The sequence below is a fragment of the Pseudomonas sp. NPDC077186 genome (assembly GCF_044543505.1).
Lineage (GTDB): Bacteria > Pseudomonadota > Gammaproteobacteria > Pseudomonadales > Pseudomonadaceae > Aquipseudomonas.
Genome location: NZ_JBITWE010000001.1, coordinates 1 through 225,558, shown reverse-complemented (window position 1 = coordinate 225,558; position 225,558 = coordinate 1). Strand labels below are relative to the sequence as shown.

Genomic DNA, 225,558 nt, shown 5'->3' with positions numbered 1-225,558 from the left:
TGCCCTGGTGCTGCGGCGGGTACCACTGCGAGGCCAGCGGCAGGGCCACGGCGAAGGCGGCGCCGGCGAAACCGAGGAACAGGCCGAGCAGCAGCGCCTGCTCGTAGCTGCCGATGCCGATCTGCCAGGCGCAGAACAGCGCGACTATCACCACCACCTGGCCGAGCAGGCCGGCGGTCTTCGGCGACAGGCGGTCGGCGAGAAAGCCCATCAGCAGGCGCAGCACGGCGCCGGCGAGAATCGGCGTGGCCACCATCAGGCCGCGCTGCTGGGCGTTGAGCTCGAGGTCGGTGGCGATCTGCACCGCCAGCGGGCCGAGCAGGTACCAGACCATGAAGCTCAGGTCGAAATAGAGGAAGGCGGCGAACAGGGTGGGGGCGTGGCCGGCTTTCCAGAAACTTGTATTCATCGATCACCTCATCAGCGAGAAGGGGCCCGGCCCGGCGCGACAGACCGTGGTCGTGGACACGGCGGCCGCGCCTGCCGGGGAGGCCGCGCACTTGTGGCGCGCGGCCCTGCGGCCGAGGCCACAGCAGGGTTGAACGATTGCAGTGCAGGTTCGGATCGCGACGCCTGCGCCGGCCCCGGACACTGGGGCGAACACGAAAAAAAACGCCGCTTCACCGCAGGCCGTTGAGGCGAGGTGAGGCGACGTCTTTGTCGTGAGGGAGGCGGCCGCCGTTGGCTACCTTGTGCAGGGTCTAAGCAAGAGCCGCGCCAATTGCCAATGGGCCTGGCGGTGCGGGGTCGCGGGCGTTGCGCTGGCGGCTGGCTGCCGCAAAAGGAGGCGCAGGCGCGGCGGCATGCACCTGGACGGGGCGTTGCGGGTGTCGAGCGGCTCAGTCGCGGGCGGCGGCGACCAGGCTGCGCGGTTCGGCTGCGGCGAGCGCGGCGCCGGTGGCGTGCGTCGGCAGCGGCAGGGTCAGCAGGGCCAGCGCCAGCAGGTTGCTCAACAGACCGGCCTGGCGCGCGCGGCGATAGCTCGTAGACATGACGAATCCCCCCTTTCTTGCTGTTCTGCCCTAGGCGTAGCAGACGAATGGCCGGTTGTCACGGCGACGGCTGCAAGAATCGCGCAATCGCCCGTGGTCCGGCGTCTGCGGGCGAAAAAAACGGCGGTGCTATACTGCAATCCTGATCAAAAAATAGACAGATCGCCGCCTGGCGAGCCGCCTACCCGGCGGCGCCTGCGGGACGCTCGGCAGCATGGCAAAGCGAGATGGGAGGTGGGTCATGAATCGGCACTACTACATCAGCGACAACCTGGACGAGCTCGAGCGTGTCGAGCAGGAACTGGAAGCCCAAGGCATCAGCACCGAACAGATTCACGTGCTCAGCGAACAGGACGCCGAGGTGGAGCATCACCACCTGCACGACGTGCCCTCGTTCATGAAGCAGGACGTGGTGCACTCCGGCGAGATCGGCGCGCTGATCGGCCTGGTGCTGGCCGCCGCGGTGCTGCTCGGCGCCTATTGGCTGGGCTGGACGGCCAGCGCCGCGGGCTGGATGCCGTTCATCTTCCTGGCCATCGTGCTGTTCGGCTTCTGCACCTGGGAGGGCGGCTTCTTCGGCATCCAGGTGCCCAACGCGCATTTCCGCCGCTTCCGCCAGTACCTGAAAGACGGCAAGCACGTGTTCTTCGTCGATGTCGAGCCGGAACAGGAGCCGCTGCTGGCCCAGGTGGTCGGTCATCATCCGCGTCTGAGCGACGCCGGCACCGGCGAGGCGGCGCCGCACTGGATAGTCGCCTGGCTGCAGCGCTGGCACCAGTTCAAGCGCACCATCTGAACTAGCCAGTCGCTGTCCGCCCGGCCGCTCACGGCGCGTCGGGCGCTTACCCCTGGTCGAAGAACAGCACGCGGCTGAGGAACACGTAGTTCGCCTCGCTCGCCATCAGCCCCACCAGCACCAGCAAGCACAGCGGCGGCAGCAGGATGGCGTAGACCATGGCCAGGCGCTCCCAGGCCATGTGCATGAAGATGGCGACGATCAGCCCGGCCTTGAGCAGCATGAACAGCAGGATCAGCGACCAGCGCAGGTAGCCGGCGAGGTGGAAGTAGTCGACCAGGTAGGAGAGGGTGCTGAGCACGAACAGCAGCCCCCAGATCTTCAGGTACAGGCCGATCGGATGCTGCTGGGTCTGGGCCATGGCGAGTCCCTCACCAGAGGTAGAAGAAGGCGAAGATGAATACCCACACCAGGTCGACGAAGTGCCAGTACAGCCCGGCGATCTCGACGTTCTGGTAGTTGCCGGAGCGCTCGTAGGCCCCGCGCCAGACCTTCCAGGCGATGATGCACAGGTAGAGCACGCCGATCGACACGTGCAGGCCGTGGAAACCGGTGATCATGAAGAAGCTGGCGCCGAACTGGGCGGCGCCCATGGGGTTGCCCCAGGGCCTGACGCCTTCCTCGATCAGCTTGCTCCATTCGAACGCCTGCATGCCGACGAAGGCCACGCCACCGAGGGCGGTGGCCAGCATCAGCGCGGCGGTGCGACCGCGTTCGCGACGGTAGGCGTAGTTGACCGCCATGGCCATGGTGCCGCTGCTGCTGATCAATACGAAGGTCATGATGGCGATCAGGATCAGCGGGATGCTCTGCCCGGCGATGGTCAGGGCGAACACCTCGCTGGTGTTCGGCCAGGGCTCGGTGGTGGTCATGCGCACCGCCATGTAGCCGGTGAGAAAGCAGGTGAAGACGAAGGTGTCGCTGAGCAGGAAGATCCACATCATCGCCTTGCCCCAGGGCACCTGGTGGAAGGCCTCCTTGTCCGCTGCCCAGTCGGCGGCGACTGCCTGCCAGGGCGGCGTGGCGGTGTCCGGTGTGGGGTGTTCGCGGCGACTGGCCATGGCGTTTCACCTCAGGCCGCAGAAGGCGGCGATGGCCTGGTAGGTCTGCGGGCTGCTGGTGAGCACGGCGAACAGCAGCAGCCACAGCCCCAGCAGGTAGTGCCAGTAGCTGGCGCAGAGCTCCACGGCGACGGCGAAGGCCTGCGGCCGGCGCAGCCGCGTGGCCAGGGCCCAGGCCCAGACCGCCAGGCCGCCGAGCAGGTGCAGGCCGTGCAGGCCGGTGAGTAGGTAGAAGAAGCTGTTGGCCGGGTTGCCGGCGAGCGGATAGCCCCAGGCGGCGACGCGTTGCCAGAACCACAGCTGGCCGAGGAGAAACACCAGCGCCAGCAGCCCGCCGGCGGCGAAGGCCAGCTGGCTGGTCGCCATTCGCGAGCGCCGCGCGGCCAGCCGGGCGATCTGCAGGCACAGGCTGGCGACGAGCAGCACGGCGCTGTTGCCCCACAGCGGCCAGGGCTGCGCCAGCGGCGCCAGTGGGTCGGTCAAGGGCTGCCAGTCCCCGACCTGCGAGCGCATCAGCAACGCCAGCAGGAACAGCAGAAACAGTGAGCTGATCGCCGCCAGCAGCAGGCGCAGGCCGACCCGGGCGGTGTGCAGGCGCTCGGCCGGCGTCGTCTCCGCAGGCTGCGGCCAGCCGCCGGGGCCGAGTTCCTCGCCGTCGCGCAGCAAGAGCCGGTTCATGGCCTGTGCTCCGTCGCTGCGTTCTTCATCCGCTGCAGCTCCTCGTCCGACACCGTCTGCGGCACGAAGTCCTGCTCCACCCCCGGCACGCTGTAGTCGTAGGCCCAGCGGTGCACCACCGGCAGGCGGGCGCCCCAGTTGCCGTGCACCGGCGGGGTCTGCGGGGTCTGCCATTCCAGGCTGGCGGCGCGCCAGGGGTTGGCGCCGGCGGGCTTGCCCTTGGCCAGGCTCCAGAACAGGTTGAACAGGAACAGCAGCTGGGCGACGCCGACCACCAGGGCGGCGACGGTGATGAAGGCGTTGAGGTCCTGCGCCGACTGCGGGATGAACTCGTAGTCGTCGAAGGCGTAGTAGCGCCGCGGCATGCCGAGAAACCCCAGGTAGTGCATGGGGAAGTAGATGGCGTAGGTGCCGAGGAAGGTGATCCAGAAATGCAGCTGGCCGAGGCGGTCGTCGAGCAGCCGCCCGGTGATCTTCGGGTACCAGTGGTAGATGGCGCCGAACACCACCAGGATCGGCGCCACGCCCATGACCATGTGGAAGTGGGCGACCACGAAATAGGTGTCCGACAGCGGGATGTCGACTATCACGTTGCCGAGGAACAGCCCGGTCAGGCCGCCGACCAGGAAGGTGAGGATAAAGGCCAGGGCGAACAGCATGGGCACGGTCAGGTGGATGTCGCCCTGCCACAGGGTCAGCACCCAGTTGTACACCTTCAGCGCGGTGGGCACGGCGATGATCAGCGTGGTGATGGCGAAGAAGAAGCCGAAGTAGGGGTTCATGCCGCTGACGTACATGTGGTGCGCCCACACCACGAAGCTCAGCACGCCGATGGCGACTATGGCCCAGACCATCATGCGGTAGCCGAAGATGTTCTTGCGCGCGTGGGTGCTGATCAGGTCGGAGACCAGGCCGAAGGCGGGCAGGGCGACGATGTACACCTCCGGGTGGCCGAAGAACCAGAACAGGTGCTGGAACAGGATCGGGCTGCCGCCCTCGTGCTCCAGCGGCTGGCCGAGGGAGATGATCGCCGGCATGAAGAAGCTGGTGCCGAGCAGGCTGTCGAACAGCATCATCACCGCGCTGACCAGCAGCGCCGGGAACGCCAGCAGGGCGAGGATCGAGGCCATGAAGATGCCCCACACCGACAGCGGCATGCGCATCAGGGTCATGCCGTGGGTGCGTGCCTGCAGCACCGTGGTCACGTAGTTGAGGCCGCCCATGGTGGCGGCGACGATGAAGATCGCCAGCGACACCAGCATCAGCACTATGCCCCAGTCGGTGCCCGGGGTGCCGGCGGTGATCGCCTGCGGCGGATAGAGGGTCCAGCCGGCGCCGGTGGGGCCGCCGGGAACGAAGAAGCTGGCCAGCAGCACCAGCACCGAGAGCAGGTAGAACCAGTAGCTGAGCATGTTGACGTAGGGGAACACCATGTCCCGCGCGCCGACCATCAGCGGGATCAGGTAGTTGCCGAAGCCGCCGAGAAACAGCGCGGTGAGCAGGTAGATGACCATGATCATGCCGTGCAGGGTCATGGCCTGGTAATAGGTGCTGGCGTCCATGAACTCCAGGCTGCCGGGAAAGCCGATCTGCAGGCGCATCAGCCCCGACAGCACCAGGGCGATCAGGCCGACGAAGATCGCCGTCAGTGCGTACTGGATGGCGATGACCTTGTGGTCCTGGCTCCAGATATAGCGCGTCAGGAAGCTGCGCGGCTCGTGCAGGGCCGCGCTTTCGGCTTGGTGCGCATAGGCCATCGCGTCATCCTCCTGCAGGGGGCTCAGGGCGAGGGATCCGCGGCCTCGTCGGCATCGGCGGCGAGGGAGGCGATAAAGGCGGTCAGCGCCTCGAGCTGCGCCGCGTCGACGGCCAGGACCGGCATGATCGCGGCATAGCCCTGCACCACCTGGGCGTTGGGTTGGCGTATCGCCTCTTCAATATAGGCCGCATCGGCCCGGGCCGTGCTGCCGTCGACGAAATCCCGGGGGCTGCCGTACAGCCCGCGCCAGCTCGGGCCGATGCCGGCGCTGCCGTCGAGGCTGTGGCAGGCCAGGCAGCCCAGGCTGGCGGCCAGCGCGCGGCCCTGTTCGGCCGGGCTGGCAGCGTCGTGCTCGCTGGCCGGGGCCTTGTCGCTCAGCGATTGGATCAGGGCGAGCAGGGCGGCCAGTTCCTCCTCGTTCAGGCGGTAGGCCACCATCACCGGCGGAAAACCCTGCACCAGCTTGGCCTGCGGGGCGAGGATGGATTCGCGCAGGTAGGCCTCGTCGGCCTGCAGGCTGCTACCGTCGGCCAGTTGCCGGGTGCTGCCGTACAGGCCCTGCCAGGTCGGTGCCAGGTTGGCGCTGCCGTCGAGGCTGTGGCAGGCCAGGCAGCCGAGGTTCTGCGCCAGCTGGCGGCCCTTGTCCAGCAAGCTGGCGGCGCTCGGCGGCGCGGCGCGCAGGCTCTGGGCGAAGGTCGGCTGGGCGGCCAGCCACTGCTCGAAGGCTGCGGCCTCCTCGACGATCAGGCGCCCGCGCATGTTGAAGTGGGCCACGCCGCAATACTCGGCGCAGAGCACCTCGTAGCGGCCCAGGCGGGTCGGGGTGAACCAGAAGTAGGAAACCATGCCCGGCACCATGTCCATCTTGGCGCGGATCTGCGGCACGTAGAAGTTGTGCAGCACGTCCTTGGAGCGCAGCAGCACCTTCACCGGTTGATCCAGCGGCAGGCGCAGCTCGCCGCCCTGGACCAGCACGTCGTCCGCCGCGGCCGGATCGCCGGGGTCGAGGCCGAAGGGGTTGCGCGGCTCGACCCATTTGATGGCGGAGCGGCCGAGGCGACCGTCGGCCCCGGGGAAACGGTAGGCCCACTGCCATTGCTGGGCCACCACCTCCACCTCGTGGGCCTCGGCGGGCACCCGCACGAAATCGTCGTAGACCACCAGGCCGGGGGCCAGCAGGGCGACGATGCCCAGGCTGGTAATGCCGAACAGCCACCATTCGAGTTTCTTGCTTTCCGGCTGGTAGGCCGCCCGGCGTCCCGCCTTGTGGCGGAAGCGGACGATGGCGATGACCATGAACAGGCACACCGCGACGAAGAACAGCCCGGTGATGAGCAGGGTGATCAGCAGCGCGGTGTCGATGGACACCCAGTTGGACGCCGCCTCGGTGGCCTGCCAGGGGCTGAGCAGGTGAAACAGCACCGAGGCGATCACCAGCAGTATCAAGACGATTGCAAACGCCATGGGGCCGCATCCTGTTCCGGGCGCGCCTGGCTACACGAGGCCCTGCCGGTGGCGAACGGCGTTGCAAATCGCGGCGTCAGGGCTCGGCGGCCCCGGCGCGGGAGCCGTCACTGGCCAGTATAGGCGCTGCCTCGGCGGCTGCCGCCGGTCTGGCTGCGCGCGGCGACTCAGTCGAGGCGATTGACCCGCGGGAACTTGGCGGCGAACTCGGCCGGCATCGGCACCACCCGGGACTGGCGGTAGTCGAAGAACACGAAGCCGGACTTGGCCATGGCCACCAGCGTGCCGTCGGCCGGACGGCTGATGCGGAAGGTGATGTCGCCGCCGTACCTGTTGAAGTCCATCACCCCCACCTCGAACAGCAGCTGGTCGCGGGCATGGGCCTCGGCGCGGTAGGTGGTGGCCAGGTCGGTGACGATGATGCCGGTGCCGTTGCCGTCGGTCTCGCGGATGCCGAACTCGTAGAGAAAACGCGCCCGCGCCTCGGAAATCATCGAGATCATCGAGTCGTTGCCTAGGTGGTTGGCGCCGTTGATGTCGGTGACCCGCACGGTGAGGTGGGTGCTGTAGCAGTACTGGTCTTCGGGGAATTCGAGGGTCAGGCGGGCCATGGGGCGTCTCGGCAGCGGCAAGGAGTGACGATTCTACGTGAGCCGTGTCGGCAGTCGCCGCCATTCGCTGGCTGAATGACGGCGTAGCATCTCAGCGATGCAGGCTGTTCAGATGAAAGAAGGTCACCCGGCCGCCCTCGTCGCTCGGCCCTTCGTTGTCCTGGATATAGGCGCCGGCCTTGAAATACAGCTGCTGTGTGCTCCAGGCGGGGTCGAGCTGGCGGTACAGCGAGCCCTGGTCGCCGTCCTTGCTGACCACGCTGACGCCGAGTCTACCGCTGGGGGTGACGCGCAGGTCGTAGCCGAAGCGCTCGCCCAGTTGCACGTTGTCCGCCAGCAGAATGTTCTGCACCTGGCTGTCGCCGGGTTTCTCGCGCAGCAGCAGTTCCAGGCGGCCGACGCCGCGGCGATAGTGGTACTGCAGCTTGAGCAGCGGATCGTTGTGGCTGCCGGGCTCGTCCTTGCTGTGGATCTGGCCGATCACCACCTTGTTCTTGCTCGGCACCTGGTCGACCCGCAGCACCGCGCTGAGGTAGCTGTCGGCGCTGGCGTGCAGCCAGTTGCTCAGGCTGCCGTCGCTCTGCGTCTCGCGCAGTTCGCTACGCGGGTAGCTGGCGTCGGCGGTGGTGGAGCCGGTCACCGGCACCCAGAAGGTCAGGCTGCCGTCGGCGTTGCGGCGCAGGTACTGGCTCTGGTAGCCGTTGTTCAGCCGCGCGGTGCTGATGGTGGTGGGGCTGGGGTCGGTGGGGATCGAGAGGTTCCAGGTGGTGAGGTCGAGCACGGGCATTCCTTGGTCGAGGGGGGAGCCTCTCTTCGTGTGTCCGTTCGGCCATTGGTTCAACCGCTCCGACCAGCGTGGCAGAGCGGTTGCTGCCCTGGTCAGGCGGCCGGGCGCTGCTGGCGCTGGTAGAGGAACTCCAGCACCGCGGCGCGGTACTCGTGGTAGCGGTTGTCGTGGGCCAGGGCCATGCGCTCGCGCGGGCGCGCCAGCTCCACCTTGAGGATATCGCCGACGGTGGCCGCCGGGCCGTTGCTCATCATCACGATACGGTCGGAGAGCAGCACTGCCTCGTCGACGTCGTGGGTGATCATGATCACCGTGTTGCCCAGTTCGGCGTGGATCTCCATCAGCGAGTCCTGCAGGTGGGCGCGGGTCAGGGCGTCGAGGGCGCCGAAGGGCTCGTCCATCAGCAGCACCTTGGGCTGCATGGCCAGGGCGCGGGCGATGCCGATGCGCTGCTTCATGCCGCCAGAGATCTCACTGGGGCGCTTGTCCCTGGCGTGGGTCATATGTACCAGGGCTAGGTTGTGTTCGATCCAGTCGCGCATCTCGTGGCGGGACTTCTTGCCCTGGAACACCTGGCGTACCGCCAGTTCGACGTTTTGATAGCAGGACAGCCAGGGCAGCAGGCTGTGGTTCTGGAACACCACGGCGCGCTCCGGACCGGGCTCGTCCACTTCGCGGCCGTCGAGGATGACACCGCCGGTGGTGGCCTGGTACAGCCCGGCGACTATGTTGAGCACGGTGGACTTGCCGCAGCCGGAATGGCCGATCAGCGAGACGAACTCGCCCTTGGCGATCTTCAGGTTGACGTTCGAGAGGGCGCAGAACAGGCCCTTGTCGGTGGGGAAGTCGATGCCCACGCCGGTCAGTTCGAGGTGTGTATGGCTCATGAAGGGTCTCCGGATTAGCGCAGTACGGCGTTCTTGTCCCAGCTGAACAGGCGCTGGAGCAGGAGCATCAAACGGTCGAGGGCGAAGCCGATCAGGCCGATGACGATCACCGCCACCATGATCCGGCCGAGGGAATCGGAGCTGCCGTTCTGGAACTCGTCCCAGATGAACTTACCCAGGCCCGGGTTCTGCGCCAGCATTTCGGCGGCGATCAGCACCATCCAGCCGGTACCGAGCGATAGGCGCAGGCCGGTGAAGATCATCGGCAGGGCGGCCGGCAGGACGATGCGCCGCACGTGGGTCAAGGGCGACAGGCGCAGTACCTTGCTCACGTTGTTCAGGTCCTGGTCGATGCCGGCCACGCCGACCGTGGTGTTGATCACCGTCGGCCACAGGCAGCACAGCGCCACGGTGAAGGCCGAGGTGAGGAAGGACTTGGCGAACAGCGGGTCGTCGCTGACATACAGGGCGCTGACCAGCATGGTCACCAGGGGCAGCCAGGCCAGCGGCGAGACCGGCTTGAACACCTGGATCAGCGGGTTGACGGCGGTGTAGATGGTCTTGCTCAAGCCGCAGACGATGCCTAAGGGGATGGCGATCAGCGAGGCGATGGCGAAGCCGGCCATTACCGTATACAGGCTGGTGAAGATCTGCTGCACGAAGGTCGGCTTGCCGGTGTAGGGGCGAATCCTGACCTCGGCCTCCGGATTGTTCGCCAGCAGCTCGGCGTTGCGCTTTTCCTGGCGTGCGTAGAAGGCGCTGGCCTTGTCCTGTTCGCGTAGATGGGCACTGACCAGGCCCTGGAACTGTTCGGAGACCTGCAGCGGGCCGGGAAACTGGCCCAGGCTGGTCTGGATATTGTTGGCCAGGCCCTGCCAGCACAGCAGAAACAGCGCGATGCCCAGCAGCGGCAGTATCACCGGCGCTGCCCAGTGCTTGACCAGCGCCGCGGCGCGGGCGGCCTTGAGGGTTTCTTGGATCGGGGTGGCGACGTTCGGGTTGCTCATCGTCCTGTCCTCTTGCAATCGGGGGAGGGAGCCGGTCAGCCGGCTCCCGGGCGGGGTCAGAGCGTGGCGTCGCCTTTCAGGCCGATCTGGAACTGCTGCAGATAGGCATTGGGTTGGCGGCCGTCGTAGACCACGCCGTCGATGGTGCCCTGCAGGGGGGCGCGGAAGCCGTCGTCATCGGCCGGCGGGAAATCAGCCGCATCGGCCTTGCCCTCGGCCACCAGCTCGGCGGCGGCTGCGCGGTAGATCTGCGGCAGGTACACGCGCTTGGCCATGTCGAAGTACCAGCTGTCCGGCTTGGCCTCGGCGATCTGCCCCCAGCGGCGCATCTGGGTCAGGTACCAGACCGCGTCGGAGTAGTAGGGGTAGGTGGCGTGGTAGCGGAAGAACACGTTGAAATCCGGTACCTCGCGCTTGTCGCCCTTCTCGAACTCGAAGGTGCCGGTCATGGAGTTGGCGATCACCTTGGCATCGGCGCCGACGTACTCCGGACGGGAAAGGATTTCCACCGCCTCGGCGCGGTTGGCGTTGTCGCCTTCGTCCAGCCACTTGCCGGCGCGGATCAATGCCTTGACCACACGCTTGTGGGTCTCCGGGTTGGCTTCGGCCCAGCTCTTGGACACGCCGAAGACCTTCTCCGACATGTTCTTGCGGATGGCGTAGTCGGCCACCACCGGCACGCCGATGCCCTTGAACACCGCGGCTTGGTTCCATGGCTCGCCAACGCTGTAGCCGTGGATGGTGCCGGCTTCCATGGTGGCCGGCATCTGCGGCGGCGGGGTCACCGAGAGCAGCGCCTGGGCATCGATCTGGCCGCTGGTGTCGCCCTTGTGCGGGGCGTAGTAGCCGGGGTGGATGCCGCCGGCCGCCAGCCAGTAGCGCAGCTCGTAGTTGTGGGTGGATACCGGGAACACCATGCCCAGGTTGAAGGCCTTGCCGCTGGCGGCGAACTGGTCGATCACCGGCTTGAGGGCGTCGGCCTTGATCGGGTGCAGCGGCTTGCCGCCGGCCATGGGCACATGCTTCTTCATCTCCTCCCATACCGCGTTGGACATGGTGATGGCGTTGCCATTGAGGTCCATGGTGAAGGCGGTGACTACCTCGGCCTCGGTGCCGAAGCCGATGGTGGCGCCGATCGGTTGGCCGGAGAGCATATGGGCGCCGTCCAGTTCGCCGTCGATCACCCGGTCCAGCAGCACTTTCCAGTTGGCCTGGGCTTCCAGGGTGACGTACAGCCCCTCGTCTTCGAAGAAGCCTTTCTCATAGGCAATGGCCAGTGGCGCCATATCGGTCAGCTTGATAAAGCCGAACTTCAGTTCCTCCTTCTCCGGCTCCGCGGCCAGGGCCAGCGGCGAGAGCAGCAGGGCTACGGCACAGCTCAGGTGCGACAGGGTCTTTTTCAGCGGTATGCGACGGTGCATGGCAATTCCTCAGCTATCAGAAACGAAAAAAGACGTCGCAGACAGCCCGCTGCCGGAGCAGTGGGTGCCTTTGACGTCTTTGTCTATTCGTCCCGATCACCGCCGTTGGCGATCCTAAGACGTGGGTTAGTCCTGACCTAGCAAAGCCTTTGCCAAGTGTGCCGGCAGCGTTCCCGACAATGCATGGCAGAGCCGTCGTGGAGATGAGGAAATGCCTTGTGTATCAAATGGATAGCCTGAGACTTCGACGCGCTTGGGCGGCGCCGTAGCCGACCATCCTGGCGCCGCCAGAGGCGCTCGATGCCCTGCAGCCGTGCAGGGATCTGGCCGCTCAGCCTGCTTTTGGTTCGTATCGCGCGCGTTCAGAGTGCGGGGCTGACCTTGGCTTCCTCGACGAAATCGCGCAGCCAGCGCAGCACCTCCACCGCCTCCCAGCGTGCCGGGTCGAACAGCGCGTAGGCCAGGCCCTGATAGCCGACCACATCCAGTTGGCGGTGGTAGCCGGCGCGCTGCAGCAACGCCTCGATCTCGGCGAAGCAGGTGTTGAAGTGCTGGCGGTTAAAGGGCGTGCGGTTCTCGGTGACGATGCCCTCGAGCTGCAGTTCCTCGACCATTTCGCGCACCCGCTCCAGCGGCATGCGGTTCACCCGGTGTTTCAGCTGCAGTACGTCCAGCATGATGCGGCTCCTGTGCATTGGTTCGAGAGGCCAAGGGTAAACGAAAAATACTGTACAAATAAACAGTGTTGGTGGATAGTGAGGCCACTGCAGCGACATCGACCCGTCCGCCCCGCACGGTGGACGCCTTGCGAGAGGAGAATTGGCAATGCAACAGATGCTGATGACGATTGTGCTATTGGCGGTGCTGAGCGGCTGCGCCCAGCCGCAGATCGAACGGCCGCAGGCCAACGGCGCCTACCTGGTGATCGAGGGCGAGCAGGCCTGGGCCGTGCTGGTGTCCGACGGCCGGCGCGTGGAGGAGGCGGGCAGGGTGCTGGACGTGATCCGTCTGCCCGGGCATCACTCGAGCATCGCCGCCAGCTATGTGATCGACACGCCCAACTGCGGCAAGCTGCAATGGCTGACCGAGCGCCACGGCGCGGCAGAGGGGGAAACCACCCTGCTGCCGGCGGCGTTCAACGAGGAGTTGGCCAGCCCGGGCTGTGTGCTGGCCCAGGGTCTGAGCCGCGCCTGGACGGCGCTGGATTATTCCGGTTGAGCACTTGTAGGGTGCGCCATGCGCACCGACTGTCGCGGGATTGTCCCGGTCGATATGACCAGGGCGCCTCGCGGCGCCCTGGCGGCTTTACTCGCTATCGGCCTTGGCCTTCTTAGCCGGCAGCAGGCCGTCGGCGCGGAACATCGCCTTGATCCCGCGCAGCGCCTGGCGGGTGCGATCCTGGTTCTCGATCAGGGCGAAGCGCACGTGGTCGTCGCCGTAGTCGCCGAAGCCCAGGCCCGGCGAGACGCAGACCTTGGCCTCGGCCAGCAGCTTCTTGGCGAATTCCAGCGAGCCGAGCGGGGCATAGGCCTCGGGGATCTTGGCCCAGACGTACATCGAGGCCTTGGGCTTTTCCACCATCCAGCCGATTTCGTGCAGGCCCTTGACCAGCAGGTTGCGACGCTGGCGGTACTGCTCGGCGATGTCGCGCACGCACTGCTGGTCGCCTTCCAGGGCGGCGATGGCGGCCACCTGCAGCGGAGTGAAGGTGCCGTAGTCGTGGTAGCTCTTGATCCGCGCCAGGGCGGACACGAGTTCTTTGTTGCCGACCATAAAGCCGATGCGCCAGCCGGCCATGTTGTAGCTCTTGGACAGGGTGAAGAACTCCACCGCGATGTCCTTGGCCCCCGGCACCTGCATGATCGACGGCGCCTTCCAGCCGTCGTAGACGATGTCGGCGTAGGCCAGGTCGTGCACCACCAGCACGTCGTACTGCTTGGCCAGGGCCACCACGCGCTCGAAGAAGTCCAGCTCCACGCATTGCGCGGTGGGGTTGGAGGGAAAACCCAAAATCATCATCTTCGGCTTGGGGATGGATTCGCGAATCGCCCGTTCCAGCTCGGCGAAAAAGTCCACTCCCGGCACCAGCGGCACCGAACGCACCTGGGCGCCGGCGATCACCGCGCCGTAGATATGAATGGGGTAGCTGGGATTGGGCACCAGCACGGTGTCGCCATGGTCCAGGGTGGCCAGCATCAGGTGCGCCAGGCCTTCCTTGGAGCCGATGGTGACTATGGCTTCGCTTTCCGGGTCGATGTCCACCGCGTAGCGCTCCTGGTACCAGCGCGAGATGGCGCGGCGCAGGCGCGGGATGCCGCGCGAGGTGGAGTAGCCGTGGGTGTCTTCGCGCTGGGCGACCTGCACCAGCTTCTCGACTATGTGCGGCGGCGTGGCGCCGTCCGGGTTGCCCATGCTGAAGTCGATGATGTCCTCGCCACGGCGGCGGGCGGCCATCTTCAGCTCGGCGGTGATGTTGAACACATAGGGGGGGAGACGATCGATGCGCGCAAAGCGGCGCTTGGCGTTGTCGGCCATGATTTCCTCGAAGTACGTAAGCGCCCGGAACCGTCCGAGCGACGTTGGCCAGTGCGCTGGCCGGAGGCGACGATAAGCCTTTGAGCGGCAAGCTTCAAGCTACAAGTCCCAAGCTGAGCGGTGGCGCAGGATGCCGCTTGTACTTGTGGCTTGCAGCTTGTGGCTTGAAGCTTTAGCTACCGAGCATATCGTGCATGGCGATGATCTGTTCGGCGACCTGGATCAGCTTCTGCTGGCGGCTCATGGCCTGGCGGCGCATCAGGGTGTAGGCCTCTTCCTCGTTGCAGCTCTTCATCTTCATCAGCAGGCCCTTGGCCAGCTCGATGCGCTTGCGTTCGGCCAGCTGGGCATCGCGCGCCTGCAACTGGGCGCGCAGGGCCTGGTCGCTCTCGAAGCGGGCCATGGCCACGTCGAGAATCGGCTGCAGGCGCTGGGCGTGGATGCCTTCGACTATGTAGGCGCTGACCCCGCTCTGGATCGCCTGGCGCATCACGCCGGGGTCGTGCTCGTCGGTGAACATGACGATCGGCCGCGGCTGGTCGCGGCTGACCAGCACCACCTGTTCCATCACGTCGCGGCTGGGGGATTCGGTGTCGATCAGGATCACGTCGGGGCGCACCGCTTCGACCCGCTCGGGCAGGTCGATGGTCAGCCCGGACTCGTCGATCACCTCGAAGCCGGCCTCGATCAGCGCGCACTTGAGGCGGCCGACCTTCTTCGGGGTGTCGTTGATCAGCAGGATACGCAGCATCGTGGACTCTCCGGGCGATTACAGGGCGACAGCCGGGCTGTCGGCCAGGGCATGGAGGCGGAAGCTGCGGGCGTAGCCGGCCGGGTCGCTGCCGTCCCAGCGGGTGCCATCCTGCAGCGTGGCGCTGCGCATGTCCGCGGGTATGGGGATATTCAGCGCCTGCGCGGCCTCGCGGTAAAGCCCCAGTTGTTGCACCTGGTGGGCGACGCCGAGGTAGTCGGGATCGTCGCGCAGCAGGCCCCAGCGGCGGAACTGGGTCATGAACCACATGGCATCGGAGAGGTAGGGCAGGTTCACCGCCCCCTCGCCATGAAAACGCAGCGGATGGGCGTCCTGCCAGGCATGGCCGAGGCCGTCCTGATACTGGCCGAGAAAACGGGGCTGAATGGCCGACAGCGGTGCGTCGACGTAGTCGCGGCCGCTGAGCAGTTGTGCCGTGCTGCGCTTGTTCTCCTCGCCCTCGTCGATGAAGCGGCTGGCTTCCAGTACCGCCATGATCAGCGCGCGGGCGGTATTGGGATACTGCAGGGCGAATTCGCGGGTGCAGCCGAGCACCTTCTCGGGATGATCGGCCCAGATCGACTGACTGGTGGCGACGGTGCAGCCAAGGCCCTCGTCCACCGCCTGCGCGCTCCACGGCTCGCCGACGCAGAGACCGTCGATGCGGCGGGCCTTGAGGTGCGCGATCATCTGCGGCGGCGGCACCACCACGCTGTCGACGTCGTGCAGCGGGTGGATGCCCTGGCTGGCCAGCCAGTAATACAGCCACATGGCGTGGGTGCCGGTGGGGAAGGTCTGGGCGAAGGTCAGGCGTGCACCTTGTTGGTGCGCGTGCTGCTGCAGTGCTTCGCCACTGCTCACGCCTGCGGCCAGCAGCGGCTGCGACAGGTTGATGCTCTGGCCGTTCTGGTTCAGGCCCATCAAGACCGCCATGTCGGTGGCCGGAGCGCCACCCAGGCCGAACTGGACACCGTAGATCAGGCCGTAGAGGCTGTGCGCGGCGTCCAGTTCGCCGCTCAGCAGCTTGTCGCGCAGCCCGGCCCAGGAGCTCTGGCGCTGCAGATTGAGGGTCAGTCCGTGCTTCTCGGCGAAGCCCTGAGTGGCGGCCACTATCACCGAGGCGGCATCGGTCAGGGCCATGAAGCCGATGTTCAGCGTGCGCTTCTCCGGCGCATCGCCGATCCCGGTTCCACCCGGCGCATCGCTGAGGGCTGCTTGTTGTTCGCTCATGTTGCTTGTCCCTTCTCCACGCAAAAAGGCGCCGTACCCACGTCCGCCACTGGGGCAGCAGGGGGCACGACGCCATTGTCGTGAGCGGCTTCCGCCGTTGGAAGCGCTCTGTTATCGGGACTGAAGCAATGCATATGCCATCACGGCCAGCGTGTTGGCGTTTGCCGACCTTGAGGGGGAGGCGCTAGCTAGCGCTCCAGCATCTGCTTGACGTTGCTCTGCGGGATCTGCTGCTTGCGGCCTTCGCTGTCGGTGAACTCGAGCATGCCGGTATCCCGATCCAGCTCCGGTTTGCCGTCGCTGGTGAGCATCTGCCCGTCGGTGGTGGTGATGATGTACTCGCTGCTGCAGCCGGCCAGGCCGAACAGGCACAGGGCGGCGATGATCCATGGCTTCATGATGGTCTCCTGAATGGTCGTATGGGGTGTCCCCAATTCAGAAGGTAGACGCTGCCGTTGCCGCCGCAAGGCGCTGCGACGATTTGCGCTTGCTATAAACAACAAGCCCCGCACGAGGCGGGGCTTGTTCTACAGCGCTTTGATCAGGCCTGAACGACCGGGATCTTGGCGTTGGCCGCCGCTTCGCGGAAGTCGGCGATCTGGTCGAAGCTCAGGTAACGGTAGATGTCGCCAGCCATGCTGTCGATATCCTTGGCGTAAACCATGTACTCCTCGACGGTCGGCAGCTTGCCGAGAATCGAAGCGACCGCGGCCAGTTCGGCAGAGGCCAGGTACACGTTGGCGCCATCGCCCAGACGGTTCGGGAAGTTACGGGTGGAGGTCGACACCACAGTGGAGTTGGCAGCGACGCGAGCCTGGTTACCCATGCACAGCGAGCAGCCCGGCATCTCCATGCGTGCACCGGCCTTGCCGTAGATGCCGTAGTAGCCTTCTTCGGTCAGCTGGTGAGCATCCATCTTGGTCGGCGGCGACAGCCACAGACGGGTCGGGATACCGCCCTTGACCTTGTCCAGCAGCTTGCCGGCGGCGCGGAAGTGACCGATGTTGGTCATGCACGAGCCGATAAACACTTCGTCGATCTTGTCGCCAGCCACGCTGGACAGCAGACGGGCGTCGTCCGGGTCGTTCGGCGCGCACAGTACCGGCTCGTTGAGCTGGGCCAGGTCGATCTCGATCACTTCGGCGTACTCGGCGTCCTTGTCGGCTTCCATCAGTACCGGGTTGGCCAGCCAGGCTTCCATCGCCTGAGCACGACGCTCCAGGGTACGGGCATCGCCGTAGCCTTCGCTGATCATCCAGCGCAGCAGGGTGATGTTGGACTGCAGGTATTCGGCGATGGCCGCTTCCGGCAGCTTGATGGTGCAACCGGCAGCCGAACGCTCGGCGGAGGCGTCGGACAGCTCGAACGCCTGCTCGACGGTCAGGTTGTCCAGGCCTTCGATCTCGAGGATGCGGCCGGAGAAGATGTTCTTCTTGCCTTTCTTCTCGACGGTCAGCAGGCCCTTCTGGATGGCGTAATAGGGGATGGCATGGACCAGGTCACGCAATGTGATACCCGGTTGCATCTTGCCCTTGAAACGCACCAGCACGGATTCCGGCATGTCCAGCGGCATGACGCCGGTGGCGGCGGCGAAGGCGACCAGGCCGGAGCCGGCCGGGAAGGAAATGCCGATCGGGAAACGGGTGTGCGAGTCGCCACCGGTGCCGACGGTGTCAGGCAGCAGCATGCGGTTCAGCCAGCTGTGGATGATGCCGTCGCCCGGACGCAGGGACACGCCGCCACGGGTGCGGATGAAATCCGGCAGGGTGTGGTGGGTGGTGACGTCGATCGGCTTCGGATAGGCCGCGGTGTGGCAGAAGGACTGCATCACCAGGTCGGCGGAGAAGCCCAGGCACGCCAGGTCTTTCAGCTCGTCGCGGGTCATCGGGCCAGTGGTGTCCTGGGAGCCGACGGTGGTCATCTTCGGTTCGCAGTAGGTGCCCGGACGCACGCCTTCGACGCCGCAGGCCTTGCCGACCATCTTCTGCGCCAGGGTGAAGCCCTTGCCGCTGTCAGCCGGCTGCTCCGGCTTCTTGAACAGGTCGGAGGAGCCCAGGCCCAGTTCGGCGCGCGCCTTCTCGGTCAGGCCACGGCCGACGATCAGCGGGATACGGCCGCCAGCGCGGACTTCGTCGAGCAGCACCGGGGTTTTCAGTTCGAAGGTGGTGATGACGTCGTCGGTGCCGTGCTTGCAGACTTTGCCGGCGTACGGGTAGACGTCGATCACGTCGCCCATGTTGATGTTCGAGACGTCGAACTCGATCGGCAGGGCGCCGGCATCTTCCATGGTGTTGTAGAAGATCGGGGCGATCTTGGTGCCGAAGCAGAAGCCGCCAGCGCGCTTGTTCGGCACGTACGGAATGTCGTCGCCGAAGAACCACAGCACCGAGTTGGTGGCGGATTTGCGCGAGGAACCGGTACCGACCACGTCACCGACGTAGGCGACCGGGAAACCCTTGGCCTTGATCTCTTCGATCTGCTTCAGCGGGCCAATGGCGCCTTGCTGCTCCGGCACGATGCCGTCGCGAGCCATTTTCAGCATGGCCAGGGCGTGCAGCGGGATGTCGGGGCGCGACCAGGCGTCCGGGGCAGGGGACAGGTCGTCGGTGTTGGTTTCGCCAGGCACCTTGAACACGGCCAGGCTGTACTTCTCGGCGATGGCCGGCTTGTTGGTGAACCACTCGCCATCGGCCCAGGACTGCATCACGGCTTTGGCGTTGGCATTGCCAGCCTTGGCTTTTTCGGCGACGTCGTGGAAGGCGTCGAACATCAGCAGGGTGTGCTTGAGTTGTTCGGCGGCAACGGTGCCCAGGGTGGCATCGTCCAGCAGCTCGACCATGGTGGCGATGTTGTAGCCGCCCTGCATGGTACCCAACAGCTCGACAGCGCGTTGCTTGCTGATCAGCGGAGAGCTGGCTTCGCCCTTGGCGACGGCAGAGAGGAAACCGGCCTTGACGTAGGCCGCTTCGTCCACGCCTGGCGGTACGCGGTTGGTGATCAGGTCTACGAGGAATTCTTCTTCGCCAGCCGGCGGGTTTTTCAGCAGCTCGACCAGGCCTGCGGTTTGTTCGGCGTTCAGCGGCTGGGGCACGATACCCTGAGCGGCACGCTCTGCTACGTGTTTGCGATAGGCTTCAAGCACAGTTATTACCCTCATCAGTGGTCCCAAAGGGTTGTCCGGGACGCGATCCAGATACTCATGACCAGGCGCTTTTCGACTTTATGAGCCGATCAGCCGAGGTTTCATGAGTCTCTTGTAGAAGCTGCTTTCAAAGTTTTACGCCGGCAGGACGGTTTCTGATGAGGGCTGACGCAGACGCTCGGGGGGACTCCAAGTGGCTGCGTCGCCATCGTACCTGCAGGATCGACTGTGCTCGTGACGCTTTGAAAACAGCTTCCAACGGACATTGGCGCCGTAAAAGGCGGGCCGATTCTAATGGAAAGCGCGGATAAAGTTAAGCCAAAGCCCAGGGCCTGGCGGGGGTGATCTTGCTTAGACAAAGGACTAAGATGCTCGGCCGTTCCGCTGTCTTTACTCTTTTGCCATGTCCAATCAGCGCATCAAGACGCCCTGCGTGGGGCTGTGCTCGACCGTTTACGGCGATGTGGTATGCCGCGGTTGCAAGCGCTTTCACCACGAGGTGATCAACTGGAACAGCTACGGCGACGAGGAAAAGCGCGCCGTGTGGCTGCGCCTGGAAGTGTTGCTGGTGCAGGTGATGACGGCCAAGGTCGAGGTGTTCGACGAGCAGCGCCTGCGCACCCAACTGGAGCAGCGGCAAATCCGCTTCGTGCCGCAGCAGTCGCCCTATTGCTGGGCCTACCAGCTGATCGCGCGCGGCGCGCGGGTGATCAACCAGCTCGATGCCTACGGCATGGCGCTGCTGCCCGAGTTCCGTGGCTGGGCCCTGCCGGAGCTGCGCGACGCCATCGACCGCGAGTTCTTCCTGCTCTCCGAGGCGCACTACGAGCGCTATATCGCGCCGAAATTCCTCCGCGAAGGCCTGGAACTGCGCGTCTGAGGCCGGGTGGCTAGCCCGGATGCAATCCGCCAGCTCGTGCACGGCGATCCACCTCCTGGCTTTTGTCCTGAGCACAAAAAATGCCGCTCGCAATGGCGAGCGGCATTTTTGTCTGGCTGGCGTTTACTTCAGCGTTGCGCCACCAGCTCTTCTAGGTGGGCGATGATCTCGTCCGGCTTGAGCACCAGCACGTCGCTCTCCAGCGAGTCGAGAATCACTTCGGCGGTATTGCCGACCAGGGCGCCGGACAGCCCGGTGCGCGCCACGGTGCCGATCACCGTGACCGCGGCGCTGAGCTGGTGGGCGATCTGCGGGATCAGCACGTCGGCCGGGCCTTCGACTATGTGCAGGCGGTCGTCGCCGATCTCGTATTCGGCCTGGAAGCTCCGGCACTGTTCGCGGTAGCGCGCCTCGATGGTTTCCTTGAGCTGGAAGGTCGGGTCGGCCGCCGACAGCATCGGTGTCGGGTGGGCGCTGATCACGTGCAGTTCGCCCTTGGCCAGGCCGGCGATGTCGTAGCCATGGCTGATGATGCCGGCGTGCAGGGTGCGGTGCTCGCCGTCGGCATTGCCCACGTCCACCGCGGCGAGGATGGTGCCGCCGGTCCAGGGCTTGTCGGTCTTGACCATCAGCACCGGGCCCGGGCAGTAGCGCAACAGCTTCCAGTCGTCGGGGGTGAGGATGGCTTTCTTCAGTGGGTTGTCCGGCAGGTGCTGCTTGACTACCAGGCCGCAGCCTTCGGCCTGCTGCACAGCGATGATGGTCTGGTGCGGGCTGTCGTGCCAGGCCTGCTGGGCGGAGACGGCGTAACCTTCCTCGCTCAGGCTGCTGCTGAGGTCGTTGAGCCAGGCGCTGTGCTCGCCCTTCTTGTCGCACACCAGCAGGTGCAGGCGCGATTGGGTGACTCCGGCTATCAGTTTCGCGCGCTTGAGCGCGAGGCCCTCCGGGTGCTGCGGCTCCATTACCACCAGGATGCTGCGGATCGCTTGCATGGTCGTCTCCCTGAGAATGAGTGGCACTTGTCCAACTATAGCGGCGCGCGGTTGACGGGCTTGTTGACCTGCATCAACGGCGCGCTGGCCGTCTTGGCGCTCACTCGTATAATGGCCCGCCATTGCCAACCCCGCCAGCGTTCGAGAGCGCCACCTGATGATGTCAATTGCCCAGCATATTCCGAGTAAAGGCGAGGAAAGCGCGTCGATCCTGCAGGAAATTCTCGACTTTCTCGGCGGCGTCGCCACCCCGGATGCCTGGCTGGACGAGGCCCTGCGCCAGCAGGAAATCCTCCTGCTCGACCACCGCAACCTGGAATACAAGGCGGCGCAGACGGCGCTGAGCCTGATGGGGCGCTACCTGACCAAGACCGAATTGACCGCGAGAATGTCGCGTTTGGCCCGTGAGGAGTTGGTGCACTTCGAGCAGGTGAGCAAGATCATCCGCGGCCGCGGCATCGAGGTTCGCCATGTTTCCGCCTCGCGCTACGCCGCCGGCCTGCGCGCGCTGCTGCGCGGCGGGGAAGTGGAGCGGCTGGTGGACGTGCTGGTGATCGGCGCCTTTATCGAGGCGCGTTCCTGCGAGCGTTTCGCCGCCCTGGTGCCGCGTCTGGATGCCGAACTGGCCAAGTTCTATGCCGGGCTGCTGGAGAGCGAAGGGCGCCACTATCGGGGCTATCTCAAGCTCGCCTACCTGTATGGCGACTCAGCCGACGTGGATGCACGCATCGAGGTGGTGCGCGCGGTGGAGCAGGAGCTGATCACCACGGCGGACGAGCAGTTCCGTTTCCATAGCGGTGTGCCTGCATAAAAGGCCGCGTAGCGGCCATCTGATGACCCTCTCCCATTTATGGGAGACGACTGCATGGATGCAGGAGGTAGGGCGACGCAGGACGCCAAAGCCGAGGGTGCCCGAAGGGCGGGATAGGGTATTTCAGCGTCCGCCGTTACCCTCTCCCCCAGCCCCTCTCCCGCAAGCGGGAGAGGGGAGCAAAGCCCTGCAGCGTCGTAGCCCGGATGAAATCCGGGGATTTATCGAAAGATCGCCCCGGATTTCATCCGGGCTACGGTCAGGCTGGCGTCAGTTCGAACGGCGCCTGGTTGAAGCCCGTTTCGTCGACCTGCAATGCCCAGCCTTGACGATCCCAGTCGCCCAGCACTATGCGCCGCGCCGCTTGGCCGCTCACGTCCAGTTCGTGCGCCGCCGGCCTATGGGTATGGCCATGGATCAGCGTGCGCACGTCATGCGCGGCCATCACCCGAATCACTTCCTCTGGCGTGACGTCGACAATCTCGCTGGCTTTCATTCGCGTCTGCGCGCGGCTTTCGTTGCGCAGCTTGCGCGCCAGCTTCTGTCGGGTACCGAGCGGCAGGTTGCGCAGGATCAGCAGCGACAGCGGATTGCGCAGCCAGCGGCGCAGCTTCATATAGCCGACGTCCAGGGTGCACAGGCTGTCGCCGTGCATCAGCAGCACGCGCTCTCCGGCCATTTCGACCAGACTGGGATCCTTCAGCAGGGTACAGCCCGCCTCGCGGCAGAAGCGCTGGCCGATGAGGAAGTCGCGGTTGCCGTGCATCAGGTAGGTGCGGGTGCCGGCGTCGCTCAACTGGCGCAGCGCGCGGGCGATTTCATGCTGGAAGGGCGTCATGCCATCGTCGCCGATCCAGACTTCGAAGAAGTCGCCGAGGATGTACAGCGCCTCGGCCTGGCGCGCGCGCGTGGCGAGAAAATGCAGAAACGCCCGGGTGATGTCCGGGCGTTGCTCTTCGAGATGCAGATCGGAGATCAGCAGGATCATCGACTTACTCGGCGACGACTTCGGCCTTCTCGATGATCACGTCGTCGACCGGCACGTCCTGGTGGCCGGATTTCATGGTGGTGGCGACGCCCTTGATCTTCTCGACCACGTCCATGCCTTCGACCACTTCACCGAACACCGCGTAGCCCCAGCCCTGCACGGTCGGTGCGCTGTGGTTGAGGAAGCCGTTGTCGGCGACGTTGATGAAGAACTGCGCGCTGGCCGAATGCGGTTCCATGGTGCGGGCCATGGCGATGGTGCCGACCTTGTTGGCCACGCCGTTGTTGGCTTCGTTCTTGATCGGCGCGCGGGTCGGCTTCTGCTTCATGCCCGGCTCGAAACCGCCGCCCTGGATCATGAAGTTGCCGATCACGCGGTGGAAGATGGTGCCGTCGTAATGGCCTTCCTTCACGTATTGCTCGAAGTTGGCCACGGTTTCCGGGGCCTTGTCGGCGAACAGGTTCAGGGTGATGACGCCGTGGTTGGTGTGCAGTTTGATCATGGGGAAGCTCACTCTCGAATGGGGCAGGGCACCGGGCTCGGGCGGGCGCCGGAGCGGCCACTGCATTGCAGCTGTCAGGGGGTTGACGGGTTGGGTATGATACGGGCTTTGTTCCAACCGGCCTACCCTGCCGCGCCAGCATGATCTTAAGGACCCCATGAGCAAGCCCACCGTCGAAAAAGCCGCCAACTTCCTGCGCCCCGTCGTCCAGGCCGATCTGGACAGCGGCAAGCACGCCAAGATCGTCACCCGCTTCCCGCCGGAGCCCAATGGCTACCTACATATCGGCCATGCCAAGAGCATCTGCCTGAACTTCGGCCTGGCCCAGGAGTTCGGCGGCGAGTGCAACCTGCGCTTCGACGACACCAACCCGGCCAAGGAAGACCAGGAGTACATCGACGCGATCAAGGCCGATGTCGAGTGGCTGGGCTTCAAGTGGGCCGGCGAGGAACGCTACGCCTCCGACTACTTCGACCAGCTGCATGCCTGGGCGGTGGAGCTGATCGAGGCGGGCAAGGCCTTCGTCTGCGACCTCAACGCCGAGGAAATGCGCGAATACCGCGGCAGCCTGACCGAGCCGGGCAAGAACAGCCCGTTCCGCGAGCGCAGCGTGGAAGAGAACCTCGACCTGTTCGCCCGCATGAAGGCCGGCGAGTTCGCCGACGGCGCCCGCTCGCTGCGCGCCAAGATCGACATGGCCTCGCCAAATATCAACCTGCGAGATCCCATTCTGTACCGCATCCGCCACGCCCATCACCACCAGACCGGCGACAAGTGGTGCATCTACCCCAGCTACGACTTCACCCACGGCCAGTCGGACGCCATCGAGGGCATCACCCATTCCATCTGCACCCTGGAGTTCGAGGACCATCGCCCGCTCTACGAGTGGTTCCTGGCCAACCTGTCGGTGCCGGCTCAGCCGCGCCAGTACGAATTCGCCCGCCTCAACCTGAACTACACCATCACCAGCAAGCGCAAGCTCAAGCAGCTGGTGGATGAAGGCCATGTCAGCGGCTGGGACGACCCGCGCATGTCCACCCTGTCCGGCTACCGCCGCCGCGGCTACACCCCAGCGTCGATCCGCACCTTCTGCGACATGATCGGCGTCAACCGCGCCGGCGGCCTGGTGGATATCGGCATGCTCGAGTTCGCCATCCGCGAGGACCTGGACGCCAATGCCGCCCGCGCCATGTGCGTGCTCAAGCCGCTGAAAGTGGTGATCACCAACTACCCGGAAGGGAAGGTCGAGAACCTCGAACTGCCACGCCACCCCAAGCAGGACATGGGCGTGCGCGTGCTGCCGTTCTCCCGCGAGCTCTATATCGATGCCAGCGATTTCGAGGAAACCCCGCCGGACGGCTTCAAGCGCCTGATCCCCGGTGGCGAAGTACGCCTGCGCGGCAGCTATGTGATCCGCGCGGATGAAGCCGTGAAGGACGCGCAAGGCAATGTGGTCGAGCTGCGCTGCAGCTATGACGAGAACACCCTGGGCAAGAACCCGGAAGGGCGCAAGGTCAAGGGCGTGATCCACTGGGTGCCGGCCGCCGAAAGCGTCGAGTGCGAAGTGCGCCTGTACGATCGCCTGTTCCGCTCGGCCAACCCGGAGAAGGCCGAGGAGGGCCAGACCTTTCTCGACAATATCAACCCGGAGTCCTTGGTCGTTCTGCAGGGCTGCCGCGCCGAGCCGTCGCTGGCCCAGGCCGCGCCGGAAGAGCGTTTCCAGTTCGAGCGCGAAGGCTACTTCGTCGCCGACCTGAAGGACTCGCAGCCGGGCAAGCCGGTGTTCAACCGTACCGTCACCCTGCGCGATTCGTGGGGGCAGTAAATGGCACTGAGCATTTACAACACCCTGAGCAAGACCAAGGACGCCTTCCAGCCGTTGCAAGGCAACAGCGTGCGCATGTACGTGTGCGGCATGACCGTTTACGACTTCTGCCATATCGGCCACGCCCGGGTCATGGTGGCCTTCGATGTGGTTACCCGCTGGCTGCGTGCGCGCGGCTACGACGTGACCTACGTGCGCAATATCACCGACATCGACGACAAGATCATCAAGCGTGCGCAGGAGAACGGCGAGCCCTTCGAGGCCCTGGTCGAGCGCATGATCGCCGCCATGCACGAGGACGAGGCGCGCCTGTCCGTGCTGCGCCCGGACATCGAGCCGCGCGCCACCGGGCATATCGCCGGCATGCACCAGATGATCCAGACCCTGATCGACAAGGGCTACGCCTACGCCCCGGGCAATGGCGACGTGTACTACCGCGTCGGCAAGTTCGAGGGCTACGGCAAGCTGTCCCGGCGCAAGATCGACGAGCTGAAGATCGGTGCGCGCATCGAGGTCGACGAGATCAAGCAGGACCCACTGGACTTCGTCCTGTGGAAGGGCGCCAAGCCGGGCGAGCCGAGCTGGGATTCGCCCTGGGGCAAGGGTCGTCCGGGCTGGCACATCGAGTGCTCGGTGATGTCCACCTGCTGCCTGGGCGAGACCTTCGACATCCACGGCGGCGGCCCGGATCTGGTGTTCCCGCACCACGAGAACGAGATCGCACAGAGCGAGGCGGCCACCGGCAGGCTCTACGCCAAGGCCTGGATGCACGCCGGCGCGGTGCGCGTGGACGGCGAGAAGATGTCCAAGAGCCTGGGCAACTTCTTCACCATCCGCGAGGTGCTGGAGAAGTACCACCCGGAGGTGGTGCGCTACCTGCTGGTGTCCAGCCACTACCGCAGCCCGATCAACTATTCCGAAGACAGCCTCAAGGAAGCCAAGGGCGCCCTGGAGCGCTTCTACAATGGCCTGAAAGGCCTGCTGGAAGTGGCTCCGGCCGGTGGCGAAGCCTTCGTCGAGCGCTTCGGCGCGGCCATGGACGACGACTTCAACTCGCCGGAAGCCTGCGCCGTGCTGTTCGAGATGATCCGCGAGGTCAACCGCCTGCGCGAGACCGACGTCCAGGCCGCCGCCGGCCTGGCCGCCCAGCTCAAGCAGCTGGCCTCCGTGCTCGGCGTGCTGCAGTTGGAGCCGGATGCCTTTCTGCAGGCCGGCGCTGCCGGCAAGGTCGACGCCGCCGAGGTCGAGGCGCTGATCGCCGCGCGCCTTGCGGCCCGTGCCGAGAAGAACTGGGCGGAATCCGACCGTATCCGCGACCAGCTCACCGCCATGGGCGTGGTGCTGGAAGACGGCAAGGGCGGCACCAGCTGGCGCCTGGCCGAATAGCAGATTGTTCGGGTAGCACGACAAGGGCCGCTTTCGAGCGGCCCTTGTCGTTTATGCGAGGGCGGCGCGGCGGCCGCGCTCCAGGTCGACGCTGGCCAGGAGCAGCAGGCCGATCACGAAGTAGCTGCCGGTGATCAGCATGGCCAGGCGGTGGTCGCCGCCGCTGAGCCAACTGGTCAGGCCGTAGGTCATGGGGCCGAGAATCGCCGCCAGCTTGACCGCCTGGCCCCACAGGCCGAAGAACTCCGCCAGGCGCGTGGCCGGTGCCAGCAGCCCGACTATGGCACGCCCCGCCGACTGGCTGGCGCCCATGCACAGGCCGGCGAGGTTGGCGGCCAGCCAGAACAGCAGCGGCCCCTGGGCCGCCCAGACCAGGCCGATCATGGCGATCCAGCCCAGCAGGGTAAGGCTCAGGGTGGCGCGGTGGCCGATACGGTCCTGTAGCCAGCCGAACAGCACCGCGCCGATGGCGGCGGTGACGTTGACCGCGAAGATCAGCAGCAGGGTGTCCTGGGTGGCGAAGCCCATGACCTGCTCGGCATAGATGGCGGCCAGGGTGATCACCGCCGAGATGCCGGCCTGGTAGCACACGGTGCACAGCAAAAAACGCAGCAGGTCGCGGTAGCGCCCGGCCTCGCCCAGGGTCTGGGCGAAGCGTGACCACACCGCCTGCACGCCGATGGCGGCGCCCAGCTGCGGCCGGCTGCGCTCGCCGAGAAAGACAAAGGTGGGCGCGCAGGCGACGGCGAACAACGCCGCGGTGATCAGCATGCAGGCCGGTACGAACTGCTCGGCACTTTGGCCCTGTGCCTGGGCCCAGGTCACGTAGCCCAGGCAGGCGCCCAGGCTGACCAGCCCGCCGATATAGCCGAAGCCCCAGCCCCAGCCCGAGACCCGGCCCAGGGCCTCGCGCCGGGCCAGTTCGGGGAGGAAGGCGGCGATCAGGTTCTCGCCGGTGCCGAAGCAGAAATTCGACAGCACGATAAACACCAGGGCGACGACCAGCGTTCCGGGCCCGGCAAGGGCCAGCCCCGCGGTAAACAGGATGCAGCCGAGGGCGCTGACCAGCAGCAGGCGCTTCTTGCAGGCGAGGGCGTCGGCGTAGGCGCCGAGCAGCGGCGCGCTGAGGATGACCAGGGCATAGGACAGGGCGGTGGCGCTGGTCCAGGCCAGGGTGCCCCAGGCCTGGCCGCCGGCCACCACGGCGACGAAGTAGGCGTTGAACACCGCGGTGATCACCACCGTGGTGTAGCCGGAGTTGGCGAAGTCGAACATCGCCCAGGCCCAGACTTCTCGGCGGCGTACGCCGGGGGCGAGACTGCTTGGCATGCGGCTCTCTCTTTCATCGCGTTGGTAGCTGCAAGCCTAGCCGGGGGCGGCCGTCTCGTCAGGCGGGACACCCATCTTGTCCATTGGGCGCATAATGGCCTCTGACCTACACAACCTGTGAGGGTCGTCGATGTCTCGTCTGTCTCCGTCAACCAAGGCCGCGCCGGGTTGCGAAAGGGATGTGCAGCGCCTGCTGGAGATCGTGCGGCGCACCGTCAGCGAGTTGCGCCCGCAGGCCGCGACTGCGCTGCAACCGGGCCTGGACAGCGTGCTGGATCGCGACCTGGGCCTGGACAGCCTGGCCCGCGCCGAGTTGTGGGCGCGCATCGAGCAGGAATTCGGCGTGCGCCTGCCGGATAGCCTGTTCGCCAATGCCGAGACCCCCGCCGACCTGCTGCGGGCGCTGCAGGGGCGCACTGCGCCGGCGGCCGCCGCGTCGCCCGTCGTCGCGCCTGACACCGAGGCGGACACCGCCCAGGTGCCGGCGACGGCGCAGACCCTGATGCAGGTGCTGGAGTGGCACGCGCGCCGCCACCCGCAACGCACCCACGTGCACCTGCTGGGCGAGGGCGACGAGCAAGAGGACATCAGCTACGGCGCTCTGCACCGCGGTGCCCAGGCGGTAGCCGGGGGGCTGCAGCTCGGCGGCCTGCGGCCGGGACAGGCGGTGGCGCTGATGCTGCCCACCGGGCGCGACTTTCTCTACGCCTTCTTCGGCATCCTGCTGGCCGGCGGGGTGCCCGTGCCCATCTATCCGCCCCTGCGCCTGTCGCAGATCGAGGAGCACCTGCGCCGCCAGGTCGGCATCCTCACCAACGCCGAGGCGCGGCTGCTGATCACTGTGAGCGAGGCGCGCCTGCTGGCCCGCTTGCTGCGCCCGCAGGTACCGAGCCTGCGGCGTATCGCCAGCGTCGCCGAACTGGCCGGCGAGGGCGGCGGCTGCGTCACGCCGGCCAGGGGCGCGCAGGACCTCGCCTTCTTGCAGTACACCTCGGGCAGCACCGGCCAGCCCAAGGGGGTGATGGTCAGCCACGCCAACCTGCTGGCCAACCTGCGCGCCATGGGCCAGGCCCTGCAGGTGGGGCCGCAGGATGTGTTCGTCAGCTGGCTGCCGATGTACCACGACATGGGCCTGATCGGCGCCTGGCTGGGCAGCCTGTACCACGGCGTGCGCCTGGCGCTGATGTCGCCGCTGGCCTTCCTCGCCCGCCCGGCGCGCTGGCTGTGGACCATCCATCGCTTGCGCGGCACGCTGTCGGCGGCGCCCAACTTCGCCTACGAGCTGTGCCTGAGCAAGCTGCCCGAGGCGGAGCTGGAGGGGCTCGACCTGAGCTGCTGGCGCCTGGCCTGCAACGGCGCCGAACCGGTCAACCCGGACACCCTGCGGCGCTTCGCCGAACGTTTTGCCCGCTACGGCCTGGCGCCGGCCGCGCAGACCCCGGTCTACGGCCTGGCCGAGGCGACCCTGGGCGTGGCCTTTCCGCCGCTGGGCCGCGGGCTGCTGGTCGACCGGGTGCAGCGCGAGGCGTTCCAGCGCCGCGGCGAGGCGCGACCGGCGGGCGCGCAGGATGACGCGGTGTTGCGTTTCGTCGCCTGCGGCCGGCCGTTGCCGGGGCACCGCATCCGCATCGTCGACGAGCGCGGCGTCGAGCTGCCCGAGCGCCGCGAAGGGCACCTGCAGTTCAGCGGCCCGTCCACCAGCGCCGGCTACCTGGGCAACCCGGAGGAAACCCGCCGGGTCCTGCGCGACGGCTGGATGGACTCGCTCGACCTGGCCTACATGGCCGCCGGCGAGGTCTACCTGACCGGGCGCGCCAAGGACCTGATCATCCGCGCCGGGCGCAACATCTACCCCTACGACCTGGAAACCGCGGTGGGCAACCTGGCGGGGCTGCGCAAGGGCTGCGTCGCGGTGTTCGGCAGCCAGGATCCGGCCAGTGGCACGGAGCGCCTGGTGGTGCTGGCGGAAACCCTGGAGCAGGAGGCCGGGCGGCGTCGGCAACTGCAGCAGGAGGTCAGCCGCGTGGTGCTCGAGCTGGCCGGCGTGCCGCCCGATGCCATCATCCTGGCGCCGCCACACAGCGTGCTGAAGACCTCCAGTGGCAAGATCCGCCGCGCCGCCTGCCGCGAGGCCTTCGAGCGCGGCGACATAGGCCGGCCGCGCCTGGCCGTTTGGCGGCAGCTGCTGCGGCTGGTCGGCCAGGGCCTGCGCGGGCAGCTGCGGCGCAGCTGGCGCGGTGCCGGCGCGTGGCTCTATGGCCTCTACTGCTGGCTGCTGTTGGCGTTGCTGGCGGCGCCGACCTGGCTCGGCGTGGCCCTGCTGCCGCGGCGGCGCTGGTGTCGTCTGTGGGCGCGGGCCGGGGCGCGCCTGTACCTCGCGCTGTCCGGCGTGTCGCCGGCGGTCGGCGGGTTGCAGCGGCTGTCCACCGCTTCGGTACAGGTCCTGGCCGCCAACCATGCCAGCTACCTGGACGGTCTGCTGCTCTGCGCCGTGCTGCCGCCGCAGTTCGCCTTCGTCGCCAAGCGCGAGCTGGCCGAACAGCACATCGCCGGGCGTTTCCTGCGCCGGCTCGGCGCCCACTTCGTCGAGCGCGTCGACCCGCGCGGTGGCGCCGCCGATGCCGAAGCGCTGCTGACGGCGCTGGCGGCAGGCGAGTCGCTGGTGATCTTCCCCGAGGGCACCTTCGGCCCCGAGCCGGGGCTGCGGCCGTTGCGCATGGGCGCCTTCGTCCTGGCCGCGCGCAGCGGCGCCGAGTTGCTGCCGTTGGCCATCGGCGGCACGCGCGAGTGGCTGCGCGACGGTCACTGGCTGCCTCGTCGGAGCCCGCTGCGGGTCGAGTTCTGTGCGCCGCTGAGGGCGCAGCAGAACGGCTGGCTGGAGGCGATCCGCCTGCGCGATGCGACCCGGGCGGCGCTGCTGGAACGTCTGGACGAAACCGAACGGGTGCCGCGCTTCGGCTAGGCCCTGGTCGATCTGTGCGCTGCGCGACGCGCGGCCCCAGCGCCGGCTCGTAGCTGCGGGCGCTTGGGCGAGAGCTGGCTATGGTTGAGATTGACCTTGCTGTGAGCCGACCGCTGATGCGCGCTTCATTACTGGCTTTGCTGTTGCTGCTTGGCTGCGCTGGCGCCCCCAGCGATGCCCGAACTCCGCCGCACTGTGCGTCGTCGGTCAGGCTGGTGCAGGTGGTCGACCACGGTCTGCACGCTGGCCTGCTATTGCCGGCAGCCGATCTGTTGCAGCGGTTGCCCGCTCTGGCCGAGGACGTCCCCGGCGATGGCTTTATCGAACTGGGTTGGGGCGACGAGCGCTTCTACCGCAACCCGCAGGCCGGTCTCGCCGAGGGCGTGCAGGCGCTGTTCTGGTCGGGCGACAGCGTGCTGCACCTGGTGCAGCAGCCCGCGCGGCCGACTGGCGGGCAGCTGACCCTGGCGCTGGACGAGGCGGGCTACCAGCGCCTGCTGGACTACCTGCTGGCCGGCTTCGCCCTGGATGCCGAAGGTCGGCCGCAAGCGCTCGGCCCCGGCCTGTACGGGCACAGTCGCTTCTACCGGGCCAACGGCCGCTACTCGCTGCTCAATACCTGCAACACCTGGGTCGCCGAGGCGCTGGCGGCGGCCGGGCTGCCGCTCGGCGAGGGCTCGCCGCTGACCGTATCCGGGTTGATGGGGCAGCTGCGGCGCCCGGCGCTGGCGGGCTTGATTTGCCGGGTGCCATAAAGCCGCTGCAGTCGGCGCCGCCGAGTGCGTGGCGCGGATGCAATCCGGGACGGCTATGGCCCGCATCTTTCCCGGATTTCATCCGGGCTACGGGGCGACGGCCTCGATTATCTGCAGGGCCACCCGCACCCGTTCGGCGTTGGGGTAGTTGCGGTTGGCCAGCAGCACCAGGCCGATGTCCCGCGCCGGCAGCAGCAGGACGTAGGCGCCGAAGCCGTTGGTCGAGCCGGTCTTGTTCAGCAGCAGGTCGCCTGCGGCCGGTATGGGCGCGTCGAAGCGCTCGATGGCCTGTGGCTGCAGCGCCATGTCCGCGGAGTTGCCGGCCTGCAGGCGCGCCAGGTCGATGGGGTAGGCGTAGCGCTCCCAGCCCAGGCCCTGGCTCATGTCGCCGACCCGGTAATAGCCGGCCTGGGTCATCGCCACGGCGCGCGGCCAGGGCTCGGGTAGCCTTTCCGGGTGCAGGTTGGCCTCGACGAAACGCAGCAGATCCGCCGCGCTGGCTTTCACCCCATAGGCCTCGGCGTCCAGCATGCCAGGGTTGACCCGCACCGGCTGATCCGTCTTGTCGTAGCCCTGGGCGTAGGCGGCCAGCTGTGAGCTGGGCACGCGGATATGGCTGTGCGTCAGGCCGAAGGCCGGAAACAGCCGCCGTTCCATCGATTCGGCAAAAGGCTCGCCCAGGCTGGCGGCGGCCAGGTGGGCGAACAGGCCGATGCTCGGGTTGGAGTAGAGGCGCTGGGTGCCGGCGGCATAGCTCGGTTGCCAGCTGCGGTAATAGGCCAGCATCGACGCGCGATCCAGCACCTGTTCGGGAAACTGCAGGGGCAGGCCGCCGGCGCTGTAGGTGGCCAGGTCGAGCAGGCTGATCCGCTCGAAGGGGCCGCCGCGCAGCTCGCTCAGGTGCTGGCTGGCGCTGTCGTGCAGGTCGAGTTTGCCGCTGGCCGCGGCGTAGGCGCCCAGGGTGGCGCTAAACAACTTGCTGACCGAGCCGATCTCGAACAGGGTGGCGTCGTCGACGGCTTGCCCCGTTTCCCGCGAGGCCAGGCCGTAGTTGAAGGTGTAGTGCTGGCCCTCGACGCTCAGGGCGACCGCCATGCCGGCAATGGCGTGCTCGGCCATCAGCGGTTCAATGATGGCGTTCACCGCCGTTTCGATTTGTTGTTCCGCCGCGCTACCGGCCAGGGCGTCGCCGGCGCCGAGCAGCAAACCCGGCAGGAGCGCTACGCGCAGGCGAGTTAAAGTAGATTCTAGGATTTTTAATTTCATTAAAATCAGTTAGTTATTTAGTTTGTATAAGGTGAATTGTCACATTTTGCGCGCTCGCTTGAGCGCGCCGCTGGCAATACAGCTGCGCCGCGAGTGACGGCTTGCGCCGTCAGCGCACAGGGTGATGCAGGGCGAGAAAGGCTGCAATCGCCTCGTTGACCGGCTGCGGGTGCGTGACGGGGCCCATATGGCCGAGACCGGCGAATTCAATCCGCTCGACCCGCGGCAGGCAGGGGAGCAACAGCTCGGCCACCGCGTGCGCGGCGGCGGTCGAGCGCTCGCCGAGCAGGTAGAGCACCGGCACGCGCAGCGTGGCGAAGGTTGCCAGCGCCGTGGGCTCGCCCAGCAGCGCATGAGCCCAGCGGCGCACGTTGCGCACCGAGGCGGCGATGGGGGCCTGACGCCGCTCGGGCATCTGCCGCCAGCTGCCGGGCCCCATCCAGTAGTCGATAAAGTGTTCGGCGGCGGCCGCGGGATCGCCCGCGTCCAGAGCGGCCGCCGATTGCGCCACGGCCGCGCGAATGCCGTCGGCGGCATTGGGCGGCGGCTGCCGGGCATCGATCAGGGCGAACAGCGTCGGCTCGTAGAGCACCAGCGTGGCGATCCGCCCGGGGTGCCTGAGGGCGGCGAGCAGGGCCACCGCCGCACCATAGGAGTGACCGACCAGCGCCAGCGGTGCGCCGGCCCTCGCCAGCAGCGGTTCGATCAGCTCGACTTCGTCGCCCAGGCTGATCTGCCGATCCGACGGCCAGTCCGGACTCCTGCCGGCGCCGTAGGCGTCGGGCGCGAGGACTCGATAGTCGGGCGCCAGGCGCTCCATCAGCGCTTGCCACTGGCTCGAACTGCTGGCGTTGGCGTGCAGGCAGACCACCGCCGGGCCGTTGCCGGCCTCGCGACAGAAGGCTTCGTGTGGCATGCGAACTCCCTCGCTAGACGCGCACGCCTTGCTCGCGCAGGCGCTTGTACAGGGTATTGCGGCTGACGCCCAGACGCCGCGCCAGGCCCGAGACGTTGCCGCCACAGGCATGGTACTGGCTGGCCAGGTCTGCGCTCTCTGGTGGTATGTCTGCGGCGACAGGGGGCTCTGCCGGCAGGTCGATGAAGAAATCGTCCGGCAGGTGTTCGGCGCGTATCGGCTGGTCGTCGGCCATGGCCAGCGCCACGCGCAGCACGCTGCTGAGCTGGCGCAGGTTGCCCGGCCAGGGATGACGCTGGAACAGTTCCAGCACCTCGCGGCTGAGTCCGGCCCATTGCCCGGGCTCGCGGTGCTGCTCCCACAGCCGCTGGAACAGCGCCTGCTTGTCGTTGCGTTCGCGCAGTGGCGGCAGCTCCAGGTTCAGGCCGCTGATGCGGTAGTACAGGTCGGCGCGGAACTGGCCGCTGTCGACGTCCTGGCGCAGTGGGCGGTTGGTGGCGGACACCAGGCGGATATCGACCGGATGCAGTTCGCTGCTGCCCAGCGGCTGCACGCAACGCTCCTGCAGCACGCGCAGCAGCCGCGCCTGCACACGCAGCGGCATATCACCGATCTCGTCGAGAAACAGGGTGCCCTTGTGCGCCTTGCGGATCAGCCCGATGTGGCCCTTCTGGCTGGCGCCAGTGAAGGCACCTTTCTCGTAGCCAAACAGCTCCGACTCCACCAGCTCCGCCGGAATGGCTGCGCAATTGACCGCGATGAACGCCTGGCCGGCGCGCGAACTGGCCTGGTGCAGCGCCTTGACGAAAACCTCCTTGCCGGCACCGGTTTCGCCCTGAATCAGGATCGGAATGTCCTTCTCCAACAGGCGTTCGGCCTGGCGCACGGCCTTGTCCATCCGCGCATCACCCATGCTCAGTGCATGCAGATGAGGCTCTTGTGGCGTGCTCTGCGCAACCTGCGGGCGGAAATCGCGAGGCTGAATGGGGGCCGGTCGGGCAGGGCGCCGTACCCGTGCGTGAAAGCGGAAGTGGCTGCTGGTGCGCAGGCTGAACGGCTGGCCGTCCGGCTGGTTGAGCAACTGCTGTAGAGGCACGTCGAACAGTTGCTCGATGGCGCCGTAGGTCAGGGGTTGGCCCAGCAGATTGTCAGCGCGGCGGTTGGCGGACACCACGTGGCCCTGCTCGTCGAACACCACCAGGCCGGCCCAGGGGCTGTCGAGGTTGTCCAGGCTGGTATTGAAACTGAGCAGGTGATACTGGTCGGCGAACAACTTGAGGATCAGGCGGTTCTCCACCGACTGGCTCATCATCTTGACCATGCCGAGGGTGTGCGCCGGCGGCAGGTAGCTGTCGCTGGACACGTCGAGCACGGCGATCATGCGCCTTTGCTCGTCGAAGATCGGCGAGGCCGAGCCGGTCATGAAGCGGTTGGCCTTGAGAAAGTGCTCGTCGTGCTGGATATGCACGGCCTGGCCACAACTGAGCGCGGTGCCGATGGCGTTGGTGCCGGTGTAGCGTTCCAGCCAGCTGGCGCCAGCGACGAAACCGGCGGCCTGGCGCGGTTCGATGAAGCGCTGGTCACCCCAGGATTGCAGCAGCCGGCCCTGGTCGTCGGCGAGCATGATCAGGCAGTTGGAGTTGGAAAGGATGGTGCCGTAGTAGGGCAGCACTTCCTGGTGGGTGGTCTGCACCAGGGCCTGGCGGCTTTCCAGCAGGGCCGACAGTTCGCCGGCAGGCGGTGGGTCGAAGCGCGGCGAGCTCTGATGGGTCAGGCCGTAGTCACGACAGCGCGACCAGGACTCCTGGATGAGGGTGTCGTGCGCCGGCGCGCGGGCAGCTTCTGTCATACATGATCTCTTCTTGTTGGTTCGCGATCTGCGCCGCGATCGATCCAGTTTCGTTCATGACTGTTCAATGTCAACGAACGAATTGTTCAGTTGTTCACATTCGACTGTTCAAAAGTGTTCAGTGGAATACCAGCGTGCTAATGAGCGTGAATGGCTTTTTTGTTTTCTATCAAAGAGATATGTCTGTTTTTTGGGCACTGGCACGCTTGTCGCTATCGATGTTCGCAACCGAATGGCACGACAAGAAAAAGGACAGGCCATGTCGCTCAAGCTCGAACACGTCACCCGTATCGTCGACGGCCAGGTGCATATCGACGATGCCTGCCTGAGTTTCGAACCCGGCTCATTCAACGTCCTGCTCGGCCGCACCCTGGCCGGTAAGACCAGCCTGATGCGCCTGATGGCCGGGCTGGATCGGCCCAATAGCGGCCGTGTGCTGATGAACGGCGCCGATGTCACGGGTATGCCGGTACGTCAGCGCAACGTGTCGATGGTCTATCAGCAGTTCATCAACTACCCGACCTTGACGGTGTTCGAGAACATCGCCTCGCCGCTGCGTCAGGCCGGTGTGGCCAAGGAGCAGATCGTCGAGAAGGTCGAAGCCACCGCGCGCATGCTGCGCATCGACAAACTGTTGTCGCGCTATCCGCTGGAGCTGTCCGGCGGCCAACAGCAGCGCACGGCCATGGCCCGGGCGCTGGTCAAGGATGCTTCGCTGATCCTCTTCGACGAACCCCTGGTCAATCTCGACTACAAGCTGCGCGAAGAGCTGCGCCAGGAGATGCGCGAGCTGTTCCAGGCGCGCCACACCATCGCCATCTACGCCACCACCGAGCCCAACGAGGCGCTGGCCCTGGGTGGCACCACCACCATCTTGCACGAGGGGCGGGTGGTGCAGAGCGGCAGGACCGCCGAGGTCTACCACCGTCCGCAGCAGATGCTGGCCGCCGAGCTGTTCTCGGAGCCGGCGATCAACCTGCTGCCGGGGCGCATCAGTGGCACCGAGGTGAGCTTCGCCGATTGCGTGCACTTTCCGCTCAACCCCGATCTGCGCGGCATCGCCGAGGGCGAGTACCGTTTTGGCGTGCGCCCCAGCCATATCGGTCTGGTGCCGTCCAATGACGATGATCTGGAGCTGGCGGTAACCGTCGAGCTGGCCGAGATCAGCGGCTCGGAAACCTTCCTGCATGTGCGCAACGAGCAGTTCGTGCTGGTGCTGCACCTGCCGGGCGTGCACGAGTATGCGGTGGACACGCCGATCCTCATCTACATCCCCACCCACAAGCTGTTCGTCTTCGCCGCCGATGGGCAGTTGGTGCAGGCGCCCAGTCGCCGCCAGGGGAGGGCTGCCTGATGGCCGAGATTCGCTTGCACAACCTCGCGCACAGCTACAGCGGCGTGCCGAAGGTGCCGGAAGACTACGCGATTCGCGAGATGAACCATGTCTGGCAGCAGGGCGGCGCCTATGCGCTGCTGGGGCCGTCAGGCTGCGGCAAGTCCACATTGCTCAACATCATCTCCGGTCTGCTCAGCCCGTCGCAGGGCGAAGTGCAGTTCGACGGCAAGGCGGTCAACTCGCTGTCGCCGCAGCAGCGCAACATCGCCCAGGTTTTCCAGTTTCCGGTGGTCTACGACACCATGACGGTGTTCGACAACCTGGCCTTCCCGCTGCGCAACCAGGGCATGGACGAGGCGCGGGTGATGAGCAAGGTGCACGAGATCGCCGAGGTGCTGGAGCTGCATCCGCTGCTGCACAAGAAGGCGCGCAACCTCACCGCCGACGAGAAGCAGAAGGTCTCCATGGGCCGTGGTCTGGTGCGTGACGACGTCTCGGCGATCCTCTTCGACGAGCCACTGACGGTGATCGACCCGCACCTGAAATGGAAGCTGCGGCGCAAGCTCAAGCAGATCCACGAGCAGTTCAACATCACCATGGTCTACGTCACCCACGATCAGTTGGAGGCCTCAACCTTCGCCGACAAGATCGCGGTGATGTACGGCGGGCAGATCGTCCAGTTCGGCACGCCGCGCGAGCTGTTCGAGCGTCCCGGACACACCTTCGTCGGCTATTTCATCGGCAGTCCGGGGATGAACCTGATCGAGGTGCAGCGCTGTGAGGGCGGCGTTCGCTTCGCCGGCACCCAGCTTCCACTCTCGGACGCACTCAATAGGCGCTTGGCCGAACTGGAGGGAAAGCGCCTGCAGGTGGGTATCCGCCCCGAGTTCGTGCACATCTGGGACGGCGCCTACGAAGACGCGCTGTGCGGCCAGGTGCTGCACGTCGAGGATCTCGGTACCTACAAGATCCTCACCTTCGACCTCGACGGCCAGGTGCTCAAGGTGCGTCTGCAGGAGGATCAGCCGGTGCCGCGCGAGCAGGTCTACCTGAGCTTCCCGGCGCAGTGGCTGATGCTTTACGCCGACGACTACCTGGTGGAGGTGGCGCCATGAAGGTGCAGAACAACAAGGCCTGGTGGCTGGTGCTGCCGGTGTTCCTGCTGGTGGCGTTCAGCGCCATCGTGCCGATGATGACGGTGGTCAACTACTCGGTGCAGGACATCTTCGATCCGGCCACGCGCTACTTCGTCGGCGTCGACTGGTATCGCCAGGTGCTGCAGGACCCGCGCCTGCACGACTCGTTGCTGCGTCAGTTCATTTTTTCCGCCTGCGTGCTGCTGATCCAGATTCCTCTGGGCATCGCCATCGCCCTGTGCATGCCGACACGCGGGCGCTGGGCGTCGCTGTGCCTGATCCTGATGGCCATTCCGCTGCTGATCCCGTGGAACGTGGTCGGCACCATCTGGCAGATCTTCGGCCGCGCCGACATCGGCCTGATGGGCTGGGCGCTGAACAGTCTGGGTATCAGCTACAACTACGCAGCCAACACCATGGACGCCTGGGTGACGGTGCTGATCATGGACGTCTGGCACTGGACGTCGCTGGTGGCGCTGTTGTGCTACTCCGGCCTGCGCGCCATTCCTGATGTCTATTACCAGGCGGCGCGCATCGATCGCGCGTCGAACTGGGCGGTGTTCCGCCATATCCAGTTGCCCAAGCTCAAGAGCGTGCTGCTGATCGCGGTGATGCTGCGCTTCATGGACAGCTTCATGATCTATACCGAGCCCTTCGTGCTCACCGGCGGCGGGCCGGGCAACGCCACCACCTTCCTCAGCCAGACCCTGACGCAAATGGCCATCGGCCAGTTCGACCTGGGCCCGGCGGCGGCGTTCTCGCTGGTGTACTTCCTGATCATCCTGCTGGTGTCCTGGCTGTTCTACACCGCCATGACCCATGACGACAAAACCCGCTGAGGCCGACCATGACGCTACGCAAACGCCTGGCACTGCTGATCTACTTCCTGTTCCTGCTGGTGCCGATCTACTGGCTGCTGAACATGTCATTCAAGAGCAACACCGAGATCCTCGGCGGGCTCAGCCTGTGGCCGCAGAGTTTCACCCTGGACAACTACCGGGTGATCTTCACTGATCGCAGCTGGTACGAGGGCTATCTCAACTCGCTGTACTACGTCAGCCTCAACACCCTGATCTCGCTCAGCGTGGCGCTGCCGGCGGCTTATGCCTTCTCGCGCTATCGCTTTCTTGGCGACAAGCACCTGTTCTTTTGGTTGCTGACCAACCGCATGGCGCCGCCGGCAGTGTTCCTGCTGCCGTTCTTTCAGCTGTACTCGTCCATCGGCCTGTTCGACACCCATATCGCCGTGGCGCTGGCGCACTGCCTGTTCAACGTGCCGCTGGCGGTGTGGATTCTCGAAGGCTTCATGTCCAGCGTGCCCAAGGAAATTGATGAGACGGCCTATATCGACGGCTACAGCTTCCCGAAATTCTTCGTGAAGATCTTCATCCCGCTGATCCGCTCCGGCATCGGCGTCACCGCGTTCTTCTGCTTCATGTTCTCCTGGGTCGAGCTGCTGCTGGCGCGCACCCTGACCTCGGTAGACGCCAAGCCCATCGCGGCGGTGATGACCCGTACCGTATCCGCCTCGGGCATCGACTGGGGTGTGCTCGCCGCTGCCGGGGTGCTGACCATCATCCCCGGGATGCTGGTGATCTGGTTCGTTCGCAACCATGTGGCCAAGGGCTTCGCCCTCGGTCGCGTGTAAAAGGAGATTCATCATGAGCTGGATGGCCTGGACTTTACCCACCGCGCTGTTCTTCGGCGGTATCGCCGTACTGCTGGCCGGCATGACGCTGGTCGAGCTGCGCTGGCCGTGCGTCGAGCGCAAAGGTTTTCTGCCGATCACCACCACCCGCGGTGATCGGTTGTTCATCGGTCTGCTCGGCAGCGCCTACCTGCACCTGCTGGTGATAGGCGTGACCGACTGGAGCGTGTGGATAGCGTCGCTGCTATCGCTGTTGTGGTTGTGCGCAGTCATGAGCTGGGGCTGAGCCGGGCTGCCACCGGTATGCCTCTCCCCAAATCCTGAGATGGAGGTCTCTATGTTCGACAATAACAACAAGACCCGACATAGCATGGCGTTGGCCGCCTTGCTGGCGTTGTCCGGTTTGAGCGGTACGGCCTGGGCGGATGCCTATGAAGAGGCCGCGAAGAAATGGATCGCCGAGGAGTTCAACCCCTCGACCCTGACGCCCGAGCAGCAGCTCGAAGAGCTGAAATGGTTCATCAAAGCCGCCGAGCCGTTTCGCGGCATGAACATCAGCGTGGTGTCGGAAACCATCACCACCCACGAGTACGAGTCCAAGGTGCTGGCCAGGGCCTTCAGCGAGATCACCGGGATCAAGCTCAAGCACGACCTGCTGCAGGAAGGCGACGTGGTCGAGAAGCTGCAGACGCAAATGCAGTCGGACAAGAACATCTACGACGGCTGGGTCAACGACTCCGACCTGATCGGTACTCATGCGCGCTACGGCAAGGCGGTAGCGATCAGCGACATGATCAAGGGTGAGGGCAAGGACTTCACCTCACCGACCCTGGATCTCGAAGACTTCATCGGCACTTCCTTTACCACCGGGCCGGACGGCAAGCTGTATCAATTGCCCGACCAGCAATTCGCCAACCTCTACTGGTTCCGCGCCGACTGGTTCGAGCGCCCGGAGCTCAAGGCCAAGTTCAAGGAGATCTACGGCTACGAGCTGGGCGTGCCGGTCAACTGGTCGGCCTACGAGGATATCGCCGAGTTCTTCTCGGTGCACGTCGAGGAAATCGACGGCCAGCGCGTCTACGGCCACATGGACTACGGCAAGAAGGATCCGTCGCTGGGCTGGCGTTTCACCGATGCCTGGTTCTCCATGGCCGGCGGCGGCGACAAGGGCCTGCCCAACGGTTTGCCGGTGGACGAGTGGGGCATTCGTGTCGACGGCTGCCGGCCGGTGGGCTCCAGCGTTGCCCGCGGTGGCGATACCAACGGTCCGGCGGCGGTCTATGCGACTACCAAATACGTCGATTGGATGCGCCAGTACGCCCCGCCCGAGGCCCAGGGCATGACCTTCTCCGAGGCCGGGCCGGTGCCGGCGCAGGGCGCCATCGCCCAGCAGATCTTCTGGTACACCGCCTTTACCGCCGACATGACCAAGCCGGGCCTGCCGGTGGTCAACGAAGACGGTACGCCGAAGTGGCGCATGGCACCGTCGCCCAAGGGCCCGTACTGGGAGGAGGGCATGAAGCTCGGCTACCAGGACGCCGGCTCCTGGACCTTCCTCAAGTCCACCCCGGAGAAGCAGCGTCTGGCCGCCTGGCTCTACGCCCAGTTCGTCACCTCCAAGACCGTGTCGCTGAAGAAGACCCTGGTCGGCCTGACGCCGATCCGTGAATCGGACATCAACTCCCAGGCGATGACCGACGCGGCGCCCAAGCTCGGTGGCCTGGTGGAGTTCTACCGCAGCCCGGCGCGGGTGCAGTGGACGCCGACCGGCACCAACGTGCCGGACTATCCGCGTCTGGCTCAGCTGTGGTGGCAGTTCATTGCCGAGGCGGCCAGCGGCGACAAGACCCCGCAACAGGCCCTGGATGGCCTGGCGGCTGCTCAGGACACTATGCTCGGCCGCCTGGAGCGCTCCGGTGTACTGGATGAATGCGGGCCGAAGCTGAACGAGCCGCGTGATCCGCAGTACTGGTTCGATCAGCCCGGTGCGCCGAAGCCCAAGCTGGCCAACGAGAAACCCAAAGGCGAGACCATTGCCTACGACGAGTTGCTCAAGTCCTGGGAACAGTCGCGCAACTGAAGAGAGACCGCAGTCGCGGCTGAAGCCCCTCCCACGAGGGGCTTCCTTCTCTGTGGGAGCGGCTTTAGCCGCGATAAAAAACGGCACCCTCGGGTGCCGTTGTTCGTTATGCAGCGCTGCTTATTTATGCAGATGCTCGGCTGCGTGCAGGGTGTTTTCCAAGAGGCCTGCGCGAGTCATCGGGCCGACGCCGCCCGGTACCGGGGTGATCCAGCCGGCGCGGGGCAGGGCGGTCTCGTAGACCACGTCGCCGACCAGCTTGCCATCTTCCTGGCGGTTGATGCCGACGTCGATGACGATGGCGCCCTCCTTGATCCACTCGCCCTTGACCAGGCCCGGCTTGCCGGCGGCGACCACGACGATATCGGCCTGGCCGACATGGGTCGGCAGATCCTTGGTGAAGCGGTGGGTGACGGTGACGGTGCAGCCGGCCAGCAGCAGTTCCATGGCCATCGGCCGGCCGACGATATTGGAGGCGCCCACGACTACGGCATGCATGCCGTACAGATCGGCGCCGGTGCTTTGCAGCAGGGTCATGATGCCCTTCGGCGTGCAGGGGCGCAGCAGCGGCATGCGCTGGGCCAGGCGACCGATGTTGTACGGGTGGAAGCCGTCCACGTCCTTGTCCGGGCGAATGCGCTCGAGCAGCAGGGAGGAGTCCAGGTGCTCGGGCAGCGGCAATTGCACCAGGATGCCGTCGATGGCCGGGTCTTCGTTGAGTTCGTCGATCAGGGCGAGCAGATCGGCCTGGCCGGTCTCGGCCGGCAGGTCGTAGGCGCGGGAGAGGAAACCGACCTCTTCGCAGTCCTTGCGTTTGTGCGACACATAGACCTGGGAGGCGGGATCGGTACCGACCAGGATCACGGCCAGGCCCGGCGCGCGCAGGCCTTGCTGGCGGCGCTCGGCGACACGTTGGGCAATCTGCTGGCGGAGGCTGGCGGCGATCGCCTTGCCGTCGATCAGTTGTGCGGTCATTGCGCTGATTAACCATTAATAAGGATGAAAAAAGGACGCGCATTCTCGCATGGGCGCTCCCTCGGGCAAAGGCGCCTGCCGTCGTTTTCGCGTAACTCCTTTATATCGCTGAACTTTTTTGAAAATTTATGTTGACGGGGTTGGGGCGCGTCTATAACATTCGCCCCGCTTCTCAGGAACAGCCACTCGCTGGGTGAGACGGCAAAAGCCAAGCCCTGGTGGCAAGGTCGGAGCCGAAAGCTTCTAAGTCTGCGCTAGCGGATGGATAAGCGCCCGTAGCTCAGCTGGATAGAGCATCCGCCTTCTAAGCGGATGGTCGCAGGTTCGAGTCCTGCCGGGTGCGCCATTTGGCGGTCAGGCAATTTGAGTAAGCAAAGCAATATGGTGGGCGTAGCTCAGTTGGTAGAGCACAGGATTGTGGCTCCTGGTGTCGTGGGTTCGATTCCCATCGTCCACCCCATATTCCAGAACGCCAGGCCCCAAGGCCTGGCGTTTTTGTTTTAAGGTTCCGGCCACGCGGACGTGGTGAAATTGGTAGACACACCAGATTTAGGTTCTGGCGCCGCAAGGTGTGAGAGTTCGAGTCTCTCCGTCCGCACCATCTTTATATAGCCTCCCGACTGCCGCCTGCTTCTAGGGTGACTTCTGCACATCGACCCTCTAGAATGCATGCCCTTGATTCGGGGCCGGTTCGAGCCGGCTTATGTCTGTGCAACGAGGAATATCCATGCAAGTTTCTGTTGAAAGCACTTCTGCTCTTGAGCGCCGTATGACCGTCGGCGTCCCCGTCGAGCGCATCGAGACCGAAGTCAACAAGCGTCTGCAGCAGACTGCCCGTCGTGCCAAGGTTCCTGGCTTCCGCCCTGGCAAGGTGCCGATGAGCGTCATCCGTCAGCGTTACGAAGACGCCGCTCGTCAGGAAGCCCTGGGTGACCTGATCCAGGCCACCTTCTACGAAGCCGTGGTCGAGCAGAAGCTGAACCCGGCCGGCGCGCCGTCCGTCGAGCCGAAGTCCTTCGAGAAGGGCAAGGATCTGGAGTACGTCGCCACCTTCGAGGTGTTCCCCGAGTTCCAGGTTGCCGGTTTCGACTCCATCGCCATCGAGCGCCTGCAGGCCGACGTGGTCGATAGCGACGTCGACAACATGCTCGATATCCTACGCAAGCAGAACACCCGTTTCGAAGCCGTCGAGCGTGCCGCCGAGAATGGCGATCAGCTGAACATCGACTTCGTCGGCAAGATCGACGGCGAAGCCTTCGCCGGCGGCAGCGCCAAGGGCACCCAGCTGGTGCTGGGCTCCGGTCGCATGATCCCGGGCTTCGAAGATGCCCTGGTCGGCGTCAAGGCTGGCGAAGAGCGCGTGATCAACCCGACCTTCCCCGAGGATTACCAGAACCTCGATCTGGCCGGCAAAACCGCCGAGTTCACCGTCACGGTGAACAGCGTTTCCGCCCCGCAACTGCCTGAGCTGAACGACGAGTTCTTCGCCCTGTTCGGCATCAAGGAAGGCGGCCTGGAAGGCTTCCGCGCCGAAGTACGCAAGAACATGGAGCGCGAACTGCGCCAGGCCATCAAGTCCAAGGTGAAGAGCCAGGTAATGGACGGCCTGCTGGCCGCCAACCCGGTCGAAGTGCCGAAGGCGCTGATCGGCAACGAAGTGAACCGTCTGCGCGTGCAGGCCGTTCAGCAGTTCGGTGGCAACATCAAGCCGGATCAGCTGCCGGCCGAGCTGTTCGAAGAGCAGGCCAAGCGCCGTGTGGTGCTGGGCCTGATCGTCGCCGAAGTGGTCAAGCAGTTCGAGCTCAAGCCCGACGACGCCCGCGTGCGCGAGCTGATCCAGGAAATGGCCTCGGCCTACCAGGAGCCGGAGCAGGTCGTGGCCTGGTACTACAAGAACGACCAGCAGATGAACGAAGTTCGCTCGGTTGTACTGGAAGAACAAGTTGTAGATACTGTTCTGCAGAAGGCCAACGTGACCGACAAAACGGTCTCCTACGAAGACGCAGTCAAGCCGGCAGAAGCCCCGCAAGCCGACTGATCTCGCAACCTCGTTCGAGCACACCATAAGCCAGCCTCAGTGCTGGCTTATGCGTATTTGAGACATGACTATTTAGGGAGTGAGCGCAAGACATGTCCCGCAATCCTTTTATGCAACACATGCCCGACATCCAGGCCGCCGGCGGCCTGGTGCCCATGGTCGTCGAACAGTCGGCCCGCGGCGAGCGTGCCTACGACATCTATTCGCGCCTGCTCAAAGAGCGGGTGATCTTCCTGGTCGGCCCGGTCGAAGACTACATGGCCAACCTGGTGGTGGCGCAGTTGCTGTTCCTCGAGGCGGAGAACCCGGACAAGGACATCCATCTGTACATCAACTCGCCGGGCGGTGCGGTGACTGCCGGCATGTCGATCTACGACACCATGCAGTTCATCAAGCCGGACGTGTCCACCATCTGCATCGGCCAGGCCTGCAGCATGGGGGCGTTGCTGCTGGCTGGCGGCGCCGCCGGCAAGCGTTACTGCCTGCCGCATTCGCGCATGATGATCCACCAGCCGCTGGGCGGCTTCCAGGGCCAGGCCTCGGATATCGAGATCCATGCCCGCGAGATCCTCACCATCCGCGAGCGCCTGAACAAGATCCTCGCCGACCACTGCAAGCAGCCGATCGAGGTCATCGCCAAGGATACCGACCGCGACAACTTCATGAGCGGTGAGGCGGCGGTGGAGTATGGTCTGATCGACAAGGTTCTGGATAAGCGTCAGCTGGCGGTCTGAGTGCCGCGCCATAGAGCGGTCGGCGACGAGCCGGCCGCGTCGCGGGCTTGAAAATGCCCGCATTTGCCTTCATCTTGTGTTTCAAGCCTACCGTATTGGATTGATCGAATGACTGATACCCGCAACGGCGAGGACAACGGCAAGCTGCTCTATTGCTCCTTCTGCGGCAAAAGCCAGCACGAAGTGCGCAAATTGATTGCCGGTCCCTCCGTATTCATCTGCGACGAGTGCGTCGACCTGTGCAACGACATCATCCGCGAGGAGGTGCAGGAAGCCCAGGCCGAGAGCAGTGCGCACAAATTGCCGGCCCCCAAGGAAATCAGCAGCATCCTCGATCAGTATGTGATCGGTCAGGAGCGGGCCAAGAAGGTGCTGTCGGTGGCGGTGTACAACCACTACAAGCGTCTCAACCAGCGCGACAAGAAAGACGATGTCGAGCTGGGCAAGAGCAATATCCTGCTGATCGGTCCGACCGGTTCAGGCAAGACCCTGCTGGCGGAAACCCTGGCGCGCCTGCTCAACGTGCCCTTCACCATTGCCGACGCCACCACCCTGACCGAGGCCGGTTACGTGGGCGAGGACGTCGAGAACATCATCCAGAAGCTGCTGCAGAAGTGCGACTACGACGTCGAGAAGGCCCAGATGGGCATCGTCTATATCGATGAAATCGATAAGATCTCGCGCAAGTCCGACAACCCTTCGATTACCCGTGACGTCTCGGGTGAGGGTGTGCAGCAGGCGCTGCTCAAGCTGATCGAGGGCACCGTCGCCTCGGTGCCGCCGCAGGGCGGGCGCAAGCATCCGCAGCAGGAGTTCCTGCAGGTCGATACGCGCAACATCCTGTTCATCTGCGGTGGCGCCTTCTCCGGTCTGGAGAAGGTCATCCAGGGTCGCTCGACCAAGGGCGGCATCGGCTTCAACGCCGAGGTGCGCAGCAAGGATACCGGCAAGAAACTCGGCGAGTCCCTGCGCGAGGTGGAGCCGGACGATCTGGTCAAGTTCGGTCTGATCCCCGAGTTCGTCGGTCGCCTGCCGGTGATCGCCACGCTCGAAGAGCTGGACGAGGCGGCGCTGGTGCAGATCCTCACCGAGCCGAAGAACGCGCTGACCAAGCAGTACGCCAAGCTGTTCGAGATGGAAGGCGTGGATCTGGAGTTCCGTCCGGATGCACTGAAATCCGTCGCGCACAAGGCGCTGGAGCGCAAAACCGGTGCTCGCGGTCTGCGTTCGATCCTCGAGGGCATCCTGCTCGACACCATGTACGAGATCCCTTCCCAGCAGGAAGTGAGCAAGGTGGTGATCGACGAGAGCGTGATCGACGGTTCCTCCAAGCCGCTGCTGATCTACGAGAACAGCGAGCCGCAAGCCAAAGCTGCGCCAGACGCGTAACGCTCGAGTTACATGGTGCAATGAAGGGGCCCGGCTGGGCCCCTTCGCTTTTCTGGCCGCAGTGCTTGTTTTTTGCCGGGCCTACCCCCATCTTAAAAGCCAAGGGTAATCCCATCTGTTTACGGCCTTATGGCCGCCGCTGAGCCGAAATCATGAAGACAACCATCGAATTGCCTCTCCTGCCATTGCGCGATGTTGTGGTCTATCCGCACATGGTGATCCCGCTTTTTGTCGGGCGCGAGAAATCTATCGAAGCCCTGGAGGCAGCGATGACGGGCGACAAGCAGATTCTTCTGGTCGCCCAGAAGAATCCTGCCGTCGATGATCCGGATGATCAGGATCTGTATCGGGTCGGTACCGTCGCCACCGTGCTGCAGCTGCTCAAGCTGCCCGACGGCACCGTCAAGGTGCTGGTCGAGGGCGAGCAGCGCGGAGCCATCGAGCGCTTCATCGAGGTCGATGGCCACTGCCGTGCCGAGGTGCAGCTGATCGAGGAGGGCGACACCGCCGAGCGCGAGTCCGAGGTGTTCACCCGCAGCCTGCTGAGCCAGTTCGAGCAGTACGTGCAGCTGGGCAAGAAGGTGCCGGCCGAGGTGTTGTCCTCGCTCAACGGCATCGACGAGCCGAGCCGGCTGGTCGACACCATGGCCGCGCATATGGCGCTGAAGATCGAGCAGAAGCAGGAGATCCTCGAAATCACCTCGCTGTCGGCGCGTGTCGAGCATGTGCTGGCGCTGCTGGATGCCGAGATCGACCTGCTGCAGGTGGAAAAGCGTATTCGCGGTCGGGTCAAGAAGCAGATGGAGCGCAGCCAGCGCGAGTACTACCTGAATGAGCAGATGAAGGCCATTCAGAAGGAGCTGGGCGACATCGACGAAGGCCATAGCGAGCTCGATGAGCTGCGCAAGCGCATCGACAACGCCGGTCTGTCCAAGGAGGCGCTGACCAAGGCCAATGCCGAGCTGAACAAGCTCAAACAGATGTCGCCGATGTCTGCCGAAGCCACCGTGGTGCGTACCTACATCGATTGGCTGGTCAACGTGCCGTGGAAGGCCGAGAGTAAGGTGCGCCTCGATCTGGTGCGCGCCGAGAGCATTCTCGATGCCGACCACTACGGTCTGGAGGAGGTCAAGGAGCGCATCCTCGAGTACCTCGCCGTGCAGAAACGAGTGAAGAAGCTCAAGGGGCCGGTGCTCTGTCTGGTCGGCCCGCCCGGTGTGGGCAAGACCTCGCTGGCCGAATCCATCGCCACCGCGACCAACCGCAAGTTCGTGCGCATGGCCTTGGGCGGCGTACGCGACGAGGCCGAAATCCGCGGTCACCGCCGTACCTACATCGGCTCGATGCCCGGCCGCCTGATCCAGAAGATGACCAAGGTCGGCGTGCGCAACCCGCTGTTCCTGCTCGACGAGATCGACAAGATGGGCCAGGACATGCGCGGCGACCCCGCCTCGGCGTTGCTCGAGGTGCTCGATCCGGAGCAGAACCACAACTTCAACGATCACTATCTGGAGGTCGATTACGACCTGTCCGATGTGATGTTCCTCTGCACCGCCAATTCGATGAACATTCCCGGCCCGCTGCTGGACCGCATGGAAGTCATCCGCCTGCCGGGCTACACCGAGGACGAGAAGGTCAATATCGCCATCAAGTACCTGGCGCCGAAGCAGACCCAGGCCAACGGCCTGAAGAAGGGCGAGCTGGCGTTCGACGAGGGCGCCATCCGCGACATCATCCGCTACTACACCCGCGAGGCCGGGGTGCGCGGCCTGGAGCGGCAGATCGCCAAGGTCTGCCGCAAGGCGGTGAAGGAACACGTGCGCGAGAAGCGCTTCCAGGTGCAGGTCACGGCCGAGTCGCTGGAGCATTTTCTCGGCGTGCGCAAGTACCGCTACGGTCTGGCCGAGCAGCAGGATCAGATCGGCCAGGTCACCGGCCTGGCCTGGACCCAGGTGGGCGGCGAGTTGCTGACCATCGAAACCGCCGTGGTGCCGGGCAAGGGCGTGCTGATCAAGACCGGCTCGCTCGGCGACGTCATGGCCGAGTCTATGACCGCTGCCATGACCGTGGTGCGCAGTCGCGCCAAGAGCCTGGGGATCGCCGCCGATTTCAACGAGAAACGCGACGTTCACATCCATATGCCGGAAGGCGCCACGCCCAAGGACGGCCCCAGCGCGGGTATCGGCCTGTGCACCGCGCTGGTGTCGGCACTGACCCAGATTCCGGTGCGCGCCGACGTAGCCATGACCGGCGAGATCACCCTGCGTGGTCAGGTGTTGGCCATCGGCGGGCTCAAGGAAAAACTTTTGGCGGCTCATCGGGGCGGGATCAAGACGGTGATCATTCCGGAAGAAAACGTGCGCGACCTGCGGGAAATTCCGGAAAATATTAAGCAAGACCTGCAGATTAAACCGGTTAAATGGATTGACGAGGTCCTGCAAATTGCGCTGCAATACGCCCCGGAGCCCTTGCCCGATGCGGCTCCGGAGATGGTTGCAACGGATGACAAACGCGAGTCTGATTCCAAGGAGCGAATCAGCACGCATTAGCCGGGGGGCTTCCTTGACACATTTTTTGAGCCCTTGTTATAAAGCGGCTCTTATTGTGTCGGCAGGCCATCCAGCACCCGCTTTGCTTACACTAAAAATCAAGAAACAAACTCAACAGAAATAAGGGGACTTAGAGTGAACAAGTCGGAACTGATCGATGCCATCGCTGCATCTGCTGATATCCCGAAAGCTGTTGCTGGCCGCGCGCTGGATGCAGTGATTGAATCCGTCACTGGCGCTCTGAAGGCTGGCGATTCCGTTGTACTGGTTGGTTTCGGTACCTTCGCTGTCAAAGAGCGCGCTGCTCGCACTGGTCGCAACCCGCAGACCGGCAAGCCGATCAGCATCGCTGCTGCCAAGATCCCGGGCTTCAAAGCCGGTAAAGCGCTGAAAGACGCCGTCAACTAAGCGTCTTCCGGGGCTTTGCCCCGCCGCTGCGCACAGGTTGCGCAGCGGTCGCGAAGCGCCAAGGTCGGCTCAGCCCGCATCAGCCGCTTCGCACGTTACGAGAAGGCGCATCCTCGGATGCGCCTTTCTTCTATCCGGACATTACCCACACTGCGCGGCCGGTCATTTTTTACGGACGTTCTGGGGGAAGCATGCTGCAAAATATCAGGGACAATTCAAAGGGTTGGATTGCCAAAACCATCATCGGCCTCATCGTCCTGCTGATGGCCTTTACCGGCTTCGAGGCGATTCTCACCGGCACCAGCAACAGCCAGAATGCTGCCGCGGTCAACGGTGACGAGGTCACGCTCAACGAGCTGGGCCAGGCCGTGGAAATGCAGCGTCGTCAGCTGCTGCAACAACTGGGGCGCGATTTCGATGCCTCGCTGCTCGACGAGCGACTGCTGCGCGAGTCCGCCCTCAAGGGCTTGATCGACCGCAAGCTGCTGCTGCAGGGCGCCGGCGATGCCGATTTCGCCTTCTCCCAGGCGGCGCTGGATCAGGTCATTCTGCAAACCCCCGAATTCCAGGTCGATGGCCGTTTCGATGCCGCGCGCTTCGATCAGGTGATCCGCCAGATGGGCTACGGCCGCCTGCAGTTCCGCCAGATGCTGGAAGAGGAAATGCTCATCGGTCAGCTGCGCGCCGGCCTCGGTGCCAGCAGCTTCGTCACCGAGCAGCAAGCCCGTGCGTTCGCCAGCCTGGAGCGGCAGACCCGCGACTTCGCCAGTCTGGCGATCAAGGCCGACCCGGCGACGGTCGAGCTGGGCGATGGCGACGTGCAGGCCTATTACGACGAACACGCCAGCGAGTTCATGAGCCCCGAGCAGGTGGTGCTGGAGTACGTCGAGCTGCACAAGGACAGCTTCTTCGATCAGGTCGAGGTCAGCGACGAAGAGCTGCAGCCGCTGTATCAGAGCGAAATCGCCAACCTGGCCGAGCAGCGCCAGGCGGCGCATATCCTCATCGAGGGCGACGACGAGGCGGCGCGTACCAAGCTCGAGGAGCTCAAGGCGCGTATCGACGCCGGCGAGGACTTCGCCGCGCTGGCCAAGGAGTTCTCCCAGGATCCGGGCTCCGCTGCCGATGGCGGTGATCTGGGTTACGCCGGCCCCGGCGTCTACGACCCGTCTTTCGAGGAGGCGCTCTACGCCCTGCAGGCAGGCCAGGTGTCCGCGCCGGTAAAGAGCGAGTTCGGCTGGCATCTGATCAAGCTGCTCGGCGTGCAGGCACCCGAGGTGCCGAGTTTCGCCAGCCTGAAGGACAAGCTGGCGCGCGACTACAAGGCGCAGCAGGTCGAGCAGCGCTTCGTCGAGGCCACCAAGCTGCTGGAAGACGCGGCGTTCGAAGCGTCCGATCTGGCGCAGCCGGCGCAGGAGCTGGACCTGGAGGTCAAGGTCAGCGAGGCGGTCGGTCGTGAAGGCGGCGCCACTGGCGTCACCGCCAACCGCCAGGTGCTGCAGGCTGCGTTCAGCCCGGAAGTGCTGGAGGACGGCAACAACAGCTCCACCATCGAACTGGATCCGAGCACTGTCGTGGTGGTACGGGTGAAGGAGCACAAGAAGCCCAAGCAGCTGCCGCTGGAGCAGGTCGCAGGCAGCATTCGCAGCCACCTGCTGCAGGAGCGCGCCGCGGCCGCAGCCAAGGCCGAAGGCGAGAAGCTGCTGGCGGCGGTACAGACCGGCGACGCTAGCAGCGACAGCTGGCAGGTGCAGGAAGCGGCGACGCGCAGCCAGGAGGGCGTCGAGCCCAAGGTGCTGCAGGCGCTGTTCCGCATGCCCAAGCCGGCTGCCGCAGGCACGCCGACCTATGCCGGGGTGACGTTGAGCAACGGCGACTACGTGCTGCTGCGTCTGGACGGGGTGAATGTGCCGGAGCAGGCGCTGAGCGCAGAAGAGCTGGGCATGTACCGCAACTTCCTGGCCTCGCGCGCCGGTCAGCAGGACTTCGCCGCCTACCGCAAGCAGCTCGAAGCCAAGGCCGATATCGAGCGTTTCTAAGCCTTTCCGGGCGCCTCGTTCGAGGCGCTCTTCAGGCAATAAAAAACCCGCACGGCGTGCGGGTTTTTATTGCCTAAGCGGCGTCTCGAGTTGTTCCCGGCAATCTTCTATTGCCGGGAACTAGTCCCTCAGTCTTCCATGGCGCCCATGGCAGTGGTGTTGAAGCCGCCGTCGACGTACATGATCTCGCCGCTGATGCCCGAGGCCAGGTCGGAGCAGAGGAATGCGCCGGCATTGCCGACTTCCTCGATGGTCACGTTGCGGCGCAGCGGGGTCTGCTTCTCGTTGGCGGCCAGCATCTTGCGGAAGCTGGCGATGCCGCTGGCGGCCAGGGTACGGATCGGGCCGGCGGAGATGGCGTTGACGCGGGTACCTTCCGGGCCGAGGCTGCCGGCCAGGTAGCGGACGCCGGCTTCCAGGCTGGCCTTGGCCATGCCCATGACGTTGTAGTTGGGCATGGTGCGCTCGGCACCCAGGTAGGAGAGGGTCAGCAGGCTGCCGTTGCGGCCCTTCATCATCTCGCGGCCGGCCTTGGCCAGGGCGACGAAGCTGTAGGCGCTGATGTCGTGGGCGATCTTGAAGCCTTCACGGGTGGTCACTTCGGTGAAGTCGCCATTGAGTTGGTCGCCCGGGGCGAAGCCGACGGAGTGGACGATGCAGTCCAGGCCATCCCACTTCTTGCTCAGCGCTTCGAATACCGCGGCGATCTCCTCGTCGCTGGCCACATCGCAGGGGAAGCACAGGTCGGCGCTGGAGCCCCAGCCGGCGGCGAACTCCTCGACGCGGCCCTTGAGCTTCTCGTTCTGGTAGGTGAAAGCCAGCTCGGCACCTTCGCGGTGCATGGCGGCGGCGATACCCGAGGCGATGGACAGTTTGCTGGCAACGCCAACGATGAGTACGCGCTTACCGGTTAGAAAACCCATTGTGCTATTCCTCTTCCTGTTTCAAGGATCAGTGAGCCGTTGCCGGGGCCATGAAAGCGGCTTCCAGCAACTGCTGCGTATAAGGGTGTTGCGGTGCGCCGAAGATCGTCTCGGCAGACCCCTGTTCCACTACCTGGCCCTGCTTGACCACCATCAACTGGTGGCTCAGCGCTCTGACTACCGCCAGGTCATGGCTGATAAACAGATAGGTCAGGTTGTACTTGGCCTGCAAGCCGCGCAACAACTCCACCACCTGGCGCTGCACCGTGCGGTCGAGCGCCGAGGTGGGCTCGTCCAGCAGGATCAGCGCCGGTTTCAACACCAGTGCCCGGGCAATGGCAATCCGCTGCCGTTGCCCGCCGGAAAACTCGTGGGGGTAGCGGTGCCGCGTCTGCGGATCCAGCCCTACCTCCAAAAGTGCGTCGATGATCGCCTGTTCCTGCTCCGCCTCGTTGCCCATGCGGTGAATGCGCAGGCCCTCGCCGACGATCTGGCCCACAGACATGCGCGGGCTGAGACTGCCGAAGGGGTCCTGAAACACCACCTGCATCTGCCGTCGCAACGGGCGTACTTCATGCTGGCTCAGGCCCTGCAACTGCTGGCCCTGGAAGCGGATATCGCCGCGGCTGGCGAGCAGCCGCAGGATCGCCATGCCCAGGGTGGACTTGCCGGAACCGCTTTCGCCCACGATGCCCAGGGTCTGGCCCCGGGGCAGGCTGAAGTTGATGCCGTCCACCGCCTTGACATGATCGACCGTCCTGCGCAGCAGGCCCTTCTTGATCGGGAACCACACGCGCAGGTCGTCCACCTCCAGCAGCGGCTGGCCCACGGGGTTGGCCGCGGGCTCGCCGCTAGGTTCGGCGCCGAGCAGTTCCTTGGTATAGGGATGCTGCGGCGCCTGGAACAAGTTTTCACACGACGCCTGTTCGACGATGCGACCTTGCTGCATGACACATACGCGATGGGCAATTCTGCGCACCAGGTTGAGATCGTGGCTAATCAGCAGCAGCGACATGCCCAGGCGCGCCTGCAGATCCTTGAGTAGTTCTAGGATTTTCAGCTGCACGGTGACGTCCAGCGCGGTGGTCGGTTCGTCGGCGATCAGTAGCTGTGGTTCGTTGGCCAGGGCCATGGCGATCATCACCCGCTGGCGCTGGCCGCCGGAGAGTTCGTGCGGGTAGGCCTTCAGGCGTTTCTTCGGCTCGGGGATGCCGACCAGCTCCAGCAGTTCCAGGGTGCGGGCGCTGGCGGCCTTGCCGCGCAGGCCCTTGTGCAGGGCGAGCACCTCGTTGATCTGCTTTTCGATGCTGTGCAGCGGGTTGAGCGAGGTCATTGGCTCCTGGAAAACCATGGCGATGCGATTGCCGCGGATGCCGCGCAGACGGCCCTCGCCGAGCTTGAGCAGGTCCTCGCCGGCGTACTCGATGCTGCCGGCCGGATGGCGCGCCAGCGGGTAGGGCAGCAGGCGCAGGATGGAGTGGGCGGTGACCGACTTGCCCGAGCCGCTCTCGCCGACCAGGGCCAGGGTCTCGCCCTTGCGGATGTCGAAGCTGACGCCCTCGACCACGCGCTGGCACTGCTCGCCCATGACGAACTCGACGGCCAGGTCGCGAACTTGCAGCAGGGTTTCGTTCTGGCTCATGTCATTTCCTCGGGTCGAAGGCATCGCGGGCGGCTTCGCCGATGAACACCAGCAGGCTCAGCATGATCGCCAGTACGGCGAAGGCGCTGATACCCAGCCAGGGCGCCTGCAGGTTGCTCTTGCCCTGGGCGACCAGTTCGCCGAGCGATGGCGCGCCGGGCGGCAGGCCGAAGCCGAGGAAGTCCAGCGCGGTCAGGGTGCCGATGGCGCCGGTGAGGATGAAGGGCATGAAGGTCATGGTCGAGACCATGGCATTGGGCAGGATATGGCGGAACATGATCGCGCCGTTGCCCATGCCCAGCGCCCGCGCCGCACGCACGTACTCGAGGTTGCGGCCGCGCAGGAATTCGGCGCGTACCACGTCCACCAGGCTCATCCAGGAGAACAGCAGCATGATGCCCAGCAGCCACCAGAAGTTCGGCTGCACGAAGCTGGCGAGGATGATCAGCAGGTAGAGCACCGGCAGGCCCGACCAGATTTCCAGAAAGCGCTGACCGAGCAGGTCGACCCAGCCGCCATAGAAGCCTTGCAGCGCGCCGGCGATCACGCCGATCACCGAGCTGGCCAGGGTCAGGGTCAGGGCGAACAGCACCGAGATGCGAAAGCCGTAGATCACCCGTGCCAGCACGTCGCGGCCCTGATCGTCGGTGCCCAGCCAGTTCTGCGCCGAAGGCGGCGCCGGAGCCGGCACTTCCAGGTCATAGTTGATGCTCGAATAGCTGAAGGGAATCGGCGGCCAGATCATCCAGCCATCCTTTTCCGCGATCAGGTCCTGGATATAGGGGCTCTTGTAGTTGGCTTGCAGCGGGAATTCACCGCCGAACACCGTTTCCGGGTAGCGCTTGAGCACCGGGAAGTACCACTGCCCGTCGTAACGCACGGCCAGCGGTTTGTCGTTGGCGATCAGTTCGGCGCCGAGGCTCAGGCCGAACAGGGTGAGAAACAGCCACAGCGACCACCAGCCGCGCTTGTGCGCCTTGAAGCGCTCGAAACGCCGTTGATTGAGCGGGGAAAGCTTCATGTTCAGCCCTCCCGGCTTTCGAAGTCGATGCGCGGATCGACCAGGGTGTAGGTGATGTCACCGATCAATTTCACGACCAGTCCCAGCAAGGTGAAGATGAACAGGGTGCCGAACACCACCGGGTAGTCGCGGTTGATCGCCGCCTCGAAACTCATCAGGCCGAGGCCGTCGAGGGAGAAGATCACTTCGATCAGCAAGGAGCCGGTGAAGAAGATACCGATGAAGGCGGCGGGGAAGCCGGCGATGATCAGCAGCATGGCGTTGCGGAACACATGACCGTAGAGCACGCGGTGGTTGGTCAGGCCCTTGGCGCGAGCGGTGATCACGTACTGTTTGTTGATCTCGTCGAGGAAGCTGTTCTTGGTCAGCAGGGTCAGGGTGGCGAAGTTGCCGATCACCAGGGCGGTGACCGGCAGCACCAGGTGCCACAGGTAGTCGAGAATCTTGCCGCCGAGGCTGAGCTGCTCGAAGTTGTTCGAGGTCAGGCCGCGCAGCGGGAACCAGTCGAAGTAGCTGCCGCCGGCGAACAGCACGATCAGCAGGATGGCGAAGAGGAAGGCCGGGATGGCGTAACCGACGATGATCGCCGAGCTGGTCCAGACGTCGAAGGCGCTGCCGTGGCGGGTGGCCTTGGCAATCCCCAGGGGGATGGAGACCAGGTACATGATCAGGGTGCTCCACAGCCCCAGGGAAATCGACACCGGCATCTTCTCGACGATCAGGTCGATGACCTTGGCGTCGCGGAAGAAGCTCTCGCCGAAATCCAGTCGCGCGTAGTTTGTCAGCATGATCCAGAAGCGTTCCGGTGCCGACTTGTCGAAGCCATACATCTTCTCGATCTCGGCGATCAGCTGCGGGTCGAGGCCCTGGGCGCCGCGATAGTTGGAGCCGGCCACCGAAACCTCGGCGCCGCCGCCGCCGATGCGCCCGGTGGCGCCGCCGGCGGCCGCATCGAAGCCCTCCAGTTTGGCGATCATCTGTTCGACCGGGCCGCCGGGCGCGGCCTGGATGATGACGAAGTTGATCACCAGGATGCCAAACAGGGTGGGAATGATCAGCAACAGGCGGCGAATGATATAGGCCAGCATCTTATTGCTCCGCCTCGCCGTGCTCTGGCGTTTGCTCGGCTTGCTCCAGGCCCGGGCGTACCCACCAGGTGTGCAGGCCGATGTCGTACAGCGGCGTCACCTTGGGGTGTTCGAAGCGGTTCCAGTAGGCCACGCGCCAGGTCTTGATGTGCCAGTTGGGGATCACGTAGTGGCCCCACAGCAGCACGCGGTCGAGGGCGCGGGTGTGGGCGATCAGGCTCTGCCGCGAGTCGGCGTTGATCAGCCCTTCGACCAGTTGGTCGATGGCCGGGTCCTTGAGACCGATGAAGTTGCGGCTGCCGGGATTGTCGGCGCTGGAGGAATGCCAGTACTCGCGCTGCTCGTTGCCTGGCGAGTTGGACTGGCCGAAGCCGCCGACGATCATGTCGAAGTCGCGCGAGCGCAGGCGATTGACATACTGCGACACGTCGACCCGGCGGATCACCAGCTCCATGCCGAGATCGGCCAGGTTGCGCTTGAACGGCAGCAGGACGCGCTCGAACTCGGTCTGCGCCAGGAGGAACTCGAAGCTTACCGGCTGACCGCCGGCATCCAGCATGCGATCGCCGTCGATGCGCCAGCCGGCCTGTTGCAGCAACTGATAGGCACGGCGCTGATGCTCGCGGATGATGCCGCTGCCGTCGGTGGCCGGCACGCGGTATTCCTCGCTGAACACCTCGGCCGGAATCTGGCCGCGCAGCGGTTCGAGAATGGCCAGCTCGCCCTCGCCCGGCAGGCCGCTGGAGCCCAGTTCGGAGTTGTCGAAGTAGCTGCGGGTGCGGGTGTAGGCGCCGTTGAACAGGCGCTTGTTGGCCCATTCGAAGTCGAACAGCAGGCCGAGCGCCTCGCGCACGCGGCGATCCTGGAACTGCGCGCGGCGGGTGTTGAAGATGAAGCCTTGCATGCCGGTGGGGTTGCGGTTCTGGATCTCTTCCTTGATCAGCTGGCCGTTGGCCACCGCCGGCACGTCGTAGGCGGTGGCCCAGTTCTTCGCGCTGGTCTCCAGCCAGTAGTCGAACTGGCCGGCCTTGAGCGCCTCCAGGGCCACGGTGTTGTCGCGGTAGTAGTCGATCTGAATGGCGTCGAAGTTGTAGAAGCCGCGGCTCACCGGCAGATCCTTGGCCCACCAGTCCGCCACCCGCTCGTAGCGGATGCTGCGCCCGGCCTGCACCCGGGCGACCTTATACGGACCGCTGCCGAGCGGCACCTCCAGGTTGCCCTTGCTGAAGTCACGCTCTGCCCACCAGTGCTTGGGCAGTACCGGCAGCTGGCCGACGATCAGCGGCAACTCGCGGTTGCCGGGGTGCTTGAAGACGAAGCGCACACGCTGTGGCGACTCCACCTCGACCCGCTCGACGTCGGCGTAATAGCCGCGGTACATGGGCGCGCCTTTCTCCATCAGGGTATCGAAGGTGAACTTGACGTCCTCGGCGGTCATCGGCGTGCCATCGTGAAAGCGCGCCTGCTTGCGCAAATGGAAGCGTACCCAGGCGTTGTCGGGGGCCTTTTCGATCTTCTCGGCCACCAGGCCGTAGGCGCTGAATGGCTCGTCCTGGCTCTGTACGGTGAGGGTGTCGTAGATCAGGCCGATATCGTCGGCGGCAACGCCCCTGTTGATAAAGGGATTAAGGCTGTCGAAGCCGCCGAAGCCGGCCTGGCGGAAGGTGCCGCCTTTCGGTGCATCGGGGTTGGCGTAGTCGAAGTGCTGGAAGTCGGCCGGATACTTGGGCGCCTCGTCGTAGAGGGTGGCCGCGTGCTTGGGGGCGGCGAGGGCGAGGCCGGCCAGGCCGAGCAGGATGAGGCTGCTACCGTGAAGCAGGAAACTGCGCAGCGGGTGGGTCATCGAGCGTTCTCCGTGGACTTCAGCCACCAGGTGCGCAGGCCCAGTGTGTAGGGCGGCGTGGTGACGAAGGCGAACCGGTTGCGGTACGCCAGGCGGTGATAATTGATGTACCAGTTGGGGATGCTGTAGTGCTGCCAAAGCAAGACCCGGTCCAGCGCGCGGGTGGCGGCGATCTGCTCGTCGCGGGTCTGTGCCGAGAGCAGCTTGTCGATCATCGCGTCGACCACCGGGTGGGCGACGCCGGCGTAGTTCTTGCTGCCCTTGATGTCGACCTGGCTGGAGTGGAAGTACAGCCACTGCTCCAGGCCGGGGCTCAAGGTTTGCGGCAGGGTCAGCAGGATCATGTCGTAGTCGAACTGGTCGAGGCGCTGTTTGTACTGGGCGCGGTCGACGGTGCGCAGGTTGGCGCGAATGCCGATGCTGGCCAGATTGGCGACGTAGGGCTGGAGGATGCGTTCGAGGCTGGGGTTGACCAGCATGATCTCGAACTCGAAGCGTTCGCCGCGAGCATTGCGCAGCTCCTGGCCGACGGGCTTCCAGCCGGCGTCGGCCAATAGACCGAGGGCGCGGCGCAAGGTTTCCCGCGGGATGCCGCGGCCGTCGGTAACCGGTTGTTTCGGCGCTTCGGTGAACAGCCGCGCCGGTAGCTTGTCGCGGTGCGGCGACAGCAGCAGCCACTCGGCGCCCTCGGGCTTGCCGCTGGCGGAGAACTCGCTGTTGGGGTAGTAGCTGCTGGCACGCACGTAGGAGTTGTTGAACAGGGTGCGGTTGGTCCATTCGAAGTCGAACATCAGCCCCAGTGCCTCGCGCACCTTGCGCTCGCCGAACAGGCCGCGGCGGGTGTTCATGAACAGTGCCTGGGTCTGGGTAGGGATCTGGTGGGCGATCTCGGCGCGGATCACCTCGCCGCGTTCGACCGCGGGAAAGCGGTAGCCGTTGGCCCAGTTCTTCGCCTGGTTCTCGATATAGAAGTCGAATTCGCCGGCCTTGAAGGCTTCGAAGGCCACGTGGTTGTCGCGGTAGAACTCCACCTCGACGCGGTCGAAGTTGTACTTGCCGCGATTGACCGGCAGGTCCTTGCCCCACCAGTCCTTGACCCGCTGGAACACCAGGCGCCGCCCCGGCACCACCTGAGCGATGCGGTAGGGGCCGCTGCCCAGCGGCGGCTCGAAGGTGGTGGCCTTGAAGTCGCGGTCCTTCCAGTAGTGCTGCGGCAGCACCGGCAGTTCGCCCAGGCGCAGGATCAGCAGGGGGTTGCCGGCGCGCTTGAAGACGAAGCGGATGCGCTGGCGATTGAGGATGTCGACCCGCTTCACCTCCTGCAGGTGGGTGCGGTACTGCGGATGGCCGTCGCTGCGCAGCAGGCGATAGGAGAAGGCCACATCGAAGGCGGTGATCGGCTTGCCGTCGTGAAAGCGTGCCTCGGGACGCAGGTTGAACACCACCCAGCTGCGGTCCTCGCTGTACTCGACGCTGGCGGCGATCAGCCCGTAGCTGGAGGCCGGCTCGTCGCCCGACGGGTCGTAGGCGCCGGTGCCGACCATCAGCGGCTCGTTGAGCTCGTTGACCCCGTACTGCAGGAAATGCGCGGTGGAGATCGGGCTGCTGCCCTTGAAGGTGTAGGGATTGAGCGTGTCGAAGGTGCCCGAAGCCATGATCCGCAGGGTGCCGCCCTTGGGCGCCTCGGGGTTGACCCAGTCGAAATGGCTGAAGCTGGCGGGGTATTTGAGCGTCCCGAACTGGGCGTAGCCGTGGCTCTCGCTGATGGTCGCAGAGACGGGAAAGCTCAAGGCCAGGCTGAGGAACAGCGGGAGGAGGGGACGCATCGGGCGTGAAATCCGATCCATGGCGGCTTTTGGGCTTCTGTGGCGGTACAGTAACAGCTTGTATCGGCAGGAAAAAGACCGCTGTGCCAGGCAAGCACTGACGGCACTTTGGCATACACTTGGGAAAACTCAGCGAGGGTACCGATTTGCCAGAACGCAGCCATGGTTTGCAGTCATGGATCGATCGCCTGAACCAAGCCGAACTACCCGCGCTGGCCGCCGTGGTGCAGGATTTGCAGCGCCTGGCGCAGCAGGATTCGGCCTCGGTGCAGCAACTGGCCGATGTGCTGCTGCGCGACGCGGCGCTGACCTCCAAGGTGCTGCGGGTCGGCAACAGCGTCTATTACAACCCGTCGCAGGAAGCCATCAAGACCATCTCGCGGGCCATCGTGCTGATCGGTTTCGACAACGTGCGGCTGATCGGCCTGTCGGTCAGCCTGATCGACGGCCTGCTCACCCGCGCTCCGCGCGAGCAGCTGCAGGAGCTGCTCGCGCGCTCCTTCCACGCTGCGGTGCAGGCACGCAACATCGCCGGCTACGTGCTCTCCAAGCATGCCGAGGAAGTGTTCATCGCCGCCTTGCTGCACCACCTGGGCGAACTGGCGTTCTGGGGCTGCGGCGGCGACCAAGCCGACGAGCTGGCTGCCGCCCTGGTCCAGCCCGGCGTGGATGCGGACGAGGCGGTGCGCGAGGTGCTTGGCACCAGCTTCCGCCAGTTGACCCAGGGCCTGGTGAAAAGCTGGAACCTGGGCGAAACCGTCAGCCTGGCGCATGCCGGCACCAACCAGCACGACCCGGCGACCTACGCGGTGCAGTTGGGCGTGCGCATCAGCGAGGCGGCGTTGCAGGGCTGGGAGTCGCCGGAGATGGAGGCTGTATTGGCGAAGATGGCCGCTTTCGTCGACCTCAGCCCGGAGGAGGCCCTGCAGCAGGTGCTGGCCAGCGCCGACGAGGCGGTCAAGGTCGCCTCGACCTTCGGCGCCAGCAAGCTGTGCCGGCTGATTCCCAACACCGACCCCGAGCAGATCCGCCTGCAGCAGGAGGAGCGCAGGGCGCGCGTGTTGCAGCCGAACCTGCTGGTGCTGCAGCAGGCCCTGCAGGATCTCGGCCTGATGGTGAGCAAGCGCGGCGACGTCGGTCTGATCCTCGACACTCTGCTCAAGGGCCTGCATCAAGGCGCCGGACTGGAACGGGTGATGCTCGCGGTGCTGGCCGACGGGCAGAGCTGTTTCCGTGCCAAGCGGGTGATCGGCGACAAGACCGAGCAGTGGCTGCGCGATTTCGTTCTGCCGGCCGAGCAGGTGGAACAGCCGCATGTCTTCAGCTATGTCCTGCGTCACCGCGAGGCGATCTGGATGGGCGTACCGGCCAGCTACAACCTGGCCGAGCTGGTCACCCAGCCGATCCGCCGCAGCCTGGGGGCCGGGATGTTCTTTATCGCCCCGGTCCTCGCGGGAACGCGGGAGATTGGCGTGCTCTACGCCGACAGCCGGCTGTCGGGGCGCGCGCTACGCCACGAGCAGTTCGTTGCCTTCCAGCGTTTCACCCAGCTGACCGGACGCTGCCTGGAGGCCTTGAGCCGGCGTTAGAGCCTGTTCAAACGCTGCTGCGCGTCGGCCGTGCTGTGTTAAAACAGGCTCTTCAGGGTAGATAGAGGGTCAGCATCTGTCCCGGGCGCAGGCTGCTGCTGCGTGGGTTCCAGGCCTGCAGGCGCTTGAGGTCGATCTTGAAGCGCTTGGCGATGACGTACAGCGAGTCGCCTTTCTGCACCCGGTAGTAGGTCGCCTTGTCGCGCGAGGCGCTGCTGCGCGTGTTACTGGCGACCTGGTTGCCCGTCTCGGCCGGCGCCAGGCTGAGGCGCTGGCCGACCTTCAACTGGTTGCCTCGCAGCTGGTTCCAGCGCTGCAGGTCATGCACCGAGACCTGGTGGGCGCGAGCGATCTGCCACAGGTTGTCACCGTCTTTCACCTGATAGCTGCGTGCCGCCGGCGTTTGCACCGTGCTGCGCTGGTACAGCGGTTCGCTCGGCTGCGCGCCGGGCTTGCCGGGAATGGTCAACACCTGGCCGATACGCAGGTTGTTGCCGCTGAGGCGGTTGACGTCCTTGAGCGTGTTCACCGTCAGGTGATGGCGGTTGGCGATGGCGTGCAGGCTGTCGCCGGCGCGCACGGTGTAGCTCTGCCAGTCGACCAGCTCCTGCGGTTTCATCAGGGCCAGGTTGGCACTGAGCATCTCCGCCTTGTCCGTCGGCACCAGCAGGTGCTGCGGCCCGTCGAGGGTGACGCCGCGCTTGTAGGCGGGGTTGAGCTGCAGCAGCTCCTCCTCGTCGAGGTCGGCCAGGCGGGCGACGCGCGACAGGTCCATATGCTGCTTGATCGCCACTTGTTCGAAATAGGGCTCGTTGGCCACTGGCGACAGGCTCACGCCATAGGCCTCCGGGGTGAGGATCACCTGCGACAGCGCCAGCAGCTTGGGCACGTAGTCTTCGGTTTCCTTGGGCAGCGCCAGGTTCCAGTAGTCGCTGGGCAGGCCGAGTTTCTCGTTGCGTTCGATGGCCCGGCTGATGCGGCCTTCGCCGGCATTATAGGCGGCCAGGGCGAGCAGCCAGTCGCCATTGAACATCTCGTGCAGGCGGCTGAGGTAGTTGAGTGCGGCCTGGGTCGAGGCGGTGACGTCGCGGCGGCCGTCGTACCAGCTGGTCTGGCGCAGGTTGTAATGGCGGCCGGTGGAGGGGATGAACTGCCACAGGCCGACGGCGTGGGCGGGGGAATAGGCCTGCGGGTCGTAGGCGCTCTCGATCACCGGCAGCAGCGCCAGCTCCATGGGCATGTCGCGCTCGGCCAGGCGTTCGACGATGTAGTGGATATAGGGGGCGCTGCGTTCGCTGACGGTATCGACGTGCCTGGGGTTGCTGGCGTACCACAGGCGCAGACGTTCGACGCGCGGGTTGATGCCGATCTCGTCCTGCAGCTTGAAGCCATCGCGCATGCGCTCCCAGATATCGGCGTACTCGCGAGGCTTGATCTGGCTGCTGAGCCACTCCGGCTCACGCTCCAGGCCGACGGCGCGCGAGGTGTCGGCGGCGTCGTCCGGGGTGGACGGGGCCAGGCTCTGACAGCCGGCCAGGGTCATGCAACACATCACCACGAGCACCTGGGTGCTTTGTGCTAATGCCTTTAAATTCAAGGGCTTGCGTGGTGATAAGGGCATTGGTCGAGGTGGCATTCCCGGCGAAAAGGTCGGGCGATTCTAGGAATCGAGCCTGGACTGGTCAAGTTTTCACCAGTCTTTTGTGACCGGCATCCCTGTCAGGCCGTCGCAGGCGACGAAATCTGCTCCCGGCATTTTTTGCGAGCCCGGCGAGTTCTAGAACTGATCCTTCCAGGCGCGCAGGCTAGCGAACACTGCGCTCGGCTGGTCGTATCGCCGGTTGTCGTGGCGTTCGGCTGCACGGATCACGGCGGGCTGAGTCGTGCGCAGAAAAGGATTGCTGGCCAACTCCAGGGCGATGCTGGAGGGCAGGCTGATGCGCCCGGCCTCGCGCCAGCGACTGACCTCGCTCAGGCGGGCGGCGATCTGCGGGTTGTCCGGCTCCACCGCTTGGGCGAAGCGCAGATTGCTCAGGGTGTACTCGTGGGTGCAATACACCTGGGTGGCGCCGGGCAGCGCCGCCAGGCGTTCGAGCGATTCGTGCATCTGCTGCGGCGTACCCTCGAACAGGCGTCCGCAGCCACCGGCGAACAGGGTGTCGCCGCAGAACAGCAGACCCTGCTCGGCCTGGTAATAGGCGATATGACCGAGGGTGTGGCCGGGCACGGCCAGCACCTGCAAGCGCAGGCCGAGCACCTCGACCCGATCACCGTCGCCCAACGCCAGGTCGCGTACGGGGATGTCCTCGGCGACCGGGCCGAGCACGCGGGCGCCGGTGGCGACCTTGAGCTTTTCGATGCCGCCGACATGGTCGAAATGATGATGGGTGACCAGGATGTCGCTGAGCTGCCAACCCGGATGGGCCGCCAGCCAGGCCAGCACCGGCGCCGCATCGCCCGGGTCGACCACGGCACAGCGCTGGCTGGCGGCATCCTGCAGCAGCCAGAGGTAGTTGTCGGTGAAGGCGGGCAGGGCGTCGATGCGGATCATTGCGGGTCGCTAAGCTGGTAATAAAGGTGCATCTTAGTCCCCATGCGCACCACTGTCATGAGAGGAATCCGATGAGCGAGCAGGCATTCGCCCAGGCCGACCCCGACTGGCTCAAGCTGATCGGCGAGGCTCGAGCCTGGCTGGCTGGGCCGCTCGGCCAGTTGCTGCTGGGTGAGGAGCGGCGTCTGCTGGAGGAAGAGCTGGCGAAGTTCTTCGGTGGCTACCTGGTCAGCTATGGTCCCGGTGCCGAGCCACCGCCGGATGCCGGGCAGATCCAGTGCAACGTGCGCCTCGGTGCGCCGTTGCCAGGGGTGCAGATCGTTTGCGAGGAACAGGCCTGGCCGCTCAGCGAACACGCAGCCGACGTGGTGGTGCTGCAGCACGGCCTGGATTTCAGCCTGTCGCCGCATGGCCTGCTGCGCGAGGCGGCGCGCAGCGTGCGGCCGGGCGGCCATCTGCTGATTCTCGGCATCAATCCCTGGAGCTGCTGGGGCGCGCGCAGCCTGTTCGCCGGCGACGGACTCAGGCGCGCACGCTGCATCTCGCCCAATCGGGTTGGCGACTGGCTGAGCCTGCTCGGCTTCGCGCTGGAGAAACGCCGCTTCGGGTGCTATCGTCCGCCGCTCGCTGCAGCGGCCTGGCAAACGCGCCTGAGTCGGCTGGAGCACTGGGGCGAGGTCTGGCAATTGCCGGGCGCCGGCTTCTATCTATTGGTGGCGCGCAAGCTGGTGGTCGGCTTGCGCCCGCTGCGTCCGGCACGTCGCGAGCCCATGGGCAAGCTGCTGCCGATGCCGGTGGCCAAGGTCAGCCGGCGCAATGCCGAACGTTAGGCGCTCTACGAGAAGTGCCTGCGCGCGGCGATTTTCGTAGGCCTGGGAACAATGTCTGAAACCGATCAAGTCGTGATCTATACCGATGGCGCCTGCAAGGGCAATCCCGGCCCCGGCGGCTGGGGCGCTCTACTGGTCTACCGGGGGGCGGAAAAGGAACTCTGGGGCGGTGATCCCAGTACCACCAACAATCGCATGGAACTGATGGCGGCAATTGCCGGGCTGGTTGCTCTGACCCGGCCCTGCTCGGTCAAGCTGGTGACCGACTCGCAGTACGTGATGAAGGGCATCCAGGAATGGCTGCCGAACTGGAAGAAACGCGGCTGGAAAACCGCTGCCAAGGAGCCGGTGAAGAATGCCGACCTCTGGCAGAAGCTGGATGAGGAGGTCAACCGTCACCAGGTCAGCTGGCAATGGGTGCGCGGCCACACCGGTCATCCCGGCAACGAGCGTGCCGACCAGTTGGCCAACCGCGGCGTCGACGAGGTGCGCGCGGCGCGCTGAGTCGCTGGGTTAAGATGCCGCACTGGCCGCGTGCGGCAAGCGATCGATGAGAGAGACGAGACGTGACAAGCGATAACAGTGTCATCCGCTACGTGGTGCTGGACACCGAAACCACGGGTATGCCGGTCGCTGAGGGGCACCGCATCATCGAGATCGGCTGCGTCGAGCTGCTCGGCCGGCGCCTGACCGGGCGGCATTTTCACGTCTACCTCAATCCGGATCGCGAGATCGACGAAGGCGCCATCGCGGTTCACGGCATCACCAACGAATACGTCGCCGACAAGCCGCGGTTCAAGGACGTGGCCGATGAGTTCTACGAATTCATCAAGGGCGCCCAGCTGATCATCCACAACGCGGCGTTCGACGTCGGCTTCATCAACAACGAGTTCGCCCTGCTGGGGCAGAGCGAGCGCGCCGACGTCAGCGACTACTGCACCGTGCTCGACACCCTGATGATGGCGCGCGAGCGTCATCCGGGGCAGCGCAACAGCCTGGATGCACTGTGCAAGCGCTACGGCGTGGACAACTCCAACCGTGAACTGCACGGCGCCTTGCTCGACTCGGAGATCCTCGCCGACGTTTATCTGGCGATGACCGGCGGGCAGACCAACCTGTCGCTGGCCGGCGAAGGTGGTGACGGCGATGGCAGCGGTCGCCAGCAGGCCAGTCCGATCCGCCGTCTGGACGCCGCGCGGCCGCGCACCCGGGTGATCCGCGCCAGCCAGGACGAGCTGGCCGCGCACCTGGCGCGGCTGGCGGCCATCGAGAAATCCGCCGGTGGGCCGGCCCTGTGGGCGCAGCTGGAACAGGCGCCGGAATAAGCCAACAGCGCAATTGCGACCTTTTCGTATAGCGTGACGCATGGGGGGTTCCGCCCGTTCGGGCGAGCCTCTACCCTGAGGCGATGGGCAGGTCGGACCTGCCAGCCTTCAGGACGTCACAATGTACAAAGACCTCAAATTCCCCGTCCTCATCGTCCACCGCGATATCAAGGCCGATACCGTCGCCGGTGATCGCGTGCGCGCCATCGCCCAGGAGCTGACGCAGGACGGCTTCAGCATCCTGCCCACGGCCAGCGCCGCCGAGGGGCGCATCGTCGCCTCCACCCACCACGGCCTGGCCTGCATCCTGGTGGCCGCCGAGGGCGCGGGGGAGAACCAGCGCCTGCTGCAGGACATGGTCGAGCTGATTCGTATCGCCCGCGTGCGCGCGCCGCAGCTGCCGATCTTCGCCCTCGGCGAACAGGTGACCATCGAGAACGCGCCGGCCGAGGCCATGGCCGATCTCAACCACCTGCGCGGCATCCTCTACCTATATGAGGACACCGTGTCCTTCCTCGCCCGCCAGGTGGCGCGCGCCGCGCACAATTACCTTGACGGCCTGCTGCCGCCGTTCTTCAAGGCGCTGGTGCAGCACACCGCGCAATCGAACTATTCCTGGCACACGCCCGGCCACGGCGGCGGCGTGGCCTACCGCAAGAGCCCGGTGGGCCAGGCCTTCCACCAGTTCTTCGGCGAGAACACCCTGCGCTCGGACTTGTCCGTGTCGGTGCCGGAGCTGGGCTCGCTGCTCGACCACACTGGCCCCCTGGCCGAGGCCGAGGCCCGCGCCGCGCGCAACTTCGGCGCCGACCACACCTTCTTCGTGATCAACGGCACCTCGACGGCGAACAAGATCGTCTGGCACTCGATGGTCGGTCGCGACGACCTGGTGCTGGTCGACCGCAACTGCCACAAGTCGATCCTGCATTCGATCATCATGACCGGCGCCATCCCGCTGTACCTGTGCCCGGAGCGCAACGAGCTGGGCATCATCGGGCCTATCCCCCTGAGTGAGTTCAGCAGGGAATCGATCCAGGCCAAGATCGACGCCAGCCCGCTGGCCAAGGGCCGCGCGCCCAAGGTCAAGCTGGCGGTGGTGACCAACTCCACCTACGACGGTCTGTGCTACAACGCCGAGATGGTCAAGCAGGCCCTGGGCGATTCGGTGGAGGTGCTGCACTTCGACGAGGCCTGGTACGCCTACGCCGCCTTCCACGAGTTTTACGCCGGGCGCTATGGCATGGGCACCCGCTGCGACGAGCACTCGCCGCTGGTGTTTTCCACCCACTCCACGCACAAGCTGCTGGCAGCCTTCAGCCAGGCTTCGATGATCCACGTGCAGGACGGCGGGCAGCGCCAGCTGGACCGCGACCGCTTCAACGAAGCCTTCATGATGCACATCTCCACCTCGCCGCAGTACGGCATCATCGCCTCGCTGGACGTGGCCTCGGCGATGATGGAGGGCCCGGCCGGGCGCTCGCTGATCCAGGAAACCTTCGACGAGGCGCTGAGCTTCCGCCGCGCCCTGGCCAATGTGCGGCGCAATCTCGGCGCCGATGACTGGTGGTTCAGCATCTGGCAGCCGGCGGCGGCTGACGGTGCCGATAGCCTGGCCACCGCCGACTGGGTGTTGCAGCCGGATGCCGACTGGCATGGTTTCGGGGAAGTGGCCGAGGACTACGTGCTGCTCGATCCGATCAAGGTGACCCTGGTGATGCCCGGACTCAATGCCGCCGGCAAGCTGGAGGAGCAAGGCATCCCCGCGGCGGTGGTCAGCAAGTTCCTCTGGGAGCGCGGCCTGGTGGTGGAGAAGACCGGTCTGTATTCCTTCCTGGTGCTGTTCTCCATGGGTATCACCAAGGGCAAGTGGAGCACCCTGCTGACCGAGCTGCTGGAGTTCAAGCGCAGCTACGACGCCAACCTGCCGCTGACCCAGGTGCTGCCGTCCATCGCCCAGGCCGGCGCGGGGCGCTACCAGGGCATGGGCCTGCGCGATCTGTGCGACGCGTTGCACGGCTGCTACCGCGACAACGCCACGGCCAAGGCGCTGAAGAGCATGTACACGGCGCTGCCGGAAGTGGCGATCAAGCCGGCCGAGGCCTACGACCGCCTGGTGCGCGGCGCGGTTGAGGCGGTGCCGATCGAGCGGCTGGAGGGGCGCATCGCCGCGGTGATGCTGGTGCCCTATCCGCCAGGTATCCCGCTGATCATGCCCGGCGAGCGCTTCACCGCGGCGAGCCGTTCGATCCTCGACTACCTGGCCTTCGCCCGCACCTTCGATCAGGCCTTCCCGGGCTTCGATATCGACGTACACGGTCTGCAGACCGAGGCTGGCCAGTACTGCGTCGACTGCCTGACGGAGTGAGCTTGGCGCTCTGCCGGGGGAACGAGACCCTCGGCAGATCAATCCCTTATTCACGATAGTCAATGCAGTTCTTAACCTCCGGGGCGTGCCCTGCGTCACAGCGGCAAGCATCGACTTTTATGTCGTGCTTGTTATAGTTGCTCGGTTTTAATCACAAAATAATTGCGTGCGCTGCCGAGCAGCGGCTGAGGATGACTGCCGTGTCCGACTACCAAGCCTTTCGCGTCGAACTGGCGGACAAGATCGCCCATGTGCAGATCAACCGTCCGGACAAGGTCAATGCCATGAACGCCGACTTCTGGCGCGAGATCATCGAGATCTTCCGCTGGATCGATGCCACCGATGCGGTGCGCGTGGTGGTGCTGTCCGGCGCAGGCAAGCATTTCTCCTCCGGTATCGATCTGATGATGCTGGCCTCGGTCGGTGCCCGGCTGGGTAAGGACGTCGGGCGTAACGCCGAAGCGCTGCGCCGGGTGATCCTCGACCTGCAGGCTTCCTTCAACGCCGTCGACAACTGCCGCAAGCCGGTGCTGGCGGCCATCCAGGGTTACTGCCTGGGCGGCGCCATCGACCTGATCAGCGCTTGCGACATGCGCTATGCGACGCTCGACGCGCAATTCTCGATCAAGGAAATCGACATGGGCATGGCCGCCGACGTCGGCACCCTGCAGCGCCTGCCGCGCATCATCGGCGACGGCATGATGCGCGAGTTGGCCTACACCGGGCGCAGCATCGACGGCGTCGAGGCCCGGCGTATCGGCCTGGTCAATCGCACCTTCGACGATCAGGACGCGCTGCTCGCCGGGGTGATGCAGATCGCCGCCGAGATCGCGGCGAAATCGCCGGTGGCCGTGCGTGGCACCAAGGAAATGATTCGCTACATGCGCGACCACCGCGTCGACGATGGCCTCGAGTACATCGCCACCTGGAACGCGGCCATGCTGCAGTCCGAAGACCTGCGCCTGGCCATGACCGCGCACATGAGCAAGCAGAAAGCGGAGTTCGCCGACTGATGCCGTATCCACTGTTGTCCGCAGCGAGCCGCGAGGTGCCTAGAGCATGGTGAGTGGAGCCACATCCCTGAGCCTGGTGCGCGACGAACTGTTCGTCACCATGGAAGAGGCCGAGCAGAGCCTCGAGCACTTCATCGCCGAACGGCACAACGGCAGCCTGTTGCAGCAGGCGGTGGAGAGCCTGCAGCAGGTGCGCGGCACGCTCAATTTGATCGAGCTGGCCGGCGCCGAGCTGCTGGCCCAGGAAGTGCTGGACCAGGCCACCGACATCCCCGCCGGCGCCGGCGAGGAGCGCGACGTGCAGCTGGCGGCGCTGAGCAATGCGCTGCACGTGTTGCGCCGCTACCTGGAAAACGTCGACGCCCATCGCCAGGAAATGCCCGAGCTGCTGCTGCCGGCGATCAACGACCTGCGCCAGGCCGGCGCCCAGCAGCCGCTGCCGGAAAGCTTCTTCTTCAGCGTGCGCCTCGACCAGGCCCGACCCCACAGCGCCAGCCTGGCGCTCGACGGCGCGGCCAAGCTGGCCGAAGGCAAGCGCCTGCGCCATATGTACCAGGTCGGCTTGCTCGGCGTTATCCGCGAGCAGAACCCGCAGGCCAGCCTAAAGCTGATGGTGCGCGCCATGGGCCGCCTGGACAGCCTGTTCGCCAACGAGCCGCGCGGGCGCATGTGCTGGATCGGCGCCGCCGCTATCGAGGCGCAGAGCGACGGCCAGCTGCTGCCGCGCAAGTCGCGCAAGCAGCTGTTCTCGCGCCTGGATCGCGAACTCAAGCTGATGCTGGGCAACCCGCAGTACGAGGCGCCGCGCAGCCTGCTCAAGGAGTTGCTGTACCTGGTGGCCCTGGCCGACAGTCGCGGCCCGCATGCCAGCGCCATGCGCCAGGTGTTCGGCCTGACCCCGCTGCCGTTCACCGACCACCTGCTGGAAGCCGAGTACCAGCGCCTGGCCGGCCCCGGCAAGGCGGTGATGCGTTCGCTGTCCACCGCCATCCGCGAGGAGCTGGCCAGCGTCAAGGACATGCTCGACCTGATGGAACGCGGCACCCTGCAGGGCGAGACCCTGGGCACGCTGCACGCCCTGCTCGGCAAGCTGGCCAAGACCCTGGGCATGGTCGGCCTGACCTCCGCCGGCAACGCCCTCGGCGCCCAGTTGCCGCTGGTCGCCGCCTGGAGCGACGCCACGCCGCCGGCGCCTGCGCAATTGCACAAGCTGGCCGATGCGGTGCTCTACGTCGAAGGCATGGTCGCCAGTCTGGAGCGCGGCGAAAGCCGCGACACGCGGCCGACCCCGGCCGAGCCGGGCAGCGAGGCCGATTCCTTCGCCAGCCACCAGCTCAACGAGGCGCGCATCGTCGTGGTCGACGAGGCTCAGGCCGGCCTGGCCCTGGCCAAGCGGGCGATCACCGCCTACCTGGAAGCCGGCGGCGACAAGATGCACCTGGCCAACGTGCCGTTCAGTCTGCAGGCGGTGCGTGGCGGCCTGTGGTTCCTCGAGCAGCGCCGCGCAGCGACCCTGGTCGGCGCCTGCGCCGACTATATCCAGACGCGCATGCTCGAGTCCGGGCAGATGCCCTCCGAGCAGATGCTGGAAACCCTGGCCGACGCCCTGAGCAGCCTGGAGTACTACCTGGAAGCCGGCGCCGTGCTGCGTCCGGAAACCCAGCCCAGCGTACTCGACCTGGCCGAGGAGAGCGTCAAGGCCCTGGGCATGCCGGTGGCGGCCTGATGCTCTGGCGCCACGCCTTTCTCGACCCCGGCCAGCCCGGTGGTTGGGCGCTGCTGTACTGCCGGCAGCAGTTTCTCGCCGACGCCAACGGCGTGCTGTTTCCCCGCGACTGGATCAAGCGCCAGGAGCTGGACATTCTCGCCGAGCAGGGTATCGGTCATTTCGGCGAGGATGCCGTCTACCTGCTGCAGGTTACGCCCTCCACCCAGCTGGACGGCGCCAGCTGGCAGAGCCTGCGCCAGTTCATGCTGCAGGGCGAGGCCGAGACCTTCCGCATGCTCGCCTACGCCGCGCAGATCGGCACCTGGTATGCCGAGCATCGTTTCTGCGGCAGTTGCGGCGCGCCGACCCGCCAGCTACCCGGCGAGCGGGCGATGCGCTGCGACGCCTGCGAGTCGCAACACTATCCGCGCATCTCGCCGAGCATGATTGTGCTGGTCAGTCGCGGCGACGAAATCCTTCTGGCCCGTTCGCCGCGTTTCGTCGCCGGGGTCTACAGCACCCTGGCCGGCTTCGTCGAGCCGGGCGAATCGGTGGAACATTGCGTGGCGCGCGAGGTGCGCGAGGAAGTCGGCGTCGAGGTGCGCAACCTGCAGTACATCGGCAGCCAGGGCTGGCCTTTTCCGCATTCGCTGATGCTCGGTTTCCACGCCGAGTACGCCGGCGGCGAGATCGTCATGCAGGCGGACGAGATCGAGGATGCCCGCTGGTTCCGCGTCGACGCCCTGCCGCCGCTGCCGGCGTCGCGCTCCATCGCCCGCCACCTGATCGATCTGTACGTTGCGCGCCGGCTTGGCTTGCCCGAGCCGCCGCTGCCGGCGTAGAGCCCCTTATGTAGGAGCGGCTTCAGCCGCGAACCTCACCGACCATTCGCGGCTGACGCCGCTCCTACGCGATCCCGATTAGCCGAACCAGTGCTGCCAAGCCAGGCGCGCGGTCAGCGCCAGCACCACCAGGATGAACACCGGGCGGATGAACTTCGAGCCGCCCTGGATCGCCGTGCGTGCGCCGAGGAAGGCGCCGACCATCAGCGCCGCACCCATGCTCAGGCCCAGCACCCAGGCCACCTGCCCGAAGGCGATGAACACCGCCAGCGCCGCGGCGTTGCTGACGAAGTTCATGGTGCGGGCCACGCCGCTGGCGCGAACCAGGTCGAGCGGGTAGAGCAGCAGGCTGCTGACGGTCCAGAAGGCGCCGGTGCCGGGGCCGGCGACGCCGTCGTAGAAGCCCAGGCCGAGGCCTTGCGGCCACTGGCGGCCGCGGGCGATGGGCAGATCCTGCTCGCTCGGCGCCTCGGGCGTGCGACCGAACAGCAGGTACAGGCCGCAGGCGAACACCACCGCCGGCAGCATCTGGTTGAGCCATTCGGCCGGCAGCCAGTGGGCGATCAGCGCGCCGAGCAGGGCGCCGAGCAGCGTGGCCAGCAGTGCCCCGCGCCATTGTCCGGGATCGAACAGCTTGCGCCGGTAGAAGGTCAGCGCCGCGGTGCCCGAGCCGAAGGTGGCGCACAGCTTGTTGGTACCCAGCACCAGGTGCGGCGGCAGCCCGGCGGTGAGCAGCGCGGGAATGGTCAGCAGGCCGCCGCCGCCGGCGATGGCGTCGATGAAACCGGCGATAAAGGCGACCAGCGCCAGGATGGCCAGGGTGCTGGGATCGATGGCGAGTTCGAGAGCGAAGGGCATATAAAGTGTCGACTTGTGGGCGAGTGCGCAGCCTGCCGACTGTTCGGCATCCGGCGAGCTGCGCATAATGCCGGGATTTTCCGCTATAAGGAACGCAATCGATGCAATACGACGGGTTGGCCTGGGCGGTGGCGCTGCTGGCGGTGCTGGCACTGCTGGTGGCGCTGCGCATACTGCTCAATAGCGGCTGGTTTCTCGGCTGGCTGCGCGGCACCTGCGGCCTGGCGTTCCTCGCCCTGGCCGGCCTGGTCGGCCTGGTCGCCTTTGATCTCTACAGCTACGCGCCGCTGCCGCAGGGCAAGCCGCTGGCGACCCTCAGTTTCAAGGCCGACGGCCCGCAGCGTTACCGCGTCAGCCTGCTGGAAGGCGGCCGCGAGCGCACGCTGATCCTGGAGGGCGACCTGTGGCAGCTCGATGGCCGGCTGATCCGCTGGAAGGGCCTGGCCGAGTTGATCGGCCTGGAGCCCGGCTACCGTTTCGAGCGCTTGTCCGGACGCTTTCTCGCCATCGAACAGCAGGCCCTGGCCCAGCATGGGCGCGTGCAGCTGGCCGAGAGTCCCTACGGCGTCGACCTGTGGCGCTGGCTGCGCCTGAGCCAGCGCGACCTGCTGCTGTTCGACCCACAGGCGTTGCGCGTGACCTACCTGCCGATCGCCGCCGATGCGGTGTACAGCGTCAGCCTGACGCCGACCGGGCTGCTGGCCGAGCCGATGAATCCGGCCGCCGAGGCGGCGCTGAAGGATTGGTAATACCCGAAGGGCGGGAGAGGGGAGCGAAGTTAGCGTACGCCTCGGAAGTTCGTAGCCCGGATGCAATCCGGGACGCGGGCCCCCAATATCCCCGGATTGCATCCGGGCTGAGATTAGGCATGTAGCCGTGCGGGATGCATCAATGAAAAAGGCACCCGAGGGTGCCTTTTTTGCTGCCTCGCGTTTGACCTCAGGAGAGGAAGCCGCCGTCGACATTGAGCGCCACGCCGGTGGTGTAGCTGGATGCTGCGCTGGCCAGGTACAGCACGGCGCCGGCCATCTCGCTGGGGTCGGCCACGCGCTTGAGCGGGATGCGCTGCAGCGCGATGTTGAGAATGGCGTCGTTCTTGGTCAGCGCCGAGGCGAACTTGGTGTCGGTCAGGCCCGGCAGCAGGGCGTTGCAGCGGATGCCGAACTGCGCACACTCCTTGGCGAAGACCTTGGTCATGCTGATCACCGCGGCCTTGGTCACCGAGTAGATGCCCTGGAACTCGCCGGGCGAGACGCCGTTGATCGAGGCGACATTGATGATCGAGCCGCCGCCACCCGCTTTCATCAGCTTGCCGCCTTCGATGGACATGAAGTAGTAGCCGCGGATGTTGACGTCGACGGTCTTCTGGAAGGCGGACAGGTCGGTGTCCAGCACATTGCAGAACTGCGGGTTGGTGGCGGCGTTGTTGACCAGGATGTCGAGGCGGCCGAACTGTTCCTTGATCTGTGCGAAGACGCTGGCGATCTGCTCCATCTCGCCGATATGGCAGGCGATGGCGGTGGCCTTGCCGCCTTCGGCCACGATGGCGTCGGCCACGGCCTGGCAGCCCTCGAGCTTGCGGCTGGAGACGATCACGTGCGCGCCCTGCTGGGCCAGCAGCTTGGCGATGGCCTCGCCGATGCCGCGGCTGGCGCCGGAAACGAAGGCGATCTTGCCGTCGAGGTCGAACAGTTGGGTCTTGGACATTGCGATTACCCCGGGGTTAGAGAGTGGATTTGCCGATGACCTGCAGGCACATCTGTTCCAGCAGCTTGTTCATCTGAATGAACTGGGCGAAGCGCTTGTCCTGGGTCTGGCCATGGTAGAAGCGGTAGTAGATCTGCTGGACGATGCCGGCCAGGCGGAACAGGCCGTAGGTGTAATAGAAGTCGAAGCTCTTGATCTCGATGCCGGCCTGCTCGGCGTAGTAGTCGACGAACTGCTGACGGCTGAGCATGCCGGGGGCGTTGCTCGGCTGGCGGCGCATCAGTTGCACCGGCGCCGGGTCGCCGGCCTCGATCCAGTAGGCCAGGGTGTTGCCCAGATCCATCAGCGGGTCGCCGATGGTGGTCATCTCCCAGTCCAGCACGCCGACGATCTGCATCGGGTTGCTCGGGTCGAGGATGACGTTGTCGAAGCGGTAGTCGTTATGGACGATGCCCGGTTTGTGATGGTCGGCCGGCATCTTGTCGCGCAGCCAGGCCTTGACCGGCTCCCAGGTGGGTGCATCGGGGGTCAGGGCCTTCTCGTAACGGCTGATCCAGCCGCCGATCTGGCGTTCCACATAGCCTTCCGGCTTGCCCAGCTCGCCGAGGCCGCAGGCGTTGTAATCGACGTTATGCAACTCGACCAGCTTGTCGATAAAGCTCTTGCACAGCGCGCCGGTCTGCTCGGGCGAGAAGTTCAGCTCGGCCGGCATCTCCGAGCGCAGGATGATGCCCTTGACCCGCTCCATCACGTAGAACTCGGCGCCGATCACCGACTCGTCGGTGCAGTGCACGTAGGCCTTGGGGCAGTAGGGAAAGCCGGCGTTGAGCTGGTTGAGGATGCGGTACTCGCGGCCCATGTCGTGCGCCGACTTGGCCTTCTGGCCGAATGGCGGGCGGCGCAGGACGAGCTCCTGCTGCGGGTATTCGATCAGGTAGGTCAGGTTCGAGGCGCCGCCGGGGAACTGACTGATCGTCGCCTCGCCGGTCAGGCCGGGAATATGCGCCTTGAGGTAGGCGTCGATGACGGCGGCGTCGAGTTCTTCGCCTGCGCGGATGCGGGTGGATTGGTCGGTGAGCGCCATGCTTATCCCTTCTACTTATGATGGGGGCCCTAGATAATTGGCTAATCTAATGCTGCACCCGAACCGTCACAAGCAATACGCGCCGTTATAGGCGGGCGTGTTGCACCACAATCAAGCTGCCTGATTCGCCCGCAGGCGGCGGCTGGGCATAAAAAAACCGGAGCCCAAGGACTCCGGTTTCGTCTGTGTCACGGTCAGCCTAGACGCTTAGACCGGGAACAGTTCGCCCAGCTTCATCGCCAGCATCATGTCGCCTTCGGCGCGCAGCTTGCCGGCCATGAAGGCCTGCATGCCGTCGGTCTCGCCGCTGGTGATGCCCTTGAGGGTTTCGCTGTCCATGATCAGGGTCACGTTGGCGTTCGGGTTGTCGCCTTGCTCGACGGCGCAGGTGCCGTCCTTGACTATCAGCGCGTAGTTCTCGCCGTCTTCGATATTGAACTGGAACACCAGATCCAGGCCGGCAGCGGCGCTGGCGTTGAACTTCGATTGCATGGTTTGGACGATGTCAGCAACGCTCATGGTCTTATCCTTTTTTTCAGGTTTTTCGCGCAGCCTCGCGGCCGCAGTGGGCCAAAACTCATCGGTAGGTGATGAGCTCCGGCGCCTTCAGCAGCTGCAGATGCACATGGCTGTTGAAGGAAGCCAGACTCACCTCGCGGCCGCGGAACTTCAGCTGGCTGAGCGAGGTGTTGACGATTTGCCAATTCAGTTCGAAGGCCTTGTCCGCCGGTACGCCGGTGATCAGCCGGAGCAGGGCGGTGATGGTGCCGCCGGAGGTGAACACGGCGATGTTCTGTTTGCTCCGGGCCTGCTCGAGGATGCGCGTCAGGCCGCCTTCGACCTGCTCGACGTAGGCCTGCCAGCTCTGCAGACCGTGCTGCTCGTACTCGCCACAAACCCAGCGGGCGATCAACTTGGAGAACAGGCGCTGGAACTCGGCACGGTTCTGCGCGCCGTTACGCAGGATATGCAGGGCCTCGGGTTCTTCGGGCAGGATGCCCGGGAGCAGGGCGCGGATCACCGCATCGGCGTCGAACTCGTTGAAGGCCGCGTCGATGTCCAGCGGCGGGGCGTCGTTCATGCGCTGCAACGCGGCATGGGCGGTATGCTGCTGGCGGCGCAGGCTGCCGCTGACGCAGCGATCAAAGACAATGCCGAGCTGGCTGAGGTGCTCGCCCAATACTTCGGCCTGGCGCACGCCGATGGCAGACAGGACATCGTAGTCGTCCGCGCCGAATGAGGCCTGGCCATGTCGAATCAGGTAAATGCTGCCCACGTCCGTTTCGGTCCCGGCGCGTTGAAAGTTCCGCGAGGGTATGAGGAAGCTCGGGGGCTGTCAACGAAAAAACATACGCTTGTTTGAATCGCCTGCGCGGTGCCGTCGACCATCGTCGCGCTTGGCCGCCGGCCGATGGCGCCGGTATGCTTGAGCCTTTGCGCGCTCAGGCGCCGCCGCATTGTCCAAGGGGGATCTGTGGAGTTTCTTAGCGAGTACGCCGGCTTTCTGGCGAAAACCCTGACCCTGGTGGTCGCCATCGTCCTGGTGCTGGTGGCGGTCGCCGCTACGCGCGGCAAGGGCCGGCGCAGCAGCGGCCAGTTGCAGGTGCACAAGCTCAACGACTTCTACAAGGACCTGCGCGAGCGCCTGGAGCACAGCGTGCTGCACAAGGACCAGCTGAAGGCCGCGCGCAAGGCCGAGGCCAAGGCGGCCAAGCGGGAGAAGAAGCACCCGCCGAGCAAGCCGCGGGTGTTCGTGCTGGACTTCGACGGCGACATCAAGGCCTCGGCCACCGATCACCTGCGTCATGAGGTGACCGCGCTGCTGTCGCTGGCCAAGGCCTCGGACGAGGTGGTGCTGCGTCTGGAAAGCGGCGGCGGCATGGTGCACAGCTATGGCCTGGCCTCGTCGCAGCTGGTGCGCATCCGCGAGGCCGGCATCCCGCTCACCGTCTGCGTCGACAAGGTAGCCGCCAGCGGCGGCTACATGATGGCCTGCATCGGCCAGAAGGTTCTCGCCGCGCCGTTCGCCATCCTCGGTTCCATCGGCGTGGTGGCGCAGCTGCCCAACGTGCATCGCCTGCTGAAGAAGCACGACATCGATTTCGAGGTGCTCACCGCCGGCGAGTACAAGCGCACTCTGACCGTGTTCGGCGAGAACACCGACAAGGGCCGGGAGAAGTTCCAGGAAGACCTGGAAACCACCCACGAGCTGTTCAAGGGCTTCGTCGCCCGCTATCGGCCGCAGCTGGATATCGACGCCATCGCCACCGGCGAGGTCTGGCTGGGCCTGTCCGCCCAGGAGCGCCTGCTGGTGGACGAACTGAAGACCAGCGACCAGTACCTGGCTGAGCGCGCCGTCGAGGCCGAGCTGTTCCACCTGCATTTCGCCCACAAGAAGAGCCTGCAGGAGCGCGTGGGACTGGCCGCCAGCATGGCCCTGGACCGCTTCGTGCTGACCTGGCTGAGCCGGCTCAATCAGCAGCGCTTCTGGTAAGGGCACGCCACCGAACAACGACAAGAGGAGAAGGTGATGACTGAATTCAAGGCCTTGCTGGTCAGCGAAGGCGCCGATGGCGGTTTTCAACGCCAGGTGGTGGCGCGGCGGATCGAGGAGCTGCCCGCTGGCGAGCTGCTGATCCGCGTGCGCTATTCCTCGCTCAACTACAAGGACGCGCTGTCGGCCAGCGGCAACCGTGGCGTCACCAAAGCCTATCCGCACACGCCGGGCATCGACGCTGCCGGCGTGGTGGAGGCGTCCGCCGTCGCCGAGTTCGCCCCCGGCGACGAGGTGATAGTCACCGGTTACGACCTGGGCATGAATACCGCCGGCGGTTTCGGCCAGTACATTCGCGTGCCGGCGGCCTGGGCGATCAAGCGTCCGCAGGGCCTGTCCCTGCGCGAGGCGATGATCCTCGGCACCGCCGGCCTCACCGCCGCCCTGTGCGTGGACAAGCTGGAGCAGGCCGGCGTCACCCCCGAGGCCGGCACTGTGCTGGTGACCGGCGCCACCGGCGGGGTCGGCAGTATCGCCGTGGTGCTGTTGAAGGCGCTGGGCTACCGCGTCGCGGCCGCCACCGGCAAGGCCGAGCAGGGCGAATTCCTGCGTGGTCTCGGCGCCGACGAGATCGTCAGTCGCGAAGAGCTGCAGCAGGGCGTCGAGCGGCCGTTGCTCAAGGAGCGCTGGGCGGGAGCGGTGGACACCGTGGGCGGCGACATCCTGTTCAATGTGGTCAAGTCGCTGCGCCACAGCGGCAGCGTGGCCTGCTGCGGGCTGACCGCCGGTGTCGGCTTCCAGGCCAGCGTGCTGCCGTTCATCCTGCGCGGGGTCAACCTGCTTGGCGTGGATTCGGTGGAGCTGCCGCTGGTGGTCAAGGCGTCGATGTGGGACAAGCTGTCGCTGCAGTGGAAGCTCGATCTCTCGGCGTTGTGCCAGGAGGTCGCCTTGCCAGAGTTGCCGGCGGCCATCGAGCGGATACTCGCCGGCGGCATGGTCGGCCGCGTGCTGGTGCGGCTGGATTGAGCGAGAGGCCCGTCTACGACGGGCCTCTGCGTTTCACGCCCGGCTGACGTACATGGTGATTTGTGCGCGAAAAACCGGCTTGTCGCCGACATAGGCCAGCACCGGCACCTCGATGTCGCCGAGCTGGCTCCAGTCCAGCGCGCTGCCGTCGGCCACGGTGCGGATATCGCCATCGGCCTTGGCCAGGTACTCCACCGTCATGCCCTTGGGAATCCAGCGACAGCCGGCCGGGATCGAGGCGTCGGTCATGCTGCCGGCGGCCAACTCGGCGGCGTTGCACAGGGCGATGGCGTGCACCGTGCCGATATGGTTGAGCACCTCGCGACGCTTGGGGAAGGTCAGCTCGGCATAGCCGGGGCGCAGCTCGACCATCTGCGGGGCGATGCTGGCGAAGTAGGGGGCGACCTGGCCGATCAGTGCGCTGAATTGCGCCGGGCCGGCTTGCTGGAACATCTGCAACATCTGACTCATGACTGTCTCCTGCGGGTTTGCGATTGAAGATGATCGCGCGCCGGGGCAGTATACGAGCGTTAGAAAATAATTCTAGAAAAATATTCTAGTCATCGGGGAGTGGCATGGCCCGTCCATCGCGTAAAGACGAGATTCTTCAGGCCGCGCTGGCCTGTTTCACCGAACAGGGCGTCGACGCCACCACCATCGAGATGATCCGCGACCGTTCCGGCGCCAGCATCGGCAGCCTGTATCACCACTTCGGCAACAAGGAGCGCATCATCGGCGCCTTGTACCTGGCCGGCACCGCGCAGTACGCCGAGCGGCTCGAGCACGGCTTCGCCAAGGCAGGCAGCGCCGAGGCCTGCGTCAAGCTGCTGGTGACCAGCTATATCGATTGGGTGGTGGCCAATCCGGACTGGGCGCGCTTTATCCTGCACAGTCGCGGTCGGGTCGAGGCAGGGGAAATGGGCGAGGCGCTGCGCGAGGCCAATCGCCTGCACTTCGCGCGGATTCTCGCGGCACTGGCCGAGTACCGCCAGCAGGGGGTGTTCAGGGCCATGGCCGACAACTGCTTCGCCGCGGTGGTGATTGGCCCGAGCCAGGATCTGGCCCGCAACTGGTTGGCCGGCCGCAGCCAGAGCGAGTTGGGGGCGTGTCGCGAACTCCTGGCGCAGATCGCCTGGGAGTCGGTGCGGGCGAACCCCTAGGCGGGATCTTGCATCCGCGCCACACCAACGCAAAAGCCCCGCGAGTAGCGGGGCTTTTGCGTACAAGCGGCAGCGATCAGGCGCGGCGGCGGAACAGCGGTTGCGGCTGGTCGGCCGAGGCCTGGTAGACCTCGCTGTAGTCCTCGAAGGCCTTGAGCGCGTCGTACGGGTCCTTGTCCGCGCGCAGGGCGAAGGCATCGAAGCCGACGCGGCGCAGGGCGAACAGCTGGTCGCGCAGCACGTCGCCGATGGCGCGTACTTCGCCTGTGTAGCCGTAGCGAGTGCGCAGCAGGTAGGCGCTGGAGGAATGGCGGCCGTCGGTGAAGGCTGGGAAGTCCAGGGCGATCACCTGGAAATGGGCGAGATCGTCGGCGATTTCCTCGACCTCGTCGCCGGCTTCCAGCCACACGCCCAGGCCGCCGTCGCGGGCCTTCAGCGCATGGGCGTGCTCGCGCCACAGCGCCAGCGGGACGATGATGTCGTCGCAGTTGGGAATGGCGTCGAGGGTCACGTCCTTGGCCAGCAGGTGCCAGGTTTCGTCGATCACCTCGCCGTTTTTAATGATTCGCTGCATAGACGCGCTCCTTGAACGGGTCGATACCGATGCGGCGGTAGGTATCGAGGAAGCTTTCTTCTTCGGTGCGTTGCTCGACATAGACCTTGATGATCTTGTCGACCACATCCGCCATGTCGTCCTGAGCGAAGGACGGGCCGAGAATCTGCGCCAGGCTGGCATCACGGCCGGCGCTGCCGCCGAGGGACACCTGGTAGAACTCCTGGCCCTTCTTGTCCACGCCGAGGATGCCGATGTGGCCGACGTGGTGGTGGCCGCAGGCGTTCATGCAGCCGGAGATGTTCAGCTCGATGTCGCCGATGTCGAACAGGTAGTCGAGGTCGTCGAAACGGCGCTGGATGGCTTCGGCGATCGGGATCGACTTGGCGTTGGCCAGCGAGCAGAAGTCGCCGCCCGGGCAGCAGATGATGTCGGTCAGCAGGCCGACGTTCGGCGTGGCGAAGCCTTGCTCGCGCAGTTCGCCCCACAGGCTCAGCAGCTGACGCTGCTCGACGTCGGCGAGGATGATGTTCTGGTTATGGCTGTTGCGCACTTCGCCGAAGCTGTAGCGATCGGCCAGCTCGGCGATGGCATCGAGCTGCTTGTCGGTGACATCGCCCGGCGCCACGCCGGTGGGCTTGAGCGACAGGGTCACGGCGACGTAGCCGGGCTTCTTGTGGGCGAAGGTGTTGCGCTGGCGCCAGCGGGCGAAGCCCGGGTGCTCGGCGTCCTGCTGGGCGAGCAGGGCGTCTTCGTCGGCCAGGGCCAGGTAGGCCGGGTCGACGAAGTGGGCCGCGACGCGCGCCACTTCGGCTTCGGTCAGGGTGCTCGGGCCATCCTTGAGGTGCGCCCATTCGGCGTTCACCCGCTCGGCGAATACCTCGGGGGTCAGCGCCTTGACCAGAATCTTGATGCGCGCCTTGTACTTGTTGTCGCGACGGCCATAGCGGTTGTACACGCGCAGGATGGCGTCGAGATAACTGATCAGGTGCTGCCAGGGCAGGAATTCGTTGATAAAGCTGCCGACGATCGGAGTACGGCCCAGGCCGCCGCCGACGGAAACGCGGAAGCCTAGTTCGCCGGCTGCGTTCTTCACCGCTTCCAGGCCGATGTCGTGCACTTCGATGGCGGCGCGGTCGCCGACTGCACCGTTGACGGCGATCTTGAACTTGCGCGGCAGGTGGCTGAATTCGGGGTGAAAGGTCGACCACTGACGGATGATCTCGCACCAGGGGCGCGGATCGACGATCTCGTCCTTGGCCACGCCGGCGAACTGGTCGGTGGTGGTGTTGCGGATGCAGTTGCCGCTGGTCTGGATGGCGTGCATCTGCACGGTGGCCAGCTCGGCGAGAATCTCCGGCACGTCTTCCAGGTCCGGCCAGTTGAACTGCACGTTCTGCCGGGTGCTGATGTGCGCGTAACCCTTGTCGTAGTCGCGAGCGATCTTGGCCATCATGCGCACCTGGGCCGAGGACATCAGGCCGTAGGGCACGGCGATGCGCAGCATGGGCGCGAAACGCTGGATATACAGACCGTTCTGCAGGCGCAGCGGGCGGAATTCCTCGCCGCTCAGCTCTCCGGAGAGGTAGCGGCGGGTTTGATCGCGGAACTGCTTGACGCGATCCTCGACGATCTTCTGATCGTACTGGTCATATACGTACATGAAGGGTCCTGTTGTCAGGCTACTACTGCCAATCAGCGCGCACGGCCGCGCACTCCCCACGGAGCCGGGGCACGATACCAGCTCAGCTTTATGCGTAAAAGTGATGTTTGAGTATATAAACAGAACTTTGAGCAATAAGAGCGCGGCGGAACATAACCTGAGGGCTTGAGCCTCGGCTCGGGCTGGTCTTAACTGCAGGGCGTGTCACCCATAAGCACAAGAACGAGGGGGAGTCATGCACGAGCATAGCGAAATGGAAAACACCGACAGCCGCGTCGACGCCTGGGCCATCTTCAGTCTGATCCTGATTGCCGTGGCCACGGCGGTGTTCTGGGTCAGCGGTCAGTAGCGCCCGCGCCGGCATAACGGGCCGCCCCGCCACCGCGAGCGGCCTTTTTTGCCTTTATACCCTTATACTGCGCCCGGTTATTGGGGAGGGGCGTCGTGATCAGGTGGGTGCTGGGGCTGTTGGCCATGCTGGGCTGGTGCGTTGCCGAGGCGCAGGGGCGGCCGCTTTCCGTGGTGTTTCTCAACCCTGGGCATGCCGCCGAGCCGTTCTGGGCCGATTATTCGCACTATATGCAGGATGCCGCTGGCGATCTGGGCATCGACCTGCGGGTGATCTACGGCGAGCGCGATACCGCACGCATCCTGCGCAACGCCCATGAGGTTCTGGAGCGGGGCGAGCACCCCGACTACCTGATCTTCGTCAACGAGCAGTTCACCGGCCCGGAGATCCTGCGCCTGTTCGACGGTACCCAGGTGCGTCTGTTAGCCCTGCACAGCACCCTGACGCCGGAGCAGCAGGCGCTGGTCGGCGGCAGCCGCGAGCGCTATCGCCACTGGCTGGGCAGCCTGGTGCCCAACGACGAGGAGGCCGGTTACCTGATGGGGCGGGCGCTGATCGCCCTGGCCGGCGGTGAGCCGGCGCAGATGCTGGCGTTCACCGGCATCAAGCAAACGCCCTCGGCGACCCTGCGCATCGTCGGCCTGCAGCGGGCCTTGGCCGAGGCGCCGCATGTGCGCCTGCAGCAGGTGCTGTACGGCGAGTGGCGCCAGCAGCGCGCCTACGAGCAGGCGCTGGCCCTGTTGCCGCGCTATCCGCAGCTGAGCCTGGTGTGGTCGGCCAACGACGAGATGGCTTTCGGCGTGATGCAGGCGGCCGCCGAGCAGGGCCGGCAGTTGCGCTACGCGGCGCTGAACAATTCCGCGCGGGTGCTGCAGGCGCGCGTCGACGGGCGCATCGAGGTGTTGGCCAGCGGGCATTTCCTGCTCGGCGCTTGTGCCCTGGTGATGCTCCACGACCACGTCAAGGGGCTGGATTTCGCCGCGCGCGGCGGCAAGGATCAGGTGGCCAGCCTGCTGCGCCTGGTCGATGACGAAGCTGCCGGGCGTCTGATGCGGCGCCTCGAACAGGACGACATCGATCTGGACTTCCGCCAGTTCAGCGCCACTCGCCAGCCGCAGATGAGCCGTTACGCCTGCTCCATCGACAGCCTGCTGCGCTGATCAGCCGACCGCCAGGTGCAGCACCAGTTTCACCAGGGCCAGCAGCACCAGCACGAACAGGCCGGTGAACAGCAGCCCGAGGAGGATGAAGTGGCTGGGTTTGCCGCGGCTGAAGTCGCGGCTGCGATTCTTCCCGCTCTGCACCCCGAAGGCGGCGGCCAGCACGCTCTGCAGCATTTCCCAGAACGTCAGTGGCGGTGGCGGCGGTTGCTTGTCCGACTCTTTCATGGGCGTTCTCCCGATTTTCCTCCAGCATAGTCGCTGCGCCCGGTGAGGCCGAAACAGAGCGGTGCAACACTGTCGGACAACACCTTCGGCGGATTCGCCAACGGATGGCAAACGGCTATAGTCAAGCACTAGGGAGCCACCATAGGCAGGAGCGTTGTCCTTGATGCCCAGACCGTTACCCCGCGCGCTCGGCGAGGCACTCGGTTCGCTGGTTCGCCGCCATCTGCCGGATGCGCTGCGGCAACTGTGTCTGGCACTGGAACAGGCGCTGGCGGAGCAACGCCTGCGCGCCTTCTCCAACGAGGAGGCGCAGGCCTGCGAGCATTTCATGCGCCTGTGCCGCAACCAGCAGGGCCGCGCCATCGACAGCTGTCTGCAGCGCATCTGCAGCGGTCTGCTGGAGCGCCCGCTGCAGCCGCTGGCGCTGGACAGCCGCAGCGAGTGGAGCCTGGTGGACGACGAGGAAGTCGACGACATGCTGCTCGCCCGGCGCCTGGTGCGCACCCTGCGGGAAAGCCTGGGCGTACTGGAGTGGCGGGTGTGCGGCTGTTTCAACCAGCTGGCCGGCGAGCCACTGGCCGATGCGGACAACCCCTTGTCGTTCGAATTTCTCCTGCGTCAGTGGCAGGGCGAGTTGCGCCTGCGCAATCAGCCAGCCAGCGTGCGTGCGCTGTACCTGAGCGAGGCCGGACGACTGCTGCCGGTACTGCTGCAACCCTATATGCAGGCCCTGGCCGAACAGTTCGCCGCCCAGCGTATCGAGCCGCTCGGCGTCGAGCTGGCGCCGCCGCGCCCTCAGCTCGTGGCGCCGTCGCGCGCCGAGGCGAGGTCCGCCGCGTATCGGGCCATCCACCAACTGCGGCGCAGCAGCGCGGCGCCGCGCCAAGCCATGGCGGGCCAGGCGCCGAGCGGCCAGCCGGCGGAACTGCTGGGACGGCTGCGCGCCGAGCCGACACCAGCCGGCGGTTGGACGGCGCAGGCGCTGCTCGACCAGTTCCAGCAGCAGGACTGCTCGCTCAGCCTGCGCCAGCAGGAAGACACCCAGTTGGTGGGCGAGGTGTTCCAGCACCTGGGACAGGACGCCGGCCTGGCGCCGGCGTTGAAACCGGCCATCGAGCGCCTGCTGCTGCCGGTGCTGCAGGCCACGCTGAAGGAACCGGCGGCCATCGCCGACAGCAACCACCCGGTACGCGCCACCCTGGATCGCCTGCTGCGCCTGGGCGATCACTGCGAGCCGGCCAATCCGGTGCTGGAGGCCCGCTTGCAGGGCCTGATCGAGCGGATCGTCGACGGCTACGACGGCGACAGCCAGAGTTTCGCCGCCCATGACGCCGAGTTGGACGAGTTGCTCGCCCAGCAGCAGCGCAGCTACCAGCAGAACGCCGAACGGGTCAAACAGCTGCATCGCGGTCAGGACACCCTCAAGCAGGCGCAGCAGGAAGTCGCCGGCGCGCTGCGCGACCTGCACGGCGAGCGCGTGCCCAAGCTGCTGCTGGAGTGGCTGGACGTCGGCTGGCGCGACCTGCTGGTGCACGAGCTGATCCGTCTGGGCCGCCAGGATCTGACCTGGCGCCTGGACATGTCGCTCACCGGCATGCTCAGCAAACGCCTCAACGAGCGCGCGCAGGGGCCGTTCGCGGGCGATGGCGAGGCCTACGCCAAGGAGGTCGAGCACCAGTTGCAGATACTCAAGCGGCGCATGGAGGCCTTCGGCGCCGGCAGTTTCCAGTATGCCCCGGTGCTGGCTGGGCTGCGTCGGCAATTGCTCGGCGAGGAACCGGTGGCCATGGTCGCGCCGCCGAGCCCGGCGCTGGCCCGGCCGCCGTTGGCCGAGGAGCTGCAGCGCTGGGGCGAACGCCTGGAGCAGCTCAAGGAGGGCGCGCGCCTGCAGGACGCCAGCGGTCAGTTGCATCGCCTGGTGTGGAAGAACCCGGCGCTGGATCACTATGTGCTGGTCGACCGCCAGGGCCGCGAAAGCGGCAGCTACAACGAGCGCGAGCTGGTCGCCGAGCTGGCGGGCGGGCGGCTGCTGGTGGACGACGGCGCGCAGGAGTCCGACAGCCTGGTGCAGCGCACCCTGCAGGACATAGTCGGGCGTCTGTACCGCGAGATCGCCCATGCGCGCAGCCACGACGAGCTGACTGGCCTGCACAACCGTCGCGCCTTCGAGTCGTCCCTGGCGCAGAGTCTGGCCAGCCGCAGCCGCCATGCCTTCCTCATGTTGCATGTCGACCAGTTCGCCCTGATCAACACCCACGCCGGCCCGCAGGCCGGCGACGCCTGCCTGAAGCGGCTCTGCGAGCAACTGCAGCGCTGGCTGCCGCAGGCCAGCTGCCTGGCGCGGGTCGGCGGGGTGGATTTCGCCGCGGTGCTGCCGGGCTGCAACGAAGCCCAGGCGGCCGATCTGGCCGAGCAGCTGCGCCGCGAGGTGGAGAGCGAGGGTTTCACCTGGGAGACGCGCAAGCACGGCATCACCCTCAGCGTCGGGGTGGTCGAGGCGGCCGAGCGGCACGACGTCGCCAACCTGTTCTGCGACCTGCAGGCGGCCTGCAACGCGGCCAAGGAAGCCGGGCGCAACCGCGTGCACTGCTTCAGCATGGCCAGCGACGACGGCCGCATCGGCCTGCTGGCGATCGCCGCACGGGTCGACGACATAGTCGAGCGCGAAGACCTGTCGCTGCGCGTGCAGCAGATCGCGCCGACCGCCGAAGACGCCAGCGAGCTGCCGCACTACGAGCTGCTGCTGGTGATGCAGAACGAGCTGCTGCTGCAGGACTTCATCGCCGCCGCCGAACGCTACCACCGCATGAGCAAGGTGGATCGCTGGGTGCTGCGGCACATCTTCGCCGTGCTCGACCGCCACCCCAACCTGTGGCGGCGCTGCAGCGCGCTGTCGATCAACCTGTCCGGCAGCAGCCTGAACGACGACAAGCTGCTCGGCTTTATCGAGAGCCTGTTCGAACGCTACCGGGTCGACCCACGGCGCATCTGCTTCGAGCTGACCGAGACCGCCGCGGTAGCCAACTTGGCCAAGACCGCCGACCTGGTGCGCCATCTGCAGCGCGCCGGCTGCAGCTTCTCGATCGACGACTTCGGCGTCGGCTTCTCCAGTTACGACTACCTCAAGCGCCTGCCGGTGGACTACGTGAAGATCGACGGCAGCTTCGTCAAGGAGATCGAGCACTCGCCCAGCGACCTGGCCATGGTTCGCTCGATCAACGAGATCGCCCATGCCCTGGGGCGCCAGACCATCGCCGAGTACGTCGAGACCCCGGCCATCCGCGCGCACCTGTTGGAGATGGGGGTCGATTACGTGCAGGGTTTCGGCGTGCAGAAGCCGGTGCGCCTGGAGGACTGGCTCGGGGTGGCGGCGTTTTGACCGGTTCGCGGCGAATCGGGCAAGCTGCGCGGCGCCCCTGAAACGATGCCCGCCATGTTCGACGACGATTTCCCCGACGACGCCGCGCAGACCGCGCGCACCCGCGAGACCATCCTGCGCTACCACCTGAGCTGGAAGCAGCGCGATCTGGAGGCGGTGCTGGCGCTGTACCACCCGGACGTGGAGTACCACGACTTCTACCAGCAGCGCTGCATGCGCCTGGCCGAGCTGCGCGGCTATGTCGCAAGCAACCTGCCGCGCCACCCCGGCGAGGTGCTGGAGCATCTCGACCGCATCCGCATCGACGGCCACACCGCCTTCATCCAGTACCGCACCAGCCTGCAGGGCGGTGCGGGGTTGCTGTCGTTCCGCACCGGCGAGGCGATCACCGTGCGCGACGGGCTGATCTGGCGCATCAACGAATACGCCACCCTGGTGCGCGAGGCGAACCCTGCCGCCGAGCCCGCCAGTGCGCGCCCGGCGACCAGCCGCCTGGGCCTCTCGCCCCGCCAGCTTGGCCAGCTGGCGCAGGACCTGCAGGAGTATTTCCAGCGCAGCAAAGCCTTTCTCGATCCCGAGCTGAACCTGCAGCAGGTGGCGGCGGCCACCGGCTACAGCCGCAACCAGATCTCCCATCTGCTCAACCAGGTGCTCGGCGAGAGCTTCTACCGCTACGTCAGCCGCGCCCGCCTGCAGCACCTGCTCGACGGGGTAGAGGCGGGCAGCGACCTCAAGCGCATCGACGAGCTGGCCTTCGCCGCCGGCTTCAATTCGCTGTCGGCCTTCTACAGCTGCTTCAAGCGGCATACCGGGCTGTCGCCGAAGGCCTATCTCAAGCAGATTTCCGTGCGGGCCCGCACGCAAGACAGCTGCTGAACGCTGCCACTAGCCTTGCCGCAACGATCGACGAAGGAGGCGCGGATGAGTTCCTGGCGCAACATCAGTCTGTGGATGGATCGGCTCGACGATCCGCTGCAGGCGCGACCCAGCCTGCAGGCCGATCTGCAGGCGGACGTGGCGATCATCGGCGCCGGCTACACCGGGCTGTGGACCGCCTATTACCTCAAGCGCCAGGCGCCGCAGCTGCGCGTGGCGATAGTGGAGGCCGAGACCGCCGGTTTCGGCGCCTCCGGGCGCAACGGCGGCTGGTTGATGGGCAACCTGCTTGGCGAGGATCGCCTGCTGGCGGGCCTGCCTGCCGCCGAACGCAAAGCTGCCTTCGATCTGCTGCATGGCATTCCCGACGAAGTGGCGCAGGTGGTGGCCCGCGAAGGCATCGACTGCGATCTGCGCCAGGGCGGGCTGCTGTACTGCGCGGCGCGCTACCCCGAGCAGGAAGTACGCCTGCGCGAGTACCTCGGTGGGCTGCGCGCGCTCGGCCTGGGCGAGGACGACTACCGCTGGCTGGCGCCGAGCGAGCTGGCCGAGCAACTGCGCCTGGCCAACGCCTACGGCGCGCTGTACAGCCCGCACTGCGCCACCATCGATCCGGCCAAGCTGGTGCGCGGTCTGGCGCGCTGCGTCGAGGCGCTCGGCGTCCAGCTCTACGAACGCAGTGCGGTGCTCGACTGGCAACCCGGTCTGGTGCGCACCGCGCAAGGCAGCGTGCGTGCCGACTGGGTGGTGCCGGCCGTCGAGGGCTACGCCGCCGGCTTGCCGCCGCTGGGCCGGCATCAGTTGCCGGTGCAGAGCCTGATCATTGCCACCGAGCCGCTGCCGGCGGAGGTCTGGGCCGACATCGGCCTGCAGCGCGGCCAGGCCTTCAGCGAGTTCAGTCGCCAGGTCACCTACGGCCAGCGCAGTCGCGACGACCGCCTGGTATTCGGCGCGCGCGGCGGCTATCGCTTCGGCGGCCGCCTGCGCCGCGACTTCAACCTGACCGAGGACGAACGCAATCTGCGTCGCTACCTGCTGGGCGAGCTGTTCCCGCAGCTGCGCACGGTGCGTTTCAGTCACGCCTGGGGCGGCAATCTGGGCATGGCGCGGCGCTTCCAGCCGCATATGCTGCGCGACCCGAACCAGCGCATCGCCCTGGCCGGCGGCTACGGCGGCGAGGGCGTCGGCGCCAGCAACCTCGGCGGGCGCACCCTGGCCGACCTCATCCTCGGTCGCGACAGCGCACTGCTGCGCCAGCCCTGGGTACTGCCGGACAGCCCGATTTCCCGCCTACGGCGCTGGGAGCCCGAGCCGTGCCGCTGGCTCGGCTACAACGCCATCATCCGCAGCTTCGTCCACGAGGATCGGGTGCTGGCCAATCCGCACAGCCCGGCCTGGCGCCGGCGGTTGGCGCAGGCGGTGGCTGCACATATGGAAAGTCTGATGAGGTGAGCGCGTGGCGGTGCGCGTGGCGCCCCCTGCGCAGGGTGATGGTGTTCAGCGCACCCGGCGCAGCGGGATCAGCTCGCTGGCGCGGGCGCGCAGCTGGCCGCAGCCGCCGTCGATATCCTGGCCGGCCGAGTTGCGCACCTTGGTCAGCACGCCGCGGCTGTGCAGGTAGCGCACCATCTGCACGATGCGCTCGCCGTCCGGGCGCTGGTAGTCGTCGGCTTCCAGGCTGTTGTAAGGGATCAGGTTGAGCACGGCGAACTTGCCCTTGAACAGGCGCAGGATGTTGTCCATTTCCTCCTGGCTGTCGTTGATGCCCTTGAGCAGCGTCCACTGGTACTGGATGGGGTAGTCGATGCGGCGGGCGTAGGCCTCGCCCAGTTCCATCAACTGCTCGGGATCGATGCGCGGCGCCTTGGGCAGCAGGCGCTGACGCAGCTCGGCGTCGGTTGTGTGCAGCGACAGCGCCAGGGCAGGGCGCACCCGTTGCTGCGGCAGGCGCTCGAACACCCGCGGATCGCCCACCGTGGAGAACACCAGGTTCTTGTGGCCGATGCCGCCCTCGGTGCCGAGCAGGTCGATGGCCTCGAGCACGTTGTCGAGGTTGTGCGCCGGCTCGCCCATGCCCATGAACACCACCTTCTTCACCGGACGAAAGCGCCGGCCGAGGGCGACCTGGGCGACCATCTCGGCGCTGCTGAGCTGGCGCAGCAGGCCGCTCTTGCCGGTCATGCAGAACACGCAGCCCACCGCACAGCCGACCTGGCTGGAGATGCACAGGCCATCGCGCGGCAGCAGCACGCTTTCCACCATCTGCCGGTCGGCCAGCTCCACCAACAGGCGCGCCGAGCCGTCGGCGCCGGGATGCTCGGAGCGCAGCCGGGCCAGCTTATCGAGGTCGGCGGCAAGCGCCGGCAGGCCCTGGCGCACGGACAGCGGCAGGAAATTCTCGGTCTTCTGGTGCTTGGTGCCGGTGTCCAGCGCCTTGCCCTGCAGCCAGGCACGGGTGATCCGCCCGATGTGCTGGGGTTTGGCGCCGAGAGCGGCGAGGCGTTGGGTCAGGTCGGCGAGCTGCATGGGGCGCGGATGCTATCACCTGGGTGATTCGTCGGCCACGCGAAAGCGCAGCACGCCGATCAGTTGCCCGGCCTCGGTGAGCACCTGCACCTGCCAGCGGCCCTGCGCCTCGGCGGGGAAGTTCTGCTTGTGGCTCCAGGCGCGGTAGCCCTCGTTGCGCCCGCCCTGGATATCCAGGGCGATGCGGTCGACCTCGCGGCCGTCGTGGCGCCAGACGTGGTAGATGCGCTCGTTCAGACCGCGCGGCGCGTTGATCGCGGTGTAGGCGTAGAGCCCGCCGGCGCTCAGCTGGGCCGTGCCGATGCGTTCGATCGAGGGCCCCGGCGAGCGCTGCGCGCCGTCGAACTCGGCGGTCACCGCCACCTCGTTCAGCCAGAGCGTGGCCGGCGGCACCCAGGTGCGCGCCAGCCAGCCGCCGGCGCCGAGGATCAGCGGCAGCGCGGCCAGGGCCACGACGCGGCGCCAGCCGACGAAGCCGATCAACCCGGGCAGGCTGGGCAGCGTCAGCAACGTGGTCAGGACCAGGGCGACGCGGTAGCTCTGCGGGGTGCTGAGGTGAAAGATGATCGGCAGCGCGGTGAGCATCACCGCGAACAGGGCCAGGCTGTGGAACATCAGCAACAGCCAGCGTCGGGCCGCCAGCCAGCGGTAGTAGAGCGGATCGGTAATGGATATCAGCGCGGCGGCGGCGAGCAGGCCGCTGAACAGCAGCTGGCCGCTGTTCCAGGTGGTGGTGATGAAGAAGAACGGCAGGACGAAGAACAGACTTTCCTGGTGGATCATCTGCGTCGCGTAGCGCAGCAGCGGGATCGGCAGCTCGAAGCCGAAACGCCGGGCGATGTGCTCGCGCAGCAGGTTCTCCAGCATCAGCCACAACCAGCTGGCCAGCAACACCACGCCGAGCACCTTGGCCAGATTGGCCTGGCGCTCGACCAGCAGGAAGCTGGCCAGCCCCGAGCAGAAACCGAAGGCGGCGACCAGGCCGGGGTAGCGGCGGACCCAGGCGAGCAGGGTGGGGAGGCGGTCAGTCAGGATTTTCATGGCGGCGCTGTACGACGGCGTGGCCGCGCATGCTAGGGCTCGCTCCCCGGGGTGTCCAGCCCGCGCCGGGACTGTGCCGCGCTAAAGGGCGTTGCCGCGGGGCACCAGCGCTACGGCAACACCTGTCGATTCAGCCGGCGGCGATCACTGCGCCTCGACGCTGACGGCCACCGCCGAGGTCATGCGCAGCACCAGCTCGCGGCCCAGGTACTCGGGTTTCATCTCGACATCGGGGCGCACCTTGACGGTACGCTGGCTGCCGTCGGCGAACTGCAACGTGGCGGTCCGCTGGGTGCTGTCCATGGCCTTGATCACCGCGGTGAGTTCCAGGGTCTCGGCCATCAGCAGGCCCGGCTTGCCGCCTTCCGGCGCAGTCGCCAGGATGCCGGCGGCGCCGTCTTCGCTGCTATCGCCCGGTTCGCGCAGCTGGACGATGCGTTCCAGGCCGATCATCGCGCGCACCCGGTCGCCGACCTTGAGCTGCTCGAAGTTGCGCATCTGCGGCGGCGCCTGCAGGGTGCGGCTGTGCCCCTGCGCGTCGGTGAGGGTAAAGCTGCGCGTGGTGGTATCGATGGCGCTGACCTCGGCGAGCACCTCCTCGGTTTCCAGCACCGCGCCGCCGGGCTGACCCGGTTCGAAGGACTCGCTGCGGTCATGCGCGCCGCCGAGCTGCTCGTCGGCCTGGCTGTAATCGACGTGCAGCAGGCCGGCGACGAGAACGGGGGCAAGGACACTGGATATCTTCATGGGCTGACTCCTGCGATGCGTTTGCCGAGATGGCTTGCCGCGCGGCTCTGCGCGGCGGCAGCAATCAGCCTAGCAGCGCTTGGGCAGGCGCGCCCCGTCGTGTCGGCGCTCCCCGCGGCGCGCGCTCGTGCTATCGTCGCGCCCCCGATCCAACCGGAAGCACGCATGAAATTCATCCATCAACGCGAACAGCTGAACGAGGGCGACCTGGTGGTCATCGAGTGTTCGCAGCCCTGCAATATCCGCCTGATGAACGACGCCAACTTCCGCGCCTTCAAGAACCGTGGCCGGCACAGCTACCACGGCGGCGCCTTTATCAAGTTCCCGGCGAAGATCCGCGTGCCGAGCAGCGGTTTTTGGAACATCACCCTGGATACCGTGAGCCGCCGTGCCGTCAGCGTGACGCGCAAGCCGCAGATGGAGTACTCGATCAAGATCGTGCGCAGCAGGGTCTGACGCGCTCGGGCAGAGGCAGGGAAGCGCGCAAGGCGTTTTCCAGTGCGCGGGCGGACAAGCACGGCGTTGCCCAGCGTGCGGCGAGAGTCTTGTGGTGGTGCGCGCGGCGCACCCTACGGATCCTGCGTGCTGTAGGGTGCGCCGTGCGCACCGCTTCAACTGTCGTAGCCCAGATTCGGCATCAGCCAGCGCTCGCTGACGGCGATGTCCTGGCCCTTGCGCTTGCTGTAGCTCTCGACCTGATCCTGGTCGACCTTGCCGACGGCGAAGTATTGCGCCTCGGGGTGGGCGAAGTACCAGCCGGATACCGCAGCCGCCGGGAACATGGCGTAGTGCTCGGTGAGGAACACGCCGCTGCGCCCGGCCTGGTTGTAGCCGGCCTCGGGGTCGAGCAGCCTAAACAAAGTGGCCTTCTCGGTATGGTCCGGGCAGGCCGGGTAGCCGGGAGCGGGGCGGATGCCCTTGTACTGTTCCTTGATCAGGTCCTCGTTAGCCAGCTGCTCGTCGGCGGCATAGCCCCAGTACTCCTTGCGCACACGTTCGTGCAGCCACTCGGCGCAGGCTTCGGCCAGGCGGTCGGCCAGGGCCTTGACCATGATCGAGTTGTAGTCGTCACCCTTGGCCTCGTAGGCCTTGGCCACTTCCTCGGCGCCGATGCCGGCGGTGGTGATAAAGCCGCCGACATAGTCGGTCTTGCCGCTTTCCTTGGGCGCGACGAAGTCGGCCAGCGACAGGTTCGGCTTGCCGTCCGCCTTGATGCTCTGCTGGCGCAGGTGGTGGAGCAGGGCGATGGGCTTGCCCTGGGCGTCGCGCAGCTCGATATCGTCGTGCGCCACCTGGTTGGCCGGCCAGAAACCGAAGACCGCGCGGGCCTTGATCAGCTTCTCGTCGATCAGCTTGTTCAACATGGCCTGGGCGTCGGCGAACAGTGCGCTGGCCGCTTCGCCGACCACTTCGTCGGTGAGGATGCGCGGGTACTTGCCGGCCAGGTCCCAGGAAATGAAGAAGGGCGTCCAGTCGATGTATTCGGCCAGGGTGGCCAGGTCGATATCCTCCAGCACCTGCGCGCCGATGAAGCTCGGTTTGGGCGCGCTGTAGCCGGCCCAGTCGAACTGCGGCTTGTTGGCGATGGCATCGGCATAGCTCAGGCGTTCGGTGCGCGAGGCGCGTGCCGAGGTGCGCTCGCGCACCACCACGTATTCCTCGCGGGTCTTCTGCACGAAGTCGGCCTTGAGTTCTTTCGACAGCAGCTGGGTGGCCACGCCCACGGCGCGCGAGGCGTCGGTGACGTAGACCACCGCGTCGTTGCTGTACTGCGGGTCGATCTTCACCGCAGTGTGGGCCTTGGAGGTGGTGGCGCCGCCGATCATCAGCGGCAGGCTGAAGCCCTGGCGCTGCATCTCCTTGGCCACATGCACCATCTCGTCCAGCGACGGGGTGATCAACCCGGACAGGCCGATGATGTCGCATTTCTCGGCGATGGCGGTCTGCAGGATCTTCTCCGCCGGCACCATCACGCCGAGGTCGACGATGTCGTAGCCATTACAGCCCAGCACCACGCCGACGATATTCTTGCCGATGTCGTGTACGTCGCCCTTGACCGTGGCCATGAGGATCTTGCCCTTGGCCTCCGGCTTGTCGCCTTTCTCGGCTTCGATAAAGGGGATCAGGTGCGCCACCGCCTGCTTCATCACCCGCGCGGACTTGACCACCTGGGGCAGGAACATCTTGCCCGAGCCGAACAGGTCGCCGACCACGTTCATGCCGCTCATCAGCGGGCCTTCGATGACCTCGATGGGCCGTGCGCACTGCTGGCGGCACTCCTCGGTATCCTCGACGATAAAGGCGGTGATGCCCTTGACCAGCGCGTGTTCCAGGCGCTTGTCCACCGGCAGCGAACGCCACTCCTCGTTTTCCACTTCCTTGGCGGCGCCGTCGCCCTTGTACTGGTCGGCGATGGCCAGCAGCGCCTCGGTGGCGCCGTCGTTGCGGTTGAGCACCACGTCCTCGACCGCGTCGCGCAGTTGCTTGGGAATCTCGTCGTAGATCTCCAGCTGGCCGGCGTTGACGATGCCCATGGTCAGGCCGTTCTGGATGGCGTAGTAGAGGAACACCGAGTGGATCGCCTCGCGCACCGGGTTGTTGCCGCGGAAGGAGAACGACACGTTGGACACGCCGCCGGAACTGAGCGCGAACGGCAGCTCGTCGCGGATGTAGGCACAGGCCTCGATAAAGTCGACCGCGTAGTTGTTGTGCTCCTCGATACCGGTGGCCACGGCGAAGATATTCGGGTCGAAGATGATGTCTTCCGGCGGGAAGCCTACTTCGTTGACCAGAATGTCGTAGCTGCGCTTGCAGATTTCCTGTTTGCGCGTGGCGGTGTCGGCCTGGCCGACCTCGTCGAAGGCCATCACCACCACGGCAGCGCCGTAGCGCTTGCATAGCTTGGCGTGGTGCTTGAACGCCTCGACGCCTTCCTTCATCGAGATGGAGTTGACGATGCCCTTGCCCTGGATGCATTTGAGGCCCGCTTCGATCACCTCCCACTTGGAGGAGTCGATCATGATCGGCACCCGGGAGATGTCCGGCTCGCCGGCGATCAGGTTGAGGAACCTGACCATCGCCGCCTTGGAGTCGAGCATGCCCTCGTCCATGTTGATGTCGATCACCTGGGCGCCGGCTTCCACCTGCTGCAGCGCCACCTCCAGCGCTTCGGTGTAGTTTTCCTCGCGGATCAACCGGGCGAACTTGGCTGATCCTGTGATATTGGTGCGTTCGCCGACGTTCACGAAGAGGCTGTTGCGGTCGATGGTGAAGGGCTCCAGGCCCGACAGGCGGCAGGCGCGCGGAATCTCCGGAATCGCCCGTGGCGGGTACTTGGCCACGGCTTCGGCGATGGCCTGGATATGCGCCGGCGTGGTGCCGCAGCAGCCGCCGATGATGTTGAGAAAGCCGCTGGCGGCGAACTCCTCGATCACTGCCGCCGTTTGTGCCGGGGTCTCGTCGTACTCGCCGAAGGCGTTGGGCAGGCCGGCGTTGGGGTGCGCCGAGACGTGGGTGCCGGCCTTGTTCGACAGTTCTTCCAGGTAGGGACGCAGGTCGGCGGCGCCGAGGGCGCAGTTCAGGCCCACGGAAATCGGCTTGGCGTGCGCCACCGAGTTCCAGAAGGCCTCGGTGGTCTGCCCGGACAGGGTGCGGCCGGAGGCGTCGGTGATGGTGCCGGAGATCATGATCGGCAGCTCGATGCCGAGCTCCTCGAACACCCCCTGCACGGCGAAGATCGCCGCCTTGGCGTTGAGCGTGTCGAAGATGGTCTCGATCAGGATCAGGTCGGCGCCGCCCTCGATCAGGCCCTTGGTGGCTTCGGTGTAGTTCTCTACCAACTCGTCGAAGGTGACGTTGCGGTAGCCGGGGTCGTTGACGTCGGGGGAGATCGAGCAGGTGCGGCTGGTCGGGCCGAGTACGCCGGCGACGAAGCGCGGCTTGTCCGGGGTTTCCAGGGTCTTGGCATCGGCTACCTGGCGAGCCAGGCGCGCGCCCTCGACGTTCAGCTCGTACACCAGGCTTTCCATGCCGTAGTCGGCCTGAGACACCTGGGTGGCGTTGAAGGTATTGGTTTCCAGGATGTCGGCGCCGGCATCCAGGTAGGCCTTCTCGATGGCCTGGATCACGTCCGGGCGCGACAGCAGCAGCAGGTCGTTGTTGCCCTTGACGTCGCTCGGCCAGTCGGCGAAGCGCTCGCCGCGATAGTCGGCCTCGTCGAGCTTGTAGCTCTGGATCATGGTGCCCATGCCGCCGTCGAGGATCAGAATGCGCTCCTTCAGGGCTTGCTGGAGGGCTTGGAGGCGGGCGCTGCGATCGGACATGGGGACTACCTGAGCAAAGCGGAACAAAGGTGCGCGATGATAGCAAAGCTGCAGGGTTCTGGAGCGCCTGCGCCTTTTGCATGAATTGCGCTCATGTTGCAGGCGGCGACATCTGGCTAGAATCGCCGCTAACGTCGTCAAGGAAGTTGCCATGCTCAAGCCCGCTGCCCTGTTCGTTCTCTCCTTCGCAGCTGGTCTGGCGCGGGCCGAGCCGATTTCCTACGGGAACGACGTCCAGCCCATCCTTACCCACAAGTGCGTGGCCTGCCACGCCTGTTACGACGCGCCCTGCCAACTCAACCTGGGCAGCGGCGAAGGGCTGACGCGCGGCGCCAGCAAGCAACCGGTGTACGACGGCACGCGGACCAAGGCCCAGGCCACTTCGCGCCTGTACCTGGATGCCCAGGGCGAGGCCGCCTGGCGCCAGCGCGAGTTCCACTCGGTACTCGGCGACGGCAGCGGCCAGGCCGCCTTGCTCAAACGCATGCTGGAGCTGGGGCGCAGCCAACCGCTGGAGGCGGGCGCCAAGTTGCCGGAGGCTCTGGATATCTCCATCAAGCGCAGCAACAGTTGCCCGCTGCCGGGCGAGTTCGCCGCTTACGCTAGAAAGAACCCGCATGGCGGCATGCCCTTCGCCGTCGCCGGCCTGAGCGACGCCGAGTACGCCACCCTGCAGCAGTGGCTGGAGCAGGGCGCGCCGGTGACGGAGCAGGCTCTGTACCCCAACGCCACCGAGCGCCGGCAGATCGCCGAGTGGGAGGCCTTCCTCAACGCGCCTGGCGCGCGGCAGAACCTGGTATCGCGCTGGTTGTACGAGCACCTGTTTCTCGCCCATCTGCATGTCGACGGCGGCGAGGCCGGGCATTTCTTCCAGCTGGTGCGTTCGCGCACGCCCAGCGGCCAGGCCATCGACCCGATCGCCACGCGCCGGCCCAACGACGACCCGGGCACCGAGTTCTATTACCGTCTGTGGCCGATCCAGGGCGTCATCGTGCACAAGACCCACATCACCTACCCGCTGAGCAGTGCCAAGCTGGCGCGGGTCAAGGAACTGTTCTTCGCCGAGGACTGGCCGCTGGACGCGGTGCCCGGCTACGGCGCACAGCGCCGCGCCAACCCCTTCGAGACCTTCGCCGCGATCCCGCCGCGGGCGCGCTACCAGTTCATGCTGGATAACGCCGAGTACTTCGTGCGCACCTTTATTCGCGGCCCGGTGTGTCGCGGACAGATCGCCACCGACGTGATCCGCGACAATTTCTGGACACTGTTCCAGGCCCCGCAGCACGACCTCTATATCACCGATGCCGACTATCGCGCCCAGGCCACGCCGCTGCTGGCGATGCCCGGGCAGTTCGACGAGATCGGCGACCTGCCCGGGCTATGGCGCGACTACCGCAACAAGCGCAACGATTACGAGAACCTGCGCAAGGACGCCTATGCCGACGCGCCGCCGGCCGACTGGGCGCATATCTGGAGCGGCAACGACAACGCGCTGCTGTCGATCTTCCGTCAGCACGACAGCGCCTCGGTGCGCAAGGGCCTGCTCGGCGAGATCCCGCAGACCCTCTGGTGGATGGACTACCCGCTGCTGGAGCGCACTTACTACCAGTTGGTGGTCAATTTCGACGTGTTCGGCAACGTCTCGCACCAGGCGCAGACCCGCCTGTACTTCGACCTGATCCGCAACGGCGCCGAGGTCAACTTCCTCCGCCTGCTGCCGGCCCAGGCGCGCAAGGGCTACCTGGACGACTGGTACCAGAACAGCGGCAAGCTGAAGATGTGGCTGGATTACACCGCGGTCGACCACCGCACGCCCAGCGTGCTGGCGCTGGACGGCGACGATCCCAAGCGCCAGTTCGCCGAACAACTGCTGCAGCGCCTGGCCAAGCTCAATGCCCGGCCCGACCCGATCAACCGCTGCAGCGGCGCACGCTGCTACCGCGAGGGGCTGGCGGCGGAGCTGCAGCACGCCGAGCAGGCGCTGGCGCGCTTGGCCAGTCGCCCGGCCGGCGGCCTGCGGGTGATCGAGCAGTTGCCGGAGGCGACCCTGTTGCGGGTAGAGCTCAGCGACGGCTCGCGCGAGGTCTACAGCCTGCTGCGCAACCGTGCGCACAGCAACGTGGCGTTCATGCTCGGCGAAGAGCTGCGTTACCAGCCGCGCCTGGACAGCCTGACCATTTACCCGGAAGTGCTGAGCAGCTACCCGAACTTTCTGTTCAGCCTCAAGGCCGAGGAGATGGACGCATTCGTCGCGCAGATGGAGCGCGCCGCCGATGCCAAGTCCTTCGAGCGCATCGTCGAGCGCTGGGGCATTCGCCGCAGCCATCCCGAGTTCTGGCGCTATTTCCACGACCTGGCCGAGCATATCCGCGAGACCCAGCCGCTGGAGGCCGGCGTGCTGGACATGAATCGCTACCAGAATCTGTAGGTTGGGCCGGGCGGCGCTCCGCTGAGGTACGAAGCCCAACTGGCCCCTTGGGCTTCGTCAGCTCGGCACCCACCTATGGCGACCAACCAATCCCGGCCGGTCGCCATAGCTGCGATTAATTCCTACTAATTTGCTTGGGCTTTAACCGCGCAACGCACTGGCGTACACTGCGCCCATGTTTGCGAGGAGTTGCCATGAGCGCCATCACCATTACCCAAGCCGCCGAAGACTACCTGGCCGAGTTGCTGAGCAAGCAGGACACGCCGGGCATCGGCATCCGCGTGTTCATCACCCAGCCGGGCACGTCCTATGCGGAAACCTGTATCGCCTACTGCAAGCCGGGCGAGCAGAAGCCTGAAGACACCGCCGTCGGCCTGGCCAGCTTCACCGCCTGGATCGACGCGGTCAGCGAGCCCTTCCTCGAAGACGCCGTGGTCGACTACGCCACCGACCGCATGGGCGGCCAGCTGACCATCAAGGCGCCGAACGCCAAGGTGCCGATGGTCAACGAAGACAGCCCGCTCAACGAGCGCATCAACTATTACCTGCAGACCGAGATCAACCCCGGCCTGGCCAGCCATGGCGGCCAGGTGACCCTGGTCGACGTGGTCGACGAAGGCATCGCCGTGCTGCAGTTCGGCGGCGGCTGCCAGGGCTGCGGTCAGGCCGACTACACCCTCAAGGAAGGCATCGAGAAGACCCTGCTCGAGCGCATTCCCGAACTCAAGGGCGTGCGCGACGTAACCGACCACAGCAACCGCGAAAACGCCTACTACTGAGGCACCGAGTTGCGAGTCAAATGAAAAGGCGACCCCATAGGTCGCCTTTTTGCTGTCTGGCTGGGTGCATCGGCTTAGCCGGCGGCCTCCAGCAGGCCACGCCTGGCCGGCAGCAACATCAGTATGGCCAGGCCTACCAGGGGCAGGATAATCAGGTTGATTGCGTCCCAGCCAAGGCCGCTGATCAGCGCGCCGGCGGTGAACGCGGCGCAGGCCGCCATCAGGCCGTTGAGCAATTCCATCAAGCCTTGGGCCTGGCCACGTTCCGTGTCGCTGTGGCCTTCGGCCAGCAAGGTGGTGCCGGCGACCAGCATCAGGTTCCAGCCCAGCCCGAGCAGCAGCGAGCTGAGCAGAAAGTGCAACTGCTGCAGGCCGGCCAAGGCTATGGCGGCACTTGCCAGTAGTATCACCCCGCCCAGCACGGCTACCCGCCGGCTGCCCAGGCGATCCACCAAGGGGCCTGCCAGAAAGGCCGGGAGGAACATACCGAGCATGTGCCATTGAATCACCTGGGCGCTGCTGGCCAGGCCAAATCCGCAAAGGTTCATGGCCAAGGGCGTGGCATTCATCACCAAGACCATCAGCCCATTGCCAATCGCCGTGGTGGCGATCGCCGCGCGTACCACCGGGCGGCGCAGGAGCAGTCTCAGCTCACTGAGGCCAGTCTTGGCCCGGCGCGGTGCAGTGCCCTCCGGTAGCTTCATCATCAGCAAGGCAGCGAGCGCTGCCAGGATCGCGATCAGCAGGTAGGCGCCGACAAAAGGCGTGCTCAGGGCGGAGCGCGCCCACAGCGTCATACTCGGTACCAGCACGGCCGCCAGCACGCCGCCGCCAATCACATAGGCACTGGCGCGGCCCTTTTGCGCCTCTTCGGCGGCCTCCAACGCGGCAAAGCGGTAGTACATCGCCGACGCCTGATAGACGCCAATGGGCAGTGCACCCAGGCAGAACAGGGCGAAATCGGCCAGCCAGACGCCCAGTGCACTGAGCAAACCGCCCACCACGCCGGCACCGGCGCCGAGCAGCAAGCCGGGGCGACGACCATGGCGCTGCATAAAGAGCGACAAGGGTTGTACGGCGAACAAGTTGCCCAGCATCCACAAGCCCAGTGGCAAGGTCGCCAAGGCATTCAAGGGGGCCAGTTGCAGCCCCACTAGCGCGGTCAGGGTGATCCCGATCATCGAGCAGGACCAATACAGTGCCTGGCCGGCAAACAGTATGCGGATCGAAGGGTTACGTATCAGCAGCATCAGCTGGCTCCAGATAACAGCTAGGGTCTCGAGGTATCTTGCTTCTAGTGCCGGGCACCGCAGTCGGCGGACTTGAGCACCCGCTGACAGGAGGCCGGGAAACGCTGCAGCTTTTCGGCTGGACGGATCGGTCGCCTGACCAGTTCGCCGCCACAGTTCGGGCAGTTGCCGTGCAGAGCCCGCTCATTGCAGGCTCTGCAGAAGGTGCATTCGAAGGAGCAGATCAGTGCGTCCAGGCTGTCGGCCGGCAGGTCGCGGTCGCAGCATTCGCAGTTGGGGCGCAGCTCAAGCATGGGCGTGCTCCTGGGTGGTTCGGCCGAAGCGTTGCAGATAGTCCTGCGGGCTGACGGCCAGGTGTTTGTGAAAGCTGCGCCGCAGGTTCTCGGCATGACCGAAGCCGGTCAGCCGCGCCACCGTGGCGATCGAGGCCTGGGCGTCCTGCAGCAGGTTGCGTGCGGCTTCCAGTCGTACCCGTTCGACGTAGCGCCCGGGGCCCATGCCCAGTTCCTTGACGAAGGTCCGCGACAGGCTGCGCGGCGCCATATGGGCCTGGGCGGCCAGGGCCTCGAGCGAGAGGTCGCTGCCCAGATTGGCCGGTATCCAGTCGAGCAGGGCGGCCAGCTTGGGCGTGCGGCTCGGTTCGGGACTGAGCAGCTGGCTGAACTGCGCCTGATCGCCAGGGCGGCGCAGAAACAGCACCAGCCTGCGCGCCACTGTCAGGGCCATGGCGCGGCCGAGATCGGCCTCCAGCAGGGCCAGCGCCAGGTCGATACCGGCGGTGACGCCGGCCGAGGTGAACAGATGGGCGCCCTCGGCGCAATCGGCCTGATAGGTGTGCAGGCGCTCGGCCTCCACCTGGACGCGCGGATGCTGCTGCGCCAGGCGCTCGGCGTCGGCCCAGTGGGTGGTGGCGCGGCGCCCGTCGAGCAGGCCGGCGGCGGCGAGGATCAGTGCGCCGGAGCAGACCGAGCCGAGCTGGCGCACGCGCGGCTCGTTCTCGCGCAGCCAGGCCAGCAGCGGCGCGTTGGCGCATTGCCGGGTATCGCCGGGGCCGCCGGGAATCAGCAGGGTGTCCAGGCTGGCGCCGTCGAGCTGGCGCCAACTGCCGTCGGCCACCAGCTGGAAACCGGCGGAGGTGCTCACCGGGCCGGCCTCGTCGGCCAGCAGGCGAATGCGGTAGCAGGGTGGCAGGCCCTGGCGCTGGCGTTCGACGTTGGCCGAGGCGAATACCTGCAGCGGCCCGCTGACGTCCAGGCTCATGACGTCGGGGTAGATCAGGCAGGCGATGGTTCTGAGCGCATCCATGAGGGCCTCCTAGGGAATTGGAGGCAGTCTGCGCCGGCAGGATCATGGCAACAAGGACAATAAGCCCACAGATATTGCCAAGGGGCAGCAAAACTCAGGGGGCGCCGGGCGGCGCCCCGAATGGGCTTACTCCGGCATGCTCCAGGGCGCCAGGTCGAAGCCTTGGCGACGCAGTTCCTCGCGCGAGCGCTGCAGGGCATCGGCCAGTTGTTGCGGGTCGCTGTAGGTGGCGCTGGACAGTTGGGTGCGACCGAGCAGGCGGGTGCTGGTGCGGTCGATGACGCTGATGCTGACGACGCCGGTGCCGTCCTGCTGGGCCCAGGCCACGCACTGGAACGGGCGGAAGGCGCGATCGGCAATCAGCAGGGCTTCGTTAAAACGCAGCGGGGTGTTCATGGGGTCGGTTTCTCCGAGTTGATCCCAGCAATAATGGCGGCCAGCGGTGTATTGAGTTGGCCTGTCAAAGCTGTTGATGAACGCAGTCGACCTATAAGTCACACGGTACCGAAAAAAGTTTTAACGCAGTTCGCAAAAGTGTCCGGTAACGAAGTTTCAACGTCGCGCCCTTTACAACTTTCTGCCGCGAAAGTTCCTTTTTCCTGTTTCGTTCTACTGGCTGCAGGCCAGGAACCGCGCGCCCTGTGGCTCAGGGCGCAGCATTGCGTTGCTGGCGATAAGCGCTTACCGCCTCATATACCGCCTGGCGCAAACGGTTGATACCGCCAATCGGCCGATGTTCCGGCAGGGCATGCCAGGGATTGAAGGACAAATTGTCGCAGAACAGATTCTGTTCGCGACTATCGAAGTCCTGGGCCGGCACGCTGATACGCGCCACGCTTTCGAACGGCGCGATTTTTTCGTCCCACTCGACGCTGGTGTCTTCGATCGGCATGTAGTACTGCGGATTCTGCCTTTGCACCTGCAGTTCGAAGCAGGCCGGCGCGCGATCCAGCGACAGTTGCTGGTACAGCGCGTTGCGCAGGAAGTTGGGCAGGGCGCTGTTCTGCTCCGGCAGTTGGTAGGGTGGGCAGTGCTGTGGCGCCGGCACCACCCGGTACTTGATGTTGTGCGGGCCGAGCTTGAACGGTGCGATGGAGTTGTAGGTGGTCGCCACCGGGCTTTCCGGCGCCGGCGCCAGGGTTTTCAGGGCGATGATCAGGTGGCGGATTTCCCAACTGCGCGGGTCCCAGCTAGGGAAGAAGGCCAGCGCCTTCTTGCCGTCGGCCTGCGCGGCGAAGTTGCTGCGGTATTCGGCCACGTCGCGCACGAAGAACACTGGATGATTGAACATCACGAAGTCCTGTTCGCCGGCATGCGCGGGGCTCTTCATCAGCTTCTCGCCAGGCACTTCGAGCAGCTTGATGGCCATGCCGCGGGCATCGCGGGCGCGGTCGAACTGCGGGTAGGCGTTGCCGTTGGACAGGCGCATCCAGGCTTGCCAAGTGTGCCCCGGCTGGCTGAATACGCCATGCCGCAAGCTCTCGTCCAGATCGTCCAGCACCTGCACTTCGGCCTTGACGCAGCCGTGTGCCTTGGCGTGGGCATCGCGCAGCACGCGGGTGTTGTCGCGGTGCTGTTCGACGATGCGCACGGCGTCTTCGATGATCAGTCGGGTCAGCGCCGCTTCGTCCGGCGGAATCTGTTCCTCGCTGGCGACCGGGCCGGAGAATTTCCAGGCGTAGTAGAGTTCGCCCAACGCCCAGGCGAGGCCGGCGAGGATCAGGAGCAGGGCCAGCAGCCGGCCGAACAGGCGGCAGAACCACAGCCAGAGCGTTTCGAGCATCGGATGTCTTCCTTAATCGGGTTCAGTTCTGGCCCACGCACTCGGGCCCCGGCGCCCAGGCCTTGGCCGGCACGTTGCTGAGCCGGCTTTCCAGCTCGGCGTTGCCGAGCACCTTGAGGTATTCGATCAGCGCCAGGCGCTCCTCCGGCGCCAGGGCGCGACCGATTACCCCCTGCTGGCGGCAGCCGTCGCGGAACTCGTGGCCGCCGTTGCCATTGCCGGTGATGCGGGTGTCGAACAGGAAGCCGCCGGGGAAAGGTTCGCTGCGGTAGCCGACGCGCACCGGGTCGAACTCGAAATTGCCGACCCAGAACTGCGTCTGCCGCTCGTACACTGGCGAGAGCAGCTCGAACAGATTGGCCACCGAGCCGTTATGCAGGAAGGGTGGAGTGGCCCAGATGCCGTCCAGCGGGCGGGCCTTGTAGCCGCGTTTCTCCTGCACGCCGATGGACAGGCCGTAGCCATCCATGCGCCAGCGTTGGCGAGGGGAGATGCCGGCGTCCTGATAGGCGCGGTTCTCCACGTAGGCGGTGATATAGGCCAGGCCCTTGGCGCTGGAGATGCTCTTGAAGTCGACCTCGTCGAGGCTGGCGCCGAACAGCTGGACATCCAGCCGCGACAGCTCGGCCTTGGTCCAGCCCAGGCGGCTGATGTCGAAGCGGTGGTCGGCGATGTTGTCGGCGGTGGTTGGGTCGGTGCCGACGATGGCGGTCGGCACGATGCGCATCTTCCATTCTGGGTCGCGCGCCGGTGCCAGGCGCTGGTCGCGCGGCTTCGGATCGGGGGCGTGGCAGTAGGCGCAGTTTTCCGTGTACAGCGCCTTGCCGCGACTGGCCAGCGGCAGGTCGAGCTGGCCGAAGACGGCCTGCGGCCACTTGGGCGGCTGCAGCTGCTTCAGGGTTTCTTCCAAGGTATGCAGGTCGTGCAGGCGCACGCTGGAGGCGTAGCGGTCGGCCTCGGCGACGCCGCGGCCCTGCTCGTCGAGCAGGTGCAGGCTGGCGCCGACGCCCAGCGCCTCGCCGACGTTGCGCGCCATCGGCTGCATCGCCGAGCCGTTCCACTGCACCCAGTCGAACTTCCAGATGTCCCACAGCTGCGGGTAGCTCACCGGGGCATTGGCGATGCGGTAGTTGGCCTCGTCGAGGGCGTCGCCGAACACGGTATTGGCGATGCGGCCGAAGGCATCGGTGCGGCCGAAGCCTTCCTCGGTGGGATACAGGCCGCGGTGCCAGTCGTTCTTCGCCGTGGCCAGCAGGCGGTCGAGCACCTGCTTGAAGTCCTTGCGCAGTTCGTCGCGTCCCTGCGGGTACTGCTCGCCGAGCACTGCGCGAGCGAAGCGGCGGAACTTCAGCGGGTTGTAGTAGGTGAAGGCCATGCTCATGCCCAGGGCCTGACCGAAGCCGCCGCCGCGCAGGGTCGGCACGGTGGAGGCCAGCGAGTGCAGGGCGGCGCCGCCGTCGATGCGCACCGCCTGGCCCTGGTAACGCAGCTCGCCGGTGTGGCAGGCGGCGCAGCTGATGTCGAGGAAGTGTTCGCCGCTATCGTCGTCCTGGTGGCGGGCGAAACCCACCGGCAGGTTGCCGGGGTTGAGGGGCGTGGCGCGCTGGTTCGGGTCGGTGAGAAAACCGAAGCGGGCGAGGTATTCGGGGCGGGCGAACTTGGCGCTGCCGAAGGGCATTTCCAGGGCGTTGAACCAGTCGTAGCGCAGGCCTTTTACCGTGGTGCCCTGGGGCGTGTAGTAGTAGGTCTGACGTTCCTCGTCGCTCCATTGCTCGAGGTAATGCAGCTGGCTGGGTTGTTCGAAGGTCGGCAGGTTGGGGTTGGCGACGTAATAAAGCACCACCGCCAGGCCGATCAGCACCAGCAACAGGACGAGTTTCAGGGTACGACGGAGCAGACGCATCAGAGACTTCCTTGTGGCGTTCTTATTAATGGGCTTGTTATGCCAATACCGCAGGCGCTTGGCAAGTTGCCATCTTGACGGCTATGAAAAGTTCGCCATAACCAACCAGAACAAGTGATATAGAGAAATGTTCCAAGCGGCGTCAAAGTTCTTGCTAGCGTTACAGCTATGCGCGCCAAATCATTGTTTTTATTGGTATTACAAAATAATGGCGCCAAGGATGGGATATGTTGGAGGCTGTATCCGTCGCATCCCGCCAGTTACTGGTGATCGACCCCTGTGACGAGTGCGAACGCCTGCTGCCGCGCGTGCAGGCCGCCGGCTGGGCACTGCGCCGCTGCCGCCTGGAGGAGGGCGGCAGTCTGCGCGGCGATGTCCTGCTGATCCGCCTGGGCGAGGCGCAGCTGCGACAGCCGCAGGTGTTGCTCGCGCTGTTGCGGCGCAGCGCCGCCAGTTGCGTCGCCTTGCTCGATGGGCCGAGCCTGGCGCGGGCCGAGGTCGCCGAGCTGGTCGGCGAATGGTTCTTCGCCGCCCATGCGTTGCCGTGCGAGGTCGAGGCGCTGCTCGAGTCGCTGGCACAGGCGCAGGCCACCACGCGCCTGCGCAACCTGCAGGGCGAGCGCCATCCCCGCCAGTTTCTCGGCAACAGCAGCCAGACCCGCGCACTGCGCAAGCAGATCGAGCGCTACGCCGGGCTCGAGGCGCCGCTGTTGCTCAGCGGCGAGCGCGGCAGCGGCAAGGCCCTGCTGGCGCGCCTGCTGCACGAGCGCTCGGCGCGCGCCGGCAAGCTCTACTTGCGTTTCGACTGTGCCGCGCCGCCCGCCGCACAGCTCGAGGCCCGTTTGTTCGGCGCAGAGGGCGCCCTGGCTGCGGCGGCGGCCGGCACCCTGGTGCTGGAGGGTGTCGCCGCGCTCGACGGCACCGGGCAGCGCCGCCTGCTGCAGCACCTGCAGGCGCATCCGGGCCTGCACCTGCTGACCATCAGCCGCGGCGAGCTGGAGGAGGCGGTGCGCCAGGGTCGCTTGCGCGACGACCTGTACCGCCTGCTGGCCAGCCAGCAGCTGCAGACCACGCCGCTGCGCGAGCACCGCGGCGACCTGCTTCTACTGGCCGAGTATTTCGCCAAGGTCTACGGCGCGGTCATCGGTCGGCGCCATCGGCGGTTCAGCGACGAGGCGATCGATGCGATGGCCGAGCACCTGTGGCCGGGCAACGTGCGCGAGCTGTGCAATCGGGTGGTGCGCGCCCTGGTGCTGGCGCAGGGACGGCAGATCCTCGCCCGCGATCTCGGCCTGGAGGCGGGGCAGGGGCAGAGCACGGCGGTCGCCACCCTGGCCGACTACATCCTGCGCGCCGAGCGCCAGGCACTCAACGACGTGCTGGCGCGCTACGCCAACAACATGAGCCAGGCGGCGCGCAGCCTGGGCATTTCCCGCCCGACTTTCTATCGGCTGCTGCACAAGCACCGCCTGCGCTGAGCCGTCGCGGCTGTATCGCTGGCGAAACACTGCTAAGGTGCACGGCGCACCATCTTGCCAAGGAGTTCGCCATGCACCCGTTCGACGCCGAGAAACCGCCGCAACTGGCCATGTTGCTGGGCTATGCCGGGCTGGTGCCCTTCGTCAGCGGGGCCTTGGGGATCTGGGTGATTCCGCTGGGCTGGCGGCCCTTCGTGCTGGCGGCGCTGCTGGATTTTGCCGCGGTGATCCTCGCCTTCATGGGCGCGATCCACTGGGGCCTGGCCATGCGCGCGGAGGAGACCGACGAGAATGCCCAGCTGCAACTGGGCCTGTCGGTGATTCCGCCTTTGCTCGGCTGGGCCTCGCTGGCCAGCGGCCTGCCCATGGCCCTGGCGCTGCCGATCTTCCTCTTGGCCTTTATCGGCCTCTATCTGGCCGACCTGCACGCGGTCAAGGTGGGGCTGGCGCCGCAGTGGTACCCGGCGCTGCGCACGCCGCTGACCCTGGTGGTCTGCGCCAGCCTGCTACTGGCCTGGGCCAGCGTGCTGATCCGCTGAGTCCAGCAGCGCCTCGACCCGCTGCAGCGCCGTCTGGCGGCGTTGCGGCCAGTCGCCGGACAGTTCGCAGAACGGCTGGCGGTTGTCCACCAGCCACTGCCGGCAGGCGCGCTGGAAGGCCAGGCGCTCGGCCAGCTGCGGCTGGCAGCGTTGGCCGTCGTCGACCCAGGGCACGCCCTGCGGGTCGAGCAGCAGATGCAGGTCGTAGCGGCGCGCGCACAGTTCCTGTTCCAGCCACGGCGGGCAGTCGCCGAACAGGCAGCGGCTCCACAGCAGGTTGCTCAACAGGTGGGTGTCGAGAATCAGCAGCGTCGGGCGCTCGGCCCGCGCGGCGTCTTCCCATGCCAGTTGGCCGCGGGCGATCGCCGGGATATCGGCGTAGCAGGTGTCGCGCCGCTCCCGCTCGATGAAATGGCGCACGTACTCGCCCACCACCAGGCCGCCGAAGCGCGCCTGGATCTCGGCCGCCAGCCAGCTCTTGCCGCTGGATTCGGGGCCGGTCAACACCAGCACCTTCATGCGCTGGCCTGCAGCGCCGGGTCGCGCCGCCAGCTCAGCCAGCCGCTGACCGCCAGCGCGGTGAAGGCGGCGTACAGACCGGCGGTCAGGTACAGCGCGCTGTGCAGGAAGAAGGCGACATAGCACAGGTCCACGACTATCCACAGCGCCCAGCACTGCAGACGCTTCTGCGCCATCCACAACTGGGCGACCAGGCTGAAGGCGGTAAGCGTGGCGTCCAGCCAGGGCGAACTGGCGTCGGTGTGGGTGGCCATCAGGTAGCCGAGCAGCAGGGCGCCGCCGGCGCCGGCGCTCAGTCCCGCGGCCAGGCCGGAAACACTGAGGCTGCTGACCTGGCGCCCGTCGTGATGCTCACCGCCGCGGGTCCATTGCCACCAGCCGTACAGCTGCAGGCCGGCGAACAGCAGCTGCAGTAGCAGGTTGGAATACAGCCGCCAGTCGAAGAAAAGCCAGGCATAGAGCAGCACCATGACCAAGCCGATGGGCCAGCACCAGGGGTTTTGTCGTACCGTCAGCCAGACCGCGACGATGCCGAGACCGGCGGCGATGAGTTCGAGCCAGGACATCCAAGCTACTCGGGAGGGAAAGGGGGAGCGATTGTAGCGATCCGCCCGGCGTTCAGCACACCAGGCTGTCGGCCAGGCGATAGAGCATCAGCAGCTTGCGGGTGATGGTCTGCTGGATGTCCTCGCGTTCGAAGCTGGACAGCCGCGGCAGGCGCGCCAGTTGCAGACGGTGCAGGTGGATATAGGGCATCTGCTGGTCGAATTCGCGCAGATCGCCCTTGATCAGCACCGGCAGGAACAGGTCGCCGATCTTCTTCTGGTTGCTGATGATCTGCGCCAGCGCCGGCTTGAAGGCCATGGTCTTGGGAGCCGGGCCGCCGTCCTTGAGCTGGGTGCCGAGCAGTAGGCCGGGCTTGCCCAGCACCTTGCCCGGCAGCACGCACAGGCCGGTCTTGCGTATGGCCTGGCTGTCGATGCCGTGCAGGGTGTCGTGGAAGGCGTAGGGGTTGGGCAGCACCACCATCTTGCGCCCGAGGTCGCTGGGAAAATGCAGGCTGTAGTTGGTGTACAGCTGGCCCACCGACTCGGAATAGACGCACAGGCGGTTCTCGAACAGCTTGATGAAGCGCTCGGCCAGCTCGCGGCGGGCCATGCTGTCCAGGTCCCAGATCAGGTCCTGGTTCTGCGGCCGACTGAAGTCGACCTCCTGATGCTCCATGCTGCTCATGCGGGCCTCATACGCGGAACTGCCCCAGCAGGCGGCCCAACTGGTCGGCCAGCTGCTTGAGGTGCTGACTGGCGGCGTTGGACTGCTCGGCGGCCTCGGCGGTGTTGTGCGCCAGGCCGGCGGTCTGGGTGACGTTCTGGTTGATGTCTTCCACCACGTGCGATTGCTCCAGGGTGGCGCTGGCGATCGAGGCGTTGAGCCCGGTCAGGTTGCGCAGCGATTGTGCGATCTGCGCCAGGCTTTGACCAGCCTGGCTGGCCTGTTCCACGGTCAGTTGCGAGGCGCGGCTGCTCTCGTGGATGACCTTGACCGCCGCCTCGGAATTGCCCTGCAGGCGTTCGATCATGCCCTGGATTTCCGCCGTCGACTGCTGCGTGCGCTGCGCCAGCAGGCGCACCTCGTCGGCCACCACGGCGAAACCGCGCCCCTGTTCGCCGGCCCGCGCCGCCTCGATGGCGGCGTTGAGCGCGAGCAGGTTGGTCTGCTCGGCGATCGAGCGGATCACCTCGAGCACGCTGCCGATCTGCGTGCTTTCGCTGGCCAGCGACTGGATCACCGCCACCGCCTTGTCGATGGTGGCCGACAGCTGGTCGATCTGGCGCAGGCTGGCCTCGATGTTCTGCTGGCCCTGGGTGGCCTGTTCCTCGGCGGCGTGCACCTCGCTGGAGGCGTGCTCGGCATTCTTTGCCACGTCCTGCACGCCGTAGGTCACCTGGTTGACCGCGGTGGCCACCAGCTCCATCTGCTGCGCCTGCTGCTGGCTGTGCTGCTGCGCCTCGCTGGAAATGTCGCCGAGCGAGCGCGCGGCCTGATCCAGCGAACCGGCCGAGTCGAGCAACTGGCGGATGACGCCGCGCAGCTTGTCGGTGAAGGCGTTGAAATGGCTGGCCAGGGCGGTCAGCTCGTCGCGCCCGTGGGTATCGAGGTTGCGCGTCAGGTCGCCTTCGCCGCTAGCGATATTGGCCATGGCGTCCACCGCCGCCTGCAGCGGCTGGGCGATGCTGCGGGCGATCAGCAGCACCAGAGCGGCGAGCAGCAGGGTGATCAGCAGGCCGATGCCCAGGGCGCGCAGGGCCTGCTCCTTGAACACCGCCTGGACGTCGTCGACATACACACCGGAGCCGATGATCCAGCCCCAGGGCTGGAACAGCTCGACATAGGAAATCTTCGGTACCGGCTCGCTGGCGCCCGGCTTGGGCCAGCGGTAGTCGACCTGGCCGGCGCCCTGGCTGCGGGTGACGGCCACCATCTCGTTGAACAGCGCCTTGCCGTCCGGATCCTTGAAGCCGGAAAGGTTCTGCCCCTCCAGCTTGGGGTTGGTCGGGTGCATGATCATCACCGGGGTCTGGTCGTTGATCCAGAAGTACTCCTGGCCGGCGTAGCGCAGCCCGCGGATCAGCTCCATCGCCTGTTTCTGCGCCTCTTCGCGGCTCAGGCTGCCGGCGCTTTCCAGTCCGTGGTAGTGCTTGAGGATGCCGGCGGCGCTCTGCACCACGTGCTCGGTCTTTTCCGCCTTGCCGGCATACAGGTCGAGATTGATCTGGCGCAGCATATAGGCGCCGAGCAGGATCAAGGTCAGGATGGCCAGCACCAGGATCAGCCACAGGCGCCGGCTGATGGGAAGACTACGTAAGCTGTTCATGGACGAGTTCCTGATTCTTGTTGTTGTCGGGCTCGAAGCGGCCTGGCCGGGCGGCGCGAGCTGCCGGTCACGGCGAGGCATTCTTTACTCTAGTTGTCTGATAGCATTTCGGCCGCTCGGCGCAAAACCTGAGTTTGCATCGGGCTAGAGGAGGCGGGGAACCTCTAGGGCGCCTCCGCGTCCCAGGCACGACACAGTGCTTCGACTGTACCGATTTATCGACTTTGTGCGGCGTTCGCCGCGATGTTTTGGGGGAAGAGAATGGACATCTGGACGGCCATGCAGGCCTTGATTCTGGGCGTGGTGGAAGGGCTGACCGAGTTCCTGCCGATTTCCAGTACCGGACACCTGATCGTGGTCGGCGACCTGCTGGACTTCAACGGCGAGACCGCCACCGCGTTCAAGATCATCATCCAGTTGGGCGCCATCCTGGCGGTGATGTGGGAATTTCGCCAGCGGATCTTCGATGTGGTGCGCGGGCTGCCGCGCGAGCCGCAGGCGCAGCGCTTCACCTTCAACCTGTTGCTGGCCTTCATTCCGGCGGTGATCCTCGGTCTGGCCTTCGCCGACCTTATCGAGCACTGGCTGTTTAACCCCATCACCGTGGCCACTGCCTTGATAGTGGGCGGCATCGTGATGATCTGGGCAGAGAAGCGCGAGCACGAGATCAAGGCCGAAACGGTTGACGATATGACCTGGAGCCTGGCCCTCAAGGTCGGCTTCGCCCAATGCCTGGCGCTGATTCCCGGCACCTCGCGCTCCGGCGCCACCATCATCGGTGGACTGGTATTCGGCCTGTCGCGCAAGGCGGCCACCGAGTTCTCCTTCTTCCTGGCGATGCCGACCATGGTCGCCGCGACCGTCTATTCCCTGTTCAAGTACCGCGACATCCTGCAACTGAGCGACCTGCCCACCTTCGCCATCGGCTTCGTCACCACCTTTGTCGTGGCGATGTTCACCGTGCGTGCGCTGCTCAAGTTCATCGCCAACCACAGCTACGCGGTGTTCGCCTGGTACCGCATCGGCTTCGGTCTGCTGATCCTCGCCACCTGGCAACTGCAGCTGATTGACTGGAGCACCGCGCAGGGATGATGGCCAAGGAGCGCGCGGGGCGCCTCACCAGTTGGAACGACGACAAGGGCTTCGGCTTTATCCAGCCGCAGGGCGGCGGTGCCGAGGTGTCCGCGCATATCTCGGCGATGCGTGGCGAGCGGCGCCCACAAGTCGGCGACAGCCTGCTCTATGTCGAGGGGCGCGACGCCCGAGGGCGACCGCGCGCCGAGCATATGCGCCTGGCGGGTTCGCCGAGTCTGGAGCGGCCGGCGATCCGTCGCCAACCCAGGGCGCCTCGCCCGCCGGAAGCGGCGCGGGAGTCGCGTGGCAATGCCGTCGGTCTCCACGATCGGGGGCTGAAGCTCGCGCTGTTCGCCGCGCTCTGCGCGCTGCCGCTACTGGGGGCTCTGCAGTCGCTCGGCAGCGGGCGGCCTTGGGTGTTGCCGCTGTATCTGGCGGCCAGCCTGCTCGGCGTGCTGCTGTACTGGCTGGATAAGCGCAGCGCCCAGAGCGGCGGCCGGCGCACCCCGGAGAACACTTTGCACCTGGTGGAACTGGCTGGCGGCTGGCCCGGTGCACTGCTGGCCCAGCAGCTGTTTCGCCACAAGACGCGCAAGGCTTCCTACCAGGCGGTGTTCTGGCTGATCGTCGCCGCTCATCAGGCGTTCTGGCTCGATTGGCTGCTGCTCGATGGCGCCTATATCGCCCGCCATTTACCGCTGTTCGTCCAGTAGCAGCCCCGGCTGCAAGCGCTTGGCCAGCTTGCGCACCACCAACTGGTGCGAGCGGGTGAGCAACTGGCGCAGTTCGGCTTCGCCCAGCGGCGGCTGCCGCCCGCTCATGCTGATCCAGTGCGCCCGTGCCAGGTACGGGGCCGGGCGGATGCCGGGGCGGTCGACGAAGCCGAGGAACAGCTCGCCGTCCACCTTGAACGCCAGGTCTTCGCCGAGAAAATCGAGGATGGCGAACATCTTGTTGCCGGCCACCGAAAATACCCGGTTGCTGCCCCACTTGAGGTCTTCGCGGGCGCCGGGCAGGGCCAGGCAGAAGGCGGCGATCTGATCGGGGGTCATTTCCGGCTCCAGGGCGGTTGGCGGAGGACTAAGCTGGCAAGTCTATCCACCTACCTGGGAGTGCACCATGTCGCTGTCCATGTACCACGCTTCGATTCCGGTTTTCCTGCGCATGCTCGGCAATCTCGCGGCGATTCTCGACAAGGCCGAGCAGCATGCCCACGACCACAAGATCGCCGCCGAGGTGCTGCTCAGTGCCCGTCTGGCGCCGGATATGTATCCGCTGACCCGCCAGGTGCAGATCGCCAGCGACGCGGTCAAGGGCTGTGCGGCGCGCCTGGCGGGGATCGAGGTGCCCAGCTTCGCCGACACCGAGAGCAGCTTCGCCGAGCTGCAGGCGCGCATCGGCAAGACCTGCGATTTTCTGCGCAGCGTCAGCGAACAGCAGCTCGACGGCAGCGAAAGTCGCGCCGTCAGCCTGAGCTTTCCCGGGTTGGAACTGCGCTTTAGCGGTCAGGACTATCTGTTCAATTTCGTCCTGCCCAACTTCTATTTCCACCTCGGCATCGCCTACGCCATCCTGCGCCATAACGGCGTGCCGCTGGGCAAGATGGATTATCTCGGTCATCCCTGAACCTGGTCCAATCGGGGGCAAGACCGTGCACAGCGCGCTGGAGTCGGGGCATCCGGCGGGCATTGGCGTGCGTCTTTGTGCCGTCAGTCGCGCACCAGCTCCAGCGACCCGCGGATGCCGGCCTGGTAATCGTCCACGCAGCGCAGCACCAGTTCGCTGCGCCAGCGTTCGGGCTGCGCGGCCAGTTCGTCGCGGCTCAGCCAGGCGATGCCGTGGATGTCGCTGTCCAGTGCACGGGCCGGATCGTGGCGCAGCGGGTGGGCGATAAAGCACACCCGTTGGTAGGTCACGCCATTGCTCGGCGCGGTGTAGAGGTAGACACCGAGCAGTCCGGTCAGTTCGACCTCCCAGCCGGTTTCTTCGAGGGTTTCGCGCCGCGCGGCCTGGCGCAGCGATTCATTGGCCTCCAGGTGCCCGGCCGGTTGGTTGAGCACCAGGCGGCCGGCCTTGAATTCTTCGACGAACAGGAAACGGCCATCATCTTCGATCACCGTGGCCACGGTGATATGGGGTTGCCACTCCATTTCGGGTGCTCCAAAAACGATCAGCTTGCAGGATTCTGTAGGAGCGCGCTCTGCTCCATAAAAAAGAACCCCGGCACTATGGCCGGGGTTATCCGTATTGCCGAGCCCTTATCAGGCGTTCAACGCGGCCAGAGCGGCGTTGAAGGTGCTGCTGGGGCGCATCACCTGGCTGGTCAGCTCGGGGTTGGAGCGGTAGTAGCCACCGATCTCCACCGGCTTGCCCTGGACGGCCGCCAGTTCGGCGACGATGGTCGCTTCCTGCTCGGTCAGGGTCTTGGCCAGCGGCGCGAAGCGTGCCTTCAGCTCGGCGTCTTCGTCCTGCGCGGCCAGGGCCTGGGCCCAGTACAGCGCCAGGTAGAAGTGGCTGCCACGGTTGTCCAGCTCGCCGACCTTGCGCGCCGGGGATTTGTTGTTGTCCAGCAGTTTGCCGGTAGCTTCGTCCAGGGTCTTGCCGAGGATCTTGGCCTTGAGGTTGTCGGTCTTGATCCCGGTTTCTTCCAGCGACACGGCCAGGGCCAGGAACTCGCCCAGCGAATCCCAGCGCAGGTAGTTCTCTTCGACCAGTTGCTGCACGTGCTTGGGCGCGGAGCCGCCGGCGCCGGTCTCGTACATGCCGCCGCCGGCCATCAGCGGCACGATGGACAGCATCTTAGCCGAGGTGCCCAGCTCCATGATCGGGAACAGGTCGGTCAGGTAGTCGCGCAGCACGTTGCCGGTCACCGAGATGGTGTCCTGGCCGCGGATCATACGCTCCATGGACACGCGGATGGCCTCGTTGTAGCCCATCATGCGGATGTCCAGGCCGTTCAGGTCATGGTCTTTCAGGTACAGCTCGACCTTCTTCTGCAGCTCGCGGTCGTGGGCGCGCTCCGGGTCCAGCCAGAAGATCGCCGGGGTATTGGACTGGCGGGCGCGGGTAACGGCCAGCTTGACCCAGTCGCGGATCGGCGCGTCCTTGGTCTGGCAGGCGCGCCAGATGTCGCCGGCTTCGACCTGGTGCTGCATCAGCACGCTGCCGTCGGCGGCGACGACGCGCATGGTACCGTCGGCGGTCATCTCGAAGGTCTTGTCGTGGGAGCCGTATTCTTCGGCCTTCTGCGCCATCAGGCCGACGTTCGGCACGCTGCCCATGGTGGTCGGGTCGAAGGCACCGTTGGTTTTGCAGAAGTTGATCATTTCCTGATAGATGCGCGCGTAGGTGCTCTCAGGCATGACGGCCTTGGTGTCTTTCTGCTTGCCGTCCTTGCCCCACATCTGGCCGGAGTTGCGGATCATCGCCGGCATCGAGGCGTCGACGATGACGTCGCTCGGGATATGCAGGTTGGTGATGCCCTTGACCGAGTCGACCATGGCCATTTCCGGGCGATGGGCGTAGACCTCGTGGATGTCGTGGAGGATTTCTTCCTGCTGCGAGGCGGGCAGGGCCTTGATCTTGTCGTAGACGCTGCTGATGCCGTTGTTCGGGTTGACGCCCAGTTCCTTGAACAGCTCGCCGTACTTGTCGAACACGTCCTTGTAGTAAACGCTGACGGCGTGGCCGAAGACGATCGGGTGGGAGACCTTCATCATGGTCGCCTTGACGTGCAGGGACCACATCACGCCGGTTTCCTTGCAGTCCTGCAGGGTCTTCTCGAAGAAGTCGCGCAGCTTGCGGCAGCTCATGAACATGCTGTCGAACACTTCGCCTTCCTGCAGGGCGAGCTGTTTCTTGACTTCTACCTTGCCGTCCTTGCCGACGAACTCGATGCGCACGTCACCGGCCTTGGCCATGGTGATCGACTGCTCGCTGGAGAAGAAGTCGCCGCCGCGCATGTAGTCGGCGTGGGACTGCGAGGCCATGCTCCACTTGCCCATGCTGTGCGGGTGCTTGCGTGCGTAAGCCTTGACCGCGGCGGGGGCGCGGCGGTCGGAGTTGCCTTCGCGCAGCACCGGGTTCACCGCACTGCCGAGTACCTTGGCATAACGGGCACGGACTTCCTTCTCGGCGTCGCTCTGCGGGTCTTCCGGGTAGTCGGGCAGGGCATAGCCCTGGGCCTGCAGCTCGGCGATGGCGCCCTTGAGTTGCGGCACCGAGGCGCTGATGTTGGGTAGCTTGATGATATTGGCTTCGGGCTGGGTGGCCAGTTCGGCCAGCTTGGCGAGGTCGTCCTCGATGCGCTTGTCGGCGCCCAGTTGGTCGGCAAAGCTTGCCAGGATCCGTCCAGCAAGAGAGATGTCGCGGGTTTCGACGGAGATGTCAGCCGATGCGGCGAAAGCTTCTACAATGGGTAGAAGCGAGTAGGTGGCGAGGGCTGGAGCTTCGTCGGTGAAGGTGTAGATGATCTTCGAAGGGGTGGACATTTAGGGTTAACTCTCTTCTTTGCTGAGCGCGCATAGAAACTCGACCTGCGCGGGTAGGCGCTTGAACCCCATGGTGGCGGGGTCGGGTCGAGGACTCGCCGCGGTGATGTTGGATGCACCCGTAGAGTGTCGAGCATTTCGAACCGGCAGACAGTGGTGGCCGTTCGCCGGTTTCAAGAGGCTGTTATCCGGTTCCAGACAGGCCGCCCCTTATGACTCGTTAGTCACCTAAGCAGTATATCACTGCGACGCCGCGTCGCAGAATGCCCAGTTGCATAAGACCAACGAACATGTGGTTCCAGCCGATTCAACTGCGCTACTCTCGGGGGATTGCGCACAGTTCTAACCACAAGATGGAGTCCAGCATGGGATACCAAAAGATCCAGGTGCCAGCCAGCGGTGACAAAATCACCGTCAATGCCGACATGTCGCTCAATGTGCCGAACAACCCGATCATCCCCTTCATCGAGGGCGATGGTATCGGCGTGGATATTTCCCCAGTGATGATCAAGGTGGTCGACGCCGCCGTCGCCAAAGCCTATGACGGCGCGCGCAAGATCTCCTGGATGGAGGTCTACGCCGGCGAGAAAGCCACCCAGATCTACGACCAGGACACCTGGCTGCCCAAGGAAACCCTCGAAGCAGTGCGCGACTACGTGGTGTCGATCAAGGGCCCGCTGACCACCCCGGTGGGCGGCGGTATCCGCTCGCTCAACGTGGCCCTGCGCCAGGAACTCGACCTTTACGTCTGCCAGCGTCCGGTGCGCTGGTTCGAAGGCGTGCCCAGCCCGGTGAAGAAACCCGGTGACGTGGACATGGTGATATTCCGCGAGAACTCCGAGGACATCTATGCCGGCGTCGAATGGAAGGCCGGCAGCCCCGAGGCCGAGAAGGTCATCAAGTTCCTCACCGAGGAAATGGGCGTCAAGAAGATCCGTTTCACCGACATGTGCGGCATCGGCATCAAGCCGGTTTCCGAGGCGGGCACCAAGCGTCTGGTGCGCAAGGCGCTGCAGTACGCCGTCGACAACGACCGCAGCTCGGTAACCCTGGTGCACAAGGGCAATATCATGAAATTCACCGAGGGCGCCTTCAAGGAGTGGGGCTATGAGATCGCCCGCGACGAATTCGGCGCCGAGCTGCTCGATGGCGGCCCGTGGATGCAGTTCAAGAACCCGCGCACCGGCAAGAACGTCGTGGTCAAGGACGTGATCGCCGACGCCATGCTGCAGCAGATCCTGCTGCGTCCGGCCGAGTACGACGTGATCGCCACGCTCAACCTCAATGGCGACTACCTGTCCGACGCCCTGGCGGCGGAGGTCGGCGGCATCGGCATCGCACCGGGCGCCAACCTGTCCGACTCGGTGGCCATGTTCGAGGCCACGCACGGTACCGCGCCGAAGTATGCCGGCCAGGACAAGGTCAATCCGGGCTCGGTGATCCTCTCCGCCGAGATGATGCTGCGTCATATGGGCTGGATCGAGGCGGCCGACCTGATCATCAAGGGCACCAACGGCGCCATCGCCGCCAAGACCGTGACCTACGATTTCGAGCGTCTGATGGAAGGGGCGACCCTGCTGTCCTGCTCGGAGTTCGGCGACGCGATGATCGTGCACATGTAACAGCGGGTTGTCGCACAAAGAAAGGCCGGTCAATTGACCGGCCTTTTTCGCGGCGATTTGCCAGGATACTCAGACTTCGACAGTGCTAGCGGTACTCTGTGCCTGGGGCACGGCCACAGGAGCCTCCTGGGTGGCGGCACTGATATTGACGGCGTGTAGTCCTTTCGGGCCCTGCACGATCTCGAAGCGGACCGGCTGGCCGGCCTTGAGTGTTTTATAACCTTCCATCTGGATGGCCGAGTAGTGGGCGAACAGGTCCTCATCTCGGCCGTCGGCCAGGATGAATCCATAGCCTTTGGCGTTGTTGAACCACTTGACCTTACCGCTGAGCATGCTGATATCCCTCTGCAAAGGACTCCATCTCTGGAGTATCATCCACTTCGATTCCGCGCGATAACCAACCAGGCTGGGCGAGGGCGCGGAACCCCTGATACCCACTAATGGGTATTCATTGTTTGTAACACCCTTTTGCCGATAGTCAAGGCTATGCGGCGGACGGCTGAGAAGTCAGTCAAACTCCCTCTAGCATCCCTGTTCGTCCGGCCCTGAACCTCTGATTTCAGCATGCATGCAAGTAGCCAGATTCGACTAACATTCAATCAGGATCACCCGGCAGAGCATGAGGACGATTCCTCCGGCGTTGCTGTTCAGGAGTCCAAGCCAGCATTACAGGCACCACCGATGTACAAGGTGGTCTTATTCAATGACGACTACACCCCGATGGATTTTGTCGTCGAAGTGCTCGAAGTTTTTTTCGGCATGAACCGGGAGCTGGCGACCAAGATCATGCTGACCGTCCATACAGAGGGGCGGGCGGTATGTGGCGTGTTCACCCGTGATATCGCGGAGACCAAGGCCATGCAGGTCAATCAGTACGCGAGGGAAAGCCAGCATCCGCTACTCTGTGAGATCGAGAAGGACGGTTAATGCCGGCCACTTGGGTATGAGGTGAAGCTATGTTGAATCGAGAGCTCGAAGTCACCCTCAATCTGGCTTTCAAGGAGGCGCGCGCCAAGCGTCATGAGTTCATGACGGTCGAGCACCTGCTGCTGGCCTTGCTGGATAACGAGGCGGCGGCCAGCGTGTTGCGCGCCTGTGGAGCCAATCTCGACAAGCTGCGCCATGATTTGCAGGAGTTCATCGACTCCACCACGCCGTTGATTCCCCAGCACGACGAAGAGCGCGAAACCCAGCCAACCCTGGGCTTCCAGCGCGTGCTGCAGCGCGCCGTGTTCCACGTGCAGAGTTCGGGCAAGCGCGAAGTCACCGGCGCCAACGTGCTGGTGGCGATCTTCAGCGAACAGGAAAGCCAGGCCGTGTTCCTGCTCAAGCAGCAGAGCGTGGCGCGTATCGACGTGGTCAACTACATCGCCCACGGCATCTCCAAGGTGCCGGGGCACGGCGATCATCACGAGAACGACCAGGAGATGCAGGACGAAGAGGGCGGCGAGGCCTCGGCCTCCGGCAATCCGCTGGACGCCTACGCCAGCAACCTGAACGAACTGGCGCGCCAGGGGCGCATCGACCCGTTGGTCGGTCGCGAGCACGAGGTCGAGCGCGTGGCGCAGATTCTCGCCCGGCGGCGCAAGAACAACCCGCTGCTGGTCGGCGAGGCCGGCGTCGGCAAGACCGCCATCGCCGAGGGCCTGGCCAAGCGCATCGTCGACGAGCAGGTGCCCGATCTGCTGGCCGACAGCGTGGTCTATTCCCTGGACCTCGGCGCGCTGCTGGCCGGTACCAAGTACCGCGGCGACTTCGAGAAGCGCTTCAAGGCGCTGCTCAACGAACTGCGCAAGCGCCCGCATGCCATCCTGTTCATCGACGAGATCCACACCATCATCGGCGCCGGTGCGGCGTCCGGCGGGGTGATGGATGCGTCCAACCTGCTCAAGCCGATGCTCTCCTCTGGCGAGATTCGCTGCATCGGTTCCACCACCTTCCAGGAGTTTCGCGGCATCTTCGAGAAGGATCGCGCCTTGGCGCGGCGCTTCCAGAAGGTCGACGTGGTCGAGCCGTCGGTCGACGATACCTACGGCATCCTCAAGGGGCTCAAGGCGCGTTTCGAGCAGCATCACCATATCGAGTACAGCGACGAGGCCCTGCGTGCTGCGGCCGAGCTGGCCGCGCGCTACATCAACGACCGCCATATGCCGGACAAGGCCATCGACGTGATCGACGAGGCCGGCGCCTATCAGCGCCTGCAGCCGGAAGACAAGCGCGTGCCGCGTATCGAAGTCGCCCAGGTCGAGGACATCGTCGCCAAGATCGCGCGGATTCCGCCCAAGCACGTGTCCAGCTCCGACAAGGAGCTGCTGCGTAATCTGGAGCGCGACCTCAAGCTCACCGTATTCGGTCAGGATGCCGCCATCGACTCGCTGGCCACCGCGATCAAGCTGTCGCGCGCCGGGCTCAAGGCGCCGGACAAGCCGGTCGGCTCCTTCCTCTTCGCTGGTCCCACCGGCGTGGGCAAGACCGAGGCCGCTCGGCAGCTGGCCAAGGCCATGGGTATCGAACTGGTGCGCTTCGACATGTCCGAGTACATGGAGCGGCATACCGTGTCGCGGCTGATCGGCGCGCCGCCCGGCTACGTCGGTTTCGACCAGGGCGGCCTGCTCACCGAGGCGATCACCAAGCAGCCGCACTGCGTGCTGCTGCTCGACGAGATCGAGAAGGCTCATCCGGAAGTCTTCAACCTGCTGCTGCAGGTGATGGATCACGGCACCCTGACCGACAACAACGGGCGCAAGGCGGATTTCCGTAACGTGATCCTGATCATGACCACCAACGCCGGGGCGGAAACCGCGGCGCGGGCGTCGATCGGCTTCACCCAGCAGGATCACTCCACGGACGCCATGGAAGTGATCAAGAAGAGCTTCACTCCGGAGTTCCGCAACCGCCTGGACACCATCATCCAGTTCGGCCGCCTGAGTCACGAGACGATCAAGAGCATCGTCGACAAGTTCCTCACCGAACTGCAGGCGCAGCTGGAGGACAAGCGCGTCACCCTGGAAGTCAGCGATGCGGCGCGCGGTTGGCTGGCCGAGCGCGGTTATGACGTGATGATGGGGGCCAGGCCGATGGCGCGTCTGATCCAGGACAAGATCAAGCGTCCGTTGGCAGAGGAAATCCTCTTCGGCGAGCTGGCCGAGCATGGCGGTGTGGTGCACATCGACATCAAGGACGGCGAGCCGAGCTTCGAGTACGAGACGGCGGCGGAAGTCGCCTGATCGGCAAGCCAACGAAAACGCCCGGCATATGCCGGGCGTTTTCGTTTGGTGCTTGGCTTAGCGGGCGCGGTAGGTGATACGGCCCTTGCTCAAGTCGTAAGGTGTCAGCTCGACGCGCACCTTGTCACCAGTGAGAATGCGGATGTAGTTCTTGCGCATCTTGCCGGAGATGTGCGCGGTAACGACGTGCCCGTTTTCCAACTCCACGCGGAACATGGTGTTGGGCAGGGTGTCGACGACAGTGCCTTCCATTTCGAAGCTGTCTTCTTTCGACATGCAGTAAAGCCCTCGGTATCCAGGAAATGGCCCGGTGCAACTGGCGCCAGGCAAAAGCGGCGTGCATTGTGCCCGAAAACAGGGGGCTGCGCCAAGGGGCTTGGCGGGGTGAGCTTGCTCGGTGGCGGTCGCGAGGCTCTAGGTCAGGAGGGTCCAGCGCTGATTGACGAACAGCTCGATGGGGCGGTATTGGGTCTTGTAGTTCATCTTGCGGCAGTTCTTGATCCAATAGCCGAGATAGACGGCCTGCAGTCCCAGGCGCGCGGTTTCGCCGATCTGCCAGAGGATGGCGAAACGTCCGAGGCTGCGGCGCTCTTCGCTCGGGTCGTAGAAGGTGTAGACCGCCGACAGGCCGTTGGGCAGCAGGTCGGTCACGGCGATGGCCACCAGGCGACCGCGCAGACGGAATTCGTAGAAACGCGAAAACGGCAGGTCGCGCACCAGGAAGGTGGAAAACTGGTCGCGGCTCGGCGGATACATGTCGCCATCGGCGTGGCGCTGCTCGATGTAGCGCACGTAGAGCGCGTAGTACTCCTCGGTGAAGGCCGGGCGCACGGGACGCACGCTGATGTCTTGGTTGCGCTTGAGGATGCGCCGCTGCTGGCGATTGGGGGTGAACACCGAGGCCGGGATGCGCGCCGGAACGCAGGCGGTGCACTGCTGGCAATGCGGGCGATAGAGGTGGTCGCCGCTGCGGCGAAAGCCCATTTCCGAGAGTTCGGCGTAGACCAGCACGTCCATGGGCTGACTGGGGTCGAGAAACAGGGTGGTGGCCTGTTCCTCGGGCAGGTAGCTGCACGGATGAGGCTGGGTGGCGTAGAACTTCAGGCGGGCCAGCTCGGTCATGGCGGTGTCTCGGTAAAGCCTTGCCTATGAGTGTATGTCAGGCTTTGGCGCTCGACTAGGCGAGCCAGTCCGCGCTGCTGGGCAGGTCCAGATGGCGCTGCAGGTAGTCGGCGAAAACCGCGCGGGGGATGGCGCGGGCGCCGAAGCTGTGCAGGTGCTGGGTGGGCATCTGGCAGTCAATCAGGACGAAGCCCCATTGGCGCAGCTTGTCGACCAGGGTGGCGAACCCCACCTTGGAGGCGTTGTCTGAGCGGCTGAACATGGATTCGCCGAAGAACAGCTGGCCGATGGCCAGGCCATAGAGGCCGCCGACCAGTTCCTCGCCCTGCCAGACCTCCACCGAATGGGCGATGCCGTGGCGGTGCAGCTCCAGGTAGGCGTCCTGCATGCTCGAGGTGATCCAGGTACCGTCGGCGTAATCGCGCGGCGCGGCGCAGGCGCGGATTACCGCGGCGAAATCCCGGTCGAAGCTGACCCGATAGCGCTGCTGGCGCAGCAGCTTGGCCAGGCTGCGGGAAATGTGCAGCTCGTCGGGAAACAGCACGGTGCGTGGATCGGGCGACCACCAGAGAATCGGCTGGCCGTCCTGGAACCAGGGGAAGCAGCCATGGCGGTAGGCGCCGATCAGGCGATCGGCGCTGAGGTCGCCGCCGGCCGCGAGCAAACCGTTGGGTTCGCGCATGGCCTTGGCTAGCGGCGGGAATGCCAGGGAGTCGCGTTGCAGCCAGGTCAGCATGCGGGGTGTCCGGCGGGGCAGGGGAGAGGGCGAGCGGTGTGGCTCGCCCGGCTGCATCAGTTGCTGTCGAGGAACTTCTCGACGTCCAGCGCGGCCATGCAGCCGGCGCCGGCGGAAGTGATGGCCTGGCGGTAGACGTGGTCGGCCACGTCGCCAGCGGCGAATACGCCGTCGATGCTGGTGGCGGTGGCGTTGCCTTCGCTGCCGCCCTTGATCAGCAAGTAACCGTCGCGCATCTCCAGTTGGCCGGCGAACAGCTCGGTGTTGGGCTTGTGGCCGATGGCGATGAACACGCCGGCCAGCGGCAGTTCCTTGGGAGCGCCGTTCTCGGTGCTCTTCAGGCGCACGCCGGTGACGCCGGTCTGATCGCCCAGCACTTCGTCGAGGGTGTGGTTCCAGTGCAGCTTGATATTGCCGTTGGCGGCCTTGTCGAACAGCTTGTCCTGCAGGATCTTCTCCGAGCGCAGCTTGTCGCGGCGATGAACCAGGTGCACTTCCTTGGCGATGTTGGACAGGTACAGCGCCTCTTCCACGGCGGTGTTGCCGCCGCCGATCACCGCCACCACCTGGTTGCGGTAGAAGAAGCCGTCGCAGGTGGCGCAGGCCGATACGCCCTTGCCGGAGAAGGCTTCTTCCGAGGGCAGGCCGAGGTACTGGGCGCTGGCGCCGGTGGCGATGATCAGTGCGTCGCAGCTGTAGGTGCCGCTGTCGCCCTTGAGCACGAAGGGGCGGCTTTGCAACTCAGCGGTATGGATGTGGTCGTAGATGATCTCGGTGTCGAAGCGTTCGGCATGCTTTTGCATGCGCTCCATCAGCGCCGGGCCGGTCAGGCCTTCGACGTCGCCCGGCCAGTTGTCCACCTCGGTGGTGGTGGTGAGTTGGCCGCCGGGTTGGATGCCGGTGATGACCACGGGCTTGAGATTGGCGCGAGCGGCGTAGACGGCCGCGCTATAACCGGCAGGGCCGGAGCCCAGGATAATCAGGCGTGAATGCTTGACTTCGCTCATAAAAAAACCCCATAAGCCTTTGTCACAAAAGAGAATGCGTGCTCCAATTGAGCCGCATGGAAGCTGCTGCCGGCTATGCTACACCGAAGCGGGGCGGGTGCGGGAGCTTGGCGATTGGCCGGCGGGCGACGGGCTCGGGGTAAATCCGTACAATGTCCGCGTTCTGCGGTTAACCATCAGATGGACGCGCCAGGGGCGCAGGAAATGGCTGTTTTGAAGAATTCCACCACGCAGATTCCGGACTGGCGGCAGAAACTTCAGTATCGACTGAAGGAGGGCGCATTGATTGCCCTGGCGGCGCTGTGCCTGTACCTGCTGATGACGCTGCTGACCTATAACGTCGCCGATCCGGCCTGGGACAACAGCGTGCAGGTCGAGCGCATCCTCAACGCCGGCGGCAGCATCGGCGCCTGGCTGTCCAGCGCGCTGTTCGGCGCCCTGGGCTATTTCGCCTACATCTTCCCGCTGCTGCTGGGCATCAAGACCTGGCAGGTGTTCCGTACGCGCAACCAGCCCTGGCACTGGAACGGCTGGCTGTTCTCCTGGCACAGCATCGGCCTGGTATTCCTGATTCTGTCCGGCGCAGCGCTGGGTGACATTCATTTCACTGCCGCGGCCGGCATGCAGGGCTCCGGCGGCGGCATGCTCGGCGCCAGCCTCGGCGACCTGGCCGTGCATGCGCTGAACGTGCAGGGCAGCACCTTGCTGTTCCTGGCGCTGTTCCTGTTCGGTCTGACCGTGTTCACCGACCTGTCCTGGTTCCGCGTGATGGACCTGACCGGCAAGATCACCCTGGACCTGATCGAGCTGATCAACGGCGCCATCACCGGCTGGTGGAACGCGCGCAACGAACGCAAGCAGATGAAAGTGCAGCTGCGCGAGCTGGACGAGCGGGTCAACGAGGTGGCCGCGCCGGTGGTAAGTGATCGCCGCGAGCAGGCCAAGGTCAAGGAACGCCTGCTCGAGCGCGAAGAGTCGCTGAGCAAGCATATGAGCGAACGCGAGAAGCGCCCGGCGCCGGTGATCACTCCGCCCGCGCCGCCCAAGGCGGCCGAGCCGAGCAAACGCGTGCTCAAGGAAAAGCAGGCGCCGCTGTTCGTCGATACAGCCGTCGAGGGCAGCCTGCCGCCGATTTCCATTCTCGACGTCGCCGAGAAGAAGCAGAAGCAGTTTTCCCCCGAGTCGCTGGAGGCCATGTCGCGCCTGCTGGAGATCAAGCTCAAGGAGTTCGGCGTCGAGGTGGTGGTCGAGTCGGTGCATCCCGGCCCGGTGATCACCCGTTTCGAGATCCAGCCGGCGGCGGGGGTGAAGGTCAGCCGCATCTCCAACCTGGCCAAGGACCTGGCGCGTTCGATGGCCATGGTCAGCGTGCGCGTGGTCGAGGTGATTCCCGGCAAGACCACAGTCGGCATCGAGATTCCCAACGAAGACCGGCAGATCGTGCGCTTCTCCGAGGTACTGTCCTCAAGCGAGTACGACGACGCCAAGTCGCCGGTGACCCTGGCGCTGGGCCACGATATCGGCGGCCGCCCGGTGATCACCGACCTGGCCAAGATGCCGCACCTGCTGGTGGCCGGTACCACCGGCTCGGGTAAGTCGGTGGGGGTCAACGCGATGATCCTGTCGATTCTGTTCAAGTCCACGCCGGAAGAGGCGCGGATGATCATGATCGACCCGAAGATGCTGGAACTGTCGATCTACGAGGGCATTCCGCACCTGCTTTGCCCGGTGGTCACCGACATGAAGGAGGCGGCCAACGCCCTGCGCTGGTCGGTCGCCGAGATGGAGCGGCGCTACAAGCTGATGGCGGCCATGGGCGTACGCAACCTGGCCGGCTTCAACCGCAAGGTCAAAGATGCCATCGAAGCCGGCACGCCGCTGACCGATCCGCTGTACCGCCGCGAGAGCATGGAAGACGAGGCGCCGCAGCTCAAGACGCTGCCGACCATAGTCGTGGTGGTCGACGAATTTGCCGACATGATGATGATCGTCGGCAAGAAGGTCGAGGAACTGATCGCGCGTATCGCGCAGAAGGCACGCGCCGCCGGCATCCACCTGATCCTCGCCACCCAGCGCCCCTCGGTGGACGTGATCACCGGCCTGATCAAGGCCAACATCCCGACCCGCATGGCCTTCCAGGTGTCGAGCAAGATCGACTCGCGCACCATTCTCGACCAGGGCGGCGCCGAACAATTGCTCGGTCATGGCGACATGCTCTACCTGCCGCCCGGCACCGGCCTGCCGATCCGCGTGCACGGCGCCTTCGTCTCCGACGACGAGGTGCACCGCGTGGTCGAGGCCTGGAAGCAGCGCGGCGCGCCGGACTATATCGAAGACATCCTCGCCGGCGTCGAAGAGGCCGGCAGCGGCTTCGAGGGCGGCGGTGGTGGCGAAGGCGGCGAGGGCAGCGAGGAAGACCCGCTGTACGACGAAGCGGTCAACTTCGTCATGGAAAGCCGCCGCGCCTCGATTTCCGCGGTGCAGCGCAAGCTGAAGATCGGCTACAACCGCGCCGCGCGGATGATCGAGGCGATGGAGATGGCCGGCGTGGTCAGCTCGATGAACACCAACGGCTCGCGCGAGGTGATCGCGCCCGGGCCGTCGCGTGACTGAGAATTTGTGAATAAATCTACTGCGCTCGGCATCTCGCGCTTCGGCGGTGCTCGCAATGCTCATGTATTTCAATACACTCCGCTTGCTGTGCTCCGGCGAAACGCGACCTGCCTTCGCTCGCTACGATTTCTTCACAACCTCTGAGCGCGGCGGCCGCGGACAAATCGGCGGCTTCGCGGTCTACAAGATTCCACGGCGGCCCCAGCGGCGGCCGAGCAATGCGGGGCGTGGACGTCTCGCCATCCTTCAAGGGGTTTATATGCGTGTTATCCGCCTGCTGATGCTGGCCGCTCTGAGTTTCACCCTGCTGACCGCCCAGGCCGACGACGAGGCGGCCACCCAGCGCCTGACCGAACTGCTCAACCAGGCGCAAACCATCAGCGCACGTTTCTCCCAGCTGACCCTGGACGCCAGCGGCACCCAGCTGCAGGAAACCGCCGGGCAACTGGTACTCAAGCGTCCGGGGCTGTTCCGCTGGCACACCGACGAGCCGATGGAGCAGTTGCTGGTGTCCAACGGTCAGAAGGTCTGGCTGTACGACCCGGACCTGGAACAGGTGACCATCCAGACCCTCGACCAGCGCCTGACCCATACCCCGGCGCTGCTGCTGTCCGGCGATGTGTCGCAGATCCGCGAGAACTTCGAGATCAGCTACAAGGAAGGCGGCAGCGTGGTCGACTTCATCCTCAAGCCCAAGGCCAAGGACAGCCTGTTCGACAGCCTGCGCCTGTCGTTCCGCAACCGTGTGCTCAACGACATGCAACTGATCGACAGCATCGGCCAGCGCACCAATATCCTGTTCCTCAACGTGAAGATGAACGAGCCGGTCGAAGATCACCTGTTCAGCTTCGACATTCCGCAAGGGGCGGACGTCATTCAGGAGTAAGGCGTGGACCTGTTCGGTCGGCAACCCGTCGCACAACCCCTGGCCGCGCGCCTGCGCGCGACCAGCCTGGACGAGTACGTCGGCCAGGAACACGTGCTCGGCCCGGGCAAGCCGCTGCGCGAGGCGCTGGAGCAGGGCGCCCTGCACTCGATGATCTTCTGGGGGCCGCCGGGCGTGGGCAAGACCACCCTGGCGCGGTTGCTGGCCAAGGTCACCGATGCGCACTTCGAGACCATTTCCGCGGTGCTCTCCGGGGTCAAGGAGATCCGTCAGGCGGTGGAGGTGGCCCAGCAGCACGCCGCCCAGTACGGCCGGCGCACCATCCTCTTCGTCGACGAAGTGCACCGCTTCAACAAGAGCCAGCAGGACGCCTTCCTGCCCTATGTGGAAGACGGCACGCTGATCTTTATCGGCGCCACCACGGAAAACCCCTCCTTCGAGCTGAACAACGCGCTGCTGTCGCGCGCCCGCGTCTACGTGCTCAAGAGCCTCGATGAGGCGGCGATGCGCAAGCTGGTGGGCCGTGCGCTGAGCGAGCCGAAGGGCCTGGCCGGGCGTAACCTGAGCCTGCCGGAGGAGAGTTTCCAGATACTCCTGGCCGCCGCCGACGGCGACGGCCGGCGCCTGCTCAACTTCCTCGAGAACGCCGCCGACCTGGCCGAGGATGGCGGCGAAATCGGCGTGGAGCTGCTGCAGAACCTGCTGGGCGACAGCCGCAGGCGCTTCGACAAGGGCGGCGAGGCCTTCTACGACCAGATTTCCGCGCTGCACAAGTCGGTGCGCGGCTCCAGTCCCGACGGCGCGCTGTACTGGTACGCGCGCATGCTCGATGGCGGCTGCGACCCGCTGTATATCGCCCGGCGGGTGGTGCGCATGGCCAGCGAGGATATAGGCAATGCCGACCCGCGCGCCCTGACCCTGTGCCTTAACGCCTGGGATGTGCAGGAGCGCCTGGGCAGCCCCGAAGGCGAGCTGGCGGTGGCCCAGGCCATCGTCTATCTGGCCTGCGCGCCGAAGAGTAACGCGGTGTACACGGCATTCAAGGCGGCCATGCGCGACGCCGCCGAGCAGGGCTCGCAGGAAGTGCCGCTGCACCTGCGCAACGCGCCGACCAAGCTGATGAAGCAGCTCGGCTATGGCGACGAGTACCGCTATGCCCACGACGAGCCGGATGCCTATGCCGCCGGCGAGGATTATTTCCCCGAGGCGCTGCAGCCGCGCCAGTACTACGACCCGGTACCGCGGGGCCTGGAGCTGAAGATTCGCGACAAGCTGCAGCACCTGCGCAATCTGGACGCCAGCAGTCCGAGGCAGAGGCGAAAATGATGATTCGCGTGGCGCTTGCCGTGGCCCTGGGTGGCGCGGCCGGTTCGGTTATGCGCTTTCTGGTTGCGAGCTGGGTCGCCGGCCAGTGGCCGCGGCATTTCTACCTGGCTACCTTCGCGGTGAACCTCCTCGGTTGTCTGCTGATCGGCCTGTTGTCCGGCCTGTTTCTCACCCGCAGCGATCTGCCGCTGGAGCTGCGCACCGGGCTGATTACCGGCGTGCTGGGCGGCTTCACCACCTTTTCCTCCTTCAGTCTGGAGATGTTGAAGCTGATGGAGGGCGGTCGCGCCGCCGAAGCCTTCGGCTACCTGGCGTTCAGCATCATCGGCGGCCTGCTGGCGGCCTGGGCCGGGTTGAGCCTGGCCCGATTGGCATCCTGACCCGCTAAGGCTTTACACTCCACCACCCGCGCCACACTGCTGGCCACCACCATTTCGCCGTTGTCTTGAGACCCGAACATGCTCGATTCCAAACTCGTCCGCACGCAACTCACCGAAATCGCCGAGCGCCTCGCCACGCGAGGCTTCGTCCTCGACGTCGCCCGCTTCGAGGCCCTGGAGAGTCAGCGCAAGTCGGTGCAGGTGCGCACCGAGCAACTGCAGGCCGAGCGTAACAGCCGTTCCAAGACCATCGGCCAGGCCAAGGCGCGCGGCGAGGACATCGCGCCGCTGCTGGCCGAAGTCGACCAGCTGGGCAGCGACCTGGAAGCGGGCAAGCGCGAGCTGGACGCCATTCAGAGCGAACTGGACAACCTGCTGCTGAACATTCCCAACCTGCCGCACGAGTCGGTGCCGGTCGGCGAAGACGAGGACGGCAACGTCGAAGTATCGCGCTGGGGCACCCCGCGCAGCTTCGATTTCGCGGTCAAGGATCACGTCGCCCTCGGCGAGCAGCACGGCTGGCTGGATTTCGAGACCGCTGCCAAGCTCTCCGGTGCCCGTTTCGCCCTGCTGCGCGGGCCTATCGCCCGCCTGCACCGCGCCCTGGCGCAATTCATGATCAACCTGCATACCGGCGAGCACGGCTATGAGGAGGCCTACACCCCGTACCTGGTGCAGGCCCCGGCCCTGCAGGGCACCGGCCAGTTGCCGAAGTTCGAGGAAGACCTGTTCAAGATCGCCCGCGAAGGCGAGGCGGATTTCTACCTGATCCCCACCGCCGAGGTGTCGCTGACCAATATCGTCGCCGGCGAGATTCTCGACGCCAAGCAGCTGCCGCTGAAGTTCGTCGCCCACACCCCGTGCTTCCGCAGCGAGGCGGGTGCCTCTGGTCGCGACACCCGCGGCATGATCCGCCAGCACCAGTTCGACAAGGTCGAGATGGTGCAGATCGTCGAGCCCTCCAAGTCCTTCGAGGCGCTGGAAGGCATGACCGCCAATGCCGAGCGTGTGCTGCAACTGCTCGAGCTGCCGTACCGCAAGCTGGCCCTGTGCACCGGCGACATGGGTTTCTCGGCGGTGAAGACCTACGACCTGGAAGTCTGGGTGCCGAGCCAGGACAAGTACCGCGAGATTTCCTCCTGCTCCAACTGCGGCGACTTCCAGGCTCGCCGCATGCAGGCGCGCTACCGCAACCCGGAAACCGGCAAGCCGGAGCTGCTGCATACCCTCAACGGCTCCGGCCTGGCGGTGGGGCGCACCCTGGTGGCCGTGCTGGAGAACTACCAGCAGGCCGACGGCAGCATCCGCGTACCCGAGGTGCTCAAGCCCTATATGGGCGGTATCGAAGTGATCGGCTAAAGCTCGATCGCGATGCAGGATACGGGGTGGCAATGGCCGCCCCGTTTTTTAGGCGGTATGCCGATGATCGCCACGTAGGGTGCGCCGTGCGCACCGGGACCCGCGTCGGTAGTTGGTGCGCATGGCGCACCCTACGAACCCGCCGCCCGCCTTCCTACCTCTTGCGAGGCTGATTTATGCAATTCCTTCCGCTGTTCCACAAGTTGCAGGATCGCCCGGTGCTGGTGATCGGCGGTGGCGAAGTCGCCCTGCGCAAGGCGCGCCTGCTGAGCGACGCCGGCGTCCGTCTGCGCGTCGTGGCGCCGGAGATCCGCAGCGAGCTGCAGGAACTGGCCGGCCCGGCCGGCATCTTCCTGCGTGGCTACCAGGCCGGCGACCTGCAGGGCGTGGCCCTGGTGATCGCCGCCACCGACGACGAGCCGCTCAACGCGCGGATTTCCGTGCAGGCCCAGGCGCTGGGGATTCCGGTCAACGTGGTAGACGCGCCGGCACTGTGCAGCGTGATCTTCCCGGCCATCGTCGACCGCTCGCCGCTGATCGTTGCGGTCAGCAGCGGTGGCGACGCGCCGGTGCTGGCGCGGCTGATCCGCGCCAAGATCGAGACCTGGATTCCGGCCACCTATGGTCAGCTGGCCAACCTGGGCAAGCGCTTTCGCGAGCGGGTCAAGCAACTGTTCCCCGACGTGCAGCAGCGCCGGGTGTTCTGGGAGGACGTATTCCAGGGCCAGGTGGCGGAAAGCGTGTTCGCCGGCAAGCCGGAGGAGGGCGAGCGTCTGCTCGAAGCGCGTCTGGCGGGCGCCGCACCGCGCGCGCTGGGCGAGGTGTACCTGGTCGGCGCCGGCCCGGGCGACCCCGACCTGCTGACCTTCCGCGCCCTGCGCCTGATGCAGCAGGCCGATGTGGTGCTCTACGACCGCCTGGTGGCGCCGGCGATCATCGAGCTGTGCCGCCGCGACGCCGAGCGCATCTACGTCGGCAAGCGCCGCGCCGACCACGCCGTGCCGCAGGAGCAAATCAACCAGCTGTTGATCGACCTGGCCCGCCAGGGCAAGCGGGTGCTGCGCCTGAAGGGCGGCGATCCCTTCATCTTCGGCCGCGGCGGCGAGGAGATCGAGCAACTGGCCGCCGAGGGCATTCCCTTCCAGGTGGTGCCGGGCATCACCGCCGCCTCCGGCTGCGCGGCCTACGCCGGCATCCCGCTGACCCATCGCGACCATGCGCAGTCGGTGCGCTTCGTCACCGGCCACCTCAAGGACGGCAGCAGCGACCTGGCCTGGCAGGATCTGGTGGCGCCCAACCAGACCCTGGTGTTCTACATGGGGCTGGTGGGGCTGGCCGGCATCTGCGAGCAACTGATCGCCCATGGCTGCGCGCCCGCCACCCCGGCGGCGCTGATCCAGCAGGGCACCACGCAGAACCAGCGGGTGTTCACCGGCACCCTGGCGAGTCTGCCGCAGCTGGTGGCCGAGCACGAAGTGCATGCGCCGACCCTGGTGATAGTCGGCGAGGTGGTGCAGCTGCGCGACAAGCTGGCCTGGTTCGAGGGGGCGCAGAACGACGTCTGAGCGGCGGGGCGCGTAGCTGGCGCTGTTGCCGCGGCTCGACAAGGCGCGATCCGCCCTGCGGGCCTCTCGCAGGAGCGGCTTCAGCCGCGAATCAGTTCAGGCTTAACTGATCGATCTGTTCGACTCGAGCCGCGTGCTCCAGCGCCGCTCGGCTTCGGCGAACGCCTGCTCACGCGGCAGCCCCAGGCCGCGCAGGGCCAGGGCCATGGTGGCGATCACCGCCAGACGGCCGTAAGCGTCTTCGCGCTCGCCGCGCCAGAAGGCGAGTAGCTGTTCGGGCTGCAGGCTTTCCGGTTTGACGTGGCGCTGCGCCGACAGCGCCGGCCATTCCTCGTCCCAGGCCTGGCCGTCCTGCGTGCCGTAGAGGTGGCAGACGGCATCGGGATTGACCTCGATCTCGCCGCCTTCGCCCTTGATCACTATGGCGTGATCGCCGAGCAGCTGGCTGGCCTCGCGGTGCACCGCCTGGTAGCCGGGATGGAAGATGCTCTGCAGGCCGCAGCGTGCGCCGAGCGGATTGAGCACACGCGCCAGGGAATGAATCGGCGAGCGCAGGCCGAGGGTGTTGCGCAGGTCGATCATGCGCTGCAGCGCCGGCATCCAGTCGCCCAGGTGGCTGTAGGCGAGGCGCTGTTGCTGCAGGGCGGCGTCCACCGCCGACCAGTCGCGGCACAGGGCAATCCCCAGTGGCTGCAGCAACTGCTCGCAGTACAGGCGGCCGGCGGTATGCGCGCCGCCGCCATGCAGGAAGATGCGCACGCCGCTGGCGGCCAGCGCCTTGGCCGCCAGCAGGTACCAGGGCAGATGCCGCTTCTTGCCGGCGTAGCTCGGCCAGTCCAGATCGACATCGATGGCCGGCGTTGCCAGGCGCTCACGCACCGCCTCGGTGAAGCCGGCCAGTTCCTCGGCGCTTTCCTCCTTGTGCCGCAGCAGCATGAGGAAGGCGCCCAGCTGGGTGTCCTCGGCCTTGCCGTCGAGCAGCAGGCCCATGGCCTCGCGCGCTTCCTCGCGGGTCAGGCTGCGCGCACCGCGCTTGCCCTTGCCGAGGATGCGCACGAATTGGGCGAAGGGATGTTCGGCTGGCGTGATCAGGTTCATAGGCAATTGGTCGGTTTCGGCAGGCCGGCGAGCTTGGCCGCCAGTTTGGCAGGGGTGCCCTTGAACAGGCGGTTGAGGTGCAGGCTGTTGCCCTTGTCCGGGCCGAGCTTGAGGGCCACGTACTTGATCAGCGGGCGGTTGGCCGGCGACAGCTGGAATTCGGCGTAGAAGGCGCGCAGCAGTTGGAGAATTTCCCAGTGCTCGACGCTCAGTGGCAGGTCTTCGGCCGCGGCCAGGGCCTCGGCGACCGGCTCGGACCAGTCCTGCAGGTCGACCAGGTAGCCGTCCTGGTCCAGGGCGATTTCACGGCCGTCGAGGTTCAGGACGTTCATAGCCAGCTGTTGACCTTGGCGTAACGGCTGCACAGTTCGACGAAACCGGGGTAGTCCACCGTCTGCACCCGCTCGGGCGCCGCCAGGCCGCGGGCGGCGAGGTCTTCGTCCAGCGCATAGAGGGCGATGCCGGCCGGCAGCAGCTGCAGCGCCTGCAGGTTGGCGGTGTTTGGTTGCAGCGCGTAGAGCGCATCGCCGGTGAGCAGCAGGGCATCGTTCGCGCCGAGCAGGCGCAGGCAGCTGACCAGGCGGCTGTCGGCGAAGGGCGAGTGAGAGAGGATATGCAGGGTGGCCATCAGAGGGTGATCACCTGGTCGTAGCGGTCGAGTAGGCTGGTCAGTGCGCCGTCGTCCAGGCGCTGCACCGCGAGCTGCAGTTGGGCATCGTCGAGGCCGCGCTCGCTCAGGCTGCGGGCGCTGGCATACAGCGCCTCCACGCCGAACAGCGGCAGGGCCTGCAGGTTGGCGCCGAGATCCTTCTGTTGCACGGCGCCCGGTTGTTGGCCGGCGGCCAGCTGGAACACGCCATCGTCGAGAAACAGCAGGCCGATGGGCAGGTCGAAGGCGCCGCCGGCCAGGGCGATGTCCAGCGCCTCGCGGGCGCCGGGGCCGCTCCAGGGCGCCTGGCGACTGATGATCAGCAGCGACTTGCTCATCATTGGCCTCCGAAGCAGATCAGGCGGTCGGCCTGCTGCGCCGCCTCATGCAACTGGCCGAGGCCGGACAGCTCCCAGGGCGCCTGCAGGTTGGCCGCCGGCCGTGCGTAACGCTGCGCCTCATCGGCATCGAGCACGCCGCGGCGCAGGGCGGCGGCGATGCACACCACGGCGTCCAGCCCGTGCTCGCTGACGAACTCGCGCCATTCCCGCGGCAGGTCGAGTTCGTCCTGCGGGCTGACCACGTTGCTGGCCGCGCTGTGCACGCCGTCCTGGTAGAAGAACAGGCGCACGATCTCGTGGCCGCCGGCCAGGGCGGCCTGGGCGAAACGCAGGGCGCGGCGGGAGGCGGGCAGATGGGGCGCAGCGAACAGGGCGATGGCGAATTTCATGGAGCGTCCGGCGAGGCAAACTGACGGCAATGATAAGGCCAGGGGCCTATGGCAGACAAAGAATCCTTGACGGCACCTCGGTGGGCGCGGGCTTTGCGCCAACAAACGTGCAAAGAAAAGCCCGCCGAGGCGGGCTTGAAGGGGGACGAAAAGGATCAGTCGTCGCCGCCCATGATGCCGAAGATCTGCAGCAGGCTGACGAACAGGTTGTAGATCGACACGTACAGGCTGATGGTGGCCATGATGTAGTTGCGCTCGCCGCCATGGATGATGGCGCTGGTCTGATAGAGGATGCAGACCGAGGAGAACAGCACGAAGCCGGCGCTGATGGCCAGTTGCAGGCCGCTGATCTGGAAGAAGAAGCTGGCCAGCACGGCGGCGAGCAGGACGAAGAAGCCGGCGGTGATGAAGCCGCTGAGGAAGCTCATGTCCTTGCGGGTGGTCAGCACATAGGCGGACAGGCCGCAGAATACCAGCGCAGTCATGGAGAAGGCCGAGCTGATCACCTCGGCGCCGTTGGCCATGCCCAGGTAGCGGTTGAGGATCGGCCCGAGGGTGTAGCCCATGAAGCCGGTCAGCGCCAGGGTGGAAACCAGGCCCCAGGCCGAGTCACGCAGCTTGTAGGTGAGGAAGAACAGGCCGTAGAAGCCGATCAGCACCACGAAGAAATTCGGGTAGGGCAGGTTGGCGCGCTGGCTGAGGAAGGCGACCAGGCCGCTGAAGGCCAGGGTGATGGCCAGCAAGCCGTAGGTATTGCGCAGGACGCGGCTGACTTCCAGCTGCTCGGCCTGCGAGTGATTGAGTACGTAGTCTTGCTCTTGCATGGCGACGCTCCTGTGGCACAAGGGTTCCGATATTCGAATGTTCCCGATCATAGCAGAGCCCGGCGCAGTGCCAAGGCGCAGAGTTTGACAGTGTGTTGCGTTCCGGTAAGATTGCCGCCCGCACTGCAGCGGAGGTGTGGCCGAGTGGTTTAAGGCAACGGTCTTGAAAACCGTCGATGGGCAACTATCCGTGAGTTCGAATCTCACCGCCTCCGCCAATTCCTTTTGCCTTGACGCAATTTCTGATCTTTATCTGGCGCTTGCTTTTTGACTGTCGTGCGCCAAGCTAGGTCAGGCTTTGGCTTTTTGCTAAGGTGACCGACAAGTTCAACCTCACCGCCGCGTGCGGTGGCTGACAAGGTGCAACGAGGTGGCCGATTGATTAGGGTGCTGGTGGTCGACGACCACGATCTGGTTCGCACAGGCATTACGCGCATGCTCGCCGACATCGACGGCCTGCAGGTGGTGGGCGAGGCCTGCACCGGGGAAGAATCCCTGCTCAAGGTGCGTGAGCTCAAGCCGGACGTGGTGCTGATGGACGTCAAGATGCCCGGCATCGGCGGCCTGGAAGCCACCCGCAAGCTGATGCGCAGCCACCCCGACATCAAGGTCGTCGCCGTCACCGTGTGCGAGGAAGATCCCTTCCCCACGCGCCTGCTGCAGGCCGGCGCCGCCGGTTACCTGACCAAGGGCGCAGCCCTGGAGGAGATGGTCCAGGCCATCCGCCTGGTGTTCGCCGGCCAGCGCTACATCGACCCGCAGATCGCCCAGCAACTGGCACTGAAGTCCTTCCAGCCGCAGAGCAACGGCTCGCCGTTCGACCTGCTGTCCGAGCGCGAGATCCAGATCGCGCTGATGATCGCCAACTGCCACAAGGTACAGAACATCTCGGACAAGCTGTGCCTGTCGCCGAAGACGGTCAACACCTACCGCTACCGCATCTTCGAGAAGCTCTCCATCACCAGCGACGTCGAGTTGGCGCTGCTCGCGGTGCGCCACGGCATGGTCGACGCCGTCAGCTGAAGATGTCCGCCCCCTTCGACTCGAGTGCCTTCCTGGCGACCTGCAGCGGTCGCCCCGGCGTTTATCGCATGTTCGACGGCGAGACCAAGCTGCTCTACGTCGGCAAGGCGAAGAACCTGAAGAAACGCCTGGCCAGCTATTTCCGCAAGACCGGCCAGGCGCCCAAGACCGCTGCGCTGGTGGCGCGCATCGCGCAGATCGAAACCACCATCACCGCCAACGAGACCGAGGCGCTGCTGCTCGAGCAAACGCTGATCAAGGAATGGCGGCCGCCGTACAACATCCTGCTGCGCGACGACAAATCCTACCCCTACGTGTTTCTCTCCGATGGAGAATTCCCCCGCCTGGGCATCCATCGCGGCGCCAAGAAGGCCAAAGGGCGCTACTTCGGTCCCTATCCCAGCGCGCTGGCGATCCGCGAGAGCCTCAGCCTGCTGCAGAAGACCTTCCTCGTCCGCCAGTGCGAGGACAGTTACTACAAGAACCGCACGCGGCCGTGCCTGCAGTATCAGATCAAGCGCTGCAAGGGGCCTTGCGTCGGCCTGGTCACGCCCGAGGAATACGCCGAGGACGTGCGCCATTCGGTGATGTTTCTCGAGGGCCGCAGCAACGCGCTGAGCGACGAACTTTCCGCCGGCATGGAAAAGGCCGCCATGGCCCTGGAGTTCGAGCGCGCCGCCGAGCTGCGCGACCAGATCGCCCTGCTGCGCCGGGTGCAAGATCAGCAGAGCATGGAAGGCGGCAGCGGCGACGTCGACGTGATCGCGGTGATGCTCAATCCCGGCGGTGCCTGTGTGCACCTGATCAGCGTGCGCGGTGGCCGGGTGCTGGGCAGCAAGAATTTCTTCCCTCAGGTGGCGATCGAGGAGGAGGGCGGCGACGTGCTGATGGCCTTCCTCGCCCAGTACTACCTGGGCAACGTCGAGCGCGACCTGCCCAGCGAGCTGATCGTCAACGTGCCGCACGAGGATTTCGCCACCCTGACCGAGGCGGTCGAATCCTTGCGCGGGCGTAGCCTGAGCATCAGCCATCGCGTGCGCGGCACCCGTGCGCGCTGGCAGCAACTGGCGGTGACCAATGCCGAGCAGGCGCTGGCCGCGCGCCTGGCCAATCGTCAGCATCTGGCCGAGCGCTTCGAGGCGCTGGCCGCTGTGCTGCAGATGGACGAGCCGCCGCAGCGCATGGAGTGCTTCGATATCAGCCATTCCAGCGGCGAGGCGACGGTGGCGTCCTGCGTGGTGTTCGGCCCGGAAGGCCCGCTCAAATCCGATTACCGCCGCTTCAATATCGAGGGCGTCACCGCCGGCGACGACTACGCGGCGATGCATCAGGCGCTGACCCGGCGCTTCAGCAAGATCAAGGACGGCGAAGGCAAGTTGCCGGACGTGCTGCTGGTGGATGGTGGCAAGGGCCAGTTGGCCATGGCTCGCGAGGTGCTGCAGGAGCTGGCGGTGCCCGACCTGATCCTGCTCGGCGTGGCCAAGGGCACCACGCGCAAGCCGGGGCTGGAGGTGCTCTATCTGAACGATGCCGAGCACGAATTCACCCTGCCGGGCAACTCGCCGGCGCTGCATCTGATCCAGCAGATTCGCGACGAGTCGCACCGTTTCGCCATCACCGGCCACCGCGCCCGGCGTGGCAAGGCGCGGCGCACCTCGAGCCTGGAGGAGGTGGCCGGAGTCGGCCCGAAGCGCCGGCGCGAGCTGCTCAACCACTTCGGTGGCCTGCAGGAACTGTCCCGCGCCAGCGCCGAGGAAATCGCCAAGGCGCCGGGAATCAGCAAAAAGCTCGCCGAGTTGATTTATGCCACCTTGCACAGCGAGTAGAATGCCCGCTCACCTCGCAGCCCAGTTGTGCCGATGAATATCCCCAACTTGCTTACCGTGCTCCGGGTTCTGCTGATCCCGGTCTTCATCCTGCTGTTCTACTTGCCGTTTTCCTGGAGCTACTGGGCCGCCAGCGCCGTCTTCGCCATCGCCGCCGTGACCGATTGGCTGGACGGCTATCTGGCGCGGCGCTGGGAGCAGGGCACGCCGTTCGGCGCCTTCCTCGACCCGGTGGCGGACAAGCTGATGGTGGCAGTGGCCCTGGTGCTGCTGGCCGCCGAGCACTCCAACCTGTGGCTGACCCTGGCTGCGGCGACCATCATCGGACGCGAGATCGTGGTCTCCGCGCTGCGCGAATGGATGGCCGAACTGGGTGCGCGCGCGCATGTGGCGGTGTCCAATCTGGGTAAATGGAAAACCGCGGCGCAGATGGTGGCGCTGGTGATCCTGCTGGCTAATCCGCCGCAATTCACCTTCTGGGTACTGCTCGGTTATGCCTTGCTGATCATCGCCGCCGTGCTGACCCTGTGGTCGATGTTGCACTACCTGCTGGCCGCCTGGCCGCACCTGCGCACCACCTCGGAAAAGAAATAAGTATTTTTGAATCAAAGGGTTGACGCGGCGATTCGATTCTATAGAATGGCGCCCGTCACCAAGACAAGCGGGAATAGCTCAGTTGGTAGAGCACGACCTTGCCAAGGTCGGGGTCGCGAGTTCGAGTCTCGTTTCCCGCTCCAAATTATGGTCTACAGGCGTCCACCAAAGGCTGTAGATCGTTGAAATAAGGGCCTTACGGTCCTTTTTTCGTTCCAGCGATATCTGCCGGAGTCTGCCCCCAGCCAGGGCGTTTAAGTCCATTTTTAAGTCCATCTTTATGGGGGCTGTGGTTTCCGGATTGTTGCTGGAGGAGTGCGGCTGGCGAGGCAAGCATCGGGTCCTGACTCTTGTTCAGGAGTTCGCTAATGGCACTCACAGACGTCGCCGTCCGGCAGGCCCGCCCCACCGGCAAGGACTACACCCTCCCTGACTTTGATGGTTTATCTTTGGCGGTGTCCGCCAAGGGTGGCAAATCGTGGCACTTCAGGTACTACTGGGCCGCTAAACAGAAGCGGATGTCCCTGGGCACCTATCCGGCGGTTGGCCTGCGGGAGGCCCGTGCGTTGCGCGATGAGGCCCGTGCTTTGGCCGCTAAAGGCGTCAACCCCAAGGTAGACCGCAAGCACAAGCTCCGCGCTGTCCGTTTGGCGAGCGAGAACAGCTTCAAGGCGGTGTACCTGCAGTGGCTCGTGCACCGCAGGCTGGAACTCAAGGAGGGGCGGCAGAGCACGCTGTCGCAGATCCAGCGAATCTTCGACAAAGACGTGCTTCCTGCCTTGGGCGGCATCGCCATCCATGACATCCGTCGCCCCGATCTCCTGGCCGTGCTGGCTCGCATCGAGCAGCGTCGGGCATTCACCACTGCCGAAAAGGTGCGCACCTGGCTCAGGCACTTGTTCCGCTTTGCCATGGTGAAAGTCGAAGGGGTCGAGGGTAATCCCGCATCGGATCTGGATGTGGTCGCGGCTCCCAAACCGCCGGTGGTCAACAATCCCTTTCTGCGTCTGCATCAGTTACCTGAGTTGCTGTGCAAGCTACGTCGCTATAGGGGCATGATGACCACGCAGCTCGGCATCCGTCTGTTGCTGTTGACGGGCGTGCGCACCGGTGAATTGCGCCTGGCGACGCCGGATCAATTCGATCTGGAACGTGGCTTGTGGATCATTCCGCCCGAGGTGGTCAAGCAACTGCAGGACGGCATGCGCAAGCGTGGCCAGCGGCCGCAGGATATTCCAGCCTATATCGTGCCGTTGTCGGTTCAGGCGATCGAGATCGTTCGTCAGTTACTGGGGCAGGTTAAACCTGCCCAGCGTTACCTGCTGGCCCACCGTAGTGAGCTGAAAAAACGCATTAGCGAGAACACACTGAACGGAGCACTCAAGCGCATGGGCTACGAGGGCTTGCTCACGGGCCACGGCATTCGTGGCACGCTCTCTACTGCACTTAATGAGATCGGCTATCCCAGAATCTGGGTGGATGCCCAGCTCTCTCACGCGGATCCCAATAAGGTCAGTGCGACCTACAACCACGCCCTATATGTGGACCCTCGCAGGAAGATGATGCAGGACTGGGCTGATCGGCTCGATCTGCTGGAGCGGGGGGAAGTAAAAACTGCGGGTAAGCATTTGACGATACTTATTGATGGCATACCGGCGTTGGGTGAAAGGCTAAAAGTATCTGGCGAATCGGTGGTGAATCCGTGGCTTGGCCAAAAACACGGGAAAGGCGGATGATTGGAGAACTTTGTTTGAAATACAGTGATAGTTAAAGTCAGACTGAAACGTATGGCAGCTTCAGAGAAGCTTTAAATGTGAAAAGTCAAATTATCAATAAGTCGTGTTTTGCCGATGCGGGCCGCCACCAAAATCACCAAGTGTGTATCGATACTTGTCGCAGGGCTCAGATTCTTTGCATTTCGGACTTCAAGGTACTCTAGCTGGAAACCGGCAGTCGTTATGCGCTGACGACATTTCTGTAAATAATGCTCATCTACTAGCCTCTTGTCCTTAATTGCCCCAGCTATTTTCTTTAAACATGCGTAAAGGATAGGGGCTATCGTGCGTTCGTGGTCATTCAGATATCCATTGCGAGACGATAACGCCAAACCGTCCGCAGCCCGAACCGTCGGAGCGCCGATGATATCTATTGTCATATTGAGATATTTGACCATCGAGCGAATGACGGCCAACTGCTGATAGTCCTTTTCCCCAAAAAACGCCACGTCTGGCTGCACAATGTTTAACAGTTTGAGGACGATAGTGGCCATGCCGCCAAAGTGACCAGGGCGTACCGCACCGCAAAGGCCCTCAGACACATTCGGAACGCTGACGGTGGCTTGGTTGAGCATTCCATTCGGATAGATCTCTTCAACAGCAGGAGCAAACAGCACATCACATCCGGCCTTGGCCAGCTTTTCGCGGTCAGCGTCGGGAGTCCGGGGATAGCTAGCCAAATCTTCATTTGCTCCGAACTGGAGCGGGTTGACGAAAATACTCGCAACCACGAAATCGACTCGCTGCATTGCACCATGAATCAAAGCGATATGGCCGTCATGCAAGTTACCCATTGTTGGTACTAGGGCGACTTTCTTGTTTTTACCACGAGCGCGGGCCACCAGCGTGCGAAGCCCGCCAATTGTATCAACTGTCAGCATTGCTTCACGCCTCTTTGGTCGTTTGTGTTTCGATGGTCGCAAGCAACCGACTATCACCAGCCGCTAGGGCCTGTAGGGAGCGATACTCGTCAAGACCTCTGACGCTTCCATTGGTCTGCTTCAGCGAAGTATCGTAAATGACATTACTCATCTGTCTGCTTCATTCAAAGGTTATTAAATAGTGCGGTCGATGACTTCTTTCAATTTTCCGAAGTTTAACCATGGCTGCTAGCGGCGCGAACATTGCTCCATGTGCGGCTGAATTTTTCCTTTCTCAAGAGGGTGTAGCCTCTATATCAGGGCGGTAAAATCTCGAGTTGCTGCCAATGGATTTCCCCTCGGCTTGGATGGTCTCGCGACTTAGGGAGGTCTTGTTCAGGAGTTTATGCGGTGCTCGCAGTTTCGAATAACATAGAGAGCTCGGATGATCTAGAGGGACGATTGACTAGTTTTAAAAGAGGCAAGCGCCGAGCTCGAGCAGAAATATGTGACTACTTCAGATCATCCTAGTAGTGGTATAAGTTCATGAATGTTCTGTCAATTACCAGAAAACGTTATTCCATGATACCTGAATAGGAGGGGGGCAATTTCTTGTGTGATCTTGACAGTGATGAGAAGGTTGGTTTGTAGAATTTTTTTGAGCATCACTAAACTCGGCACACCCGGCTAGAAAAACCAAAGAAAAGAAGACGGAGCGTATTTTGGTGGGCATGGTAAACTCGCTTTTGTTATTTTTTGAGTCTGTTTGGTGAATATACCCTTGTAGTGGCTGGAGTCAACTGCAGATTTTGCCACTCGTCGGGACGCCGTTTCTCTCGAGAGAATGGGGCGCCTACGAATTTAAGCCCTGCATAGAGACGTTGCTTAGAGGGCTCTCAATGAACGCTATCATGTCCAGTGGGCGTGGACTCTTAGCTATGGTCAGCATCAACGTTCGCTTTTCTTTTGGTAGCCGCTTGGCGCACCGGCGGGCGGTATTCTTTATGGCCCTGTGGGTTCGGTGAATTTGTGCGCTTAGCATTAAAGCAAATATTGCATCTTTATGAGTCATGGCGCCGCCCTCTACTATTGCGTCTCTGTTGATCTGTCATTGGTGTCAGGTGTTTACTGTGGTGCTTGGGTTGTGCGTGTTAGATCGCGTTGTATCAGGTATGCAGGATTCTAAGCACAGTCTCGTGGAGTAGTGTCGTGCTATCTTCAATGGTTAAAGTAGCATTGCTTTTATCCTCTCTGCTCATTTCAGTTAGCATGGATAGAATTAGGCGTGTGGCTACTTGGAGGGGCATGGGTCTGAATGCTTGAGTTAGTATGCCGTGCTGAATTATTTCAGCGAGTATGAATGTGTACTCTGCGCGGATGGCTTCAATGATCTTTTGTTGATTCGCGGTAAGGTTTCTGAATTCAAGTTGTGCAATGGAGCGATGTTGTGGGCTCGAAGCATTGAATCCGAGATGTGAGCGGATGTAGGCAGAGAGCCGGTGTTCGGGAGAGCTACCTGCTGGTAGATCAACTTTAATGGCATCGAGTAAGTCCGTTTCGTATTCGTCGATCAGTTCGAATAACAGCTCTTGCTTGCCATCTATGTGGTTGTAAAGTGATCCAGGCTGCATTTCCAATGTATTGGCCAGTTTTCTCAGGCTGACGTTATGAAATCCTATTTCACTGAACAATTTCAGGGCGACCTGCCTCACCAGTTGATGTGAGGGCTTATGGTCTATGCCAGAAGTTGCTCTTCCGAGCATCGCTGACAGGTTACAAGTCGATGTAGACGTGCTCATCATGATCATCCAAGAGCTGAGTCTGTATTGGCTGGCTAATAGGTCGCCAATGTCTATTGGCGAGTGTGGGTATTTGTGGGTATTAGGTAATGCTTAAGGCCTTGTAAGTGCTAGTGCGATACCTTGCCCGCCACCGATACACAGAGTAGCCAAACCTTTCTTTGCGTCGCGTCGGATCATCTCGTGGATGAGGCTGACCAGCACACGACAGCCAGACGCGCCTATTGGATGACCGAGAGCGATAGCTCCGCCATTGACATTGACTTTGTCGATATCCCACTTCAGTTCTTTACCGACTGAAAGAGCCTGAGCGGCAAAAGCCTCGTTGGCTTCTATAAGGTCAATTTCATCCAGGGACCAGCGAGCTTTCTCTAGGCATATGTTGCTGGCGTATACCGGGCCAATGCCCATGATCTGCGGATCAACGCCGGTACTGGCATAGGCCTGTATGGTTGCCAGAACGGGTAGGCCAAGAGTCTTGGCTTTTTCTGCACTCATCACGAGTACAGCGGCTGCCCCATCATTGATGGTTGAGGCGTTGCCTGCGGTTACGCTGCCATCCTTCTTGAATGCTGGCTTGAGCTTGGCGAGAGACTCGGCGGTGGTTCCGGCTCGTGGCTGTTCGTCCATGGAGAAGATAAGCGGCTCACCTTGGCGCTGAGGAATAACCACCGGGGTGATTTCGCTCTTGAAACGACCGGACTCGATGGCGGCGCAGGCTAGGCGTTGGGAGCGTGCGGCGAAGGTGTCCTGCTCCTCACGGGTCAGTTGGTAGCAGTCGACCAGATTTTCCGCAGTGATACCCATGTGGTAGCCGTTGAAAGCATCGAGCAGGCCATCCTGTAGCAACGAGTCGGCGAGTTGGGCGTGACCCATGCGCAGGCCAGTACGAGCTTTGGCCAGTACATAAGGAGCCTGGCTCATGCTCTCCATGCCACCAGCGATCACTACTTCGGCGTCACCGCAGCGGATTGCCTGGGCCGCCATGCTGACGGTTTTCAAGCTCGATCCGCACAGTTTGTTCACGGTCAGGGCTGGCACGCTATAAGGTAGGCCGGCGTTGATTGCCGCCTGGCGAGCTGGGTTTTGTCCACAGCCTGCGGTTAGTACCTGGCCGAGGATCACTTCGTCGATGCTGGCCGGATCCAGGCCAGTTTTCTCTAGCAGGGCACGAATCACGATGCTGCCCAACTCTGCGGCGGTAAAACTCGCCAAGCTGCCTTGGAAGGCGCCTATGGCGGTACGAGTTGCAGCTACGATGACGACATCTTGCATGTTGACCTCCGAATTAAAAGCGTGGTGCCATGTCTTTTCAAGAAGACACCACGTTCTGCCAGGCGGCAGAAAACTTGTTCTTGGGGATTTAGTTCTCTGGTCAAGGGCATGGGCTAGTGCCTGCCTAGTGTTCGGGCCACCCGCGAGCCATTGGGTTTGTCCAGTACGGCGCAGATGCGTTGGCCGGCGGTAATCAGCCGCTCCAGGTCGATACCGGATCGGGTACTCAGGCCGTTGGCGTGGCGTTCGGTCGGTAGCAGTCCCTGTTCCTCATCGAAACGGACAGTGCGCGTTGTCACTTCCTGCTCACGCGCGAGCTGGGAGAATCGGTAGTTTCCGGACATGCTCGCGCACCTCCTGCTCGCGTCGAACCTGGCGGATGCAGCCACGATCAAAGCTGGGCCGCATGAATGCGTACTATCTGGGCTGCGCTTTGGAGCCGCTGCCCATCATTGCGCCATTGATCCAGCAGGCGTGCTTTCTGCTCCTGGGCGTGGGCCAGGTAACGCTCCTTGACCGCGCCGTAGCCGCGCACCGCGTCCGGCAGCTCGGCCAGCTTCACGGCAAGTTCGAGCTTGTCCTGGCTGAGCGATGCCAGCAGTTCGTCGAGGAGCTGTTCGTAGCCGAGCAGCCACTCACGCTCCACCTTGCGTTCGTGGGTATGGGCGAAGGGATCGAGCCAGGTATTGCGTACGCGCCTCACTTTGGCCAGGAGCTTGAATCCCTTGAGCATCCACGGGCCGAAACTACGTTTGGCCGGTTCCGCGCCAGGCGTGGTCTTGTTCAGCAGCGGCGGGGCGAGGTGGAAGCTCAGCCGATAGTCACCCTCGAAGGTCGCCTCGATCTTTTCGAGGAACTCGCCGTTGGTAAATAGGCGGGCTACTTCGTATTCGTCCTTGATCGCCAGAACCTTGAAGTAGTGGCGTGCTACCGCCTCGCTGAGAGCGCCGGGCTGACCGATCAGGGCGCTTTCCGCGGCGCAGAATCGCTCGACAAACTTGCGGTAGCGTTCGGCGTAGGCCGCGTCCTGATAGTCGGTGAGGAACTCGCTGCGACGGGAGACGATTTCGTCGAGGTTTTTCGAGAGTTGCCGGTCGCGGCTCTCGACCTTGCTCGTGGCGAGCTTGCCTTGTACCCGGGGCAGGTCGACGGCGGCTCGGCGGCCCCAGACGAAGGCGGTACGGTTGAACTCGACCGCCGTGCCGTTCAGTTCGATGGCTTGCAGCAGGGCGGCCTCACTCACCGGTAGCCAGCCTTTCTGGTAGGCGTAACCGAGCATGAAGGTGTTAGTAGCGATGGAGTCGCCCATCAACGCGGTAGCAATCTTGCTGGCGTCGATGAAGGTCGCCTGACCATCTCCGACTGCCTCGTTGATCTGTGCGGCCATGCCCTCGGTACGGAACTGCGGATCCGGGTTGGCCTGCAGGTTGCCGCTCTCCGCCTGTCGAGCGAAGGTGCGAACGAAGGCGCTGGTGATGCTTTCCTCGCTGTTGACCAGGGCGTGGGTCACGCCCTGGCGTAGCTTGGCCAGGGTCTCGCTGTTGGCGCTGACTACCAGATCGCAGCCCAGCAGTAGGCTGGCTTCGCCCTCGGCGATGCGTGGGGCGAACAGTTGCTCCTGGTGGGCGGCGATACGGATATGCGACCACACCGCGCCGCCTTTCTGCGCCATGCCGGCCATGTCTAGGTTGAGTGCACCTTTGCCTTCGAGGAAGGCGGCCATGCCGAGCAGGGCGCCTATGGTGACCACACCGGTGCCGCCGACGCCGGTGACCAGGATGCTGTAGGGCTCCTCCAGGCTCGGCGCCACCGGTTCAGGCAGCTCCCAGACATCCTCGGCATTTTGCGCCAGGGCCTTGGGCTTGCGCAGCTTGCCGCCTTCGACGGTGACGAAGCTCGGGCAGAAGCCGGATAGACAGGTGAAATCCTTGTTGCAGGACGACTGGTCGATCTCGCGCTTGCGGCCGTATTCGGTTTCCACCGCGACCACCGACATGCAATTGGACTTGCTGCTGCAATCGCCACAGCCCTCGCATACCGCCTCGTTGATAACCACCCGACGCGCCGGGTCGGGGAACTTTCCGCGCTTGCGTCGGCGGCGCTTCTCGGCGGCGCAGGTCTGGTCGTAAATCAGTGCAGATACACCGGTGAACTGGCGCAGTTCGTCCTGCACTTCGTCCATCCTGTCACGGCGATAGACCGGCACGCCGGGAGCCAGGTCTTTCACATCCTGATACTTGTCCGGGTCATCGCTGACCACCACGATCCGTTGTACGCCTTCGGCGGCGAGCTGGCGGGAAATCTGCGGCACGGTCAGCGTGCCGTCCACCGGCTGGCCGCCGGTCATCGCCACTGCGTCGTTGTAGAGGATCTTGTAGGTGATCGACACTTTGGCCGCCACGGAGGCGCGGATAGCCAGCAACCCGGAGTGGAAGTAGGTGCCGTCACCAAGATTGGCGAACACGTGGTGGGTTTCCGTGAACGGCGCCTGGCCGATCCAGGCCACGCCTTCGCCACCCATCTGGCTGAAGGTCTGAGTCTGCGGGTAGATCCAGGCGGCCATGTAATGGCAGCCGATACCGGCCAGGGCGCGGCTGCCGTCCGGGACCTTGGTGGAGGTATTGTGTGGGCAGCCGGAGCAGTAGTGCGGCACGCGTTCCATCAGGTTACCGAACTGCTGCTTGCAACCGAGCTGGGCTTCCAGCACCGCCAGGCGCACTTGCAGCGAGCCATTCGGATGCAGGCGCAGGATACGCCTAGCCAGAGCTCGGGCGATCTGCGCCGGTGTCAGGTCGTTGATCGCCGGCAGCAGCCAGTCGGTGTGCGGCAGGCTCCACTCACCCTTGTCGTCGAATTTGCCGACGATGCGTGGGCGCACGTCTTCGCGCCAGTTGTACAGCTCCTCCTTGAGCTGGTATTCGATCATGTGGCGTTTTTCCTCGACCACCACGATCTCCTCCAGCCCCTCGGCGAACTGGCGCACGCCCTCGGCCTCCAGTGGCCAGACCATGCCAACCTTGTACAAGCGCAGGCCGATCTGCTGTGCCAGCTCCTCGTCGATACCGAGAATGTTCAACGCCTGGCAGACGTCTAGGTAGGACTTGCCGGAGGTGATGATGCCGATGCGTGCCTTGGGCGAATCGAACACGATACGGTCGAGGCGGTTGGCCCGCGCATAGGCTAGCGCCGCGTACAGCTTGTGTTCCAGCAGGCGCTGTTCCTGGGCAAGGGGCGGGTCCGGCCAGCGGATGTTAAGGCCGCCCTCCGGCAGTTCGAAATCGGGAATGACCGGCTGCACGCGATTGATGTCGAGATCGACGATGGCCGCGCTTTCCACCGTATCGGCCACCGCCTTGAGCGCCACCCAGCAACCGGAATAACGCGACATGGCCCAGCCGTGCAGGCCGTAGTCGAGATACTCCTGCACCCCGGACGGCGCCAGCACCGGCATCATCACCGCCTTGAAGATGTGCTCGGTCTGGTGTGGCAGAGAGGAGGAGCGGGCGCCGTGGTCGTCACCGGCGATGGCTAGCACACCGCCGAACTTCGAGGTGCCGGCGGCGTTGGCATGGCGGAACACATCGCCGCAGCGGTCCACACCTGGGCCCTTGCCGTACCACATACCGAACACGCCGTCGTACTTGGCACCCTGGAACAGGTTGACCTGCTGGGTTCCCCACAGCGAGGTAGCGGCGAGGTCTTCGTTCACGCCGGGCTGGAACAGCGTGTGATGTTGCTTGAGGTGATCGCGAGCCTTCCACAGCGCCTGGTCGAAACCGCCCAGCGGCGAGCCTCGGTAGCCGGAAATGAAGCCGGCGGTATCGAGACCGTTGGCGAGGTCGCGCTGACGCTGCATCAGGGGCAGGCGCACCAGCGCCTGGATGCCGGTCATCAGGGCTTTTCCGGTCTGCTGGACGTACTTGTCTTCCAGCGAGGGCGATGTGCTCATGGCTAACCTCCAATTGTTCTTATCGATGCGGCCAGTCTGTGGAGGGCGCATTTTGATTTTGAACAAATTATTGGCTTGTGTTCAGATATCTTGAAGCAATAAAAATATGTTTAAGGTATTTGATAATCAAATACCTGGTGCGGATTGCCCGTGCATTTCGACGATAGCCTTTTGCATTTCGGCGATAGCCCGATTCGTTGTCGCCGTCTCCCCCCTCCCGTTTACTCGTATTGCGCTCCTGTCGAGGGCGCCGCCTTGGTGGCGGAAAACAACAACGAGTGAGACGGAGATTTCTGATGTCGAGTGCCAACCTGATAGGGGGCCGCCTGGCGATTGGTGTGGCGGCGGCCCTGGCGTGCGGCGGACAGCTCCATGCGCGGGAGTTCGAGACCGCCAACCCGGACCTGAAGCTGCGCTGGGACAACACGCTGCGTTACAACCTGGGTGTCCGGGCCGAGGGCCGGGAGCGCGCGCTAGCCAACAACGCCACCTATGACGAGTCCGACTCCAGGTTCGACCGTGGCGATGTGGTGACCAACCGCCTCGACCTGATGAGCGAGTTCGAGCTGGCCTACCAGCAGTACCACGGTTTCCGTGTCAGCGCCGCCGCCTGGTATGACCAGGCCTACACGGATGGCGAGGTGAAGACCGCCCAGGGCAATGTCTACTACCCCGGGGCCTTTCCGGGGCCGAGCACGCCAAGCTACCGAGGGGGTGAATACTCCGGCTTCACCAAGCGCTACCACCGGGGACCCAGCGGAGAACTGCTGGACGCCTTCGCTTTCACCCGCCTCAATCTCGGAGATGTGCCGGTCAGCCTGCGCGTCGGCCGGCATACCGTCTACTGGGGGAGCGGCTTGCTGATTGCCGGCCATGCCGTTTCCTACTCGCAGGCCCCGCTTGATGGACGCAAGGCCGTGAGCAACCCCGGCACCGAAACCCGCGAGATATTCCTGCCGCTGACCCAGCTTTCGGCCCAGGCTCAGGTGACCGACAGGCTATCTCTTGCCGCCCAGTATTTCTTCGAATGGGATACCACCCGTGCGCCGGAAGGCGGCACCTACCTGGCATCGGCCGACGTGGCTCTGGAAGGGCCGAACCAGTTGCCTGTTGCGCCCGGCTTTACGCGTCCCTTGATTGATCCGCTGACCCCGAGCGACCGTGGCAACTGGGGGGTGATGGGTACCTACAGCCTCGATTTCCTGCATTCGGACATCGGCGCCTACTATCGTGAATTCGACGACTACAACCCCTGGGGCCTGCAGGTCGGTAGCAGTTTTGCCCGCTATGTCTATGCCGAGAGCGTCAAGCTCTATGGGCTGAGCTGGTCGGCCGGGCCGCTGCTGGGGGGCGGCTCGTTGGGGGTGGATCTGTCTTATCGGCGTAACGCCTCGCTGATTTCGAGCAATTTCAGCGCGCAAGACAACCAGGGTGCGCGAGGTGATACCTGGCACCTGGTGATCAACGGCCTATGGCTGCTACCGCGCACAGACTACTTCGACACCGGCAATTTCATCGCCGAGATGGCCTACAGCCGCGTGCAGCGTGTAACCGACCACAAAGAACTCTTCAAAGGCGAAGGCTACGGTGGCTGCCCGACGAACCAAGACAAGGAGTGGGGTTGTGCCACACGCAACTACCTCGGTGTCGCCTTCAACTTCGCGCCGCAATGGCTGGGGGTATTCCCAGGTTGGAACATCTCGGCGCCGATGAGCTTCGACTACGGTGTTTCGGGCAATGCCGCCACCGGTGGCGGCAGCGAGGGCAAGTACAGCTACAAGATCGGTGTCAAGGGCACGTTGGACGAGCGCTACGACGTGACCCTGGCCTATATCGGCTACGGCAGCCCACGTAAGTACGCAGACATCCCCGGTGTGGGCAAGACCGTGGTCGGCGGCTCCGGCGATATCGGCCTGTCCGACCGCAACTGGATCTCGCTGACCCTGAGCACCGCGTTCTGATCCGCCGCCGGCCGCGCGGCCGGCGCAGCGCCATGACATCGCGTGCGCGACGAGGTCGCGTCCTGTCCGGCGTTTCCCAAGACTATGAGTGGAGGTTTCCATGCAACCGAACATCTACACGATGGGCCTGCTCGCCATCGCTCTGGCCGGCTCGGCGCTGGGTGACGACAGCTATTCGCCCAACGATCTCGGCGGCAAGCTGACGCGCTTCGGCGCCATCGCCGCCGGCAACGCGGAGGGCACCATTCCTCCCTACGAAGGGGGGCTCAAGGTACCGGCCAGCCTGCAACCTGGCGATGGCAGCTGGCCCAATCCGTTCGACGGGGAGCAGCCTCGACTGCGTATCACCGCAACCAATGCCGACCAGTACGCAGACCAGTTGTCCGCCGGGCAGATGCGGCTGCTCAAGCAGAATCCCGACACCTACTTCATGGATATCTACCCGACCCACCGCACCGCGGCCTTCCCCGAGGCGTTTCTCGCCGCGACCCAGCGCAACGCCAACGATCCTGAGTGCAAGTCGTTCAACGATGGCCTCTCCATTGCCGAGGCCTGTCGCGGTGGCCTGCCGTTCCCGCTGCCGCAGGACGGCCAGCAGGTGATGTGGAATTACATCCTTAACTATCAGGGCGTGAACGGCTGGGACTGGAATCACAGCGCCTACGTGGTCAACCAGGGGCGCCCGACCTTGACCAACACCAACCGCTCCACGGGCGAGAAGCCCTTCTATCAGCTTGAGGTGCCGGGCCGCGATCCGCGCATCGCCCAGCGTATCTGGTCGCGCATCGTCGCCCCGGCGCGCACCGCCGGGCAGGCGTCCGGCTACTGGGACTACCTCGACCCGGTGACGAGCGCGCGTTCGGCCTGGAGCTACTCGACCGGCCAGCGCCGCGTGCGCAAGGCCCCGGAGTTCGCCTACGACACGCCCAACTCGGCGTTCGGCGGAGTGGCTTTCTACGACGAAATATTCCTCTTCTCCGGGAAGATGGACCGCTTCGACTGGAAGCTGTTGGGCAGGAAGGAAATGTTCATCCCCTACAGCAACTACGACCTGAAGTGGAAGTGCGACATGGATACCAAGCTGATGGCCAAGCACATCAACCCGGCCTGCGAGCGTTGGGAGTTGCACCGCGTCTGGGTGGTCGAGGCCACGCGCAAGGAGGGTGTACGTCACGCGCAGAAGCAGCGCCGCTACTACATCGACGAGGATACTTTCGGCGCCGCGCTCTACGACGCCTGGGATGACGCCGGGGAAATGTTCCGCGCTGGAGCGCAGTACAACATCCAGGCATACGGTATGCCGAACAACCCGCAGCAGGATTCCTACTCGCTGTACGACTTCACCCGCGACCAGTACGGCATGTTCGGCAATGGTCCGACCCGCTACCGCAAGGAGGCGATCGCCGAGCGCGAGGCCAATCCGCAAACCATCGCCGCCGGGCAGACCCGCTGAACCAGCCGAGGAGAGTCAAGTCATGCAACATCTCGAAGGCAAGGTCGCCGTGCTCACTGGAGCAGGCAGCGGTATCGGCCGGGCCACGGCCCGGATGTTTGCCGGACAGGGCGCGTGCGTGGTGGTCACCGATCTCTACGAACACGCGGCGCGAGAGGTCGCGCAAGACATAGTCGAGACCGGTGGGCGCGCCATCGCACTGCGGGTCGACGTTGGTGTGGAAGATGACTTGCGGCGGATGATCGCGCTTGCGCTCGACGCTTTTGGGCATCTCGACGTGCTGTTCAACAATGCAGTCAACAAGAATCCGGCGACCGTGCGCGATGTGGATTTCCTCGACTTTAACGAGGAGCTGTTCCACGCCAACATGCGGGTCAACGTGCTCGGCGGCGTGTTGGCCTGCAAGCACGCCCTACCGCACATGCTGGAGAGGGGAGAGGGTTCGATCATTTTCACCTCTTCGACCAGCTCGATCGCCGGCGAGGTCGCCCAGTTCAGCTACGGCGCCTCGAAGGCGGCGCTGAATTGGTACGTGCAGAGCATTGCCGCGACCTTCGGCAAGTGCGGTATCCGCTGCAATGCGATTCTCCCCGGCGTGATCCGCACCCCGGCGATGGAAAGCTGGGCCAACGCGGCGATGCAGGCGGCCTTTCTCGATATCCAGAACGTTCCGCGTCTCGGCGAGCCCGAGGACATCGCCGGTATGGCGCTGTACCTGGCCTCGGACGAATCCCGCTACGTCAATGGTGCGCTATTGCGCGTTGATGGCGGCATGAGCTGCGCCACGCCAATGGTGCCGGTCGTGCGCACCTACCTCTGACCCTTTCATCAGGAGCCGTTATGGGGCAGTTACAAGAGAACTTCATCCGCGAATTCTGCGCTGCCTGGGGCGATGGCAGCGCCCAGTCGCGGCCGCAGGTCGACAAGATCGTTTCCATGCTGGCCGAGGACGCTGTCTGGCAACTCTGGGTCCCGGGTGGCCCGGTCATCCGCGGACGCGCTGCGCTGCGCCGAGAGATCGAGCGACAGATGAGCTACACCAGCCACAACCTTTGCACCATCAGGCACATGGTTTCCTCCGACAACTTAGTGATGACCGAACGTGACGACTACGCGGTGTCCAGCGGTAAGCCGATGCCGCATTCGATGGTGGCGGTCTACGAGCTCGACGCGCAGGGCCTGATCAAGGCCTGGCGTGAGTACCTGGATACCGCCGACCTGGCGAAGAAAAAAGGCGTGGCGCTCGATCAGGTCGGCGGCCCCGGCCTGGACGAAGCGAAGCACTGAGCAATTTCTGGAGAAGCGAATGCAATCGCTAGACACGCAAGAAAGCGCCGGAGCGCTCATCGAACAGAAGCTGCGGACCTTCGTCGAACGGCTGAGTGGCGGCCAGGTGACGGCCATGCAGCGCCTGCCGCGCTGGCGGCCAGCCTGGAACCTGGACGTGCGCCGTGGGGAGGAAGTCCTCCGCCTGCACATCCGCGGCGAGCGCGGCGGCGACGTCAGCCCGTTCCCGGAGCTGCGCCGCGAGGCGGACATCCTCAGCCTGCTCGGCGAGCAGGGTATCCCGGTGCCGCATATCCATGGCTTCTGCGAGGACCCGCCGGCTATCGTCATGGACCTGGTGCCCGGGACCCGCGACGTTGGCAGCGCCGCCAGCGACGAGGAACGCCGCGCACTGGCCCGCCAGTACGTGCGCGCCATGGCGGCCATGCACCGATTGCCCCTGGAGCCGTTCGTGGCCAAGGGCGTCCGCTTACCGCAGGGCGCCGACGAGATCAGCCTGGCCGGGCTGGAGGCTTATTACCCGCTGTACCTGCGCAACAAGACTCGGCCACAGCCGCTGGCCGAGTTCGCCCTCGGCTGGCTACGCCGCAACGTGCCCAGGCACCGCACCAGAGCCGCTTTCGTGCAGTACGACTCGGGCCAGTACCTGTTCGCGGATGGCAAGCTCAACGCTCTCTACGACTTCGAGTTCGCCATGATCGGCGACCCGTTGGCGGACCTGGCCTCGGCGCGTATGCGCGACAACTACGAGCCGTTGGGCGAGACCTTCAGCGAGCTGTACCGCTATTACCAGGAGGTCAGCGACGAGCCGGCCGATGCGGATGTGGTGCGTTACCACACGGTGCTGTTCTCCACTGTCAGCACCATGCAGTTCTCCGCCACCGTCGCCACGCCGCAGCCGGGCGACCCGCATGACACCTACATCGAGTTCGACCTGGCCCTGCGCCGCGTTGTCGTGCATGCCCTGGCCGAGGCGATGGGCATTGCCATAGAGACGCCGTCACTGACACTCGTCGAGGTGGGAGCGAACGCCCAGTTGCTGACGATGCTCGCCGACGCGGTCGGGCGGATCGAGGTGAGCGATGAGTTCCAGAAGTCCCGGCGTGCCGCCGCGCTCAAGCTGGTCGAGTACCTCGGTCGCGCCGATGCCATGGAGCTTGAGCTGCGGCGCCTGGAGCGGGAGGAGGCCGAGGTGCTGCTGGGGCGGCGCTTCGAGGACCACGGGCAGATCGACGCCGCCCTGGAGGCTTTCGTCCGGGATGCCGGGCCGGAGTATGACGAGCGTTTGCTGCGCCTGTTCATGGCGCAGATCGAACGTCGCGTCCAGGTATTCGGTGGCAGCGCCATCGGCGCGTCGGCCAGCCATATCGACCTGCCGCCCATCTAGGCACGCGGCTCCATCCCCCTTATGCGGCCTCTGGGCCAGGAGTACAGATGATGGGTGAACTCGAACAAGCCAGCGATGCGTTGGCGTTCAAACGGAAATACGGCCCCTGGGCGCTGATCGCCGGGGCCTCGCACGGGGTGGGCGCGGCGTTCGCCCGCCAGTTGGCGGCGCGTGGCCTGAACTGCGTGCTGGTGGCGCGGCGCCAGGACGCCCTGGACGCGCTGCGCCTGGAACTGGTTGCCCACCATGGCGTCGAGGTGCTGGTGGTCAGCCAGGACCTGTCGCATGCCGATGCGGCGAGTAGCCTGCTCGCCGCCGTGGCGGAGCGCGAGATCGGCCTGTTCGTCTACAACGCCGGCGGCGACCCTTTCCTTACCCGTTTCCTCGACACCTCGGTGGAGGACTGGAGCTCGCTGCTGCGTCTCAACGCCTCGACGCCGATGGCGTGCTGTCATGCCTTCGGAGGGCGGATGCTTGGCCGTGGCCGGGGAGGGGTGATCCTGGTTGGTTCGCAGGCCGCCCTGGGCGGCATCCGCAAGCTGGCCATGTACAGCGCCAGCAAGGGCTTCGCGATGAACCTCGGCGAGTCGCTGTGGGCCGAGTGGCGGGACCGGGGCGTGGACGTGCTGAACCTGCTCATCGGCACCGTGGATACCCCGACGATGCGCGAAGCGATGGTCAGGTTGAACATCCCCGATGCCCTGAGCATGCCCTTGCCCCAGGCCGAAGACGTGGTTGCCGTGGCCCTGGACGGACTGGGCAACGGGCCGACGCTGATCCACCCAGACGACCTGGCGTCCGGCGAACCACACCGGCGGCCAGGCGTCGCGCGCCGCGAACACACCATTGGCAAAAGCGCCGAGGCGGCGGTCTTCATTGGTGCCGATTGACTCGGCAGAGGTTTGAGCATGAAGCATTTCAACAATGAAGAGTTCAAGCGCGGCTGGCATGTGCTGATACTGGCCATCGTTGGCGTGGCCACCAGTTCCAGTTCGCTGCTGCTGTACAGCTTCAGTTCCATGGTCATCCCGCTGGAGCAGGCCATGGGCTGGGCGCGCAGCGACCTGCAGGCGGCGATCACCGCACTGTCCCTGGGCACCATCGTCGCCGCGCAACTGGCCGGCTGGCTCAACCTGCGCTACGGCCTGCGCGCCGTCACCCTGGTGTCGCTGGTCGTGCTGAGCCTGAGCCTGTTCATGCTGGCGCGCGTCGACGGCTCGATCTGGATGCTCTACCTGGGTTTCTTCCTGGTGCCCCTGGCCGGTGTCGGGACCCTGCAGATCACCTGGTCGCACCTGGTCAACTTGTGGTTCGAGGAGAACCGCGGCTTCGCCCTGGCGATCATTCTCAGCGGTTCCGGGCTGGCGGCGATCATACTGCCGCTGATCACCAGTTGGGCCATTGGCCGTTGGAACTGGCAGGCCGGTTTCATCGCCCTCGGCCTGTTGCCAGTGCTGCTGGCCCTGCCACTGGCGTTGCGCTGGCTGGTACCGGTGGTGGCGGTTGGTGATGCCCGCGCGCAGGCGCCGATGGTGGAGGCGGTGCGCCACCCCGGCATCTTGCTGCGCGACGCCCTGGGTTCCTGGCGCTTCTGGGTCTGCAACCTGTCCATGACTCTGGTGGTGGCCTGCGTGGTCGGTATGGTTACCAATATCGTGCCGTTGTTGCAGGATCGCGGCCTGAGCGCATCCCAGGCCAGCCAGGTGTTCAGCAGTTTCGGTATTTCGCTGATCCTTGGCCGGCTGGTGGTGGGCTACCTGATCGACCGCCTTTGGGCACCGGGCGTTGCCGCCCTGGCCTTGCTGCTTCCGGCCTTCGCCTGCCTGATTTTCGCCTACACCGAAGCCAACCTGCTGCTGTTCATCCTCGCCACCCTGCTGGTGGGCATCGGTGCCGGTGCCGAGTTCGATATTGCCGCTTTCCTTATCGCCCGCTACTTCGGCATGCGTGATTACGGCCGGCTGTTCGGCGTGCATCTGGGTCTTATCACTGCCGGTGCGGCCGCATCGCCGCTGTTGTTCGGTGCCTTGCTCAGGGACACCGGCAGCTATACGGCCATGCTCGGTTTTTGTTTTGCCTGCTTCGTGGTGGGCCCCTTGCTGCTGCTGACCCTGGGTGGCTACCCGGTGTTCAGGCGCGAAGCGTTACCGGTACATTGAGCCTGCTTGCTAAATATCTAGACAACTTTGCATAATATGTTCAACTTTGTGCCGTCCCTGAACAACAAGACAGAGAAGGAGATTGTCATGCGTGCTGCCATCATTTCCGAACGCAATGCCCCGCCGGTGGTGGGGGATTTCCGTGAGCCAGAGCCGCAGGACGGTGCGGTACTGATCGACGTCGACACCGCCGGCCTCGGTGGCTGGGATGTGCTCGGTGCCTATCGTCTGGGTGTGGAATATCCCTGCGTGATTCGTGGAGAGGGCGTAGGTCGTGCGCCTGATGGCCGGCGCGTGTACTTCGGCGAACGCTCGGTGGCGCCGTTCGGTGCCTGGGCCGAGCGCACCCTGGTGCCTGCCGCCGAGGTGTGGGAAGTGCCTGACGAGGTGGACGACAAGACCGCCATCAGCATGGGTATCGCCGCCACCGGAGCCATAGTGCCGTTGGAGAAGGCCGCGATCCAGAAAGGCGAGAAGGTGCTGATCCTCGGTGCTACCGGCACCCTCGGCCAGATTGCCCTGCAACTGGCGCGCAACATGGGCGCCGGCAAGGTGGTGGGCGCGGCGCGTTCGGCCCATGCGCTGCTGGGCCTGAAGTCGCGCGGCATAGCCGACGAGGTGGTGACCCTGGGTGGCGCCGATGATGTGGCCGCATTGAAGGACGCCGCCGACGGCGGCTTCGACGTGGTCCTCGACCTGGTCTGTGGCCAGCCGATGCTCACCGCGTTGAAGGCCACCAACTGGGGCGCGCGGATCATGACCATCGGCACTGGGGCGGGGCGGCAGGTCAACCTGGACATTGCCGACCTGCTGTTCCGCTCGCTGTCCTGTATCGGCACCGGTCAGCGCCCACCGGCCGAACGCGAGCAGATCTGGCGACGTCTGCTGAAAATCGCCAAGGAGCAGGGAATCCAGGTCGACTATCTCGACTACACCCTGGATCAGGCGGCCGAGGCCTGGGCTACCCAAGTGGCCGGTCCGCACGCGAAGATTACGGCCAGAATAAAGCGCTGATCCATGCCGTGGCCCGAGCGCCATGAGCCTGTGGGAGTGGTCTCAGCCGCGAGGCTGCCATGAACCTATTGTGGTCGCAACGGATCGCCGCTTCCATAAAGGTTGTTTTCGACCTCTGTTAACTTGTGCGACTTCAGCGGCTGCGCTGCCGGCGGAACTCTTCTGGGGTCAGTCCCACTTCCTTACGAAAGGCCGCGGTAAAAGCCGCGGCATTCTGGAAGCCCGCGCCATAGGCGACCTGCTTGATCAGCAAGCGTTGATCGGAGAGCAGCGTCATGGCCTTTCTGACCCGGATCTCCGCGGCATAGCGGCGCAGCGTCTTGCCGGTGGTGTTCTTGAGGCGAGTCGATAGCTGCCTAACCGGCAAGGAACAGGCCGCTGCCAGATGCCGCAAGGACGTATCCCCCTCTGGGCCTGCTTCCAACATTTCCCTTAGCAGCAGGAGTTGGCCAGGGCTGAGTTTGCCGTTCTCCTCGGTGTCGCCGTGGTCACGGAGAAACTCCCGGTGCAGCTCCAGGGCGATGCCGGTCAGTAGGCATTCGATGTGCAGTTCGCTGGCGAAGCCGGGGGTGGTGACCTCTTCCGCCAAACGTCGCAGGGTAGCTTGCAGGTAGAGGCTCTGTAGGTTGAGCATTTCCTCGCAGGCGCGGCTGTTCCAGTCCCAGTGGAGAGCGGCCAGCGAGCCTAGGTTCGCCGGATCGAACATGCAGATCAGCGACTTCTGCTGGTAGGCGCCATGTTTGAGATGGAATTCGGTACCATGAGGAATGAACAGAAGCTGGCCAAGTGGCTTGAAACAGTGCGCGGCATGACCGTCGAAGCTGCCGAAATTGTGTGTGGTGCCGTTGCAGGCGAGGCCGGGTGGCGTCAGTAGCATGCGTACCAGGCAATTCTTCTGGAGCTTGATCAAGGCCGTGCCCGAGCTGGGCCAGTGGGCGTGTTCCAGGCGAATGTCGAAACCTTGTTTGCGTAGCGAGGCTTCGGTCCAGAAATCGCCAGTATGTTCGGATTCGTATTCCTTGTAGCTGATCGCGTTCATTTTCAACCTTCAGCAATTCTTGTTCTTGGCGCTGAAATTCGAACGGTCGCGAAACCGTCGGGCAGATCTGAGCTGCAGTGCAGTAGGTCTGGCTCCTAGTCACTACCCGAGTTTACTCAGCGTATCGGTGAGGGCGATTCATAAAAATGAGAGACAGGTATTAGGAAAGCAGATGGCGAAGGGCAAAGACATTTCCATGCGCCAGCTCCGCTACTTCGTGGCGGCGGCGGATGCCGGCCAGTTCTCTCAGGCTGCGCTCAAGGTGCATGTCTCACAGTCGGCGATCACCGCGGCGGTCCTGCAGTTAGAGGAGACGTTGGGAGTCAGTCTGTTCGAGCGCCTACCTTATGGCGTGGCATTGACCGCCGAGGGCCACAAGTTTGCCCAGCACGCTCGGCACATCCTCGACACCTTGCAGGATGCCTTGAGTGAACCCCTGTTCTTGAGCCACGCGATGCAGGGGGTGGTTCGGGTAGGTGCTTCCTACACAGTACTCGGTTACTTCCTGCCTACGCTGCTGGCGCGCTTCAAGCGAAGCTATCCGCAGGTGGAGATCGATCTAATAGACATGGATCGCACGAGTATCGAGGCTGCGGTGACCGATGGTCGGCTCGATCTGGGGTTGGCGATCATTTCCAACAGCTCGGACCTGTCCCGTTTTGAACACCATGTGTTGATTCGTTCGCGTCGCCAGCTCTGGTTGGCCAGTCAACACCCGCTGATGGCGACGACCTCGATCACCCTGGAGGATGTCGCCAGGCATGCCTATATCCTGGCGACGGTCGACGAGGGCAACGTATCCACCAGTCGTTACTGGGAAGCGCGTGGCTTGGTGCCGAATGTGGCGTTTCGCACTTCCTCCATGGAGGCCTTGCGCGGCCTGGTCGCCCATGGCTTTGGCGTCACCATCCTCTCCGACATGCTCTACCGCGCCTGGTCCCTGGAGGGCAAGAAAATCGAGGCCCGTCCGCTGGTGGACGCCATTCCGCCGATGGAACTGGGGCTGATCTGGCACCCCGAAGCCGTCTTGCCGGAGCCAGCTCAGGCTTTCCGTCAGTTTCTGGTCATGACCTGTGCTTCCTGACTGCGAGCCTAAGAGGCTGGCGCCCCCACCCTGTATGCGAGGCTTTGAGGCACATGCCAAGACCATCTCTCATACGGGGGGGTAGCACAGGAGCGGTTGGTTCGGCCTGATCCGGGTCGCTAGTGCTTCTCCAGCTCGGCCTCGATGGCCTGGAGCAGGCGTGGATCGTCCGTTGCCACGTCCGGAGCGAAACGACCGACCACCTGGCCGTTGCGGTCGACCAGGAATTTCTCGAAGTTCCACAGCACCGCTGGTGCCGGTTCGGGCTCTATGCCATAGCCTTTGAGGCGTTCGCGCATCGGCCCTTCGCCAGTGGCCTGTGGCTGCGCTTCAGTCAGCAGACGATACAAGGGGTGGCGGTCTGCGCCCGTCACCACGATCTTCGAGAAAAGGGGGAATTGGACGGCGTATTTCAGGCTGCAGAACGCTTTGATCTCTTCATCGCTGCCTGGCTCCTGTTCCCTAAAGTCGTTGGCCGGAAAGCCCAGTACTTCGAGCCCGACTTCACGCTTGTCTTCATAGAGCTTTTCCAGTCCCTCATATTGCGGGGTAAGCCCGCACTTGGATGCGACGTTCACTACCAGCAGCACCTTGCCCCTGAAGCGGTCAAGTGTCAGGCGCGCTCCATCGATAGTTTTGAGTGGGATGTCGTAAATCGTCTGGGTCATGCCGTTCTGCTCCTTGCGGTTGTGGAAGTAGGGGATTTCTCAAGCGTTTTCGTTGCGCTTGCGGGCGGCTTCGGCGAAGTCTCGCTTGAGGGTGGGAAAGTAGGCGATTTGTCCGCCCATGCCGCCGCTGATGTCGATGGAGGCGGCGCTGATGAAACTGGCGTAGTCACTGGCCAGGAACAGGGCCATGCCGGCGACGTCATCGGGTTTACCGAAGCGGCCTAGCGGCACCACCTTGAGCACCATCGCGTCGAATTCCTCACGGCTCACACCCGGAGGCATCTCCTTGTAGTGGCGGTCCCATTGCCCGGTGTCGATCCAGCCCATGTTCAGGCTGTTGACCAGGATATTGTCCTTCGCCAGGGACATGCCCAGCGAACGTGACAGGGCGACGCAGGAGGCCCGGTTGATCACCGAGGGAATGCCGTCCGGCGTGGGAATGGTGCCGGCCAGGGCGTTGATCTCGATGATCCTGCCCCAACGCTGAGCACGCATATGCGGCACCACCGCCTGGACGAAGCGGAAGTGGCCCATCTGCAGGATATTGGCATGTTCGAGGATGGCTTCCGGGGTCAGCGTATCCAGGTTACCGCCCTTACCCTGGCCAGCGTTGTTAATCAGCACGTCCACACCGCCCCAGGTTTCGACTATCTCTGCGACGAATGCCTTGACCCCCTCGGTGTCGGTGACATCGACGGCGCGGGCAATAACCGCCTGGGCTGTCGCCTCCAGCGCCTTGCCGGTCGCGATCACCGCTTCCTCGCTGCGGGCGCAGATGGCGACGCGCGCACCCTCGGTCGCGAAGGCCTGGGCAATGGCCCGGCCGATACCGCGTGACGCTCCGGTCACGATGACACGTTTGCCACTGAGATCGATGTTCATGGGTTCTCCTTGGTGAGTTCGAGCCGTTGCCCGTGCGGGAGCAGTGTCTAGGCTGTTCACAGGACGGGACGGTTTGTCGTCAGGCCATTAAAGCCCAATCTGCACGATCTGTTAATGCTTTGTTGAACGATTATTATGATTGTGTTTAATTTTGTGGCTGGCGCCTGGTGGCTGTCCATGGGTGATCCCCTGCACGGCCTGGGGCTAGCAAGCGCTTTAGGTGAGCTGCTTTATAGAAAAATTCTGTATATAGAATTTCAATCTGTATGTGGAATTTTTGTTTTTTATCAGCTAGGGTGTCGACAGGCTAGATAGAACGATTCCTCTGTTATTGTGCAAAAAGAGGTGAGATTCTCAGGCTTGCCTGATGGCGGTTGGAGTGGTTCTTTCTGTAAGTCGTTGAAAATAAAAACAAAAGGTTACGAGATGAAACAGATCATGAAGCTTGGCCGGAAAACAGTCTCGCTCAGTGCCCTGGCGGTCGCAGTCATGGGCTGCGCCGGTGGCGCGACGGCAGCGTCGTTCGATGTGGGCAACCCGGATGTTCGCCTGCGCTGGGACAATACCCTGAGGTACAACCTCGGCGTCCGCATGGAAGAGCAGGACTCCAAGATCATGAACAACCCGAACTACGACGAGTCCGACGGCAAGTTCGACAAGGGCGAGATCGTGACCAATCGTCTCGACCTGCTCAGCGAGATCGACCTGTCTTACCGCAACGATTTCGGGGCACGGGTCAGTGCCGCTCTCTGGTACGACCACGCCTACCGTGATACCGACGTCGACAGCAATCTCCGCGGTTTTGCCACCAGCTATAGAAACGACCGTTACAGCTCCGAGGCCAAACGCTACGTTCATGGCCCTTCGGGCGAGATCCTTGATGCCTTCGTCTGGACCAACTTCAGCCTGGGCGCGACGCCGGTCAATCTGAAAGCCGGTCGGCACACTAACTACTGGGGCGAGGGCCTGCTGTTCGGCGCGCATTCCGTTGCCTACTCGCAGGCTCCCCTTGATGGTATGAAGGCGGTAACCAGTCCCGGCATCGAGACCAAGGAAGTCTTCCTGCCGATCGGCCAAGTTTCGGCCAAGGCGCAGGTGACGGACAACCTGACGCTAGCTGGTCAGTACTTCTACGAATGGGACAACAGCCGCTTCCCTTACGGCGGCACTTATTTCGGTGCCGCGGACATGCTGTTCGAGGGAACCCACCAAATGCCGCTCGCTCCCGGCTTCAATCTTCAGCGAGATACGTCGAAGAGAGGTCGCGACGGCGAGAACTGGGGGGTGATGGCCAAGCTTAACGTCGAGGCGATCGAAACGACCTTGGGGGCCTACTATCGTGAATTCGACGACTACCAGCCCTGGTTGACGCCGCAGGTCGATGTGGCTAACCGGTCTTACCGCCTGGTCTATCCGCGTGACGTCAAGCTTTATGGCCTCAGCTTCTCGCGCGCCATTGCCACCGCCGCTGTCGGCGCCGAGTTGTCCTATCGCAAGGGCGGCGCCCTCAATGCCACCGGCGTCAGCCTGGTCGATAATGAGGGGCCGCGTGGCGATACCCTGCATGCAGTGGTCAATGCCGTGTATGGCGTGCCGCGTAACTTCATTGCCAACAACGCTACTCTGGTCGCCGAGCTCGCCTACAGCCGCCTGCAGAAGGTGACTGAGCACAAAGAGCTGTTCAAGGGCGAAGGCTACAACTGCGTCGATGTGCAAATAGGTGGTCGGGGTGATAAGTCCGATGGTTGTTCGACCAAGGACTACTGGGCCGTTGCGGTGAACTACACCCCGCAGTATGTCGAAATCCTGCCGTCTTGGACCCTGGAAGTGCCGCTGACAATCAACTATGGCCTGAAGGGCAACGCCGCCAGCGCCGGTGGCGGGAGCGAGGGCGCTCTGTCCTGGTCGGTGGGCGCCAAGATGACCTACCGCCAGGAGCACGAGTTCAGCCTGCGCTACGCCGACGTATCGGCCCAGGAGAAGAACTCCCGCAACATCTATGGCGAGCGCATGGTCAATGGCAACGGCAACGTGGGCGGAACTGATCGCGGTTGGCTGGCCTTCACTTACAAAACCTCCTTTTAATAAGTCCAATAACGGAGATTGGTTATGAAACTCCAACTCGCTTTGAGCATCGCCCTGAGTGGATTGTCCGCGTGCGCGTTCGCCGCTGTTACAGCAGAAGAAGCTGCCGAACTGGGCAAATCCCTTACTCCCTGGGGGGCGATCCTGGCCGGTAACGCCGAAGGCACCATCCCGGCTTACGAGGGCGGCCTGCGCCAGGCGCCGGCAGGCTTCCAGCCGGATACCGGCTTCTGGGTCGATCCCTTCAAGGATGAGAAACCACTGTTCAGAATCACTGCGGCGAACGTCGAGCAGTATGCCGACAAGCTGAGCGAAGGCCAGAAAGAGCTGCTGCGCAAGAACCCGGATACTTGGTACATGGACATTTATCCGAGCCATCGTACTACCGCCTATCCGCAAGAGGTGGTCGACGCCACCATCCGTAATGCCACCAATTGCAAGATCGAAAAGGACGGCCTGGCGGTGAGTCCGGATTGCCGTGGCGGCTTGCCGTTCCCAATTCCGAAAACTGGCAACGAGGTCATGTGGAACCAGCAGCTGCGGTACAAGATTGGTTCCGGTTATTCCACCACATTGGCGTCCAATAGCTGGGTGGTCGACAGCAATGGCCAGGTGACCAAAACCGCCGAGCAGGCGACCTTCGAGGAAACCCCTTACTACCAGATCAACCAGGCAGACCGGGATCCTATGATGTATGCCCGCGTATACTCGCGCAACGACTTCCCCGCGCGCCGTTCCGGTGAGGTCATCGTTCTCAGCGATTACCTTGACCCCCAGGCCAAGCCACGCCGCGCCTTCAGCTATACCCCGGGACAACGTCGGGTCAAGCTGGCGCCCGAGTTCGCCTTCGATACCCCGGTGGCCAGTCAGGGCGGAGTGACGCTGTTCGACGAACTGCAGATGTTCTCCGGCAGCCAGACCCGCTTCGACTACAAGCTGGTCGGCCGCAAGGAAATGTTCATTCCCTACAACGCGTACAAGTTCTACTTCGATTGCAAGGATGAGCAGCAATTCCTAAAGAACCACGCCAATCCTGCCTGCGAGCGCTGGGAGCTGCACCGTGTATGGGTGGTTGAAGCCACGCTCAAACCCGGTCAGCGCCACGTTTACAGCAAGCGCACCTATTACCTCGACGAGGACACTTTCGGTATCGGCCTTTACGACGCTTGGGACCGGAGTGGCGCTCTGTATCGGGCACTCTTTCTCAGCGGAGTGCAACTCTATGACAAGGACATCCCCTACAACGTTAAGAACGTCGTATACGACTTCAACAAGGGCATGTACGCGTTACTCAACGATGCGCACAAAGGCGGCTACCGCTTCTTTGACAAACCGTACTCGGAGCGCGAAATGAACCCCGAGGCGATCGTCTCGCGGGTAACCCAGCGCTGACTTGTGTCGCTATCTGTCCGTGCGGGTCTACTAGGCTCGCGCGGACCTGAAATAGAGCAGGCCAGGGCGATTTCCGTACGTCCGGATGCGCCCTGTGGTTGAGGATAAAAACAATGATTAGCCCCGGCCTTGACGTGATTCATCCGTTGCACCGCCGTGTAGACACAGTCATGCGCTCATGTCGCCAGCGGTTGTGTACTGCCGCGCTGATTTCCCTGTTGCCGCTTTTGGTAACAATTAGGGTGGAGGCCGCTGTCGGCTCCGACCCCTTGGATGCGCCAGCGGCGATGATCGATGCCGGTGTGTCGGCTCCGGTGATAGGCGTTGCGCAAGTCGGTGGAACCCTGGTCAGTGTCGGTCCGCGTGGGCTGATCCAACGATCCATAGATGGTGGCCAGTCCTGGCAGCAGGTACCCAGCCCGGTGTCCAGTGATCTGGTTCAGGTACGTTTCAGCGATGAGCGCAACGGTTGGATTGTTGGTCACGACTCTGTGTTGCTGCATACCTCCGACGGTGGCGACAGCTGGCAGATTCAGCTTGACGGGCGTCGCCTGCTGGCCTTGCTGCAGGGCTGGTACGGCCAGCGTGCTGAGGCTGGAGATGCGATAGCCGATGACATGCTCCGTGAAATCGGCATGGCCATGACTACCTCGGCGACGCCCGATGTAATGGCCGCGCCTTTTCTCGATGTGTTGTTCGACGGCCGGGGCCACGGTTTCGTGGTTGGCGCATTCGGCATGATCCTGCACAGCCGGGATGCAGGCGCGACCTGGGAGCCCTGGATCGAACACACCGACAATGATCGGCGCATGCACCTGTACGGGCTGGCCGAACGCCAGGGGGTGTTCTACGTCGCCGGCGAGCAGGGGCTGCTGATGCGCCTGGAACCACAGGCAGGGCGCTTCGTCGCGCTGCAGGTTCCCTACGGCGGTACCTTCTTCGGCGTGCGGGCCCTCGACGGCCTGCTGCTGGTGCACGGCCTACGTGGCAACCTGTTCGCCAGCCGAGATGATGGCCAGCAATGGCGGAAAGTTGAAACTGGCCTGGAGTCCAGTTTGGTGAGCCTAGTGGAGCAGGGCAGCAAACTGGTCGTCGTCAGCCAAGATGGGCAGATGGTCGCCGTCAATTCCAACACCCTGGCTGTTACCTCGCTGCAGCCTGTGCGGGTCGGTGAGATCTACGCGGCGAGTCTTTCCAGTGCGGCTGATGACAAATTGGTCGTGGCGCTGTTTTCCGGCGCCCGGGTTGTCGCCATTGCTAAGGCGGACTGATTTCGCCTGCTGGACCCTTTGAGAGATCGGAAAAATGGTAGAGCAGAAATACAACAGCGGAATGCCGGTGGTCCCTGACCTGCGGGACTTCGACATGACATCCGGCGGGCTCTTCGAGCGGATGATTTTCAATAACCGCGCCCTGGTGGTGGTTGCCTGCCTGCTCGCCACGTTGGTGCTCGGCTTTTTTGCCTCCCGCCTGGAGGTGAACGCCAGTTTCGAGCGGATGATCCCGAGCTCCAGCCCGTACATCAAGAACTACCTGGCTTATAAGGATCAACTGCCGGGGCTGGGCAACAGCATCCGTGTGGTGGTTTCGAACAAGCAGGGCGATATTTATGAGCCGGAGTACCTGCAGGCGCTGCAGGAGGTGAACGACAAGCTCTACCTGATTCCCGGTGTCGACCGCTCCTGGATGAGATCGCTGTGGATGCCGATCGTGCGTTGGAAGGAAGTGACCGAGGAGGGCATCGACGGCGGCGCGGTGATGCCCGCCGACTATGACGGCAGTGATGCCTCGATCGATGCCCTACGCCATAACATCGCCCGTGCAGGTATCGTCGGTAGTCTGGTGGCCAACGACGCCCGCTCTAGCATGATCGTCGCGCCTTTGCTCGACACCAACCCGCAGACCGGCGAGCCGCTAAGCTACGGCGACTTCTCCCGGCAGTTGGAAGAACAACTGCGTTCGATGGAGAGCGACAGGGTCGGCATCCACATTGTTGGTTTCAGCAAGCTGGTTGGTGATCTGATCGATGGTCTCTACGCGGTGATGCTGTTCTTCGGTGCCTCGGTGGTGATTGCCGCACTGTTCGTATATTTCTACACCCGCTGTCTGCGCAGCACCCTGCTATTGGTCGGTATCGCCGTGGCCGGCGTAGTCTGGCTGCTCGGTCTGATGGAGTTGCTCGGCTATGAACTCGACCCATATTCGATTCTGGTGCCATTCCTGATCTTCGCCATCGGGGTCTCCCATGGCACGCAGAAGATGAACGGTATTCTCCAGGACATCGGGCGCGGTACGCACAAGTACGTCGCCGCGCGCTATACCTTCCGCCGCTTGTTTCTTACCGGACTGACCGCGCTTCTGTGCAACATCGTCGGCTTCGCCGTGCTGGTGATCATCGATATTCCGGTGATCCGCGATCTGGCCCTGACCACCAGCATCGGCGTGGCCGTGTTGATCTTCACTAAACTGCTGCTGATTCCGGTGGCGCTTTCCTATATCGGGGTGAGCAAGAAGGCTGCCCTCATCGCCATCGAGAAGGACCGCGCCGGCGAGCAGAACCGTGGTTTTCTTGGCCTCGTCTGGCACGGTCTCGACCGTTTCACCGAGCGCCCCTGGGCGATAGCGGTGATTGCTCTGTCGTTGCTCGTCACCGTTTTTTGCAGTGTGGTCATGCTTGATCTCAAGATTGGCGACCTTGACCCCGGTGCCCCTGAGCTGCGCCCCGATTCGCGCTATAACCGCGACAATGCCTTCATCACTGCCAACTATGGGCTGTCCAGCGATCAGTTCGTGGTGATCATGAAGACCAGCGATGACGGTTGCCGCCTCTATCAGCCGCTGCAGATTATGGATCAGTTGGCCTGGCGGCTACGCCAGACTGAAGGTGTGCAGACCACCAGTTCGCTGGCCGAGACCGTGCGTTTCTTCACTGCAGGCATGGCCGAGGGCAGTGGCAAGTGGCTGACCATCAGTCGTGACCAGGCCATTACCAATTCATCGGTCGACGCGGCAATGATTTCATCGCCGGGCATCACCAACCAGAAGTGCTCGGTCACGCCATTGGTCGCCTACCTAGCCGACCATAAGGCCGATACGCTCAGCCGTGTGCTGCATGTCGCCGAGGATTTCGCCCGTGAACACAACGTCAGCGACGGTGAACAGCCGGTAGAGTTCCTGCTCGCCGCCGGCAGTGCCGGGATCGAGGCCGCCACTAATATTGAGGTGGAGAAGGGCATCGTCACCATGTACTTGGCGGTGTATGGCGCCACGGCGTTGCTCTGCCTGCTGACCTTCCGTAGCTGGCGGGCAACCCTGGTGGCGCTGATCCCGCTGGTGATGACCACCATTATCTGCAAGGCGCTAATGGTCTGGCTGGGTATTGGCCTGAAGGTGGCGACTCTGCCTGTGATCGCCGTCGGTGTTGGGGTCGGTGTCGACTACGCCCTGTATCTGCTCAGCGTGCAACTGGCCGTACAACAGCGTGGTGGCAGCCTGGCGGTAGCCTACCGCCGCTCACTCGACTTCACCGGCCGGGTGGTGGCGCTGATCGGCCTGACCATGGCCGCCGGCGTGATCACCTGGGCCTGGTCACCCATCAAGTTCCAGGCCGACATGGGCATCCTGCTTACCTTCATGTTCCTCTGGAACATGCTCGGGGCCCTAGTGCTCATTCCTGCGTTATCCCATTTCCTGCTTCGTTCCAGGACCAGTACCGAATCGCCCGAGATGGACTATGGCGATCAGGAGCTGGAGGTGACGAAGCAGGCCGAAAAAGCAAATGTCCAGGCGATTGCCGCACATTAATTGAAGCGAGGCCCAGGTGACGGGGACGGCCGCTGCGGCGGGCCGCCTCGTGCCATGGCCGGCGATTGGAGGTAAGTCCCATGTTCGAGTTGTTGATGAGTGCTGACATGATGGTTCCGGATCCCGACGGGATGACGGAGAAACTGGTGGACAAGCTCGGCGTCTACAAGCATGAGCGCTGGCGCCAGGCGTTCGACAACCATCCCTACATCGCGCATTTCCTGCGTGTGCACAAATCTTTGGCGGTGGCGCCGACCCGCATCGAGCCGCAGTGGCACCTCGACAAGCCGAACCCTGGTGACCCGCTGTTCCATGATTTCCTGGAGAGCCTCAAGGACTACCAGGGGCAACACCGGCCGATGATCACCCACTCCATTGTTCTTGCCTTGCATCGCGAAAAGTTCGCCGTGCTGGTGGACAAACTGATGCGCCGCCGCCTGCCGTTCCGCATGGCGCAGCGCACCCCGGAGATGCCGTTTGACCGGTTGTGGCTCGGTGCCACGCCGGAGAAGCCCTACTACCAGCCCTCCGTCGACGGAGGATTGTGTATCGAAATTATGGAAACCGAGCCGCTGCAGATGCCACCGGAAACCTACGCCCTGCCGCCGGCCCAGCCCCGCGAACTGGCGCCGGGCGGCATGGTTCGAGTGACTGCCCGCGGATTTCTGGTGCGTGACTTGGACGAGACTTTACGCCAGGTTTCCGCCAACCTCGACTGGGAGCCCAATGGGCCGGTGGAGCACCTGCGCGAAGAAGGCTATCGGCGTGCGCGCATGGGCTTCACGGTAGCCAACAGCGCGACCCTCGATGTGATTGAGGCTACCTATTGGAATACTGATGCTGGCCATTACCTGAACAACTGGGGGCCGGGCCCGTATTACATCCGCATCGGCGTCAACGACCTTTCTGCCAAGGCCGAAGACTTGCGTGCGCGTGGTACTGCCTTCGAGTGGGTTGAGTCGTCCGAGGCGGTTGGCGGCAAGTCGCTAATTAAGGTCGACCCGAAAGAGCTGGACGGCCAGGTGTTCGAGTTCGAGGAGATTCAGGTATGAGCGCCGACCAAGGCCAACTGGATTCGCTGACAATCAACGAGTCGGTGCGTGTCGAGCGGGAGGCCACGCTTGGCTGGATCGTGCTGACTCGTCCTGGGCAGATCAACGCCATCAATGACGATATCCGCCTGGGTGTGCCCCGGGCGCTGGAGCTACTGGAGCGCGACCAGCGGGTACGCGTCATCCTGATTCGCGGCGAGGGCGAGCGAGGTTTCTGCGCCGGTGCGGACATCAAAGAAAAACGCGGCGAGGAATCGGCTATTCAGGTCCGCCAGCGCATGGAGCGCTCGCGCTGGATTGAAGCGCTGGACACCGTGGCCAAGCCGGTGATAGCCGCCATTCACGGCTACTGCATGGGCGGCGGCCTGGAGCTGGCCTTGGCTTGCGATATCCGCTTCGCCGCGCCGAACGCGGTGTTCGCTCTACCGGAAACCGGTCTCGGCCTGATTCCTGGCGGAGGCGGTACCCAGCGTCTGGCGCGGGTGGTTGCACCGGGGCTGGCCATGGATCTGCTGCTCACCGGTGAGCGGCTGAACGCCGAGGAGGCCCGTCGGGTTGGACTGATTACTCGCATGGCCCTCGAGGGGGAGCGCTGGCTCGATGAAGTCACGGCCCTTGCCCTGCAGATTGCTGCCAAGCCGCCAGCGGCGTCGGCCTATGTCAAACAGGCGGCGCGCGCTGCTCTCGAGCTGGACCTCAAGCGAGGTCTCGATTTGGAGCTGGATTTGTTCGCCCTGCTGGCACCGACCAAGGACAGGCGTGAAGCAGCACTGGCATTCGCCGAGCGCCGCGAGCCGCGTTTTACCGGCGAGTAGTCGACGATCCTACCCAGAACAGGAGAGAGCACAGCCATGAGTACAGGAAAACTTGCGGGACGGGTCGCCGTTATCACCGGCGCCGGTGGTGGCCTGGGCGCCGAATGCGCACGGGTACTTGCGGCGCATGGTGCCAGCGTCACTGTGGCCGATATCAATGGCGAAGCCGCCGAGGCGGTGGCCGAGTCGCTACGTGCGGCGGGTAGCCAGGCACTGGGTATCCGTACCGACGTGTCGTCGGAGGATGAGGTGCAGGCCATGGTCGCGCAGGTCAAGGAACGCTTCGGCCGTATCGATGTGCTGCACAACAACGCGGCGGTACTCGATGGCGAGCAGCGCCAGCGCGACCGTGACTTAGCCAACCTGGACATGGATGCCTTCGACCGGGCCATCGCTGTCAACCTGCGCGGCGCGGTGCTGTGCACCAAGCATGTGATCCCGGTAATGCTTGAGCAGGGTGGCGGCTCGATCATCTTCGCCACCTCAGGTCTTGGTGTGCAGGGCGACATGTCGCTCTCCGGCTACGCCACCTCCAAAGCCGCGTTGCTGATGCTGCCGAAGCTGGTGGCAGCCCAGTACGGCAAGAGGGGAATTCGCGGCAACGCCGTGCAGATCGGCCTGGCACCGCAGCACCCGTTACCCGACGCGCTGTTGGAGATCATGCGCGACAACCATTGCACGCCGGAGCTCGGCACCCCGCGGCAGATCGCCGATGTGGTGGCCTTCCTGGCGTCCGACGAGTCCGCGTTCGTGACGGGCAGCACCTTGGTGGCCGACGGTGGCTTCGGCAGCCACACACCCTCCCTAGTGGCGGTACGCAAGCTGTTCGAGCAGATGGGCCGCAACAGCATGTAAGGACGGTACCGGGACGGGCCACCGTCCCAGGACTGTTGTTTACGGGCTGCCGCGTGGGGCCAGTGGTGTAGCGCTGGTTTCAGCTGGGCGCTTGGCAGCCGACATCCAGGCCAGTGCGGCGGCACCAAGGGACAAGGTCGTGGCCAAAGCGGCGCCCGTGGCCAGGAGCAGTGGTGTGTGCCAGAAGAGCGGTGCGATGAGCGCCGCCAGCACGGCGTTGAACCCAGTCTGGGTGGATAGTTGCAGTGACGAGCCAAGCCCACGCCGATCCGGCACGCAGTCCAGCCCCGCCAACACGATGGTGGGCTGGACCAACGCCATGCCTAGTGTGTAGATGAACAGATAGGGCAGATACCATCCGTATGCCGCGGGGTCCCAATAGCAGATGGCTAGGTTCCACAGACCGGCCAGCACCATGATCGTGAAGCCGGTGACCAGGCAGCGTCCAGACGACCAACGCTGGGCGAAGCGGCCGGACAGGTAGGAGCCGACCATCATGCCGGCGGTGGCCGGGCCAAACAGCCAGATGAAATCGGTTTCCTTCAGCCCTAGGTGGCGCATCAGGAACACAGGGGCGGACAGCACGTAGATGAAGAACCCGGCGAACATCAGAGCGAAGGTCACCGCCCAGAGCATGAAGGTGTCGTTGCACAACACTTGCCGGTAGCCCGCCAGCAAGGCCGCGCCTGAAAAGCGCTGACGCTTTTCAGGAGGCAACGTTTCTGGCAGGTAGAACAGCACCATGGTCAGCAGGGCCGCCCCCATGGCCGCGAGCAGGCCGAAGTTCGCGCGCCAACCCGCATACGTCTGTAGCCAGCCGCCCAGCACCGGGCCGATGGCGGGAGCCAGGGCGAACAGCATAACCACCAGCGCATACAGGCGTTGGGCGGCGGCTCCGGCGTAGAGGTCGCGGATTACTGCCCGGCCAACCACGATGCCGGCTCCGGCGGACAGCCCCTGCAATACGCGGCAGACATATACCTGCTCGATACGGGTGGCGCAGGCGGCGCCGATGGATGCCAAGGCGAACACCAGCAGGCCGGCGATCACCACTGGCCGCCGCCCCAAGCTGTCAGAGAAAGCGCCATGCCAGAGCGACATGAAGGCGAAGGCGGCGAAATACAGGGACAGGGTGATTTGCAACTCGACGTCCGTGACGCCGAATACCGCTCTCATCTGCGCGAAGGAAGGCATGTAGATGTTGATGGTGAAGGGGCCGAGCATCGCCAGACCGGCAAGCAGGATGGGTAGGAATCTTGCCGTGGCGGGTGAAGTCAAAGGAGGCCTTCCGTCTTTGGGTCTCCGGCCGTTTCACATGCCGGAGCGATCAAGGTTTGGTCTATATTAGACAAAAATAAATAAAGTGTCTTATTTGTTTCGGGGCATGCTTTACCTGGCGATGCAAGGTCAGCGTGTGGCGAATTCTTTTACTGACGGTAAAACGGATGCTCACCTGCTTGCTGACGGTTATTGCTAGCGTGGCATTCCCTGCGGGCCGCCGACGGCGTCCAGCCGCATACGGGCAAGACGATAGCGGCCCGGCGACAGGGTTGCCGGAGCCGCCAGGAACTAACCATAAACAGCGATGAACAAGAACAATCAAGCCATGAACAATTACAACACGGACTTCGATGCGATCATCGTCGGCGGCGGCACCAATGGGCTGTCGGCCGGCTGCTATCTGGGGATGGAAGGCAAGAGGGTGCTGGTGCTCGAAGCGCTGGACAAGGTCGGCGGCATGGCTTCATCGGGCTACCTGATCCCCGAGGCGCCACAGCACCTGGTGCACCCTTGTGCCATGGACATGATGTCCATGCGTGTGCATGCCCACGTACCCCGTGAGCTTGAACTCGAACGGCACGGTTTCAAGTCGATCGAACTGTCGCCGGGGTACGTCTACCTGCACCCGGATGGCACTTCGCTGGTGTTCTGGCGTGACCGGCAGCAGACGGCCGCGGAGATTCGCCGCTACAGCGCCAGTGACGCCGAGGCGTTCCTTGAGTTCATGAAGGTCATCGACCTGTTCCTCGACATCGCTCTGCCGATGATGCGGGTCGATCCGGCGCAGACCAACCTGGTGACCAAGCTGCAGGTGCTGGGGACCGCGCTCAAGGGGCGCAAGCTCAAGCCCGAGCTGATGGCCCTAATGACCGGCTCGGCGCACCAGGCCGCGCGCGAGCGTTTCGAACATCCGGTGACCATTTCCGCTATGTGTGCGCTGACCGGCCTGGCCGGCGATATCAGCGCCGATGGTGGCGGCATTTACTATGCCCTGTTGGGTTTTCTCCACCGTTTCGGGGTGGGCCGTGTGATTGGCGGTATGCAGCAGCTGAGCAACGCGATGCGCGCGCGCCTGGAGGAGTTGGGGGGCCAGGTCATGACCTCGGCCCGCGTTGAAGAAATCCTTTCCAGTCTGGGTAAGGTTCGAGGCGTTCGGCTGGCCGATGGGCGTGAATTCACGGCACACGCAGTCATCGCTGGTTGTCACCCCAAGGTTGCATTGGAAATGGTTAGCGCCGGGGAAATGCCGAGGAATCTGCTGACTCGCATCGCCATGGCGCCAGCCAACGCAAGGGGCTCGGGCCCTCTCAAGGTCGACCTGGCGCTCGATGGGCAGATCTCTGTACCCCGTTTCGAAGCGGCCAGGGGCGACGGTGTCGACCTGCGGAAGGCCTGCCTGATGATCGGCACGGAAGAAGCGGTGCTGGAAAACTTCGCCGCCAGCGCCCGTGGCGAAGTGCCACGCCTGCCGTACATCACCATGGTTGCGCCCAACTCAGTGGACCCCTCGCAGTCGCCGCCGGGTCAGGACGTGCTCTACATCTATCCGCCGGTGATGCCGGTCAATCCGCGCGAGGGGTGGGATGCGCTCAGGGATCGAGTGGCCGATCAGGTGATCGAGCAATTGTCCGAATACGTCGAGGGTATCCAGGGTCATGTGATCGGCCGCTGGATCGAGGCGGCGCCTGACTTCACTGCCCGCCTGAACACGGTGAACGGCTGCGTGGTGCATATTGATACCATCTCCATGCGCTCCAGCGCCATGCGCCCGGCTTATGGGCTGGGTGGCGACACGCTGCCGGTCGAAGGACTGTACCTAGGCAGTGCCGGCATTCACCCAGGGGGCGGCGTCAACGGCATGGCCGGGCGCTTGGCGGCCGGTCGGGTGAAACGCTACCTGGCGAAAACTGGGAAGTAACGGCGGGCATCGAGTGGTGCGACCACGGCGGCCTCAGTCGCCGCGGTCGTTCTGGTTCTGCGCAATGCTCGCCAGAATGAAATCCACCGAATACTGGCGCCACGTGGTCATGCCTTCCTCCGAGCAGGTATCCAGGCCGGCTAGGGCGGACATCGAGTAACGGTTGGTGAACCAGCCGGTGGTGAGTAGCGCGGCAGTGGCGAGAAACAGGCGGGGGTTGATGCCGGTCTTGAAAACGCCGCGCTCCGCGCCGTCGCGAAGAATGCTATCGAGCTTGTCGATCAGCGCTGGCGCTAGCTCGAGGAAGCGGTTGCGAGGCGTCTGGTGGGTGTCGTGGTAGTGGATGCCTTCCAGGGCCAGGGCGCCGAGCAGGGGGTCATGACGGTACTGGTCGAAGAAGTGGTTGAGCATCGCGCGCATGGCCTGCCTGGGAGCCAGCGAGTCGATATCCAGCTCCACCAGCTCGGACATGACACGCTCGGAGCACTCGTCCAGCACGGCGACGAATAGCCCTTCCTTGGAGCCGTAGTAGTGGTAGATCAGTTGCTTGGTGATTCCCGCTTCACGGGCAAGCTCCTCCATACGAACGCCTGCAAGGCCCTTCTCCGCGAACTCCAGGCGTGCGGTTTCGATCAGGCGGCGGATCGTATTGCGTTTCCCGGGTTCGTTCTGCCCAGCAGGTTTCACTCTTTTCCCCTTATGACTGCAATGGTCGATGCACTTCGTTTGACCCTGGGTAAAACGAATCGAGTCGCAGAAAAAGTGCAGCTCGTTAGTATCCCAGAACAGTGGTTCCGAGAGGATACCGTTACTTGCGATTGGGTGAGCGAACCGGCGTGTTTCCAAATGAAAACCGCAATGGGGCACTCGTCTCCGCCAGCCTGATGGCCTGTCGCCGTACCGGCGTCACTCGATTACCGACAACAACAATTCCACAGAGTGGTTGAATCCTATGAGTACCAACACCGCCTCCGCCCTAGATCTCAAGAATAACTACTCCGCCGTTTCCGAGACCTATCGTGGCACCGATCTGGATATCCATGCCGTGTGCCGCGAGCAGCTCCTGAAATCGCCGATCTACGAGGGTGACTTCATCGCCCAATTTGGCGTGCCGACCAACGCCGGCATCCAGCAGGGTACCCGGCCGACGTTCGCTTTGTTCAAGTACCAGGACGTGATGGCGGTGCTGCGCGACGGCAATACCTTCACCAGCGGTTTCATCGCCGAGGGCCTGGGTGCCTTCTTCGACGGCCTAGTGATCCTGGCCATGGACGGCGAGCCGCATCGCAAGGTGCGCGCACTGCTGCAACCTGCCTTCATGCCCGAGAGTGTGAACAAGTGGCGTGGGCAGATCGACGAGGTGATCCGTGAGGAATTCCTCAAGCCGCTGGTACCGCAGAAGAAGGCCGACCTGATGGAGTTCGGCCTGGAACTGCCGATCCGAATCATGTACGCCCTGATGGGCTTCCCCACCGACGACCCTTCCAAGTACAAGCAGTATGCCGCCTGGGCGCTGGCCATGGTTGGTGGCAACCAAATCGATCCGGCGAAGATGGAAGAAGCCCGCAAACGGGCCGGCATCGCGGTTAAGGGCCTGTACGACGCCATCCAGGAAGTCGTGGTGCGCCGTCGCGCCGATGGTAGCCAGGGCGACGACGTGGTCGGCCGCCTGCTGCGCGCCGAATACGAAGGGCGGACGCTGGACGACCATGAGGTGATCACCTTCACCCGTTCGCTGCTGCCAGCCGCCGGTGAAACCACTACGCGCATGTTCAGCTCGGTGATGGCATTGCTGCTCACCACCCCTGGCCTGCTGGAGCGGGTCAAAGCCGATCGCTCGCTGATTGCCAAATTGATGGACGAAACCACCCGCTACGAGCCGGTGGCGACCTTCAAGGTGCGCGAGGCCGCCAAGGACGTCGAGTTCCACGGAGTGAAGATTCCCAAGGGGGCCTTCGTGCAGTGCATGGTGGTGTCCGCCAACCGTGACCCGGACGCCTTCGAGAACCCCGACGTCTTCGACATCGACCGCAAGCTCAAGCCTTCCTTCGGCTTTGGTTTCGGCCCGCATATGTGCATTGGCCAGTTTATCGCCAAGGTTGAGATCAACTGCTCGATCAACGCCATCCTCGATCTGTTCCCCAATATTCGTCTGGACCCGTCGAAGCCTACTCCCGTCATCGAGGGTGCGCAGTTGCGCGGCGTATCCTCGCTCCCGGTGATCTGGGACTAAGCACCGCCATCCCCTTGCCTGCGCGCCTTTCGACAATAACGACAAGAGACGATCCCGATGAGAACTTTCAAGACGATTCCCGAGCGCGGTGACTTTGGCTTCCAGCAATTGGTTGGCCCACACCAGGTCACCGGCGCGGCCATGGCCGGTAGCCGGGGCTTCTTCGGTCTGCAATTGAGCAAAAGCTCGCCGTTCGGCTCGGTGCGCGACGAGGACGGCAACATCTATTCGTTCGTGCGTTCTCTGATGGCTCCGGGCGGCACGCCGAACCCAACCAAGTTCTTCTACCTGAACAACCATGTCGACGGCGTCAACCTGCGCATGGATCACGAGAAGATGGCCCGCCAGGCGTTGACGCCGATGCCGGTACAGACCCTGGATGGTGAAACCGTGCGCTGGACCAACCAGCCCGGCGAGGCCGGAAATGGCTGGGAGATAACCGCCAACAGCGAGCGCCTGACCTGGCGCGAGGATGGGCTGTTCCAGCTGGAAGGCCGCCTGCTCAGCCCCGGCCTGCAGTGGTACTTGCCAGGGGTGGAATGGGGCACCTTCTATGTATCGCAGCTCTGGGAGCTGGCCGGTGTCTGCGAGGGGCGGTCGGTGAAGGGGGCTATGGCGCTCGATCAGTTCTACATGGCCGAGGGCGGCGCGATCCACTTCAAGAAGGATCTGGTGGTCAACAACAACAAGCATGTGATCTGGTGGTCGTTCGTCACTGTGTACAAGGACGGCAGCTGGGATGCGGGTTCCTTCATGGTGGGCCACGATCACCTGGGTTATGCGATCTTCACCAACGACAAGGGGGAGGTGCGCGTCACCACCGATATCGAAGGGCAGACCCGGCACAAGGAGGGCAGCTATTTCCTGGAGGCGGCGCGGATCGTGCTCGAAGGCAAGGAAGAGTGGGAGTTCCTTCCCGATCCCAGGGGCGAAATGATCGACTTCGTTGGCGGTTTTCCGATCACCGCGCAGCAGGAGGGGCGCTGGCGCCGAGTCGGCGATACTCGCGAACCGTCGCACTGGCTGGGCTGGGGGGAGTCCGACCGGCGCAACGGTTCGGCGCGCAACGTACCAGGCCGAGATATCTGATCCGAGCTGACGAGCCTCCCTCGGCCCGACCGCCGCGGGAGGTTTTTCCGAACAAGAACAAGAGCAGAGGAAACAGGTGATGAGGTTCAAAGACAAGGTGGTGTTGGTCACCGGCGCCGGGCGCGGTATGGGGCGCGCCATCGCCCTGGCCTACGCCCGGGAGGGGGCCAGGGTGGTGGTGTCCGCACGTACGCCACGCCATGGCGAGGAAACTCTCGCCCAGATCGCTGCGCTGGGTGGTGAGGCCCATCTGGTCGGCGGTGACATCGCTGATCGGGAGGCGGTCAAGGCCATGGTCGCGAGCGGTGTAGATCGCTTCGGCGCGCTGGATATCCTGGTGCATTGCGCCGCCGATACGGCCTCTGGGCTGATCGCCGAGATGGCGGACGATACCTTCGATCACCTGGTGCGTAGCAACATCCAGTCGCTGTTCTGGCTGGCGAAGGACGCGGCGCCCCATCTTTCCAGAGCGCAGGACAAGGGCCGGATCATCTTTATCTCCTCCGGCGAGGCCAATCGCAAGTACACGCCAACACTGATCCCCTACAGTTCCAGCAAAGCGTTCATGAACGCCTTCGCCCGTGGGTTGGCGGTGGAGTTCGGCGCGCTGAACATCCTGGTCAACGTGATCGAGCCGGGTCTAATCGGCACCGATCACATGTTCGAGTCCCTTGGCGAAGAGCTGCCGCATCGCCTGGCCGAGCGTTTCCCCGTGCCCCGCCTGGGACAGTCGGCCGATATCGCCTCCGCCTCGTTATTCCTTACTTCCAGCGAGGCTTCGTACATCACCGGTACTTCGCTGCTGGTCGACGGTGGCGCCACCATGGTGGCCATGCCCAAGGTCGAAGAAATCCTCAAGGGGCATTAAGCCCGGATCGTACGGCCTAACTGACACGGCGGGCCGAGACAGGAGTCCTCATATGTCCGATACATCCATTGCGTCCAAGCGGGCGGCCATCGACCTCACCGAGTTCAAGCGCGGCTGGCGCATCCTGCTGCTTGGCCTCGTCGGTATCTGCACCAGCATCAGTGCGGGGCTGCTCTACGGTTTCGGCACTTTGGTGATTCCCCTCGAACAGGCTTTTGGCTGGAGCCGGGGTGAACTGCAGGCGTCTATCACCTTCCTGTTCGCCGGTGTAGCAATCTCTACCCAACTGGTCGGTCCACTGTACCGCCGTTTCGGCCTGCGGCGGGTGGCGATAGTGTCGATCATACTGCAGGTGATCGGCTACACGGCGATCACCCGGATCGAGCATTCCATCGGCTGGTTGTACCTGGCGTTCTTCGCCATGCCGCTGGTTTGTGCAGGAACCATCGCCATTACCTGGACGCAGTTGGTCAACCTGTGGTTCGAGCGCAACCGTGGTTTGGCCCTGGCGGTCATTCTCTGTGGTACCGGACTGATGGCGGTGGTGCTTCCGCCACTGCTGGCCAGCCTGATCGCCCAGTTCGGCTGGCAAGCGGGCTTCTTCACCCTGGCGGCACTGCCGTTGCTGTTCACCTTGCCGATGGCGTTGTTGTGGATGCGTCTGCCGGGCGAGCTCGAGCCGGTGTCGTCGGGGGTAGGCGAGGCGGTAGCGCAGTTGGACGGTTTCAGCCTCATCCAGGCGCTGCGCTCGCCGGTCTACTGGAGTTTCAACGTTGCCCTGATCCTCTCGGTGTGCCTGACCGTCGGCATGGTCACCAATATCGTGCCGATGCTGCAGGGCAAGGGGCTATCCGCCCAGGCAGCGAGCCAGGTTTTCAGCAGCTTCGGCATTTCCATCATCGCCGGGCGCTTGCTGGTGGGCTATCTGCTGGACCGCTACCCGCCGATCCTGGTCGCGGTGATCAGCCTGGCGCTGCCAGCCATAGGTTGTGTGATTTTCCTGTTCGGCGGCGTGCAAAGCATAGCGCTGCTGGTACTCGCTACCCTGTGTATCGGCGCCAGCGCCGGCGCGGAGTTCGACCTGGCCGCGTTTCTAATGGCGCGTTATTTCGGGCTGCGCGAGTACGCGCGGATTTTCGGCCTGCATCTGGCGCTGATCACCATCGTCTCGGGGCTGATGCCGGTGTTCTTCGGCTACCTCTACGAGGCCTACGACGGCTATTCGGCAGTGCTGCTGAGCTGCCTGGCCTGTTCCATCATCGGCCCGTCGATCCTGTTCTGGCTGCGGCCGGCAGCGGTGGTCACGGTCCAACAACAGCACGCCTGAACCGGTGTGTGAAAGTCCGGCGGGCCTGGCCCGTCCATGACAACCGAGGAGAAATCAATGAGTGCGCAAGAAGCCATCGAGCATTTCCTGCATGGCCAGATCGAATGCTGGAACAACGGTGACAAGGAGGGGTTCTTCGAGCATTACCGCCGGATGTCGCCCGCCGGCCTGAGTATCGAGTACGTCGGCCGTGCCTTGCCGACTGACCCGTGGCAGATCTTGGAAGGTATGTGGGAAAACCAGCAGCCGCGTTTTCGAGTGGAGGTCAAGGAAACCATCATCAACGGCGAGGAAGCCGCCTGCCACCATCGCAACGCGTTGCGTGACGGCAGCGGCGGTATCGAGACCATCGAGCTGTACCGTTTCCAGGACGGCAGGCTGTGGGTGCGCTACTTCATCAAGGTGTGAGGGAGCAACGCGGGGCGCGATGACGCTCGCGCTCCGCTTGCATGGCTGTTAGCTATCATTCACTAGTCGCCAGGCCTTTCTGAACAAGGTCGTGCTGTCGCTGAGCAGCAGGTGGCATGTCTGGAAAATGTTTGGGCCGTGCATTGGCGATTGCTCCGCTAATTTCCCTCTCCCCGCCGTGACCGCCGCTGGACATTCAGCACCAGCAGCAGGCCAATGGCCGATAACAGGGCCGAGCAGAAAAAGATCCACGGCAGACCCAGGCTGAAAGCCACCAGCCCCATCAGTGGGCCGGCCAGCCCCACGGCTAGGTCGAAGAACAGCGAGAGAGTGCTCAGGGCCGAATTGCGGTTGGCCTCCGGAGTGCGTGCCAGGGTCTCCACCGCCAGCCCCGGATAGACCCAGGAAACTCCCAGGCCGGTCAGTGCGGAGCCGAGAATCGCCACTAGGGGCGAAGGCGCTAGCCAGACGAGCAGCAGCCCCAGAGTCTGCACGGCCATGCAGAGCGTGACCACTCGATAGCCGCCGAAGCGCGGCAGCGCATTGGGCGAAGCCAGCCTGGCGCAGATGAAGGCCACGCCGAAGACGCTTAGGCAATAGGCCGCGTTAGCCCAGCCCAGGCTGTCGAAGTACAGGGCGATGAAGGCGGTCAGACTGCCGAAGCCCACCGAACTGCAGGCGACGGCCAGGCCGTTGGGCAGCACGGCGAGGAAAACGCTGTGGAACGGCAAGCGCACGCCCGGCAGCAAAGGGGCGGGAGGCCTCGTCCGGGCGAACAGCAGGGACAGGCCACCGAGCAGCGTAATGCCGATACCGATGCCGGCGAGCCCCAGGTGATCCCGTATCAGGACTCCGAGCGGCGCTCCTATGGCGGTACCGCCATAGGCGGCGATACCGTTCCAGGACATGACCTGCGCGGTACGCGCCGTACCATGCAGGCCGATGGCCCAGGTGCAGCATGGCGTGGAGATCAGGGCCGAAGATATGCCCTGGAGGACGCGCCCGGCCATCAGCAATGCCAGGCCGAGCCAGGGAGAAGTCGGCAGGATGATCGCCAGGGCTGTCAGCATGCCACTGCTCGTCAGTACGATCAGCCCCGCCATCACCGTGCGCTTGGCCCCGAACCGATCGGCGAGCTGGCCGGCCAGTGGGCGCGACAGCAGGGTCGTCAGGTACTGCGTGCCGATCACCAGGCCAGCCATCGCGCTGCCGAAGCCCAGGGTGTACAGCACATGGCCGGGCAGCACGGCTAGCGGTAGTCCGTTGCTTATGAAGGAGGCGAAATTGAAGCAGACGATCGAGATGATCGACAGGCCGGAGGGGAGCGATTGGCTGCGGGCTTTCATGGCATGTCGCCTTGTGCGGGCGCGAAGTCAGCGTCGGCCCGGTCGCCGAGGAGCCCCGGGGCTGGGGACTAGCGATGTGGGACAGGGCTCTCGGTGGCTTGTGCCGCGCCCGGGAGCGGACGCGGCGTAGGGTGGTCAGTCGCGGTTGGCGACTTCCCAGGTCTTGAGCTCGAAACCCTCGGCGGCCGCCTCGGCGGCAGTCAGCCTGGGCGGTCGGGAGAGGATCTTGCGCGCGGCCATATGGTCGCCCGGCCGGTTGCAGGACTCCACCGCGACCAACTGGTCGTCACGGAAGCACAGCACTGAGAGCTGTTGGGCTTCTGGCGAGCCGAGGGTGACGGTGCTGTCGTAACCGGTGGAAAGCCCGGCGATCTGTAGCTTGAGGTTGCCCTGGTCGGTCCAGAACCAGGGCAGCGCCCCATAGGAGGCCGGCTTACCGAGCAGCCGAGCGGCCACGTTGCGTGCCTGGTCGGCGGCGTTCTGCACGGACTCCAGGCGGGTCGGCCGCTCGCCATTCTGCAGGCAGGGAAAGCAGGCGACGTCGCCGAGAGCGGAGATGTGCGGATCGGAGGTCAGCAGATTGGTGTCTACGCGGATGCCGTTCTCGATGGTCAGGCCCGCTTCGCTGGCCAGTTGGGTGTTGGGGATCACGCCGATACCGAACACCACCAGGTCGGCTGGCAGCTTGCGTCCATCCGAGGTTTCCACACCGCTGACCTTGCCATCGCGGCCTTCGATGCGGGTTAGGCCCTGGCGGAAGTCGAATTTCACTCCCCAGGCCTCGTGAGCCTGGCGAAACAGTTGGGACATCTCCGTCGAAACGGCGCGCGCCATCGGCCGATCGCCGAGTTCCAGCACATGCACGCTGGCACCCAGTTCGGCGGCTACCGCGGCGAATTCCAGGCCGATAAAACCGGCGCCAACCACCACCACGTTGCGTATCTCCCTCACCAGCGGGGCGAGGGCGTCGGCATCCAGCTTGGTCTTGACGCCGAACACGCCTTGCAGTTCGGCACCGGGCACCGGTAGCGGACGGTTGTGCGCGCCAGTGGCCAGTACCAGGTGGTCGTAGGCGACCGCCTCACCAGAGGCGAGCAGGACGCGGCGGTTCTGCCGATCAATGGCCGTTGCCTGATCATGTACGAGGTCGATGCGCTGGGCAGTGAAGAAGTCGGCTGGCCGGAACAGCAGGGCGTTCTCGTTGATCTTGCCGAGCAGGTAGGCCTTGGACAGCGGCGGTCGCTGGTAGGGCAGGCCGGGCTCGTCGCCGATCAAGGTGATGCTGCCGTTGTATCCCTCCTGGCGGAGCGAGGCCGCTACCTGGAAACCGGCCTGGCCGGCACCGACTATGACTACTGAGGCGAGTGACATGGGGACCTCTTCTTAGAATTGTGACGCGGGCAGGCGCAGCACCAGGCCGTCGAGCTCTTCGGTCATGAACACCTGGCAGGTCAGGCGGCTGTTTTCGCGGCGCTCGAAGGCGCAGTCGAGCATGTCGTTTTCGGTGCTGTCCAAGGCTGGGAGGCGGGTCAGCCAGGCCTCGTCGACGTAGGCGTGACAGGTGGCGCAGGCGCAGGCCCCGCCGCAGTCGGCGGGGATGCCGGGCACCGAGGCGAAGGTGGCGGCCTGCATGACGGATTGGCCAACGTCAGCGGATACCTTGTGTGCGGTGCCATCGTGCTCGATGAAAGTCAGTGTGGGCATGGTCTTCTCCTGGAGTATTCGGGTCAGGGGTGGGCCGCTATCGGTGTCGGTTCGAAGCGCGGGACGCGGCCCAGGGTCAGCAAGAGCAGGGGGCCGATCAGGCTGCAGGCAATGGCGTAGATGAGCATGGGTGAGTAGGAGCCGGTGCGGCTGAGCATGAAGGCGAAGAGCAGCGGGGCGAGAGCGGAGGCCACCGTATTCAGGCCTTGATGCACGCCGAACAGTCGCCCGTATTCGCGTAACCCGAAGTAGCGGGCGACCAGGAAGGCGGCGATGTCGAATTCGGCTCCGGCACCGAAGCCGACCAGGATAGCCGCCAGCAGCAGTGGAGCGAATTCAACGGTGCCGCCGAGGTAGATCAGGCAGCCGATGGCCGGCAGGGCCAGGCTGACGGCTGATACCACCGGTGGCCACATGCGATCAAGCAGGTAACCGATGAGCAGGCGGCCGAAGATCAGGGCGATACCGAAGCCGCTGAAAATCAGGTTGGCCTCGCTGGCCGATAGCCCCTTGCTCTGCAGCATGGGCACTGTGCTGGTGACCATGCCGATGATCGAGGAAATCACCAGGGCCAGCGCCAGGTTGCATGTCCAGAACTTGCTCGAGCGCATGCCTTCGCGAAAGCTCATGCCGGGCAGGTCCTGCAGTTCCTTGCCGTGTCCCTGGGCGGCTTTGTCGCCATTGCCGGAAATCCTGAACCACAGCAGGGTCAGTGGCAGCAGGACCAACAGATTTAGCAGGGCGAGAATGACGAAGGCGGCGCGCCAGTCCCATTGTTCGATACCCCAGGACATCAGTTGCGGAATGGTGGCGGCGGTCAGCCCAGTTCCGGAGAGGCCGATCGCCAGAGCCAGGCCACGATTGCGGTCATACCAGAGACTGAGCAATTGGGTCCAGGTCACGGCGAGTGCACCCATGCCGACCAGGGGAAGGATGGCGAAGGCCAGGTACAGCGACCAGACCGAGCCCTGCAACTGGGTGGTGGCCAAGTAGCCTAGCGACAGCATTATCAGCGAGGCCACCGTCATGCGTTTCATGCCGAAGCGCAGGTTGAACCAGCCAACCAGTTGCAGGGAGATCACCGCGCCGCCGAACAGGAAGGAGATGGCCACCTGCTGTTCGCTCTTGCTCCAGCCAAAGGCCTGTTCCAGCGGCAGGACCAGAGTGCCGAAGCCATAGAGCAGCGACGCATTGATACTGACGGCGATGCCGACGACGGAGAGCAGCAGGACTCTCCAGCCTTGCCGGAATTCGCTGAGATCGATCGCCGCTTCGTTTTTGGAAGAAGGCATGGTCTGGCGTCCTTTATTGAATTTATTCGGCCAAGCACCGTAAGGGGGGGCTGATTTTTTCGATTCGAATTCCGATAATAGAATCGAATGCTGTATAGAGAATATTGCGGGGTGGATGGTCTGTCTAGTCATGCCATGCCGTTACAGAACAACAAGAGGTCGATACCCATGCCATTCCTGAGAAATCTATCCATCGGCGCCAAGCTCCTGGTGCTCCCTACGCTGTTCGTGCTCGCGCTGCTAATCATCTCGGCGGTGGCCTACCGGGGGCTGGCCACGCAACAGGCGGTACTTGAGGAGATCGACCACTTGCGCTTCCAGCAGTACAGGACGGTGCTCGAGACCTCCACTGCTTCCCAGGCAGCGATGGTCGGCGCTTATGCCACGGGCGCGCGCATTCTCGAATCCAATGGCGAGGCGTTCTCCGAGGAGCTGGAGGCCTACCTCGAGGATATGCAGGCTAGCATCGATGACATGCGTGCCGGATTGGACAAGCTGGCTCGCGAGACGCGCCTGGGCGAGGACGAAAAGATCCTCGTGCGGGCAGTGGAAGATCAGGCTGGCGTGTTCAGTGAGGGGCTGGCTGATTTCAAGCGCGCTGCGCTGGAGGATCAGTTGCAGGCTGCCTCGCTGCTGGGGCGGGTACGCGCTGAGTACTACGGTCTGCAGGGTCAGTTCAATCGCCTGCTTGGCCTGCAGGCGGAGTTGACCGCCAGCGCCTTCGCCGAAGCCGGTGGCATGGTGCGGCAGGTGTCGCAGATCCTTGTCGGCGTGCTGCTGGCAGCCATCGTCCTGGCGTTGCTGGTTAGTCTGCTGTTGCGTGGTCAGATCGTCCGCTCCATCCGTGAAATCGAGCAAGCGTCGATAAGATTGCGTGACGGGGACCTGACCCAGCGTGTGCGGGTCATCGGCCGCGATGAGGTAGCCCATACGGCGCAGGCTTTCAATGAACTAATCGACAGCTTCCAGCAGGCCATGCGGCAGGTCGCCAATGTGGCAGCGTCGGTCAGTGCCTCGGCCGAGGAGTTGGTGGGAACCTCGACCAGGGTGGCCGAGAGCTCCACGGCCCAGGCCGGGGCGGTGGGTGAGGTGTCGATGACGATCGAGCAGATGAGTGCGGGCATTGCGTCGATATCCAGGCACGCGGAGAGCCTGCGAAGTTCCGCGGAGGCAAGCCTGCGTGGTTCGGAGGACGGGCATCTGGCGCTGTCGCGCCTGCTCGAGAAGATCGACAGCGTGCGTCATGCATTTTCCGCTATTCGCGGTTCGGTGGGGGATTTCGTCGAGAGCACCACGGCGATTACTACCAGCATCACCCAAGTCAAAGACTTGTCCGCGCAGACCAACCTGCTGGCGCTCAATGCGGCGATCGAAGCTGCGCGTGCCGGCGAGAGTGGGCGAGGCTTCAGTGTGGTGGCCGACGAGGTGCGCAATCTGGCGCAGCGTTCGGCGTTGGCAGCCAATTCGATCAATGCGCTCACCGTGAGGCTGGAGAGCCAGTCCGAAGTGGTCGACGAGGCCCTGCGTGCGGGGACAGTGGCATTGGACGACAGCGGTAGGCTGCTGAGCGAACTGGAGAGCACTTTGCAGCAGGCGGCGGAGCTGGTTGGCGACTCCACGCGCGGAGTCGATCAGATCGCCGACGCGGTGAGGGTGCAGAGCGAGGGAGGGCAGGATATCGCGTTGAACGTAGATCGAATCGCGCGCATGGCTGGTGAGGGAGATGCGATCACGCACCGGGTTTCCAGTGCCGTTGTGGCCCTGCGCGAGTTGTCCGAAGAGCTGAATCTGGCGATGAGCCGCTTCCGCTTCGAGACGTGAGGACAGCTGCACGCCGACCGTTCATCGCAGGGAGGTGGTGCTTGATCTGCTTGTTTATATACAAAAATGTATTTTATGTACATTTATTTCTTGATTTTCCTGTTTTTTCGTCTTTTTTGAATCAGTTGATCTGGCTGAAATTTTTACCATATGCCTGATTTATAATGGTTTTTACTAATGATCTGGATAGGTTGAACACGGGTTGTTTACAAGTTTGATAAAAGTGTTCATTATTTTCCTTGCCTGCCTACATGAGGAGAACCAAGATGAGTTCGGATAAACCGCGGTTCGAGGTCGTGGTCGACCGCAGTCGGTGCTGTGGCTATGGTCTTTGCGCCGCTATCTGCCCCAGTGTCTACAAATTGGATGCCGATGGCCTGGTGTACGTGGATAGCAAGGTTGTTCCCCCGGAGTTAGAAGACGAGGCGCGTGAAGGCGCCGAGGCTTGTCCGGCCGAGGCAATCTGGCTCGAAGATCTCAAACCAGACAGCGAATGATTGGTGTTGTCGTTGCCGTATGAGCGTGAATAAGAACAAGAAATGGAGGGTGCTATGAGTGGGCGTCTGGACGGTAAGGTGGCGTTGATCACGGGAACCGGGGGGGGGCAGGGCAGGGTGGCGGCATTGCGCTTCGCCCGCGAGGGCGCCATTGTTGTGGGTTGCGACTTCAATGCTGCGGCTCATGAAGAAACCGTTGCCTTGCTGCGGTCGGAAGGGCTGAACCTGTATGGCCAGGCCCCGGTTGACCTGGGTGACCACGAACAGGCTCGGGCCTGGGTCGAGATGGCTGCCGCCGAACATGGGGGCATCGATATCCTCTACAACAATGCCTCGGCCGCACGTTTCGGCAAGGTCAATGAGTTTTCCATCGAAGACTGGCACTACACCATCCGCAACGAAATCGACCTGTTGTTCTACACCACTAAATATGCGTGGGATCACCTGGCCGAGCGCCGCGGGGTGATCATCAACGTGTCATCCACTGCCGCCTGGGGGGGCTCTAAGGTGGCGGGCATCGCCGCCCATGCCGCAGCTAAAGGGGCGGTGGTTTCCTTCACCCGCCAGTTGGCGGTGGAAGGTGCGCCACTTGGCATCCGCGCCGTCAGCCTCAGCCCTGGCTTCGTGGCCACCCCCGGTACCGAAGCGTTCCTGAAGAATCCCGAGGTCCGCGCCGCTCTGCTCGACGGCGTACTGATGGACCGTCCGGGTGAGCCCGAGGAAGTGGTGGCCCTGGCGCTGTTCCTGGCCTCCAGCGAGGCGTCCTTCGTCACGGGCGCCGATTTCGTTATCGATGGTGGCCTGCTGGCCATTTAGTTTCATGCGGCCGCAGCAGTCGGCCGCGCGTCCAAACGACATGCGAACAATAAGGTGAAGTCATGGATATCATCGGCATCGGTTATATGGGGTTCGAGACCGCGAATCTCGATGCGTGGCGCGAGTACGGCCCACAGGTAATGGGCTTCGGTATCGGCAAGTCGCCGGAGAGCGACCCGCAATCGCTGTATTTTCGCATCGACGACCGTCGCCACCGTTTCGCTTTCCACCCCGGCAAGGTTGATCGCCTGGCCTACATCGGCTGGGAGGCGGTCGGGCGCATGGCGTTTGAGGACGGTTTGAGGAAGCTAGAAGCAGCCGGCGTCGAGTTCACCCGTGGCGACGCCGCTTTTTGCGAGTTGCGTGGGGTGCGGGAAGTGGTGCGTTTCCGCGATCCGGTGGGCTACCAATACGAGCTGTTCTACGGTCAGAAGTGGACGCCACGCTCGTTCATTCCCGGGCGGCTGCATTCCGGTTTCCTGGCCGACGAGCGTGGCGCCGGGCACGTGGTGCTGATCACACCGGAATACACCCCGGAACTGGAGAGTTTCCTGCTCGATGTGATGGGCTTCCATTGGTACGGCGCGGGTGCCGGCAAGGGGCGTACCGGCTTCTTCCGCGCCAAGCTGAACAACCACACCAGCCATGACATTGCCTATGGTCACGGCCCGGGGCGCATGGGCGTACAGCACGTCGGTCTGTTCGTGCGCAATGTGCGCGATGTCGGCGAAACCTACGACATCGTGCGCAAGCGTGAGCTGCCGATGATGATGACCCTCGGTCAGCACAGCCAAGATCCGCACCTGTCCTTCTATCATTTCACCCCATCCGGCTTTGCCTTCGAGACCATCGCTGAGATCGAGTCCTGGCAGGGTGACCCCTACGAACTCAACCCCGAGAGCCTGAGTCTGTGGGGCCACGAGATCGTCGGGCCGATCCTCGGGCCGAGTGTGCGCACCCCCGAGGAAGTGCTGGACGCCGAGTACCTGGCCGCCAAGAAGCGCTGAACGTGCGTCTGGCAAGGGTCGAGTCGGGTGGCGAGGCGTTTTGGGCGCTGCTCGACCCGGACCTTCAGCGCCTGCGTCGCATCCGCGAGCCGTTCTCCGTCTGGGCGCCGGCCTTGGGGCGGGGGCGAGCAATCCGTCTTGGGCCCGATGAGGCGCGTCTGGAACTGTCGGCTTGCCGCCTGCTGCCACCTCTGCAGCCGGGCGCGCGTGTCTTCGGCGTAGGGCTGAATTACCGTAGCCACCTGGAGCGCCTGGGAAGTTCACCTCCGGCTCATCCGCTTGCCTACTTGAAGCCGGATTCCGCTCTGGTCGGTGCGCACGATGAAATCGTCTATCCGGCCCTGACCGAGCAACTCGACTATGAGGTCGAGTTGGTCGCCATGGTCGCCCGGCAGCTGGGTGATGAGCCCCGGGCCAGCGCCTGCTTGCTTGGCTATACAGTCGGCAACGATATAAGCGCGCGGGACGCGGGGCGGCGCATAGCCCGCCTCGATCTGCTGACCCAGAAGGCGATGGACCGCACCACGCCGGTCGGTCCCTGGATCGTTACCCTCGACGAACTGGGTGGCCCCGGGCAGCCGGAGCTGGATATGAGGCTGAGCGTGAATGGTGAATTACGCCAGCAGGACAACAGTCGCCAGATGATCTTTCCCATCGACGAGCTGCTCAACTACCTCGATGCCCGCATCAGCCTGCGTCCGGGCGATCTGGTGTTCACTGGCTCGACCCACGGGGTGGGGCTGGAGGATGGCCGCTTCCTGGCACCGGGCGATCTGGTTGAGGCGCATGTCGAGGGGCTCGGTACTCTATGCAATCGCATTGGTGCCCAGCGCGTCCTGAACTCCGCGCGTGGTGTCGGGCGGCTGGGATGGCCCGCAGGCGAATGAGCATGCACAGGCAAACCTCTTCCGCCCCAGCGGAGTCGCTGACAGCTTCGGAGCAGGTCTCATTCTGGGCACCACTGCGCCATCGGCTGTTCGTCGGGCTATGGCTAGCCTGCGCCATCGCCAATCTGGCGATCTGGATGCAGACGGTGGGCGCGGCCTGGATCATGACCCAGCTGACGGCGTCGCCTCTAATGGTTTCCCTGGTGCAGACGGCAATCACTCTGCCGGTCTTTCTATTCGGCCTGCCGGGCGGGGTGCTGGCCGACCGGATGGATCCGCGGCGCCTGCTGCTGGTCACCCAGTCGGCCATGCTGGTCGCCTCCGCAGTGCTTTGCCTGCTGGCTTGGAGCAACCTGCTGCAGGCCTGGTCACTGTTGTTGTTCACCTTCATCCTGGGCAGCGGCAGCGCCCTGGGCATGGCGGCCTGGATGACTACGCTGGTCGGCGTCCTCCCCCGTGAGCAGGTCCCTGCGGCGGTATCCCTCTGCGGCATTTCCATCAATGCCACCCGCGCCCTTGGGCCTGCCCTGGCTGGCGCTTTGATCGCCTGGTGGAGTACTGCGTCGGTATTTCTGGCTATCACCCTGTGTATGGGCGTGGTGATCGTCTTCATCTGCGTGCGCCTGCCGGCCAGTGCGCGAGCAGAAGGCTTGCCACCGGAAACCTTGACCGGCGGTATGCGTAGCGGCCTGCGCTACATTCGTCACTCGGCTGTGCTGTCCAGCGCGCTCAAGCAGGTATTTGTCTTTACCAGTTGCGCCAGCGCGCTTTGGGCGCTGTTGCCGCTCGTGGCCAAGGATGAGCTGGACATGCATGCCGGCGGTTACGGTCTGCTGATGGCTTTCATGGGGGCTGGCGCGGTGCTGGCTGCGCTCGGTCTGACTAGCGTTTATCACCGTTTCTCTCTGCGCCGGCTAATAGTCGTTGGCGCAGCTGCCTTCGCTGCGGCAACTCTGGCGGCGGCGTTGTCGGACAGCCAGGCGGTGATATGCGCCATGCTGGTGCTGGCCGGCATGGGCTGGATGGCGGTAAACGCCACCATCTCCACCGTAGTGCAGACCTACGCGGCGAACTGGGTGCGCGCCCGGGTCGCCTCGGTGTATCTGCTGGTTCTGATGGGCTCGATGGCTCTGGGGGGCGCCCTGTGGGGTGTCCTGGCGCAGTACCTGGGGTTGGGCAATAGCTTGCTACTGTCGGCGTCGAGCATCCTGCTCGGGTTGCTGCTGACACGTCGCGGTGAGATCGTCATGGGGCGGGAGGCGGATTTTGCCGACGCGCAGCAGACCGACAAGCTGGTGCTGGCAGCAGAGGTGGCCCATGACGACGGCCCCGTCTGTATAGAAGTCAGTTATCGGGTGGTGGCTGCCGAGCGTGACGCTTTTCTGCGCGCGGTCTATGCCATCGGCCAGACACGGCGGCGTAATGGCGCGCGCAACTGGCGCCTGTACCGTGATGTGGAGGAGACCGATCACTATATCGAGCGCTTCATCGTCGAGTCGTGGTTGGATTACCTACGCCAGCGCGGGAGGATGACTCAGAACGATGAAGCTCAGGAGTTGGCTTTGGTGCGATTCCGCGATGAGCGACGGGAGATTAAGCGATATATCTACCAAACCCCGGCGGAGCAAATTTGAGCTGTTTTAGTCTCTATATTAAATTTCGCGGACTTTGTTGTTCTCGGTATAGAATTACAGCGTCAAACCAACCGAGAAAATGCGCATGGATACTCCAGAGGCCGTGGAAGTCAGCGGTGACCGCAAGGCAATGGGGGCGGTCACTGTAAAGCCGGTCGCCAATGCGATCCGCATCCTTCGTCATTTGAGTCAGAGCGGAGCGCCGGAGCGCTCGGTGGATATCGCCCGGCGGCTGTCGATCAATCCCAGCACCTGTTTCAACATCCTACGCACCCTGGTAATGGAGGATGTCGTCGATTTCAATCCGATGTCAAAGCGCTATTCGGCGGGGCTGGGGCTGGCTCGTTTAGTCGGACAGTTGGTCACCCAGGGGCAGCGAGTACAGTTGGTCAAGCCGCTGCTGCAGGAATTTGCGGCACGTATGCGGGTTACCATTACCCTGTGGCGGCGTATGGGGGCGGATCGTATCGTGATCGTCAGCTCAGCGGCCAGCCCTGCCGATGTCCGCATCGATATGGCCGAAGGACAGCGTTTTCCAATGCAAATGGGGGCCAGCGGACGGTTGTTCTCAACACAACTGGACCTCGACACCCCGGAGTTCGAGGCCATCTACGAGCGGATTCGCTGGGCACGCCCACTACCCATAGAAACCTACCGCGAGGAAGTGCGCCTGGCTGCGGAGAGGGGCTGGGCGATGGACGATGGTTATTTCTCGGTCGGCATCCTGGCCGTCGCAGCGCCAGTCTATTCCCCCGAAGGGTCGATCGATTTCACCGTTTCCGCCGTGATGTTTCGCGGCCAGCGCGATGATGACGGGATCAAGGAGCTGGCTGGCGCGCTCACCGAGTTCTGCTCCGAGCTGGCCGACGTCCTGTTCTGACGCCGGCCAGGCATGGCTTATTCGCGGACCAGCAGCAGGCTGCCGCCCAGTGGTCCGCCGCCTGCGGCAACCACGGATACACGATTCTCCGTGGTCTGACGCCCTTCGGCGCGTCCCCATAGCTGCAGGCATGCCTCGTGGACGTAGCCCAGGCCGTGGGTGCGCCCGCCGGATAACTGGCCGCCGTTCGTGTTGATCGGCAGCCGACCGTTCAGGGCGATGCGCTGGCCGCCTTCGACAAAGGCACCGCTCTCGCCCACCGGGCACAGGCCCAGTGCCTCCAGCCAGATCATGGTGAGGATCGAGAAGCCGTCGTAGAGCTGTGCCGAGTCGACGTCGTCCGGGGTGTAGTCGGTGCGTTGCCACATCATCCGGCCAACATCGAAGGCCGCCATCTCTGTTAGGGATATCTGATCCCAGGACCAGGGCTGGTTCAACGCGGCGCCTATCGCCTCGATGCGTATCGGCGCATGACGGCCATCGCGTGCGGCATCGCGGCGCGACAGGACGATGGCGGTGGAGGCATCGCAATGCACGTCGCAGTCGAACATGCGCAGCGGCGTGGAAATCATCCGTGACTGCATGTAGTCGTCCAATGACATGGGGGTGCGGTAGATGGCCTTGGGGTTGCGCATGGCGTTCTGCCGGCAGGTCAGTGCGATCTGCGCTAGCTGTTCGGGCCGGGTGCCGTATTCGTGGAAATGACGCTGAGCGTATAGCGCCATCAGATTGATGCCGGAAAGCACATTGAAGGGCGTGAACCACTGCCAGGCATAGCTGCTGTCGCGTCCCTGGGTCTTGTTGCTCAGGGCGCCGGCCTGCTTGTTGTGCAGACGCGCCGAGGCTTCGGTGATGGTGCGGAAAACCAGGACGTGCCGGCACAGGCCGGCGGCGATAGCCATGGCGCCATTAATCATGCCGGCCAGTGGGCCGGGGCCCTCATAGCCGGCGCCGAACCAGTTGAGGTTCAGTCCCAGGGCACTTTTCAGGGCGCTGGGGCCGACCGGCGAGAAGGGGTCGCCATTGTTGTTGTCCCCTGGCCAGCAGGCCACGCCATCGATGTCCTGGCGCTCCAGGCCGGCGTCGGCGATGGCTTCCAGGCAGGCATCAAGGGTCAGGCGCATGGCCGACTTGCTGGATGGCCGCGCCACCTCGGACTGGCCGATGCCGGTGATGGCGACATCTTTCTCGTAGTGCTCAATCATCATTGATCCTTTTCGAACAGAGGCAGCCATACATCCTCGACGTTCAGGAAGCTGACCCGTACCGGCATGTCGATATGCACCTGCTGTGGATCCATGCCAACAACATTGCTTAGGAAACGCAGACCCTCCTGCTCGGCCAGCTCGACGATAGCAACCACGTAGGGCACTTCCAGGTCGTTGTTCCACGGCTGATAGTTGAGGGTGTAGCTAAGCACCTTGCCCTTTCCGGAAACCGCGCACGGCGCCACATCGAGGCTCGCGCAGCGTGGGCAGATCGGGCCGGGCGGGTGGAAGAAGCGCGTGCAATCGCTGCACTTGTGGATCTGCAGTTGGCCGTGCTCGCCGCCCTGCCAGAAGGTACGGTTGTCGGCGTTGAGGGCGGGCAGTTTTCTGGACATTCGCGGAACCTGCAGGGGCACTGGCTTGGGATGCCAATGACTTTAACAATTGTACATATTTTTGAAAAGTGTCATATATTGTTTGGCGAGGCGGGCGCATACAGCCAGTCTCGCGCTAAACAACAAGAGGATTTCTTTGCCATGTCCCGGCCTTTGCAAGACAAGATAATCATAGTCACCGGCGGTTTCGGCGCTCTGGGTAGCGCCGTGGGCCGCCTGCTGCTGGAGCGCGGCGCGCAGGTCGCCCTGCTCGACCGCGCCGAGGTGCCCGCCAGCCTGGGCGAAGCTCCGGGCCTGCTGTCGCTGGGGGGCGTCGACCTGACCTCCACCGACTCGGCACAGGCGGCCGTGGCTAAGGTGGCTGAACGTTTCGGGCGGATCGACGGGCTGGTCAACGTGGCTGGCGGCTTCGCCTGGGAGACCCTGGAGGGAGGGAGCCTGGAAACCTGGGACCGCCTGTACCAGATCAACCTGCGCACCGCGCTGGTGAGCAGCCAGGCAGCTCTGGCCCACCTGCTCGATGCGCCATCCGGGCGCATCGTCAACGTCGGCGCACTGGCGTCGCTAAAGGCTGGGCTGGGCATGGGCGCTTATGCTGCCTCCAAATCCGGCGTGGCGCGCCTTACCGAAGCTTTGGCCGAGGAGCTGAAGGATCGTGGCGTCACCGTCAACGCCGTGCTGCCGAGCATCATCGACACCCAGGCGAACCGTGCCGACATGCCGGATGCCGATGCAAGCCGCTGGGTCACTCCGGAGGCCCTGGCGAAGGTGATCGCCTTCCTGCTGTCGGACGAAGCCACGCCTATAACTGGCGCCTGCCTGCCCGTGGGTGGCCGGGTATGACGTCCGCTTTCCCCAGCTGGCACTCGACGGGAGTACAGGAAGCATGAGATTGGTCACCTATACCGATGGCAGTGGCTTCGAGCGTGCCGGGGCGCTGCTGGAGAACGACCAGATCGTCCTCGACCTGCAGGCCGCCTGCCGGGAGCTGCAAGGGCGCGAGCGAGCCGAGCTGGCCAGCGTACTGGCGCTGGTTGAGGCCGGCGACGACGGCCTAGCCCTGGCCCGCTCGTTGGTGGCGCGGGTGCCTGTCCAGGCAGTACGTGAGCGCGCCCTGGTGAAACTGCGCGCGCCGATCCAGCCGCCGCCGCAGATGCGCGACTGCTCCTGCTTCGAGCTGCACCTGCGGCAGAGCTTCGCCGCCGCACGGCGCGCCCGGGCGCTACGTACACCGGACCCGGAAGCGACCCTCAAGGCAATGAATACCCGCGCTGATGAGCGGGTCATTGAGACCTTCAACCGCCAACCCATCTACTACAAGTGCAACCGTTTCGCGGTCATCGGCATCGACGACGACTTCCAGTGGCCTAGTTTCAGCAAGGCGCTGGACTTCGAGCTGGAGTTCGGCTGCTACATCGGCAGGCGCGGCAAGGACATCAGTCGCGAGGCGGCTCGTTCGCACATCGTCGGCTACACCATCTTCAACGACATGAGCGCGCGCGATGCCCAGGCGGCCGAGATGCCCGGCATGCTCGGCCCAGCCAAGAGCAAGGACTTCGATACGGCGAACATCATGGGGCCCTGTTTGGTGACTGCCGACGAGCTGGGCGACCCCTACGATCTGAACATGGTCGCGCGGGTTAACGGCGAGGAGTGGGGGCGGGGCAACACCCGCGAGATGCGCTGGGCCTTCGAAGATGTGATCGCCCACATCTCGCGTTCGGAAACGCTCTATCCCGGCGAATTCCTTGGTTCCGGCACGGTGGGCAACGGTTGTGGCCTTGAGCAGCTGCGCTACTTGCAGCCTGGCGACCTGGTCGAGCTGGAGGTGGACGGCATCGGAGTGCTACGCACCCGAGTCGGTAGCGCCGGGCAAGTTGTTACCTGATGTGCCCGAGTAACCTGCTCCGGACACGGGAAGCCAGCTGCATCGGGCATGCCCGGGGTGGGGAAGGAAGAATCACCCAGTTTTTATGCGGTGATTTCTATGTACATTTTTATGAAAAGTGTCTTATATTTCGCTTCGGCTCAATATTCGCCGTAGTGCCCTGAACAGGAGGCAATCATGCTAACAAGAACAAGCCCTGTATTGTCCGACGGAACCAAGGTTTCCGACCTCATCTATCCCGATACCCGTGAAGTGCAGATGCGCGTGCTGTCGGACCGTGAGATCTACGAGCTGGAGATGGAAAAAATCTTCGGCAAAATCTGGGTGTTCCTCGGGCACGAGTCCGAGATTCCCAATTCCGGCGACTTCGTGGTTCGCGACATGGGGTCGGATTCGGTGATCGTCGCCCGTGGCAAGGGCGGCGAGGTCTACGTGAACCTCAACGTCTGCCCGCACCGTGGCATGCGTATCAGCACAGCCGACTGCGGCAATACACAGATCCATAAGTGCATCTACCATGGCTGGGCCTTCCGTCCCAACGGCGATTTCATCGGTTCGCCGGTCGAGCGCGAGTGTATGCACGGCAAGATGCTGCCGAAGGAGGAGCTGGGGCTGAAGAAAGCCCGGGTGACGCTCTACGGCGGTCTGATCTTCGCTACCTGGAATGTCGATGGCCCGTCCTTCGACGAATTCCTCGGCGATGCCAAGTGGTACTACGACATGCTGTTCTGCCGCTCCGACAAGGGAATGGAAGTGCTCGGCCCGCCGCAGCGCTTCATCGTCAACGCTAACTGGAAGACCGCCGGTGAGCAGTCCGCCGCCGATGGTTTCCACACCCTGACCCTACACCGCTGGTTGGGCGAGGTCGGCAACTATGCGAAGAAGGGCGAAGGCGAAGGCGAGGGCGCCGATCTCAGCCCCGAGATGATCGGCGTGGAAATCAGTTCGCCGCACGGCCATGCCCTGCGCTGCATCGACCTGGCGCGTAAGATCAAGCGCCTGACCGGCCTTGATCCCGCGGAGCTGTCCGTGCAGGAGAAGCTGGATGCGCTACCGCCTGCCGGCATGACCCGCGACATGGTCGAGCAGCTTTATCGCAACCTGAGCGAGGAGCAGCTTGAGGTACTGACCAGTATGCCGCCTCAGGTGGGCGGGATGTTCCCGAACATTCTCTTCGGTTTTGTCTATATTCCCCAGCCGGACGGTGGCGTGGTCGGTTCCATGACCATGCATGCCTATGTGCCCCAGGGGCCGGACAAGCTTGAATTCGTCAACTGGATCTTCGCCGAGAAGGATGCGCCGGCCGAGTTGCGCGAGAAGATGCTCAAACAGACCATCCAGCTGTTCGGCACCTCAGGTATGGTCGAGCAGGATGACTCGGACACCTGGCCACATATGACGTTGGCCGCTAAGGGGGCGATGGGCCGCCAGATGACCCTGAAGTACCAGGCCTGCTATGAGACCGGCGCTCCCGAAGGTTGGCCGGGGCCGGGTATCGTCAACGAGGGTTTCACCAAGGACGACACCCAGTGGCATTGGTGGCAGTACTGGCACGAGCTGATGACGGCGGAAGACTGATTGTCGCTCCAGGCACAACAACAACTTCAGGAGTTACTTATGGCCCAAGTACAAGAACGTGGCGCCGACCAGATCCAGCCTGGGTCGCCGGTCGGCATCAAGCGTGTCCCGGTCGGTTCCGATGTCTATAACCAGGTGGTGACCTTCCTTTACGAGGAGGCAACTCTGCTGGACCAGATTCGCCTGCAGGAGTGGGCCGCGCGCCTAGCAACCGACCTGGTCTATACCGTTCCGCTGCGGCATACCCGCCTGCAATCCGAGCTGTCCACCACCATCGTGCGTAGCGTGCAGCACTATCATGACGACTACCGCTCGATCATGGGGCGGATCCTGCGTCTTTCTGGCAAGAGCGCCTGGGCGGAAGATCCGCCTTCGCGTACTCGTCGCCTGGTGACCAACGTCTTCGTCGAGGAGACCGAGAAAACCGACGAGTTTGTGGTAACCAGCTATCTGCTGCTGACCCGCAACCGCTTCAAGGACCATCATGTCGATATCATCAGTGGCGAGCGCCGGGATGTGTTGCGCCTGACTGACGACGGCTTCAAGCTTGCGCGCCGCGAGGTCATCCTCGACCAGGCCGTGCTGGGCACGCCGAACCTCGCAGTGTTCCTCTGAAAGCCTTGGCCTGTCCCTTCGTCAGGAGGGACGGGCGTTCTCTTTCCCAGCCAACCAGTTCTGGTCGTCCATACACAGCGCTACCGTCGTAGCGCTGAAGTCCCAGGTGGACCCCTTGATCCGCAGCGCTTGCGTGGCTCGTGTCGGCTGCTGGCTGTAGCAGCGGCCGGTGCTGGAGGCGTGAATCTGAGTGTCGAGGTTGTTCATGCGGCCCAGTGAGATTAGGGTGCAGCGGCGTAGCAGCAGCGCGGCTTCCGCTTCCTCTTCGGACAGCTGGTTGAGCGCCCAGCGAGCCATTCCCTCACGCAGGTTGACCCCGCAGTAGGGTGGAGGTCCCTCGATGGTTGAACCATGCACTTCCCAATTAAGCAGGGGGGTGCCGTCGCGCCGCAGAACCGGCTTGGTGCGTTTGTCGATGCGGTCTGGAACCTGGATGTCATAACGACGCTGCGTCGTTCCTCGCGCCGCGTTGGCGATGGCCAGGCCTGCCAGGTCGAGCAGATGCGTGCATTGGTGTTGGGCATCGGTCTGCCGGGTCACCGAATGGGCGATCTGGCTGAGCGGCATGCCGATCAGCTTCTGCAGTTGCTCGGCAGCCTGTGGGCAGGCGGAGTAGGGGTAGCGTACGGCCTCGCCACCGATCTCGCTCACGATACCATCGCGGTGGCGCAGCCAGACGCGGAAGTGATGGAAGTCGTCCTCCAGAGTCGCGCGTACTTCCCTTCTGGCATCTTGCCCCGCCGAAACGATTTCCACCCGGCGCCGGAACATACTGATCATCGTGTTTTTCCTTGTGCTGTTTTCACTGATGCTTGACGCTGTGGATTGAAGTATATTTGAACACTATATGTAGAATTGTTCACCAAAAAACAAGAAGGAATTCACTATGAAGCTGTTGCAAGAGCAGGTGGCACTGATCACCGGCGCCGGCGGTGGTATCGGACGAGGAGTGGCGTTGAGTTTTGCCAAGGCGGGTGCCGCGGTGCTGGTCGCCGAGCTCGACGAGGCCAGCGGCAAGTCTGTGGAGCAGGAGTTGCAGGCGTTGGGAGCGCGCGCCCTGTTTGTCAAGACCGACGTGACCCGCAAGGCGGATATCGAGGAGGCCATCCAGCTGGCGGTAGAGCAGTTCGGCGGCCTGGATATTCTGGTCAACAATGCCTTCGCTCCCACGCCCAACGTGTTGCTGGAGGATAAGACCGACGAGATGCTGGCCCGCACTCTGGATTCCACCCTATGGGCTGCCTGGTGGTCGATGAAGGCTGCTCTGCCGCATATGCGCGCGCGCGGTGCCGGCAAGATCATCAACTTCTATTCGATCGATACCGAGGTCGGCGCCTGGCTGCACGGCGATTACAACGCGGCCAAGTCGGGGGTCGTCGGTCTGACCCGCAGCGCTGCATCGGAGTGGGGGCGCTTCAATGTCCGGGTGAACGCCATCGCTCCGACCGCGATGGGGGCGACGTTCCACAAACTGGCAGCGGAGAATCCGGGGTTCGCCGAGCGCTCCGCGGCCATGCGTCCGTTGGGGCGCTGCGGTGAGCCGGAGGATGATATCGGACCGGTGGTGGTATTTCTGGCCTCGGACATGTCGCGTTTCGTTACCGGTGAGACCATTCATGTCGATGGCGGGCTGCACTTGCCAGGCTACAACTCCCGCCCGGCGGACGTGCCGGTTCGCGAATACTGACAGGGCGAAGGCGCGGCTGGCGCCGCGCCTTCGCCCGATGGGTAGCCTGCCTGGCTGGGGGCTAGGCTGGCCTATGGATCATTTCTTCGCGACTTTGATATCGGTGTCTTCCAGGTCCCAGGTGTCGGCCGTCTTGCCCTCGTCGCGCAACTGATACTTCAGCACGCGTCCCTGCGGATTCTTCGGCAGGCTGTCGCGGAACTCGATATAGCGCGGTAGGGCGTAGTAGGGCACCGAGTCGGTCGCCCAGTGGAACAGCTCCTCCGGTGTCAGCTGGGCCTTCTGGTGCAGCACAGCGGTCACTTTAACGTCATCCTCGCCCTTATCGGAGGGCACGGCATGCACCGCAACCTCTGCGAGGTCCGGATGGACAGCGAAGGCTGCTTCCATCTCGAAGCTGGAGATGTTCTCGCCACGTCGACGCAGGTAGTCCTTTTTGCGGTCGACGAAATAGAAGAAGCCTTCGTCATCGAACTTACCGATGTCGCCAGTGTGGAACCACATGTTGCGCATTAGCTTGAGGGTATCCGCGGGACGGTTCCAGTAGCCCTGGAACATGATGTCCGGGCGCAGTGGGCGCAGCACGATTTCACCGGGGGTATTGGCAGGCAGTTCCTGGTCGTTGTCGTCGACGATGCGCACGTCGAAATCCGGGATGCGCTTGCCGGAAGACCCGGGAGCTGCATACTCGCCCGCTGCCAGAGAGGTAATCACACAGGCTTCGGTCAGGCCGTATCCGTTGCCGCCGACCAGCTTGGTGCCGAAGCGCTCGCGCCAGATCTGTTTGGTTTCTTCGGTGTAGGGGTTGCCGCGTGCGGTATGGATCTGTCCACGGCAGCGTTTCATCGCGTCGTTGTCCGGCGCCTGGGCCAGCAGGCCACCCATGCCCCCCAGGATCGAGGCGATGGTCGCCCCGGAACGCTCGACTTCCTGCCAGAAGTTGGAGACCGAGAAGCGTGGCAGGATGGCGGCCCGAGCGCCGACCAGGATGCTGGCGATGATGCTGACGCACAGGGCGTTCATGTGGAACAGCGGCAGTGGTGTGATGGTTATGTCGTTTTCGTTGGCCGGGCCGGCGCGCAGTTGTAGGCGTGCCAGGTTACACATGAAATTGTAGCTGATCATGCAGCCTTTCGATGGGCCGGTGGTGCCGGAGGTGTAGATCAGGCAGGCAAGGTCGGAGGGTTGTGGCTTGCTGGTGAAAGGCGTGTCGTCCTCGCCGCGGAAGTCATCCAGAGCGGCAACCGGAATCCTGCAACTGGCCGACTCTGTCCGTTCACCGCGGTAGAGGATTTGGCTGACCTCGCTGAGCTGGTCGGCCAGGGGGAGGAGGCGCGGCAGATAGTCGATCTCGCAGATGACCAGGTGGGTTCCCGTGTCAGCGATCTGGTGGCGCAGGAATTCGCCTTTGAGTGCGGTGTTGATCGGCACACTGACCGCGCGGAGCTTGTTGATGGCCAGCCAGCAGACGACCGCATCGATGTTGTTGTCCAGCATGGTCAGCACGGTCTCGCCTGGCTTCACGCCCAAGGCGGCCAGAGCATGGGCCATGCGGGTGGAAAGCGAGTCAACTTTCGCATATGTGTATAGATTCCCACTGAAATCCAGCAGGACTCTGTCCGGATGCCTTGCAACCGCTCGGTCGAGTGCTGCGATGACGGTGTCTCTCTCGCCTACGGACCAGGTATCCGGATGACCGATGCCACTCATAGCTCATCTCCTTTGGAGGCCTTCCCCGCTGTGGGATGGCAAATTTTATTTTGGTGGGAGAATGCCATTCTAAATTCAAATTCGTCGCTTGTCTTCAGCTAAGATTTGAACAAATCCATGTGGTACTGCCTATATCCTGTGCTAATGTGACGAAAATTTACCAACTGAGAATCCCTATCAATGTCAAGGAATGCTGCGAAGCCCAGTAAAACAGAGCCTGTCGCTCCGGTCAGGAGAAAAAATGCCTCTCTAGAGAAGCCCTCTGTGGCGGTTGAGCAGGCTGTTCAGAAAAATGGCCGCGCGTCATCGGTGGCTGGGGTCAAGGTGAAGCCCAATCGGCGTTCCGAGGAAACCATTGGCAGTATCCTCGCGGCTACCGAGGAGGTGGTGCTGCGCTCGGGGGCGGACAGGATATCGATTCTGGATGTTTGCCAAGTGGCGGGGGTGTCGCGGGGCACCTTCTATCGCTATTTCTCATCCCAGGAAGACCTCCTGGATACCTTCTCCCGGCACAAGCGGGACAGCTTCCATAGCTCCCTGTCCCGGGCCCTGGAGGATATAGCCGATCCTGACGCGCGACTAAATGCGCTGATCGCCTACCTCGACAACTATCTCGAGCAGAGTCGCGCACGTCGTCTGCTGGTAGTGGCGCCTGAGTATGCGCTGAGCTTCTTTCGGCGCATATTCCATGACTCCATCGTGCGCTTTCAGGATCTGCTGGGTATTGTCTTCGACGAGTGGGACGCTCGGCTCGGGGTTAAGCTCGATCGTGAACTGATTTGCGAAATGGTCATTCGCTATGTACTGAGCGAGATCCTTGTGCCGGAGGGTAGCGGTCGCCGTCTTCTCCCTGTTCGCGTTAGAAAGCTCGTTGCCGCTCTGACCATAGGCTCCACCTCCCGCTCTCGTCGTTGATCCGCCTGCGCTCCCGGCTGCCCTCCGAGTGAGGGTGGCCGCTCCTCCTCTCTACTCCGCGTCACACCCCTTCCTCTTCCTTCGTCCTCGGCTGGTTTCCCTGTCGGGGCTTGCGTACGTCTGCTGCAAGGCCCTGGCATGGGCTTTTTCGTCTGTCTCAAAAAATAAATTGAACAGATTTTTGATTTATGATCATTTTAAACTTATTCTCTGCCTTGAATCAGGCCGATACACATCTGTATGTGTGCATATACGGCTGGAGAGGCGCGCTGCGAGCGCCGCATTACACAACCACAAAAAATGTCATCTCAGAGGTACCGCACCATGCTCATCGACCTTCATGCTCATGCGCCTCATCCCGACTACTACAACCAGCATCCCTATTGGGGGCCTGCTTTCGAGTCCCAGCCCGATGGTGATATCAAGCTGCGTGTAGGTGACTGGATCCTGACCCTTGGGGCTCCGGAGCGTAAGAAGGCGCTGCGCGAGGCGCATGCCCGCGGCGAGACGCTGAATGTTGCCGAGTACATGGCTAAGTGGCGCGACCCGAACCACCGCCTCGCGGCAATGGATGCTGCTGGCCAGAGTGCTCAGGTGCTGTCGGTGCCGAGCCATTGCTACATGTACTGGGCCGAGGCCGAGTTCGCTGTGCCCTTCGCCCGCAAGGTCAACGACGTGCTGGCTGGATACTGCTCGGCTGCGCCCAATCGCCTGATGTTCTGGGCTCATGCTCCGTTGAACGTACCGCATGAGGCGGCCAAGGAAATCCGCCGTGCCTGTACCGAACTGGGGGCCAAGGGGCTGGTAGCTGGCGGTTCCAACTTCGGCGGAATGGAGTTCGATTCCCCCGAGCTGTATCCGGTCTGGGAGGCGCTGTGTGATCTTGACCTGCCGATTTTCGTGCATGGTTACAACCAGTCCGTGACCTGGGGCAAGCAAGCCAATACCGACCGCTTCGAAACCACCGCCATCGTCGGCATGAACTACGATGAAACCAAGTGCCTCTGGTATCTGATCAATGGCGGCGTGCTGGATCGCTTCCCGAACCTGAAGGTTTACATCACCCACGGCGGGGGCTTCGCTCCCTACCAGTTGGGACGCTTGGCGCAGACCAACCCGAACCTCGACGTCTATCACAACAAGAAGCCTTTCCTGGACTATCTGTCCAACTTCTACTTCGACGTGGAATTGCATGAGCTGCCGATGCGCCAGGCTCTGGTCGACATCATCGGTGCGGATCGGATTCTTTACGGTTCCAATTTTGGTGGCAGCGATGCCGTGCGCCATGACCTGACTGAAGGGCTGCGCCTGTCGGACGAAGATCTGCAGAAGATCCGCTGGAAGAATGCTTGCGAGCTGCTGCACATCGACCCGGCGAAATTGGGCAAGGTAGGTGCCTGATGAAGCTGGCACGCTGCTCTTACTTCGAGACTGGCTCGTTCTGGGCGGTGGTCGATCCTGAGCGGGGCGAGGTGCACACTATCGCCGGCGAGTTTTCCTCTTGGGCGCCTGCCGTGGCTCGTGGGGCTGGAATCAGTGCGCTACGGCTTTCCGGTTCGACACTGCCGTTGTCCAAGGTGCGCTTGCTTCCACCGATCGATCCGGTTAACCGGGTAGTGGTGGCTGGGGCCAACTACGCCAAGCATCTGGCCGAGGACTTCGGTCTTGCCAGCCCGCCACAGCCAGTAGCCTTCCTGAAGGCCTACGGCGCTCTGATCGGCGCCCATGACCCGATCCGCTATCCGCCCTTGACCGAGGAACTCGACCATGAGGTCGAGCTGGTGGCGGTAATCGGCAGTGCCGAGATCGATCTGGAAGACCCGCTGGCCTGCGTGCTGGGCTACACGGTCGGCAACGACGTCAGTGCGCGCGATCTGCAGCGTAGCGGCCCGGCCGGTATCGGCATGGACCTGTTCGCGGCCAAGAGTCAGGACCGTACTACTGGCCTGGGGCCCTGGATCGTCACCAAGGACGAATTCCCCGCCGGTTCGCCCAAACTGCGTCTGACCCTCAAGGTAAATGGCGAGACCCGTCAGGACGGCTCGACCGCCGAAATGACCTGGGATGTCGGCCAACTGATCCGCTTCGTCCAGCAACGTTCCAGTTTCGCCTGTGGCGACGTGCTGTTCACCGGATCGCCGGCTGGCGTCGGCATGGGGACGGGACTGTTCCTTAATCCGGGGGATGTGGTCGAGGCGACCATTGAAGGCATAGGCACGTTGCGCAACGTGGTGAGCGAGAAATCCCGCGTCTAAATCGAGAGCGAAACATGAGCATTGATAAAGAAGAAAAAATCGTAGTGGTAGGTGCTGGCCTGATGGGGACCGGCATTGCGCATGGATTCGCCAGTTCCGGCTATCCCACCGTACTGGTGGACACCAATGCAGAGTCGCTGGCCCGTGCCAGGGACAATATCGGCAAGATTCTCAGCGACGGCGTAGCGCTCGGTAAGGTTTCCGCCGAGTCGGCAGAGGCGTCTCTGGCGCGCTTGGCCATCAGTGGTGACCTGAGTGAGGCTGCGCGAGGCGCCGACTGGTTGGTGGAAACGGTCTCCGAGAGGCTGGAAGTGAAGAAGGCGGTGGTCGCCCAAGCCGAGCCCCTGCTGGCGCCCGACGCAATCATCGCCACCAACACCTCGGCGCTCAGCGTGACTGAGATCGCTGCGTCGCTGGCCGCTCCCGAACGGGTGATCGGCATGCACTTCTTCAATCCGGTGCACAAGATGAAGCTGGTGGAGCTGGTGCGTGGTCTGGCGACCAGCGACGAAGTGCTGGTGCGAACGCGGGCTCTGTGCGACGCCATGGGCAAGACCTCAATTGTGGTCAACGAGTCCCCGGGACTGACTACCAGCCGCATGTCCGCGCTGCTCGGCAACGAGGCCATGTATATGCTGCAAGAGGGTACGGCCAGTGCGGAGGACATCGATACCGCCCTGCGTCTGGGCTTCAATCATCCCATGGGCCCACTGGAGCTGGGTGATCTCACTGGCTGGGATACCCGCTTGTCGGTGCTGCGCTACCTGCATCAGACTCTGGGCGAGAAATTCCGTCCCTGCCCGCTGATCATCAAGATGGTTGCCGCTGGTCGCCTGGGTCGCAAGACCGGACATGGTGTCTATCGCTACGAAGATGGCAAACGGGTTCCGGGTTCCGGGCTCAAGGCGAGTGCGCTATGAAAGACATCGTGATCGTCGATGCGCTGCGTACGCCGATTGGTCGTTTCCGTGGCAGCCTGGCCGGTGTGCGTGCTGATCACCTGGGGGCGCTGGTGATCGGCAAACTGTTGGAGCGCGTCGACCTGTCGCCCGCGTTGGTCGATGACGTGATCTTTGGCTGTGTTACCCAGATCGGCGAGCAGTCGGCCAATATAGCGCGCACCGCGCTGCTTGGTGCCGGTTGGCCGGTAACCATTCCCGGCCTGACCATCGACCGCAAATGCGGATCTGGCGAGGTGGCGGTGCATCTCGCCGTCGGTGCTATCGCAGCCGGCTGCGCCGACATCGTGGTCGCTGGCGGGGCGGAGAGCATGAGCCGGGTGCCCATGGGCAGCAACCGCGAAATCCATGGCGAAGCCTTCGGCTGGATGGCGGCTGAGCGCTACGAGCTGACCAGTCAGGGCGAGGCCGCCGAGCGTATGGCTGATAAGTGGTCGCTCAGCCGTGACGAGTTGGACGACTATGCTTTCGCCAGCCATAGCCGCGCGGCGGCGGCGGCGGATGCCGGGCACTTCGCCAACGAAATCGTCGAGGTGCCGGTCGAAACCCTGCGTGAGCACGGCTTGAGCGAACCTGTGACGTCACTGCGTGGCGACGAGACCATTCGCCGTGACACGTCGCGGGAAAAGCTGTCGACTCTGAAGACCAGCTTTCGCCCGGAAACCGGGCGCATCACCGCCGGTAACTCCTCACAGATTTCCGACGGCGCGGCGGCGTTGCTGCTGATGTCGGCGGAAACGGCTGAGCGCCTGGGGCTCAGGGCGCGCGCGCGGATTCGTGCCTTCACCACCGTCGGCTCCGATCCGACGCTGATGCTCACCGGGCCGATCGCCGCTACCTACAAGGTGCTGGAGAAGGCCGGCCTGGGTATCGACGACATCGACCTGTTCGAGGTCAACGAGGCCTTTGCTTCGGTACCGCTGGCCTGGATGTGCGAAACCGGCGTGTCGCACGAGCGGCTCAACGTCAATGGCGGGGCTATCGCCCTGGGTCACCCACTCGGTGCCAGCGGCGCGCGGTTGATGACTACGCTGCTCAACGAGTTGGAGCGGCGCGGCGCCCGCTATGGACTGCAGGCAATCTGCTGTGCTGGCGGTATGGGTACGGCGACCATCATCGAGCGCCTCGATTGAGTATGTCGCGGATTCCTATGGTGCCGCTGGAGGAAATGCCGGCTGGACTGCGCGATGCCATTTCTCGGGGGCGGGCAAGCGGCATGCTCAGCTCCAGCAGGCCCGTCCAGGTCTGGGCGCACCGCCCGGCTCTGGCGCAGGCCTGGCTGGAGCTAATGAGTGGTTTCTATCGGGATAGCCTGCTTGATGAGCGGCTACGCGAACTGGTGCGCCTGAAGATCGCCAGCATCACCACCTGTCAGGCCTGCCAACTGGCGCGTAAGTCCGACACGGTCAGCGAAGAGGATATTGCCTGTCTGGCGACGGACAGCGATCGCTTCGCGCCGGCCGAGCAGGCGGCCCTGCGTTTCGCAGAACTGTTCGCCGCTGACTACATGGCCATCGATGACGAGCACTATGCCCGCCTGTCGGAGTTCTTCACCTGCGCGCAGGTGGTCGAACTCAATATGTACTGCGCCCTGATGCTGGCCGGCGGCCGCATGACTTATGTCCAGCAGGCCTATTGATCTTGTTGCTTGTAGCCACTCGATCTCACGGGATGTCTTGAGTAGTTAGTCAAAATGTAAAAAAACGTCCAATAGTGGTCGATGGATGCCTAAGATGGCCGGTAATACGCGGCCCTTCCAGGCCACGTATTCCAACAATGCACAATAAGAAAGGAGACGCCTATGTCCGGCCCAGCACACAGCAATCTGGAGCAGGTCTTCGCCAACGTCGCGAGCAATTACCGTGGTGCCGACGTCGACCTGCACGCGGTGTATCGCGAGATGCGCGAAAAATCCCCCGTCCTCCCGGAGAACTTCATGGCACGCCTGGGCGTACCATCGATTGCCGGGCTTGATCCGAACCGACCTACTTTCACGTTGTTCAAGTACGACGACGTCATGGCGGTGATGCGCGATGCGACCAACTTCACCAGCGGCTTCATAGCCGAAGGGCTTGGCTCGTTCTTCGATGGCCTGATCCTTACCGCGATGGACGGCGAGGCGCACAAGAACATCCGCAGCCTGCTGCAGCCAGTGTTCATGCCTGAGACGGTCAATCGTTGGAAAGAAACCAAGATTGATCGGGTCATCCGCGAGGAGTACCTGCGGCCCATGGTGGCCAGCAAGGGGGCGGATATAATGGAGTTCGCCCTGTACTTCCCTATTCGTGTGATCTACTCGCTGATCGGCTTCCCCGAGGACCGCCCCGAGGAAATCGAGCAGTACGCCGCCTGGGCGCTGGCCATCCTGGCTGGACCGCAGGTCGACCCCGAGAAGGCTGCGGCCGCGCGCGGCGCGGCGATGGAGGCCGCGCAGGCGCTCTACGACGTGGTCAAGGTTGTGGTGGCGCAGCGTCGCGCCGAGGGTGCCACAGGCGACGACCTAATCTGCCGGCTGATCAGGGCCGAGTACGAAGGCCGTTCGCTGGACGATCACGAGATCACCACCTTCGTCCGTTCGCTGCTGCCGGCGGCCAGCGAGACGACTACGCGTACCTTCGGCACGTTGATGACACTGCTGTTGGAGAGACCTGAGCTGCTGGCGCGCATCCGTGAGGATCGTAGTCTGGTTGGAAAGGCCATCGACGAGGCGGTGCGCTATGAGCCTGTAGCCACCTTCAAGGTACGCCAGGCGGCCAAGGACGTGGAAATTCGCGGCGTGGCCATTCCCAAGGGGGCTATGGTCTCGTGCATCGTCACCTCGGCCAATCGCGACGAGGACGCCTTCGAGAATGCCGACACCTTCGACATCGACCGCCGCGCCAAGCCGTCGTTCGGCTTCGGTTTCGGTCCGCACATGTGCATCGGCCAGTTCGTCGCCAAGACGGAAATCAATTGCGCGCTCAACGCCATCCTCGACCTGATGCCGAACATCCGCCTGGACCCCAACAAGCCGGCTCCGGAGATCATCGGCGCGCAGCTGCGTGGTCCTCATCACGTACATGTGATCTGGGATTGAGTGGTATCGCTGGGGTAAGGGGCGGTAATGCCGTCCCGTTGGCGCCGCTGCTGCGGCGTACCTGGCGGCCTAGGAGGCAGGGTTCGGGAATGCCACTAAGTTGAACATATTTAAAAAAAGTGTTTAGTTTTTCTCTGGCGTGCTCTATGATCAAAAGCACTTCAAGAACCCATTAAGCGAAGGGGAAAACAACAATGAAGGTTGAAGATCTGATTCTCGTCAGCGTCGATGATCACGCAATCGAGCCGCCAAATGCCTTTGCTCGCCACATGCCTGCCCGCTTCAAGGGTCGCGAGCCCCATGTCGTCAAGCGCGGCGAGCGTGATGTGTGGGTGTTCGAGGAGCAGGCCACCGGTTATATGGGCCTCAACTCGGTGGTCGGCCGGCCCAAGGAGGAATACGGCATGGAGCCGCTGGGCTATGAGCAGATGCGCCGTGGCACTTGGAGCATCAGCGACCGTGTCGACGACATGAATGCCAACGGCGTGCTTGGCTCGTTGTGCTTTCCGACTTTTCCCGGATTTGCCGGCCAGCGCTTCCAGGTGCATGCCGACCGTGATGTCTCCCTGGCGGCGATCCAGGCCTACAACGACTGGCACCTGCACGACTGGTGCAATGCCGCGCCGGGCCGTTTCATTCCCCTGATGCTGGTGCCCTGGTGGGACATGCAGGCCGCGGCCGCCGAGGTCGAGCGCCTGGCCAAGCAGGGTGTGCATGCCGTGTCGCTGTCCGACAACCCGGCGATGCACGGCTTCCCGTCGATCCACAGTGACTACTGGGACCCGCTGTGGAAGGCTTGCGCCGACAACAACGTGGTGATCTGCTGCCATATCGGCACCGGGGTCAAGGCCAATCACGCCTCCGACCTGTCGCCGATCGATGCCTGGATCACCTCCATGCCGATCTCCATCGCCAACTCGGCGGCCGACTGGATCTGGGCGCCGATGTGGAAGAAGTTCCCCAACCTGCGCATGGCTCTTTCCGAAGGCAGCATCGGCTGGATTCCCTACCTGCTGGAGCGCGCCGACTTCACCCATCGCCATCACAACGCGTGGACTAACTCGAACTTCGGCGGCAAGCTGCCCAGCGACATCTTCCACAAGCACTTCATCACCTGTTTTATCGAGGACAACTTCGGTCTGCAGAACCTGAAGTTCATGAATGAAGATATGGTCACCTGGGAAAGCGACTACCCGCACTCCGACTGCACCTGGCCGCATTCGCCGGAAAGCGCCTGGGTTGGCCTGCAGCACCTGCCCAAGGAGACCATAGACAAGGTCACCCACCTCAACGCCATGCGTGAGTTCTCCTACGACCCGTTCGCCATCCTTGGCCGGGAGAACTGCACGGTCGGCGCCCTGCGTGCGAAGGCCGCCCATGTGAAGACCGAGCCGGCTCTCGGCCTCGGCGGCGCCGACCATGGGCGTGACGACGGCAAGCCGGTGACCTCCGGCGACATCAATGCGATGTTTGCCAAGGCGGATGCCGGCACCGCTCTCTGAGGGTTCCTGAGGTGCCCTCTCCTGCTATGACGGGGGGGGGCGTACAGGTTCGGATCGCCTGCCAGTTTTCGAGAGTACGTATGTCTATTGCTCAATTTACCTACAGCAGGATTCCCCCCGAGGCGGAGTCGCTTCGCCGCGAGGTGCGGGAATTCCTCAAGGACAACCTCGCCGAGTACCCGGGAACCTCCAGGGCGCAGTCCTGGATGGGCTTCGACGCGGATTTCAGCCGCAAGCTAGGTAGTCGGGGCTGGGTCGGAATGGCATTGCCGAAGCAGTATGGCGGTAGCGAGGCTGGGCCCTTCTCGCGCTACGTGATCATCGAGGAGCTGCTGGCCGCGGGCGCGCCCGTGTCGGCGCACTGGATCGCCGATCGGCAGAGCGGGCCGCTGATCAATCGTTTCGGCAGTGAAGCGCAGAAAGACCGTTACCTGCCGCCGATCTGCCGTGGCGAAAGCTACTTCTGCATCGGTATGAGCGAGCCGAACTCCGGTTCAGACCTGGCCTCGATCAAGACCTCGGCTCGGCGCAACGAGGCCGGTTGGTTGCTCAACGGGCAGAAAGTGTGGACCACCAACGCCCAGCACTCGCATTTCATGATCGCCCTGGTGCGTACTGGCGAGAAGCAGGCGGCACGCCATGAGGGCATGTCGCAGTTCATCGTCGATCTTAGCCTGCCGGGGATCAGCATCCGGCCAATCCGCGACCTGGCCGGCGGCGAGCATTTCAACGAGGTGTTCTTCGACAACGTCCAGCTCTCTGCCGATTCGCTGATCGGGGTTGAGGGTAAGGGTTGGGAGCAGGTGATCGCCGAGCTGGCCTTCGAACGTAGCGGTCCGGAGCGTTTCCTGAGCAGCATGGCGCTGTTGAAGACGCTGATCGACGCCTTGGGTAGTGCGCCGGATGCCCTGCAGCGTCGCGAAATTGGTCGCCTCACGGCGAAGCTGGTGACCCTGCGCAACATGTCGCTGGCGGTCACCGCGCAGTTGGCCGCCGGCGAGCACCCGACCTGGGCCGCTTCCTGCGTCAAGGACTTGGGCAACCTGTTCGAGCAGGAGATTCCCGAAGTCGCCCAGTTGCTGGTGGAGACCGAGCCGCGACTGATCGGCGGCAGCGAGCATGCCCGGGTCTTGGCCTATCTGATGCAGATGGCGCCGTCCTTCTCACTGCGCGGAGGTACCCGCGAAATCCTGCGTGGCATCATCGCGCGCGGTCTGGGGTTGCGATAATCATGCGAGAACTATTCGAATCGACCATAGAGCGCCTACTCGGCGACTTGGCCACGCCGGAATACGTGCTTGGCTGCGAAGGTGGTGTGTGGCCAGCCGAGCTCTGGACCGCAGTGGAGGAGTCCGGGTTTACCCTGGCCGGCGTGCCGGAGCACCTGGGGGGTGCAGAGGCGGGTTGGGCTGACCTCCATGTACTGGTCCGCGCCGCCGGGCGTTTTGCCGCACCAATCCCCTTGGGCGAGGCGCTGCTGGCCAATTGGCTGCTTGGTCAGGCCGGACTCGAAGGGCAGGGCGGCGTCCTAAGCTTTGCCGCAGATGCCCAGCTTGGTTTGCGCGATGGTAAGGTGGACGGCACCGTTCATGATGTGCCCTGGGGCCGGCATGCCGAGGCCGTGGTGGCCATCGCCGACGCCGCCGGCACACCCAGCGTGGTACTGCTTGCTCGTGCCGAGGCGGCCGAACAGAGCCACGGACTGAACGTGGCCGGCGAGCCGCGCGATGGCCTGCGCTTCAGTGCGGCCGCGGTACTCGCCAGCGCGCCCTTGCCGCCTGGCGTCTCGGCTGACGTCCTACTGCTGGGGGGGGCGTTACTGCGATCCGCGCAGATCGCCGGCGCTGCGCAGGCACTGCTGGATATGACCTCCAAGTACGCCGGCGAACGCTCCCAGTTCGGTCGTCCGATCGGTGCTTTTCAGGCCATCCAGCAGCAGCTTGCCGTGTTCGCCGAGCAGGTGGCCGCTGCCGGCATCGCAGCGGAAGCGGCTTTCGTTGAGTCGGACACAGCCCTTGCCGCTCTCACGATCGCCGTCGCTAAGGTCAGCACCGCCGAGGCGGCTAGTAGTGCTGCCGGCATAGCCCATTCGGTTCACGGCGCCATAGGCTTCACTCAGGAATACTCACTGCACCTGCTGTCGCGGCGTCTGTGGGCCTGGCGCAGTGAGTTCGGCTCGACCAGCCTGTGGAGCCAACGCATTGGTCAACTGGTTTGCGCCAGTGGTGGCGAAGACTACTGGTCGTTGCTCACCGAGCATGCGCAACAATCTCTACCAGGACTTGAGGGACCTACGCCATGAATCCATTTCTGCAGATCGAGCGGGATGGCGGCATCGTCACTGTGCGCATGAACCATCCGGAAACTCGGAATGCGCTGACCTCTCCGGAGCAAATCCAGGAGTTCGTCGACCTTTGCGCTGAGCTGCGTCGTGATCGCTCGGCACGGGTCATGGTGCTGACCGGCAACGGCAGCGCTTTTTGCGCCGGTGGCAACGTCAAGGACATGCGTAGTCGCGAGGGTATCTTCGCCGGTTCGCCCTATGAGCTGCGCAATACCTACCGCGACGGCATCCAGCGTATCCCGCTGGCGTTGTATGAGCTGGACATCCCGGTGATCGCAGCGATCAACGGTCCGGCGATCGGCGCCGGTTTGGACCTAGCATGTATGTGCGACATCCGCCTGGCGTCCAGTTCGGCGCTGTTCGCCGAAAGCTTCGTGCGCCTGGGCATAGTTCCCGGCGATGGCGGCGCCTGGCTGCTGCCGCGCATCATCGGCATCCCCAAGGCCAGCCTGATGGCTTTCACCGGTGACACCATCAACGCCGCCAAGGCACTCGAGTGGGGGCTGGTGGAGCAGGTTTGCACCCATGAAACCCTGCAGGCCGAAGCGCAAGCCCTGGCGCAGCGTATCGCCAGCAACCCGGGCCATGCCCTGCGTCTATGCAAACGTCTGCTGCGTGAGGGTCAGCACATGCGCCTCGATTCTCTGCTGGAACTGTCCGCGGCATACCAGTCCCTGGCCCATCACACGGAAGACCATCAGGAAGCGGTTGCCGCTTTCATGGACAAGCGCAAGCCGGACTATCTGGATCGTTGAGAAACCGACTGAATTGGAGTGACTGCAATGCGTAGCGTTTTCCGTGAAGACCACAACATGTTCCGCGAGCTAGCGCGACGTTTTGTCGACCGTGAGGTCGTGCCCCACCTGCATGAATGGGAAAAGAACGGCATCGTGCCCAAGGAAGTCTGGCTGAAGGCTGGCGAGCTCGGCCTGCTATGCTCCACGGTGCCGGAGGAATATGGTGGTTCCGGAGGCGATTTCGGCCACTCCGCGGTAATGATCGAGGAGCTGGCGCGGGCCAACGCCACCGCTGTGGGTTTCACCACTCACTCGGAGATCGTTGCGCCCTACATAGTCGCCTATGGCTCCGAGGAGCAGAAGCAGAGGTGGCTGCCACGCATGGTTAGTGGCGAGCTGATCGGTGTGATTGCCATGAGCGAGCCGGGTATCGGCAGTGACCTGCGTTCGATGCGCACCATGGCGCGCCGCGATGGCGATGACTACATCGTTTCCGGGCAGAAGACCTTTATCACCAATGGCGGCAACGCCGGGCTGATGGTCACCGCCACCAAGCTCGACCCGGCGGCCAAGGAACTGACGCTGATCTGCATCGAAGAGGAGCGAAAAGGTTTCTCGAAGGGGCGGCTGCTGGAGAAGATCGGCCTCAAGGGGCAGGACACCGCAGAGCTGTTCTTCGACGAGGTTCGGGTGCCGGCCAGCAACCGACTGGGCGAGGAGGGGCAGGGCTTCAAGTACCTGACCCACCAGTTGGCCTGGGAGCGCCTGATCATCGCCATCCGTGCGGCGCAGTCGATCCATACTCTGCTCGAAGAAACCATTGAGTACACTCGCGAGCGCAAGGTGTTCGGCAAACCAGTTCTGGATTTCCAGAACACCCGCTTCAAGCTTGCCGAGGCCAAGGCACAGGCGACCATGCTGCGCGTGTTCGTCGACGATTGCCTGGTCAAGGTGATGCGCGGCGAATTGCCGGCGGACGTTGCTGCCATGGCCAAGCTGCTCGGTTCAGAGATGCAGGGCAAGCTGCTCGACGAGTTCCTCCAGTTGCATGGCGGCTACGGTTTCATGAGCGAGTACAAGATCAGCCGTGCCTGGGTGGACGCGCGAGTTGCCCGCATCTATGGCGGGACTTCGGAGATCATGAAGGAAATCATTAGCCGCAACCTGTGAGCGTTGTCGGTCGTAGGTCGCGGATATCTGGAGGCAGGGTATGTGTAATTTTAGAGGCTTTCTGTTGGCACTATGTACCCTGTTTTCCCTGGGTGTTTTCGCTCAGACAGGAGTCGAGTACGAACAGGAAACCGAGCGTGCCTCCCGGCTGTTGGGCAAGGCCGTGACTTACTACAAAGCAAACGGTGAAAGCGCTTTTGCAGCCTTCAGTCGCCAGGGGGTATTCATTGATGGCGAACTCTACGTCTATGTAGTGGATACCAGCGGCGTCATGCTAGCCAGCGGTGGCCCTTCGGCCAATCTGGTTGGGCGCGATGTCAGTAACGTCCTTGGCGATGAGCTGAACAGATCCTTCAAGGAGGCCTTGTCATTGCCGGAAACGGGTGAAATCCATAGCGCCGAATATCGCTGGATAAACTGGGCCGACGGCAAGACACAACGTAAACGAGTGTTCTTCCAGCGTGTCGGTGAGCGAATCTTCGCTGTTGGCTACTACATGCCGCGCTCAAGCAAGATCGAAGCCATGGCCCTGCTGGAGCATGCCACTGCTGCTGTTGCTGCTGCTCCTGCGGAGGCTATCGGGCGTATCAATGGTCTGAGTCCCGAGTTCGTGCGGGACGACCTGTATGTCTTCGTCGTTGACCTGAGCAGCGAGAAGTTCGTCGCCCATGGTTACAACCTACGCCTGGTGGGCACGGACTTCCGTTCACTGCTTGCGGTCGACAAACAGCCAATCGGTATGCAGATGCTGGAGGTATTGGAGAATAGGGGCGAAGGAGAGGTTCACTATCAGTGGCGCAATCCGGCCAACAGCCGGGTTGAGCAAAAACATACGATGATCCGTAAGGTCGGCGGTTATGCGGTGGCGGTCGGTCACTACCAGCGTCCTGGGTCCTGAACATTGCCGCGGGGCGTCGATACCTCCCCAGCGGCAGTGGCCCCTTGATCTATCTACTCCCCATGCTGTCCGCGTTGATCTGGGCGGGTAGCACCGTGGTCGATCGCTTGGCTGTTGGTGCCATCGAGCCCGCCGCCATTTCTTTCTACCGCTGGTTGCTGGCCTTGTTCGTGCTCAGCCCCTGGTTGTGCTGCCCAAAGTCTGGAAACTGAGGTGTCTGATCCGTCGGCATTTCTGGCAGCTGTGTGTCCTTGGTGTATTGGGCATGGCGCTGTACCAGTCGCTGGCGTATTTTGCCGCGCATACGGTCTCCGCCACGTCAATGGGGCTGATCCTCGGCACCATGCCGCTGCTGAGACCCGGCTGGCGTTGCCGTTGATGGGTGTACGGCCGAGCCGCTCCGTCTGGTTGGGCTGCCTGCTCTCGTTCTTCGGCCTAGCCCTGCTGATCAGCGCTGGGCGGCCAAGCCGGTTGTGGCGTGAAGGGATGGGGCCTGGGTAAATCCCTCATACTCATGGCGTGGTTGTCTTACGCGGTCTAATGCCTGCTGCTCAAGCGCTGGCAACTGCCGGTGGGGATCTGGGAATCGCTCTACGTGCAGGTGTTCTGCGGGTTGGTGGTGCTGCTGCCGGCGTTCCTGTTGAGCACCTTCGGTGCAACTGACGGCGCAGAACCTGCCGCTAGTGGTCTATGTTTGCCTGTTTGCCTCGGCACAGGCGCCTGGGCTCTGGAACCATGCGCTGGGGATGGTTGGAGCCGAGAGGATCGCCGTATTCATGAATCTCACGCCGCTCTTTACCGGTTTGCTGGCGGTGCTGCTGGGAGAGGGACTGCACGGCTATCATGCCATGGGTGGTGGCCTAGTCCTGTTCGACATCGCCGTGGTATAGGGCCTGGCGCCGATGCCGCGCAGGCTACCGATGGGCTCAGGCGATCCGATACCTGAGCCCATACTCCGCTGATCAGAGAGCGGCGGAGGCGTCCAGTTTGAGCAGCCGGATCGCGTTGCCACTGCGGATCTTCTCCCGATCTTCTTCGCTCAGGCCCAGGTTCTCGGTGAGGTCGCCATGGGCATAGGCACCGCCGAAGTTGGTGCCGTAGAGCAGTCGATCCACTCCGACCACTTCCACCACGCCACGGCGCAGGCCAGGCGCGTGCACGTCAAGGTCGAAGTAGAAGTTGTCCATGTAGTCCATCAGCGGCTTGCGGTTGCGCGCATCCGGTGCCATGGCCTGGTTCAATTCGCTCAGGCGGCCGAGCTGGAATACTGCCATGCCGCCGGCATGGGTGATGTATGCCTTGAGTCTGGGGAAAGTGTCCAGTGCGCCACCGCAGATCAGGTACCAGAAGAACAGCGTCTCATCGACGCAGTCGCCGATAATCGAGGTGGTCTCGAATTTGTCGTCGGTATGCTTTTCGCCCCAGTAAATGGACTGGTTGAAGCCGTGCACCATGATTGGCACGTCCAAATGCTCGATTTTCTCCCAGACTGGGAACAGGCGTTCGTCGTGTGTCTCGATGCCATTGAAATTGGTGCCGCCGACGCAGACGCCCTTGGCACCCAAGTGCTTGACGGCGCGTTCGATTTCCCTCGCCGCCGCTTCCGGCTCAGCCAGGTTGGCATGGCACCAGAAGTCGAAGTGCTGCGAATCCTGGCGGCAATAGGCGGACATCTCATCGTTGCAGATGCGCGCGTACTCGGTTCCGAACTCTCCGGCCCAGTACATGAAGGCGTGCGAGGGCGCGGAAACGACCAGCTTGTCCACACCACGCTCGGCCATCAGCCGGCGACGGCTCTCGTGGGTCATACGGGCCAGTAGATTGACCTCGGCCTCTGTGTCGCTCTGTGCCTTGGACGGTTGCTTGGTGCCTAGGGAGAAGTGGCCGACGGTGAAACCGCTGGTCTTCATGAATGGGCCCCAGAACTCATGGCGGTTCAGCATTCCCTTCGTCACGAGATGGGCATGGATATCGATCAGCACGGCGTACTCCTCGGGATGTCTTGCAGGACGCTGGCATCGATTTCTTTGCCAGGGTTTCGAATATTATTTGAACATAAACTAATAATTTGTTCATATAATTTGTGCGTATCCATCAGCCTAGGAGTGGATGGCGGCGCATTTCGCGATCCATCGAACCCGGAGAACAGCAATGAGCAAGACATGGTTCGTTACGGGGGCTTCCCGTGGCATCGGTGCGGAAATCGTCAAAGCAGCGTTGGTGGCCGGCGACAGCGTTGTCGCGACAGGACGTGACCTGCCCCGCCTCGAGCGGTTGTTCGTACCGTATGGCGATCGCGTGCTGTCGCTGCAACTGGACGTCACCGAGGAAAGCCAAGCGGTCGCGGCGGTTGAGGCTGCGGTGCAGCGTTTCGGGCACATCGACGTTGTCGTGAACAACGCGGGCTATGGACAACTGGGACCCTTCGAGGAGAACGATGCTGAGGCGGCCGAGCGGCAGTTCGCAACCAACGTATTCGGCCTGTTCCATGTGTGCCGCGCGGTACTGCCGGTGATGCGCCGGCAGCGGGCCGGGCATATCTTCAATGTCTCGTCGATCGCTGGTGTGGCCGGCATGGGCGGCGCCGCGTTGTACTGCTCGGCGAAGTTCGCCGTGGAAGGCTTCTCAGAGTCGCTCGCGCAGGAGGTGGCGCAGTTCGGCATTCACGTCACCATCGTCGAGCCGGGGGCGTTCCGCACCGATTTCCTCGACGCCAGTTCGGCCGCCGTGGGCGGCAGGGGGCTGGAGGATTACGCGGAGTTCAGCAAGAAGATCAAAGCCTCCTCGGAAGCTAATAACCACAAGCAGCTAGGTGATCCCGCCAGGCTGGGCGCGATGCTGGTGCGTTTGGCCGCTAAAGAAAAGCCGCCGCTGCGCTATCTGGCCGGCTCTGACGCCCTGCAGGTGGCGACCGGCAAGTTAGCGGCCATAAGTCGGGAGATCGAGCAGTGGCGCGATCATTCGGTATTGACCGATGGAGACTCCGGTTGACGTCCAGGGCAATTTGGCCGCCTTGCCGTCATACCCGTGTGAGGGCTTGAGTTGTCGGTCATGGGGCGAGTACGGACAGAGCCTGTAGGAGGAGAGTGTTTTGGCACACCAAAAAAATAAGAAAAGCCGCTTGCTGGACTACCTGTTGATCCTGACGCTACTGGCTTGTGCCAGGGGTGAAGCGTTGGCTGCGCTGAGCCGGCAGGAACTCCAGGAAACGCGTACGCTGGCGACAATGACGACGGTCAGTGCGCTGCTCTACTACAACCTCAACGGCATTCCCTATGAAGCCGAGAATCTAGAGGCCTTCGCCTACAACCTGAATCGGCTGCGCGAGTTGTCCGCGCAAGCTGGCGACGCCGCGCTCGCCGAACAGGTCCGCCTGCTAGGCGATGCAGTTGCCCAACTTGAGCAACTGCCGCAGAGCACAGCCGATTTACGCTCGGTGTGGCCCGCCTACACGCGCTGGTTGCCTGGTGTCATCGAGGCCCATTTCCGTCTGGTGAAATTGCTGAGTGACCGCTATGACGTGGCGCCCGAGGTAGCGCAGAGGCAGAGCATGCTGCATGGGCTCAGCCACGATATTGGGCGGATGCTGCTGTCCTACCAGATGGCATCCTTCCCTAATTTCGGCGGTGATATCTGGATTCTTGACGAGCGGGTGCTCATCGCGCTGGATACCGACATAGAGCGGAGCTTTGCCGAGTTGGCCGAGCGAAATGGTACCGAGACGCTGAAGGTCCCACTCAGAAACTATCGCTTCGTACGCCCGCACCTACTCGATCCTTCCGGTAATTGGGCTCCGAATGCGGTAGCGCTCTATCTGGCGAAAGCCATGCGCACCCTAGATCTCGAGGCGCACACCACGGGCGGTAGTTCGCAGGAGTGAGGCTTGTCATTCGCATGCAGATACCATTAGCGGTACTGGTTGGCCGCCGGAAACAACATTGCAACACCACCAGGGGAGTCGAAGAGCCATGTTCACTCATGTCACCCTGGGTACCAATGACCTGGAAAAGGCACGTGCTTTCTACAATGCAGTATTGCCCGCGCTGGGATACGGCAATCTAGCCAATAAGGACAATGCCTCGGTCTGGAGTGGCGCTGGGGCTCATCTCGTCGTGTTGACGCCTGTCGATGGCAAGGCCGCTACAGTCGGTAATGGCGTGACTATCGGTTTTGTGGCACCTAGCCGTGCAGCGGTGAATGAGTTCCATAGGCTGGCCCTGCTGGCTGGAGGAACCGATGCCGGTGCCCCTGGATTCCGTTATGGGCCCAATGTCTATGCGGCGTATGTACGCGATCTCGAAGGGCACAAGATCGTCGCCAGCTGCATGGGTGTCGAATTAGGCTTGTAAATCTGCACGGGGTGGGTGTGGAGGAGTAGTAAAGGGGGCGGGGGGGGGCTTCGCGCCGGGCTTCAACGCCAACAGTCTTAATGATCTCTTCGCGTACCAAGCGCACCATATGCTCCTGAATCAATGACAGTGGAATAGGCGCCGGGATTATTCGCAGCGGATAATGCTGCACATACAGCTCGGCTAGCCGCCGCCGCATGGTGACAATACGTTCGGTTCCGGCCATCTGCTTTGGCAGGGTACTGAAGTAGTGGGTAATGACTTCCACTGCGAGTGACAACGCTTCGTCGCGGTTTCGGTGGCGGCTCGCATACTCAAGGTTCCGTCGAAATCCGGATCGAGTCGGTGCGGATCGGCTAGTGTCGATATATGCCACTTATTCAAAGGCCGAACTCTAATGTGGCCAATAGAAATGCAATCATCCATCAACGCGAAGCTGTAAGTACGGGTTGTTGGACGGTACATCCCCGAACAAGTGCCATGGCTCCTTCAGTAGATAGCCATGTAGCCGCCGCGATTTGCGTGGCCCTGTTACCTCACACGTCCAGATGTTTAGACCGTTGTCTTGCTTGCGGTGCAGTTGCAATTTTTCAAAGTGTTTTTGCACCCACTGCCAATCGGCGAGCTGATCCTGCTTGGCGAGCACGGTAGTCTGCGGGTGCTCTTGTGCGTAGCGCTGGAACACACCTGGGCTGACCATAAAGACAGTGTCAGCCACGGTATGTATCAGGGCCTTGGCGTCATTGATGATGAGCTTGTGGTTCTGGATGCGCTGCTGCAGCCAGGCCATGAAGTGTTCTCCGGAAGGCAGCTCCTGCGAGCTTCTGTGGTTCGAGCTGGGTGGATGCGCGGACGCGGGCAGTGGTGTTGAATCGTGCCCATCAGAATGCGCGGACGACTCACCGAGAAAGATTGCTGGTGACGGCTCAACCGCCGGCTTCTGATTGGTCACCTCGGTATCAACGGGGCCGAGTAATGCCAGCAAGTCGTCGATGCCGTCGGCAGCTGGCGCAGCAGGCAGTGCAGGTGTAGCGCTCGCCGCCGGTGAGCTAACACCACTATCGGTGGATGGTTCCGCGGGTGCGTCGCTTGGCTCCACCTCTATTGCGACGGTGCCAGTGAACGGCTCTGGCCGATCGCCTCCTTCCCAGATCAGGGCTGGGGCCAGTTGCAGCAACGTGAATTTGTGCGACCAGCCGGTGTCGCTCGTGACGGTGGCTCGCCAGACTGCCTTGCCATCCGGCGTAGGTTGGAGCATGCCGTGATCCTGCAGCACATTGAACACGGCGGTGTTGTTGGCGGGGATGCCGTCGATTCCCTGCGCCAGCAGGTGGGCGCGCAGCTTGTCCGAGACCGTTTTGCTGACCAGCCACAGCGTATCCTCGGTCAGCCAGCCGTCCGAAGCCCCAGGTTGGTTGAGCTTCAATTCTTCTTTCAAAAGGTAGCGCAGGCCCTCGAGTAGTTTGCGCTGCAGGGCATGCTTCGGCGCTGCCATGGCGCGTGCGGGATCACCGCCCAGGGCCTGGGCAACCGAGGCGCGGTCGGCCTGAATCACCAGCTCGCCGAGGACGCCGGCGTGTTCGTACTGGCCAGCCAGGACGTACAGCAGGGCAGGCCAGAGCAGGGGATATTGGCTTAGCCAGTCGAGAATGCCCTCATCGAGCACCTGCCGGTAGAGCAGGCCGGTTGCTGCGCTGTGCAGGCGATACTCGCGCTCCGGACGATAGCGGAATCGGTAGGGCTGGGTCAGCGGGCCGTGCCAGGGGTGCCAGATGCTGCCGTCGTTATATTCGACGTGCAGATCGACGGCGACCTTGCCGATGTCATGCAACAGCGCGGCGTAGGCGATAGCGGCGGTCCATGCTTCAGCCTGTATGACCTGATCCTCGGGGGTGGTGCCGGTGGGCAGCAGATACGACTGCCGCAGCTTGAGCGCGTAGGCGACGATTTCCAGACCGTGGTCCAGCATGCCGCCTGGGTAGGCGTGGTGGTGGCTCTCGGAGGCGGGGAAAAGTTGGACCAGCTCGGCGTAGCGTTCCAGCGGTGCGAGGTACAGCGTGGTGAACTGCTGGCGTGACAGCGAGGTGCGCTGCCAGATGTGTTCCAGTAGGCGTTGCCGGCGGGATGTGGCCAGCAGCGAGGACGCCGACTGTGGCTGCGTCAGGCCCGTGGCGGCTTCGATGGCTGGAGTCGGCTGCGCGCCGGCGGTCGGTGAACCCCTTTTGTGCTGGAACAGCGAGAGCATGGCGAACCCCGATGACGGGTTGCTCAGGGGCCTTTTGACCTTTTCGGGTAGGGCCTTTCCCCTTGGCCCCATTCCCTTGCCCCTTTCCAACCCTTTGGCCTTTACGGAAGCCTTTGGGTATAGGGCCGCGGCTCCTGGCGAACCACTACCAACGCGGTTTGGCTCAAGGCGGATTGAGGCGGGCAGGCAACCTGTGGCGAATCTAGGATGGCGCTTTTCTTTTCGAGCGAAGGAGGTGCCATGCTCAGCCAGATTGACGAGGTAAGGAAAAATCCTTACATTGTAGGCATTGCTACCGGGAGAGCTACGATGCCTGAGATCCATGAAGTTGCCACGCTGACCTCCAAGGGCCAGCTTACGCTGCCCAAGCCCATCCGCCAGGTGCTGGGCGTGGACACCGGCGCAAAGGTGGCCTTTGATCTGCGTGGAGGCGAAGTCATCGTGTCCCGTGCGGACGCTGAGCATGAGGATCCGGCGATCGGAGCCTTCCTGGGGCTGCTGGAAGCGGACATCCGGGCCGGCCGGCATGTCCAGGCGCTGCCTGAGGATCTTGCGCGGGCTATGCTGGCGAACGCGGGCCGGGCGGTGAATCTCGATGAGGACATCGAAGGCGACGTGGCACTGTGATGCAGCGGCATGGCTGGACGTTGCTGTTTCACGAGGGCGTGATCGAGCAGTTGCGCAAGCTGCAGGCGGCCGCGGAACGAGCCGAGCGGAGCGACCCGCAAGGGTTCGAAGCCAATGCCAACGTGAAGTTGTTCCGGGCACTGAGCCAGTTGATCATGGACGTCGTACCGAGCGATCCCGCGCGCGACGAGTTCCGCCAGGGCAATACCTTGGGGCCGGCTTACCGCCACTGGCGACGGGCGAAGATCGGGCGGCGATTCCGTCTGTTCTTTCGCTATGACTCCAGGACGAAGGTGATTGTGTTCGCCTGGGTCAACGACGAGCAGACCCTGCGCTCGGCAGGCAGCAAATCAGATCCCTATGCGGTGTTCGAGAAGATGCTGGGGCGAGGCAATCCGCCCGACGATTGGAACGCATTGGTGACTGCAATCCATCAGGATTGGAGCAAACCGGAGTAGCCAGCCAACACATGTAGCAGGTGACGACGATGAACACGAAAGCTCGCATCAGCAACGCAGAACGCTTCGGCCGCCGGATTGGCCGGATGTGGCGGGGCTTTGCTTATCGTGAACATCTGGTCGCCGGCTGGCTGGTGGCGCGAGGTCTGTCCGCAGGTGCGGCGACGGCGCTGCTGTGGGGAGTGAAGCTGGCCGTACTGGGCGTGTTGCTGTACGCCATGTTCTGGCTGGCTCTGTTGCTTGTATCCGCGCTGGTTGCGGCTTCTCGTGCCGGTCGTAAACTCTCTGACGAGGAAGAACTGGAATGGCGTATGGGATTGTCTGGGTATGGCCTCTATCGAGGTGATACGCGCATTGACCCAGGCAACCCTGACGATGACTAAACGACCTTGTTAGCCGCTTTGCCTCCGCCTGATTTCGCTCCATCTGATGCATTAACCATCAGTTGAGCGAGATTACCTGCTCGCACGCCAGCCCAGCCCAGCGCCGCAATCCAGAATCCTGGCAGCACGACAAACATCGTCGCCATCACAAAATTGACGATCATGTCCCCGAAGGTGTTGTTGAGCCCGATCAGCGGGTCGAAGTTCGCATGCGGGCGATTCGATCCCCAGCCCCATCCATAGAGTGCATCCAGGATCGTCGAGTCGATCCAACGCGCGAGCTGGAACCAGAA

202 protein-coding genes, 5 tRNA genes and 3 pseudogenes (1 of these 210 only partly in view) are annotated in these 225,558 nt (G+C 64.0%); 117 read left to right on the top strand and 93 right to left on the bottom strand.

Annotated features, from left to right (window positions below):
* Together ACIGKL_RS01050 and ACIGKL_RS01045 are read right to left on the bottom strand one after the other, a co-directional pair.
* Positions 1–409 carry the 5' end (the start) of a nitrate/nitrite transporter gene (locus ACIGKL_RS01050; RefSeq protein ID WP_397484885.1) on the bottom strand. The gene continues 803 nt to the left of window position 1, outside the view, so the window shows 409 of its 1,212 coding nt (coding positions 1–409); the start codon lies at positions 407–409; the stop codon falls past the left edge of the window.
* A gap of 430 nt (positions 410–839) precedes the next feature.
* Positions 840–992: a hypothetical protein gene (locus ACIGKL_RS01045; RefSeq protein WP_397484884.1), complete on the bottom strand. Its 153-nt coding sequence runs from the start codon at positions 990–992 to the stop codon at positions 840–842.
* Between the two features lie 241 nt (positions 993–1,233).
* On the opposite strand from ACIGKL_RS01045, the gene ACIGKL_RS01040 reads away from it, so the two are divergent.
* Positions 1,234–1,788: a magnesium transporter gene (locus ACIGKL_RS01040; RefSeq protein WP_397484883.1), complete on the top strand. Its 555-nt coding sequence runs from the start codon at positions 1,234–1,236 to the stop codon at positions 1,786–1,788.
* 46 nt (positions 1,789–1,834) lie between these two features.
* Here ACIGKL_RS01040 and ACIGKL_RS01035 read toward each other — a convergent pair whose 3' ends face one another.
* From ACIGKL_RS01035 to ACIGKL_RS00985, 11 genes are all read right to left on the bottom strand, one after another.
* Complete coding sequence (locus tag ACIGKL_RS01035; RefSeq protein WP_397484882.1) at positions 1,835–2,149, bottom strand: cytochrome C oxidase subunit IV family protein; 315 nt, start codon at positions 2,147–2,149, stop codon at positions 1,835–1,837.
* A gap of 10 nt (positions 2,150–2,159) precedes the next feature.
* Positions 2,160–2,849: a heme-copper oxidase subunit III family protein gene (locus ACIGKL_RS01030; protein ID WP_397484881.1), complete on the bottom strand. Its 690-nt coding sequence runs from the start codon at positions 2,847–2,849 to the stop codon at positions 2,160–2,162.
* Positions 2,850–2,855: 6 nt separating this feature from the next.
* A complete protein-coding gene (locus tag ACIGKL_RS01025; protein WP_397484880.1) occupies positions 2,856–3,527 on the bottom strand; it encodes a cytochrome c oxidase subunit 3 in 672 nt (223 codons plus the stop codon).
* Positions 3,524–5,284 (bottom strand): cytochrome c oxidase subunit I, encoded by a 1,761-nt coding sequence (gene ctaD, locus ACIGKL_RS01020; protein WP_397484879.1) that lies wholly within the window; start codon positions 5,282–5,284, stop codon positions 3,524–3,526. The genes ACIGKL_RS01025 and ctaD overlap by 4 nt, the downstream gene beginning before the upstream one ends.
* A gap of 23 nt (positions 5,285–5,307) precedes the next feature.
* Positions 5,308–6,750, bottom strand: coding sequence for a c-type cytochrome (locus tag ACIGKL_RS01015; RefSeq protein WP_397484878.1), 1,443 nt, complete (start codon positions 6,748–6,750; stop codon positions 5,308–5,310).
* A gap of 167 nt (positions 6,751–6,917) precedes the next feature.
* The gene (locus ACIGKL_RS01010) at positions 6,918–7,361 is read right to left on the bottom strand and encodes a thioesterase family protein (RefSeq protein WP_397484877.1); all 444 of its coding nucleotides are present in this window, start codon (positions 7,359–7,361) and stop codon (positions 6,918–6,920) included.
* A gap of 91 nt (positions 7,362–7,452) precedes the next feature.
* Positions 7,453–8,142 (bottom strand): polysaccharide lyase family 7 protein, encoded by a 690-nt coding sequence (locus ACIGKL_RS01005; protein WP_397484876.1) that lies wholly within the window; start codon positions 8,140–8,142, stop codon positions 7,453–7,455.
* A gap of 98 nt (positions 8,143–8,240) precedes the next feature.
* The gene (locus ACIGKL_RS01000; protein WP_397484875.1) at positions 8,241–9,035 is read right to left on the bottom strand and encodes an ABC transporter ATP-binding protein; all 795 of its coding nucleotides are present in this window, start codon (positions 9,033–9,035) and stop codon (positions 8,241–8,243) included.
* A 14-nt stretch (positions 9,036–9,049) separates the two neighbouring features.
* Complete coding sequence (locus tag ACIGKL_RS00995) at positions 9,050–10,042, bottom strand: ABC transporter permease (protein ID WP_397484874.1); 993 nt, start codon at positions 10,040–10,042, stop codon at positions 9,050–9,052.
* Between the two features lie 56 nt (positions 10,043–10,098).
* Positions 10,099–11,463 (bottom strand): CmpA/NrtA family ABC transporter substrate-binding protein, encoded by a 1,365-nt coding sequence (locus ACIGKL_RS00990; protein WP_397484873.1) that lies wholly within the window; start codon positions 11,461–11,463, stop codon positions 10,099–10,101.
* Between the two features lie 362 nt (positions 11,464–11,825).
* Positions 11,826–12,140: a transcriptional regulator gene (locus tag ACIGKL_RS00985; protein WP_397484872.1), complete on the bottom strand. Its 315-nt coding sequence runs from the start codon at positions 12,138–12,140 to the stop codon at positions 11,826–11,828.
* Positions 12,141–12,288: 148 nt separating this feature from the next.
* Between ACIGKL_RS00985 and ACIGKL_RS00980 the strand changes: the two genes are divergently transcribed.
* Positions 12,289–12,681, top strand: a complete 393-nt coding sequence (locus tag ACIGKL_RS00980) for a lipoprotein (protein ID WP_021445894.1) — start codon at positions 12,289–12,291, stop codon at positions 12,679–12,681.
* Between the two features lie 87 nt (positions 12,682–12,768).
* Here the strand turns inward: ACIGKL_RS00980 and alaC are convergent, their stop codons facing one another.
* The 5 genes from alaC to acnB all read right to left on the bottom strand — a co-directional run bounded on the left by alaC (position 12,769) and on the right by acnB (position 19,121).
* Positions 12,769–13,998 carry an alanine transaminase gene (gene alaC / locus ACIGKL_RS00975; protein WP_397484871.1) on the bottom strand — a complete coding sequence of 410 codons (1,230 nt, stop codon included), beginning with the start codon at positions 13,996–13,998 and terminating at the stop codon, positions 12,769–12,771.
* A gap of 172 nt (positions 13,999–14,170) precedes the next feature.
* On the bottom strand, positions 14,171–14,749 hold the full coding sequence (locus tag ACIGKL_RS00970) for an ANTAR domain-containing response regulator (RefSeq protein ID WP_397484870.1): 579 nt from the start codon (positions 14,747–14,749) through the stop codon (positions 14,171–14,173).
* 18 nt (positions 14,750–14,767) lie between these two features.
* On the bottom strand, positions 14,768–15,979 hold the full coding sequence (locus ACIGKL_RS00965; RefSeq protein ID WP_397484869.1) for a CmpA/NrtA family ABC transporter substrate-binding protein: 1,212 nt from the start codon (positions 15,977–15,979) through the stop codon (positions 14,768–14,770).
* A 188-nt stretch (positions 15,980–16,167) separates the two neighbouring features.
* Positions 16,168–16,377, bottom strand: a complete 210-nt coding sequence (locus ACIGKL_RS00960) for a YgdI/YgdR family lipoprotein (RefSeq protein ID WP_122109788.1) — start codon at positions 16,375–16,377, stop codon at positions 16,168–16,170.
* A gap of 143 nt (positions 16,378–16,520) precedes the next feature.
* Complete coding sequence (acnB, locus tag ACIGKL_RS00955; RefSeq protein WP_397484868.1) at positions 16,521–19,121, bottom strand: bifunctional aconitate hydratase 2/2-methylisocitrate dehydratase; 2,601 nt, start codon at positions 19,119–19,121, stop codon at positions 16,521–16,523.
* Positions 19,122–19,524: 403 nt separating this feature from the next.
* On the opposite strand from acnB, the gene ACIGKL_RS00950 reads away from it, so the two are divergent.
* A complete protein-coding gene (locus ACIGKL_RS00950; protein WP_031303887.1) occupies positions 19,525–20,001 on the top strand; it encodes a DUF1289 domain-containing protein in 477 nt (158 codons plus the stop codon).
* Positions 20,002–20,129: 128 nt separating this feature from the next.
* On the opposite strand, the gene ACIGKL_RS00945 is transcribed toward ACIGKL_RS00950, so the two are convergent.
* Positions 20,130–20,993, bottom strand: a complete 864-nt coding sequence (locus ACIGKL_RS00945; RefSeq protein ID WP_397484867.1) for a universal stress protein — start codon at positions 20,991–20,993, stop codon at positions 20,130–20,132.
* Positions 20,994–21,150: 157 nt separating this feature from the next.
* On the opposite strand from ACIGKL_RS00945, the gene ACIGKL_RS00940 reads away from it, so the two are divergent.
* On the top strand, positions 21,151–21,804 hold the full coding sequence (locus tag ACIGKL_RS00940) for a tRNA-(ms[2]io[6]A)-hydroxylase (protein WP_397484866.1): 654 nt from the start codon (positions 21,151–21,153) through the stop codon (positions 21,802–21,804).
* A gap of 259 nt (positions 21,805–22,063) precedes the next feature.
* Here ACIGKL_RS00940 and lpxH read toward each other — a convergent pair whose 3' ends face one another.
* Both lpxH and ACIGKL_RS00930 read right to left on the bottom strand, forming a co-directional pair.
* Positions 22,064–22,792: a UDP-2,3-diacylglucosamine diphosphatase gene (gene lpxH / locus ACIGKL_RS00935; RefSeq protein WP_397484865.1), complete on the bottom strand. Its 729-nt coding sequence runs from the start codon at positions 22,790–22,792 to the stop codon at positions 22,064–22,066.
* Between the two features lie 4 nt (positions 22,793–22,796).
* The gene (locus tag ACIGKL_RS00930; RefSeq protein ID WP_397484864.1) at positions 22,797–23,294 is read right to left on the bottom strand and encodes a peptidylprolyl isomerase; all 498 of its coding nucleotides are present in this window, start codon (positions 23,292–23,294) and stop codon (positions 22,797–22,799) included.
* A 157-nt stretch (positions 23,295–23,451) separates the two neighbouring features.
* Between ACIGKL_RS00930 and ACIGKL_RS00925 the strand changes: the two genes are divergently transcribed.
* Positions 23,452–25,119, top strand: coding sequence for a glutamine--tRNA ligase/YqeY domain fusion protein (locus ACIGKL_RS00925; RefSeq protein ID WP_397484863.1), 1,668 nt, complete (start codon positions 23,452–23,454; stop codon positions 25,117–25,119).
* Positions 25,120–26,505, top strand: coding sequence for a cysteine--tRNA ligase (gene cysS, locus ACIGKL_RS00920; protein ID WP_397484862.1), 1,386 nt, complete (start codon positions 25,120–25,122; stop codon positions 26,503–26,505). It abuts the gene before it with no gap.
* A gap of 51 nt (positions 26,506–26,556) precedes the next feature.
* Here the strand turns inward: cysS and ACIGKL_RS00915 are convergent, their stop codons facing one another.
* On the bottom strand, positions 26,557–27,834 hold the full coding sequence (locus ACIGKL_RS00915) for an MFS transporter (protein ID WP_397484861.1): 1,278 nt from the start codon (positions 27,832–27,834) through the stop codon (positions 26,557–26,559).
* A 130-nt stretch (positions 27,835–27,964) separates the two neighbouring features.
* On the opposite strand from ACIGKL_RS00915, the gene ACIGKL_RS00910 reads away from it, so the two are divergent.
* Positions 27,965–30,796 (top strand): AMP-binding protein, encoded by a 2,832-nt coding sequence (locus ACIGKL_RS00910; protein ID WP_397484860.1) that lies wholly within the window; start codon positions 27,965–27,967, stop codon positions 30,794–30,796.
* Between the two features lie 116 nt (positions 30,797–30,912).
* Positions 30,913–31,551 (top strand): DUF2459 domain-containing protein, encoded by a 639-nt coding sequence (locus tag ACIGKL_RS00905; RefSeq protein WP_397484859.1) that lies wholly within the window; start codon positions 30,913–30,915, stop codon positions 31,549–31,551.
* Between the two features lie 87 nt (positions 31,552–31,638).
* On the opposite strand, the gene ampC is transcribed toward ACIGKL_RS00905, so the two are convergent.
* The 3 genes from ampC to ACIGKL_RS00890 all read right to left on the bottom strand — a co-directional run bounded on the left by ampC (position 31,639) and on the right by ACIGKL_RS00890 (position 35,582).
* Complete coding sequence (gene ampC / locus ACIGKL_RS00900) at positions 31,639–32,817, bottom strand: class C beta-lactamase (protein WP_397484858.1); 1,179 nt, start codon at positions 32,815–32,817, stop codon at positions 31,639–31,641.
* Positions 32,818–32,926: 109 nt separating this feature from the next.
* Positions 32,927–33,733: an alpha/beta fold hydrolase gene (locus ACIGKL_RS00895; RefSeq protein ID WP_397484857.1), complete on the bottom strand. Its 807-nt coding sequence runs from the start codon at positions 33,731–33,733 to the stop codon at positions 32,927–32,929.
* A gap of 13 nt (positions 33,734–33,746) precedes the next feature.
* Positions 33,747–35,582, bottom strand: coding sequence for a sigma-54-dependent Fis family transcriptional regulator (locus tag ACIGKL_RS00890; protein WP_397484856.1), 1,836 nt, complete (start codon positions 35,580–35,582; stop codon positions 33,747–33,749).
* Positions 35,583–35,841: 259 nt separating this feature from the next.
* Here ACIGKL_RS00890 and ACIGKL_RS00885 point away from each other — a divergent pair, with 259 nt between their 5' ends.
* Genes ACIGKL_RS00885 through ACIGKL_RS00860 form a run of 6 tightly spaced genes read left to right on the top strand, consistent with a single transcriptional unit; the run spans position 35,842 to position 41,782 of the window.
* Complete coding sequence (locus tag ACIGKL_RS00885; RefSeq protein WP_397484855.1) at positions 35,842–36,936, top strand: ABC transporter ATP-binding protein; 1,095 nt, start codon at positions 35,842–35,844, stop codon at positions 36,934–36,936.
* Positions 36,936–38,033 carry an ABC transporter ATP-binding protein gene (locus ACIGKL_RS00880; protein WP_397484854.1) on the top strand — a complete coding sequence of 366 codons (1,098 nt, stop codon included), beginning with the start codon at positions 36,936–36,938 and terminating at the stop codon, positions 38,031–38,033. Before ACIGKL_RS00885 ends, ACIGKL_RS00880 begins: the two co-directional genes overlap by 1 nt.
* Positions 38,030–38,893, top strand: coding sequence for a carbohydrate ABC transporter permease (locus ACIGKL_RS00875; RefSeq protein WP_397484853.1), 864 nt, complete (start codon positions 38,030–38,032; stop codon positions 38,891–38,893). Before ACIGKL_RS00880 ends, ACIGKL_RS00875 begins: the two co-directional genes overlap by 4 nt.
* 8 nt (positions 38,894–38,901) lie before the next feature.
* Positions 38,902–39,702: a carbohydrate ABC transporter permease gene (locus ACIGKL_RS00870; RefSeq protein ID WP_397484852.1), complete on the top strand. Its 801-nt coding sequence runs from the start codon at positions 38,902–38,904 to the stop codon at positions 39,700–39,702.
* A 13-nt stretch (positions 39,703–39,715) separates the two neighbouring features.
* The gene (locus ACIGKL_RS00865) at positions 39,716–39,988 is read left to right on the top strand and encodes a DUF2160 domain-containing protein (protein WP_397484851.1); all 273 of its coding nucleotides are present in this window, start codon (positions 39,716–39,718) and stop codon (positions 39,986–39,988) included.
* A gap of 51 nt (positions 39,989–40,039) precedes the next feature.
* Positions 40,040–41,782, top strand: coding sequence for an ABC transporter substrate-binding protein (locus tag ACIGKL_RS00860; protein ID WP_397484850.1), 1,743 nt, complete (start codon positions 40,040–40,042; stop codon positions 41,780–41,782).
* A 120-nt stretch (positions 41,783–41,902) separates the two neighbouring features.
* Here ACIGKL_RS00860 and folD read toward each other — a convergent pair whose 3' ends face one another.
* Positions 41,903–42,757 (bottom strand): bifunctional methylenetetrahydrofolate dehydrogenase/methenyltetrahydrofolate cyclohydrolase FolD, encoded by an 855-nt coding sequence (gene folD, locus ACIGKL_RS00855; RefSeq protein ID WP_397484849.1) that lies wholly within the window; start codon positions 42,755–42,757, stop codon positions 41,903–41,905.
* A gap of 269 nt (positions 42,758–43,026) precedes the next feature.
* Between folD and ACIGKL_RS00850 the strand changes: the two genes are divergently transcribed.
* The 9 genes from ACIGKL_RS00850 to ACIGKL_RS00810 all read left to right on the top strand — a co-directional run bounded on the left by ACIGKL_RS00850 (position 43,027) and on the right by ACIGKL_RS00810 (position 51,914).
* Positions 43,027–43,103: transfer RNA gene (locus ACIGKL_RS00850), tRNA-Arg, on the top strand.
* A gap of 38 nt (positions 43,104–43,141) precedes the next feature.
* Positions 43,142–43,217, top strand: a tRNA-His gene (locus ACIGKL_RS00845).
* A 56-nt stretch (positions 43,218–43,273) separates the two neighbouring features.
* Positions 43,274–43,358, top strand: a tRNA-Leu gene (locus ACIGKL_RS00840).
* A gap of 126 nt (positions 43,359–43,484) precedes the next feature.
* A complete protein-coding gene (gene tig, locus ACIGKL_RS00835; RefSeq protein WP_397484848.1) occupies positions 43,485–44,795 on the top strand; it encodes a trigger factor in 1,311 nt (436 codons plus the stop codon).
* Between the two features lie 92 nt (positions 44,796–44,887).
* Positions 44,888–45,529: an ATP-dependent Clp endopeptidase proteolytic subunit ClpP gene (gene clpP / locus ACIGKL_RS00830; protein ID WP_397484847.1), complete on the top strand. Its 642-nt coding sequence runs from the start codon at positions 44,888–44,890 to the stop codon at positions 45,527–45,529.
* A gap of 108 nt (positions 45,530–45,637) precedes the next feature.
* Complete coding sequence (gene clpX / locus ACIGKL_RS00825) at positions 45,638–46,918, top strand: ATP-dependent Clp protease ATP-binding subunit ClpX (RefSeq protein ID WP_397484846.1); 1,281 nt, start codon at positions 45,638–45,640, stop codon at positions 46,916–46,918.
* A gap of 152 nt (positions 46,919–47,070) precedes the next feature.
* Positions 47,071–49,467, top strand: coding sequence for an endopeptidase La (gene lon / locus ACIGKL_RS00820; protein ID WP_397484845.1), 2,397 nt, complete (start codon positions 47,071–47,073; stop codon positions 49,465–49,467).
* Positions 49,468–49,602: 135 nt separating this feature from the next.
* On the top strand, positions 49,603–49,875 hold the full coding sequence (hupB, locus tag ACIGKL_RS00815) for a nucleoid-associated protein HU-beta (protein WP_003239952.1): 273 nt from the start codon (positions 49,603–49,605) through the stop codon (positions 49,873–49,875).
* A gap of 191 nt (positions 49,876–50,066) precedes the next feature.
* Entirely contained in the window at positions 50,067–51,914 is a 1,848-nt protein-coding gene (locus ACIGKL_RS00810; RefSeq protein ID WP_397484844.1) for a SurA N-terminal domain-containing protein, read from the top strand.
* Positions 51,915–52,042: 128 nt separating this feature from the next.
* On the opposite strand, the gene fabI is transcribed toward ACIGKL_RS00810, so the two are convergent.
* Genes fabI through ACIGKL_RS00780 form a run of 6 tightly spaced genes read right to left on the bottom strand, consistent with a single transcriptional unit; the run spans position 52,043 to position 60,257 of the window.
* Positions 52,043–52,837, bottom strand: a complete 795-nt coding sequence (gene fabI / locus ACIGKL_RS00805) for an enoyl-ACP reductase FabI (RefSeq protein WP_024308006.1) — start codon at positions 52,835–52,837, stop codon at positions 52,043–52,045.
* Between the two features lie 28 nt (positions 52,838–52,865).
* On the bottom strand, positions 52,866–54,479 hold the full coding sequence (locus tag ACIGKL_RS00800) for an ABC transporter ATP-binding protein (RefSeq protein ID WP_397484843.1): 1,614 nt from the start codon (positions 54,477–54,479) through the stop codon (positions 52,866–52,868).
* Position 54,480: 1 nt separating this feature from the next.
* A complete protein-coding gene (locus tag ACIGKL_RS00795; RefSeq protein ID WP_397484842.1) occupies positions 54,481–55,500 on the bottom strand; it encodes an ABC transporter permease in 1,020 nt (339 codons plus the stop codon).
* 2 nt (positions 55,501–55,502) lie between these two features.
* Positions 55,503–56,588, bottom strand: coding sequence for a microcin C ABC transporter permease YejB (locus ACIGKL_RS00790; protein ID WP_397484841.1), 1,086 nt, complete (start codon positions 56,586–56,588; stop codon positions 55,503–55,505).
* Between the two features lies 1 nt (position 56,589).
* Positions 56,590–58,431, bottom strand: coding sequence for an extracellular solute-binding protein (locus tag ACIGKL_RS00785; protein ID WP_397484840.1), 1,842 nt, complete (start codon positions 58,429–58,431; stop codon positions 56,590–56,592).
* Positions 58,428–60,257 carry an extracellular solute-binding protein gene (locus tag ACIGKL_RS00780; RefSeq protein ID WP_397484839.1) on the bottom strand — a complete coding sequence of 610 codons (1,830 nt, stop codon included), beginning with the start codon at positions 60,255–60,257 and terminating at the stop codon, positions 58,428–58,430. Before ACIGKL_RS00780 ends, ACIGKL_RS00785 begins: the two co-directional genes overlap by 4 nt.
* Positions 60,258–60,424: 167 nt before the next feature.
* On the opposite strand from ACIGKL_RS00780, the gene ACIGKL_RS00775 reads away from it, so the two are divergent.
* Positions 60,425–61,846 (top strand): HDOD domain-containing protein, encoded by a 1,422-nt coding sequence (locus ACIGKL_RS00775; protein WP_397484838.1) that lies wholly within the window; start codon positions 60,425–60,427, stop codon positions 61,844–61,846.
* Positions 61,847–61,898: 52 nt separating this feature from the next.
* Here ACIGKL_RS00775 and ACIGKL_RS00770 read toward each other — a convergent pair whose 3' ends face one another.
* Together ACIGKL_RS00770 and gloB are read right to left on the bottom strand one after the other, a co-directional pair.
* A complete protein-coding gene (locus ACIGKL_RS00770; RefSeq protein WP_397484837.1) occupies positions 61,899–63,467 on the bottom strand; it encodes a LysM peptidoglycan-binding domain-containing protein in 1,569 nt (522 codons plus the stop codon).
* 156 nt (positions 63,468–63,623) lie between these two features.
* Positions 63,624–64,397, bottom strand: coding sequence for a hydroxyacylglutathione hydrolase (gene gloB / locus ACIGKL_RS00765; protein WP_397484836.1), 774 nt, complete (start codon positions 64,395–64,397; stop codon positions 63,624–63,626).
* 71 nt (positions 64,398–64,468) lie between these two features.
* On the opposite strand from gloB, the gene ACIGKL_RS00760 reads away from it, so the two are divergent.
* The 7 genes from ACIGKL_RS00760 (at position 64,469) to nudC (ending at position 72,480) form a co-directional block, all read left to right on the top strand.
* Positions 64,469–65,227: a class I SAM-dependent methyltransferase gene (locus tag ACIGKL_RS00760; RefSeq protein ID WP_397484835.1), complete on the top strand. Its 759-nt coding sequence runs from the start codon at positions 64,469–64,471 to the stop codon at positions 65,225–65,227.
* Between the two features lie 51 nt (positions 65,228–65,278).
* Positions 65,279–65,731 carry a ribonuclease HI gene (rnhA, locus tag ACIGKL_RS00755; protein ID WP_021443944.1) on the top strand — a complete coding sequence of 151 codons (453 nt, stop codon included), beginning with the start codon at positions 65,279–65,281 and terminating at the stop codon, positions 65,729–65,731.
* An 83-nt stretch (positions 65,732–65,814) separates the two neighbouring features.
* Positions 65,815–66,552: a DNA polymerase III subunit epsilon gene (gene dnaQ, locus ACIGKL_RS00750; RefSeq protein WP_397486226.1), complete on the top strand. Its 738-nt coding sequence runs from the start codon at positions 65,815–65,817 to the stop codon at positions 66,550–66,552.
* Positions 66,553–66,673: 121 nt separating this feature from the next.
* Positions 66,674–68,917, top strand: coding sequence for an Orn/Lys/Arg decarboxylase N-terminal domain-containing protein (locus ACIGKL_RS00745; RefSeq protein ID WP_397484834.1), 2,244 nt, complete (start codon positions 66,674–66,676; stop codon positions 68,915–68,917).
* Positions 68,918–69,117: 200 nt separating this feature from the next.
* Positions 69,118–69,930, top strand: a complete 813-nt coding sequence (locus tag ACIGKL_RS00740) for a crotonase/enoyl-CoA hydratase family protein (RefSeq protein ID WP_397484833.1) — start codon at positions 69,118–69,120, stop codon at positions 69,928–69,930.
* A 46-nt stretch (positions 69,931–69,976) separates the two neighbouring features.
* A complete protein-coding gene (locus ACIGKL_RS00735) occupies positions 69,977–71,656 on the top strand; it encodes a ferrous iron transporter B (RefSeq protein ID WP_397484832.1) in 1,680 nt (559 codons plus the stop codon).
* Positions 71,656–72,480 carry an NAD(+) diphosphatase gene (nudC, locus tag ACIGKL_RS00730; protein ID WP_397484831.1) on the top strand — a complete coding sequence of 275 codons (825 nt, stop codon included), beginning with the start codon at positions 71,656–71,658 and terminating at the stop codon, positions 72,478–72,480. Before ACIGKL_RS00735 ends, nudC begins: the two co-directional genes overlap by 1 nt.
* A gap of 78 nt (positions 72,481–72,558) precedes the next feature.
* Here nudC and ACIGKL_RS00725 read toward each other — a convergent pair whose 3' ends face one another.
* On the bottom strand, positions 72,559–73,338 hold the full coding sequence (locus tag ACIGKL_RS00725) for a TSUP family transporter (RefSeq protein WP_397484830.1): 780 nt from the start codon (positions 73,336–73,338) through the stop codon (positions 72,559–72,561).
* A gap of 101 nt (positions 73,339–73,439) precedes the next feature.
* Here ACIGKL_RS00725 and ACIGKL_RS00720 point away from each other — a divergent pair, with 101 nt between their 5' ends.
* Entirely contained in the window at positions 73,440–74,087 is a 648-nt protein-coding gene (locus ACIGKL_RS00720) for a hypothetical protein (RefSeq protein WP_397484829.1), read from the top strand.
* A 190-nt stretch (positions 74,088–74,277) separates the two neighbouring features.
* Here ACIGKL_RS00720 and ACIGKL_RS00715 read toward each other — a convergent pair whose 3' ends face one another.
* From ACIGKL_RS00715 to ACIGKL_RS00700, 4 genes are all read right to left on the bottom strand, one after another.
* On the bottom strand, positions 74,278–75,045 hold the full coding sequence (locus ACIGKL_RS00715) for an SDR family oxidoreductase (RefSeq protein WP_397484828.1): 768 nt from the start codon (positions 75,043–75,045) through the stop codon (positions 74,278–74,280).
* A 16-nt stretch (positions 75,046–75,061) separates the two neighbouring features.
* A complete protein-coding gene (locus tag ACIGKL_RS00710; RefSeq protein ID WP_397484827.1) occupies positions 75,062–76,129 on the bottom strand; it encodes a phosphotransferase family protein in 1,068 nt (355 codons plus the stop codon).
* 207 nt (positions 76,130–76,336) lie between these two features.
* On the bottom strand, positions 76,337–76,648 hold the full coding sequence (locus ACIGKL_RS00705) for an SCP2 sterol-binding domain-containing protein (RefSeq protein ID WP_003239871.1): 312 nt from the start codon (positions 76,646–76,648) through the stop codon (positions 76,337–76,339).
* A 58-nt stretch (positions 76,649–76,706) separates the two neighbouring features.
* Positions 76,707–77,405, bottom strand: coding sequence for a histidine phosphatase family protein (locus ACIGKL_RS00700; RefSeq protein ID WP_397484826.1), 699 nt, complete (start codon positions 77,403–77,405; stop codon positions 76,707–76,709).
* 198 nt (positions 77,406–77,603) lie between these two features.
* On the opposite strand from ACIGKL_RS00700, the gene sohB reads away from it, so the two are divergent.
* Positions 77,604–78,623 (top strand): protease SohB, encoded by a 1,020-nt coding sequence (sohB, locus tag ACIGKL_RS00695; protein WP_397484825.1) that lies wholly within the window; start codon positions 77,604–77,606, stop codon positions 78,621–78,623.
* Positions 78,624–78,659: 36 nt separating this feature from the next.
* A complete protein-coding gene (locus ACIGKL_RS00690; RefSeq protein ID WP_397484824.1) occupies positions 78,660–79,649 on the top strand; it encodes a YhdH/YhfP family quinone oxidoreductase in 990 nt (329 codons plus the stop codon).
* A 33-nt stretch (positions 79,650–79,682) separates the two neighbouring features.
* Here ACIGKL_RS00690 and ACIGKL_RS00685 read toward each other — a convergent pair whose 3' ends face one another.
* Positions 79,683–80,120, bottom strand: a complete 438-nt coding sequence (locus ACIGKL_RS00685; RefSeq protein ID WP_397484823.1) for a hotdog fold domain-containing protein — start codon at positions 80,118–80,120, stop codon at positions 79,683–79,685.
* Positions 80,121–80,224: 104 nt separating this feature from the next.
* Here ACIGKL_RS00685 and ACIGKL_RS00680 point away from each other — a divergent pair, with 104 nt between their 5' ends.
* Positions 80,225–80,809 carry a TetR/AcrR family transcriptional regulator gene (locus tag ACIGKL_RS00680; RefSeq protein WP_397484822.1) on the top strand — a complete coding sequence of 195 codons (585 nt, stop codon included), beginning with the start codon at positions 80,225–80,227 and terminating at the stop codon, positions 80,807–80,809.
* Between the two features lie 76 nt (positions 80,810–80,885).
* On the opposite strand, the gene ACIGKL_RS00675 is transcribed toward ACIGKL_RS00680, so the two are convergent.
* Together ACIGKL_RS00675 and ACIGKL_RS00670 are read right to left on the bottom strand one after the other, a co-directional pair.
* Positions 80,886–81,383, bottom strand: a complete 498-nt coding sequence (locus ACIGKL_RS00675; protein ID WP_397484821.1) for a DUF934 domain-containing protein — start codon at positions 81,381–81,383, stop codon at positions 80,886–80,888.
* Positions 81,367–83,025, bottom strand: a complete 1,659-nt coding sequence (locus tag ACIGKL_RS00670) for a nitrite/sulfite reductase (RefSeq protein ID WP_397484820.1) — start codon at positions 83,023–83,025, stop codon at positions 81,367–81,369. The genes ACIGKL_RS00675 and ACIGKL_RS00670 overlap by 17 nt, the downstream gene beginning before the upstream one ends.
* A 474-nt stretch (positions 83,026–83,499) precedes the next feature.
* Here ACIGKL_RS00670 and ACIGKL_RS00665 point away from each other — a divergent pair, with 474 nt between their 5' ends.
* Positions 83,500–84,534, top strand: coding sequence for an ABC transporter substrate-binding protein (locus tag ACIGKL_RS00665; protein ID WP_397486225.1), 1,035 nt, complete (start codon positions 83,500–83,502; stop codon positions 84,532–84,534).
* Here ACIGKL_RS00665 and ACIGKL_RS00660 read toward each other — a convergent pair whose 3' ends face one another.
* Positions 84,535–84,762 (bottom strand): DUF2970 domain-containing protein, encoded by a 228-nt coding sequence (locus ACIGKL_RS00660; protein WP_397484819.1) that lies wholly within the window; start codon positions 84,760–84,762, stop codon positions 84,535–84,537.
* Positions 84,763–84,925: 163 nt separating this feature from the next.
* On the opposite strand from ACIGKL_RS00660, the gene ACIGKL_RS00655 reads away from it, so the two are divergent.
* The 3 genes from ACIGKL_RS00655 to ACIGKL_RS00645 are packed head-to-tail and all read left to right on the top strand — an operon-like array spanning position 84,926 to position 90,469.
* Positions 84,926–88,141 (top strand): DUF1631 family protein, encoded by a 3,216-nt coding sequence (locus ACIGKL_RS00655; RefSeq protein ID WP_397484818.1) that lies wholly within the window; start codon positions 84,926–84,928, stop codon positions 88,139–88,141.
* Positions 88,142–88,195: 54 nt separating this feature from the next.
* Positions 88,196–89,017 carry a helix-turn-helix domain-containing protein gene (locus ACIGKL_RS00650; protein ID WP_397484817.1) on the top strand — a complete coding sequence of 274 codons (822 nt, stop codon included), beginning with the start codon at positions 88,196–88,198 and terminating at the stop codon, positions 89,015–89,017.
* Positions 89,018–89,062: 45 nt separating this feature from the next.
* Positions 89,063–90,469, top strand: coding sequence for an NAD(P)/FAD-dependent oxidoreductase (locus ACIGKL_RS00645; protein ID WP_397484816.1), 1,407 nt, complete (start codon positions 89,063–89,065; stop codon positions 90,467–90,469).
* A 45-nt stretch (positions 90,470–90,514) separates the two neighbouring features.
* On the opposite strand, the gene ACIGKL_RS00640 is transcribed toward ACIGKL_RS00645, so the two are convergent.
* The 3 genes from ACIGKL_RS00640 to ACIGKL_RS00630 form a co-directional block, all read right to left on the bottom strand.
* Positions 90,515–91,543 (bottom strand): RNA methyltransferase, encoded by a 1,029-nt coding sequence (locus ACIGKL_RS00640; protein WP_397484815.1) that lies wholly within the window; start codon positions 91,541–91,543, stop codon positions 90,515–90,517.
* A 15-nt stretch (positions 91,544–91,558) separates the two neighbouring features.
* Positions 91,559–92,584 (bottom strand): DUF5924 family protein, encoded by a 1,026-nt coding sequence (locus ACIGKL_RS00635; RefSeq protein WP_397484814.1) that lies wholly within the window; start codon positions 92,582–92,584, stop codon positions 91,559–91,561.
* A gap of 144 nt (positions 92,585–92,728) precedes the next feature.
* Positions 92,729–93,331: a hypothetical protein gene (locus tag ACIGKL_RS00630; protein ID WP_397484813.1), complete on the bottom strand. Its 603-nt coding sequence runs from the start codon at positions 93,329–93,331 to the stop codon at positions 92,729–92,731.
* Positions 93,332–93,496: 165 nt separating this feature from the next.
* Between ACIGKL_RS00630 and ACIGKL_RS00625 the strand changes: the two genes are divergently transcribed.
* A complete protein-coding gene (locus ACIGKL_RS00625; protein WP_122107959.1) occupies positions 93,497–93,787 on the top strand; it encodes a DUF1883 domain-containing protein in 291 nt (96 codons plus the stop codon).
* Between the two features lie 155 nt (positions 93,788–93,942).
* Here ACIGKL_RS00625 and metH read toward each other — a convergent pair whose 3' ends face one another.
* Complete coding sequence (gene metH, locus ACIGKL_RS00620; RefSeq protein WP_397484811.1) at positions 93,943–97,653, bottom strand: methionine synthase; 3,711 nt, start codon at positions 97,651–97,653, stop codon at positions 93,943–93,945.
* Between the two features lie 151 nt (positions 97,654–97,804).
* Here metH and ACIGKL_RS00615 point away from each other — a divergent pair, with 151 nt between their 5' ends.
* A complete protein-coding gene (locus tag ACIGKL_RS00615; RefSeq protein WP_397484810.1) occupies positions 97,805–100,081 on the top strand; it encodes a fatty acid cis/trans isomerase in 2,277 nt (758 codons plus the stop codon).
* A 194-nt stretch (positions 100,082–100,275) separates the two neighbouring features.
* Entirely contained in the window at positions 100,276–100,860 is a 585-nt protein-coding gene (nfuA, locus tag ACIGKL_RS00610) for a Fe-S biogenesis protein NfuA (protein ID WP_021443630.1), read from the top strand.
* Positions 100,861–100,934: 74 nt separating this feature from the next.
* Here the strand turns inward: nfuA and ACIGKL_RS00605 are convergent, their stop codons facing one another.
* From ACIGKL_RS00605 to ACIGKL_RS00580, 6 genes are all read right to left on the bottom strand, one after another.
* Positions 100,935–102,107: an MFS transporter gene (locus ACIGKL_RS00605; RefSeq protein ID WP_397486224.1), complete on the bottom strand. Its 1,173-nt coding sequence runs from the start codon at positions 102,105–102,107 to the stop codon at positions 100,935–100,937.
* A 47-nt stretch (positions 102,108–102,154) separates the two neighbouring features.
* Positions 102,155–102,403 (bottom strand): DUF1272 domain-containing protein, encoded by a 249-nt coding sequence (locus ACIGKL_RS00600; protein WP_397484809.1) that lies wholly within the window; start codon positions 102,401–102,403, stop codon positions 102,155–102,157.
* Positions 102,396–103,415, bottom strand: coding sequence for a GlxA family transcriptional regulator (locus ACIGKL_RS00595; RefSeq protein ID WP_397484808.1), 1,020 nt, complete (start codon positions 103,413–103,415; stop codon positions 102,396–102,398). Before ACIGKL_RS00595 ends, ACIGKL_RS00600 begins: the two co-directional genes overlap by 8 nt.
* Before the next feature lie 126 nt (positions 103,416–103,541).
* Positions 103,542–103,811 carry a hypothetical protein gene (locus tag ACIGKL_RS00590; RefSeq protein ID WP_021443626.1) on the bottom strand — a complete coding sequence of 90 codons (270 nt, stop codon included), beginning with the start codon at positions 103,809–103,811 and terminating at the stop codon, positions 103,542–103,544.
* A 250-nt stretch (positions 103,812–104,061) separates the two neighbouring features.
* Positions 104,062–105,198 carry a catalase family protein gene (locus ACIGKL_RS00585; RefSeq protein ID WP_397484807.1) on the bottom strand — a complete coding sequence of 379 codons (1,137 nt, stop codon included), beginning with the start codon at positions 105,196–105,198 and terminating at the stop codon, positions 104,062–104,064.
* A 22-nt stretch (positions 105,199–105,220) separates the two neighbouring features.
* Entirely contained in the window at positions 105,221–107,101 is a 1,881-nt protein-coding gene (locus ACIGKL_RS00580; RefSeq protein ID WP_397484806.1) for a di-heme-cytochrome C peroxidase, read from the bottom strand.
* A 227-nt stretch (positions 107,102–107,328) separates the two neighbouring features.
* Between ACIGKL_RS00580 and ACIGKL_RS00575 the strand changes: the two genes are divergently transcribed.
* Positions 107,329–108,579 carry a sigma-54-dependent transcriptional regulator gene (locus ACIGKL_RS00575; RefSeq protein ID WP_397484805.1) on the top strand — a complete coding sequence of 417 codons (1,251 nt, stop codon included), beginning with the start codon at positions 107,329–107,331 and terminating at the stop codon, positions 108,577–108,579.
* Between the two features lie 71 nt (positions 108,580–108,650).
* Positions 108,651–109,118: a DUF3429 domain-containing protein gene (locus tag ACIGKL_RS00570; protein ID WP_397484804.1), complete on the top strand. Its 468-nt coding sequence runs from the start codon at positions 108,651–108,653 to the stop codon at positions 109,116–109,118.
* On the opposite strand, the gene ACIGKL_RS00565 is transcribed toward ACIGKL_RS00570, so the two are convergent.
* The 5 genes and pseudogenes from ACIGKL_RS00565 to ACIGKL_RS00545 all read right to left on the bottom strand — a co-directional run.
* Complete coding sequence (locus ACIGKL_RS00565) at positions 109,086–109,637, bottom strand: AAA family ATPase (protein WP_397484803.1); 552 nt, start codon at positions 109,635–109,637, stop codon at positions 109,086–109,088. The genes ACIGKL_RS00570 and ACIGKL_RS00565 overlap by 33 nt on opposite strands.
* On the bottom strand, positions 109,634–110,203 hold the full coding sequence (pnuC, locus tag ACIGKL_RS00560) for a nicotinamide riboside transporter PnuC (RefSeq protein WP_397484802.1): 570 nt from the start codon (positions 110,201–110,203) through the stop codon (positions 109,634–109,636). The genes ACIGKL_RS00565 and pnuC overlap by 4 nt, the downstream gene beginning before the upstream one ends.
* A 52-nt stretch (positions 110,204–110,255) precedes the next feature.
* A complete protein-coding gene (locus tag ACIGKL_RS00555; RefSeq protein WP_397484801.1) occupies positions 110,256–110,870 on the bottom strand; it encodes a hypothetical protein in 615 nt (204 codons plus the stop codon).
* Between the two features lie 7 nt (positions 110,871–110,877).
* A complete protein-coding gene (locus tag ACIGKL_RS00550; RefSeq protein ID WP_397486223.1) occupies positions 110,878–111,612 on the bottom strand; it encodes a methyl-accepting chemotaxis protein in 735 nt (244 codons plus the stop codon).
* Between the two features lie 123 nt (positions 111,613–111,735).
* Positions 111,736–112,422: pseudogene (locus ACIGKL_RS00545) on the bottom strand (cache domain-containing protein); the annotation flags it as partial.
* Between the two features lie 351 nt (positions 112,423–112,773).
* Between ACIGKL_RS00545 and ACIGKL_RS00540 the strand changes: the two are divergent.
* Complete coding sequence (locus tag ACIGKL_RS00540) at positions 112,774–113,604, top strand: undecaprenyl-diphosphate phosphatase (protein ID WP_397484800.1); 831 nt, start codon at positions 112,774–112,776, stop codon at positions 113,602–113,604.
* Positions 113,601–114,299: a DUF1294 domain-containing protein gene (locus tag ACIGKL_RS00535; protein ID WP_397484799.1), complete on the top strand. Its 699-nt coding sequence runs from the start codon at positions 113,601–113,603 to the stop codon at positions 114,297–114,299. The genes ACIGKL_RS00540 and ACIGKL_RS00535 overlap by 4 nt, the downstream gene beginning before the upstream one ends.
* Here ACIGKL_RS00535 and ACIGKL_RS00530 read toward each other — a convergent pair.
* Positions 114,279–114,638, bottom strand: a complete 360-nt coding sequence (locus ACIGKL_RS00530; protein ID WP_397484798.1) for an MmcQ/YjbR family DNA-binding protein — start codon at positions 114,636–114,638, stop codon at positions 114,279–114,281. The genes ACIGKL_RS00535 and ACIGKL_RS00530 overlap by 21 nt on opposite strands.
* 67 nt (positions 114,639–114,705) lie before the next feature.
* On the opposite strand from ACIGKL_RS00530, the gene ACIGKL_RS00525 reads away from it, so the two are divergent.
* Positions 114,706–115,212, top strand: a complete 507-nt coding sequence (locus ACIGKL_RS00525) for a DUF1993 family protein (RefSeq protein WP_397484797.1) — start codon at positions 114,706–114,708, stop codon at positions 115,210–115,212.
* Positions 115,213–115,295: 83 nt separating this feature from the next.
* Here ACIGKL_RS00525 and ACIGKL_RS00520 read toward each other — a convergent pair whose 3' ends face one another.
* A complete protein-coding gene (locus ACIGKL_RS00520; protein ID WP_397484796.1) occupies positions 115,296–115,736 on the bottom strand; it encodes an NUDIX hydrolase in 441 nt (146 codons plus the stop codon).
* Positions 115,737–115,847: 111 nt separating this feature from the next.
* Positions 115,848–118,076, bottom strand: coding sequence for an NADP-dependent isocitrate dehydrogenase (locus tag ACIGKL_RS00515; protein WP_397484795.1), 2,229 nt, complete (start codon positions 118,074–118,076; stop codon positions 115,848–115,850).
* A 365-nt stretch (positions 118,077–118,441) separates the two neighbouring features.
* Here ACIGKL_RS00515 and icd point away from each other — a divergent pair, with 365 nt between their 5' ends.
* The gene (gene icd / locus ACIGKL_RS00510) at positions 118,442–119,698 is read left to right on the top strand and encodes an NADP-dependent isocitrate dehydrogenase (protein ID WP_397484794.1); all 1,257 of its coding nucleotides are present in this window, start codon (positions 118,442–118,444) and stop codon (positions 119,696–119,698) included.
* A 69-nt stretch (positions 119,699–119,767) separates the two neighbouring features.
* Here the strand turns inward: icd and cspD are convergent, their stop codons facing one another.
* Positions 119,768–120,031 carry a cold shock domain-containing protein CspD gene (gene cspD / locus ACIGKL_RS00505; RefSeq protein WP_397484793.1) on the bottom strand — a complete coding sequence of 88 codons (264 nt, stop codon included), beginning with the start codon at positions 120,029–120,031 and terminating at the stop codon, positions 119,768–119,770.
* Between the two features lie 231 nt (positions 120,032–120,262).
* Here cspD and clpS point away from each other — a divergent pair, with 231 nt between their 5' ends.
* Together clpS and clpA are read left to right on the top strand one after the other, a co-directional pair.
* On the top strand, positions 120,263–120,625 hold the full coding sequence (clpS, locus tag ACIGKL_RS00500; RefSeq protein WP_031303861.1) for an ATP-dependent Clp protease adapter ClpS: 363 nt from the start codon (positions 120,263–120,265) through the stop codon (positions 120,623–120,625).
* Positions 120,626–120,654: 29 nt separating this feature from the next.
* Positions 120,655–122,925 carry an ATP-dependent Clp protease ATP-binding subunit ClpA gene (gene clpA / locus ACIGKL_RS00495; RefSeq protein WP_397484792.1) on the top strand — a complete coding sequence of 757 codons (2,271 nt, stop codon included), beginning with the start codon at positions 120,655–120,657 and terminating at the stop codon, positions 122,923–122,925.
* A 57-nt stretch (positions 122,926–122,982) separates the two neighbouring features.
* On the opposite strand, the gene infA is transcribed toward clpA, so the two are convergent.
* The 4 genes from infA to trxB all read right to left on the bottom strand — a co-directional run bounded on the left by infA (position 122,983) and on the right by trxB (position 125,790).
* Positions 122,983–123,201 carry a translation initiation factor IF-1 gene (infA, locus tag ACIGKL_RS00490; RefSeq protein WP_002553999.1) on the bottom strand — a complete coding sequence of 73 codons (219 nt, stop codon included), beginning with the start codon at positions 123,199–123,201 and terminating at the stop codon, positions 122,983–122,985.
* Between the two features lie 138 nt (positions 123,202–123,339).
* Positions 123,340–124,047, bottom strand: a complete 708-nt coding sequence (locus tag ACIGKL_RS00485; protein WP_122107817.1) for an arginyltransferase — start codon at positions 124,045–124,047, stop codon at positions 123,340–123,342.
* Between the two features lie 55 nt (positions 124,048–124,102).
* Positions 124,103–124,783: a leucyl/phenylalanyl-tRNA--protein transferase gene (gene aat / locus ACIGKL_RS00480; RefSeq protein WP_397484791.1), complete on the bottom strand. Its 681-nt coding sequence runs from the start codon at positions 124,781–124,783 to the stop codon at positions 124,103–124,105.
* A 56-nt stretch (positions 124,784–124,839) separates the two neighbouring features.
* On the bottom strand, positions 124,840–125,790 hold the full coding sequence (gene trxB, locus ACIGKL_RS00475; RefSeq protein ID WP_397484789.1) for a thioredoxin-disulfide reductase: 951 nt from the start codon (positions 125,788–125,790) through the stop codon (positions 124,840–124,842).
* 204 nt (positions 125,791–125,994) lie between these two features.
* On the opposite strand from trxB, the gene ftsK reads away from it, so the two are divergent.
* The 6 genes from ftsK (at position 125,995) to cysG (ending at position 133,919) form a co-directional block, all read left to right on the top strand.
* Positions 125,995–128,403, top strand: a complete 2,409-nt coding sequence (gene ftsK / locus ACIGKL_RS00470) for a DNA translocase FtsK (protein WP_397484788.1) — start codon at positions 125,995–125,997, stop codon at positions 128,401–128,403.
* 259 nt (positions 128,404–128,662) lie between these two features.
* Positions 128,663–129,289, top strand: coding sequence for an outer membrane lipoprotein chaperone LolA (gene lolA / locus ACIGKL_RS00465; protein WP_397484787.1), 627 nt, complete (start codon positions 128,663–128,665; stop codon positions 129,287–129,289).
* 3 nt (positions 129,290–129,292) lie between these two features.
* Complete coding sequence (locus ACIGKL_RS00460; RefSeq protein ID WP_397484786.1) at positions 129,293–130,615, top strand: replication-associated recombination protein A; 1,323 nt, start codon at positions 129,293–129,295, stop codon at positions 130,613–130,615.
* Positions 130,615–130,995 carry a fluoride efflux transporter CrcB gene (gene crcB, locus ACIGKL_RS00455; RefSeq protein ID WP_397486222.1) on the top strand — a complete coding sequence of 127 codons (381 nt, stop codon included), beginning with the start codon at positions 130,615–130,617 and terminating at the stop codon, positions 130,993–130,995. The genes ACIGKL_RS00460 and crcB overlap by 1 nt, the downstream gene beginning before the upstream one ends.
* A 78-nt stretch (positions 130,996–131,073) precedes the next feature.
* Positions 131,074–132,354, top strand: a complete 1,281-nt coding sequence (gene serS, locus ACIGKL_RS00450) for a serine--tRNA ligase (protein ID WP_397484785.1) — start codon at positions 131,074–131,076, stop codon at positions 132,352–132,354.
* 176 nt (positions 132,355–132,530) lie between these two features.
* A complete protein-coding gene (gene cysG, locus ACIGKL_RS00445; RefSeq protein ID WP_397484784.1) occupies positions 132,531–133,919 on the top strand; it encodes a siroheme synthase CysG in 1,389 nt (462 codons plus the stop codon).
* A gap of 102 nt (positions 133,920–134,021) precedes the next feature.
* Here cysG and ACIGKL_RS00440 read toward each other — a convergent pair whose 3' ends face one another.
* From ACIGKL_RS00440 to ACIGKL_RS00415, 6 genes are all read right to left on the bottom strand, one after another.
* The gene (locus ACIGKL_RS00440; protein WP_397484783.1) at positions 134,022–135,017 is read right to left on the bottom strand and encodes a glycosyl transferase family protein; all 996 of its coding nucleotides are present in this window, start codon (positions 135,015–135,017) and stop codon (positions 134,022–134,024) included.
* On the bottom strand, positions 135,014–135,349 hold the full coding sequence (locus ACIGKL_RS00435) for a TusE/DsrC/DsvC family sulfur relay protein (RefSeq protein WP_397484782.1): 336 nt from the start codon (positions 135,347–135,349) through the stop codon (positions 135,014–135,016). The genes ACIGKL_RS00440 and ACIGKL_RS00435 overlap by 4 nt, the downstream gene beginning before the upstream one ends.
* Positions 135,346–135,645 carry a sulfurtransferase complex subunit TusB gene (gene tusB / locus ACIGKL_RS00430; protein ID WP_397484781.1) on the bottom strand — a complete coding sequence of 100 codons (300 nt, stop codon included), beginning with the start codon at positions 135,643–135,645 and terminating at the stop codon, positions 135,346–135,348. Before tusB ends, ACIGKL_RS00435 begins: the two co-directional genes overlap by 4 nt.
* On the bottom strand, positions 135,645–136,004 hold the full coding sequence (gene tusC / locus ACIGKL_RS00425; RefSeq protein ID WP_397484780.1) for a sulfurtransferase complex subunit TusC: 360 nt from the start codon (positions 136,002–136,004) through the stop codon (positions 135,645–135,647). Before tusC ends, tusB begins: the two co-directional genes overlap by 1 nt.
* Complete coding sequence (tusD, locus tag ACIGKL_RS00420) at positions 136,004–136,396, bottom strand: sulfurtransferase complex subunit TusD (protein ID WP_021442552.1); 393 nt, start codon at positions 136,394–136,396, stop codon at positions 136,004–136,006. The genes tusC and tusD overlap by 1 nt, the downstream gene beginning before the upstream one ends.
* A gap of 155 nt (positions 136,397–136,551) precedes the next feature.
* Positions 136,552–137,220 (bottom strand): Bax inhibitor-1/YccA family protein, encoded by a 669-nt coding sequence (locus ACIGKL_RS00415; protein ID WP_122107826.1) that lies wholly within the window; start codon positions 137,218–137,220, stop codon positions 136,552–136,554.
* A 130-nt stretch (positions 137,221–137,350) separates the two neighbouring features.
* Here ACIGKL_RS00415 and ACIGKL_RS00410 point away from each other — a divergent pair.
* From ACIGKL_RS00410 to ACIGKL_RS00385, 6 genes and pseudogenes are all read left to right on the top strand, one after another.
* Positions 137,351–137,438: transfer RNA gene (locus tag ACIGKL_RS00410), tRNA-Ser, on the top strand.
* Positions 137,439–137,598: 160 nt separating this feature from the next.
* Complete coding sequence (uvrY, locus tag ACIGKL_RS00405) at positions 137,599–138,243, top strand: UvrY/SirA/GacA family response regulator transcription factor (protein WP_031302763.1); 645 nt, start codon at positions 137,599–137,601, stop codon at positions 138,241–138,243.
* A gap of 2 nt (positions 138,244–138,245) precedes the next feature.
* Entirely contained in the window at positions 138,246–140,069 is a 1,824-nt protein-coding gene (gene uvrC, locus ACIGKL_RS00400; RefSeq protein ID WP_397484779.1) for an excinuclease ABC subunit UvrC, read from the top strand.
* Between the two features lie 33 nt (positions 140,070–140,102).
* Positions 140,103–140,663 carry a CDP-diacylglycerol--glycerol-3-phosphate 3-phosphatidyltransferase gene (gene pgsA, locus ACIGKL_RS00395; protein ID WP_021442548.1) on the top strand — a complete coding sequence of 187 codons (561 nt, stop codon included), beginning with the start codon at positions 140,103–140,105 and terminating at the stop codon, positions 140,661–140,663.
* Between the two features lie 67 nt (positions 140,664–140,730).
* A tRNA-Gly gene (locus tag ACIGKL_RS00390) sits at positions 140,731–140,806 on the top strand.
* Positions 140,807–141,031: 225 nt separating this feature from the next.
* A pseudogene (locus ACIGKL_RS00385) lies at positions 141,032–142,339 on the top strand (tyrosine-type recombinase/integrase); the annotation flags it as partial.
* Between the two features lie 131 nt (positions 142,340–142,470).
* On the opposite strand, the gene panC reads toward ACIGKL_RS00385, so the two are convergent.
* The 5 genes and pseudogenes from panC to ACIGKL_RS00360 all read right to left on the bottom strand — a co-directional run bounded on the left by panC (position 142,471) and on the right by ACIGKL_RS00360 (position 150,321).
* Positions 142,471–143,319: a pantoate--beta-alanine ligase gene (gene panC, locus ACIGKL_RS00380; RefSeq protein ID WP_195881787.1), complete on the bottom strand. Its 849-nt coding sequence runs from the start codon at positions 143,317–143,319 to the stop codon at positions 142,471–142,473.
* Positions 143,320–144,464: 1,145 nt separating this feature from the next.
* Complete coding sequence (locus tag ACIGKL_RS00375; RefSeq protein ID WP_195881788.1) at positions 144,465–145,097, bottom strand: TetR/AcrR family transcriptional regulator; 633 nt, start codon at positions 145,095–145,097, stop codon at positions 144,465–144,467.
* A 93-nt stretch (positions 145,098–145,190) separates the two neighbouring features.
* Positions 145,191–146,372: an acetyl-CoA C-acetyltransferase gene (locus ACIGKL_RS00370; RefSeq protein ID WP_195881789.1), complete on the bottom strand. Its 1,182-nt coding sequence runs from the start codon at positions 146,370–146,372 to the stop codon at positions 145,191–145,193.
* Positions 146,373–146,485: 113 nt separating this feature from the next.
* Positions 146,486–146,608, bottom strand: a pseudogene (locus ACIGKL_RS00365) (hydroxymethylglutaryl-CoA lyase); the annotation flags it as partial.
* A 155-nt stretch (positions 146,609–146,763) separates the two neighbouring features.
* Positions 146,764–150,321, bottom strand: a complete 3,558-nt coding sequence (locus ACIGKL_RS00360) for an indolepyruvate ferredoxin oxidoreductase family protein (protein WP_195881790.1) — start codon at positions 150,319–150,321, stop codon at positions 146,764–146,766.
* Positions 150,322–150,617: 296 nt separating this feature from the next.
* Here ACIGKL_RS00360 and ACIGKL_RS00355 point away from each other — a divergent pair, with 296 nt between their 5' ends.
* The 8 genes from ACIGKL_RS00355 (at position 150,618) to ACIGKL_RS00320 (ending at position 159,582) form a co-directional block, all read left to right on the top strand.
* Entirely contained in the window at positions 150,618–152,282 is a 1,665-nt protein-coding gene (locus ACIGKL_RS00355; protein WP_003244705.1) for a DUF1302 domain-containing protein, read from the top strand.
* Between the two features lie 100 nt (positions 152,283–152,382).
* The gene (locus ACIGKL_RS00350; protein WP_125919116.1) at positions 152,383–153,735 is read left to right on the top strand and encodes a DUF1329 domain-containing protein; all 1,353 of its coding nucleotides are present in this window, start codon (positions 152,383–152,385) and stop codon (positions 153,733–153,735) included.
* A gap of 22 nt (positions 153,736–153,757) precedes the next feature.
* Positions 153,758–154,555, top strand: coding sequence for an SDR family NAD(P)-dependent oxidoreductase (locus ACIGKL_RS00345; RefSeq protein WP_125919117.1), 798 nt, complete (start codon positions 153,758–153,760; stop codon positions 154,553–154,555).
* 20 nt (positions 154,556–154,575) lie between these two features.
* Positions 154,576–155,022: a nuclear transport factor 2 family protein gene (locus ACIGKL_RS00340; protein WP_003244709.1), complete on the top strand. Its 447-nt coding sequence runs from the start codon at positions 154,576–154,578 to the stop codon at positions 155,020–155,022.
* A gap of 19 nt (positions 155,023–155,041) precedes the next feature.
* On the top strand, positions 155,042–156,409 hold the full coding sequence (locus ACIGKL_RS00335) for a phosphotransferase family protein (RefSeq protein ID WP_125919118.1): 1,368 nt from the start codon (positions 155,042–155,044) through the stop codon (positions 156,407–156,409).
* A gap of 50 nt (positions 156,410–156,459) precedes the next feature.
* Positions 156,460–157,299: an SDR family oxidoreductase gene (locus ACIGKL_RS00330; RefSeq protein WP_125919119.1), complete on the top strand. Its 840-nt coding sequence runs from the start codon at positions 156,460–156,462 to the stop codon at positions 157,297–157,299.
* A gap of 18 nt (positions 157,300–157,317) precedes the next feature.
* Positions 157,318–158,568 carry an MFS transporter gene (locus ACIGKL_RS00325; RefSeq protein ID WP_003244715.1) on the top strand — a complete coding sequence of 417 codons (1,251 nt, stop codon included), beginning with the start codon at positions 157,318–157,320 and terminating at the stop codon, positions 158,566–158,568.
* 87 nt (positions 158,569–158,655) lie between these two features.
* On the top strand, positions 158,656–159,582 hold the full coding sequence (locus ACIGKL_RS00320) for a zinc-binding dehydrogenase (protein ID WP_125919120.1): 927 nt from the start codon (positions 158,656–158,658) through the stop codon (positions 159,580–159,582).
* A gap of 133 nt (positions 159,583–159,715) precedes the next feature.
* Here the strand turns inward: ACIGKL_RS00320 and ACIGKL_RS00315 are convergent, their stop codons facing one another.
* Positions 159,716–160,621: an AraC family transcriptional regulator gene (locus ACIGKL_RS00315; protein WP_003244718.1), complete on the bottom strand. Its 906-nt coding sequence runs from the start codon at positions 160,619–160,621 to the stop codon at positions 159,716–159,718.
* A 172-nt stretch (positions 160,622–160,793) separates the two neighbouring features.
* Between ACIGKL_RS00315 and ACIGKL_RS00310 the strand changes: the two genes are divergently transcribed.
* Positions 160,794–161,705, top strand: coding sequence for a LysR family transcriptional regulator (locus tag ACIGKL_RS00310; RefSeq protein ID WP_003244720.1), 912 nt, complete (start codon positions 160,794–160,796; stop codon positions 161,703–161,705).
* A 119-nt stretch (positions 161,706–161,824) separates the two neighbouring features.
* Here the strand turns inward: ACIGKL_RS00310 and ACIGKL_RS00305 are convergent, their stop codons facing one another.
* The gene (locus ACIGKL_RS00305) at positions 161,825–162,373 is read right to left on the bottom strand and encodes a glutathione peroxidase (RefSeq protein ID WP_195881791.1); all 549 of its coding nucleotides are present in this window, start codon (positions 162,371–162,373) and stop codon (positions 161,825–161,827) included.
* 39 nt (positions 162,374–162,412) lie between these two features.
* Positions 162,413–163,255 carry an SDR family oxidoreductase gene (locus ACIGKL_RS00300; RefSeq protein WP_003244724.1) on the bottom strand — a complete coding sequence of 281 codons (843 nt, stop codon included), beginning with the start codon at positions 163,253–163,255 and terminating at the stop codon, positions 162,413–162,415.
* Positions 163,256–163,681: 426 nt separating this feature from the next.
* On the opposite strand from ACIGKL_RS00300, the gene ACIGKL_RS00295 reads away from it, so the two are divergent.
* From ACIGKL_RS00295 to ACIGKL_RS00265, 7 genes are all read left to right on the top strand, one after another.
* Positions 163,682–165,340, top strand: a complete 1,659-nt coding sequence (locus ACIGKL_RS00295; RefSeq protein ID WP_003244726.1) for a DUF1302 domain-containing protein — start codon at positions 163,682–163,684, stop codon at positions 165,338–165,340.
* Between the two features lie 24 nt (positions 165,341–165,364).
* Positions 165,365–166,732 carry a DUF1329 domain-containing protein gene (locus tag ACIGKL_RS00290; RefSeq protein ID WP_003244729.1) on the top strand — a complete coding sequence of 456 codons (1,368 nt, stop codon included), beginning with the start codon at positions 165,365–165,367 and terminating at the stop codon, positions 166,730–166,732.
* 113 nt (positions 166,733–166,845) lie between these two features.
* Entirely contained in the window at positions 166,846–168,003 is a 1,158-nt protein-coding gene (locus ACIGKL_RS00285) for a YCF48-related protein (protein WP_080589487.1), read from the top strand.
* Between the two features lie 34 nt (positions 168,004–168,037).
* On the top strand, positions 168,038–170,536 hold the full coding sequence (locus ACIGKL_RS00280; protein WP_003244733.1) for an RND family transporter: 2,499 nt from the start codon (positions 168,038–168,040) through the stop codon (positions 170,534–170,536).
* An 80-nt stretch (positions 170,537–170,616) separates the two neighbouring features.
* A complete protein-coding gene (locus ACIGKL_RS00275) occupies positions 170,617–171,588 on the top strand; it encodes a lactoylglutathione lyase (protein ID WP_003244734.1) in 972 nt (323 codons plus the stop codon).
* Positions 171,585–172,403 (top strand): enoyl-CoA hydratase/isomerase family protein, encoded by an 819-nt coding sequence (locus tag ACIGKL_RS00270; protein ID WP_003244735.1) that lies wholly within the window; start codon positions 171,585–171,587, stop codon positions 172,401–172,403. Before ACIGKL_RS00275 ends, ACIGKL_RS00270 begins: the two co-directional genes overlap by 4 nt.
* Before the next feature lie 36 nt (positions 172,404–172,439).
* Positions 172,440–173,258 (top strand): SDR family NAD(P)-dependent oxidoreductase, encoded by an 819-nt coding sequence (locus ACIGKL_RS00265; RefSeq protein ID WP_036987193.1) that lies wholly within the window; start codon positions 172,440–172,442, stop codon positions 173,256–173,258.
* A gap of 39 nt (positions 173,259–173,297) precedes the next feature.
* Here ACIGKL_RS00265 and ACIGKL_RS00260 read toward each other — a convergent pair whose 3' ends face one another.
* On the bottom strand, positions 173,298–174,536 hold the full coding sequence (locus tag ACIGKL_RS00260) for a multidrug effflux MFS transporter (RefSeq protein ID WP_195881792.1): 1,239 nt from the start codon (positions 174,534–174,536) through the stop codon (positions 173,298–173,300).
* Positions 174,537–174,843: 307 nt separating this feature from the next.
* Here ACIGKL_RS00260 and ACIGKL_RS00255 point away from each other — a divergent pair, with 307 nt between their 5' ends.
* Entirely contained in the window at positions 174,844–176,457 is a 1,614-nt protein-coding gene (locus tag ACIGKL_RS00255) for an NAD(P)/FAD-dependent oxidoreductase (protein ID WP_195881793.1), read from the top strand.
* Positions 176,458–176,490: 33 nt separating this feature from the next.
* Here ACIGKL_RS00255 and ACIGKL_RS00250 read toward each other — a convergent pair whose 3' ends face one another.
* Entirely contained in the window at positions 176,491–177,144 is a 654-nt protein-coding gene (locus ACIGKL_RS00250; protein ID WP_036987197.1) for a TetR/AcrR family transcriptional regulator, read from the bottom strand.
* A 265-nt stretch (positions 177,145–177,409) separates the two neighbouring features.
* On the opposite strand from ACIGKL_RS00250, the gene ACIGKL_RS00245 reads away from it, so the two are divergent.
* The 5 genes from ACIGKL_RS00245 (at position 177,410) to ACIGKL_RS00225 (ending at position 182,382) form a co-directional block, all read left to right on the top strand.
* Entirely contained in the window at positions 177,410–178,690 is a 1,281-nt protein-coding gene (locus tag ACIGKL_RS00245; RefSeq protein WP_003244746.1) for a cytochrome P450, read from the top strand.
* 57 nt (positions 178,691–178,747) lie between these two features.
* Complete coding sequence (locus ACIGKL_RS00240) at positions 178,748–179,779, top strand: hypothetical protein (RefSeq protein ID WP_195881794.1); 1,032 nt, start codon at positions 178,748–178,750, stop codon at positions 179,777–179,779.
* A 79-nt stretch (positions 179,780–179,858) separates the two neighbouring features.
* Entirely contained in the window at positions 179,859–180,647 is a 789-nt protein-coding gene (locus ACIGKL_RS00235; protein WP_003244749.1) for an SDR family NAD(P)-dependent oxidoreductase, read from the top strand.
* A 52-nt stretch (positions 180,648–180,699) separates the two neighbouring features.
* Positions 180,700–181,974, top strand: coding sequence for an MFS transporter (locus ACIGKL_RS00230; protein ID WP_195881795.1), 1,275 nt, complete (start codon positions 180,700–180,702; stop codon positions 181,972–181,974).
* Positions 181,975–182,031: 57 nt separating this feature from the next.
* Entirely contained in the window at positions 182,032–182,382 is a 351-nt protein-coding gene (locus tag ACIGKL_RS00225; protein WP_003244752.1) for a nuclear transport factor 2 family protein, read from the top strand.
* Between the two features lie 158 nt (positions 182,383–182,540).
* Here the strand turns inward: ACIGKL_RS00225 and ACIGKL_RS00220 are convergent, their stop codons facing one another.
* The 4 genes from ACIGKL_RS00220 to ACIGKL_RS00205 form a co-directional block, all read right to left on the bottom strand.
* Entirely contained in the window at positions 182,541–183,728 is a 1,188-nt protein-coding gene (locus ACIGKL_RS00220) for an MFS transporter (protein WP_003244754.1), read from the bottom strand.
* Positions 183,729–183,863: 135 nt separating this feature from the next.
* The gene (locus ACIGKL_RS00215) at positions 183,864–185,099 is read right to left on the bottom strand and encodes an NAD(P)/FAD-dependent oxidoreductase (RefSeq protein WP_195881796.1); all 1,236 of its coding nucleotides are present in this window, start codon (positions 185,097–185,099) and stop codon (positions 183,864–183,866) included.
* Positions 185,100–185,111: 12 nt separating this feature from the next.
* The gene (locus ACIGKL_RS00210) at positions 185,112–185,432 is read right to left on the bottom strand and encodes a 2Fe-2S iron-sulfur cluster-binding protein (protein ID WP_003244758.1); all 321 of its coding nucleotides are present in this window, start codon (positions 185,430–185,432) and stop codon (positions 185,112–185,114) included.
* Between the two features lie 23 nt (positions 185,433–185,455).
* A complete protein-coding gene (locus ACIGKL_RS00205) occupies positions 185,456–186,724 on the bottom strand; it encodes an MFS transporter (RefSeq protein WP_003244761.1) in 1,269 nt (422 codons plus the stop codon).
* Positions 186,725–186,892: 168 nt separating this feature from the next.
* Here ACIGKL_RS00205 and ACIGKL_RS00200 point away from each other — a divergent pair, with 168 nt between their 5' ends.
* From ACIGKL_RS00200 to ACIGKL_RS00170, 7 genes are all read left to right on the top strand, one after another.
* Positions 186,893–188,545, top strand: coding sequence for a methyl-accepting chemotaxis protein (locus ACIGKL_RS00200; RefSeq protein WP_195881797.1), 1,653 nt, complete (start codon positions 186,893–186,895; stop codon positions 188,543–188,545).
* A gap of 266 nt (positions 188,546–188,811) precedes the next feature.
* Positions 188,812–189,042, top strand: a complete 231-nt coding sequence (locus tag ACIGKL_RS00195) for a ferredoxin (protein ID WP_195881798.1) — start codon at positions 188,812–188,814, stop codon at positions 189,040–189,042.
* Positions 189,043–189,096: 54 nt separating this feature from the next.
* A complete protein-coding gene (locus ACIGKL_RS00190) occupies positions 189,097–189,858 on the top strand; it encodes an SDR family NAD(P)-dependent oxidoreductase (protein WP_397484777.1) in 762 nt (253 codons plus the stop codon).
* A 62-nt stretch (positions 189,859–189,920) separates the two neighbouring features.
* Positions 189,921–190,865 (top strand): 2,3-dihydroxybiphenyl 1,2-dioxygenase, encoded by a 945-nt coding sequence (locus tag ACIGKL_RS00185; protein WP_003244768.1) that lies wholly within the window; start codon positions 189,921–189,923, stop codon positions 190,863–190,865.
* A gap of 2 nt (positions 190,866–190,867) precedes the next feature.
* Entirely contained in the window at positions 190,868–191,752 is an 885-nt protein-coding gene (locus ACIGKL_RS00180) for a fumarylacetoacetate hydrolase family protein (protein WP_195881800.1), read from the top strand.
* Positions 191,749–193,386, top strand: a complete 1,638-nt coding sequence (locus tag ACIGKL_RS00175; RefSeq protein WP_195881801.1) for an MFS transporter — start codon at positions 191,749–191,751, stop codon at positions 193,384–193,386. Before ACIGKL_RS00180 ends, ACIGKL_RS00175 begins: the two co-directional genes overlap by 4 nt.
* Positions 193,387–193,471: 85 nt before the next feature.
* Complete coding sequence (locus tag ACIGKL_RS00170) at positions 193,472–194,266, top strand: IclR family transcriptional regulator (protein ID WP_003244773.1); 795 nt, start codon at positions 193,472–193,474, stop codon at positions 194,264–194,266.
* Between the two features lie 17 nt (positions 194,267–194,283).
* On the opposite strand, the gene ACIGKL_RS00165 is transcribed toward ACIGKL_RS00170, so the two are convergent.
* Positions 194,284–195,471 (bottom strand): thiolase family protein, encoded by a 1,188-nt coding sequence (locus tag ACIGKL_RS00165; RefSeq protein ID WP_036987198.1) that lies wholly within the window; start codon positions 195,469–195,471, stop codon positions 194,284–194,286.
* Positions 195,471–195,869 carry a Zn-ribbon domain-containing OB-fold protein gene (locus ACIGKL_RS00160; protein WP_003244776.1) on the bottom strand — a complete coding sequence of 133 codons (399 nt, stop codon included), beginning with the start codon at positions 195,867–195,869 and terminating at the stop codon, positions 195,471–195,473. Before ACIGKL_RS00160 ends, ACIGKL_RS00165 begins: the two co-directional genes overlap by 1 nt.
* Before the next feature lie 141 nt (positions 195,870–196,010).
* Here ACIGKL_RS00160 and ACIGKL_RS00155 point away from each other — a divergent pair, with 141 nt between their 5' ends.
* From ACIGKL_RS00155 to ACIGKL_RS00140, 4 genes are all read left to right on the top strand, one after another.
* On the top strand, positions 196,011–196,712 hold the full coding sequence (locus tag ACIGKL_RS00155) for an SDR family NAD(P)-dependent oxidoreductase (RefSeq protein WP_003244777.1): 702 nt from the start codon (positions 196,011–196,013) through the stop codon (positions 196,710–196,712).
* Positions 196,713–196,755: 43 nt separating this feature from the next.
* Complete coding sequence (locus ACIGKL_RS00150; protein WP_195881802.1) at positions 196,756–197,757, top strand: fumarylacetoacetate hydrolase family protein; 1,002 nt, start codon at positions 196,756–196,758, stop codon at positions 197,755–197,757.
* A 177-nt stretch (positions 197,758–197,934) separates the two neighbouring features.
* Positions 197,935–199,335, top strand: a complete 1,401-nt coding sequence (locus tag ACIGKL_RS00145; protein WP_036987200.1) for an aromatic ring-hydroxylating dioxygenase subunit alpha — start codon at positions 197,935–197,937, stop codon at positions 199,333–199,335.
* A 39-nt stretch (positions 199,336–199,374) separates the two neighbouring features.
* Positions 199,375–199,950 carry an aromatic-ring-hydroxylating dioxygenase subunit beta gene (locus ACIGKL_RS00140; RefSeq protein WP_003244783.1) on the top strand — a complete coding sequence of 192 codons (576 nt, stop codon included), beginning with the start codon at positions 199,375–199,377 and terminating at the stop codon, positions 199,948–199,950.
* A gap of 21 nt (positions 199,951–199,971) precedes the next feature.
* On the opposite strand, the gene ACIGKL_RS00135 is transcribed toward ACIGKL_RS00140, so the two are convergent.
* Complete coding sequence (locus ACIGKL_RS00135; RefSeq protein WP_195881803.1) at positions 199,972–200,730, bottom strand: DUF2889 domain-containing protein; 759 nt, start codon at positions 200,728–200,730, stop codon at positions 199,972–199,974.
* Positions 200,731–200,836: 106 nt separating this feature from the next.
* On the opposite strand from ACIGKL_RS00135, the gene ACIGKL_RS00130 reads away from it, so the two are divergent.
* Positions 200,837–201,637: an SDR family NAD(P)-dependent oxidoreductase gene (locus tag ACIGKL_RS00130; RefSeq protein ID WP_003244786.1), complete on the top strand. Its 801-nt coding sequence runs from the start codon at positions 200,837–200,839 to the stop codon at positions 201,635–201,637.
* A 78-nt stretch (positions 201,638–201,715) separates the two neighbouring features.
* Here the strand turns inward: ACIGKL_RS00130 and ACIGKL_RS00125 are convergent, their stop codons facing one another.
* The gene (locus ACIGKL_RS00125) at positions 201,716–203,347 is read right to left on the bottom strand and encodes an ATP-dependent acyl-CoA ligase (RefSeq protein ID WP_195881804.1); all 1,632 of its coding nucleotides are present in this window, start codon (positions 203,345–203,347) and stop codon (positions 201,716–201,718) included.
* 264 nt (positions 203,348–203,611) lie between these two features.
* Here ACIGKL_RS00125 and ACIGKL_RS00120 point away from each other — a divergent pair, with 264 nt between their 5' ends.
* The 15 genes from ACIGKL_RS00120 to ACIGKL_RS00050 all read left to right on the top strand — a co-directional run bounded on the left by ACIGKL_RS00120 (position 203,612) and on the right by ACIGKL_RS00050 (position 218,093).
* Entirely contained in the window at positions 203,612–204,262 is a 651-nt protein-coding gene (locus tag ACIGKL_RS00120; RefSeq protein ID WP_003244790.1) for a TetR/AcrR family transcriptional regulator, read from the top strand.
* Between the two features lie 324 nt (positions 204,263–204,586).
* Positions 204,587–205,663, top strand: coding sequence for an amidohydrolase family protein (locus ACIGKL_RS00115; RefSeq protein WP_003244792.1), 1,077 nt, complete (start codon positions 204,587–204,589; stop codon positions 205,661–205,663).
* Positions 205,663–206,517, top strand: a complete 855-nt coding sequence (locus tag ACIGKL_RS00110; protein WP_034030965.1) for a fumarylacetoacetate hydrolase family protein — start codon at positions 205,663–205,665, stop codon at positions 206,515–206,517. Before ACIGKL_RS00115 ends, ACIGKL_RS00110 begins: the two co-directional genes overlap by 1 nt.
* A 14-nt stretch (positions 206,518–206,531) precedes the next feature.
* Positions 206,532–207,437: a 3-hydroxyacyl-CoA dehydrogenase gene (locus ACIGKL_RS00105; RefSeq protein ID WP_003244796.1), complete on the top strand. Its 906-nt coding sequence runs from the start codon at positions 206,532–206,534 to the stop codon at positions 207,435–207,437.
* On the top strand, positions 207,434–208,609 hold the full coding sequence (locus ACIGKL_RS00100) for a thiolase family protein (RefSeq protein ID WP_195881805.1): 1,176 nt from the start codon (positions 207,434–207,436) through the stop codon (positions 208,607–208,609). The genes ACIGKL_RS00105 and ACIGKL_RS00100 overlap by 4 nt, the downstream gene beginning before the upstream one ends.
* Before the next feature lie 17 nt (positions 208,610–208,626).
* The gene (locus ACIGKL_RS00095; RefSeq protein WP_003244799.1) at positions 208,627–209,115 is read left to right on the top strand and encodes a carboxymuconolactone decarboxylase family protein; all 489 of its coding nucleotides are present in this window, start codon (positions 208,627–208,629) and stop codon (positions 209,113–209,115) included.
* Between the two features lie 162 nt (positions 209,116–209,277).
* The gene (locus ACIGKL_RS00090) at positions 209,278–210,552 is read left to right on the top strand and encodes a cytochrome P450 (RefSeq protein WP_195881806.1); all 1,275 of its coding nucleotides are present in this window, start codon (positions 209,278–209,280) and stop codon (positions 210,550–210,552) included.
* Between the two features lie 194 nt (positions 210,553–210,746).
* A complete protein-coding gene (locus tag ACIGKL_RS00085) occupies positions 210,747–212,054 on the top strand; it encodes an amidohydrolase family protein (RefSeq protein WP_195881807.1) in 1,308 nt (435 codons plus the stop codon).
* Positions 212,055–212,134: 80 nt separating this feature from the next.
* Positions 212,135–213,283 (top strand): acyl-CoA dehydrogenase family protein, encoded by a 1,149-nt coding sequence (locus ACIGKL_RS00080; protein ID WP_036987203.1) that lies wholly within the window; start codon positions 212,135–212,137, stop codon positions 213,281–213,283.
* 2 nt (positions 213,284–213,285) lie between these two features.
* Positions 213,286–214,356, top strand: a complete 1,071-nt coding sequence (locus ACIGKL_RS00075) for an acyl-CoA dehydrogenase family protein (protein ID WP_195881808.1) — start codon at positions 213,286–213,288, stop codon at positions 214,354–214,356.
* On the top strand, positions 214,353–215,153 hold the full coding sequence (locus ACIGKL_RS00070; RefSeq protein WP_003244809.1) for a crotonase/enoyl-CoA hydratase family protein: 801 nt from the start codon (positions 214,353–214,355) through the stop codon (positions 215,151–215,153). The genes ACIGKL_RS00075 and ACIGKL_RS00070 overlap by 4 nt, the downstream gene beginning before the upstream one ends.
* Positions 215,154–215,180: 27 nt before the next feature.
* A complete protein-coding gene (locus ACIGKL_RS00065; protein WP_195881809.1) occupies positions 215,181–216,305 on the top strand; it encodes an acyl-CoA dehydrogenase family protein in 1,125 nt (374 codons plus the stop codon).
* A gap of 40 nt (positions 216,306–216,345) precedes the next feature.
* Positions 216,346–217,203 carry a cache domain-containing protein gene (locus ACIGKL_RS00060; RefSeq protein WP_003244814.1) on the top strand — a complete coding sequence of 286 codons (858 nt, stop codon included), beginning with the start codon at positions 216,346–216,348 and terminating at the stop codon, positions 217,201–217,203.
* Positions 217,204–217,247: 44 nt separating this feature from the next.
* Positions 217,248–217,415 (top strand): EamA family transporter, encoded by a 168-nt coding sequence (locus ACIGKL_RS00055; RefSeq protein ID WP_268251344.1) that lies wholly within the window; start codon positions 217,248–217,250, stop codon positions 217,413–217,415.
* A gap of 441 nt (positions 217,416–217,856) precedes the next feature.
* Entirely contained in the window at positions 217,857–218,093 is a 237-nt protein-coding gene (locus tag ACIGKL_RS00050) for an EamA family transporter (RefSeq protein WP_254348485.1), read from the top strand.
* A 72-nt stretch (positions 218,094–218,165) separates the two neighbouring features.
* Here ACIGKL_RS00050 and ACIGKL_RS00045 read toward each other — a convergent pair whose 3' ends face one another.
* On the bottom strand, positions 218,166–219,185 hold the full coding sequence (locus ACIGKL_RS00045) for an amidohydrolase family protein (RefSeq protein WP_003244817.1): 1,020 nt from the start codon (positions 219,183–219,185) through the stop codon (positions 218,166–218,168).
* Between the two features lie 169 nt (positions 219,186–219,354).
* Between ACIGKL_RS00045 and ACIGKL_RS00040 the strand changes: the two genes are divergently transcribed.
* From ACIGKL_RS00040 to ACIGKL_RS00030, 3 genes are all read left to right on the top strand, one after another.
* Positions 219,355–220,194: an oxidoreductase gene (locus ACIGKL_RS00040; protein ID WP_003244818.1), complete on the top strand. Its 840-nt coding sequence runs from the start codon at positions 219,355–219,357 to the stop codon at positions 220,192–220,194.
* 130 nt (positions 220,195–220,324) lie between these two features.
* Complete coding sequence (locus tag ACIGKL_RS00035; RefSeq protein WP_230089895.1) at positions 220,325–221,083, top strand: hypothetical protein; 759 nt, start codon at positions 220,325–220,327, stop codon at positions 221,081–221,083.
* Positions 221,084–221,171: 88 nt separating this feature from the next.
* Positions 221,172–221,552: a VOC family protein gene (locus tag ACIGKL_RS00030; RefSeq protein WP_195881811.1), complete on the top strand. Its 381-nt coding sequence runs from the start codon at positions 221,172–221,174 to the stop codon at positions 221,550–221,552.
* A gap of 418 nt (positions 221,553–221,970) precedes the next feature.
* Here the strand turns inward: ACIGKL_RS00030 and mobH are convergent, their stop codons facing one another.
* Positions 221,971–223,797: a MobH family relaxase gene (gene mobH, locus ACIGKL_RS00025; RefSeq protein WP_195883280.1), complete on the bottom strand. Its 1,827-nt coding sequence runs from the start codon at positions 223,795–223,797 to the stop codon at positions 221,971–221,973.
* A 309-nt stretch (positions 223,798–224,106) separates the two neighbouring features.
* Here mobH and ACIGKL_RS00020 point away from each other — a divergent pair, with 309 nt between their 5' ends.
* The 3 genes from ACIGKL_RS00020 to ACIGKL_RS00010 are packed head-to-tail and all read left to right on the top strand — an operon-like array spanning position 224,107 to position 225,265.
* Complete coding sequence (locus tag ACIGKL_RS00020) at positions 224,107–224,424, top strand: type II toxin-antitoxin system PrlF family antitoxin (protein WP_121369489.1); 318 nt, start codon at positions 224,107–224,109, stop codon at positions 224,422–224,424.
* The gene (locus tag ACIGKL_RS00015; protein ID WP_121369483.1) at positions 224,424–224,882 is read left to right on the top strand and encodes a type II toxin-antitoxin system YhaV family toxin; all 459 of its coding nucleotides are present in this window, start codon (positions 224,424–224,426) and stop codon (positions 224,880–224,882) included. Before ACIGKL_RS00020 ends, ACIGKL_RS00015 begins: the two co-directional genes overlap by 1 nt.
* Before the next feature lie 29 nt (positions 224,883–224,911).
* On the top strand, positions 224,912–225,265 hold the full coding sequence (locus ACIGKL_RS00010) for a DUF3742 family protein (RefSeq protein WP_121369485.1): 354 nt from the start codon (positions 224,912–224,914) through the stop codon (positions 225,263–225,265).
* On the opposite strand, the gene ACIGKL_RS00005 is transcribed toward ACIGKL_RS00010, so the two are convergent.
* On the bottom strand, positions 225,262–225,558 hold a 297-nt coding region (locus ACIGKL_RS00005; RefSeq protein ID WP_397484776.1), incomplete at its 5' end, for a conjugal transfer protein TraG N-terminal domain-containing protein. The two genes, ACIGKL_RS00010 and ACIGKL_RS00005, sit on opposite strands and share 4 nt — an antisense overlap.

Excerpts from the sequence above, each read along its gene's own strand:
- ACIGKL_RS01045 (WP_397484884.1), bottom strand. The coding sequence starts at position 992 with ATGTCTACGAGCTATCGCCGCGCGCGCCAGGCCGGTCTGTTGAGCAAC.
- ACIGKL_RS01040 (WP_397484883.1), top strand. The coding sequence starts at position 1,234 with ATGAATCGGCACTACTACATCAGCGACAACCTGGACGAGCTCGAGCGT.
- ACIGKL_RS01035 (WP_397484882.1), bottom strand. The coding sequence starts at position 2,149 with ATGGCCCAGACCCAGCAGCATCCGATCGGCCTGTACCTGAAGATCTGG.
- ACIGKL_RS01030 (WP_397484881.1), bottom strand. The coding sequence starts at position 2,849 with ATGGCCAGTCGCCGCGAACACCCCACACCGGACACCGCCACGCCGCCC.
- ACIGKL_RS01025 (WP_397484880.1), bottom strand. The coding sequence starts at position 3,527 with ATGAACCGGCTCTTGCTGCGCGACGGCGAGGAACTCGGCCCCGGCGGC.
- ctaD (WP_397484879.1), bottom strand. The coding sequence starts at position 5,284 with ATGGCCTATGCGCACCAAGCCGAAAGCGCGGCCCTGCACGAGCCGCGC.
- ACIGKL_RS01015 (WP_397484878.1), bottom strand. The coding sequence starts at position 6,750 with ATGGCGTTTGCAATCGTCTTGATACTGCTGGTGATCGCCTCGGTGCTG.
- ACIGKL_RS01010 (WP_397484877.1), bottom strand. The coding sequence starts at position 7,361 with ATGGCCCGCCTGACCCTCGAATTCCCCGAAGACCAGTACTGCTACAGC.
- ACIGKL_RS01000 (WP_397484875.1), bottom strand. The coding sequence starts at position 9,035 with ATGAGCCATACACACCTCGAACTGACCGGCGTGGGCATCGACTTCCCC.
- ACIGKL_RS00995 (WP_397484874.1), bottom strand. The coding sequence starts at position 10,042 with ATGAGCAACCCGAACGTCGCCACCCCGATCCAAGAAACCCTCAAGGCC.
- ACIGKL_RS00990 (WP_397484873.1), bottom strand. The coding sequence starts at position 11,463 with ATGCACCGTCGCATACCGCTGAAAAAGACCCTGTCGCACCTGAGCTGT.
- ACIGKL_RS00985 (WP_397484872.1), bottom strand. The coding sequence starts at position 12,140 with ATGCTGGACGTACTGCAGCTGAAACACCGGGTGAACCGCATGCCGCTG.
- ACIGKL_RS00980 (WP_021445894.1), top strand. The coding sequence starts at position 12,289 with ATGCAACAGATGCTGATGACGATTGTGCTATTGGCGGTGCTGAGCGGC.
- alaC (WP_397484871.1), bottom strand. The coding sequence starts at position 13,998 with ATGGCCGACAACGCCAAGCGCCGCTTTGCGCGCATCGATCGTCTCCCC.
- ACIGKL_RS00970 (WP_397484870.1), bottom strand. The coding sequence starts at position 14,749 with ATGCTGCGTATCCTGCTGATCAACGACACCCCGAAGAAGGTCGGCCGC.
- ACIGKL_RS00965 (WP_397484869.1), bottom strand. The coding sequence starts at position 15,979 with ATGAGCGAACAACAAGCAGCCCTCAGCGATGCGCCGGGTGGAACCGGG.
- ACIGKL_RS00960 (WP_122109788.1), bottom strand. The coding sequence starts at position 16,377 with ATGAAGCCATGGATCATCGCCGCCCTGTGCCTGTTCGGCCTGGCCGGC.
- ACIGKL_RS00950 (WP_031303887.1), top strand. The coding sequence starts at position 19,525 with ATGTCCAATCAGCGCATCAAGACGCCCTGCGTGGGGCTGTGCTCGACC.
- ACIGKL_RS00945 (WP_397484867.1), bottom strand. The coding sequence starts at position 20,993 with ATGCAAGCGATCCGCAGCATCCTGGTGGTAATGGAGCCGCAGCACCCG.
- ACIGKL_RS00940 (WP_397484866.1), top strand. The coding sequence starts at position 21,151 with ATGATGTCAATTGCCCAGCATATTCCGAGTAAAGGCGAGGAAAGCGCG.
- lpxH (WP_397484865.1), bottom strand. The coding sequence starts at position 22,792 with ATGATCCTGCTGATCTCCGATCTGCATCTCGAAGAGCAACGCCCGGAC.
- ACIGKL_RS00930 (WP_397484864.1), bottom strand. The coding sequence starts at position 23,294 with ATGATCAAACTGCACACCAACCACGGCGTCATCACCCTGAACCTGTTC.
- ACIGKL_RS00925 (WP_397484863.1), top strand. The coding sequence starts at position 23,452 with ATGAGCAAGCCCACCGTCGAAAAAGCCGCCAACTTCCTGCGCCCCGTC.
- cysS (WP_397484862.1), top strand. The coding sequence starts at position 25,120 with ATGGCACTGAGCATTTACAACACCCTGAGCAAGACCAAGGACGCCTTC.
- ACIGKL_RS00915 (WP_397484861.1), bottom strand. The coding sequence starts at position 27,834 with ATGCCAAGCAGTCTCGCCCCCGGCGTACGCCGCCGAGAAGTCTGGGCC.
- ACIGKL_RS00910 (WP_397484860.1), top strand. The coding sequence starts at position 27,965 with ATGTCTCGTCTGTCTCCGTCAACCAAGGCCGCGCCGGGTTGCGAAAGG.
- ACIGKL_RS00905 (WP_397484859.1), top strand. The coding sequence starts at position 30,913 with ATGCGCGCTTCATTACTGGCTTTGCTGTTGCTGCTTGGCTGCGCTGGC.
- ampC (WP_397484858.1), bottom strand. The coding sequence starts at position 32,817 with ATGAAATTAAAAATCCTAGAATCTACTTTAACTCGCCTGCGCGTAGCG.
- ACIGKL_RS00895 (WP_397484857.1), bottom strand. The coding sequence starts at position 33,733 with ATGCCACACGAAGCCTTCTGTCGCGAGGCCGGCAACGGCCCGGCGGTG.
- ACIGKL_RS00890 (WP_397484856.1), bottom strand. The coding sequence starts at position 35,582 with ATGACAGAAGCTGCCCGCGCGCCGGCGCACGACACCCTCATCCAGGAG.
- ACIGKL_RS00885 (WP_397484855.1), top strand. The coding sequence starts at position 35,842 with ATGTCGCTCAAGCTCGAACACGTCACCCGTATCGTCGACGGCCAGGTG.
- ACIGKL_RS00880 (WP_397484854.1), top strand. The coding sequence starts at position 36,936 with ATGGCCGAGATTCGCTTGCACAACCTCGCGCACAGCTACAGCGGCGTG.
- ACIGKL_RS00875 (WP_397484853.1), top strand. The coding sequence starts at position 38,030 with ATGAAGGTGCAGAACAACAAGGCCTGGTGGCTGGTGCTGCCGGTGTTC.
- ACIGKL_RS00870 (WP_397484852.1), top strand. The coding sequence starts at position 38,902 with ATGACGCTACGCAAACGCCTGGCACTGCTGATCTACTTCCTGTTCCTG.
- ACIGKL_RS00865 (WP_397484851.1), top strand. The coding sequence starts at position 39,716 with ATGAGCTGGATGGCCTGGACTTTACCCACCGCGCTGTTCTTCGGCGGT.
- ACIGKL_RS00860 (WP_397484850.1), top strand. The coding sequence starts at position 40,040 with ATGTTCGACAATAACAACAAGACCCGACATAGCATGGCGTTGGCCGCC.
- folD (WP_397484849.1), bottom strand. The coding sequence starts at position 42,757 with ATGACCGCACAACTGATCGACGGCAAGGCGATCGCCGCCAGCCTCCGC.
- tig (WP_397484848.1), top strand. The coding sequence starts at position 43,485 with ATGCAAGTTTCTGTTGAAAGCACTTCTGCTCTTGAGCGCCGTATGACC.
- clpP (WP_397484847.1), top strand. The coding sequence starts at position 44,888 with ATGTCCCGCAATCCTTTTATGCAACACATGCCCGACATCCAGGCCGCC.
- clpX (WP_397484846.1), top strand. The coding sequence starts at position 45,638 with ATGACTGATACCCGCAACGGCGAGGACAACGGCAAGCTGCTCTATTGC.
- lon (WP_397484845.1), top strand. The coding sequence starts at position 47,071 with ATGAAGACAACCATCGAATTGCCTCTCCTGCCATTGCGCGATGTTGTG.
- ACIGKL_RS00810 (WP_397484844.1), top strand. The coding sequence starts at position 50,067 with ATGCTGCAAAATATCAGGGACAATTCAAAGGGTTGGATTGCCAAAACC.
- fabI (WP_024308006.1), bottom strand. The coding sequence starts at position 52,837 with ATGGGTTTTCTAACCGGTAAGCGCGTACTCATCGTTGGCGTTGCCAGC.
- ACIGKL_RS00800 (WP_397484843.1), bottom strand. The coding sequence starts at position 54,479 with ATGAGCCAGAACGAAACCCTGCTGCAAGTTCGCGACCTGGCCGTCGAG.
- ACIGKL_RS00795 (WP_397484842.1), bottom strand. The coding sequence starts at position 55,500 with ATGAAGCTTTCCCCGCTCAATCAACGGCGTTTCGAGCGCTTCAAGGCG.
- ACIGKL_RS00790 (WP_397484841.1), bottom strand. The coding sequence starts at position 56,588 with ATGCTGGCCTATATCATTCGCCGCCTGTTGCTGATCATTCCCACCCTG.
- ACIGKL_RS00785 (WP_397484840.1), bottom strand. The coding sequence starts at position 58,431 with ATGACCCACCCGCTGCGCAGTTTCCTGCTTCACGGTAGCAGCCTCATC.
- ACIGKL_RS00780 (WP_397484839.1), bottom strand. The coding sequence starts at position 60,257 with ATGCGTCCCCTCCTCCCGCTGTTCCTCAGCCTGGCCTTGAGCTTTCCC.
- ACIGKL_RS00770 (WP_397484837.1), bottom strand. The coding sequence starts at position 63,467 with ATGCCCTTATCACCACGCAAGCCCTTGAATTTAAAGGCATTAGCACAA.
- gloB (WP_397484836.1), bottom strand. The coding sequence starts at position 64,397 with ATGATCCGCATCGACGCCCTGCCCGCCTTCACCGACAACTACCTCTGG.
- ACIGKL_RS00760 (WP_397484835.1), top strand. The coding sequence starts at position 64,469 with ATGAGCGAGCAGGCATTCGCCCAGGCCGACCCCGACTGGCTCAAGCTG.
- rnhA (WP_021443944.1), top strand. The coding sequence starts at position 65,279 with ATGTCTGAAACCGATCAAGTCGTGATCTATACCGATGGCGCCTGCAAG.
- ACIGKL_RS00745 (WP_397484834.1), top strand. The coding sequence starts at position 66,674 with ATGTACAAAGACCTCAAATTCCCCGTCCTCATCGTCCACCGCGATATC.
- ACIGKL_RS00735 (WP_397484832.1), top strand. The coding sequence starts at position 69,977 with ATGGTGAGTGGAGCCACATCCCTGAGCCTGGTGCGCGACGAACTGTTC.
- nudC (WP_397484831.1), top strand. The coding sequence starts at position 71,656 with ATGCTCTGGCGCCACGCCTTTCTCGACCCCGGCCAGCCCGGTGGTTGG.
- ACIGKL_RS00725 (WP_397484830.1), bottom strand. The coding sequence starts at position 73,338 with ATGCCCTTCGCTCTCGAACTCGCCATCGATCCCAGCACCCTGGCCATC.
- ACIGKL_RS00720 (WP_397484829.1), top strand. The coding sequence starts at position 73,440 with ATGCAATACGACGGGTTGGCCTGGGCGGTGGCGCTGCTGGCGGTGCTG.
- ACIGKL_RS00715 (WP_397484828.1), bottom strand. The coding sequence starts at position 75,045 with ATGTCCAAGACCCAACTGTTCGACCTCGACGGCAAGATCGCCTTCGTT.
- ACIGKL_RS00710 (WP_397484827.1), bottom strand. The coding sequence starts at position 76,129 with ATGGCGCTCACCGACCAATCCACCCGCATCCGCGCAGGCGAAGAACTC.
- ACIGKL_RS00705 (WP_003239871.1), bottom strand. The coding sequence starts at position 76,648 with ATGAGCGTTGCTGACATCGTCCAAACCATGCAATCGAAGTTCAACGCC.
- ACIGKL_RS00690 (WP_397484824.1), top strand. The coding sequence starts at position 78,660 with ATGACTGAATTCAAGGCCTTGCTGGTCAGCGAAGGCGCCGATGGCGGT.
- ACIGKL_RS00685 (WP_397484823.1), bottom strand. The coding sequence starts at position 80,120 with ATGAGTCAGATGTTGCAGATGTTCCAGCAAGCCGGCCCGGCGCAATTC.
- ACIGKL_RS00680 (WP_397484822.1), top strand. The coding sequence starts at position 80,225 with ATGGCCCGTCCATCGCGTAAAGACGAGATTCTTCAGGCCGCGCTGGCC.
- ACIGKL_RS00675 (WP_397484821.1), bottom strand. The coding sequence starts at position 81,383 with ATGCAGCGAATCATTAAAAACGGCGAGGTGATCGACGAAACCTGGCAC.
- ACIGKL_RS00670 (WP_397484820.1), bottom strand. The coding sequence starts at position 83,025 with ATGTACGTATATGACCAGTACGATCAGAAGATCGTCGAGGATCGCGTC.
- ACIGKL_RS00665 (WP_397486225.1), top strand. The coding sequence starts at position 83,500 with ATGCTGGGCTGGTGCGTTGCCGAGGCGCAGGGGCGGCCGCTTTCCGTG.
- ACIGKL_RS00660 (WP_397484819.1), bottom strand. The coding sequence starts at position 84,762 with ATGAAAGAGTCGGACAAGCAACCGCCGCCACCGCCACTGACGTTCTGG.
- ACIGKL_RS00655 (WP_397484818.1), top strand. The coding sequence starts at position 84,926 with ATGCCCAGACCGTTACCCCGCGCGCTCGGCGAGGCACTCGGTTCGCTG.
- ACIGKL_RS00650 (WP_397484817.1), top strand. The coding sequence starts at position 88,196 with ATGTTCGACGACGATTTCCCCGACGACGCCGCGCAGACCGCGCGCACC.
- ACIGKL_RS00645 (WP_397484816.1), top strand. The coding sequence starts at position 89,063 with ATGAGTTCCTGGCGCAACATCAGTCTGTGGATGGATCGGCTCGACGAT.
- ACIGKL_RS00640 (WP_397484815.1), bottom strand. The coding sequence starts at position 91,543 with ATGCAGCTCGCCGACCTGACCCAACGCCTCGCCGCTCTCGGCGCCAAA.
- ACIGKL_RS00635 (WP_397484814.1), bottom strand. The coding sequence starts at position 92,584 with ATGAAAATCCTGACTGACCGCCTCCCCACCCTGCTCGCCTGGGTCCGC.
- ACIGKL_RS00630 (WP_397484813.1), bottom strand. The coding sequence starts at position 93,331 with ATGAAGATATCCAGTGTCCTTGCCCCCGTTCTCGTCGCCGGCCTGCTG.
- ACIGKL_RS00625 (WP_122107959.1), top strand. The coding sequence starts at position 93,497 with ATGAAATTCATCCATCAACGCGAACAGCTGAACGAGGGCGACCTGGTG.
- metH (WP_397484811.1), bottom strand. The coding sequence starts at position 97,653 with ATGTCCGATCGCAGCGCCCGCCTCCAAGCCCTCCAGCAAGCCCTGAAG.
- ACIGKL_RS00615 (WP_397484810.1), top strand. The coding sequence starts at position 97,805 with ATGCTCAAGCCCGCTGCCCTGTTCGTTCTCTCCTTCGCAGCTGGTCTG.
- nfuA (WP_021443630.1), top strand. The coding sequence starts at position 100,276 with ATGAGCGCCATCACCATTACCCAAGCCGCCGAAGACTACCTGGCCGAG.
- ACIGKL_RS00600 (WP_397484809.1), bottom strand. The coding sequence starts at position 102,403 with ATGCTTGAGCTGCGCCCCAACTGCGAATGCTGCGACCGCGACCTGCCG.
- ACIGKL_RS00595 (WP_397484808.1), bottom strand. The coding sequence starts at position 103,415 with ATGGATGCGCTCAGAACCATCGCCTGCCTGATCTACCCCGACGTCATG.
- ACIGKL_RS00590 (WP_021443626.1), bottom strand. The coding sequence starts at position 103,811 with ATGAACACCCCGCTGCGTTTTAACGAAGCCCTGCTGATTGCCGATCGC.
- ACIGKL_RS00585 (WP_397484807.1), bottom strand. The coding sequence starts at position 105,198 with ATGCTCGAAACGCTCTGGCTGTGGTTCTGCCGCCTGTTCGGCCGGCTG.
- ACIGKL_RS00580 (WP_397484806.1), bottom strand. The coding sequence starts at position 107,101 with ATGCGTCTGCTCCGTCGTACCCTGAAACTCGTCCTGTTGCTGGTGCTG.
- ACIGKL_RS00575 (WP_397484805.1), top strand. The coding sequence starts at position 107,329 with ATGTTGGAGGCTGTATCCGTCGCATCCCGCCAGTTACTGGTGATCGAC.
- ACIGKL_RS00570 (WP_397484804.1), top strand. The coding sequence starts at position 108,651 with ATGCACCCGTTCGACGCCGAGAAACCGCCGCAACTGGCCATGTTGCTG.
- ACIGKL_RS00565 (WP_397484803.1), bottom strand. The coding sequence starts at position 109,637 with ATGAAGGTGCTGGTGTTGACCGGCCCCGAATCCAGCGGCAAGAGCTGG.
- pnuC (WP_397484802.1), bottom strand. The coding sequence starts at position 110,203 with ATGTCCTGGCTCGAACTCATCGCCGCCGGTCTCGGCATCGTCGCGGTC.
- ACIGKL_RS00555 (WP_397484801.1), bottom strand. The coding sequence starts at position 110,870 with ATGAGCAGCATGGAGCATCAGGAGGTCGACTTCAGTCGGCCGCAGAAC.
- ACIGKL_RS00550 (WP_397486223.1), bottom strand. The coding sequence starts at position 111,612 with ATGGAGCTGGTGGCCACCGCGGTCAACCAGGTGACCTACGGCGTGCAG.
- ACIGKL_RS00540 (WP_397484800.1), top strand. The coding sequence starts at position 112,774 with ATGGACATCTGGACGGCCATGCAGGCCTTGATTCTGGGCGTGGTGGAA.
- ACIGKL_RS00535 (WP_397484799.1), top strand. The coding sequence starts at position 113,601 with ATGATGGCCAAGGAGCGCGCGGGGCGCCTCACCAGTTGGAACGACGAC.
- ACIGKL_RS00530 (WP_397484798.1), bottom strand. The coding sequence starts at position 114,638 with ATGACCCCCGATCAGATCGCCGCCTTCTGCCTGGCCCTGCCCGGCGCC.
- ACIGKL_RS00525 (WP_397484797.1), top strand. The coding sequence starts at position 114,706 with ATGTCGCTGTCCATGTACCACGCTTCGATTCCGGTTTTCCTGCGCATG.
- ACIGKL_RS00520 (WP_397484796.1), bottom strand. The coding sequence starts at position 115,736 with ATGGAGTGGCAACCCCATATCACCGTGGCCACGGTGATCGAAGATGAT.
- ACIGKL_RS00515 (WP_397484795.1), bottom strand. The coding sequence starts at position 118,076 with ATGTCCACCCCTTCGAAGATCATCTACACCTTCACCGACGAAGCTCCA.
- icd (WP_397484794.1), top strand. The coding sequence starts at position 118,442 with ATGGGATACCAAAAGATCCAGGTGCCAGCCAGCGGTGACAAAATCACC.
- cspD (WP_397484793.1), bottom strand. The coding sequence starts at position 120,031 with ATGCTCAGCGGTAAGGTCAAGTGGTTCAACAACGCCAAAGGCTATGGA.
- clpS (WP_031303861.1), top strand. The coding sequence starts at position 120,263 with ATGCATGCAAGTAGCCAGATTCGACTAACATTCAATCAGGATCACCCG.
- clpA (WP_397484792.1), top strand. The coding sequence starts at position 120,655 with ATGTTGAATCGAGAGCTCGAAGTCACCCTCAATCTGGCTTTCAAGGAG.
- infA (WP_002553999.1), bottom strand. The coding sequence starts at position 123,201 with ATGTCGAAAGAAGACAGCTTCGAAATGGAAGGCACTGTCGTCGACACC.
- ACIGKL_RS00485 (WP_122107817.1), bottom strand. The coding sequence starts at position 124,047 with ATGACCGAGCTGGCCCGCCTGAAGTTCTACGCCACCCAGCCTCATCCG.
- aat (WP_397484791.1), bottom strand. The coding sequence starts at position 124,783 with ATGCTGACCTGGCTGCAACGCGACTCCCTGGCATTCCCGCCGCTAGCC.
- trxB (WP_397484789.1), bottom strand. The coding sequence starts at position 125,790 with ATGAGCGAAGTCAAGCATTCACGCCTGATTATCCTGGGCTCCGGCCCT.
- ftsK (WP_397484788.1), top strand. The coding sequence starts at position 125,995 with ATGGCTGTTTTGAAGAATTCCACCACGCAGATTCCGGACTGGCGGCAG.
- lolA (WP_397484787.1), top strand. The coding sequence starts at position 128,663 with ATGCGTGTTATCCGCCTGCTGATGCTGGCCGCTCTGAGTTTCACCCTG.
- crcB (WP_397486222.1), top strand. The coding sequence starts at position 130,615 with ATGATTCGCGTGGCGCTTGCCGTGGCCCTGGGTGGCGCGGCCGGTTCG.
- serS (WP_397484785.1), top strand. The coding sequence starts at position 131,074 with ATGCTCGATTCCAAACTCGTCCGCACGCAACTCACCGAAATCGCCGAG.
- cysG (WP_397484784.1), top strand. The coding sequence starts at position 132,531 with ATGCAATTCCTTCCGCTGTTCCACAAGTTGCAGGATCGCCCGGTGCTG.
- ACIGKL_RS00440 (WP_397484783.1), bottom strand. The coding sequence starts at position 135,017 with ATGAACCTGATCACGCCAGCCGAACATCCCTTCGCCCAATTCGTGCGC.
- ACIGKL_RS00435 (WP_397484782.1), bottom strand. The coding sequence starts at position 135,349 with ATGAACGTCCTGAACCTCGACGGCCGTGAAATCGCCCTGGACCAGGAC.
- tusB (WP_397484781.1), bottom strand. The coding sequence starts at position 135,645 with ATGGCCACCCTGCATATCCTCTCTCACTCGCCCTTCGCCGACAGCCGC.
- tusC (WP_397484780.1), bottom strand. The coding sequence starts at position 136,004 with ATGAGCAAGTCGCTGCTGATCATCAGTCGCCAGGCGCCCTGGAGCGGC.
- tusD (WP_021442552.1), bottom strand. The coding sequence starts at position 136,396 with ATGAAATTCGCCATCGCCCTGTTCGCTGCGCCCCATCTGCCCGCCTCC.
- ACIGKL_RS00415 (WP_122107826.1), bottom strand. The coding sequence starts at position 137,220 with ATGCAAGAGCAAGACTACGTACTCAATCACTCGCAGGCCGAGCAGCTG.
- uvrC (WP_397484779.1), top strand. The coding sequence starts at position 138,246 with ATGTCCGCCCCCTTCGACTCGAGTGCCTTCCTGGCGACCTGCAGCGGT.
- pgsA (WP_021442548.1), top strand. The coding sequence starts at position 140,103 with ATGAATATCCCCAACTTGCTTACCGTGCTCCGGGTTCTGCTGATCCCG.
- panC (WP_195881787.1), bottom strand. The coding sequence starts at position 143,319 with ATGCTGACAGTTGATACAATTGGCGGGCTTCGCACGCTGGTGGCCCGC.
- ACIGKL_RS00375 (WP_195881788.1), bottom strand. The coding sequence starts at position 145,097 with ATGAGCACGTCTACATCGACTTGTAACCTGTCAGCGATGCTCGGAAGA.
- ACIGKL_RS00370 (WP_195881789.1), bottom strand. The coding sequence starts at position 146,372 with ATGCAAGATGTCGTCATCGTAGCTGCAACTCGTACCGCCATAGGCGCC.
- ACIGKL_RS00360 (WP_195881790.1), bottom strand. The coding sequence starts at position 150,321 with ATGAGCACATCGCCCTCGCTGGAAGACAAGTACGTCCAGCAGACCGGA.
- ACIGKL_RS00355 (WP_003244705.1), top strand. The coding sequence starts at position 150,618 with ATGTCGAGTGCCAACCTGATAGGGGGCCGCCTGGCGATTGGTGTGGCG.
- ACIGKL_RS00350 (WP_125919116.1), top strand. The coding sequence starts at position 152,383 with ATGCAACCGAACATCTACACGATGGGCCTGCTCGCCATCGCTCTGGCC.
- ACIGKL_RS00345 (WP_125919117.1), top strand. The coding sequence starts at position 153,758 with ATGCAACATCTCGAAGGCAAGGTCGCCGTGCTCACTGGAGCAGGCAGC.
- ACIGKL_RS00340 (WP_003244709.1), top strand. The coding sequence starts at position 154,576 with ATGGGGCAGTTACAAGAGAACTTCATCCGCGAATTCTGCGCTGCCTGG.
- ACIGKL_RS00335 (WP_125919118.1), top strand. The coding sequence starts at position 155,042 with ATGCAATCGCTAGACACGCAAGAAAGCGCCGGAGCGCTCATCGAACAG.
- ACIGKL_RS00330 (WP_125919119.1), top strand. The coding sequence starts at position 156,460 with ATGGGTGAACTCGAACAAGCCAGCGATGCGTTGGCGTTCAAACGGAAA.
- ACIGKL_RS00325 (WP_003244715.1), top strand. The coding sequence starts at position 157,318 with ATGAAGCATTTCAACAATGAAGAGTTCAAGCGCGGCTGGCATGTGCTG.
- ACIGKL_RS00320 (WP_125919120.1), top strand. The coding sequence starts at position 158,656 with ATGCGTGCTGCCATCATTTCCGAACGCAATGCCCCGCCGGTGGTGGGG.
- ACIGKL_RS00315 (WP_003244718.1), bottom strand. The coding sequence starts at position 160,621 with ATGAACGCGATCAGCTACAAGGAATACGAATCCGAACATACTGGCGAT.
- ACIGKL_RS00310 (WP_003244720.1), top strand. The coding sequence starts at position 160,794 with ATGGCGAAGGGCAAAGACATTTCCATGCGCCAGCTCCGCTACTTCGTG.
- ACIGKL_RS00305 (WP_195881791.1), bottom strand. The coding sequence starts at position 162,373 with ATGACCCAGACGATTTACGACATCCCACTCAAAACTATCGATGGAGCG.
- ACIGKL_RS00300 (WP_003244724.1), bottom strand. The coding sequence starts at position 163,255 with ATGAACATCGATCTCAGTGGCAAACGTGTCATCGTGACCGGAGCGTCA.
- ACIGKL_RS00295 (WP_003244726.1), top strand. The coding sequence starts at position 163,682 with ATGAAACAGATCATGAAGCTTGGCCGGAAAACAGTCTCGCTCAGTGCC.
- ACIGKL_RS00290 (WP_003244729.1), top strand. The coding sequence starts at position 165,365 with ATGAAACTCCAACTCGCTTTGAGCATCGCCCTGAGTGGATTGTCCGCG.
- ACIGKL_RS00285 (WP_080589487.1), top strand. The coding sequence starts at position 166,846 with ATGATTAGCCCCGGCCTTGACGTGATTCATCCGTTGCACCGCCGTGTA.
- ACIGKL_RS00280 (WP_003244733.1), top strand. The coding sequence starts at position 168,038 with ATGGTAGAGCAGAAATACAACAGCGGAATGCCGGTGGTCCCTGACCTG.
- ACIGKL_RS00275 (WP_003244734.1), top strand. The coding sequence starts at position 170,617 with ATGTTCGAGTTGTTGATGAGTGCTGACATGATGGTTCCGGATCCCGAC.
- ACIGKL_RS00270 (WP_003244735.1), top strand. The coding sequence starts at position 171,585 with ATGAGCGCCGACCAAGGCCAACTGGATTCGCTGACAATCAACGAGTCG.
- ACIGKL_RS00265 (WP_036987193.1), top strand. The coding sequence starts at position 172,440 with ATGAGTACAGGAAAACTTGCGGGACGGGTCGCCGTTATCACCGGCGCC.
- ACIGKL_RS00255 (WP_195881793.1), top strand. The coding sequence starts at position 174,844 with ATGAACAAGAACAATCAAGCCATGAACAATTACAACACGGACTTCGAT.
- ACIGKL_RS00245 (WP_003244746.1), top strand. The coding sequence starts at position 177,410 with ATGAGTACCAACACCGCCTCCGCCCTAGATCTCAAGAATAACTACTCC.
- ACIGKL_RS00240 (WP_195881794.1), top strand. The coding sequence starts at position 178,748 with ATGAGAACTTTCAAGACGATTCCCGAGCGCGGTGACTTTGGCTTCCAG.
- ACIGKL_RS00235 (WP_003244749.1), top strand. The coding sequence starts at position 179,859 with ATGAGGTTCAAAGACAAGGTGGTGTTGGTCACCGGCGCCGGGCGCGGT.
- ACIGKL_RS00230 (WP_195881795.1), top strand. The coding sequence starts at position 180,700 with ATGTCCGATACATCCATTGCGTCCAAGCGGGCGGCCATCGACCTCACC.
- ACIGKL_RS00225 (WP_003244752.1), top strand. The coding sequence starts at position 182,032 with ATGAGTGCGCAAGAAGCCATCGAGCATTTCCTGCATGGCCAGATCGAA.
- ACIGKL_RS00220 (WP_003244754.1), bottom strand. The coding sequence starts at position 183,728 with ATGAAAGCCCGCAGCCAATCGCTCCCCTCCGGCCTGTCGATCATCTCG.
- ACIGKL_RS00215 (WP_195881796.1), bottom strand. The coding sequence starts at position 185,099 with ATGTCACTCGCCTCAGTAGTCATAGTCGGTGCCGGCCAGGCCGGTTTC.
- ACIGKL_RS00210 (WP_003244758.1), bottom strand. The coding sequence starts at position 185,432 with ATGCCCACACTGACTTTCATCGAGCACGATGGCACCGCACACAAGGTA.
- ACIGKL_RS00205 (WP_003244761.1), bottom strand. The coding sequence starts at position 186,724 with ATGCCTTCTTCCAAAAACGAAGCGGCGATCGATCTCAGCGAATTCCGG.
- ACIGKL_RS00200 (WP_195881797.1), top strand. The coding sequence starts at position 186,893 with ATGCCATTCCTGAGAAATCTATCCATCGGCGCCAAGCTCCTGGTGCTC.
- ACIGKL_RS00195 (WP_195881798.1), top strand. The coding sequence starts at position 188,812 with ATGAGTTCGGATAAACCGCGGTTCGAGGTCGTGGTCGACCGCAGTCGG.
- ACIGKL_RS00190 (WP_397484777.1), top strand. The coding sequence starts at position 189,097 with ATGAGTGGGCGTCTGGACGGTAAGGTGGCGTTGATCACGGGAACCGGG.
- ACIGKL_RS00185 (WP_003244768.1), top strand. The coding sequence starts at position 189,921 with ATGGATATCATCGGCATCGGTTATATGGGGTTCGAGACCGCGAATCTC.
- ACIGKL_RS00175 (WP_195881801.1), top strand. The coding sequence starts at position 191,749 with ATGAGCATGCACAGGCAAACCTCTTCCGCCCCAGCGGAGTCGCTGACA.
- ACIGKL_RS00170 (WP_003244773.1), top strand. The coding sequence starts at position 193,472 with ATGGATACTCCAGAGGCCGTGGAAGTCAGCGGTGACCGCAAGGCAATG.
- ACIGKL_RS00165 (WP_036987198.1), bottom strand. The coding sequence starts at position 195,471 with ATGATTGAGCACTACGAGAAAGATGTCGCCATCACCGGCATCGGCCAG.
- ACIGKL_RS00160 (WP_003244776.1), bottom strand. The coding sequence starts at position 195,869 with ATGTCCAGAAAACTGCCCGCCCTCAACGCCGACAACCGTACCTTCTGG.
- ACIGKL_RS00155 (WP_003244777.1), top strand. The coding sequence starts at position 196,011 with ATGTCCCGGCCTTTGCAAGACAAGATAATCATAGTCACCGGCGGTTTC.
- ACIGKL_RS00150 (WP_195881802.1), top strand. The coding sequence starts at position 196,756 with ATGAGATTGGTCACCTATACCGATGGCAGTGGCTTCGAGCGTGCCGGG.
- ACIGKL_RS00145 (WP_036987200.1), top strand. The coding sequence starts at position 197,935 with ATGCTAACAAGAACAAGCCCTGTATTGTCCGACGGAACCAAGGTTTCC.
- ACIGKL_RS00140 (WP_003244783.1), top strand. The coding sequence starts at position 199,375 with ATGGCCCAAGTACAAGAACGTGGCGCCGACCAGATCCAGCCTGGGTCG.
- ACIGKL_RS00135 (WP_195881803.1), bottom strand. The coding sequence starts at position 200,730 with ATGATCAGTATGTTCCGGCGCCGGGTGGAAATCGTTTCGGCGGGGCAA.
- ACIGKL_RS00130 (WP_003244786.1), top strand. The coding sequence starts at position 200,837 with ATGAAGCTGTTGCAAGAGCAGGTGGCACTGATCACCGGCGCCGGCGGT.
- ACIGKL_RS00125 (WP_195881804.1), bottom strand. The coding sequence starts at position 203,347 with ATGAGTGGCATCGGTCATCCGGATACCTGGTCCGTAGGCGAGAGAGAC.
- ACIGKL_RS00115 (WP_003244792.1), top strand. The coding sequence starts at position 204,587 with ATGCTCATCGACCTTCATGCTCATGCGCCTCATCCCGACTACTACAAC.
- ACIGKL_RS00110 (WP_034030965.1), top strand. The coding sequence starts at position 205,663 with ATGAAGCTGGCACGCTGCTCTTACTTCGAGACTGGCTCGTTCTGGGCG.
- ACIGKL_RS00105 (WP_003244796.1), top strand. The coding sequence starts at position 206,532 with ATGAGCATTGATAAAGAAGAAAAAATCGTAGTGGTAGGTGCTGGCCTG.
- ACIGKL_RS00100 (WP_195881805.1), top strand. The coding sequence starts at position 207,434 with ATGAAAGACATCGTGATCGTCGATGCGCTGCGTACGCCGATTGGTCGT.
- ACIGKL_RS00095 (WP_003244799.1), top strand. The coding sequence starts at position 208,627 with ATGGTGCCGCTGGAGGAAATGCCGGCTGGACTGCGCGATGCCATTTCT.
- ACIGKL_RS00090 (WP_195881806.1), top strand. The coding sequence starts at position 209,278 with ATGTCCGGCCCAGCACACAGCAATCTGGAGCAGGTCTTCGCCAACGTC.
- ACIGKL_RS00085 (WP_195881807.1), top strand. The coding sequence starts at position 210,747 with ATGAAGGTTGAAGATCTGATTCTCGTCAGCGTCGATGATCACGCAATC.
- ACIGKL_RS00080 (WP_036987203.1), top strand. The coding sequence starts at position 212,135 with ATGTCTATTGCTCAATTTACCTACAGCAGGATTCCCCCCGAGGCGGAG.
- ACIGKL_RS00075 (WP_195881808.1), top strand. The coding sequence starts at position 213,286 with ATGCGAGAACTATTCGAATCGACCATAGAGCGCCTACTCGGCGACTTG.
- ACIGKL_RS00070 (WP_003244809.1), top strand. The coding sequence starts at position 214,353 with ATGAATCCATTTCTGCAGATCGAGCGGGATGGCGGCATCGTCACTGTG.
- ACIGKL_RS00065 (WP_195881809.1), top strand. The coding sequence starts at position 215,181 with ATGCGTAGCGTTTTCCGTGAAGACCACAACATGTTCCGCGAGCTAGCG.
- ACIGKL_RS00060 (WP_003244814.1), top strand. The coding sequence starts at position 216,346 with ATGTGTAATTTTAGAGGCTTTCTGTTGGCACTATGTACCCTGTTTTCC.
- ACIGKL_RS00040 (WP_003244818.1), top strand. The coding sequence starts at position 219,355 with ATGAGCAAGACATGGTTCGTTACGGGGGCTTCCCGTGGCATCGGTGCG.
- ACIGKL_RS00030 (WP_195881811.1), top strand. The coding sequence starts at position 221,172 with ATGTTCACTCATGTCACCCTGGGTACCAATGACCTGGAAAAGGCACGT.
- mobH (WP_195883280.1), bottom strand. The coding sequence starts at position 223,797 with ATGCTCTCGCTGTTCCAGCACAAAAGGGGTTCACCGACCGCCGGCGCG.
- ACIGKL_RS00020 (WP_121369489.1), top strand. The coding sequence starts at position 224,107 with ATGCCTGAGATCCATGAAGTTGCCACGCTGACCTCCAAGGGCCAGCTT.
- ACIGKL_RS00015 (WP_121369483.1), top strand. The coding sequence starts at position 224,424 with ATGCAGCGGCATGGCTGGACGTTGCTGTTTCACGAGGGCGTGATCGAG.
- ACIGKL_RS00010 (WP_121369485.1), top strand. The coding sequence starts at position 224,912 with ATGAACACGAAAGCTCGCATCAGCAACGCAGAACGCTTCGGCCGCCGG.